This is a genomic window from Spirillospora sp. CA-128828 (assembly GCF_050945415.1).
Taxonomy (GTDB): domain Bacteria; phylum Actinomycetota; class Actinomycetes; order Streptosporangiales; family Streptosporangiaceae; genus Spirillospora.
The window spans coordinates 6,838,188-7,066,628 of the sequence record NZ_CP191986.1 but is presented as its reverse complement, the minus strand read 5'-3'; the positions used below and the strand labels follow the sequence as shown (position 1 = coordinate 7,066,628).

201 protein-coding genes, 4 tRNA genes, 3 rRNA genes and 1 pseudogene (2 of these 209 running past the window's edge) are annotated in these 228,441 nt (G+C 70.8%); 115 read left to right on the top strand and 94 right to left on the bottom strand.

Translation table 11 applies throughout. The annotated features are described in order from the left end of the window. Positions 1 to 422 carry the beginning of an ExeM/NucH family extracellular endonuclease gene (locus tag ACQPXG_RS34010; protein WP_433463228.1) on the bottom strand. The gene continues 1,267 nt to the left of window position 1, outside the view, so 422 of the gene's 1,689 nt are visible here — the first part of the coding sequence; the start codon lies at positions 420 to 422; its stop codon lies off the left edge, out of view. A gap of 182 nt (positions 423 to 604) precedes the next feature. On the opposite strand from ACQPXG_RS34010, the gene ACQPXG_RS34005 reads away from it, so the two are divergent. Continuing rightward, the gene (locus tag ACQPXG_RS34005; RefSeq protein WP_433463227.1) at positions 605 to 1,399 is read left to right on the top strand and encodes an IPT/TIG domain-containing protein; all 795 of its coding nucleotides are present in this window, start codon (positions 605 to 607) and stop codon (positions 1,397 to 1,399) included. A gap of 1 nt (position 1,400) precedes the next feature. Here ACQPXG_RS34005 and ACQPXG_RS34000 read toward each other — a convergent pair whose 3' ends face one another. Beyond that, positions 1,401 to 2,852: a hypothetical protein gene (locus ACQPXG_RS34000; RefSeq protein ID WP_433463226.1), complete on the bottom strand. Its 1,452-nt coding sequence runs from the start codon at positions 2,850 to 2,852 to the stop codon at positions 1,401 to 1,403. Between the two features lie 186 nt (positions 2,853 to 3,038). Between ACQPXG_RS34000 and ACQPXG_RS33995 the strand changes: the two genes are divergently transcribed. Then, on the top strand, positions 3,039 to 3,599 hold the full coding sequence (locus tag ACQPXG_RS33995) for a hypothetical protein (RefSeq protein ID WP_433463225.1): 561 nt from the start codon (positions 3,039 to 3,041) through the stop codon (positions 3,597 to 3,599). Here ACQPXG_RS33995 and ACQPXG_RS33990 read toward each other — a convergent pair. Beyond that, positions 3,596 to 4,453, bottom strand: coding sequence for an NAD(P)-dependent oxidoreductase (locus ACQPXG_RS33990; protein WP_433463224.1), 858 nt, complete (start codon positions 4,451 to 4,453; stop codon positions 3,596 to 3,598). The two genes, ACQPXG_RS33995 and ACQPXG_RS33990, sit on opposite strands and share 4 nt — an antisense overlap. A 79-nt stretch (positions 4,454 to 4,532) precedes the next feature. Here ACQPXG_RS33990 and ACQPXG_RS33985 point away from each other — a divergent pair, with 79 nt between their 5' ends. Then, positions 4,533 to 7,535: a BTAD domain-containing putative transcriptional regulator gene (locus tag ACQPXG_RS33985; RefSeq protein WP_433463223.1), complete on the top strand. Its 3,003-nt coding sequence runs from the start codon at positions 4,533 to 4,535 to the stop codon at positions 7,533 to 7,535. Between the two features lie 23 nt (positions 7,536 to 7,558). Here ACQPXG_RS33985 and ACQPXG_RS33980 read toward each other — a convergent pair whose 3' ends face one another. The 6 genes from ACQPXG_RS33980 to ACQPXG_RS33955 form a co-directional block, all read right to left on the bottom strand. After that, a complete protein-coding gene (locus ACQPXG_RS33980) occupies positions 7,559 to 8,086 on the bottom strand; it encodes a hypothetical protein (protein WP_433463222.1) in 528 nt (175 codons plus the stop codon). Positions 8,087 to 8,250: 164 nt separating this feature from the next. Then, on the bottom strand, positions 8,251 to 8,781 hold the full coding sequence (locus ACQPXG_RS33975; RefSeq protein ID WP_433463221.1) for an NUDIX domain-containing protein: 531 nt from the start codon (positions 8,779 to 8,781) through the stop codon (positions 8,251 to 8,253). Between the two features lie 44 nt (positions 8,782 to 8,825). Beyond that, positions 8,826 to 9,146, bottom strand: a complete 321-nt coding sequence (locus tag ACQPXG_RS33970; RefSeq protein WP_433463220.1) for a hypothetical protein — start codon at positions 9,144 to 9,146, stop codon at positions 8,826 to 8,828. After that, positions 9,113 to 9,670: a hypothetical protein gene (locus tag ACQPXG_RS33965; RefSeq protein WP_433463219.1), complete on the bottom strand. Its 558-nt coding sequence runs from the start codon at positions 9,668 to 9,670 to the stop codon at positions 9,113 to 9,115. Before ACQPXG_RS33965 ends, ACQPXG_RS33970 begins: the two co-directional genes overlap by 34 nt. Before the next feature lie 287 nt (positions 9,671 to 9,957). Next, complete coding sequence (locus ACQPXG_RS33960) at positions 9,958 to 10,767, bottom strand: phosphotransferase (protein ID WP_433463218.1); 810 nt, start codon at positions 10,765 to 10,767, stop codon at positions 9,958 to 9,960. A 22-nt stretch (positions 10,768 to 10,789) separates the two neighbouring features. After that, positions 10,790 to 11,320, bottom strand: coding sequence for a hypothetical protein (locus tag ACQPXG_RS33955; protein WP_433463217.1), 531 nt, complete (start codon positions 11,318 to 11,320; stop codon positions 10,790 to 10,792). A gap of 231 nt (positions 11,321 to 11,551) precedes the next feature. On the opposite strand from ACQPXG_RS33955, the gene ACQPXG_RS33950 reads away from it, so the two are divergent. Next, positions 11,552 to 12,739, top strand: a complete 1,188-nt coding sequence (locus tag ACQPXG_RS33950; protein ID WP_433461706.1) for an IS110 family transposase — start codon at positions 11,552 to 11,554, stop codon at positions 12,737 to 12,739. Positions 12,740 to 12,906: 167 nt separating this feature from the next. Here the strand turns inward: ACQPXG_RS33950 and ACQPXG_RS33945 are convergent, their stop codons facing one another. The 4 genes from ACQPXG_RS33945 to ACQPXG_RS33930 are packed head-to-tail and all read right to left on the bottom strand — an operon-like array spanning position 12,907 to position 13,760. Further along, positions 12,907 to 13,116, bottom strand: coding sequence for a hypothetical protein (locus ACQPXG_RS33945; RefSeq protein ID WP_433463216.1), 210 nt, complete (start codon positions 13,114 to 13,116; stop codon positions 12,907 to 12,909). Beyond that, on the bottom strand, positions 13,113 to 13,328 hold the full coding sequence (locus tag ACQPXG_RS33940; protein ID WP_433463215.1) for a hypothetical protein: 216 nt from the start codon (positions 13,326 to 13,328) through the stop codon (positions 13,113 to 13,115). Before ACQPXG_RS33940 ends, ACQPXG_RS33945 begins: the two co-directional genes overlap by 4 nt. Next, positions 13,328 to 13,561 carry a hypothetical protein gene (locus ACQPXG_RS33935; protein ID WP_433463214.1) on the bottom strand — a complete coding sequence of 78 codons (234 nt, stop codon included), beginning with the start codon at positions 13,559 to 13,561 and terminating at the stop codon, positions 13,328 to 13,330. The genes ACQPXG_RS33940 and ACQPXG_RS33935 overlap by 1 nt, the downstream gene beginning before the upstream one ends. Then, a complete protein-coding gene (locus ACQPXG_RS33930) occupies positions 13,551 to 13,760 on the bottom strand; it encodes a hypothetical protein (RefSeq protein WP_433463213.1) in 210 nt (69 codons plus the stop codon). The genes ACQPXG_RS33935 and ACQPXG_RS33930 overlap by 11 nt, the downstream gene beginning before the upstream one ends. 149 nt (positions 13,761 to 13,909) lie before the next feature. Here ACQPXG_RS33930 and ACQPXG_RS33925 point away from each other — a divergent pair, with 149 nt between their 5' ends. After that, positions 13,910 to 15,151 carry a hypothetical protein gene (locus ACQPXG_RS33925; RefSeq protein WP_433463212.1) on the top strand — a complete coding sequence of 414 codons (1,242 nt, stop codon included), beginning with the start codon at positions 13,910 to 13,912 and terminating at the stop codon, positions 15,149 to 15,151. On the opposite strand, the gene ACQPXG_RS33920 is transcribed toward ACQPXG_RS33925, so the two are convergent. Further along, positions 15,138 to 15,839, bottom strand: coding sequence for an HAD family hydrolase (locus ACQPXG_RS33920; RefSeq protein ID WP_433463211.1), 702 nt, complete (start codon positions 15,837 to 15,839; stop codon positions 15,138 to 15,140). The two genes, ACQPXG_RS33925 and ACQPXG_RS33920, sit on opposite strands and share 14 nt — an antisense overlap. 283 nt (positions 15,840 to 16,122) lie before the next feature. On the opposite strand from ACQPXG_RS33920, the gene ACQPXG_RS33915 reads away from it, so the two are divergent. Next, positions 16,123 to 16,287 (top strand): hypothetical protein, encoded by a 165-nt coding sequence (locus ACQPXG_RS33915; RefSeq protein ID WP_433463210.1) that lies wholly within the window; start codon positions 16,123 to 16,125, stop codon positions 16,285 to 16,287. A 79-nt stretch (positions 16,288 to 16,366) separates the two neighbouring features. Here the strand turns inward: ACQPXG_RS33915 and ACQPXG_RS33910 are convergent, their stop codons facing one another. Continuing rightward, entirely contained in the window at positions 16,367 to 17,542 is a 1,176-nt protein-coding gene (locus tag ACQPXG_RS33910) for an MFS transporter (protein WP_433463209.1), read from the bottom strand. Positions 17,543 to 17,589: 47 nt separating this feature from the next. On the opposite strand from ACQPXG_RS33910, the gene ACQPXG_RS33905 reads away from it, so the two are divergent. The 6 genes from ACQPXG_RS33905 (at position 17,590) to ACQPXG_RS33880 (ending at position 23,077) form a co-directional block, all read left to right on the top strand. Continuing rightward, positions 17,590 to 18,999: a PLP-dependent aminotransferase family protein gene (locus ACQPXG_RS33905; protein WP_433463208.1), complete on the top strand. Its 1,410-nt coding sequence runs from the start codon at positions 17,590 to 17,592 to the stop codon at positions 18,997 to 18,999. 80 nt (positions 19,000 to 19,079) lie between these two features. After that, entirely contained in the window at positions 19,080 to 20,345 is a 1,266-nt protein-coding gene (locus ACQPXG_RS33900; protein ID WP_433463207.1) for a lipase family protein, read from the top strand. 62 nt (positions 20,346 to 20,407) lie between these two features. Beyond that, positions 20,408 to 21,385 (top strand): acyl-CoA desaturase, encoded by a 978-nt coding sequence (locus ACQPXG_RS33895; protein WP_433463206.1) that lies wholly within the window; start codon positions 20,408 to 20,410, stop codon positions 21,383 to 21,385. Then, entirely contained in the window at positions 21,382 to 21,606 is a 225-nt protein-coding gene (locus ACQPXG_RS33890) for a hypothetical protein (RefSeq protein ID WP_433463205.1), read from the top strand. Before ACQPXG_RS33895 ends, ACQPXG_RS33890 begins: the two co-directional genes overlap by 4 nt. Positions 21,607 to 21,624: 18 nt before the next feature. Further along, complete coding sequence (locus tag ACQPXG_RS33885; RefSeq protein ID WP_433463204.1) at positions 21,625 to 22,821, top strand: RNA-guided endonuclease InsQ/TnpB family protein; 1,197 nt, start codon at positions 21,625 to 21,627, stop codon at positions 22,819 to 22,821. Between the two features lie 40 nt (positions 22,822 to 22,861). Further along, the gene (locus ACQPXG_RS33880) at positions 22,862 to 23,077 is read left to right on the top strand and encodes a hypothetical protein (RefSeq protein WP_433463203.1); all 216 of its coding nucleotides are present in this window, start codon (positions 22,862 to 22,864) and stop codon (positions 23,075 to 23,077) included. 15 nt (positions 23,078 to 23,092) lie between these two features. Here ACQPXG_RS33880 and ACQPXG_RS33875 read toward each other — a convergent pair whose 3' ends face one another. The 3 genes from ACQPXG_RS33875 to ACQPXG_RS33865 form a co-directional block, all read right to left on the bottom strand. Further along, the gene (locus ACQPXG_RS33875; protein WP_433463202.1) at positions 23,093 to 24,364 is read right to left on the bottom strand and encodes a helix-turn-helix domain-containing protein; all 1,272 of its coding nucleotides are present in this window, start codon (positions 24,362 to 24,364) and stop codon (positions 23,093 to 23,095) included. A 131-nt stretch (positions 24,365 to 24,495) separates the two neighbouring features. Continuing rightward, a complete protein-coding gene (locus tag ACQPXG_RS33870) occupies positions 24,496 to 25,338 on the bottom strand; it encodes an EamA family transporter (RefSeq protein ID WP_433463201.1) in 843 nt (280 codons plus the stop codon). Further along, on the bottom strand, positions 25,335 to 25,853 hold the full coding sequence (locus tag ACQPXG_RS33865) for a MarR family winged helix-turn-helix transcriptional regulator (RefSeq protein ID WP_433463200.1): 519 nt from the start codon (positions 25,851 to 25,853) through the stop codon (positions 25,335 to 25,337). Before ACQPXG_RS33865 ends, ACQPXG_RS33870 begins: the two co-directional genes overlap by 4 nt. A 101-nt stretch (positions 25,854 to 25,954) precedes the next feature. Between ACQPXG_RS33865 and selA the strand changes: the two genes are divergently transcribed. The 3 genes from selA to selD are packed head-to-tail and all read left to right on the top strand — an operon-like array spanning position 25,955 to position 30,020. After that, positions 25,955 to 27,274, top strand: a complete 1,320-nt coding sequence (gene selA, locus ACQPXG_RS33860; protein ID WP_433463199.1) for an L-seryl-tRNA(Sec) selenium transferase — start codon at positions 25,955 to 25,957, stop codon at positions 27,272 to 27,274. Continuing rightward, entirely contained in the window at positions 27,274 to 29,037 is a 1,764-nt protein-coding gene (gene selB, locus ACQPXG_RS33855; RefSeq protein ID WP_433470099.1) for a selenocysteine-specific translation elongation factor, read from the top strand. The genes selA and selB overlap by 1 nt, the downstream gene beginning before the upstream one ends. Further along, positions 29,034 to 30,020, top strand: a complete 987-nt coding sequence (gene selD / locus ACQPXG_RS33850; RefSeq protein WP_433463198.1) for a selenide, water dikinase SelD — start codon at positions 29,034 to 29,036, stop codon at positions 30,018 to 30,020. The genes selB and selD overlap by 4 nt, the downstream gene beginning before the upstream one ends. Here selD and fdh read toward each other — a convergent pair. Next, positions 30,017 to 33,268 (bottom strand): formate dehydrogenase, encoded by a 3,252-nt coding sequence (gene fdh, locus ACQPXG_RS33845; protein WP_433463197.1) that lies wholly within the window; start codon positions 33,266 to 33,268, stop codon positions 30,017 to 30,019. The genes selD and fdh overlap by 4 nt on opposite strands. 36 nt (positions 33,269 to 33,304) lie before the next feature. Further along, positions 33,305 to 33,688, bottom strand: coding sequence for a MerR family transcriptional regulator (locus tag ACQPXG_RS33840; protein WP_433463196.1), 384 nt, complete (start codon positions 33,686 to 33,688; stop codon positions 33,305 to 33,307). A 65-nt stretch (positions 33,689 to 33,753) separates the two neighbouring features. On the opposite strand from ACQPXG_RS33840, the gene ACQPXG_RS33835 reads away from it, so the two are divergent. Beyond that, entirely contained in the window at positions 33,754 to 34,941 is a 1,188-nt protein-coding gene (locus ACQPXG_RS33835) for an MFS transporter (protein ID WP_433463195.1), read from the top strand. Positions 34,942 to 34,957: 16 nt separating this feature from the next. On the opposite strand, the gene ACQPXG_RS33830 is transcribed toward ACQPXG_RS33835, so the two are convergent. Next, on the bottom strand, positions 34,958 to 36,673 hold the full coding sequence (locus ACQPXG_RS33830; protein ID WP_433463194.1) for a hypothetical protein: 1,716 nt from the start codon (positions 36,671 to 36,673) through the stop codon (positions 34,958 to 34,960). 141 nt (positions 36,674 to 36,814) lie between these two features. Then, positions 36,815 to 37,552 carry an SCO6745 family protein gene (locus ACQPXG_RS33825; RefSeq protein WP_433463193.1) on the bottom strand — a complete coding sequence of 246 codons (738 nt, stop codon included), beginning with the start codon at positions 37,550 to 37,552 and terminating at the stop codon, positions 36,815 to 36,817. 275 nt (positions 37,553 to 37,827) lie between these two features. Between ACQPXG_RS33825 and ACQPXG_RS33820 the strand changes: the two genes are divergently transcribed. The 4 genes from ACQPXG_RS33820 to araB all read left to right on the top strand — a co-directional run bounded on the left by ACQPXG_RS33820 (position 37,828) and on the right by araB (position 42,753). Then, a complete protein-coding gene (locus ACQPXG_RS33820) occupies positions 37,828 to 38,817 on the top strand; it encodes a LacI family DNA-binding transcriptional regulator (RefSeq protein WP_433470098.1) in 990 nt (329 codons plus the stop codon). Positions 38,818 to 38,885: 68 nt separating this feature from the next. After that, positions 38,886 to 39,620, top strand: a complete 735-nt coding sequence (locus ACQPXG_RS33815) for an L-ribulose-5-phosphate 4-epimerase (protein ID WP_433463192.1) — start codon at positions 38,886 to 38,888, stop codon at positions 39,618 to 39,620. Continuing rightward, positions 39,617 to 41,113: an L-arabinose isomerase gene (gene araA, locus ACQPXG_RS33810; RefSeq protein ID WP_433463191.1), complete on the top strand. Its 1,497-nt coding sequence runs from the start codon at positions 39,617 to 39,619 to the stop codon at positions 41,111 to 41,113. The genes ACQPXG_RS33815 and araA overlap by 4 nt, the downstream gene beginning before the upstream one ends. A gap of 11 nt (positions 41,114 to 41,124) precedes the next feature. Continuing rightward, on the top strand, positions 41,125 to 42,753 hold the full coding sequence (gene araB, locus ACQPXG_RS33805) for a ribulokinase (protein WP_433463190.1): 1,629 nt from the start codon (positions 41,125 to 41,127) through the stop codon (positions 42,751 to 42,753). A gap of 38 nt (positions 42,754 to 42,791) precedes the next feature. Here the strand turns inward: araB and ACQPXG_RS33800 are convergent, their stop codons facing one another. After that, complete coding sequence (locus ACQPXG_RS33800) at positions 42,792 to 43,763, bottom strand: hypothetical protein (RefSeq protein WP_433463189.1); 972 nt, start codon at positions 43,761 to 43,763, stop codon at positions 42,792 to 42,794. Positions 43,764 to 43,791: 28 nt separating this feature from the next. After that, positions 43,792 to 44,334 carry a VOC family protein gene (locus tag ACQPXG_RS33795; RefSeq protein WP_433463188.1) on the bottom strand — a complete coding sequence of 181 codons (543 nt, stop codon included), beginning with the start codon at positions 44,332 to 44,334 and terminating at the stop codon, positions 43,792 to 43,794. Positions 44,335 to 44,390: 56 nt separating this feature from the next. On the opposite strand from ACQPXG_RS33795, the gene ACQPXG_RS33790 reads away from it, so the two are divergent. Continuing rightward, entirely contained in the window at positions 44,391 to 45,026 is a 636-nt protein-coding gene (locus ACQPXG_RS33790) for a TetR/AcrR family transcriptional regulator (protein ID WP_433463187.1), read from the top strand. 3 nt (positions 45,027 to 45,029) lie between these two features. On the opposite strand, the gene ACQPXG_RS33785 is transcribed toward ACQPXG_RS33790, so the two are convergent. Genes ACQPXG_RS33785 through chvE form a run of 4 tightly spaced genes read right to left on the bottom strand, consistent with a single transcriptional unit; the run spans position 45,030 to position 50,052 of the window. Beyond that, positions 45,030 to 46,040, bottom strand: a complete 1,011-nt coding sequence (locus ACQPXG_RS33785) for a LacI family DNA-binding transcriptional regulator (protein WP_433463186.1) — start codon at positions 46,038 to 46,040, stop codon at positions 45,030 to 45,032. A 50-nt stretch (positions 46,041 to 46,090) separates the two neighbouring features. Beyond that, entirely contained in the window at positions 46,091 to 47,332 is a 1,242-nt protein-coding gene (gene mmsB, locus ACQPXG_RS33780) for a multiple monosaccharide ABC transporter permease (RefSeq protein WP_433463185.1), read from the bottom strand. After that, complete coding sequence (mmsA, locus tag ACQPXG_RS33775; protein WP_433463184.1) at positions 47,329 to 48,867, bottom strand: multiple monosaccharide ABC transporter ATP-binding protein; 1,539 nt, start codon at positions 48,865 to 48,867, stop codon at positions 47,329 to 47,331. The genes mmsB and mmsA overlap by 4 nt, the downstream gene beginning before the upstream one ends. Before the next feature lie 54 nt (positions 48,868 to 48,921). After that, positions 48,922 to 50,052, bottom strand: coding sequence for a multiple monosaccharide ABC transporter substrate-binding protein (gene chvE, locus ACQPXG_RS33770; RefSeq protein ID WP_433463183.1), 1,131 nt, complete (start codon positions 50,050 to 50,052; stop codon positions 48,922 to 48,924). A 428-nt stretch (positions 50,053 to 50,480) separates the two neighbouring features. Here chvE and ACQPXG_RS33765 point away from each other — a divergent pair, with 428 nt between their 5' ends. The 5 genes from ACQPXG_RS33765 to ACQPXG_RS33745 all read left to right on the top strand — a co-directional run bounded on the left by ACQPXG_RS33765 (position 50,481) and on the right by ACQPXG_RS33745 (position 54,040). Beyond that, positions 50,481 to 50,885 (top strand): hypothetical protein, encoded by a 405-nt coding sequence (locus tag ACQPXG_RS33765; protein ID WP_433463182.1) that lies wholly within the window; start codon positions 50,481 to 50,483, stop codon positions 50,883 to 50,885. A 174-nt stretch (positions 50,886 to 51,059) separates the two neighbouring features. Further along, positions 51,060 to 52,016: a glucosyl-3-phosphoglycerate synthase gene (locus ACQPXG_RS33760; protein ID WP_433463181.1), complete on the top strand. Its 957-nt coding sequence runs from the start codon at positions 51,060 to 51,062 to the stop codon at positions 52,014 to 52,016. Positions 52,017 to 52,054: 38 nt separating this feature from the next. After that, a complete protein-coding gene (gene folP / locus ACQPXG_RS33755) occupies positions 52,055 to 52,867 on the top strand; it encodes a dihydropteroate synthase (protein ID WP_433470097.1) in 813 nt (270 codons plus the stop codon). Then, positions 52,864 to 53,550, top strand: coding sequence for a hypothetical protein (locus ACQPXG_RS33750; protein WP_433463180.1), 687 nt, complete (start codon positions 52,864 to 52,866; stop codon positions 53,548 to 53,550). The genes folP and ACQPXG_RS33750 overlap by 4 nt, the downstream gene beginning before the upstream one ends. 76 nt (positions 53,551 to 53,626) lie before the next feature. Further along, positions 53,627 to 54,040, top strand: coding sequence for an SgcJ/EcaC family oxidoreductase (locus ACQPXG_RS33745; RefSeq protein ID WP_433470096.1), 414 nt, complete (start codon positions 53,627 to 53,629; stop codon positions 54,038 to 54,040). 26 nt (positions 54,041 to 54,066) lie between these two features. On the opposite strand, the gene ACQPXG_RS33740 is transcribed toward ACQPXG_RS33745, so the two are convergent. Together ACQPXG_RS33740 and ACQPXG_RS33735 are read right to left on the bottom strand one after the other, a co-directional pair. After that, a complete protein-coding gene (locus tag ACQPXG_RS33740; protein WP_433463179.1) occupies positions 54,067 to 55,146 on the bottom strand; it encodes a hypothetical protein in 1,080 nt (359 codons plus the stop codon). Positions 55,147 to 55,759: 613 nt separating this feature from the next. Next, on the bottom strand, positions 55,760 to 57,178 hold the full coding sequence (locus tag ACQPXG_RS33735; protein ID WP_433463178.1) for an alpha/beta hydrolase: 1,419 nt from the start codon (positions 57,176 to 57,178) through the stop codon (positions 55,760 to 55,762). Position 57,179: 1 nt separating this feature from the next. On the opposite strand from ACQPXG_RS33735, the gene ACQPXG_RS33730 reads away from it, so the two are divergent. The 3 genes from ACQPXG_RS33730 (at position 57,180) to ACQPXG_RS33720 (ending at position 59,799) form a co-directional block, all read left to right on the top strand. After that, positions 57,180 to 57,746: a DUF3841 domain-containing protein gene (locus ACQPXG_RS33730; protein ID WP_433463177.1), complete on the top strand. Its 567-nt coding sequence runs from the start codon at positions 57,180 to 57,182 to the stop codon at positions 57,744 to 57,746. A gap of 289 nt (positions 57,747 to 58,035) precedes the next feature. Continuing rightward, complete coding sequence (locus tag ACQPXG_RS33725; protein ID WP_433463176.1) at positions 58,036 to 58,743, top strand: HAD family hydrolase; 708 nt, start codon at positions 58,036 to 58,038, stop codon at positions 58,741 to 58,743. A gap of 819 nt (positions 58,744 to 59,562) precedes the next feature. Continuing rightward, on the top strand, positions 59,563 to 59,799 hold the full coding sequence (locus tag ACQPXG_RS33720) for an excisionase family DNA-binding protein (protein ID WP_433470095.1): 237 nt from the start codon (positions 59,563 to 59,565) through the stop codon (positions 59,797 to 59,799). Between the two features lie 224 nt (positions 59,800 to 60,023). Here ACQPXG_RS33720 and ACQPXG_RS33715 read toward each other — a convergent pair. After that, a tRNA-Gly gene (locus ACQPXG_RS33715) sits at positions 60,024 to 60,094 on the bottom strand. Positions 60,095 to 60,237: 143 nt separating this feature from the next. On the opposite strand from ACQPXG_RS33715, the gene ACQPXG_RS33710 reads away from it, so the two are divergent. Both ACQPXG_RS33710 and ACQPXG_RS33705 read left to right on the top strand, forming a co-directional pair. Continuing rightward, positions 60,238 to 60,311: transfer RNA gene (locus ACQPXG_RS33710), tRNA-Pro, on the top strand. 448 nt (positions 60,312 to 60,759) lie between these two features. After that, positions 60,760 to 61,470: a hypothetical protein gene (locus ACQPXG_RS33705; RefSeq protein ID WP_433463175.1), complete on the top strand. Its 711-nt coding sequence runs from the start codon at positions 60,760 to 60,762 to the stop codon at positions 61,468 to 61,470. Positions 61,471 to 61,520: 50 nt separating this feature from the next. On the opposite strand, the gene alaS is transcribed toward ACQPXG_RS33705, so the two are convergent. After that, positions 61,521 to 64,151, bottom strand: a complete 2,631-nt coding sequence (gene alaS / locus ACQPXG_RS33700; protein ID WP_433463174.1) for an alanine--tRNA ligase — start codon at positions 64,149 to 64,151, stop codon at positions 61,521 to 61,523. A gap of 162 nt (positions 64,152 to 64,313) precedes the next feature. Then, complete coding sequence (locus ACQPXG_RS33695) at positions 64,314 to 64,697, bottom strand: winged helix-turn-helix transcriptional regulator (protein ID WP_433463173.1); 384 nt, start codon at positions 64,695 to 64,697, stop codon at positions 64,314 to 64,316. Positions 64,698 to 64,817: 120 nt separating this feature from the next. Here ACQPXG_RS33695 and ACQPXG_RS33690 point away from each other — a divergent pair, with 120 nt between their 5' ends. Then, positions 64,818 to 65,402 (top strand): YceI family protein, encoded by a 585-nt coding sequence (locus tag ACQPXG_RS33690; RefSeq protein WP_433463172.1) that lies wholly within the window; start codon positions 64,818 to 64,820, stop codon positions 65,400 to 65,402. Between the two features lie 25 nt (positions 65,403 to 65,427). On the opposite strand, the gene ACQPXG_RS33685 is transcribed toward ACQPXG_RS33690, so the two are convergent. The 3 genes from ACQPXG_RS33685 to ACQPXG_RS33675 form a co-directional block, all read right to left on the bottom strand. Continuing rightward, positions 65,428 to 66,135: an HAD family hydrolase gene (locus ACQPXG_RS33685; protein ID WP_433463171.1), complete on the bottom strand. Its 708-nt coding sequence runs from the start codon at positions 66,133 to 66,135 to the stop codon at positions 65,428 to 65,430. Continuing rightward, positions 66,132 to 66,353: a hypothetical protein gene (locus ACQPXG_RS33680; protein WP_433463170.1), complete on the bottom strand. Its 222-nt coding sequence runs from the start codon at positions 66,351 to 66,353 to the stop codon at positions 66,132 to 66,134. The genes ACQPXG_RS33685 and ACQPXG_RS33680 overlap by 4 nt, the downstream gene beginning before the upstream one ends. A gap of 66 nt (positions 66,354 to 66,419) precedes the next feature. Further along, complete coding sequence (locus tag ACQPXG_RS33675; protein ID WP_433463169.1) at positions 66,420 to 67,019, bottom strand: TetR/AcrR family transcriptional regulator; 600 nt, start codon at positions 67,017 to 67,019, stop codon at positions 66,420 to 66,422. 81 nt (positions 67,020 to 67,100) lie between these two features. Between ACQPXG_RS33675 and ACQPXG_RS33670 the strand changes: the two genes are divergently transcribed. Continuing rightward, on the top strand, positions 67,101 to 67,892 hold the full coding sequence (locus ACQPXG_RS33670; RefSeq protein WP_433463168.1) for an SDR family NAD(P)-dependent oxidoreductase: 792 nt from the start codon (positions 67,101 to 67,103) through the stop codon (positions 67,890 to 67,892). Positions 67,893 to 67,997: 105 nt separating this feature from the next. Here ACQPXG_RS33670 and ACQPXG_RS33665 read toward each other — a convergent pair whose 3' ends face one another. Both ACQPXG_RS33665 and ACQPXG_RS33660 read right to left on the bottom strand, forming a co-directional pair. Beyond that, positions 67,998 to 69,830 (bottom strand): glycosyl hydrolase family 18 protein, encoded by a 1,833-nt coding sequence (locus ACQPXG_RS33665; RefSeq protein ID WP_433463167.1) that lies wholly within the window; start codon positions 69,828 to 69,830, stop codon positions 67,998 to 68,000. A gap of 191 nt (positions 69,831 to 70,021) precedes the next feature. Then, entirely contained in the window at positions 70,022 to 70,492 is a 471-nt protein-coding gene (locus ACQPXG_RS33660) for a MarR family winged helix-turn-helix transcriptional regulator (protein ID WP_433463166.1), read from the bottom strand. Positions 70,493 to 70,553: 61 nt separating this feature from the next. On the opposite strand from ACQPXG_RS33660, the gene ACQPXG_RS33655 reads away from it, so the two are divergent. Next, positions 70,554 to 70,970, top strand: coding sequence for a cupin domain-containing protein (locus ACQPXG_RS33655; protein ID WP_433463165.1), 417 nt, complete (start codon positions 70,554 to 70,556; stop codon positions 70,968 to 70,970). Between the two features lie 20 nt (positions 70,971 to 70,990). Here the strand turns inward: ACQPXG_RS33655 and ACQPXG_RS33650 are convergent, their stop codons facing one another. After that, positions 70,991 to 71,635, bottom strand: a complete 645-nt coding sequence (locus ACQPXG_RS33650) for a LuxR C-terminal-related transcriptional regulator (RefSeq protein ID WP_433463164.1) — start codon at positions 71,633 to 71,635, stop codon at positions 70,991 to 70,993. After that, the gene (locus ACQPXG_RS33645) at positions 71,587 to 72,873 is read right to left on the bottom strand and encodes a sensor histidine kinase (RefSeq protein WP_433463163.1); all 1,287 of its coding nucleotides are present in this window, start codon (positions 72,871 to 72,873) and stop codon (positions 71,587 to 71,589) included. Before ACQPXG_RS33645 ends, ACQPXG_RS33650 begins: the two co-directional genes overlap by 49 nt. A gap of 203 nt (positions 72,874 to 73,076) precedes the next feature. Between ACQPXG_RS33645 and ACQPXG_RS33640 the strand changes: the two genes are divergently transcribed. Continuing rightward, positions 73,077 to 75,599, top strand: a complete 2,523-nt coding sequence (locus ACQPXG_RS33640; protein ID WP_433463162.1) for a Tex family protein — start codon at positions 73,077 to 73,079, stop codon at positions 75,597 to 75,599. Positions 75,600 to 75,631: 32 nt separating this feature from the next. On the opposite strand, the gene ACQPXG_RS33635 is transcribed toward ACQPXG_RS33640, so the two are convergent. Then, entirely contained in the window at positions 75,632 to 76,783 is a 1,152-nt protein-coding gene (locus ACQPXG_RS33635) for an EamA family transporter (RefSeq protein ID WP_433463161.1), read from the bottom strand. A gap of 293 nt (positions 76,784 to 77,076) precedes the next feature. Here ACQPXG_RS33635 and tig point away from each other — a divergent pair, with 293 nt between their 5' ends. From tig to clpX, 4 genes are all read left to right on the top strand, one after another. Beyond that, positions 77,077 to 78,549 (top strand): trigger factor, encoded by a 1,473-nt coding sequence (gene tig / locus ACQPXG_RS33630; RefSeq protein WP_433463160.1) that lies wholly within the window; start codon positions 77,077 to 77,079, stop codon positions 78,547 to 78,549. 259 nt (positions 78,550 to 78,808) lie between these two features. Then, positions 78,809 to 79,441 (top strand): ClpP family protease, encoded by a 633-nt coding sequence (locus tag ACQPXG_RS33625; RefSeq protein ID WP_433470094.1) that lies wholly within the window; start codon positions 78,809 to 78,811, stop codon positions 79,439 to 79,441. Positions 79,442 to 79,502: 61 nt separating this feature from the next. Beyond that, positions 79,503 to 80,165 carry an ATP-dependent Clp protease proteolytic subunit gene (locus ACQPXG_RS33620; protein ID WP_433470093.1) on the top strand — a complete coding sequence of 221 codons (663 nt, stop codon included), beginning with the start codon at positions 79,503 to 79,505 and terminating at the stop codon, positions 80,163 to 80,165. Between the two features lie 174 nt (positions 80,166 to 80,339). Then, the gene (gene clpX / locus ACQPXG_RS33615) at positions 80,340 to 81,614 is read left to right on the top strand and encodes an ATP-dependent Clp protease ATP-binding subunit ClpX (RefSeq protein ID WP_433463159.1); all 1,275 of its coding nucleotides are present in this window, start codon (positions 80,340 to 80,342) and stop codon (positions 81,612 to 81,614) included. Between the two features lie 75 nt (positions 81,615 to 81,689). Here clpX and ACQPXG_RS33610 read toward each other — a convergent pair whose 3' ends face one another. From ACQPXG_RS33610 to ACQPXG_RS33600, 3 genes are all read right to left on the bottom strand, one after another. Then, on the bottom strand, positions 81,690 to 83,561 hold the full coding sequence (locus ACQPXG_RS33610; protein ID WP_433463158.1) for a DUF6745 domain-containing protein: 1,872 nt from the start codon (positions 83,559 to 83,561) through the stop codon (positions 81,690 to 81,692). Positions 83,562 to 83,677: 116 nt separating this feature from the next. After that, on the bottom strand, positions 83,678 to 84,334 hold the full coding sequence (locus tag ACQPXG_RS33605) for a response regulator transcription factor (RefSeq protein WP_433463157.1): 657 nt from the start codon (positions 84,332 to 84,334) through the stop codon (positions 83,678 to 83,680). Beyond that, entirely contained in the window at positions 84,331 to 85,131 is an 801-nt protein-coding gene (locus tag ACQPXG_RS33600) for a sensor histidine kinase (protein ID WP_433463156.1), read from the bottom strand. Before ACQPXG_RS33600 ends, ACQPXG_RS33605 begins: the two co-directional genes overlap by 4 nt. A gap of 161 nt (positions 85,132 to 85,292) precedes the next feature. Here ACQPXG_RS33600 and ACQPXG_RS33595 point away from each other — a divergent pair, with 161 nt between their 5' ends. Next, positions 85,293 to 87,920: a valine--tRNA ligase gene (locus ACQPXG_RS33595; RefSeq protein WP_433463155.1), complete on the top strand. Its 2,628-nt coding sequence runs from the start codon at positions 85,293 to 85,295 to the stop codon at positions 87,918 to 87,920. Positions 87,921 to 88,110: 190 nt separating this feature from the next. Beyond that, a complete protein-coding gene (locus ACQPXG_RS33590) occupies positions 88,111 to 89,067 on the top strand; it encodes a hypothetical protein (protein ID WP_433463154.1) in 957 nt (318 codons plus the stop codon). Here the strand turns inward: ACQPXG_RS33590 and ACQPXG_RS33585 are convergent. Next, complete coding sequence (locus ACQPXG_RS33585; RefSeq protein ID WP_433463153.1) at positions 89,039 to 90,241, bottom strand: hypothetical protein; 1,203 nt, start codon at positions 90,239 to 90,241, stop codon at positions 89,039 to 89,041. The two genes, ACQPXG_RS33590 and ACQPXG_RS33585, sit on opposite strands and share 29 nt — an antisense overlap. 107 nt (positions 90,242 to 90,348) lie before the next feature. Between ACQPXG_RS33585 and ACQPXG_RS33580 the strand changes: the two genes are divergently transcribed. From ACQPXG_RS33580 to ACQPXG_RS33495, 18 genes are all read left to right on the top strand, one after another. Beyond that, on the top strand, positions 90,349 to 91,719 hold the full coding sequence (locus ACQPXG_RS33580) for a bifunctional folylpolyglutamate synthase/dihydrofolate synthase (RefSeq protein WP_433470092.1): 1,371 nt from the start codon (positions 90,349 to 90,351) through the stop codon (positions 91,717 to 91,719). A gap of 5 nt (positions 91,720 to 91,724) precedes the next feature. Continuing rightward, entirely contained in the window at positions 91,725 to 92,069 is a 345-nt protein-coding gene (locus ACQPXG_RS33575) for a DUF4233 domain-containing protein (RefSeq protein ID WP_433470091.1), read from the top strand. Between the two features lie 123 nt (positions 92,070 to 92,192). Further along, the gene (locus tag ACQPXG_RS33570) at positions 92,193 to 93,746 is read left to right on the top strand and encodes a hypothetical protein (RefSeq protein WP_433463152.1); all 1,554 of its coding nucleotides are present in this window, start codon (positions 92,193 to 92,195) and stop codon (positions 93,744 to 93,746) included. Positions 93,747 to 93,795: 49 nt separating this feature from the next. Next, positions 93,796 to 94,206: a nucleoside-diphosphate kinase gene (gene ndk, locus ACQPXG_RS33565; protein ID WP_433463151.1), complete on the top strand. Its 411-nt coding sequence runs from the start codon at positions 93,796 to 93,798 to the stop codon at positions 94,204 to 94,206. A 231-nt stretch (positions 94,207 to 94,437) separates the two neighbouring features. Next, entirely contained in the window at positions 94,438 to 95,472 is a 1,035-nt protein-coding gene (locus tag ACQPXG_RS33560; RefSeq protein WP_067794123.1) for a rod shape-determining protein, read from the top strand. A gap of 140 nt (positions 95,473 to 95,612) precedes the next feature. After that, positions 95,613 to 96,614 (top strand): rod shape-determining protein MreC, encoded by a 1,002-nt coding sequence (gene mreC / locus ACQPXG_RS33555; RefSeq protein WP_433463150.1) that lies wholly within the window; start codon positions 95,613 to 95,615, stop codon positions 96,612 to 96,614. Between the two features lies 1 nt (position 96,615). Beyond that, the gene (mreD, locus tag ACQPXG_RS33550; RefSeq protein ID WP_433463149.1) at positions 96,616 to 97,212 is read left to right on the top strand and encodes a rod shape-determining protein MreD; all 597 of its coding nucleotides are present in this window, start codon (positions 96,616 to 96,618) and stop codon (positions 97,210 to 97,212) included. Further along, positions 97,209 to 99,281: a penicillin-binding protein 2 gene (gene mrdA / locus ACQPXG_RS33545; protein WP_433463148.1), complete on the top strand. Its 2,073-nt coding sequence runs from the start codon at positions 97,209 to 97,211 to the stop codon at positions 99,279 to 99,281. Before mreD ends, mrdA begins: the two co-directional genes overlap by 4 nt. Continuing rightward, complete coding sequence (gene rodA, locus ACQPXG_RS33540; protein ID WP_433463147.1) at positions 99,278 to 100,462, top strand: rod shape-determining protein RodA; 1,185 nt, start codon at positions 99,278 to 99,280, stop codon at positions 100,460 to 100,462. Before mrdA ends, rodA begins: the two co-directional genes overlap by 4 nt. Before the next feature lie 92 nt (positions 100,463 to 100,554). Next, the gene (locus ACQPXG_RS33535; RefSeq protein ID WP_433463146.1) at positions 100,555 to 102,477 is read left to right on the top strand and encodes a TIGR03960 family B12-binding radical SAM protein; all 1,923 of its coding nucleotides are present in this window, start codon (positions 100,555 to 100,557) and stop codon (positions 102,475 to 102,477) included. 151 nt (positions 102,478 to 102,628) lie between these two features. Beyond that, positions 102,629 to 103,486: a TIGR03936 family radical SAM-associated protein gene (locus ACQPXG_RS33530; RefSeq protein ID WP_433463145.1), complete on the top strand. Its 858-nt coding sequence runs from the start codon at positions 102,629 to 102,631 to the stop codon at positions 103,484 to 103,486. A gap of 206 nt (positions 103,487 to 103,692) precedes the next feature. Further along, complete coding sequence (locus ACQPXG_RS33525; RefSeq protein WP_433463144.1) at positions 103,693 to 106,758, top strand: Rne/Rng family ribonuclease; 3,066 nt, start codon at positions 103,693 to 103,695, stop codon at positions 106,756 to 106,758. A gap of 290 nt (positions 106,759 to 107,048) precedes the next feature. Next, entirely contained in the window at positions 107,049 to 107,363 is a 315-nt protein-coding gene (gene rplU / locus ACQPXG_RS33520; RefSeq protein ID WP_433463143.1) for a 50S ribosomal protein L21, read from the top strand. Positions 107,364 to 107,377: 14 nt separating this feature from the next. After that, a complete protein-coding gene (gene rpmA, locus ACQPXG_RS33515) occupies positions 107,378 to 107,635 on the top strand; it encodes a 50S ribosomal protein L27 (RefSeq protein ID WP_433463142.1) in 258 nt (85 codons plus the stop codon). A gap of 156 nt (positions 107,636 to 107,791) precedes the next feature. Then, entirely contained in the window at positions 107,792 to 109,189 is a 1,398-nt protein-coding gene (gene obgE, locus ACQPXG_RS33510) for a GTPase ObgE (protein WP_433463141.1), read from the top strand. Positions 109,190 to 109,241: 52 nt separating this feature from the next. After that, positions 109,242 to 110,366, top strand: coding sequence for a glutamate 5-kinase (gene proB / locus ACQPXG_RS33505; RefSeq protein WP_433463140.1), 1,125 nt, complete (start codon positions 109,242 to 109,244; stop codon positions 110,364 to 110,366). Next, a complete protein-coding gene (locus ACQPXG_RS33500; RefSeq protein WP_433463139.1) occupies positions 110,366 to 111,625 on the top strand; it encodes a glutamate-5-semialdehyde dehydrogenase in 1,260 nt (419 codons plus the stop codon). Before proB ends, ACQPXG_RS33500 begins: the two co-directional genes overlap by 1 nt. Before the next feature lie 80 nt (positions 111,626 to 111,705). Then, positions 111,706 to 113,460, top strand: a complete 1,755-nt coding sequence (locus ACQPXG_RS33495) for a TIGR03767 family metallophosphoesterase (RefSeq protein WP_433463138.1) — start codon at positions 111,706 to 111,708, stop codon at positions 113,458 to 113,460. A 52-nt stretch (positions 113,461 to 113,512) separates the two neighbouring features. Here the strand turns inward: ACQPXG_RS33495 and ACQPXG_RS33490 are convergent, their stop codons facing one another. Continuing rightward, the gene (locus ACQPXG_RS33490; protein WP_433463137.1) at positions 113,513 to 114,547 is read right to left on the bottom strand and encodes a M48 family metallopeptidase; all 1,035 of its coding nucleotides are present in this window, start codon (positions 114,545 to 114,547) and stop codon (positions 113,513 to 113,515) included. A gap of 90 nt (positions 114,548 to 114,637) precedes the next feature. On the opposite strand from ACQPXG_RS33490, the gene ACQPXG_RS33485 reads away from it, so the two are divergent. The 7 genes from ACQPXG_RS33485 (at position 114,638) to ACQPXG_RS33455 (ending at position 118,859) form a co-directional block, all read left to right on the top strand. Next, positions 114,638 to 115,924, top strand: a complete 1,287-nt coding sequence (locus tag ACQPXG_RS33485) for a phenylacetate--CoA ligase family protein (protein ID WP_433463136.1) — start codon at positions 114,638 to 114,640, stop codon at positions 115,922 to 115,924. Between the two features lie 53 nt (positions 115,925 to 115,977). After that, the gene (gene nadD, locus ACQPXG_RS33480) at positions 115,978 to 116,574 is read left to right on the top strand and encodes a nicotinate-nucleotide adenylyltransferase (protein WP_433463135.1); all 597 of its coding nucleotides are present in this window, start codon (positions 115,978 to 115,980) and stop codon (positions 116,572 to 116,574) included. Between the two features lie 179 nt (positions 116,575 to 116,753). Further along, positions 116,754 to 117,167, top strand: coding sequence for a ribosome silencing factor (gene rsfS / locus ACQPXG_RS33475; RefSeq protein WP_433463134.1), 414 nt, complete (start codon positions 116,754 to 116,756; stop codon positions 117,165 to 117,167). Continuing rightward, complete coding sequence (locus ACQPXG_RS33470) at positions 117,160 to 117,822, top strand: histidine phosphatase family protein (RefSeq protein ID WP_433463133.1); 663 nt, start codon at positions 117,160 to 117,162, stop codon at positions 117,820 to 117,822. The genes rsfS and ACQPXG_RS33470 overlap by 8 nt, the downstream gene beginning before the upstream one ends. A 78-nt stretch (positions 117,823 to 117,900) precedes the next feature. Continuing rightward, a tRNA-Ala gene (locus ACQPXG_RS33465) sits at positions 117,901 to 117,973 on the top strand. A gap of 327 nt (positions 117,974 to 118,300) precedes the next feature. Next, positions 118,301 to 118,702, top strand: coding sequence for a hypothetical protein (locus tag ACQPXG_RS33460; RefSeq protein ID WP_433463132.1), 402 nt, complete (start codon positions 118,301 to 118,303; stop codon positions 118,700 to 118,702). Positions 118,703 to 118,786: 84 nt separating this feature from the next. Next, positions 118,787 to 118,859, top strand: a tRNA-Ala gene (locus ACQPXG_RS33455). 128 nt (positions 118,860 to 118,987) lie between these two features. Here ACQPXG_RS33455 and ACQPXG_RS33450 read toward each other — a convergent pair. After that, the gene (locus ACQPXG_RS33450; RefSeq protein WP_433463131.1) at positions 118,988 to 119,905 is read right to left on the bottom strand and encodes a LysR family transcriptional regulator; all 918 of its coding nucleotides are present in this window, start codon (positions 119,903 to 119,905) and stop codon (positions 118,988 to 118,990) included. Between the two features lie 95 nt (positions 119,906 to 120,000). On the opposite strand from ACQPXG_RS33450, the gene ACQPXG_RS33445 reads away from it, so the two are divergent. Beyond that, complete coding sequence (locus ACQPXG_RS33445; protein ID WP_433463130.1) at positions 120,001 to 120,684, top strand: type 1 glutamine amidotransferase domain-containing protein; 684 nt, start codon at positions 120,001 to 120,003, stop codon at positions 120,682 to 120,684. A 3-nt stretch (positions 120,685 to 120,687) separates the two neighbouring features. On the opposite strand, the gene ACQPXG_RS33440 is transcribed toward ACQPXG_RS33445, so the two are convergent. From ACQPXG_RS33440 to ACQPXG_RS33430, 3 genes are read right to left on the bottom strand one after another with little or no spacing between them, the layout of a single operon-like run. Continuing rightward, positions 120,688 to 121,788, bottom strand: a complete 1,101-nt coding sequence (locus ACQPXG_RS33440) for a Vms1/Ankzf1 family peptidyl-tRNA hydrolase (protein WP_433463129.1) — start codon at positions 121,786 to 121,788, stop codon at positions 120,688 to 120,690. A gap of 56 nt (positions 121,789 to 121,844) precedes the next feature. After that, complete coding sequence (locus ACQPXG_RS33435) at positions 121,845 to 122,354, bottom strand: DUF1360 domain-containing protein (RefSeq protein WP_433463128.1); 510 nt, start codon at positions 122,352 to 122,354, stop codon at positions 121,845 to 121,847. A gap of 23 nt (positions 122,355 to 122,377) precedes the next feature. After that, complete coding sequence (locus tag ACQPXG_RS33430) at positions 122,378 to 122,635, bottom strand: DUF7218 family protein (protein WP_433463127.1); 258 nt, start codon at positions 122,633 to 122,635, stop codon at positions 122,378 to 122,380. A 66-nt stretch (positions 122,636 to 122,701) separates the two neighbouring features. On the opposite strand from ACQPXG_RS33430, the gene ACQPXG_RS33425 reads away from it, so the two are divergent. After that, positions 122,702 to 125,947, top strand: coding sequence for a BTAD domain-containing putative transcriptional regulator (locus tag ACQPXG_RS33425; RefSeq protein WP_433463126.1), 3,246 nt, complete (start codon positions 122,702 to 122,704; stop codon positions 125,945 to 125,947). Between the two features lie 496 nt (positions 125,948 to 126,443). Here the strand turns inward: ACQPXG_RS33425 and ACQPXG_RS33420 are convergent, their stop codons facing one another. Continuing rightward, positions 126,444 to 127,265 carry an ABC transporter permease gene (locus ACQPXG_RS33420; protein WP_433463125.1) on the bottom strand — a complete coding sequence of 274 codons (822 nt, stop codon included), beginning with the start codon at positions 127,263 to 127,265 and terminating at the stop codon, positions 126,444 to 126,446. Beyond that, entirely contained in the window at positions 127,262 to 128,239 is a 978-nt protein-coding gene (locus ACQPXG_RS33415) for an ATP-binding cassette domain-containing protein (protein WP_433463124.1), read from the bottom strand. The genes ACQPXG_RS33420 and ACQPXG_RS33415 overlap by 4 nt, the downstream gene beginning before the upstream one ends. Positions 128,240 to 129,000: 761 nt before the next feature. Here ACQPXG_RS33415 and ACQPXG_RS33410 point away from each other — a divergent pair. The 4 genes from ACQPXG_RS33410 (at position 129,001) to ACQPXG_RS33395 (ending at position 134,992) form a co-directional block, all read left to right on the top strand. Beyond that, positions 129,001 to 130,521, top strand: a 16S ribosomal RNA gene (locus ACQPXG_RS33410). A 448-nt stretch (positions 130,522 to 130,969) separates the two neighbouring features. Further along, positions 130,970 to 134,084, top strand: a 23S ribosomal RNA gene (locus tag ACQPXG_RS33405). A 150-nt stretch (positions 134,085 to 134,234) separates the two neighbouring features. Continuing rightward, positions 134,235 to 134,351 (top strand): 5S ribosomal RNA (gene rrf, locus ACQPXG_RS33400). Together the 16S, 23S and 5S rRNA genes form the textbook arrangement of a ribosomal RNA operon. A gap of 53 nt (positions 134,352 to 134,404) precedes the next feature. Further along, the gene (locus tag ACQPXG_RS33395; protein ID WP_433470090.1) at positions 134,405 to 134,992 is read left to right on the top strand and encodes an HAD domain-containing protein; all 588 of its coding nucleotides are present in this window, start codon (positions 134,405 to 134,407) and stop codon (positions 134,990 to 134,992) included. Between the two features lie 15 nt (positions 134,993 to 135,007). Here the strand turns inward: ACQPXG_RS33395 and ACQPXG_RS33390 are convergent, their stop codons facing one another. Then, complete coding sequence (locus ACQPXG_RS33390; RefSeq protein WP_433463123.1) at positions 135,008 to 135,934, bottom strand: RNA polymerase sigma factor; 927 nt, start codon at positions 135,932 to 135,934, stop codon at positions 135,008 to 135,010. Positions 135,935 to 136,018: 84 nt separating this feature from the next. Beyond that, positions 136,019 to 137,434, bottom strand: coding sequence for an MFS transporter (locus ACQPXG_RS33385; RefSeq protein ID WP_433463122.1), 1,416 nt, complete (start codon positions 137,432 to 137,434; stop codon positions 136,019 to 136,021). Between the two features lie 157 nt (positions 137,435 to 137,591). On the opposite strand from ACQPXG_RS33385, the gene ACQPXG_RS33380 reads away from it, so the two are divergent. Continuing rightward, the gene (locus ACQPXG_RS33380; protein WP_433463121.1) at positions 137,592 to 138,488 is read left to right on the top strand and encodes a helix-turn-helix transcriptional regulator; all 897 of its coding nucleotides are present in this window, start codon (positions 137,592 to 137,594) and stop codon (positions 138,486 to 138,488) included. Here ACQPXG_RS33380 and ACQPXG_RS33375 read toward each other — a convergent pair. Continuing rightward, the gene (locus ACQPXG_RS33375) at positions 138,472 to 139,176 is read right to left on the bottom strand and encodes an SDR family NAD(P)-dependent oxidoreductase (RefSeq protein ID WP_433463120.1); all 705 of its coding nucleotides are present in this window, start codon (positions 139,174 to 139,176) and stop codon (positions 138,472 to 138,474) included. The two genes, ACQPXG_RS33380 and ACQPXG_RS33375, sit on opposite strands and share 17 nt — an antisense overlap. Positions 139,177 to 139,255: 79 nt before the next feature. Here ACQPXG_RS33375 and ACQPXG_RS33370 point away from each other — a divergent pair, with 79 nt between their 5' ends. Further along, entirely contained in the window at positions 139,256 to 139,885 is a 630-nt protein-coding gene (locus tag ACQPXG_RS33370; RefSeq protein ID WP_433463119.1) for a TetR/AcrR family transcriptional regulator, read from the top strand. A 17-nt stretch (positions 139,886 to 139,902) separates the two neighbouring features. Here the strand turns inward: ACQPXG_RS33370 and ACQPXG_RS33365 are convergent, their stop codons facing one another. Next, on the bottom strand, positions 139,903 to 140,394 hold the full coding sequence (locus tag ACQPXG_RS33365) for a DUF523 domain-containing protein (RefSeq protein WP_433463118.1): 492 nt from the start codon (positions 140,392 to 140,394) through the stop codon (positions 139,903 to 139,905). Between the two features lie 470 nt (positions 140,395 to 140,864). On the opposite strand from ACQPXG_RS33365, the gene ACQPXG_RS33360 reads away from it, so the two are divergent. From ACQPXG_RS33360 to ACQPXG_RS33350, 3 genes are read left to right on the top strand one after another with little or no spacing between them, the layout of a single operon-like run. Then, entirely contained in the window at positions 140,865 to 143,138 is a 2,274-nt protein-coding gene (locus ACQPXG_RS33360; RefSeq protein WP_433463117.1) for a sensor histidine kinase, read from the top strand. Further along, positions 143,138 to 143,518, top strand: a complete 381-nt coding sequence (locus ACQPXG_RS33355; protein ID WP_433463116.1) for a DUF742 domain-containing protein — start codon at positions 143,138 to 143,140, stop codon at positions 143,516 to 143,518. Before ACQPXG_RS33360 ends, ACQPXG_RS33355 begins: the two co-directional genes overlap by 1 nt. After that, positions 143,499 to 144,818, top strand: a complete 1,320-nt coding sequence (locus tag ACQPXG_RS33350) for an ABC transporter substrate-binding protein (RefSeq protein ID WP_433463115.1) — start codon at positions 143,499 to 143,501, stop codon at positions 144,816 to 144,818. The genes ACQPXG_RS33355 and ACQPXG_RS33350 overlap by 20 nt, the downstream gene beginning before the upstream one ends. 12 nt (positions 144,819 to 144,830) lie before the next feature. On the opposite strand, the gene ACQPXG_RS33345 is transcribed toward ACQPXG_RS33350, so the two are convergent. From ACQPXG_RS33345 to ACQPXG_RS33335, 3 genes are all read right to left on the bottom strand, one after another. Further along, positions 144,831 to 145,649, bottom strand: coding sequence for an SDR family NAD(P)-dependent oxidoreductase (locus tag ACQPXG_RS33345; RefSeq protein WP_433463114.1), 819 nt, complete (start codon positions 145,647 to 145,649; stop codon positions 144,831 to 144,833). A gap of 156 nt (positions 145,650 to 145,805) precedes the next feature. Next, complete coding sequence (locus ACQPXG_RS33340) at positions 145,806 to 146,807, bottom strand: AurF N-oxygenase family protein (RefSeq protein ID WP_433463113.1); 1,002 nt, start codon at positions 146,805 to 146,807, stop codon at positions 145,806 to 145,808. Between the two features lie 58 nt (positions 146,808 to 146,865). Further along, complete coding sequence (locus ACQPXG_RS33335) at positions 146,866 to 147,540, bottom strand: TetR/AcrR family transcriptional regulator (protein WP_433463112.1); 675 nt, start codon at positions 147,538 to 147,540, stop codon at positions 146,866 to 146,868. A gap of 207 nt (positions 147,541 to 147,747) precedes the next feature. Here ACQPXG_RS33335 and ACQPXG_RS33330 point away from each other — a divergent pair, with 207 nt between their 5' ends. From ACQPXG_RS33330 to ACQPXG_RS33320, 3 genes are all read left to right on the top strand, one after another. After that, positions 147,748 to 148,521 (top strand): ABC transporter ATP-binding protein, encoded by a 774-nt coding sequence (locus ACQPXG_RS33330; RefSeq protein ID WP_433463111.1) that lies wholly within the window; start codon positions 147,748 to 147,750, stop codon positions 148,519 to 148,521. Next, entirely contained in the window at positions 148,521 to 151,031 is a 2,511-nt protein-coding gene (locus ACQPXG_RS33325; RefSeq protein WP_433463110.1) for an ABC transporter permease, read from the top strand. The genes ACQPXG_RS33330 and ACQPXG_RS33325 overlap by 1 nt, the downstream gene beginning before the upstream one ends. A 242-nt stretch (positions 151,032 to 151,273) precedes the next feature. Then, positions 151,274 to 152,485 (top strand): pyridoxal phosphate-dependent aminotransferase, encoded by a 1,212-nt coding sequence (locus ACQPXG_RS33320; RefSeq protein ID WP_433463109.1) that lies wholly within the window; start codon positions 151,274 to 151,276, stop codon positions 152,483 to 152,485. Positions 152,486 to 152,519: 34 nt separating this feature from the next. Here ACQPXG_RS33320 and ACQPXG_RS33315 read toward each other — a convergent pair whose 3' ends face one another. Beyond that, complete coding sequence (locus ACQPXG_RS33315) at positions 152,520 to 154,622, bottom strand: ATP-dependent DNA helicase (protein ID WP_433463108.1); 2,103 nt, start codon at positions 154,620 to 154,622, stop codon at positions 152,520 to 152,522. A 163-nt stretch (positions 154,623 to 154,785) separates the two neighbouring features. Between ACQPXG_RS33315 and ACQPXG_RS33310 the strand changes: the two genes are divergently transcribed. Next, positions 154,786 to 155,769: a DUF4192 domain-containing protein gene (locus tag ACQPXG_RS33310; RefSeq protein WP_433463107.1), complete on the top strand. Its 984-nt coding sequence runs from the start codon at positions 154,786 to 154,788 to the stop codon at positions 155,767 to 155,769. Between the two features lie 6 nt (positions 155,770 to 155,775). Here ACQPXG_RS33310 and ACQPXG_RS33305 read toward each other — a convergent pair whose 3' ends face one another. Beyond that, complete coding sequence (locus ACQPXG_RS33305; protein WP_433463106.1) at positions 155,776 to 156,147, bottom strand: hypothetical protein; 372 nt, start codon at positions 156,145 to 156,147, stop codon at positions 155,776 to 155,778. 650 nt (positions 156,148 to 156,797) lie between these two features. Here ACQPXG_RS33305 and ACQPXG_RS33300 point away from each other — a divergent pair. From ACQPXG_RS33300 to ACQPXG_RS33285, 4 genes are all read left to right on the top strand, one after another. After that, on the top strand, positions 156,798 to 157,409 hold the full coding sequence (locus ACQPXG_RS33300) for a polysaccharide deacetylase family protein (protein WP_433463105.1): 612 nt from the start codon (positions 156,798 to 156,800) through the stop codon (positions 157,407 to 157,409). A 36-nt stretch (positions 157,410 to 157,445) separates the two neighbouring features. Beyond that, positions 157,446 to 157,964 (top strand): DUF1707 and DUF4870 domain-containing protein, encoded by a 519-nt coding sequence (locus tag ACQPXG_RS33295; protein WP_433463104.1) that lies wholly within the window; start codon positions 157,446 to 157,448, stop codon positions 157,962 to 157,964. A 275-nt stretch (positions 157,965 to 158,239) separates the two neighbouring features. After that, positions 158,240 to 159,607, top strand: a complete 1,368-nt coding sequence (locus ACQPXG_RS33290) for an FAD-binding oxidoreductase (RefSeq protein WP_433463103.1) — start codon at positions 158,240 to 158,242, stop codon at positions 159,605 to 159,607. An 85-nt stretch (positions 159,608 to 159,692) separates the two neighbouring features. After that, complete coding sequence (locus tag ACQPXG_RS33285; RefSeq protein ID WP_433463102.1) at positions 159,693 to 160,958, top strand: class I SAM-dependent methyltransferase; 1,266 nt, start codon at positions 159,693 to 159,695, stop codon at positions 160,956 to 160,958. Between the two features lie 67 nt (positions 160,959 to 161,025). On the opposite strand, the gene ACQPXG_RS33280 is transcribed toward ACQPXG_RS33285, so the two are convergent. Together ACQPXG_RS33280 and ACQPXG_RS33275 are read right to left on the bottom strand one after the other, a co-directional pair. Next, entirely contained in the window at positions 161,026 to 161,520 is a 495-nt protein-coding gene (locus ACQPXG_RS33280) for a cupin domain-containing protein (protein WP_433463101.1), read from the bottom strand. 47 nt (positions 161,521 to 161,567) lie between these two features. After that, on the bottom strand, positions 161,568 to 161,939 hold the full coding sequence (locus ACQPXG_RS33275) for a DUF4267 domain-containing protein (protein WP_433463100.1): 372 nt from the start codon (positions 161,937 to 161,939) through the stop codon (positions 161,568 to 161,570). Between the two features lie 88 nt (positions 161,940 to 162,027). On the opposite strand from ACQPXG_RS33275, the gene ACQPXG_RS33270 reads away from it, so the two are divergent. Continuing rightward, complete coding sequence (locus tag ACQPXG_RS33270; RefSeq protein ID WP_433463099.1) at positions 162,028 to 162,600, top strand: TetR/AcrR family transcriptional regulator; 573 nt, start codon at positions 162,028 to 162,030, stop codon at positions 162,598 to 162,600. Between the two features lie 54 nt (positions 162,601 to 162,654). Here the strand turns inward: ACQPXG_RS33270 and ACQPXG_RS33265 are convergent, their stop codons facing one another. Beyond that, on the bottom strand, positions 162,655 to 164,145 hold the full coding sequence (locus tag ACQPXG_RS33265; RefSeq protein WP_433463098.1) for a tetratricopeptide repeat protein: 1,491 nt from the start codon (positions 164,143 to 164,145) through the stop codon (positions 162,655 to 162,657). 164 nt (positions 164,146 to 164,309) lie between these two features. Between ACQPXG_RS33265 and ACQPXG_RS33260 the strand changes: the two genes are divergently transcribed. Continuing rightward, positions 164,310 to 165,866, top strand: coding sequence for a GMC family oxidoreductase (locus ACQPXG_RS33260; protein WP_433463097.1), 1,557 nt, complete (start codon positions 164,310 to 164,312; stop codon positions 165,864 to 165,866). Here ACQPXG_RS33260 and ACQPXG_RS33255 read toward each other — a convergent pair. Then, complete coding sequence (locus ACQPXG_RS33255; protein WP_433463096.1) at positions 165,847 to 166,728, bottom strand: alpha/beta fold hydrolase; 882 nt, start codon at positions 166,726 to 166,728, stop codon at positions 165,847 to 165,849. The genes ACQPXG_RS33260 and ACQPXG_RS33255 overlap by 20 nt on opposite strands. A 162-nt stretch (positions 166,729 to 166,890) precedes the next feature. On the opposite strand from ACQPXG_RS33255, the gene ACQPXG_RS33250 reads away from it, so the two are divergent. After that, a complete protein-coding gene (locus tag ACQPXG_RS33250; RefSeq protein ID WP_433463095.1) occupies positions 166,891 to 168,282 on the top strand; it encodes an aspartate aminotransferase family protein in 1,392 nt (463 codons plus the stop codon). On the opposite strand, the pseudogene ACQPXG_RS33245 reads toward ACQPXG_RS33250, so the two are convergent. Both ACQPXG_RS33245 and ACQPXG_RS33240 read right to left on the bottom strand, forming a co-directional pair. After that, positions 168,257 to 169,539 (bottom strand): annotated as a pseudogene (locus ACQPXG_RS33245) (RNA-guided endonuclease InsQ/TnpB family protein). The gene ACQPXG_RS33250 and the pseudogene ACQPXG_RS33245 overlap by 26 nt on opposite strands. 113 nt (positions 169,540 to 169,652) lie before the next feature. Beyond that, positions 169,653 to 170,396 (bottom strand): SDR family NAD(P)-dependent oxidoreductase, encoded by a 744-nt coding sequence (locus tag ACQPXG_RS33240; RefSeq protein WP_433463094.1) that lies wholly within the window; start codon positions 170,394 to 170,396, stop codon positions 169,653 to 169,655. A 112-nt stretch (positions 170,397 to 170,508) separates the two neighbouring features. On the opposite strand from ACQPXG_RS33240, the gene ACQPXG_RS33235 reads away from it, so the two are divergent. Further along, positions 170,509 to 171,351 (top strand): helix-turn-helix transcriptional regulator, encoded by an 843-nt coding sequence (locus tag ACQPXG_RS33235; RefSeq protein WP_433463093.1) that lies wholly within the window; start codon positions 170,509 to 170,511, stop codon positions 171,349 to 171,351. A gap of 16 nt (positions 171,352 to 171,367) precedes the next feature. Here ACQPXG_RS33235 and ACQPXG_RS33230 read toward each other — a convergent pair whose 3' ends face one another. Further along, the gene (locus tag ACQPXG_RS33230) at positions 171,368 to 172,912 is read right to left on the bottom strand and encodes a long-chain-fatty-acid--CoA ligase (protein WP_433463092.1); all 1,545 of its coding nucleotides are present in this window, start codon (positions 172,910 to 172,912) and stop codon (positions 171,368 to 171,370) included. 125 nt (positions 172,913 to 173,037) lie between these two features. On the opposite strand from ACQPXG_RS33230, the gene ACQPXG_RS33225 reads away from it, so the two are divergent. Continuing rightward, the gene (locus ACQPXG_RS33225; protein ID WP_433463091.1) at positions 173,038 to 173,652 is read left to right on the top strand and encodes a hypothetical protein; all 615 of its coding nucleotides are present in this window, start codon (positions 173,038 to 173,040) and stop codon (positions 173,650 to 173,652) included. A 171-nt stretch (positions 173,653 to 173,823) separates the two neighbouring features. Beyond that, positions 173,824 to 176,292: a leucine--tRNA ligase gene (gene leuS / locus ACQPXG_RS33220; protein WP_433463090.1), complete on the top strand. Its 2,469-nt coding sequence runs from the start codon at positions 173,824 to 173,826 to the stop codon at positions 176,290 to 176,292. A 114-nt stretch (positions 176,293 to 176,406) separates the two neighbouring features. On the opposite strand, the gene lexA is transcribed toward leuS, so the two are convergent. Then, positions 176,407 to 177,093, bottom strand: coding sequence for a transcriptional repressor LexA (gene lexA / locus ACQPXG_RS33215; protein WP_433463089.1), 687 nt, complete (start codon positions 177,091 to 177,093; stop codon positions 176,407 to 176,409). A 175-nt stretch (positions 177,094 to 177,268) separates the two neighbouring features. On the opposite strand from lexA, the gene ACQPXG_RS33210 reads away from it, so the two are divergent. After that, entirely contained in the window at positions 177,269 to 177,604 is a 336-nt protein-coding gene (locus ACQPXG_RS33210; RefSeq protein ID WP_433463088.1) for a LysM peptidoglycan-binding domain-containing protein, read from the top strand. 65 nt (positions 177,605 to 177,669) lie between these two features. Beyond that, complete coding sequence (locus tag ACQPXG_RS33205) at positions 177,670 to 178,326, top strand: maleylpyruvate isomerase N-terminal domain-containing protein (protein WP_433463087.1); 657 nt, start codon at positions 177,670 to 177,672, stop codon at positions 178,324 to 178,326. On the opposite strand, the gene ACQPXG_RS33200 is transcribed toward ACQPXG_RS33205, so the two are convergent. After that, on the bottom strand, positions 178,313 to 179,002 hold the full coding sequence (locus ACQPXG_RS33200; protein WP_433463086.1) for a hypothetical protein: 690 nt from the start codon (positions 179,000 to 179,002) through the stop codon (positions 178,313 to 178,315). The genes ACQPXG_RS33205 and ACQPXG_RS33200 overlap by 14 nt on opposite strands. A 348-nt stretch (positions 179,003 to 179,350) precedes the next feature. Between ACQPXG_RS33200 and nrdR the strand changes: the two genes are divergently transcribed. Both nrdR and ACQPXG_RS33190 read left to right on the top strand, forming a co-directional pair. Further along, positions 179,351 to 179,824: a transcriptional regulator NrdR gene (nrdR, locus tag ACQPXG_RS33195; protein WP_067636063.1), complete on the top strand. Its 474-nt coding sequence runs from the start codon at positions 179,351 to 179,353 to the stop codon at positions 179,822 to 179,824. Positions 179,825 to 179,953: 129 nt separating this feature from the next. Continuing rightward, a complete protein-coding gene (locus tag ACQPXG_RS33190; protein ID WP_433463085.1) occupies positions 179,954 to 182,770 on the top strand; it encodes a vitamin B12-dependent ribonucleotide reductase in 2,817 nt (938 codons plus the stop codon). Between the two features lie 76 nt (positions 182,771 to 182,846). On the opposite strand, the gene ACQPXG_RS33185 is transcribed toward ACQPXG_RS33190, so the two are convergent. Together ACQPXG_RS33185 and ACQPXG_RS33180 are read right to left on the bottom strand one after the other, a co-directional pair. After that, on the bottom strand, positions 182,847 to 183,554 hold the full coding sequence (locus ACQPXG_RS33185) for a DoxX family protein (RefSeq protein WP_433463084.1): 708 nt from the start codon (positions 183,552 to 183,554) through the stop codon (positions 182,847 to 182,849). Positions 183,555 to 183,654: 100 nt separating this feature from the next. Further along, entirely contained in the window at positions 183,655 to 184,317 is a 663-nt protein-coding gene (locus tag ACQPXG_RS33180) for a serine hydrolase (protein WP_433463083.1), read from the bottom strand. Positions 184,318 to 184,699: 382 nt separating this feature from the next. On the opposite strand from ACQPXG_RS33180, the gene ACQPXG_RS33175 reads away from it, so the two are divergent. After that, complete coding sequence (locus tag ACQPXG_RS33175) at positions 184,700 to 185,614, top strand: LysR family transcriptional regulator (protein ID WP_433463082.1); 915 nt, start codon at positions 184,700 to 184,702, stop codon at positions 185,612 to 185,614. A gap of 109 nt (positions 185,615 to 185,723) precedes the next feature. Then, positions 185,724 to 186,887: an alpha/beta fold hydrolase gene (locus ACQPXG_RS33170; RefSeq protein ID WP_433463081.1), complete on the top strand. Its 1,164-nt coding sequence runs from the start codon at positions 185,724 to 185,726 to the stop codon at positions 186,885 to 186,887. 1,029 nt (positions 186,888 to 187,916) lie between these two features. Here ACQPXG_RS33170 and ACQPXG_RS33165 read toward each other — a convergent pair. The 3 genes from ACQPXG_RS33165 to ACQPXG_RS33155 all read right to left on the bottom strand — a co-directional run bounded on the left by ACQPXG_RS33165 (position 187,917) and on the right by ACQPXG_RS33155 (position 189,916). Beyond that, positions 187,917 to 188,882 (bottom strand): pirin family protein, encoded by a 966-nt coding sequence (locus ACQPXG_RS33165; protein WP_433463080.1) that lies wholly within the window; start codon positions 188,880 to 188,882, stop codon positions 187,917 to 187,919. A 23-nt stretch (positions 188,883 to 188,905) separates the two neighbouring features. Beyond that, on the bottom strand, positions 188,906 to 189,493 hold the full coding sequence (locus ACQPXG_RS33160) for a carboxymuconolactone decarboxylase family protein (RefSeq protein ID WP_433463079.1): 588 nt from the start codon (positions 189,491 to 189,493) through the stop codon (positions 188,906 to 188,908). A gap of 72 nt (positions 189,494 to 189,565) precedes the next feature. Then, positions 189,566 to 189,916 (bottom strand): winged helix-turn-helix transcriptional regulator, encoded by a 351-nt coding sequence (locus tag ACQPXG_RS33155; protein WP_433463078.1) that lies wholly within the window; start codon positions 189,914 to 189,916, stop codon positions 189,566 to 189,568. Between the two features lie 152 nt (positions 189,917 to 190,068). Here ACQPXG_RS33155 and ACQPXG_RS33150 point away from each other — a divergent pair, with 152 nt between their 5' ends. Then, positions 190,069 to 191,118, top strand: a complete 1,050-nt coding sequence (locus ACQPXG_RS33150) for a lipoate--protein ligase family protein (protein WP_433463077.1) — start codon at positions 190,069 to 190,071, stop codon at positions 191,116 to 191,118. Between the two features lie 8 nt (positions 191,119 to 191,126). Here ACQPXG_RS33150 and ACQPXG_RS33145 read toward each other — a convergent pair whose 3' ends face one another. Then, a complete protein-coding gene (locus tag ACQPXG_RS33145; RefSeq protein WP_433463076.1) occupies positions 191,127 to 192,572 on the bottom strand; it encodes an MFS transporter in 1,446 nt (481 codons plus the stop codon). Between the two features lie 121 nt (positions 192,573 to 192,693). Between ACQPXG_RS33145 and ACQPXG_RS33140 the strand changes: the two genes are divergently transcribed. Further along, entirely contained in the window at positions 192,694 to 193,329 is a 636-nt protein-coding gene (locus ACQPXG_RS33140) for a TetR/AcrR family transcriptional regulator (RefSeq protein ID WP_433463075.1), read from the top strand. Between the two features lie 125 nt (positions 193,330 to 193,454). After that, positions 193,455 to 194,957: a TerD family protein gene (locus ACQPXG_RS33135; RefSeq protein WP_433463074.1), complete on the top strand. Its 1,503-nt coding sequence runs from the start codon at positions 193,455 to 193,457 to the stop codon at positions 194,955 to 194,957. A 30-nt stretch (positions 194,958 to 194,987) separates the two neighbouring features. Here the strand turns inward: ACQPXG_RS33135 and ACQPXG_RS33130 are convergent, their stop codons facing one another. From ACQPXG_RS33130 to ACQPXG_RS33115, 4 genes are all read right to left on the bottom strand, one after another. Continuing rightward, on the bottom strand, positions 194,988 to 195,620 hold the full coding sequence (locus tag ACQPXG_RS33130) for an endonuclease (protein ID WP_433463073.1): 633 nt from the start codon (positions 195,618 to 195,620) through the stop codon (positions 194,988 to 194,990). 72 nt (positions 195,621 to 195,692) lie between these two features. Beyond that, positions 195,693 to 196,442 (bottom strand): ribonuclease HII, encoded by a 750-nt coding sequence (locus ACQPXG_RS33125; RefSeq protein ID WP_433470089.1) that lies wholly within the window; start codon positions 196,440 to 196,442, stop codon positions 195,693 to 195,695. A 109-nt stretch (positions 196,443 to 196,551) separates the two neighbouring features. Continuing rightward, complete coding sequence (locus ACQPXG_RS33120; RefSeq protein WP_433463072.1) at positions 196,552 to 197,157, bottom strand: response regulator; 606 nt, start codon at positions 197,155 to 197,157, stop codon at positions 196,552 to 196,554. A gap of 5 nt (positions 197,158 to 197,162) precedes the next feature. Then, positions 197,163 to 198,374, bottom strand: a complete 1,212-nt coding sequence (locus ACQPXG_RS33115) for a sensor histidine kinase (protein ID WP_433463071.1) — start codon at positions 198,372 to 198,374, stop codon at positions 197,163 to 197,165. 183 nt (positions 198,375 to 198,557) lie between these two features. On the opposite strand from ACQPXG_RS33115, the gene ACQPXG_RS33110 reads away from it, so the two are divergent. The 3 genes from ACQPXG_RS33110 (at position 198,558) to ACQPXG_RS33100 (ending at position 203,013) form a co-directional block, all read left to right on the top strand. Continuing rightward, entirely contained in the window at positions 198,558 to 201,110 is a 2,553-nt protein-coding gene (locus ACQPXG_RS33110) for an AAA family ATPase (RefSeq protein WP_433463070.1), read from the top strand. 52 nt (positions 201,111 to 201,162) lie between these two features. After that, positions 201,163 to 202,248 (top strand): winged helix DNA-binding domain-containing protein, encoded by a 1,086-nt coding sequence (locus ACQPXG_RS33105; protein ID WP_433463069.1) that lies wholly within the window; start codon positions 201,163 to 201,165, stop codon positions 202,246 to 202,248. Between the two features lie 69 nt (positions 202,249 to 202,317). Then, positions 202,318 to 203,013 carry a histidine phosphatase family protein gene (locus ACQPXG_RS33100; protein ID WP_433463068.1) on the top strand — a complete coding sequence of 232 codons (696 nt, stop codon included), beginning with the start codon at positions 202,318 to 202,320 and terminating at the stop codon, positions 203,011 to 203,013. A 26-nt stretch (positions 203,014 to 203,039) separates the two neighbouring features. Here the strand turns inward: ACQPXG_RS33100 and ACQPXG_RS33095 are convergent, their stop codons facing one another. From ACQPXG_RS33095 to ACQPXG_RS33050, 10 genes are all read right to left on the bottom strand, one after another. Then, complete coding sequence (locus tag ACQPXG_RS33095; RefSeq protein ID WP_433463067.1) at positions 203,040 to 203,888, bottom strand: biotin-dependent carboxyltransferase family protein; 849 nt, start codon at positions 203,886 to 203,888, stop codon at positions 203,040 to 203,042. Beyond that, on the bottom strand, positions 203,885 to 204,499 hold the full coding sequence (pxpB, locus tag ACQPXG_RS33090; protein WP_433463066.1) for a 5-oxoprolinase subunit PxpB: 615 nt from the start codon (positions 204,497 to 204,499) through the stop codon (positions 203,885 to 203,887). Before pxpB ends, ACQPXG_RS33095 begins: the two co-directional genes overlap by 4 nt. Beyond that, positions 204,496 to 205,248: a LamB/YcsF family protein gene (locus ACQPXG_RS33085; protein WP_433463065.1), complete on the bottom strand. Its 753-nt coding sequence runs from the start codon at positions 205,246 to 205,248 to the stop codon at positions 204,496 to 204,498. The genes pxpB and ACQPXG_RS33085 overlap by 4 nt, the downstream gene beginning before the upstream one ends. A gap of 29 nt (positions 205,249 to 205,277) precedes the next feature. After that, on the bottom strand, positions 205,278 to 205,646 hold the full coding sequence (locus ACQPXG_RS33080) for a hypothetical protein (RefSeq protein ID WP_433463064.1): 369 nt from the start codon (positions 205,644 to 205,646) through the stop codon (positions 205,278 to 205,280). Next, positions 205,643 to 207,463: an SseB family protein gene (locus ACQPXG_RS33075; protein WP_433463063.1), complete on the bottom strand. Its 1,821-nt coding sequence runs from the start codon at positions 207,461 to 207,463 to the stop codon at positions 205,643 to 205,645. Before ACQPXG_RS33075 ends, ACQPXG_RS33080 begins: the two co-directional genes overlap by 4 nt. A gap of 63 nt (positions 207,464 to 207,526) precedes the next feature. Further along, entirely contained in the window at positions 207,527 to 208,999 is a 1,473-nt protein-coding gene (locus tag ACQPXG_RS33070; protein WP_433463062.1) for a TY-Chap domain-containing protein, read from the bottom strand. Positions 209,000 to 209,099: 100 nt separating this feature from the next. Then, on the bottom strand, positions 209,100 to 210,638 hold the full coding sequence (locus ACQPXG_RS33065) for a hypothetical protein (protein WP_433470088.1): 1,539 nt from the start codon (positions 210,636 to 210,638) through the stop codon (positions 209,100 to 209,102). Between the two features lie 188 nt (positions 210,639 to 210,826). Next, positions 210,827 to 211,075: a hypothetical protein gene (locus ACQPXG_RS33060; protein WP_433463061.1), complete on the bottom strand. Its 249-nt coding sequence runs from the start codon at positions 211,073 to 211,075 to the stop codon at positions 210,827 to 210,829. Between the two features lie 140 nt (positions 211,076 to 211,215). Continuing rightward, positions 211,216 to 211,974 (bottom strand): cytochrome b/b6 domain-containing protein, encoded by a 759-nt coding sequence (locus ACQPXG_RS33055; protein ID WP_433463060.1) that lies wholly within the window; start codon positions 211,972 to 211,974, stop codon positions 211,216 to 211,218. Further along, positions 211,961 to 212,665 (bottom strand): molybdopterin-dependent oxidoreductase, encoded by a 705-nt coding sequence (locus tag ACQPXG_RS33050; protein WP_433463059.1) that lies wholly within the window; start codon positions 212,663 to 212,665, stop codon positions 211,961 to 211,963. The genes ACQPXG_RS33055 and ACQPXG_RS33050 overlap by 14 nt, the downstream gene beginning before the upstream one ends. Positions 212,666 to 212,760: 95 nt before the next feature. On the opposite strand from ACQPXG_RS33050, the gene ACQPXG_RS33045 reads away from it, so the two are divergent. The 3 genes from ACQPXG_RS33045 (at position 212,761) to ACQPXG_RS33035 (ending at position 217,716) form a co-directional block, all read left to right on the top strand. Beyond that, entirely contained in the window at positions 212,761 to 213,342 is a 582-nt protein-coding gene (locus ACQPXG_RS33045) for an HhH-GPD-type base excision DNA repair protein (protein ID WP_433463058.1), read from the top strand. Between the two features lie 395 nt (positions 213,343 to 213,737). Then, complete coding sequence (locus ACQPXG_RS33040; protein ID WP_433463057.1) at positions 213,738 to 215,819, top strand: SpoIIE family protein phosphatase; 2,082 nt, start codon at positions 213,738 to 213,740, stop codon at positions 215,817 to 215,819. 253 nt (positions 215,820 to 216,072) lie between these two features. Continuing rightward, positions 216,073 to 217,716, top strand: coding sequence for an RNA polymerase sigma factor (locus ACQPXG_RS33035; RefSeq protein ID WP_433463056.1), 1,644 nt, complete (start codon positions 216,073 to 216,075; stop codon positions 217,714 to 217,716). 80 nt (positions 217,717 to 217,796) lie between these two features. On the opposite strand, the gene ACQPXG_RS33030 is transcribed toward ACQPXG_RS33035, so the two are convergent. Further along, positions 217,797 to 218,540, bottom strand: a complete 744-nt coding sequence (locus ACQPXG_RS33030) for a YaaA family protein (protein WP_433463055.1) — start codon at positions 218,538 to 218,540, stop codon at positions 217,797 to 217,799. Positions 218,541 to 218,563: 23 nt separating this feature from the next. Between ACQPXG_RS33030 and ACQPXG_RS33025 the strand changes: the two genes are divergently transcribed. Further along, entirely contained in the window at positions 218,564 to 219,289 is a 726-nt protein-coding gene (locus tag ACQPXG_RS33025) for a GNAT family N-acetyltransferase (protein WP_433463054.1), read from the top strand. Between the two features lie 185 nt (positions 219,290 to 219,474). On the opposite strand, the gene ACQPXG_RS33020 is transcribed toward ACQPXG_RS33025, so the two are convergent. The 3 genes from ACQPXG_RS33020 to ACQPXG_RS33010 form a co-directional block, all read right to left on the bottom strand. Further along, positions 219,475 to 219,705 carry a DUF7455 domain-containing protein gene (locus ACQPXG_RS33020; protein ID WP_433463053.1) on the bottom strand — a complete coding sequence of 77 codons (231 nt, stop codon included), beginning with the start codon at positions 219,703 to 219,705 and terminating at the stop codon, positions 219,475 to 219,477. A gap of 119 nt (positions 219,706 to 219,824) precedes the next feature. Continuing rightward, positions 219,825 to 220,898: an ABC transporter permease gene (locus ACQPXG_RS33015; protein ID WP_433463052.1), complete on the bottom strand. Its 1,074-nt coding sequence runs from the start codon at positions 220,896 to 220,898 to the stop codon at positions 219,825 to 219,827. Next, a complete protein-coding gene (locus tag ACQPXG_RS33010; RefSeq protein ID WP_433463051.1) occupies positions 220,895 to 221,797 on the bottom strand; it encodes an ABC transporter ATP-binding protein in 903 nt (300 codons plus the stop codon). The genes ACQPXG_RS33015 and ACQPXG_RS33010 overlap by 4 nt, the downstream gene beginning before the upstream one ends. Before the next feature lie 211 nt (positions 221,798 to 222,008). Between ACQPXG_RS33010 and ACQPXG_RS33005 the strand changes: the two genes are divergently transcribed. The 8 genes from ACQPXG_RS33005 to ACQPXG_RS32970 all read left to right on the top strand — a co-directional run. Continuing rightward, complete coding sequence (locus tag ACQPXG_RS33005) at positions 222,009 to 224,099, top strand: DNA gyrase/topoisomerase IV subunit B (RefSeq protein WP_433463050.1); 2,091 nt, start codon at positions 222,009 to 222,011, stop codon at positions 224,097 to 224,099. A gap of 86 nt (positions 224,100 to 224,185) precedes the next feature. Further along, a complete protein-coding gene (locus ACQPXG_RS33000) occupies positions 224,186 to 224,668 on the top strand; it encodes a hypothetical protein (RefSeq protein WP_433463049.1) in 483 nt (160 codons plus the stop codon). Continuing rightward, entirely contained in the window at positions 224,665 to 225,792 is a 1,128-nt protein-coding gene (locus ACQPXG_RS32995; RefSeq protein ID WP_433463048.1) for a sensor histidine kinase, read from the top strand. The genes ACQPXG_RS33000 and ACQPXG_RS32995 overlap by 4 nt, the downstream gene beginning before the upstream one ends. 17 nt (positions 225,793 to 225,809) lie before the next feature. Then, positions 225,810 to 226,469 (top strand): response regulator, encoded by a 660-nt coding sequence (locus tag ACQPXG_RS32990; RefSeq protein WP_433463047.1) that lies wholly within the window; start codon positions 225,810 to 225,812, stop codon positions 226,467 to 226,469. 73 nt (positions 226,470 to 226,542) lie between these two features. Further along, entirely contained in the window at positions 226,543 to 226,905 is a 363-nt protein-coding gene (locus ACQPXG_RS32985; RefSeq protein WP_433463046.1) for a hypothetical protein, read from the top strand. A gap of 50 nt (positions 226,906 to 226,955) precedes the next feature. Further along, a complete protein-coding gene (locus ACQPXG_RS32980) occupies positions 226,956 to 227,492 on the top strand; it encodes a flavoprotein (protein ID WP_433463045.1) in 537 nt (178 codons plus the stop codon). A 79-nt stretch (positions 227,493 to 227,571) separates the two neighbouring features. Further along, on the top strand, positions 227,572 to 228,117 hold the full coding sequence (locus tag ACQPXG_RS32975) for a TetR/AcrR family transcriptional regulator (RefSeq protein WP_433463044.1): 546 nt from the start codon (positions 227,572 to 227,574) through the stop codon (positions 228,115 to 228,117). Further along, positions 228,114 to 228,441, top strand: partial view of a DUF2867 domain-containing protein gene (locus tag ACQPXG_RS32970; RefSeq protein ID WP_433463043.1) — the 5' portion only. 185 nt of this gene lie beyond the right edge of the window; 328 of the gene's 513 nt are visible here — the first part of the coding sequence; its start codon is at positions 228,114 to 228,116; its stop codon lies off the right edge, out of view. Before ACQPXG_RS32975 ends, ACQPXG_RS32970 begins: the two co-directional genes overlap by 4 nt.

Genomic DNA, 228,441 nt, shown 5'->3' with positions numbered 1-228,441 from the left:
CGGACGGCGGCCGGCGCGATCCGTCCCGTGCCGCACACGTCGACGGCCGACACGGGCGACAGTTCGGTGAGCCCGTTGTACTCGACGGCCTTGCCCGCCACGAGGACGCGGTCGCCGATCGCGACCTCCTTCGTGGAGTAGACGAAGAGCCCGTCGGACGTGCCCGGGTCGGCGTCCGGGGTCGGGTCCTGGACGAAGAATCCCTTGAGCTGGTCCGACCGCTGGAAGTCCGCGGTGACGACGCCCTCGACCCGGACGGTCTGCCCGTTCAGAGGGCTCGCGTTCCCGCTGCCCTGGACCTCTGCGATCTGGTGGTCGGCGGGAGTGCCGCAGGTGGGCGGCTCCGCCGCCGCGGCCTGCTGCACGCCGGCGGCGAGGCCGGCGGTCAGGACGGTCGCGACTGCTGCTGCTGTTCGGCGCATGGCGGGAGAGTAGGGGCGGGCCTCGGCGAACCGGCGACCCGTTAATGAAGACTCCACCAATTTGCAATGGATTGTCGCAATCGAGAGGGTCGCTTGACTCTGGCATTGCGAACCGGCCTGCGAAACGGCGTCGGGGTGCGCCTCGATTACCGGCGGAGAACACCCGTACGAGAAGGAGCGCCGTGACCGAGGCGTCGGCCGGATCCGGATATGCCCGCACCCGCGACATCGTCGCCGTGTTCGCCGTCCTGCTGGTGATGACGGCCGTGCTGGTGGTCGTGCTCGTGCAGGTGTGGCCCGCCGAGCCGCGGGTCGCTCCCGACGGGCACACCGAGGTCACGCCCGCCGCAAAGACCGTCCACCTTCCGTGGTGGTCGCCGTCCATGTCGCGGGAGACGAGCCTGTTCGTGATCGTCATGGCCGCCGGCGCGCTCGGCGGCATCGCGCACGTCCTGCGGTCGTTCTACTGGTACGTCGGGAACCGGGCGCTGCGCCGGAGCTGGCTGCTGATGTACATGCTGCTCCCGTTCGTCGGCGCCCTCTTCGGCCTGATCGTCTACCTCGTCGTGCGCGGCGGCCTGACCTCGCCGGCGGGCGGCGCGTCCGACGTCAACCCATACGGGATCGCGGCCATCGCGGCCCTCGTCGGCCAGTTCTCCCGCGAGACCGCCGAGAAGTTCCGCAGCGTCTTCGCAACCCTGCTCGCGCCCGCGCCACGGGGCCGCGACCACGCCCTGGCACCGAGGATCACCGCGATCGAGCCCGTGAGCGGCCCGCCCGGCACGATGGTCACGATCACGGGCACCGGTCTGGAGTCCACGACGAGCGTCCGGTTCGGCACGGTGCGATCCCCGGCGACGGACGCGACGGACACGCTCGTCCGGACGACCGTCCCGGCCGGCGCCGGCACAGGGCCGCTCACCGTGAACACCCCGGCCGGCGCGGTCACCGGCCCGGAGCCGTTCACGGTGGAATGACCTACTTGGCGTCCTGCCAGTGCTCGTGCCAGACCTCGTAGGCCGCGCCCGGGAACACGCGCGGCAGCTCCGAGGTGGCGAGCCGGCCGAGTTCGCCGCCCGTCCGGGCGACGCCGAACTGCCGGTCCATCTCGTACGCGGCGCGGTGCAGGCTCTTCGGGCCCGCGACGAGGCACGTGTACCGGGCGCCGGGCAGGTCGCCGTCCGGGACGGCGGCGCCGACCGCGAGGCTGTTGGACACCGCCACCCAGCCGCCGAGGCCCGCGACCTGGCGCTCGGCGCCCTGCTCCTCCCAGCGGTGCTCCAGGATCGGCTTGGAGAAGATCGGGACGAGCAGATGCGAGACGCCGCACGACCGCAGCTCCCGCTCCCAGCCGATCGACCGGCCGAGGTCCTCGCAGATCAGCACCGCGAGGCGGCCGAGGGACGAGTCGAGCACGCTGATCCGCGTGCCGGGCCGCGCGTACTCGACGGCCGTGCCCGATGCCGGCGCGTCGGGCAGCCGCCAGAGCCGCATCTGCGCGGCGTCCAGCGTGAAACCGGACAGCTTGTCCTGGACGAGGAGCTCCTGCCCCGTCCAGCGGTCCAGCAGGACGGCCCGGTTCGGCGGCGGGTCGGCGTCCCCGAGCGGGCCGCTGCCGAGCATGATGAACCGCAGCGGCCGGCGGTCGCGGTCGCGTGCGGCGGTGTCGAACGCGACCTCCTTCCAGTGCTCCAGCAGCGCGTCCGTCAGCGACGCCTCCGGCATCACGGCGAGCTGCGCGCCGGACTCGTCCAGCCGCCGGACGATCGCCTTGATCCGGCTGCGGATGCCCGAGGAGTCCATGGGGCGCAGCCGGTAGACGGTCATGCCGTGCCGCTCGCCGAACTCGATCTCGATGTCGTCGTAGGTCTCCAGGACCGGCGCGCAGCCGAGGGCCACGGGCTCGTCCCGGCTGAAGTGCGGATCGTTCACGGTCGGCAGGATCCGGTGGTCGATCCGGTCCCACTCCGCCTGCGGGACGCGGTGCACGCCGAAGAACTCCGCTTTCGTCCGCAGGCCGCGCGGGCGGCCCGGGAACGCGCAGCGGGGCAGCAGCGCGCCCGTCGTCCCGGGCCCGTTGAGCTTCCCCTCGGTCAGGTAGGTGACGAGAACCCCGGCCAGCGCCGGCGCGTCGTGGAAGGGGGCGTACGGGCTGGCGTGGGCCAGCGCGACGTCCAGCCCCAGCAGGATCGTGAACCGCCCGAGGTCCCCGTGCTCCGCGACGATCTCCGCGGTCACGGCGGGATCGAGGACGCCGTGCTCCAGCACGGTCTCGGCGATCTCGTTCGCCTCCCGCCGCACCCGCTCGCGCCGGTGCCAGCGGGTCGCCGTCCAGCCCTGGAAGACGTCGTCCGCGATCGTGTCGTAGAGGTGGACGAAGAGATCAGCAGGCTCGGCCGGGTACACGGCGGTGGCCGACTGATCCGTCATAAGCGCCCCCGGGGGGATTGACACGCGCGGTTACAGGTGGTGGATCGATGCTAACTCTCACGGGCACCCGTTTCCGTGTCGTCCGCAACAGTGCCAGGGGCTTCGGGGCGCATCACTTGACATTCACTTGGCATGGACGCACCCTGGAAGCATCCGGCGGTGTGGTCCTCGACCCGGGAGTGAGCGGTGAACGTCAACGCAGACGGAGTCCCCAGCACGCACGACCGCCGGACCGAGGTCCGGCGCCTCATCGACGCGATGGAACACGCGAAGGTCATCAGCGACGGCCACTTCTCGGCGCTCGGCATGCTGATCACCGACGCCTCGCTGAGCGCCGACGAGCCCGCCCTGGTCGAATGCCAGGACGGGCTCCAGTGGCTGCACCGCCACTACCTCGACGTCGACGCCCTCGACGGCCCCCAGCGCGAGCAGCGCGGCCGCATCCTCGGGCTGATCGACGTCGTCCACTGGGCGCTGAGGCGGCTCCCGTCCGGCCTTCAGCTCGCGCTGCAGCCCGACGGTCACGCCGCCCGCTTCCTCGTCGCCGTGTTCCGTCGCCAGGGGCTGTCCAACCAGCAGCTCGCCGCCGAACTCGGCACCGACGAGACCGAGATCAGCCGTGTCGGCCGCAAGCTGCTGTCGGCCGGCGTCGTCTGGCGGCGCAAGGAGTGGCGCCACAACGCCTGGGACCTCACCCCCCGCGGCCGCCAGTACCTGGAGACCTCCGGCCTCCTCGCGGACGCCTAGCGCGCGGGGCGCTCCAGCAGGGTGATCAGGCGGGCGAGGCCGTCGTCGCCGTGGCCCTCGGCGACCGCGCGGTCGAACAGGTCCCGCAGCGCGGGCAGATGGCCCGGGTCGACGCCCTGGTCGCGGCTCGTCTCGATCAGGCCGGGGAAAGCCACCTGGCTGGTCGCCACGCTGGAGACCCGGGTGGCGAAGTCGCCCGCCTCGACGGCGCGGGCCTGCTCGGGGAACGACGCCATCATCGCGGTCAGCCACGCGGTGGCCATCGGCTCGAACGTCGTGGCCGGCACCTTCTCCGAGCGGACGAGCGCCACCGCGTGCTGGAAGCCCGCGATCATGCCGTACATGGCGTCCAGCAGCGCCAGGTCGAACAGCGGCGCGAGGCCGGGATCGCCGCCCAGGAACTGCGGCCGGCCCAGCACCGCGAGGGTCTCGCCGTGCTCTTCGAAGGCCTCCTCGTCGCCGCTGTAGAGGATGAGCGCCTCCGGCCGCCCGATCATCGGTGGGACGGCCATGATCCCGCCGTCGACGTAACGGCCGCCCTGTCCGGTGACGCGGTCTGCCAGGGCGCGGGCCTGCCGGGGCGTTCCGTTGGTGAGCTGGACGATCGTGCGCCCGGCCGCGTCGCCGAGGATCCCCTCGGCGTCGGCGTACACGGAGAGGCACACGATCACGAGCGGGCTCGCCGAGATCGCTTCGGCCGCCGTCTCCGCCTTCACCGCACCCTTGGCCACGAGCGGGTCGGCCTTGGCGTGCGAACGGTTCCAGACGGTGACGGTTCGGCCGTCCCGCAGGAGCGCCTCGGCCAGCGCGGATCCCATCAGGCCCAGGCCGAGGACGGTCACGGACGTGTTCATGCCGGTCCTTTCGTTCGGTAGGGCCCCAGACTGCGGCGGCCGGGTTCGGGAAAGGTTCGGGCCGCATTACGGTGGGCGTATGCGCTTCGGGGTCCTCGGTCCGCTGGAGGTGCGGACCGAGGACGGCCGGCCCGTCCGGGTGGCCGACCGCAAGGTGCGCACGCTCCTCGCCGCCCTCCTCGCGCGGTCCGGACGCGTCGTCTCCGCCGACCGGCTCATCGACGACCTGTGGGGCGACGCCCTGCCCGCCGATCCTTCGGCCACCCTCCGGGCCCGTGTCTCACAGCTGCGCCGAACCCTGGAGGACGCCGAGCCGGGCGCCCGCGCGTTGGTCGAGTCACGTCCTCCGGGCTACCGGCTGGACGGACCGACCGACGCGCGGACCTTCGCCGACCTGGCCGAGCGGGCGATGGGGGAACCCGACGTGGCGACCCGTGTCGCTCTCCTCGCCGACGCGCTGGCGTTGTGGCGCGGCCCCGCGTTCGCCGACTTCGGCGACGCGTCGTTCGCCGACCCCGAAAGCGCCCGCCTGGACGAACTGCGTCTCGCGGCCATGGAGAGCCGTGCCGAGGCCCGGCTTGAGCTGGGCGAGGACGCGGCACTGGTCGCTGAGCTGCATGGTCTCGTGGACGAGCACCCGCTGCGGGAACGGCTGCGGGCCGCGTACATGCGGGCGCTGTACGACGCGGGCCGTCCCGGAGACGCGCTCGCCGCCTACGACGATCTGCGGGTCCGCCTGCGCGACGAACTTGGCATCGACCCCGCGACCGAGCTGGCCGCCTTGCACGCGGCCATCCTCCGCCGTGATCCCGTGTTCACCGGGACGAGGGGAAACCTGCCGGCCGACGTGGCGCCTCTCATCGGCCGGGACGAGGCCGTGCGAGAACTGACCGGGTTGCTGGACGTGTCGCGCCTGGTGACGCTGCACGGGACGGGCGGTGTCGGAAAGACACGGCTCGCGGTGGCGGTCGCCCGCGGCCGGCACCACGCAGGCGGTGTCTGGCTGGTGCCGCTCGACGAGGGCCTGAAGCCGGGTACGTCGGTTGACGAGGTGGCGTCGTTCGTGGCCGGGGTCCTGGGGCTGCGCGACGACGCCGGCTCCGGCGGGAGTCCGGCGGCGAGGCTGGGCGAGGCCCTGCGCGGGAAGCGGACGCTGCTCGTCCTCGACAACTGCGAGCATGTGGCCGACCCGGTGGCGCGGCTGACCGCCAGGATGCTGCGGGACGTCCCGGACCTGCGCGTCCTCGCCACGAGCAGGGAGCCGCTCGCGATCTCGGGCGAGCGACTCTGGACCGTCTCGCCACTGGACTCCGGCGCCGCCGCCGAGTTGTTCGCGGAGCGGGCGGGTATCTCGCGCGGCGATGGGAACGCCGAGGCGGTGGCGGCGATCTGCGAGCGGCTCGACGGCGTCCCGCTGGCGCTGGAACTGGCGGCGACCCGCGTGCGGGCGCTCGGCGTGGACGGGCTGGCGGCCCGGCTGGACGACCGGTTCCGGCTGCTGTCGTCCGGCACGAGGGACGCCCCGGCCCGGCAGCGGACGCTCCGCGCGCTGATCGACTGGAGCTGGGAGCCCCTGGACGAACGCGAGCGGGCGGTGCTGCGACGGCTGGCGCTCCATACCGGCGGCTCCACGCTGGAAGCGGCCGAACAGGTCTGCGGCGCGGACGTCGACGTGCTCGCGAGCCTGGTCGACCGATCGCTCGTCGTGGCGGGGGACGGACGGTACCGGCTGCTGGAGTCGGTCGCCGCGTACTGCGCCGAGCGGCTCCACGAGGCGGGCGAGTACGAGGAGACGCGCCGCCGCCATGCCGCCTACTACACAGAACTGGCCGAGCACGCCGATCTGCGCGGCCCGGGTCAGCGTGACGCGTTGCGGCGGCTGCCCGCGGAGGCCGGCAACCTGCGGGCCACGCTCGATGGCGCAGTCCGGGCCGGGGACGCGGATCAGGCGTTGCGGCTGGTGAACGCGATGGGCTGGGCCTGGTTCCTCTGGGGACGATCCGGTGAGGCGCGCCGGGCGTTCGAGCGGGCGCTGGACGTCCCGGGCGCGACGTCCACGGCGAGGGCACGGACCTGGCACACCGGCTTCGTGATGCTCGACGGCGACGGCACCGACCGCGATGAGCGCGTCCGCAAGGCCCTGGCCTCCGACGACGACCCATGGGCGCACTGGTTCCTCGGGTTCGTCCGCGCCGGGTTCGGCGACCTGGACGCGATCGACGAACTCACCACCCGCGCGCTCGGGGGGTTCCAGACGAATGGTGACGTCTGGGGCGAGGCGGCGGCGCTCGCCACCCGGGCCGCGCAGGCGCTTTCGGCAGGCGACCTCGACCAGGCCGGACAGGACGGCGAGCGGGCCCTGGGTTTGTTCCGCAGAACAGGTGACCGCTGGGGACGCCTCCAGGCCACCGAAACCCTCGGCCTGCTCGCCGAGGTCACGGGCGACTACGCCCGCGCAAAGGAACTCCACGAGAGTGGCCTGCACGATGCCGAGGAACTCGGGCTCTGGACGGAAATGTCCGGACGGCTGACACGCCTCGGCCGCATCGCGCTGCTGGAAGGCGATCTCGACGGCGCGGACGAACTCCACGAACGCGGCAGGCGGCTCGCGATCCGCGAGTCGCACAAGCGGATGGAGCACTTCGCCGAGGTCGGCCTCGCCCTCGCGGCCCGCCGGCGCGGACACCTGGACGAGGCCGAGACGATCCTGCGCCGCTGGCTCGGCTGGTGCCGTGACATCGACGGCGCTCCCGGCCTGGCATTCCTCCTGGCCGAGCTGGGCTTCATCGCCGAACTCCGAGGCGACGCGGAACAGGCGCTCGCGCTGCACACCGAGGGCCTAGCGGCAGCCCGCACAACAGGAAACCCGCGCGCGATCGCGCTCGCCCAGGAAGGGATGGCCGGTGCACTTTCCCTGACAGGCCGTTCCGAAGAGGCCACGAAGTCCCTAACAGCCGCCTCCGAAGCCCGCGCAGCCACAGGCGCCCCGCTGCCAGAGCCGGAGCGCGGCGACGTCGAACGGATCGCCGCCCGCCTCAGCCCGGATCCACCAAGTGACGACCGGGCGACACTCCCCGATTGAAGATGGAGATGCCTCCTGACCTGTCACCCGTCGGAGCACTTCCCACTGGGGGTGGTGTAACCGTTCTTCACATGGATGTATGGACCCCAGCCTTGCTCCACGACGTGTGGCGGGTGATAACCGTGCATGCGGGCGCAGAGGGTTTCCTCGTAGTTGTAACGACACCGGTGCCAGTTACCGCCTGTGCTCTTGCAGTAGCGGTTGTGGCGGTCGAGGACATTTTGCGTGTGGACGCGGAAGTTCAGGCCGTTGTTCCAGCGATCACGGACCCAGACGTCATCGGACTTGTAGTCGAAGCAGCCATCACCGAACCTCGTGCCGAAGGCGTTCTTCCAGGTGTAGCACTTGGCGGTCTTGGGGGGCTTGGTCCCCTTGGCGTCGGCGGTGGGCGCCGTCATCGGCTCGACGGCCTCACTGCCGATGTTGGCCTCGGTGGGTGTCGCGGGAACCTCGGGTGCGGCCTGGGCGGTGGGCGCCCCGGTGGCCAGCATCGCCGACATCGCGCCCCCCGCCACCAGTACCCCGGCCGACAGCCTGCGGATTGAGAGCATGTAGTCCTGCCTTTCGCCTGTGCGGGGTGCGGGTGACGATCACCCGGTCGAGGCAGGATCATGACCCGTTCGAGACCCGCCATGCCAGACCCCTTCAGCCCAGGCTTAAAGCCTTGGGAGGAAGTCACGGTTGCGAATTCCTGGAGCGCGGAAGGCCTCGAAGATCAGTGCGAGGGCGTCGACGCGGCGAGCAGCAGTGCGGCAATGCTCGTGCCGCTGACGATGTCCCCCGCCTCGACCAGCCCGCGAACGTCGGCGAGCGGGATCCAGTCGATGCGCTCGGCCTCCCAGTCCTCGGCAGGCGGGCCGACGTGCGTAGCGCCGTCCGCCCAGAAGATGTAGTGGCGGCTGTCGCTGATGCCCGGGGTGGGGTGCACGATGGTAAGCGGACGCATCGGGCCGGGCCTCCATCCGGTTTCTTCCTCTACCTCGCGCGCGGCGGCCGCTTCGGGTGCCTCCCCGTCCCCGATGCCGCCGATGGGTATCTCATAGCCCCACGCATCGGTGATGAACCGGTGCCGCCACTCCAGCAGAACCCGCTGCTCCGAGTCGACCACCACCGCACCAGCGCCCGGCTCCGACCGGATGAGACGGTGGTCCAGGTGCCGACCGCCGGTAATCTCGACGTCAGCGAGGCGGATGTCGAGCCAGGGGTCGCTATAATGCGGTTTCTCGGAATGGATCTTCCAGCGCACGAGGCGAGCTCCCTTGTCCGGTGGGCGCCGATCACCCCGTCACGCTACTGGTCGCGGTGCAGCTGAAGCTCTGCGCGTTCGCAAAACGTACGCACGTCGGCAGTGTCGTAGGGGGCGAGGGCACGGACGAGACCGGTGACGCGGTCATGTATGCGCCCCGACTCCATGCCCTCGGTACGGTCCAGCATCTGCTGCCCGGTCGCCGCGGCGATCTCGGCATTACCGCGGTCCTCCTGAACCTGCGCCAGAGTCGCGAGCCGATGCGCCTGGCCTCGCAGGTGCGTCCCGCTGGAGGCATGGACGGCCTGCTCGGCGTAGGTCTCGGCTGCGGTCAGGTCACCGAGGCGGTGGAGCACCTCGTGCATGCTGCGTCTCCAGCAGGCCGGGCTGCACATACCTGGTCTCCGGCGGTTCGTTCTCCGGCCGGATCTGGATGCCCCTCAGCCTGGGTCATGCGGCGGTGGCTGCTGCGGGTGTCGCCGATCCACGCGTACGCCTTGGCCTGCAACGTGTGCAGGTCCACCGCCAGGGCCGGGGACAGGTGCCCTTCGGCGCCGCGCAGCGCCGTCTGCGTGTACTGCAGCACACGCCGGTAGTCCTTGCGGTACATCGCCTGGTTGGCCAGCAACGCCAGGCAGTACCCGCCGAACCCGCGATGGCCGGACGCCTTGGCCATCCGTAGCGCATGCAGCAAATACCGCTGCGCGAGCGCTTGCCGGTCGGCATCGTAGGCGGAGATCCCCGCCAGCGCGACCAGTCCACCGGTCGCGCGCAGCAGCTCCCTCCCGGTGCGGTCGTCGTACCCGCCGCGGATCAGCGGCCCCACCCGGTCGTTGAGGTAGGCGACCACGCGCGGCCGTACCGGAATACCGCCGACCCGCCGGTACATCTGTTCGTATCGATCCCGGGCCGCGCGGACGCGTGCGAGTCCTCCTGCCAGGACGACCGCGAGACATGGTCGGCCACACGCGACCGCCTGCTGACCGAGTCGGAGATCCGCGACGGGCTCGTTCACACCCTCTGCGCCGACACGGAAGCCCAACTCCGCCACCGGCTCCTCGCCAGAGGTCGGGCAAGGATCGACGTCGCGTGCTTGGGCGCGCCGGGCGGGGACGTTCCGGCCGAGGACCCACCCCCCACCCGGCGCGCGTCAAAGTGCCGACCCTCTGGGAAGGGTCAGCGGCCACCTCTCCGGTACATCGCCCACCGCACCGCAGCGCCCACCACCGCACGCGCCCACGGATGCGTGAACGACCAGAACGCCTCCAGCCACGTCGTGGCCAGTAGCCGCGCGTAGTAGTCGATCACCGACGGGTCGGCTTCATTCCACGCGGCCATCCCGGTGACGGCGGCCTCGGCGTCACGCGGGGCGTGCCCGCACGCGACGAGGTTCACCACCAGGTCGGCCGGGTTCACGAACGCCGCGCCGATGCTGGCCATGCCCCAGTCGACCACCGTCGCGCCGCCCGGGCCGGCGACGACGTTCCCGGGGTTCAGGTCGGTGTGCAAAAGAGCTCCGCCGGCCAACTGGGCGAGGTGTTGGGGGGCGGCGGCGTAGTCCGACCAACGCCCCTCGAACCACATCACCCCCACATCGGCGGGCACCTTCAGACCATCCACCGTGTCGAGAGCATCCAGGACGGCGGGCAGGTCCCGGGACCCGGGCGTGTAGTCCGCGCGCCGCCCCTCGACGTGCTCGAACCCGAGCAGCCGCCACCCGCCGGCCTCCAGGTCGCACACCATTTCCGGGGTGACCGCCTGGACGTGCGGGTTGATGGTGGCCTCACGGTCGAGTTGAGCGGCCGCCCGCTCGTCGCTGACCGGCGCGCCTTTGAGGAACACCCGCCCGGCGTCGAGGTGGGCGACGGCGGCGAACGCCGAGCGGCGGCCCTCGCCGATCTGCTCGACCTTCACCAGCGGCCCCAACTCGTCAGCGACAGCGCCGACCAGATTGGTCGGCAGGCTCTCCCACCCGATGCGGTCCATGACGGGAGAGCCTGCCATCCGGTCAGGCACTCTGCGGCCCGGACGCGCTGGACGCCGGCGGGGGTGCGCCGGTGTCAGCGTCGCACCTGGACGCCCGCGCCTGCTCGGCGACCTTCGCGACGCACGGGTTCGGCGGGCAGCACGGGTACGCCGCGCCCGCCCAGTGCTCGACTTCGACCCGGTACCCCGTGGCGTGCAGCGCGGGCAGAGTCCGCGCGATCTCGTCCTCACCCGAGGTGACGCCGGGCGCCGGCGGAACGTGGTGCAGGTAGAAGCCGAGCGTTTGCTCGCAGAACCGCGTGTAGTCCTGCGAGTGGAGCATGAACGCGTGCCAGCCAGGGTCGACGGTGTCGGACATGGCGAGCCGGACACCGGGGTTCTCGGCGACGGCGCGCAGCCACACGAGCGCCTGCCCGACCACGCCCTCGGCGTAGGTGCGGGTGACCTCCTGGTGCTTGGCGACGTAGGCGGACAGCTTCTCGAACACCTCGGCGTCCACCAGGCCGCGGGGGTCGAGGGCGGTTCCGGTCGCCCGTTCGGTGGTGATGGTCACGGCTTCCCTACCTTTCAGCTCATGGGTGGCCCGGACCGTCGTAGGGTTCTGGCGCCCAGGGGTGCCGGGTGTGGCTTTCACGGCTCTGCCGCCGATATGGCTCCGGAGGACTGGCCGCCCGGCACCCCCTGACGGCACGGCTGCTGATTGGGAGCTGCGAACTGATCGCCGTGTAGGGACATGCCAGCGTGGCCGTCTGCGGGATAGGTGACGTCGTCGTATGGGAGCGTGATGGGCCAGATCTGGGCTGGTGTCGATGCAGGGAAGATCCACCATCACTGCGTGGTCATCGACGGCGACGGCAAGCGGTTGCTGTCGAGGCCCGTCGCCAACGACGAACCCGAGCTGCTGAAGCTGATGAGCGACGTCCTGGATCTGGGTGAGGCGACCTGGGCGGTGGACCTGGCCGACGGCGGAGCGGGCCTGCTGATCGCGATCCTGGCCGCCCACGACCAGCCGCTGCTCTACATCTCCGGCCGCAAGGTCAACCGGGCTGCCGACGGCTACCGGGGCGAAGGCAAAACCGACGCGCGCGACGCCGCCGTCATCGCCGACCAGGCCCGCATCCGCCGGGACCTGCTTCCACTGCGCGGCGCCGACGAGATCAGCGTGGAGCTGAAGCTGCTCACCGCCCGCCGCACCGACCTGGTCCACGACCGAACCCGCGCCATCAACCGGCTGCGCGCCGCACTGACCAGCATCTTCCCAGCCCTGGAGCGGGCTTTGGACGTTACCAATGCGGGGCCGCTGATCCTGCTGACCGGCTACCAGACCCCCGCCGGGCTGCGCCGCCTCGGCCGCACCCGGCTGGAGGCGTGGTTGAAGGCCCGCCGGGTCCGCGGCGCGGCCCAGCTCGCTCAGGCCGCTGCCGACGCGGCCGGCCGCCAGCACACCACGCTGCCCGGCGAGACCCTGACCGCCCAGCTCATCGAGGCTCTCGCCAGGGAGGTGATGACCCTCAACGAGCACATCAAGGACGTCGAGCAGCTCATCGAGGACCGGTTTCGCCGACACGAGAAAGCCGAAGTGATCACCAGCCTGCCCGGCATCGGAGTCATCCTCGGTGCCGAGTTCCTGGCCGCCACCGGCGGCGACATGGACGTCTTCGGAAGCCCCGACCGCTTGGCCGGCTTTGCCGGCCTGGCTCCCGCCGCACGTGACTCCGGACGCATCCACGGCAACCTGCACCGCCCGCAGCGCTACCACCGCGGACTCCAGCGGGTCTTCTACACCTCCGCGCTGATCAGCATCCAGCGACATCCAGAATCGCGCGCCTTCTACGACCGGAAGAGGCGCGAGGGCAAACGGCACACCCAAGCCGTCCTCGCCCTGGCCAGACGCCGTGTCAACGTCCTGTGGGCCCTCCTGCGCGACAACCGCACCTTCCAGGCCACCCCACCCACGCTCAAGGCGGCATGAGCCCAGATCGTCAGTTGACAACGTCATTGGGAGTCCTCCTCTTCGGCGCGCTCCATCGGGTTGTTCGCCGCGGCCCGGGTGCGCGCCACATGGGGCCCGGGCCGCAGGTGTCTGGAAGGGGCGGCGCCGCCCGGCCCCGGGGTTACCTGAGCGGCGCCGCCCCGGCTTCACGGCCGGCGCATGAACCGCTCGGCAACCGTCAGCGGCTCGGCGCCCGGCAGGAACAGCCGCCGCACCCTCCCGAACGCGTGCCCTCGCCACCAGCCCGGCGAGCCCTCGACGGCGTAGAAGGCGCTGACCACGTCCCCGGAGGGGCGCTCGGCGATGATGAACACGCCGTTCTTGCCGTACACCTCGTGTCCGCTGGAGAGCCTCATGCGGCCCGCCTCCTCGCGGCCATGATGGCCTCGCCGAGCCGGTCCGGAGTCGCGGCCTGGACGAGGGCGCGCCGGTCGACCAGGGCCCACCAGAGGCCGGTGAAGTACCCGAACCACACCACGCCCCCATACCGGGCCTCGATGCGCCGCGCCTCGGCCACCCGGATGGGCACCGGATCGACCTTGGCGGTGTCCTCCAACGGTCCCCGCATCACGGCAACCGCCCCAAGTTCCGCGTGTTGATCGCAGTCGCCGCGGTGAGCAACTCGCGGAGGTGTCCGGGCTCGGCCGCCACGATGCACGCGACGCCACCGGGCGGGCGGATCCGGAGCCGCCGCGCCTCCCACGGCAGCGCACCACGGTGGTGGCAATCGATCTGCCAGCCGGGGAACTGCTCGCGGAGCTCCGCGAGCGCCCTGCCGCCGGGTGAAAGGTCAGCGGCCACTGGACACCGCCCGGATCGCCTCGGCCAACTCCTCGGGGGTGTCAGCGTCGGCGGACGCCTCCTCGTTCAACTCCGCACGAACGAGGGGCCCACGGGTCGCCCACCACCGGCCGCGGTCGGTCCGGATGATCGACCAGCCGGGGAACTGGGCCCGAAGCTGTTCTTTGACCTGCTCGATGTCTTGCGACGTCGCGTTCACGGAGGACCGTCCTGGGCTGCGATGCACGGGTTGTGATCCGGTCACGTCCAGTGAAGTTGTGGCGGGGGCTACAGGTCAGCGTGATAATCGCGGATACGCGCGGATGCGGGCCCGCATCCGCGGACATCCCGGCCGAGGTGCATCGCAACATGTCGTCCGAGAACGCGGCCATCGGTGCGCGCCTGCGCGCCGCGAGGAAGGCGGCCGGGCTGACCGTCGCCGACCTCGCCGAACAGTGGCGCGACCTCGCGCCCGAACCCGTCCGGCGCAGGCTCCCCGCCCTCAGGGACCTTGAGCGCACTATTCGCGGTCATGAGGCCGGCGCGCACACCCCGGGGCCTCGCTACCGCATCTTGTGGGCCCGCGCCCTCCAAGTGCCTGAGGATGAGCTATTCGACCCGGAAGCCCCCTCTGCGGACGCACACCCTCTGCCCCTGCTGCTCTCGGATCCGGCATCGCACCCCGACTCCCGACCGGCCCCGCCGCTCACGGTCGAGAGCGTCGAGGCTCTGCTCGGCCGGCTGTATCGGCTCGATGACGAGTTCGGCGGCAACGAGCTGTGCCGCGTCATCGAGGGTCAGGTAGCTGCGGCCTTCCGGCTGTTCAGCAACGCTTCGCTCAGGCTCCCGGTGGAACGTCGGCTCGTGTCGGCGATGGCCGGGCTCACCCAGATGGCCGGGTGGTTGTCGATCGACGCGACGCGCCACGGGGACGCGTCCCGAAATCTGTCCGCGACGATTTACGCAGCTCACAAGATTGATGATCTCGGGTTGGCCGCGCACGCCATGGGATACCTGAGCTTGCACGCCTTCTACCGTGATCAACCCCAGAGGTCCCGCGCACTGGCCGATGCCGCCCTCAGCCTCGCCCGTGCCGAGGCAACGCACCGCACCCGCGCCACACTGCACAACCGCGCGGCCCGCGCGTGCGCCCGGCTCGGCGACGTCAGCGCAGCCCGCGAGCAACTCGACCATGCGGCCACCGCGTATGCCGCCGATGAGCACCAGGACGAAGAACCCCAATGGACCGCCTACGTCGGCGAGGTCGAGCTCGCGGCGCAACGCGGCGCGTGCCTGCTAGACCTGTCGATACAGGACCTGCTGGGCCCTGATGAAGCCATCACGGCACTCACGGACGCGGTCAACCTCGCCGAGGCCACCGCACCCGACCATGCACGTGACCTCGCCCATTACAAGACGCGGCTTGCGGCCGCGCACCTCGTCCAGGACGAGCCGGAGCAGGCGGCCCATGTGGCGGCCGAGGCGTACGACCTCGCGGCGCGGATCGGGTCCGCGCGCGTCGACGAGCGGTTTGCCGAGCTGGTCGAGCGGATGCAGCCCTATGACGTCCCGGAGGTGCGGGCGCTGGTGGAGCGGGTCACGACCGGGTGACGTCGAGAACCGCCCGGACGACAGCTCCGGTATCGGTCAGGGAGTCGAGAACCAGTTCCGCGCCGGCAGCGCGTAAGTGCGTTGCGGTGCTGGCCCCGGACGCGACTGCCACCACGCGGGCGCCGCCTTGGTGCCCGGCGGACACGTCGTTGGGGGTGTCGCCCACCAGGACGGTTGTGGAGCTGTCGAAGGTCTGGCCGTACTGCTGGCCCGCCCGCGCTCGGGCCAGCTTCACCAGGGGTGGCCGCTCGGTGTCGTCCAGGCCGTACGCGCCGACCTCCATGTCTACGAACCCGTCGAGGCCGAACGCGGCCAGCTTGCATGCCGCGATCGGTCTCATGTTGCCCGTGAGAACGGACTGGATGACGTCGGCTCGGCGGCCGAGCGTCTCCAGTGCTGCCCGGGCCCCGGGCAGTTCCCGGCCGCGCGTTCTGATGTCGTCTTGTCGGGCCGCGAACGCGCTGGCCAGCGACTCGGCGAAGGCCCGCGTGAGCTGGTCTGTGGGGTCGATGCCGTGAAGCCGCAGGGTCTCGGCGGTGATCGCGCGGTCCGTGCGTCCGGTCATGTCCGCGAGCTTCTCCAGCGGGCGCCCGGTGACGTGGTGGAAAACCTCAGCGTAGATCTCGCCGCTGAGGCTGCCGATGCTGATCAGTGTGTGGTCTATGTCCCAGAGCACCAGGGTTCGCACGGACGCATCGTAGGCGAACCCATGCCGGGGCAGGTCGGGCGCCGCTACGCTGACGGGGCGATGCACCGGCGCCCCGCCCCTCTCCGAGGCGGGGCGTAAGTCTTTCCCAGACATGCCAGCGCCCGGACGGTCCACCCGTCCGGGGCCCTCACGTTGGGCGGGACGTGCCTGCCCTCATCAGGCAAGTACACCCAGGCTCGCCTACCTCGGCGATGCCCCCGCGAGTACGGCGAGGTACCCCTGTACCTCCTTCGCTCGCGGCTGCCCGACACTCAGCCGGGCCTTGATCTTCCGGACCCGGCACGCGGCCCTGCTCAAGCTCGGCCGCGAACACCTCCGCCGCCTTCACCTGCAGCCGATCGGGCCCGGGCGCACCTTCGGGTGCGGGTACCTCGGCGGGGCGGCCCAGGCCGAGGCCCGGCTTGCCGCGGAAGAGGCGATCCGATGACGCGTCCAGCCCGAGAGTGGGCCAACCACCGGCTCTGGTGAGCCAAAAAGGTGACATCAGGGCGTCGAACGCGTCTCCGTTAGCTGCGGCGGGAAAATGTAAGGGGGAGGGCTAGGAGTATTGCCGTTGCCGTCAGGGCGAAGGCTGTTGGGTAGCCGGTTTGGGCGGCGGTCAGGCCGAAGGCGGCGCCGCCGATGCCCATTCCGCCGTCGTAGCCGATGTTCCACAGGGCGCTGACCGTTCCGTAGCCGGACGCGGGGGCCCGCTCGTACATGACCGCCATGCTCGCGTTCTGGGCGACGCCGAAGCCCGCGCCGAACAGGACCATGGAGGCGAGGACGGCGACCGTGTTCGGCACGAGGAACAGCAGCGCGATCCCGGACGCGGCGGCCGCCACGGCGGGCAGGAGCAGCCGTCCGGCGCCGTGCCGGTCCCCGACCCGGCCCGCCCACCAGCGGGTGAGCGTCGTGGCCGTCGGCTGGACGAAGAGAGCCGCCGCCGCGACCCCGCCGCCCGGGACCGCCTCCGGCAGGAACGTGACCAGGATCCCGGCGGCCATCGCCGTCGCGGCGAACGCGATCGCCGGACGCAGGAGCGCCGCCGACCGCAGTCCCGCCGCGATGCCGAACGGCCGCTCCGCCTCCGCGGACGGCGCGCCGAGGCGGCGCGGCAGCCCGGGCAGCACCGCGAGCGCGGCGAGCGGGAACAGCGCGCCCGCGACGAACACCGGCGTGTAGCCGACCCGGTGGGCGAGCCAGACACCGAGCGGCAGTGCGAGCAGCGACGGCACTCCTGCGACGACGCCGAACAGGCCGAGGCCCTCGCCGCGCCGCTCCGCCGGGACGAGCGCCGCCACCAGCGCGCCGGTGAGCACCACGGCGACCGCGAAGCCGAGGCCGCGCACCAGGCTGACCGCCGTGATCGCCGCCATCGACGACGACAGGGGCAGCGCCAGCGGCGGCAGCCCGAGCAGCAGCAGACCCGCCGCGAACACCCTCCGGTGCCCGAACCACGTGAGCAGCCGGGGGAGCGAGAGTTCGGCGAGCACCGTCGTCAGCATCAGCGCGCCGGTGGCGGCGCCCGCGCCGACACCGCCCGCCCCGCCGGACGCCGCGTACATCGGGACGACCGAGAACATCAGGAAGAACCCGGTCAACGTGGTGAAGGTGGCCACGAACACGAGCGCCAGATGCCGTCCGACCAGACGCGGCCGCGACTCACGGACGACCTCGGTGCGCTGCAGTGTCTCGCTCATGCTTGAGACGCTAGGGGACGATCCGGCCTGCTGTATGGTCCAATTCCATGGCGATCGAGTGGGCCGGTTCACCGCCGGAACTGCTGCTGCCCCTGGACCGGGACGCCGCCGGGACGCTGCGCTCCCAGCTGGAGACCGGGCTGCGCGACGCGATCTGCACCGGACGGCTGAAGGCGGGGGAGCGGCTGCCGTCGTCCCGGGAGCTGGCCCGCCAGCTCGGCGTCTCGCGCGGCCTCGTCCAGGAGTGCTACGGCCAGCTCACCGCCGAGGGATACCTGTGCACGAGAACGGGCTCGGCCACGCGCGTGGCGCCCGTCCGGGTCCACCGGGAGGAGGAGGCCGGCGATGGCCTGCGCCCGGCGCCGCGGCTCCGCGTCGACTTCGCCTCGGGAGTGCCCGACCTGGCCTCCTTCCCGCGCGGCGACTGGTGCTGGGCGCAGCGGGAGGTGGCCCGGACGGCGCCGAACGACGCGCTCGGCTACGGCGATCCGCGCGGCGCCGAGCCGTTGCGCGACGTCCTCGCCGGCCACCTCCGGCGGGTGCGCGCGGCGGTCGCCGAACCCGGCGACATCGTCGTCTGCGCGGGCTTCGCGCAGGGCCTCAACATCGTCCTGCGCGTGCTGGCCCGCCGGGGTGTGCGGCGCGTGGCGTTCGAGGACCCCGGCTACGGCGACGGCGCGACCATGGCCGCCGCCGAGCGCGCCGGAGTCGAGGCGGTGCCCGTCCCCGTCGACGACCTCGGGCTGGACGTCGGCGCGCTGGACGCGAGCGGTGCCCGCGCGGTCGTCGTCACCCCCGCGCACCAGTGGCCGACCGGCGTCGTGCTCGCGCCCGAGCGGCGCCGCGCCCTCGCCGACTGGGCCTGCGAGCGCGACGCGCTCGTGATCGAGGACGACTACGACGCCGAGTTCCGCTACGACCGCGAACCCGTCGGGTCCGTCCAGGGGCTCGCGCCCGGCCGCGTCCTCGGTCTCGGGACGGTCAGCAAGTCGCTGGCCCCGGCCGTCCGGCTCGGCTGGATCCTGTGCCCGCCCGCGCTCACCAGGGCCGTCGCCGAGGAGAAGCGGCTCGACGACAGGGGCTCGCCAGTCCTCGACCAGCTCGCGCTCGCCGCGCTCATCGAGTCCGGCCGGTACGGGCGGCATCTGCGCCACATGCGGCCCGTCTACGCCGCACGGCGCGCCGCGCTCGTGGACGCGCTGGCCCGGCACGCGCCGGAGGTGAGGCTGACCGGCCTGGACGCCGGCTTCCATGCCGTCGCCCACCTCCCCGAAGGGGCGGACGAGCGGCACGTCGTCGCGGAGGCGCGCAAGCGGTCCGTCGGCCTGTACGGGATGAGCACGTACCGGGCGTCCGGTGCGGCCGAGCCTCCGCAGCTCGTGCTGGGATTCGGCGACCTCGGCGAGACCGCCGTCCGCGACGGGATCCGTGAGGTGGCCGGCCTTCTCGTTTGTTGAGTTGGGTGCTAATAACGGCCGCCCGGCATGTGACGAGACTTCATTCCGCCCCTCAAGGGCGGTGGGACACAGTCGTCGGCATGCGTTTCCGTGCCCTGTTCACCACCGCGGCGTTAGGCGCGGCCCTGGCCGTTCCCGCAGGCACCGCGTCGGCCGCGCCCGCGGGCTGCGGCGCCACCAACGCCGAGATCTACGCGGCGCCGCCGGCGACGGTGACGGGGGACCCCGGCGACCTGCTCGCCTGCCGCCCGGCGAAGCTGACGAACATCCCCGGCGACGTCCCGATGAAGGCGTGGAAGGTCCGGTACGTCTCGACGGACGCCGAGGGCGCCCGGAACGTGGTGACCGGGACGGTCGCCGTCCCGGACGCGGCCTGGACGAAGGGCGGCGCCCGCCCGACGGTCGCGTTCAACCCCGGCACGCTCGGCTCGGCCCCGCAGTGCGCGTTCTCCAAGCAGCTCGCCGGCGAATACGTCGACATGCACGAGGGCGCCAACCTGACGCTGTTCCTCAAGGCCGGGTTCGCGGTCGCCGCCACCGACGGCGCCGGGTACCTGAACGGGCAGGTCCACACGTACATGGTCGGCGCGAACGCCGGGCACGCGCTGCTCGACATCGTCCGGACGTCGCGCCGCATTCCCGGTGGCACGCTCACACCGGGCGGCAAGGTCGGCATTTCCGGCTACTCCGAGGGCGGCGCCGCGGCGCTGTGGGGCGCGCAGCTCGCCGCGTCCTATGCGCCGGAGCTGGACGTGGCCGGAGCGGCGGCGGGCGGCGTCCCAGGTGACCTGAAGCTGACGGCCGAGCAGCTCAACGGCGGATTCTTCGCGGGCTTCCTCGCCGACGCGCTCGTCGGCCTGCACGCAGCCCACCCCGAGATGCCGTTCGACGACCTGATGAACGACAGGGGCGAGCAGGCGATCAAGGACGTGCGGTCCAACTGCCTGTACGGGACGCTCGCCGTCTTCCTAGGCGCGAGGGTCGAGGACTTCTCCAAGGACGGCCTGTCCCTGGAGCGGATCTACGCGCTGAAGGGCCCCGGCGGCGTCACGTGGGGCGACATCGTCGACCGGCAAAGGCTCGGCGTCGACATCGGCCCCCCGTCCTCCACCGCCACGTACAAGATCGGCTTCCCGGTGTTCCAGTACCGCGGGTGGCTCGAAGAGATCATCCCGCACGAGACCGAGGACGCCACGCGCCAGGCCTACTGCAAGGCCGGCATCAACACGACGTGGAAGAACACCTACCCGACCGAGCACCTGTCCACGGACTGGGGCGCCGCCGGCGACGTGACGAACTTCCTCGCCGACCGCTTCGAGGGCAAGCCCGTCCAGGGCGACTGCTGATCCGCGACCTGAGACACCGGCAACTCGAAAACCCCCGAACCTCGAAACAAGGAGTCCTGAACATGACAGCGGGCGTCGCCGACGTCGGCAGCCGAACCCCGCAGCCGGACATCTCCGGCACCGTCCCGTTCCCCGAGCGCGTCGCGGTCGTGGTGTTCGTGGTCGGGCCGATCATCGGGCTGCTGGGCGCCGTCCCCTTCCTGTGGGGCTGGGGGATCGGCTGGACGGACGTCGCCATCTTCGCGTTCCTGTATCCGCTGAACGCGATCGGGATAACCGTCGGCTACCACCGGCACTTCACGCACGGCGGCTTCAAGGCCAAGCGGTGGCTGCGCATCGTCCTCGCCGTTCTCGGCGGGCAGGCGATGCACGGCTCGGTCGTCCGCTGGGTCGCCGACCACCGCCGCCACCACAAGTACGCCGACCAGGAAGGCGATCCGCACTCGCCGTGGGCGTACGGCCCCGGCGTCTGGGGCCTCACCAAGGGCCTCTACCACGCGCACATGGGCTGGCTTTTCAGCAAGGACCGCACATCCCGCAGCAAGTACGCGCCCGACCTGCTCAAGGACAGGGACATCCGGTTCCTGTCGCTCGACCCCGTCTACGCCGTGATCGTCCTGTCGACCTTCCTCATCCCGATGGGGCTGGGCGCGCTGCTCACGTTCTCCTGGCACGGGGCCGTCACGGCGATGTTCTGGGCCGGGGTGATGCGGGTCTTCATCGGCGACCACGTCACGTTCTCCATCAACTCGATCTGCCACGTGTTCGGCAAGGAGGACTTCCAGACCCGCGACAAGGCCCGCAACGTGTGGTGGCTGGCGATCCCGTCGTTCGGCGAGTCCTGGCACAACCTGCACCACGCCGACCCGACCTGCGCGCGGCACGGCGTCCTCAAGGGCCAGATCGACATCAGCGCCCGGGTCATCTGGATCTTCGAAAGGCTCGGCTGGGTCTGGGACGTCCGCTGGCCCGACCACGACCGCCTCGCCGCCCGCCGTGTCTCCCGCGACGGCGTCGTCCGCGACGGAGAAGCGTCATGACCGGCCTCCCCGCGCTCGACCGGACACCCCTCATCGAGCGTCTCTCGCGATTCGCCGAGGACTTCCCGGACGACCGCGCGTACACGTTCATGGGATTACGTCGCGGCCCGCCACTTCAGGCGGGGTACGAAACGGACTCCTGTCGAAGCGGGGAGCAGCCGAGCCGCCGCCAGGGCGATTCGACGCGGGCTGCCCGGAACCTGCTGCTGGCCACACACTGATGCGCTAGTTTGTGAGCCGTGGCCACCCATGTGAAGCGGGCGTTCAAGTACCGCTTCTACCCGACGGATGCGCAGGCGGCGGAGCTGTCGCGCACGTTCGGGTGCGTGCGCAAGGTCTACAACATGGCGCTGGCCGCCCGTACCGAGGCGTGGACGCTGCGGCGGGAGCGAGTGAACTACAACGACACCTCGGCGATGTTGACGGTGTGGAAGAAGACCGACGAACTCGCCTACCTCAACGAGGTGTCCTCGGTGCCGCTGCAGCAGGCGCTGCGCCATCTTCAGGCGGCGTTCACCGGCTTCTTCGCCAAACGGGCCAGATATCCGCGGTTCAAGAGTCGCAAGAAGTCCCGCAGGTCCGCCGAGTACACCACGAGCGCATTCCGTTTTCAGGACGGCAGGCTGACACTGGCCAAGATGGCCGAGTCGCTGGACATCGTGTGGTCCCGGCCCTTGCCCGAGGGGGCGCAGCCGTCCACGGTGACCGTGTCCCAGGACAGTGCGGGCCGCTGGTTCGTATCCATCCTGGTGGAGGACCCGGCGGTCGGGCCGCTGCCGGTCAACGGCGACGCGGTCGGTGTGGACGCAGGCCTGGATCATCTGCTGACCCTGTCCACCGGGGAGAAGATCACCAATCCCCGGCACGAACGCCGTGAGCGGGAGCGTCTGGCCAGGGCCCAGCGTGAACTGGCGCGCAAGGCTCCCGGGGGCGGCGCCAACCGCAGGAAGGCGCGCCGGAAGGTCGCCCGCATTCATGCCCGGATCGCCGACCGTAGGCGCGACGCCCTTCACAAGATCAGTACTCGTCTCGTCCGCGAAAACCAAGTGGTCGTGATCGAGGACCTGACCGTTCGCAACCTGCTGAAGAACGGCAGGATGGCCCGCGCCATCTCCGATGCCGCGTGGTCGCAGTTTCGCAGCATGCTGGAGTACAAGGCCCGCTGGTACGGCCGTGAAGTGATCGCGGTCGACTGTTGGTTCCCCTCATCCAAGCTGTGCTCGGTCTGCGGCGCTCTCGCTGAGAAGATGCCGTTGCATGTCCGTGCCTGGACGTGCGGCTGCGGCACGACCCATGACCGGGACGTGAACGCAGCCTGCAACATTTTGGCCGCCGGGCTGGCGGTGTCGGCCTGTGGAGCCGGTGTAAGACCTCAACGGAGAACTCCGGGCGGGCAGTCGGCGACGAAGCAGGAAACCCTGCGACGTGAGCCGTAGGGATCCCACTCCGCAAGGAGGGGAGGAAGTCAAGGACTACATGACGGACCAGTCTTTGCTCGACCTGGACGAGGTGGCGGGGGCGGTGCGGACGGCCGTGAACCAGCAGCACGACCTGCGCGTTCACGACTTCGTGCTGATCGAGCCCGGCGGCCTGCCGCGCACCAGCAGCGGAAAGATCGCCCGGTCCGCGTGCCGCCTGGCCTACCTCGACGGAAGGCTGCCGGTCACGGAGGTGGCGGCACGACCGGGATGAGCACCGCTGGGCGATCTATGTGTGCTCCCCGTCGGCGTTGTCCCGCAGCCAGACGGGGAGCAGCAGCATCAGCTCCAGCCGGATCGCCGGATCCTCGATGTCGTAGTCGAAGATCTCGTGCAGTTGCGCGAGCCGGTACCGGACGGTCTGCGGGTGCACGCACAGCGTCTCCGCCGCGTCCGTGGCGTTGAAGCCGTGCTTGAGGCACTCCAGCATCGTCGCCGCGAGCCGGGCGCCGCGGTGCGGGCCGAGCGCGCCGAGCGGAGCCAGCCGGCGCCGCGCCGCGGCCTCGGCGAGCGTCCGGCCCTCCTGAAGCAGCAGGTCCGGCACGTACCGGTCGGCGTGGACGAGCGTGCCGGGCCCGTCCCGGGTGAGCCGTCCGGCCGCCACCAGGTCGAGCGTCCGGTGCGCCCAGCGCAGGGAGATCCCGGCCTGCTCGGCCGGCACCGACGGGCCGACCGCGCCCTCCCACCCGCCGAGGGTGGCGGTGAGCCGGTCGGGCCCTCCGGGCCGGTCCGGGTCGGGCATCACCAGGCACGGCCGCCCCCGGTCGACCCCGCTCAGCAGGAACGGCGGCAGGCCGGCCGGCCCCTCCCCGCCGCCGCCCGGACGCGGGCTGAGCACGATCACCGCCAGCCGCCCGGGCAGCGCCCAGCCGGCGAGGTTCGCCTGCTCGGCGACGACGTCCCGCGGCGCGGGCGGATCCGACAACAGGAGGCTCAGCAGCCGGCCGCGGCGCTGCTCCCGATCGCCCGCCGTCCTCTCCCGCGCCCGCGCGTAGCCCTGCGCGGCGGCGGACGCCAGCAGGTCCAGGTAGGCGAAGTTCACCTCGGTCAGCACGATCGCCAGCCTGCGGGGCTTCGTCAGCCGCTCGGCCTCCCGGGACAGGTACCGCCAGGCGGTCCGGGACGCGACCCGCAGCGCGTTCTGCAGATGCTCCAGCGAGCGCCCTTCCATCGCCTCGCCGTACCCGATGTCGAAGAAGACCTGGTGCACCTCCTGCCAGGACGCGTCCGGGTCGGCGATCATCTGCACGAAATGTCCCATGCCCTGCGCCACCGCGACCCGCATCACCTCGGTGTAGACGGGGTCGTCCGGCCGGGCGTACTCGGGGACGTGCCGCAGCACGCCCTCCACCATGGAGTCCACCAGTGCCGGGAGGTGCGGGCGAATCCACTGCGCCTCCTCCCGGGGGACGTCGCGCCACGGTTCACCCGAAAGATCGTCGGTTATGCCATCGGCTTCCCCGGACCTCTCGTGCAGTTCCGTCAAAAGTGTCACCTCCATGAGCGGACACCTCGGCCGTCAGGCTAAGGAGCGGACGTCACACAAGACACTCACATCGATGACAAGACCGCCTGATTCCTTGTCACGCCCTGCGAATGCGACACGCGAATTCGCACAAAACCTGGTTTCCGTTATTGCGACGCGAGGGTCAGCAGCACGACGGCCACACCGGCGCCGCCCAGGCCGGCGGCCTGCGGCCACGACAGCCGCTCGCGCAGCGCCGTGACGCCGAGCAGCACCGGCACCACCGGGTACAGCGACGACAGCACGACCGCGATGACGACCAGTTGCTCGCGGGTGGCCAGGAGGTAGCAGACGAGCGCCGCGGCCGCGAACCCTCCGTTCACCGCCGACCAGAACCACATCCGCCCGGACGGGAAACGGCGCTCAGGCGACCACATCATCGGCGCGACCGTCACGACGGCCGCCACCCGTCCCGCCGCGACCGGCCAGATGCCCGAATCGTCGCCGGCCTGTGCGAGGGCCAGGTACTGAACCCCGATCCCGACGCTGGCGGCGAGCCCGTTGAAGAGTGCCGCGCGCACCGTGCCCCGCTCCTCCGACCGCGACCGGGACACGAGCCACAGCGCGGGCAGCACGATGGCGATCCCGATCCATGCCGCCGGAGCGGGGCGGTCGCCGAGGAACGCGACGCCGACGACGACCGGCAGCGCGACCCCGCCGACCGCGCTGACGGGGACGACCACGCTCAGATCGCCCCTGCTGATGCCCCGGTAGAGGAAGACCATCGCCAGGCCCGTTCCGATGCCCGACACCGCGCCCCAACCCAGGTCCGTGGCGGCGATCTCGGTCGCGGGCATGAACAGCGCGGCGACGACCGCGAACACGAGCCCGCCGGCCTGGCCCAGGAGCGCCACGGCGGCGAAGTCGGCGCGGCGGGACAGCAGCCCTCCCCAGACGTCGGCGATGCCGTAGAGCAGCGCCGAAGTCAGTGCGAGCAGGACGCCGGTCACACGCCTCCCGCGTCGCGCTCAGCCTGGCCGACCGGGCACACCGCGCCGGCGGTGCAGCACCGCCGGTCGCAGAGGCGGCAGATCACGTCCGAGTCGCCGATCTCCTCGTACAGGCGGGTGAGCAGCTTGGCGAGGAGGCCGGTGAGCGTCTCGCGCTCGTCGTCGTCCAGGACGGTCAGCACTTCGGCCAGCGGTGCGCCCCGCGCGGCCAGCATCCCGCGCACCGCCTCCTCGCCCTTCGGCGTCAGCCGCACGTGGACCACCCGGCCTCCGCCGGAACGGCGCCGGACCAGGCCGGCGGCCTGCAGCCCGTCCACCATCCGCGCGGCGGCGGACTGGGTGAGGCCGACGCGCCGCCCCAGTTCGGTGACGCCCAGATCGGGCGCCGCGGACAGGACGATCAGCGCCGCCGCGCCGCTCGTGCTGACCCGTCCCGCGTCCGTGGCCCCGGCCACGACGAGGTCGGTCACCGCCAGCGAGGCGGCGCCCAGCAGGTTCCCCAATCGTTCATGCATGACTCATGCATTATAGCGCGGAACCCGGGTGTGTCCCACCCCGGCGCGGCGTCGTTTGCGTGCGATGCTGGCGGGTAACGCTGGTGTTCGGAGGTCGCCTGATGGATCGCGGAGCCGCACCTGACGCGGGGGAGGACGGGCGGCGGCGGATCGCCCGCACGGACGCGCTGCTCGCCGATCCGCGGCTCGCCCAGGCGTCGGAACGGCTCGGGCGCGGCGTGGTCAAGGCGGCGATAGTCGCGGCTCAGCAGCGGGCACGGAACGGTGAGATCCCACCGGACGCGGTGGCGGACGCCGCCCTCGCGTCGCTGCCGGCGACCGCCTCCGGGCTCCGTCCGGTGATCAACGCCACCGGCGTCCTCCTGCACACCAACCTCGGGCGGGCCTCGCTGTCGGACGCCGCGCGCGACGCGGTCGCGGTCGCCGCCGGCGCGACGGACGTCGAACTCGACCTGGAGACCGGGCGGCGCGCCAAGCGGGGACGGTCCGTGCTGGCGGCGCTGCGGGAGCGGGTGCCGCAGGCGGAGGCCGCGCATGTCGTCAACAACGGCGCGGCGGCGCTCGTGCTGGCGGCCACGGCGCTCGCGTCCGGCAAGGAGATCATCATCAGCCGCGGCGAGATGGTGGAGATCGGGGACGGGTTCCGGATTCCGGAGCTGCTCGCCGCCACCGGCGCCCGGCTGCGCGAGGTCGGCACGACCAACCGGACCACGCCGGACGACTACGCGGCGGCCGTCGGCGACGAGACCGGCTTCGTGCTCAAGGTGCATCCCTCGAACTTCCGCATGACCGGGTTCACGCGAGGGGCCGACGTCGCCGAGCTGACCGGGCTCGGGGTCCCGGTCGTCGCCGACATCGGCTCTGGGCTCCTCGCCCCGGAGCCCCTTCTTCCGGACGAGCCCGACGCCGCGTCCATGCTCAAGGCGGGTGCCCATCTGGTCACCGCGAGCGGCGACAAGCTGCTCGGCGGTCCGCAGTGCGGGCTCGTCCTCGGACGGGACGACCTGGTGCGGCGGCTGGCCCGCCATCCGCTCGCCCGGGCGCTGCGCGTCGGCAAGATGACGCTCGCCGCGCTGGAGGCGACCGTCCGCGGGCCCCGGACACCCACCGACGCGGCCTTGCACGCCGACGAGGCGACGTTGCGGGAGCGGGCCGGGCGGCTCGCCGCCCGCCTGCGCGACGAGGGGGTGGACGCGCTGGCCGTCGAGAGTGAGGCGGCGGTGGGCGGCGGCGGCGCACCCGGGGTCGTCCTGCCGAGCGCGGCCGTGGCGGTGCCCGAGCAGTACGCGGCCCGGCTGCGGCAGGGCGTCCCGGCCGTGATGGGACGCGTCGAGGACGGCCGGTGCCTGCTCGACCTGCGCTCCGTACCCTCCGATCAGGACGATGACCTCGCCGAGGCCGTCCGGGCGGCGGCGCGATGATGCACGTCGTGGCGACCGCCGGCCATGTGGACCACGGCAAGTCGACGCTCGTCCGCGCCCTCACCGGCATGGAACCCGACCGGCTGGAGGAGGAGCGGCGTCGCGGCCTGACCATCGAGCTCGGCTTCGCCTGGACGGCCCTGCCCGGCGGCGGCGACCTCGCGTTCGTGGACGTCCCCGGGCACGAGCGGCTCGTCACCACGATGCTGGCCGGTGTCGGCCCCGTCCCGGCCGTGATGTTCGTGGTCGCCGCCGACCAGGGATGGCAGCGGCAGTCCGAGGAGCACCTGGCCGTCCTGGACGCGCTCGGCGTGCGGCACGGCCTCCTCGCCGTGACGCGCCGCGACCTCACCGACGAGGCGACCGCAGACCGGGTGCGGGACGAGGCGCTCGCCCGCATCGCCGCCACCTCGCTCGGCGAGGTCGAATCGGTCATGGTCAGTGGCGCCACCGGCGACGGCCTGGACGAGCTGCGCGCGGCCTTGGAACGGCTCCCCGGATCGCTGCCCGATCCTCACGAGGACGCCGACGTGAGGTTCTGGATCGACCGCGTCTTCACCATCAAGGGCAGAGGCACGGTCGTGACCGGCACTCTCGGCGCCGGGACGATCGCCGTCGGCGACCGCCTCGCCGTCGGCGGCGAGACCCTCCGCGTGCGCGGCCTGCAGAGCCTCAAGGAAGACCACCAGAAGGTCGGGCCGGTCGCCCGCGTCGCCATCAACCTGCACGGGAACGCGGGCGAGCTGAGCCGCGGCGACGCCCTGCTCACTCCTGGGCGCTGGCTCGCCACCGAGGTCGTCGACGTGCGCCTTCGAGGCGACCCCGCACACGACCTCCCTCGCGAACTGACCCTCCATGTGGGTTCGGCGGCGGTGCCGGTGCATGTCCGTCCGCTGGGCGAGGACACGGCCCGCCTGTCGCTGCGCCGCGCACTGCCGCTGCGGATCGGCGACGTCGCCTTGCTCCGCGACCCCGGACGGCATCGGGTCCCGGCCGGGGTGACCGTGCTGGACGTCCGCCCGGAGCCGTTCACGCGCCGCGGCGCCGCGGCGTCCCGCGCTCACGTACTGGCCTCGGCGACCGGGCGCCCGGACGGCGCCGCCGAACTGCGCCGTCGCGGCCTGATCACGCGCTCGGACCTGGTCGCGATGGGCGTCCCCGTGCCGTCCGAGCCGGTGGCGGGGGACTGGCTCGCCGACCCCGGCCACTGGGACGACCTGCGCCGGCGCCTCGAATCGGCCGTCGAGGAGCATGCCGCCGCGAACCCGGCCGACCCCGGGCTTCCCGCCGACGCCGCCCGGCGCGCCCTCGGCCTCCCCGACCGCGCGCTCGTGGACGCTCTCGCCCGCGGCCTGCACCAGCGTGACGGGAGGATCTACGGCCGCACGACCGCCCCGGAACTTCCCCCGGCCGTCCGGAAGGCGATCGACGCCGTCCGCCGCGACCTCGCCGAGCACCCGTTCCAGGCCCCGGACGCGAACCGGCTCGCCGACCTCGGGCTCACGCCGAAGATGCTGGCGGTCGCCGCCGCGACCGGCGCGCTCCTCAAGGTCGCCGACGGCATCGTCCTGCTGCCCGGCGACGACGCGCGCGCCGCCGCGCTGCTGGCGAAGCTCGACGGCCCGTTCACGCTGAGCGAGGCGCGCCGCGCGCTCGGCACGACCCGCCGCGTCGCCGTCCCGCTCCTGGAACTCCTGGACGACGAGGGCTACACGGCCAGGGTGGACGACCTCCGCCGCCGCTGTATCGAAGGGACGTCATGAAGAGGCTGACCCAGTACGCGCACGGCGGCGGCTGCGCCTGCAAGATCCCTCCCGGCGAGCTCGAAGACGTCGTCGCCGGCCTGACCACCGCTCCTGCCGAGCCCAACGCCGAACTGATCATCGGGCTGGACACCGGTGACGACGCGGCCGTGGTCCGGCTCCAGGACGACCTCGCCACGGTCGCCACCGCCGACTTCTTCACCCCCGTCGTCGACGACCCGTACGACTGGGGGCGCATCGCCGCCGCGAACGCGCTGTCGGACGTCTACGCGGTCGGCGGCCGTCCCCTGGTCGCGGTGAACCTGCTCGCGTGGCCCCGCGAGGTCCTGCCGTTCGACCTGGCGCGCGAGGTCCTGCGCGGCGGCCTGGACGTCGCGTCCGAGGCGGGCTGCCACGTCGGCGGCGGCCACAGCGTGGACGACCCCGAACCCAAGTACGGCATGGCCGTCACCGGCATCGCCGACCCCTCCCGCCTGCTCCGCAACGACACCGGCAAGCCGGGCACGCCGCTCAGCCTCACCAAGCCCCTCGGCCTCGGAATCCTGAACAACCGCCACAAGGCGACCGGCGAGGTCTTCCCGCACGCGGTCGCGACCATGGTCGAGCTGAACCGCGACGCCTCGGCCGCCGCCCTCGACGCGGGGGCCGTCTGCGCCACCGACGTGACCGGCTTCGGGCTGCTCGGGCACCTCTACAAGATGGCCCGCGCGTCCGGTGTCACCGCCGTGGTCGACGCCGCCGCCGTCCCGTACCTGGACGGCGCCCGCGAGTCCCTGCGCGACGGATACGTCAGCGGCGGCACCCGCCGCAACCTCGACTGGGTCGCCCCGCACACCGACTTCGGCCGGGCGGGGGAGGAGGACCGCCTCCTCCTCGCCGACGCGCAGACGTCCGGCGGCCTCCTCGTCGCCGGCGAGGTCCCCGGCGCGCCCGTCATCGGCGAGCTGATCCCCGCCGCCGGGCATCCGCTGGTCGTCCGTTAGACCTCGGTGCCGGTCCGGTCGGTGATGCCGGCCCGCTCCCGGTACTCGCGGACCAGCGTGACGGCCGCCGCGCCGCGCGGGCGGCGGCCCGGGCGGATGTCGACCGACAGCGCCTTCGCCTCCTGGATGTGCGTGTTCGGGTCCAAGGAGAGATGCAGCAGCTCGTTCGCCGCGTCACCGACGCTGTAGCCGTTCGGGCCCCAGTGGTAGGGAAGGCCGACCTGGTGCAGCGTCCGGCCGTCCACGACGAGGGGCTGCATCCGCCGCGTGACGAGAACCCGCGCCTCGACGACGGCGCGCGGGCTGACGATCGTCGCCCAGCCGCCGTTCTCCAGGTGCCGCTTGGCCGCGAGCTCCGGCGAGACCTCGCAGAAGAACTCCGGCTGCAGCTCCGCCAGGTACGGCTGCCAGCGCGACATGCCGCCCGCCGTGTGGTGCTCGGTGAGCCGGTAGGTCGTCGCGACGAAGGGGTACACGCCGGCCCCCGCCTCCTCGCCGCTCGGCGCGTACAGGTTGTCGGGATGCGGCGGCAGCAGATGCCGGACCGGGTTGCGCTGCTGCCTGTACAGCGGGTTCGTGAGCGGCGACTCCTGCGGCTCGTAGTGCGTCGGCAGCGGGCCGTCCATCAGCCCGGCCGGGACGTAGAGCCACGCCTTGCCGTCCGCCTGCATGATGAACGGGTCGTCGCCGGCGATCGCGTCCGGGCCCGTCGCGTCCTGTGGCGGCTTGTAGTCAGGGGGACGGTCGGCGATGAAGTCCGGCACGTCGTGGCCCGTCCACGTGCCCGCCTCGGCGTCCCACCAGACGAGCGCCTTGCGGTCGCTCCACGGGTTGCCGTCGGGGTCGGCGGACGCCCGGTTGTACAGGATGCGGCGGTTCGCCGGCCACGCCCACCCCCACTCGGGCGCCACCCAGTGCTGGTCCTTGCCGGGCTTGCGGCGCGCGGGCTGGTTGACGCCGTCGGCGTAGCAGCCGCAGTAGATCCAGCAACCGCACGAGGTGGATCCGTCGTCCTTGAGCTGCGTGTACGACGACAGCGGGTTCCCCTCGCCGTCGTGGCCGTTGATCTCGGCCAGCACCGCCTCGGCGTCGGGCTCGTCCAGGGCGCCCTTCGTCGGGTAGTCCCACGTCAGGTCGAGGATCGGCCGGTTCATCTCGTCGGTCGAACCGGCGAGCTTCCGCCGGATGATGCGGCCCAGGTGGTACATGAACCACAGGTCGCTGCGCGCGTCCCCGGCCGGCTCCACGGCTTGATGGTGCCACTGCAGCATCCGCTGCGTGTTGGTGAAGCTGCCGTCCTTCTCGGTGTGCGCGGCGGCGGGCAGGAAGAACACCTCGGTGCCGATGTCCTCGGTGCGCATCTCGCCCGACTCGATCTCCGGGCCGTCCTTCCACCACGTCGCCGACTCGATCAGCGAGAAGTCGCGGACGACGAGCCAGTCGAGGTTCGCCATCCCGAGCCGCTGGATCTTGGCGTTGGCGGACCCGACGGCCGGGTTCTCGCCCATCAGGAAGTAGCCCTTGCAGAGCCCGTCGATCTGCGCCATCGCCGTCTCGTACGTGCTGTGCGAGCCGGTCAGCCGCGGCAGGTAGTCGAAGCAGTAGTCGTTGTCCTCCGTCGCGGCGTCGCCCCAGTACGCCTTCAGCAGGCTGACGAAGTAGGAGCGCATGTTGCCCCAGAAGCCCTTTTGTGCCGCCTCCGCCACGAGGAACGCGTCCAGGTCTTCGTTGGTGTGCGCGTGCGGCATCGGGATGTAGCCGGGCAGCAGGTTGAACAGCGTCGGGATGTCCGTGGAGCCCTGGATGGACGCGTGGCCTCGCAGCGCCATGATGCCGCCGCCCGGACGCCCGATGTTGCCGAGCAGCCCCTGTAGCACCGCCGCCGCCCGGATGTACTGGACGCCGACCGTGTGCTGCGTCCAGCCCACCGCGTACACGAACGCCGACGTCCGGTCCCGGCCGGAGTTCTCGGTGAGCATCTCGCACACCTGGAGGAACTGATCCTGCGGGACGCCGCAGATCCGCTCGACCATCTCCGGCGTGTACCGGGCGTAGTGCCGCTTCAGCACCTGGAACACGCATCGCGGATGCTCCAGGGTCGGGTCCCGCTCCGGCTCGCCCTCGCCGATCGCGGCGCCGCCGGATCCGTGCGCCTCGCCGCGTCCCGACTCCGAGACCGCCTCGATGCGCTCCCCGTACTCCATGTCCCGCTCGCCGGCGGCCGACTGGACCTCCAGGCCCGCGTACTGCCACGTCCTGTGGTCGTAGCTGCGGTTCTCCGGGTTCAGACCGGAGAACACGCCCTCCAGGTCCTCGGTGTCGCGGAAGTCCTCCGTGAGGATCACCGGCGCGTTGGTGTAGGAGACGACGTAGTCGCGGAAGTACTTCTCGTTCCGCAGGACGTGGTTGATGATCCCGCCGAGGAACGCGATGTCACTGCCCGCGCGCAGCGGGACGTGGGCGTCCGCCAGGGCGCTCGTCCGCGTGAACCGCGGGTCCACGTGGATCAGCTTCGCCCCGCGCGCCTTCGCCTCCATCACCCACTGGAACCCGACCGGATGGCACTCGGCCATGTTCGAGCCCTGGATGACGATGCAGTCCGCGTTCTGCAAGTCCTGCTGGAAGGTGGTCGCGCCGCCGCGTCCGAACGAGGTTCCCAGACCGGGAACGGTGGAGGAGTGTCAAACGCGGGCCTGATTCTCGATCTGCACCGCGCCGAGCGCGGTGAACAGCTTCTTGATCAGGTAGTTCTCCTCGTTGTCGAGCGTGGCCCCGCCGAGGCTCGCGATGCCCAGCGTCCGCCGCACCCGCAGGCCGTCCTCGTCCCACTGCCAGCCGTGCCGGCGCGCCTCGACCACCCGGTCGGCGATCATGTCCATCGCGGTGCCGAGGTCGAGCCGCTCCCATTCGGTGCAGTGGGGGCGCCGGTAGAGCACGTGGTGCTCGCGGGCCGACCCGGTGGTCAGCTGGAGGCTGGCCGAGCCCTTCGGGCACAGCCGCCCCCGGCTGACCGGTGAGTCCGGGTCGCCCTCGATCTGGGTGACCTTGCCGTCCTTGACGTACACGTCCTGCCCGCAGCCGACCGCGCAGTACGGGCAGACCGACTTGACGACCTGGTCGGCGGTGCTCACCCTCGCCGTGATCCGCTCGGTGCCCGCGCTCTTGGCCGCGGCTCCCCGGCCCAGCGGATCATCGCCGGTGAGCTGGCGGTAGACGGGCCATGATCCGATCCATGTACGAACGCCCACGTCACACCGCCCCTCTCACCTCGGCGCGCGGTCCACCTACCCCTCGGCGGATCCGTGAAACACGCCCGCCGCGGTACCGGCGCCGATCACCGTGTCGAGCATCGACCGGGACTGCTCCAGCCCGTCGATCGCGTCGCTGATCCGGTCCCGTTCGCGGCGCAGCTCCGCGAGCGTGTCGGGGCAGGTGGGGACGAGCCGTTCGTCCTCGTCGCGCAGGCACGGCAGGAGGGTCCCGATCGTCGTGGTGTTCAGCCCGGCGGCGAGGAGGCACCGGATACGGCCGACGAGCCGCACATCGTCCTCGCGGTACTCGCGGTACCCGCTCGCGAGGCGGACGGGCCGCAGCAGTCCCTGCTCCTCGTAGTAGCGCAGCAGGCGCTGGCTCACGCCCGTCCTGCCCGACAGTTCCCCGATGCGCATACCGGCGGGACCTCCGTCACAACGACTTGACTCTCACATCCATGTGAGACTTTAACGTCGCGGCCATGGGAAGAGGAATCGCGGTGCTCGCGGCGCTGACCGTGAGCGTCTTCGTCGTCGGGACGTCGGAGTACCTGATCTCCGGCCTGCTGCCCCGCGTCGCGGCCGATCTGGACGTCACGGTCGCGACCGCCGGGCAGGCCGTCACCGGCTACGCGCTGGGCGTGGTGATCGGCGGGCCGCTGGTCACCGTGCTGACCGTCCGACTGCCGCGCAAGGGCCTCGCGATCGGGCTGCTGCTCCTGTTCGCCGCCGGCAACGCGATCTGCGCGGTAGCCGGATCGTACGAACTGCTCCTCGCCGGACGCGTCGTCGCATCGCTCAGCCACGCCGCGTTCCTCACCCTCGTCGTGCTGCTGGCCACCCGGACCGTCCCGGCCGAGCGCACCGGCACCGCCATCGCGGCCGTCGCCTCGGGATTCGCGGTCGCGACGCTGCTCGGTGTTCCGGCCGGGATGCTGCTCGGCGAACGGGCCGGCTGGCGGACCCCGTTCGCGGTACTGGCGGTGCTCGCGCTGGCCGCCGCCCTGCTGCTGGCCGCCGCGCTGCCGCGGTCCGGCGCCCCCGGCGGCCGGGTCCGGGACGAGCTGCGCACGCTGAGGCGGCCACCCGTCCTGCTGGTCATCCTGCTGACCGGGCTCGGCCTGGCCGCCGTCTCCACCGTGTTCACCTACCTCGCCACCGCGCTGGGCGAGATCACCGGGTTCACCGCCACGGCCGTCTCGGTGCTGCTGCTCGTCTACGGCGCGGGGAGCCTCGCCGGCGGACTCGTCGCGGGCCGTCTCGCCGACCGCTCGGCGGGTGCGACCGTCCGCGGGACGTTCGCCGGGCTCGCGGTCGTGTTCGCGCTCCTCCCGATGGCCCTCCCGTGGCGGGTGCCGGCGGTGGCCGCCGTCCTGGCCTTCGGGCTGCTGGCCGCGGCGACCACCCCGGTTCTGCAGAGCGTCATGCTCCAGCGGGCCGGGGACGCGCCCACGCTCGCCGTCTCGGTGAACGTGTGCGCGTTCAACATCGGGATCGCGGCCGGGTCGGCGCTCGGCGGCGGGCTCGTCGCGGCGGGCGGGCTGCGGTGGCTGGGATTCGCCGCCGCCGGGCTCTCCCTCGCCGCGCTGGCCGTGACCTCCGCCGCCGTCCCGCGCCGGAGGCCCGTCCCCGTCCCCGAAGCGGGCGCTGTGCGCGCGCTCCGGTCGTGAAGCGCGCGCACGAGCGTCATCTGGCGGCGAAGGCGGCCAGGTTCGTGGAGATCGGCTCCGGCTTCCCGTCGTTCTGGACGGCAGACGCCGTCAGCACGTCCAGGTGCTGGTACCCGGCCGCGACGATGTCGCCGGGGTGCGGGTCGCTGAACCCGAGACCGTCGCCCGCCTCCAGGTTGAGCGTCGGGTTCGCGGTGATGCCGTTCTCGTGGACGGCGTCGTCCGCGATACCCGGGGACTCGGCCAGCGCGATGTCGGTGACCATCTTCGTGGGGAAGTAGTGCTCAGTGAAGTCGAGCGGGTGCTCCGACAGGCTGCGGGCCAGCTCGCCGATGTCGGTGACCTCCTTGCCCGCGGACGTGAACGGCGTGCCGTCCTTGGACTTGTGGACGGGGTCGTCGGGCGCGCCGACGCGGTCGAAGTTCCGCCAGGTGTAGAGCGGGCCGTCCGGCTCGTCGGGTATCGCCTTCTTCTCCTTGCCGAGCAGCCTGGCCAGGCCGCCGAGCCCGATCTCCTCCAGGTCGTTCGGCGCCGGGAACTCCTTGTCGACGATCTTCCCGCCGTCCCAGAACCCGACGCTGGACTGCATGAACGCGAGCGGTTCGGAGTTGTCGTCCAGCAGCCCGCCGAGCGCGGCGGCGTTGGTGATCCGGAAGTCCCGCACCGTGGGGGAGCCCTTGAGGAAGGTCGGGTAGTCCTTGGAGAACAGCACCCGGTACGTCGAGTCGGTGTTGAACGACGACGGCACATAGGTCGCGAGGTCCGAGACGCCGCCCGGGGCGAGGTTCGCGGCCAGCCCGGCGATGCCGAGCAGGTTCATCGTCTCGGTGTTGATCACCGCCGGAGCCGACAGCGCCCGCGGGACGACCCCGCTCTCCAACCCGGCCTGGACCGCGCCCGCGCCGAACTGAACCAGGGGGACCCAGTCCTCGGGGACCTCCCCGCCGAGTCCGGGCAGCCCGGTCGCGATCCGGGTGTCCAGCGCGAAATAGCCGGAGCACTGGTTGTACCCGGCGTCGTCCGTGGTGGAGTGGTCGCCGTCGAAGTCCCATTCGGCGAAGTACGCCGTCAGGACGCCGCCGAGCGAATGGCCTCCGCACAGCATCTTCCGCTTGCGCGCGGCCCGGTCCGGAAGCTCCTTGACCATCAGGTCGTACTGGTCGCGGACGGTCTGCTCCAGCCCGACGTTCTGCAGCCACTTCACCTGGTCGTTGGTCTGGTATCCGGCGAACGTCCGGCCGTCCACCGGTTTCTGCCGGTAGTAGTAGTCCACCGCGAGATGGGCGTCCTTCGCCTTCAGGCCCGCCTGGAGGCCGGTGGCGTCCTCAAGGCAGTTGGAACGACGGTCGAGCGCCCAGAACTCGATGTGCCCACCGCTCTTCGCCGCCGCCGAGACCGTGTTGCGGGCGACGCTGTCGAACGCGCCCGCGCCCTCCAGGATGCCGGGCTGTGCGACGAGGATCCTGTCCGCCCGGGCCGCGTCGGCAGGTCCGTCCTTGTGCCGGAACCGCAGGTAGGACAGCCAGTCGCAGGCCTCCGGGTGCGGGCCGGCCGATGCCGGCAGCGGCACCCTGACCCGCACCACCGACTCGCTGACGTCGGTGACCGGCGAGCCGGACGCGACGGGCGTCTCGGTCCGGTCGGCCTCACGCGCGCTCACCGGCACCGCCGCCGCCCCGACGACCAGGGTCGACGCCGCGATGACCGCAAGGGGGAGTATCCGTCGCCCCATCACGCTCTCCCTCCGGACGTGATCGGTTACGGGGCAACAATGAACCTGTCGTTCTGCTTACGACAGTTGTTCATTTGCATAATCTCCGGCCCGCTCTTGTGCCCGGCCGACAATCCGGTGCCTGCGGCCTGGGAGGACGGCTCAGCCGAGGACGGACGACCCCATCGCGCCGACCCGCTCGGCGAACTCGGCGCGCTCGGACGGCGAGAGCGCCCGCTCGTACACGGCGGCGGAGAGCCGGTCGGTGATCTCCTCGGCCTCGACGCGACGCGGCTTGAGCGCGTCGCACTCGGGCAAGTCGCCCTGCCACCCGAAGAACCGGGCGGTGTCCGGCCCGTCCTGCGTCAGGATCGCCTCCAGAGGGGACAGGCCGACCGCGGTCGTCGCGACGAGATGCAGGCCGCCGCGCAGTTCCCGCAGCACCTGCACCAGCTGCATCAGCCGGGCGGGCCCGGCCTCCGGGAGCGCCTCCGCGCGCCAGCCGCAGAACAGCGGCAGCCCCGACCCCTCCGCCGCCTTGGCGACGCGCCCGGCGAGCTCGGACAGGCGCGGGTCGTCCGGCAGCCGGGCCTCACCCCAGGCCGCGCACCCCAGCGCATACCGCCGGGTCGCCTCGCGCGCCCCGGCGACCGCGACCCCCTCGTCCCACTGGGCCCGGACGAACCCGGGCTCGAACCAGCCCAGCGCCGCCGCGACCACATCGGCGTCGGCGTCCCCCAGCACCCCGCCGCGCCCGGCGAAGTAGTACGCGAACGGGTTCTCGAACCCGTGCTCCTGACCGTGCCTCGCCGTCGCCCCGGACAGCATCCACCTCGACCCGACATCGTGAATGATCTTGTCGGCCGCGCGGACGGTCTCCGCTGCGCTCAGCTCGCCCATCGGTGCTCTCCCGGTTCGTCGGCGCACAAGTAACCGGGAGGTTACTGCCCGGGCGCCGCCAGCACGAGGGCGCCTCCCCGCCCCGCACCACGTAGCTCCAGGGCACACGGCACGGGCGCCACGGCGCGACGGACCCAGTGGGGCCCGTGACCACCTGTTGACATTTGCGGGAGTTAGCGCAAACATTCGGGGCGTAAACGATGGTGAGACATGCTCGGGGAGGCGATGTGGCCGCCGATTCACCGGAGGCGCCCGACGGCCGGCGGCTGGCGGTGATGGAGGACGTGGCCGCGATGGCCGGCGTCTCGGCGATGACCGTGTCGCGCGTCCTCAACACGCCGGAGAAGGTGCGGCCGCAGACGCGCGCCCGGGTGATGGCGGCGGTGCAGGCGCTCGACTACCGGCCGAACTCGGCGGCGCGGGTGCTGGCCACCGGGCGGTCGGGGGTGCTCGGCGTGGTCAGTTTCGACACCACGCTGTACGGGCCGGCGTCCACGCTGTTCAGCATCGAGCAGGCCGCCCGCGAGCACGGCTACACCGTCAGCATCGTCAGCCTGAGCTCGCTGAACCGGCGGTCGATCGGGGAGGGCGTCGAGCGGCTGCGCGCCCAGTCCGCGGACGGGATCATGGTCGTCGCGCCGCACGAGTCGGCGGCCGACGGGCTGAAGGAACTGCCCTCCGACACCCCGCTCGTCGCGGTCGGCGCGGGCGCCGACGTGCCGTTCCCGGCCGTGGCGGTCGACCACCGGGCGGGCGCGGAGCGCGCCGTCCGGCACCTGCTCAGCCTCGGTCACGAGACCGTCCTGCATCTCGCCGGCCCGTCCGACTGGGTGGACGCGCGCGGCCGGCTGGACGGCTGGCGGGCCGCGCTGGAGGCCGCGGGGCACGAGCTCCCGGAACCGGCGGCGGGCGACTGGAGTGCCCGGTCCGGGTACGAGCTCGGCCGGCAGATCGCCGCGGACCCCGAGGTCACCGCGGTGTTCGCGGCCAACGACGCGATGGCGCTCGGCCTGCTGCGCGCGCTGCGCGAGGCCGGCCGGGACGTGCCCGGCGACGTCAGCGTAGTCGGCTTCGACGACGTCCCGGAGGCCGCCTACTTCCCGCCGCCGCTGACCACCGTCCGGCAGAACTTCGCGGAGGTGGGGCGGCGCGCTTTCGACCTGCTGCTCGACCGGATCGGAGGAGGCGCGGCGGCCCGGACGCGCCGTGTCGTCGAACCGGAGCTCGTCGTCCGGGAGAGCACCGGAGTCCGCCGCCGGTCCTGACCCCCTGACCGGTCCAGAGAGTCCATCGTCGTCACGTCGGTGATGTTAGCGCTAACAGAGGAGCGCACATGTCAGAGTCCCCCCTGAGGGCGGCCCCCCGGACCGCCGGGGCTTCGCCCGGAGGCCGTCCCGTGCCCGCCGACGGGACCGCGGTGCTCCGCGCCGAGCTCGCCGTCCTGCACCGGATGCTCGTGGACGGCGGGCTGGTCGCGTGGACGGCCGGCAACGTGTCCGCCCGCGTCGGCGAGGACAGCTTCCTGATCAAGCCCAGCGGCGTCCCGTACGAGGACCTCGCCCCCGAGTCGATGGTGCTGTGCGACCTGGAGGGCGAGCCGATCGGGGAGTCGCCGCTCACGCCGTCGAGTGACGTGTTCGCGCACGCCTACGTGTACCGGCACCGGCCGGACGTCGGCGGGGTCGTGCACACGCATTCGACCTACGCGACCGCGTGGGCGGCGCGGAACGAGCCGATCCCGTGCGTGCTGACGGCGATGGCGGACGAGTTCGGCGGGGAGATCCCCGTGGGCCCGTTCGCGCTCATCGGCGGCGACGACATCGGCCGCGGCATCGTGGAGACGCTGGACGGGCACCGCAGCCCGGCCGTCCTCATGCGCAACCACGGGGTCTTCACGATCGGCGCCGGTGCCCGCGCGGCGGTCAAGGCGGCCGTGATGTGCGAGGACGTCGCGAGGACGGTCCACGTGTCGCACCAGCTCGGCGACCCGCTGCCGATCGACGCGGGCGACATCGACCTGCTGTACGACCGCTACCAGAACGTCTACGGGCAGAAGGGCCGGCAATGAGCTTTCCGAATCGCGAGATCTGGTTCCTCACCGGAAGCCAGGGCCTCTACGGCGAGGACACGCTTCAGCAGGTCGCCGAGCAGTCCCAGGCCATCGCCGCGCGGCTCGGCGAGGCGCTGCCCGTGGCGCTGAAGTGGAAGCCGGTCCTGACCGACGCGGCCGCGATCCGCCGCATGTGCGTGGACGCGGGCGCCGACGACTCCTGCATCGGCGTCATCGCATGGATGCACACGTTCTCCCCGGCGAAGATGTGGATCGCCGGCCTGGACGCGCTGACCAAGCCGCTGCTGCACCTGCACACGCAGGCGAACGTCGGTCTGCCCTGGCATTCGATCGACATGGACTTCATGAACCTCAACCAGGCCGCGCACGGCGACCGGGAGTTCGGCTACATCCAGTCGCGGCTCGGCGTCGCACGCAAGACCGTCGCCGGGCATGTCAGCGACCCGGCGGTCGGCGCGCGCGTCTCGGCCTGGGCGCGGGCCGCGGCCGGCCACCACGAGCTTCGCACGCTGAAACTGGCCCGGTTCGGCGACAACATGCGGGACGTCGCGGTCACCGAGGGCGACAAGGTCGAGGCGCAGCTCCGGTTCGGCGTCTCCGTCAACACCTACGGCGTGAACGACCTGGTGGACGTGGTGGACGCCGTCCCGGACGAGGCCGTCACCGAGCTGGTGAAGGAGTACGAGGACCGCTACGACGTCGTCCCGGAGCTGCGGGCGGCCGGCGAGCGCCACGAGTCCCTCCGCTACGGCGCCCGGATCGAGCTGGGGCTGCGGACGTTCCTGGACGAGGGCGGCTTCAAGGCGTTCACCACGAACTTCGAGGACCTCGGCGGGCTCCGGCAGCTGCCCGGCCTGGCCGTCCAGCGGCTGATGGCGGACGGCTACGGATTCGGCGGCGAGGGCGACTGGAAGACCGCGACGCTGCTGCGCACGCTCAAGGCCGCGTCGTCCGGCCTGGCGGGCGGCACCTCGTTCATGGAGGACTACACCTACCACCTGGAACCCGGCAACGAGCTGATCCTCGGCGCGCACATGCTGGAGGTCTGCCCGTCCATCGCGGCCGGACGTCCCGCGCTGGAGATCCACCCGCTCGGCATCGGCGGGCGCGAGGACCCGGTGCGCCTGGTGTTCGACGCCGTGCCCGGCCCGGCCGTCGTGGTGGGCCTCGCCGACATGGGGGACCGGTTCCGGCTCGTCGCGAACGAGATCGAGGTCGTCGCCCCGCCGGAGCCGCTGCCGATGCTGCCGGTCGCGCGCGCGGTGTGGCGCCCGCTGCCCGACCTGCGCACGTCCACCGAGGCGTGGCTGACGGCGGGCGCCCCGCACCACACCGTCCTGTCCGCGGCGCTCGGCACGGAGGAACTGGACGATCTCGCCGAAATGGCCGGGGTCGAGCTGCTCACGATCGACGCCGGCACCACGATGCGGCAGTTCACCAAGGAGATCCGCTGGAACCAGGCGTACCATCGCCTGGCCCAGGGCCTGTAGGAAGGAGCCTGATGAGCGCGGACGAGCGGTACGTCGTCGGCGTCGACTTCGGAACGCTGTCGGGCCGGGCGGTGCTCGTCCGCGTCCGGGACGGCGCCGAGGTCGGCGACGGCGTGCACGAGTACGACCACGGGGTCATCGACACGGAGCTGCCGGGAGGCGGCGAACTCGGCCCCGACTGGGCGCTCCAGGCGCCCCAGGACTGGCTGGACGTGCTGCGTTTCGCCGTCCCGAAGGCACTGGCCGTCGCCGGCGTGAAGGCGTCGCAGGTCATCGGCATCGGCACCGACTTCACCGCCTGCACGGTCCTGCCGGTGACCGCGGACGGGACGCCCCTGTCCGAGCTGCACCCGTCGCGGCCGCATGCCTGGCCGAAGCTGTGGAAGCACCACGCCGCGCAGCCCCAGGCGGACCGGATCAACGCGCTGGCGGCCGAGCGCGGCGAGCCGTGGCTGCGCCGCTACGGCGGCAAGATCTCCTCGGAGTGGGAGTTCGCGAAGGCCCTGCAGCTGCTCGAACAGGATCCCGAGCTGTACGCCGCGGCCGAACGCTGGATCGAGGCCGCCGACTGGATCGTCTGGCAGCTCACCGGCCGGGAGTCGCGCAACATCTGCACGGCCGGCTACAAGGGCATCTACCAGGACGGGAGCTATCCGTCCCGCGAGTTCCTGGCCGCTCTCCACCCCGGCTTCGCCGACTTTGCCGCCAAACTGGGCCACGACCTCGAGCCGCTCGGCGGCCGGGCCGGCACCCTGACCGCGCGGGCCGCCGCGTGGACCGGCCTGCCCGAGGGCATCGCGGTCGCGGTCGGCAACGTCGACGCCCACGTCACCGCCGCCGCGGCCGACGCCGTCCGGCCCGGCCAGATGGTCGCGATCATGGGCACGTCCACGTGCCATGTCATGTCGGCGGACCTGCTCGCCGAGGTCCCCGGCATGTGCGGCGTCGTCGCGGACGGCATCGTGCCCGGCCTGTGGGGCTACGAGGCGGGGCAGTCCGGCGTCGGCGACATCTTCGCCTGGTTCGTCGACAACTGCGTTCCCGCGCAGTACAACCAGGTCGCGGCGGCCGCCGGGCTGACCGTCCACGAGCACCTCACCGCGCTCGCCGAGGCGCAGCCGGTCGGACGGCACGGGCTCGTCGCGCTCGACTGGCACAACGGGAACCGGTCGGTGCTCGTCGACCACGACCTGTCCGGCCTGATCGTCGGGCAGACCCTCGCGACGAGGCCGGAGGACGTCTACCGCGCGCTCATCGAGTCCACCGCGTTCGGCGCCCGCAAGATCGTGGAGACGTTCGAGGCGTCGGGCGTCCCCGTCGAGGAGTTCGTCGTCGCCGGCGGGCTGATGAAGAACGCGTTCCTCATGCAGGTGTACGCCGACGTCCTCCGGCGCCCGCTCTCGCTGATCGGTTCGGCGCAGGGGCCGGCGCTCGGCGCCGCGATCCACGCCGCCGTCGCCGCCGGCGCGCACCCCGACATCACCTCGGCCGCCGCCGCGATGGGCCGCCGCGTACCGTCCGCCTACGTCCCCGACCGGGACCGCGCCGACGCCTACGACGCCCTCTACGAGATCTACGGGTCGCTGCACGACCACTTCGCCGACGGCGCGATCATGCACCGCCTCCGCGCACTCCGCTGACCTGCGGCGGTCCGCGCCCAGAGTGCGGGCCCGCCGCCTTACTGCGGGCGGGTGGAGCCGGAGATGAGGTAGCTGGTCGCGGCGGTGCGGCCTGATGTCCGGCCGACGGCGCTGACCTCGACCGTTCCGGGCGGCGAAGCGCGCAGGAGCTGGTGTTCGAAGCTTCCGTCGCCCGTGGTGGTGAGCTGGTACCGGCTGCGTGCGCCCAGCGGCCAGGTGTAGGCCAGCTCGACGATCTCGCCGGGCTTGAACCCCGTGCCCTTGATCGGGCAGGCCGCGCCGTCGGCCGGGGTCTCGCACGCGGTCAGGCTCACCGGCCCGGTGACTTCCCCGCCGCCCGTCTGCCCGCTGCTCACGCCGACCTCGGTGGGCGGTCCGGGGAGGTTCTGGTGGATGATCAGACGGGCGGTGCCGGCGGTGGCCGTCCGTCTTCTGACGGTGATCTGGCAGGGGTCGCTGTGGACGGCAAGGGTCCGGTGTTCGCAGCCGGTGTGGCCGTAGGCAGCGGCGGCGGGTCCTTGGAGTTCGATCGCGCCGATCCGCAGCGGCAGGGTCCCGGCGTTGGACACGCGCACCGTCCCCTCACATGCCGTCCCCGTGTCGTCGCAGTCCAGTTCCAGCGGTGCGGGCTCTGCCTTGATGTGCAGGCCGGTCCTGGTGGGGTTGCCGCTGAACTCGCCGAGGCCGCGGGCGCCGCCGACCGGGGGAAGCGGCAGGTGCGGGTCGGTGCGCCCGGTGGCGCTGTCGACGATGGTGAACCCGCCGTAGGTGACGGCCAGCGCGACGATGGTGATCATCAGGCCGGCGCCGATGCGCAGCCGGTGCAGCCGACCGACGGTGGCGATCATCGGCCCGAGTGCCGCGCCCGCGGCGGCGGCGGCCATCCGGGTGGTGGGCGACAGGTGCAGCGAGGTGGTGATCAGTGTGCCGACGATAGAGCAGCAGAGCGCACCGAGCATCGCCGGCAGGACCGGCCCGAGGCTGCCTTGACGCTGTTGCGGACTGGCCACCGGGATTCCTCCATCGCCACCGGGGACATTACGGCTGATCATCTGACCTGGTGCTCCGGGCCGTGCCGGGATCGTCGGCGCTGCGCGCCTGCTGGGTCCGCCTGCGCTCGGCTTCGGTGCCGACCGGGTCGTCCACCACCAGGGGCCTGCCGTCGGCGGGAATCCGGGTGTGGTGGTCGGTGGTGTAGAAGCGGACCTCGTGCCCGTCGGGGTCGTGCGTGCCGGGCAGGATCCAGCCGATGGTGGCGAAGTGGACGCCGGCGTGCTCGTCGCCGAGTGCGGCGAGCCGAGCGGCCAGACCCTCGAGCTCCGCCTTGCCCGGCACCCCGATCGCGAAGTAGTCGAAGCCGCTCGCCCGCTGGGCGCGTTCGGGATCGAGGACGAATCCGATCACCGGCCCGCCGTTCGGGTGGGCCATGGTGATCCCGGTCGTCCGGCCGTCCTTGGTGAACTCGATCACCGGCACGTAGCCGAGCCGGGATGCGTACCACGAGCGCGAGCGCTCGATGTCACTGACCGGTAACTTCAGGTGGTGCACCCCGTCCAGAGCAGGAGCGTCGTCGGTGTTCATGGAATTCTTCCCTCGAATTGCAGTGGGACTGCATCATTACAGTTAGACTGCATCAAATGAACGAGCCTGTCAAGGGACTTCGCGCCGCCAGGGTGGCCGAGACCGAACGGCGCATCCTCCGCGCCGCGCGGGAGCTGTTCGTCCGCGACGGCTACCATGCGACGACGTTGACCGCGGTCGCGGACCACGCCAAGGTCGGACACCGGACCGTCTACGTCCGGTTCGGCACCAAGGCGGCACTGCTGCGACACGTGGTCGATGTGGCCGTGGCGGGGGACACCGCAGAACGAGCGGTCGCCGAAAGGGACTGGTACCAGGCGGCCCTCACGGGCCGGACCCTCGCCGACCGGATCGAGGCGCTGGTCGAAGGAACCACCGGCCTGATGGAACGCGCCGCCGATCTGTTCGACGTGGTGCTCCAGGCTCAGGCCACAGAACCCGAGCTGGCGGAAGCCTTCCAGGCCGGCCGCGCCGACACCCGCGAGCTGCTGCACCGATTCGTCCGGAGCGCCCGCACCGATGGCCTGCTCACCGAGACGGCGGACCCGGCGTGGCAGGAAGAGACGGTGGCGCTGGCGGGGCAGGCGGAAACCTACCTGCTACTGCGGCGCACTACGGGATGGGCACCCGGGCAATACCGCGCCTGGCTGCACCGCACCCTGGTGCAGGTGCTGACGGCGCCCCCCCGATGATCGTCAACGGGCCGGGGCCGTACTGCGCCGGACGATCAGCTGGCTCGGCACGAGCTTCGGCACGTCCGGGGCGGCCCCGCCCTCGATGAACTGCGCGATCAGCAGCTCGACGCAGTGCCGGCCGAGGGCGGTGAAGTCCTGCCGGACGGTGGTGAGCGGCGGGGTGAGGAACGCCGCCTCCGGGATGTCGTCGAAGCCGATGACGCTGACGTCGTCCGGCACCCGGCGGCCGCTCTCGTGGATCGCCCACAGCAGCCCGAGCGCGATCTGGTCGTTCGCCGCGAACACGGCCGTCACGTCCCGGTCCGCGGCGAGGACGCGGCCCCGCTCGTAGCCGGACCGGGCGCTCCAGTCGCCGGGCGCGCAGCCCGGGACGTCCGCGCCGGCCTCGGCGAGGGCGTCCCGCCAGCCGCGGGTCCGCTCGTTCGCCTCCGCCCAGTCGGCCGGCCCCGGCAGGTGGTGGACGGTCCGGTGCCCGAGCTCCAGCAGGTAACGGGTCGCCTCGCGCGGGGCCAGGTAGTGGTCGGCCGACACGGTCGGCACCGCCGCCTCCGGCCCCAGCAGGACGGTCGGCAGATCGTCCGGCAGATGGCGCAGCGCCGCCTCCACCGGGACGTGCCCGGGAATCATGATGATCCCGTCCACGCCCTGGTCGCGGAACCGCTCCACCGCTCCAGCGACCGCGCCGTGGCCCGGTGACTCCAGGCTGGCGACGCTGGTGAAGAATTCGGCGGCGCTGGCGTTCCGCTCGATCGCCGCGATGATGGACGCCGGGCCGAACAGCGCCGTGTCGAAGCTGAGGACGCCGAGCGTCCGGGACCGCCCGGTGGCGAGGGCCCGGGCCGCCGCGTTCGGCCGGAAGTCCAGCTGAGCCGCGGCGGCCAGCACCCGGTCCCGGGTCTTCGGGCTGACCATCGGATGGTTCTTGAACACCCGCGACACGGTCTGGTGGGAGACCCCTGCGAGCCGGGCGACATCACGCAGCCCGGGCCGGGCGGGTGGTGTGGTGGTCATGTCACCCCGGAACATACCCCGCCCCGGTCCCCGGGGCGGGGGATTGCCGGTCAGCGCGCCGTCCCGCTGCGCCGCTTCGCCCAGATGTCGAACGCGACCGCCGCGAGCAGCACCAGGCCCTTGATCAGCATGACCCGCTCGCTCGGCGCGCCGAGCAGCGACATGCCGTTGTTGATCACGCCCATGATCAGGCCGCCGGTGATCGCGCCGATCACCTTGCCGACCCCGCCCTGCACGGCCGCGCCGCCGATGAACGCCGCCGCGATCGAGTCCAGCTCGAAGTTCGTCCCGGCGGTCGGGCCGGCCTGGTTGAGGCGTCCGGCGAACACGATGCCCGCGATGGACGCGAGCACGCCCATGTTGACGAACAGCCAGAACGAGACGGACTTGACCTTGATACCGGACAGCTTGGCCGCGAGCGGGTTGCCGCCGAGCGCGTAGACGTGCCGTCCGAACACGGCCCGGTTGGTCACCAGCGTGTAGCCGAGGATGAGCACGCCCAGCAGGACGAGCACCCACGGCATGTTCTTGAACCGCGCGAGCTGCACGGCGATGAACATGACGACCATGACGGCGAGGGCGTTCTTCAGCGCGAACACGACGAGCGGCTCGACCTTCTGCCCGTAGCCGATGCGTCCCTGCCGGTTCCGCCACCCCATCGCGACGTACCCGCCGACCAGCGCGATCGCGACCAGCAGCGTGAACAGGTCGGCGCCGCCGAGCGGCCCGAGCGCGATGTTGCCGAAGTAGCCGGACAGGAACCCGTTCGCGATCGTCCGCACCTGCTCCGGGAACGGTCCGATGCCCTGGTTGCCGAGGACGGTCAGGGTCAGCGCCCGGAACACCAGCATCCCGGCAAGCGTGACGATGAACGCCGGTATCTCGAAGTAGGCGATCCAGTACCCCTGCCAGGCGCCGATCGCGGCGCCGGCGAGGATCGTCAGCAGCACCGCCAGCGGCCATGGCACGTTGTGGTTCACCATCAGCACGGCCGAGATGGCGCCCGTGACCGCCACCACCGATCCCACCGACAGGTCGATGTGCCCGCCGATGATGATCAGGATCATCCCGATCGACAGGATCAGGATGTAGGAGTTCTGGACGATGATGTTGGAGATGTTCTCCGGCGACAGCAGCCGCCCCTCCGTGAGCACCGCGAACAGCGCCACGATCAGGGCGAACGCGATGTAGATCCCGCTCTGCCGCAGGTTGACCGGCAGGGCCCGGCCCGGGGCCGGCCGCTCCGCCGGAGGCGGGGTCACGGCCTGGTCGGCCGGCGCCACGCTGCTCATGTTCTGGTCTCCTCGGTCTGTGTCATGTACTGCATGAGCCGTTCCGGCGTCGCCTCCGCCCGGCTCACCTCACCGGTGATCCGCCCGCCCGCCATCGCGTACACGCGGTCGCAGATCCCGATCAGCTCGGGCAGCTCGGAGGAGATCACCAGCACCGCCCGGCCCTGGTCGGCCATCCGGTTGATGATCGAATAGATCTCGTACTTGGCGCCGACGTCGATGCCGCGCGTCGGCTCGTCCAGGATCAGGACGTCGGCGTCGGTGAACATCCACTTCGACAGCACGACCTTCTGCTGGTTGCCGCCGCTCAGCTGACCGGTCACCGACATGACGCTCGGCGCCTTGATGTTCATCTCCTTGCGGAACCCCTCGGCGACCTCGTACTCGCGGTTGTCGTCCACCCAGCCCGCCTTGGCGAGGCCGCGCAGCCCGGCGGCGGAGACGTTGCGCTTGATGTCCTCGATGAGGTTCAGGCCGTACTTCTTGCGGTCCTCGGTCGCGTAGGCGAGCCCGTGCCGGATCGCGTCGGTGACGGTCCGGATCGTGATCTCCTTGCCGTCCTTGTAGATCCGGCCGGTGATCCCGATGCCGTAGCTGCGGCCGAACACGCTCATCGCGAGTTCGGTCCGCCCGGCGCCCATCAGGCCCGCGAGCCCGACGATCTCGCCGCGGCGCAGCGTCAGGGCGGCGCCGTGCACGACGGTCCGGCCGCGCTGGGTGGGGGAGTGGACGGTCCAGTCCTCGATCCGCAGCACCTCGTCGCCGATCTCGGGGACGTGGTCGGGGAACCGGTGCTCCAGGTCGCGGCCGACCATGCCGGAGATGATGCGGTCCTCGGACACGTCGCCGCTCATGTCGAGCGTCTCGATCGTCCGGCCGTCCCGCAGGATCGTGGTCGAGTCGGCGATCGCGCGGATCTCGTTCAGCTTGTGCGAGATGATCACGCAGGTGATGCCCTCGTCGCGCAGGCCGCGCAGCAGGTCGAGCAGGTGCTCGGAGTCGGCGTCGTTGAGCGCGGCGGTGGGCTCGTCCAGGATCAGCAGCTTCACCCGCTTGGACAGCGCCTTGGCGATCTCCACGAGCTGCTGCTTGCCGACGCCGAGGTCCATCGCCGGCGTCACCGGGTTCTCGTGCAGCCCGACCCGCTTCAGCAGGTCCGCCGCGTCGGCGTTCGTCCGGTTCCAGTCGATGAGCCCGAACCGTCCCCGGCGCTCGTTGCCGAGGTAGATGTTCTCGGCGATCGACAGGTGCGGGCTGAGCGCCAGCTCCTGGTGGATGATGACGATCCCGCGCTGCTCGCTGTCGCGGATGCCGGAGAACCGGCACGGCTCGCCGTCGAACTCGATGTCGCCGCTGTAGTCGCCGTGCGGGTACACGCCGGACAGCACCTTCATCAGCGTCGACTTGCCGGCGCCGTTCTCGCCGCAGATCGCGTGGATCTCACCCCGCCGCACCTCCAGGTTCACGTCCTGGAGGGCCTTGACCGCGGGGAAGGTCTTGGTGATGCCGCGCATCCGCAGTATCGCGTCGGTCATGGTCCTCCTCAGGGAGGCGGGCGGGCGCCGGCACGAGCGCCCGCCCGCGTGGCGCTACTTCAGCTGGCTCTCGGTGTAGTAACCGGTGTCGATGAGCTGCTGCTTGTAGTTGCCCTTGTTGACGATCACCGGGTTCAGCAGGTAGGACGGCACGACCTTCACGCCGTTGTTGTAGTCCTTGGTGTTGTTGACCTCGGGCTTGCCGCCCTTCAGGACCGTGTCCGCCATCTTCACCGTGACCGTGGCGAGCTGCCGCGTGTCCTTGTAGATGGTCGAGTACTGCTCACCCGCGATGATCGACTTGACCGAGGCGACCTCCGCGTCCTGCCCGGTCACGATCGGGTAGGGCTGGCCCGGGGTCCCGTAGCCGCTGGACTTCAGTGCCGACAGGATGCCGATCGACAGCCCGTCGTACGGGGACAGGACGCCCTGCACCTTCGTCCCGCCGCCGTAGGAGCGGGTGATGAGGTCTTCCATGCGCTTCTGCGCCCGCTCCGGTTCCCAGCGCAGCGTCGCGATGGTCTTGAAGTCCTTCTGGCCGCTCTTGATGACGAGGGCCTTCTTGTCGAGGTACGGCTTCAGGGTGTCCATCGCGCCGTTGTAGAAGAACGTCGCGTTGTTGTCGTCCGGCGAGCCGGCGAACAGCTCGATGTTGAACGGGCCCTTCGCCGTGCCCTCCGAGCCGTCCTCCTTCTTCAGCCCGAGCCCGACCAGCAGCGACGTCGCCTGCTGGACGCCGACCTTGTAGTTGTCGAACGTCGCGTAGTAGTCGACGTTCGGGGAGTTGCGGATCAGCCGGTCGTAGGAGATGACCCGGATGCCCTTGTCGGCCGCCGTCTGCAGTTGCGTCGTGAGGGCCGTCCCGTCGATCGACGCGACGATCAGCAGCCGGGCGCCCTTGGTGATCTGGTTGTCGATCTGGTTCGCCTGGGTCGGGATGTCGTTCTCGGCGTACTGGAGGTCGACCTTGTAGCCGAGCTGCTCCAGCTGCTTCTTGACGTTGTCGCCGTCGTGGATCCAGCGCTCCGACGAGCGGGTCGGCATCGTGACGCCGACGAGGGCGCCCGCCGCCGACTTGTTCTCGGCCTTGTTCTTGTCGACGGTCTTCTCCGCCGATCCGCATGCGGTCATGCCGAACGCGAGGCCGAGGCCCAGCGCCAGGCTGACGAGCTTCCTTCGCTTCACGTCTCACCTTAGGGGTGGGTGCTGGTGTTCCGGGACACACTGTTACCGGTCACACTTCCATGTCAAGAGCTCGCTGTGCGCCGCGTCACAACCGTGACCACCCGCCGGGACGAACTCGCCCCACGATTGTTAGCGTTATCACTCCGCACGTCAACACTCTGTGCGCCTTCATCTGCCGGAAACCTTCTGACCAGGGAGAACAGCAACGTTCCGGCGCTCTGTCGCGACGGTCATTGATCGAGTTGTTAGTTAACGCAAACATCCGCCACCGGACTGCCCGGCGGGCGCCGACCGGTTCCGGTGCATTCGCGGACGGTCCGAACCCGGTGGGACCAGCGCGCGTACGAGGAAGCGGGGGCCCTGTGGGATCCGAGACGTTGGGACTGGGAATGGACAGGGATTCGTGAAACCCGCTCAGGGTGGCAACGGTGGCTGACCGGCCCGGCGGCGCCGGGCAGTGGGCGCGGCTTCTGCAGGCGCTGGAGGACGATTGCTCGCTGTGCGGGGGGACGGGCACCACACCGAACGAGCGCTGGCTCGAATGGCACCGGCGCGCCGGCGAGCTGATCGCCGTCGCCCAGGCCGCGCGCCGCGCCCACGAACTGCGTCCCACGCCGGGCTCCGCTCCCGTCGCCGTCCCGGAGCGCGCCACGGCGGAGCCCGCCATCGTGACCGCCGTGGAACGCGCCATCGACGATCACATGAAGGCCCGCCCGTCCGAGCCGGAGAAGGACCGCTGCGAGGCATGCCGGGGCATGGGCAAGCAGCTCACCGCGGCCGGCCGGCAGTTCACCGACCTCCTCGCCCGGCACGGCTTCGTCCGCCGGGAATGACGGGTCTTTTCGGCGGAATGGCGTCCGCCCGCCGGCCCCCGGCAGGACCGGCGGCAGCCGCGTGGCGGACCGCCCTTGACCAGCCATACGTCCGTCAGACGACTCAAAGGGCTCCGTGTCGATGCCCGGAACGCGACTGTAACCTTGGCCTACCACATGCCAGGGAGGCGCTGCGTGGACATCCCGACCTCATGGTTCCGCCAGTCGACATCGAGCAGCGAAGCCTGGCCGATCGACCGTGTCCTGGCGGCCAAGAGGGCTTCGGGCCTGACGGTCACCGTGGTGATTCCGGCGCGCAACGAGGCGGCGACGGTCGGCCAGGTCGTCCGACGCATCCTCGGGGAACTGGTCGAGGGAGCCGGTCTGGTCGACGAAGTCGTCGTCATGGACTCCGACAGCGACGACGACACCGCCCGCACCGCCGCCGCTGCCGGAGCGACCGTCCACCGCACAGTGGACGTCGTGCCGGAGGCGGGCTCCTTTCCCGGTAAGGGGGAGGCGCTGTGGAAGTCGCTGTTCGTGACGAGCGGCGATCTCCTGGTGTTCCTCGACGCCGACCTGACCGTCTGGTCGCCGCAGTTCGTGGTCGGCCTGCTTGGACCGCTCCTTTCCCAGCCGGAAGCGCTGCTGGTGAAGGGGCACTACCACCGGCTGTCACCGCCCGGATCCGCGGATGACGAGGACGGTGGCAGGGTGACCGAACTCGTGGCCCGGCCGTTGCTCAACCTGCTGTGGCCCGACCTGGCCGGGGTGGTCCAGCCGCTGGCCGGTGAGTGGGGCGTACGGCGGTCCCTGCTGGAAGCACTGCCGATCCCGGTCGGGTACGGCGTCGAACTGGCCACCCTGATCGACACCTTCGAGCGGCACGGCCTGAACGCACTCGCACAGGTGGACCTGGGCCGGCGCGGGCACCGCAACCAGCCGGTCCGCGACCTCGGCGTGATGGCGGCCGAGCTGCTTGGGGTCGTCCACCGCCGCGGCGCGCTGATCCCGGGCGGCGCCCTTTCCCCTTCGCTGCGGCAGTACGACCCGGTCACGGGCTGGACGGTCCGGCCGGTGCCGACGGCCGAACGTCCGCCGGCGGTCTCCGAGCCCTCGTACGCCGGCAGGCGGCTTGAGGCGACGCGGTGAGGTTCGGTGAGCGGCTCGCCGGTGGGGACCTGCTCGTCATGGCCATCGTCAACCGCACACCCGATTCCTTCTACGACCGAGGGGCCACGTTCGCCTTCGACCGGGCGCTCGCGCGCGTCGACGAGGTCGTCGCCGAGGGCGCCGACATCATCGACGTCGGAGGGGTCAAGGCCGCCCCCGGCGCCGAGGTGGACGTCGCCGACGAGATCGACCGGACGGTCCCGCTCATCGCCGCGATCCGGAAGCGGTACCCCGATCTGATCATCAGCGTCGACACGTGGCGGCACGAGGTCGCACGCGAGGCCTGCCTGGTCGGCGCCGATCTGCTCAACGACGCCTGGGGCGGGGTGGACGCCCTGCTGGCCGAGGTCGCCGCCGAATTCGGCGCGGGCCTCGTCTGCACCCATGCCGGGGGCCTGCCCCCGCGGACACGTCCGCACCGGCTGGAGTACGACGACGTCGTCGCCGATGTGATCGACCGGACGACGGGGCTGGCCGAACGAGCGGTGGCCGCCGGCGTCGATCCGGCCGGCATCGTCATCGACCCCGGCCATGACTTCGGGAAGAACACCTGGCACTCGCTGGAGGTCACCCGCCGCGTGGACGAGCTCGTCGCCACCGGATGGCCGGTCCTGGTGTCCCTGTCCAACAAGGACTTCGTCGGCGAGTCCCTGGGCCTGCCGGTCGATCAGCGCATGTTCGGCACGCTCGCGGTGAGCGCGGTGTGCGCGTGGCAAGGGGCCCGGGTCTTCCGCGCGCACAATGTCGCCGCGACCCGGCAGGTACTCGACATGGTCGCGGTGACCCGCGGCCTGAAGCCACCCGCGCGGACCGTCCGCGGACTCGCATGATCGTCGCCGCCGCCTGCATCCCCCAGCCTCCGCTCCTGCTGCCCGGGCTGACCGGCGGCCCGGTCGCCGAGGTCGAAGAGCTGCGGGCCCGCATCCAGCAGGCCGTGACACTGATGATCGAGCAGGCACCCGACGAGGTGATCGTGGTTGGCGCGGCACAAACGACCGGACACTATCCGCGTGACGCCCCAGCACCGGCGGGACGTCTGGCCCCCGCCGTCGACCGCCGTCCAGAACAGACCCCGCTGCCGTTGCCACTCGCAATCGGCCGGGCGGCACTCGAAGGGCATCAGGTCTCGTACGTCCTTCAGGGTGTAGAAGACTCCGCCCCACCCGCCCGCTGTCATGCACTGGGCGCCGGCCTGGCCCGCGGCCCCGGCCGGACCGCGCTGCTGGTCGCCGCCGACGGCAGCGCCCGACGAGGCGAAAAGGCCCCAGGGCACCTGGACCCCCGAGCACCGGCGCTCGACGACCAGGTCGCACGCGCCCTCGACAACGCCGACACCACAGCGCTGCGAGCCCTGGACCCGCAACTATGCGCGGACCTGCTACTGACCGGCCGCCCCGCCTGGCAAGTGCTGGCCGGAGCCTGCGAGAGCAGCTCATGGTCTACACACCGCCTATACGAGGCAGCCCCCTTCGGCGTCGCCTACCACGTAGTGACCTGGCACCCGATGGTGTGAGCGGGCGACGGGGATCAACCCCAGGCAGCGGCCGGGGCTTGACCTCAAGTTTGCTTGAGGGAGCACCGTGATCCTCATGAGCCCAACGAACATCGCCGCGGCGACACGTGAGTCCGAGATCGAAGCGTTGAGGCAAGTGGTCGCCGCGGTTGAGCACTCCCAGAACAACGAGCTGCCCGACGAGTTCGCCGGCCTGTTCCGAGACGACGCCATCTGGACGACGGGCGGCGGCAAGCGACTCTTCGGCCGTGAGGCGATCTCCGCTTTCACACATCAGGTGCTGCCAGGCGGCATGCGGGGCTCGACGGTCACGTTCGAGGTGGAACACGTGCTGTTCATCCGTCCCGACGTCGCGGCCGTCAAGGTACGCCAGGTGTATGAGACACCGGACGGACAGGAGGTGGGCACGCCGATGTTCGTCATGTCGAAGGAGGAAGGGCAGTGGCGCCTGACCGCCTGCCAGAACACCAGTGTGCTCGACGACGAGTGACCGTGGCCGGACGTTGAGCAGCAGGCTCAGTCCTCGTAGTCGTACTGGCGCATCTCGCTCCACTCGTCAAGCCGTTCGTCCATCACCCTGGCCAGCTCGGCGAAGTGCCTGGGGCACTCCCATTCCTCGCGGGTGAAGGGTCCCCCGGGCTCCTGATGTTCGCCGGGTTCGTAGACGGCCTTGAGAGCATCGAAGGGATCGGACCGCGCCATCACATTTCCGAGGGCGGCCTTCTTCGATGCCGCGAACCACGGATGGAGCCCGTCCGCGTGCCGGCACGGAGCGCCGAGCGGCGCGCGGTCGACCTTCCCGGCGACCCGGCGTACCTCGTCGTATCCGGCTCTGGACATGCCCGGATAGTTGGTGAGAACGGCGCCGCAAAGCGCGACGAACAGCAGCAGCCGGTCCTCGGGCGCGCCGACACCGGATTCCCAACGTTGCGCGGCCCACAATCCTGCCTCGTCGGCGTCCTTGTCGCTCCTGTAGCGCCTCCGAATCGTGTCGAGCAGCCTGTGCAGGTCGACGCGGCCGTCAGGGCGCAAATAGGTCTCGTCCAGGTGGGAAAGGTCTGGCGCATCGAACAGACGCGCCAGCCCGCGGCGGAGCTCGGCAAGGGCCGCGTCGGCGACCGATGTCAGGTGAGCGGGACACAGCAGCTCGTCCAGCGATCCGTGGTCCGCCCATTCACCGTACTCATCGGCGCTGTCGTGCGCGTAGTACGCCTGCCCTCCGGGAGTGGACAGCTGTACCCCGAGCTCGGCAAGGGTCGTGATGTTCTTCTCGACGGGCGGGTGCCCCTCGTGTCCGCAGCCCTCCCACCCCTCCGGCTCGCCGCGGGCCGCCTCCAGCGCCTCGATCATCTCCTCCAGCACATGCCGCGAACCGATCTGGCCGGAGGTGGCGTACCAGGTGAGCGCGTGGAGCACCATGATCCAGCCGCCGCGTCCCGGCCCACCCGGATCGCCCGCCAGCTGCGACGAGCAGAGGGCGATGGTGCCCGAAGGCGAGCCATAGGGGTAGCCCTCGATGAGGTTGCCGAGTTCGCGTGTCAGCTCCTTGTCGCTGGTGTCCTCGGGCGGCTCCCCGCCGATGTCGTTCTCGTTCATGATCGACAGACGTACGCCGCACGCCCCCGGTTCCGAGAGCCGGCCGGACGGGCGCAGAGGGCCCGGCGAGGGAGCGACTCCGCTTCGGCGAAATGGTGGCTTCACGTCGCGCCGACCTCCAGCAACAGCCAGCGATGAGGATGGCCCCCGGTGCCCACCATCCGGGGATGCGGTCGCGGTCGATGCTGTCCTCTGGCAGCCCGTCCACCGGCTCCGGGGCGACCCACGAGCCCGACATCTCGCCGAGGACACGGAAGTTCTCCTGTCTCTCCTGGCGGGGATCTACCGCGAGACGGCGAGCAAGAACCCCACCGACGCGCAACTGCAACTGCGCGTTCAATTTCAGCAGCCCTACCGGGGCTGCCACGCCAGCGAGGTCAGCCCAATGGCTAGGAAGCAGTAATCACGCCAGCCACTCGGCGTCGTCGGTGAAGACCGCGGAGATCTGATCCGCATCGTGAGTGGCGAAGGCCTTCCAGGCGTTCCGGACGATGGCCCTCCTGTGTTGCGACATGCCCGCGACCCTAGACGGACGCGGCCGAGAGGGCTGGCAAGATTTCGACGGCGACCGCCCGCCTGGTGAGCAGGGGCGAGGCGACGACGGACGGCGGGCCTATCGGCAGACGGTTCCGGCAAGGGGAAGCCGGGTCGAGATCAGATAGTCGTCGATGCGGGACGTGGCGCAGGACGTCCTGAGGTAGGAGCTGTGCCCGTTCCCGCCGTTCTCGTCGTTCACCAGGAGCCCGGACCCTTGGATGTGGGACGACAGGCTGCGCGCCCATGACAGCGGGGTCGCGGGGTCGTGGGTGTTGCCGACCACGAGCACGGGCGGGACGCCGCGGACGTTCAGCGGCCGTTGCGGGTTCGTCGGCGGGATCGGCCAGCCGAGACATCCCGTCGTCATGTCCCAGAACTCCGACGTGCCCTTCATGTGCGGCGCGAGCCGCCTGACACGGTCGAGCCGGGCGCGGAGATCACGGTAGCCCGTGATGCCGTGGGCGATGTCCAGGCGCAGGATCGACCGGTAGGCCGACGTACTCGCCGGGTCGTCGAGGGCCGAGGCGCGCACGGACGAAAGGATCTGGGCGTCGCCGTGCTCGGCCTGGACGATGCCGTTGGCCAGGCCGTTGCCGTATTCAGGGAGCTGGTTGAGGAAAACGTAGGCGACATAGCGCAGTTCCTCGCCGGTCAGCGGACGGTCGTCCTTGACCGGGATCGGCTCGCGTTCGGCCCTGGCAAGGAGCCTGTCCCACACCTGGGCGACGTCGCGACCGTGCAGTGCGCACGCCGGCGTCTGGGCACACCACTGCGCGAAGCGCCCGAAGGAATCCTCGACGGCCACGACGGCGTCGGCGACCAGCCGCTCGGAACCCAGACTGTGGTCCACCGCGCCGTCCAGCGCCACCGCGCGCACCCTGCCCGGGAACAGCCGCGCGTACTCGGTGCCCAGCATGCTGCCGTAGGACTTGCCCAAGAAGCTGATCTTCGACTCGCCCAGCGCGGCCCTGACCGCGTCGAAGTCGCGGGCCACGCTCGTGGTGTCGATCTCGCGCACCAGGGGGCCGGTGCCCGACAGGCAGCTCAGGCCGACGGCCCGGTTGTGCGCCATCAGTTCGCGGTAGCCGGCAGGGGTCCGGGGGAACTGCGTCACGGCCGGGTCGTGGACCGGGCGCCCGCAGGTTACGGCCGAGCTTTCACCCACCCCGCGCGGGTCGATGCCCACCACGTCGAACCGGCGCAGCAACGCGTCGCTGACGGCGTACGCCGGGTAGTCGCGCAGCAGCATCGCCGCCTGGCCGCCGGGACCGCCGGGATTGAAGAACAGCGTGCCCAGGGGCTTCCCGGTGGCCTTGCGGCGCACGACGGACAGCTTGATCTTGCGGCCGGTCGGAGCGGCCCAATCGAGCGGGACCTCGACGTTGCCGCACTCGGCTTGTCTCTCGCCGCAGGGCCGCCAGGAGATCGGCGGCGCATGGGCAGGGACGGTCGCGGGGGGCAGCGCCAGGAAGAGCGCCAGAAGTGCGCTGTTCACGGTGACCATGCTGCTCGCGTGCGGGCTCGGCAGCCTCGGCCGAAAGGCCGATCCGCCTCGGCCGTCCGACCGTGTTCGCCGCAATCGCCCGGTGCGATTGTGGACGGTGCAGCACAGCGCGGTTCTTGATTCGCTGGAGACCAGCGGGGAGTCGGTCGGCGACTGGGCCCGCCTGCCGGTCGCGTCGTACCGGCCGGTGTACGACGCGATGGTGGCGGAGATGGCCCGCCGCGGCCTCGACTGCCGGGGCCTCCCGCCAGTGTGGGCGTGGCTCGGTCCGGACACCCGCGACAACGCGGTAGCCGTGACGGCCGAGTCCCTCCTCTGCCCGGAGACCGACGAGGAGTACGCCCGCTACGTCGTCCTGGACCTGGATGTGCCGGACGAGATGGTCTTGCTCAGTTCATACGGACGCTGGAACGACTGCTCGGTGACCGCCCTCTGGAGCCGTTCGCACCGGAGCAGGAAGAAGACTAGCCGCAGCCGCCGCGGATCCAACGATTCCAGGGCGTGCCCGTCAAGGACAAAGATTTCGCCCGGCTCAGCCCTCTCGGTCACGTCCACCTAAGCGCCTGGACCGCTACGCCATCCCAGCGTCCGCTCGCGCCGAAGGACTCCGCCCACTCGGAGGGATCCCGACCTACCCCCGAGGGGTCTGACGGTCACACCGTCCAGAAGGCGGCGTAATCGCCCTCGACCATTGCGGCGACCGGCGGGGCGCCCACGGTCGGCGGCGGGTCGGTCTGAGGACAGTCCTCCCCGGGCATCGCTTGCCATCACAGTCTGTTCGCGGACGATTCACATTGTGACGAGGTGGTCATTGAAGTACGACCACGAACAAAGCAGAGGAGAGGTACATGCCCCACACCCGAGCGGTGTCCTTCGATGGTGACGACACCCTGTGGGACTTCGGGACCGCGCTGCGCGCGGGCTTGGAGGCGGCCGTGCGGTGCTTCCACACCGAGGGTCTCGCGCAGCACGACGGCACGCCGGTGACCGCCGAATGGCTGTCGAAGCTGCGCGCGGAGGTGGCGGCCCGGCCGGAATGGCGGGACGCCAGGATCGCGGAGATCAGGATGGAATCGCTGCAGAAAGCGACCGAGCACACCGGGGCCCGTGCCGGGTTCGCCGCCGAGGTCTTCGACCAATTCATGGCGGTCAGGCATGACAGCGTGCGGGTCTACCCGGAAACGCTGGCGTGCCTGACGGACCTGGCACAGTGCGGGTGGCGCCTGGCGCTGATCACCAACGGCAACAGCGATCCCTCCCGGCTCGGGCTGGACGCGCTGCTGGAAGTGCAGGTGTACGCGGACGACTGCGGACTGCGCAAGCCCGACCCCGCCATCTACCGGCACGCTGCCAAGCGGCTCGGAACGACACCCGAGTCCTGTGTCCATGTGGGCGACCACCCGGAGCAGGACGTGACCGCTTCACATGCGGCCGGGATGCGACCGGTGTGGCTCAACAGGGGCGGTCTCGACCGCCCTGCGGGGACGGCACCGTCGCTGGAAATCGCCAGCCTGGCGGAACTCCCGCCACTGCTGGACGCACCCGTCGCCGGCTGAACCGGCTGACAGACAAGTAGTCAGAAAGGCGGGGGATCCCTCACGGACCCCCGCCTCTCGCTCTTTCACGGATCGTCCAAGGCGCCCTTGACCGGTTCCGGCATCAACACATCGGGTCGGGGAGCCCCGCGCCCTTCCAGTCCAGCCGGTAACGGCCTTGTCCGTCGGATGGCCTTAGAGATCGGTCCGTGTCACGATGTGCGGCATGGTGTCGACGCGAAAGGGCTATGCCGCGTAGACGGCCCGGCCAGCTCCGCCGAGCGGAGCCTTAAACCCTCCCGCCCGCAGGCCGAGGACTCGTGGCGTGCATCCCTGGGGTGTCGCCCTACGGCATGACCTTGCTGATCCGGTTCGAGCTTCGCCGCAGAGGTCCAGGGACAACAGCGCAAGCCCTACGACTCTGGGAATCTGTCCTGAACGATCCCCACCACCGCCTGTACGACCCGAGCCATGAGGGCTGCGGCTTCTGGGAGTGCTGCACCGATCCCTGGGAGGTGCGGGCCTACTTGGAGGCGGCTGCCCACGTCTTGCCTCGGCGTGATGCTCGCCGTTTCCGCGCCATGCTGGCTCATTTGGATGAGCGCTGGTGACTCGGGCGGCGGCGCGAACCCCATGGCGAGCGGTCGGAGCGGGGATGGCGGATGTGGTGCGATGCGCGGCCCCGGCGCGGCCGTCCTGTGACCAGTGCCCACGCCGCGCGCTCCGGGCGGCCTGGCGCGGGGCCGCGCCAGCGGCTCAAGCGCCGCCGCCCCTTGACCAAGCAACCTCGACCGATCTTCCGGCTACTCCGGAGGCAGCGTGACCAACCGGCGTAAGCAGATGACGGCCCTCAACCCAGAGGGCCGCATCCTGACCTACGACCAGGCGGCCGAGGTTCTCAACACGACTCCGCGGTTCCCTCGCCGGCCGGTGGAGGAACGGCGTATCCGCTTCGTCAAGGTCGGAGATCATGCGGGGGGAGCGGATCGACCAGAGAAAGACCGACCTCCTCCCACGACCTTCGCCACGTCGGGAACACCCTGGCGGCCACCACGGGCACAAGTCTCAATGAGTTGATGTCCCGTATGGGCCACGCCTCGTCTCGTGCCGCGCTGATTTACCAGCACGCAAGCCAGGATCGACACAAGGTTATCGCGGCGGCTCTCAGTGAGGCGTTCAAGGTCGCTCGGGCCAGTGACAAGGGCACGCTGAAACTATTGGGCACGGAAGCCTTTGCGATCTTGAGAAAAGACAAGGCCCAGGCGGGGAAATGCGGCTCCGGCCTGGGCCTTTGTGGTGGGAGCGGGCGACGGGAATCGAACCCGCGTAGCCAGTTTGGAAGACTGGGGCTCTACCATTGAGCTACGCCCGCGAGCGGATGAGGGCCCGGGTGGGCCTCGATCGCCATCCCGTAGCGTACAGGGTTCCCGGGGTGGACGTGCCGGGCGGTCGGCGGAGCGGGCAGGGCCTGAACGGGACTAGACTTCTCGCGTCGTCGCGTCCTGCGGTGATGTGCGGGCTGTAGCGCAGTTTGGTAGCGCACCGGCTTTGGGTGCCGGGGGTCGTGGGTTCAAATCCCGCCAGCCCGACCCAGATCAGAGACCCTGTCCCGAAGGCGTGGGATGGGGTCTCTTGCGTCCCGACTGTTGCAGGTGTGGTGACGGGTCGCAGGCCGTGGCCATTGCGACTCGTGCCGGTCGCCGACGACGCTCGGCCAGTCGGTTGTGAACTTCTGGGGTCGGATAGTAGTCACATACTGGCCGGGCCCTTGCCGACGGGGTGCCGGCGCCCGTCCGCAGCGGCAGGTGCGGATTCTGGAAGTCGGTGGTGACACCCGAGGAGCTCCCTGTGACAGGTTCCGCTCGTCCGCCGTGGGAAGAAGGTGGGCATCGGCCGCCTCCCCTTCCGCCTGGCCGGCAGCCCCACCACGGGTACGAAGGGCCGTGGCCGTGGGAGCACGAAGCACCTCCGCCGCCTCCGCAGCCGCCCTGGCAGCCTCCGCCGCGTCCGCCGGCGCGCTCGGGTGGGGTCTCGCGGGTGTTGAATCCCTTTCGGGCCGCGCAGGCGGTGTTCCGGCCCTCGCGGCCGGACCTGATCGTCGACTCGCGTGTCCGGAACCTGCAGGTCGCCCGTGCCTGGGCGGGGATCGTGGTGACCCTCGCCGTGCTGGTGGTCTACAAGGCCGCCGCCCCCAAGGACCTGGCGAGCGGGCGGTTCGACGATGCCTGGAACAACGTCCTCGTCCTCACCTGTGTCCTGCCGCTGGCCGTGGGCGGCTTCATCCTGGCCGCGCGGCCACCGAACCGGGCCGAGTTCGTCCGCCGGATCCGCTACCCGCTGATCTCGGTGGGGGCGATCTTCGGCGCGATGTTCTCGTTCTACCTTGCGGCGGGGCCCGAGCTTGAGGGTGCTCGCAAGGCGGCCGGGATGGTCGTGCTGGTCCCCGCGGGGGTTGTCCTGTTCCTGTGGATGGTCCCTTTCGCTCTCTACGGCATCGTGCTGTCCCTGACCAATGTGTTCCGGACTGCGGACATCCACGAGTTGGTGCCGCCGTTGGTGAGCGTCTCGGCGTCCTGGGCGGTGGCTGTGGTCAACCTGGTCACGGATCCTTACAAGGGAGTGCCGGGCCTCTTGGCCGTGGTGCTGCTTCTGGGGGCGCCGGTCACCGTGTCCGCGCTTGCGTACTACGAGATGCGCAGACTGCGCAGACTGCACGGCATCACGTTGCGCAACACACTGCTGCGCTGACTCGACGCCGTGGGCGGGCCCCGGAGTGTTCCGGGGCCCGCTCGGCGTATCTAGACGGTGGCCGCGAGGAGGGTGCGGGCGTCGGTCGCCGCGGTGCTGATCGCCTTGGGCAGGCGTTCCGGACGGCGTCCGCCCGCGTTCGCGATGAGGCCCTTGCCGCCCGCGCCGCCGCCGACCTCGCGCGCCGCGCCGGTGAGCAGGTCGCGGGCCTGGACGCCGGTGTCCGCGCCGGCCGCCGCGACGAGGAGCGCCTTGCCGCCGGACTCCGTGCCGAGCACGACCAGGCCGCGCGGGTCGCGGCGGGCGAGGATGCCGGTCGCGAGGGTGCGAAGGTCCGCGCTGGTCAGGCCGGGGACAGATCGCGCGACCAGCCAGCCGCCGGGGAGCGGTTCCGCCAGCGCTGCGAGACGGTCCGCGTGCGCGTCCAGGTCCGCTCGGCGCAGTGTTTCCAGCTGCCGCTGGGTTTCCGCGAGAGTTTCCAGACGTTGCCGCAGCCGGTCCGGTGCCTGGTCGGGCCGCACGTTCAGCAGCGCCGCGAGTTCGTGCAGCAGGTGGCGCTGGTGGTCGTGGTGGCGCAGGGCGTCCGCGCCGGTGAGGGCCTCTATCCGGCGCAGGCCGGTGCCGATGGACGACTCGCCGACGATGTGGACGGACCCCGCCTGCGCGCCGTGCCCGACGTGCGTGCCGCCGCAGAGTTCGCGGGACGCGTCCCCGATGTCCACGATGCGGACGTCGGTGCCGTACTTCTCGCCGAACAGCGCGAGCGCGCCCGCCGTTTCCGCGTCCGCCCGGCTCGCCTCCCAGACGCGCACCTCGGGGTCGTCGAGCAGGTAGTCGTTGACGAGGGTCTGGACGGGGTCGGTGTCGACCGGAGAGAGGTGGGAGAAGTCGAAACGCAGGCGTCCGGGCTCGACGCGCGACCCGCGTTGGGTCGCGTGTTCTCCCAGGAGGCGGCGCAGCATCGCGTGCAGGACGTGGGTGGCGCTGTGCGAGCGCGCCGTCGCCGCCCGCCGGTCCGCGTCCACGACCGCTTCCGCCAGGTCCCCGGGACGCACCTCGCCGTCCACGATGCGGACACTGTGCACGTGCAGCCCGTCGAGGCCGAGGTGGGTGTCGAGGACCTGGAGGTTCGCCTCGGACGTGCGGATCGTCCCGGTGTCGCCTACCTGGCCGCCCGACTCCGCGTAGAACGGGCTGCGCGCCAGGATCACCTCGACCTCTTCGCCTTCGGCCGCATGGTGAAGCTCGCCGGTGGAGCCGAGCAGCGCGCGGACGCGTGTTTCCGCTGTTTCCGAGGTGTAGCCGACGAAGTCCGTCAAGCCGTGCCGCGCGGTGATCCGCCGGTAGGCGTCCTGCCGCGCGACCGCGTCGCCCTTCCGGCCCTGGCCGGCCCGGTGCCCCTGGCGGCGCTGCTCGTCGAGGAGCTCCGCGAAGGCGTCCTCGTCGACCGTGAGCCCCGCCGACCGCGCCGCGTCGATGGTCAGGTCGATCGGGAAGCCGTAGGTGTCGTGCAGCTCGAACGCCGTGCGGCCCGAGATGGTGGACGTCGCGCGGCCGATCGCCGCGTCGAGCAGCTGGGACCCCTGGCGCATCGTCCGCTCGAACGCCTCCTCCTCGGCCGTGACGACCTGCCGGATCAGCTCGGACTGGCGCGACAGCTCAGGCCACGTGCCGCCCAGGTTCGCGATGACGCTGGACGTCAGCGAGGGCAGGACCAGGTCGTCGATGCCGAGCCGGCGCGCGTGCCGGACGGCCCGCCGCAGGAGGCGCCGCAGCACGTAGCCGCGGCCGTCGCGCGCGGGCATGACGCCGTCCGCGATGAGGAACGCGATCGACCGCGAGTGCTCCGCCACGACGCGGAAGGACGTCGAGTCGTCGCTGCCGTCCCGCCCTGGGTAGTCCCGTCCCGCCATCTCCTGGACGAGCCGGAACGTCGGCGCCAGCAGATCCGTCTCGCACACCGTGTCCGCGTCCTGCAACACCGCCGCGAGACGGTCGAGACCGAGTCCCGTGTCGATGTTCCTAGCGGGCAGCTCGCCCAGAATCGGATAGCCGTCCTTGCCGGAGCCCTCCCCACGGAGGTTCTGCATGAAGACGAGATTCCACAGTTCCTGGTACCGCTCGCCGTCCACCGCGGGCCCGCCCTCACGTCCGAAGGACGGCCCTCGGTCGTAGTGCAGTTCGGAGGACGGTCCACAGGGGCCGGGTATGCCCATCGACCAGTAGTTGTCCTCCATGCCGAGCCGCTGGATCCGCTCAGAGGGGACTCCGACGCGCCGCCATAGCCGCATGGCTTCGTCGTCGTCCAGGTACACGGTGACCCAGAGGCGTTCTGGGTCGAGGTTGTAGTGGCGTGTGAAGAGTTCCCACGCCCAGGAGATCGCCTCCTCCTTGAAGTAGTCGCCGAAGGAGAAGTTGCCGAGCATCTCGAAGAACGTGGCGTGCCGCGTAGTACGGCCCACGTTCTCGATGTCGGACGTTCGCGCGCACTTCTGCACGGACACCGCACGGGGATGTTCCGGCGTGGTCTCGCCGAGGAGGTACGGCTTGAACTGGTTCATGCCCGCATTCGCCAGCAGAAGCGTGGGATCGGACGGAATGAGCGGGCTGGACGGCACGACGCGGTGGTCGCGGTCCTGGAAGAACCCAAGGAAGGTCGAACGAATGTCAGTCGAACGCATGGGACGGCCTCACGAGGTCGATGGGATGACGGCGCACACCGCCGAGCCGGGCCGGGCACGTCTGCTCGTTCCCCAGCTCGGCGCGGCTAGCTCGCCGTCCCACCTCGTGAATGACCATCACTCAACAAGTTACCGCCTCGCCTTATGGGGCGGCACATGGTTTCAGGGCGTCTTGAGTGCCTCTGCCTCTGCCTCCGCTGAGCGGGCGTCGTAGAGGGCGCGGGAGGCGTCGATCTCGTCGAGATGGGTCTCGGCCCAGCGGACGAGGGTGCTGGCCGCGTCCATCAGGGTCGCGCCCATCGAGGTGAGCGCGTACTCCACCCGCGGAGGCATGACCGGGTAGACGGTACGGCTGACGATGCCGTCGCGCTCCAGCCCGCGCAGGGTGACGCTGAGCATCCGCTGGCTGATGCCGTCGATCTCGCGCCTCAGCTCGTTGAACCGCTTGGCGCGCTCGCCGAGCAGCGAGATGACCTGCAGCGACCACTTGTCGCCGACCCGGTCGAGGATCTCGCGGGCACGGCATCCGGCCGGTGTGTGCTCCATGGTTATCTCCAGGTGACCAGGGCAGAAAAAAGTGCCTTCTTGTGCCGACTCCGAGGTGTCCGCACCATGGAGACGGTTCCCGATCGGAACCGCCTTACCATTCATAACCTAGGAGACACGATGACGGCCGAACTTGTCGAGATCCCCGGCTACGTCGCGGGCACCTGGACCATCGACCCCGCGCACTCCGGCGTCGGCTTCACGATCAGGCATCTGATGGTCAGCAAGGTCCGCGGCCGGTTCGGGACGTTCGAGGGGACGATCGTGACCGGCGCCGACGTGCTGGACTCGTCGGTGACCGCGACCATCGACCTGACCTCGATCGACACCGGCAACGCGCAGCGCGACGAGCATGTGCGGTCCGCCGACTTCCTGGACGTCGCGAAGCATCCCTCGATGACCTACCGCTCCACCGGCCTGCGCGCCGACGGCGACGACTACGTCCTGGACGGCGAGCTCACGCTGCGCGGCATCACCCGGAGCGTCCCGCTGAAGCTGGAGGTCGGCGGCTTCGGCCCCGACCCGTTCCGGCAGGACGACCCGTTCAAGGGCGCCCGTGCGGGGTTCACCGCGACCGGCGAGATCAGCCGGCTGGAGTTCGGCGTCGGCGACACCACGAAGGTCCCGGGCGGCAACGGGCTCGGGCTGAGCGAGAAGGTCCAGATCGTCCTGGAGATCGAGGCGGTTCTCCAGACCGGCGACTGACCGGCGACCGACCGGTTCAGGCGCCTCATCGCGGTGGCGGTTCCCGGCGCTGCGCGTCGAGCAGCCCGGGAAGCGCGTCCAGCGTCGTGATGCGCGGGACGTCGAGGGCGTCGGGCGCGGGATCACCGGACCGGTCGAGCCATACGCCGGTGAGGCCCGCGGCCGCGGCGCCCTGCGCGTCGGTGATGAGCCGGTCCCCGACGTAGGCGGCCGCGTCCGGCTCGACGCCGAGGGCCGCGCACGCCGTCCGGAAGATCCCGGCGGCGGGCTTGGCCTGGCCGGTCTCGCTGGACGCGACGACGACCGGCAGCCGGTCCGCGAACCCGATCCGCCGGACCTTCGTCCGCTGCTGCTCCGCGTCGCCGTTCGTGATCACGCCGAGCCGCAGGCCGCCCCCCGCCAGGACGGCGAGCGTCCGCTCCGCGTCGGGGAAGGGGCGCCAGGCCGCCTGGTACAGCGCCAGGAATCCGGCGAGCCACGCGTCGGCCCGGGCGTCGTCCCAGTCGCCGAGCCCCAGCTCGCGGGCGAGCGAGACGATCCGGGAGCGGCGCTGCTCGGCGAGGCTCAGCTCGCCTGCCAGGTACCGGTCGACCGCTTCCTCGGACAGCTCCGTCCAGCGCGGGACGAGCCACGCCGGATCCACGTCCGGGAACGAGTGGACGATCGCCTCGGCCGCGGCCTCCTCATGGTCGAGGAGCGTCCCGTCGAGGTCGAACAGCACCGCCGTGATCATGGAAGGACCGCCGTGAGCGCGGCGGCCGGATCTTCTTCCGCCTCGTCCGGGCGAACGCGAAGGGGTCCGCGCAGTGCCACGGCCCCGCCGAAGTCGTGCGTCACAATGGACGGCTCCTCCAGACCCCAATGCGCCGGCAGTTCGGTGAGGACCTCGCGTTGCGCGGCCGGCGCGACGTCCTGCCCGTCGCTCGGCTCGGACGCCCGATAGCCCGGCATGTCCCACCGAACACCCACCACCGGACCTCACCGGTGTGGCTCCGGTAAGTCCTGCCCATGACCCGCTTACCCGAACCGGCGTGATTCGGCGAGCATGCGGGCCGTCTCCACGACGGACGCACGGCGGCGCGCCGAGGCCGCCTCATCGTCGTCCTCGTCCAGCACCAAGCGGCACAGCTGAGGAACGGCGAAGTTCCACGCGACGAGGCCGAGGATGGTGAACATCCAGTCCTGCGCGTCCCGCGTACGGTCCGGCTCCGCAAGGTCCGCGCCGAGGCCGAGGTCCTTGAGGCCGCGGACGTTCTGGCGGTACTCCGCCCGGCGTTCCGCCTCGCCTTGCACCTCGCCCTGCGTCTCCAGGGCCTCCCACAGCAGCAGCCGGATCAGCTCGGGGTGCTCCCGGTACCAGTCGAACAGTTCCCCCACCGACTCGGACAGCCGGTTCGGGTCGATCCCGGACGCATGGCAGATCTCGTCGACCTTGGCGCGCACGACTGCGCCGAACAGTTTCTCTTTGCCGCCGAAGTAGAGGTAGATGGCCTGCTTGTTGGCCCGCGCCTCGGTCGCGATGCGTTCGATGCGAGCGCCCGCGAGCCCGTGCGCCGCGAATTCGGCGGTCGCGGCCTGGAAGATCCGCCGCCGGGTGGCCTCCGCGTCGTACGTCATGGCCGAATTAAACCATCCGGTTGACTTCGCTCGCGCGACCCGGAACTATAAAACAACCGGATGGTTTACTTGGAGGACGACATGACCACGACCGAGGCTCCCGTTCCCGTGCGCCCACCCTTTTCGCACGCCCTCGCCGGGCGGACGGCGGTCATCATCGGAGGCAGCTCCGGCATCGGCCTGGCCGCCGGTGAGCAACTGGCGTCCCTCGGCGCCCGGGTGGTGCTCACGGGCCGGGACAAGACACGGCTGGACGAGGCGGTGCGGCGCGCAGGCGCGGCCGGCGACGGCACGGTCCTGGGCATCGCCGCGGACGCCCGCGACGAGGACGCGCTGGAGGCCGTCTTCGACGGTGCGGGCACCGTGGACCACGTCCTGCTGACGGCCGGCGGCCTGACCGGCGCCGCGCCCGTCACCGAGATCACCCGCGAGGCGGCCCGGGAGGCGTTCCACGAACGGCTCTGGGTCGCGCTCGCCGTCGCGCGGACGGCGGTGCCCCGGCTGCCCGCGGGCGGGTCGATCACCTTCTCGTCCGGCGTCTTCGTGGCGCGCCCGCGTCCGGGCATGGCGGCGCCGCTGGCGGCGGTCGGGGGTGTGGAGACGCTGACCCGGGCGCTCGCCGCCGAGCTGTCCCCGCGCCGCGTCCGGGTGAACGCGCTGCGCTTCGGCACCTTCGACACCCCGCTGCCGCGCTCGATGATGGGCGCCGGGGCGGACGAGGCCGGCGACCGGGCCGTCGCGGCGGCGGGCGCCGCATTGCCGCTCGGCCGCTGGGGGACGCCCGAGGAGGCGGCGTCGGCGGTGCTGTTCCTGATGGCCAACGGCTACATGACCGGGGAGGTCCTCACCGTCGACGGCGGCGCGAGCCTCTGACCGGGGCCGCCGACGCGAGGGCGGGCCCCTGACCGGCGTCCAACTGGTCAGGGGCCCGAAGTCTCGGCCGTCTGAGGGGCTGGGAGTACCCCTCCTGCGAACAGCTCAGCCGAGACCGCTCCGGATCGCGGTGATCAGCTCACCGCCCGTCGTGTCGCCGCTCAGCTCCCAGAAGAAGGCGCCCGCCAGGCCCTGGTCCTTGGCGAAGGACATCTTCCCGCGGATGGTGGACGGCGTGTCGTAGCTCCACCACTCGCTGCCGCACTTGGCGTAGGCGGTTCCGGCGACGGTTCCGGTGGCGGGGCATTTGCCCTTGAGGACCTTGTAGTCCTCGATGCCCGCCTCGTAGGTGCCGGGCGCGGCGCCTGTCGCGGTGCCGCCGGGCCCGGACTGGGTGACGCCCGTCCAGCCGCGCCCGTAGAAGCCGATGCCGAGCAGCAGCTTGTTCGCCGGGACGCCCTTGGCCTTGAGCTTGGCGATGGTGTCGGCGGAGTTGAAGCCGGCGTGCGGGATGCCGGTGTAGGACGTGAGCGGCGAGTGCGGCGCCGTCGGCCCCTGCGCGTCCCAGGCGCCGAAGTAGTCGTAGGTCATGGGGTTGAACCAGTCGACATACTGCGCGGCGCCGGCGTAGTCGGTCACGTCCATCTTGCCGCCGTCGCTCGCGTCGGCGGTGATCGCGGCCGTCACCAGGTTGTTCGAGCCGAACTTGGAGCGCAGCGCCGACATCAGGTTCTTGAACGCGGCGGGTCCGCTGGTGTCGCAGGACAACCCGCAGGCGTTCGGGTACTCCCAGTCGATGTCGATGCCGTCGAACACGTCCGCCCAGCGCGGGTCCTCGACCAGGTTGTAGCAGGACTCGGCGAACGCGGCCGGGTTCTGCGCGGCCTGGCCGAAGCCGCCGGACCACGTCCAGCCGCCGAACGACCACAGCACCTTCAGGTTCGGGTGCAGCTTCTTGAGCTTGCGGAGCTGGTTGAAGCTGCCGCGCAGCGGCTGGTCCCAGGTGTCGGCCACGCCGTCGACGCTCTGGTCGGCGGTGTACGCCTTGTCGTAGTCGGCGTAGCCGTCGCCGATGGCGCACTTGCCGCCCGTGACGTTGCCGAACGCGTAGTTGATGTGGGTCAGCTTCGCCGCGGAGCCGCTCGTCTCGATGTTCTTGACGTGGTAGTTCCGCTGGTAGACGCCCCACTCGGCGAAGTACCCGATGACCTTGTCGCCGGCGGTGGGGTTGCCGCCGCCGCCCTCGTCCGTGGTGACCGACACGCCGCCGGAGGCGGGGGAGGTGTTCCCCGCGGCGTCACGGGCCTTCACGGTGAAGGTGTAGGCGGTCTTGGCCGACAGCCCGCTGATGGTGGCGGTGGTCCCCGTCACCGATGCCGCCTTGGCGGCGCCGTTGTAGACGTCGTAGCCGGTGACGCCGACGTTGTCGGTCGACGCGTTCCACGTCAGCGACACGCTCGTGGCGGTCTTGCCGGTGGAGCGGAGACCCGACGGGGCCGAGGGGGCCTCGGTGTCGTTCTGGGGTGTCCCGGAACCGTCGCAGGCGGCGCCGTTGACCGTGCAGCCGGTGAACCAGCCGGGTCCGCTGCCGCCGAACCCGAAGCTGGTGCTGGCGCCCGCCGCGAGCGTGCCGTTCCAGCTCGCGTTCGCGAACGTGTAGTGGTTCCCGGAGACGGTCTTCGTGGCGTCCCACACGTTGCCGATGGACGTTCCGGAGGGCAGGTCGGCCTCCAGCTTCCAGTTGCCGATCGAGGTGCCGGTCCCGTTGGTGATCGTGCAGCTGCCCTCGAAGCCGGTGCCCCAGTCGGAGGTCTTCTTGCAGGCGGCGGTGACCGCCTGGGCCGACGACGCCGGCGGCGCCGTGAGCAGGGCGGTGGCCACCGCCAGTGTCGCTGCGCCGGCGAGCGCGATGGCCCGCCGTCCGCCCGGTCTGGACATGATTCTCCGTTCGGTCCGGCCCCCGAAACAAACAGGAATCCCCGCTCACTCTTAGGAAAGTTTCCTAAGAATTGGCCTGATGGTAACCGGGTGGAACGGTGCGGACAAGGGCCTCGCGAAGGCCCGCGGACGGCGGAATCGGTGGTCTAGCCGACTGTCTGGGGTCCTATGGTCACCGGTCGCCGAAAAGTTCAGACGGTGCCGAACCAGCCGGGCATGTCGAGCCGCCACAGGTCCGCGGGCGTCATCCGGCGCAGATCCTCCTCCAGTGCGCGCACGCGGTCCGCTCCGAGGTGCCGCGTCCAGTCGTCCCGGATCCGCTCGAAGATCCGCTCGGACCGGGCGAGGGAGTCCACGCCGCGCCCGGTCAGCCGGACGATCTTGCGCCGCGCGTCCCGGGGGTCGGCACCGCGCTGGACGTAGCCGGCCCGCTCCAGCGACTCGACCATCTTGCCTGCTGCCTGCTTGGACACCCCGAGCCGGCGGCCGAGCTCCACGGCCGTCGTGCCGTCCGGGCCGATGGCCTGGAAGACGAAGCCGTGCATCGGCCGCAGATCCGGATGCCCCTCCCTGGCCAGCTCGGCGTGCAGCTCGTCGATGATCACGCGGAAGGCGAGGAAGAGCCGCAGCGGCAGCTCGAAGCCCGGGGCATCGCTTGACATGAAAGACAACCTCATTGACTATATGGACAACCGCATTGTCTAAGTTAGGGGATGGAAGCCCGTGACGCTCATCCGCGACACCGAAAGCCGCCGTACCGAGACGCCCAACGGCGTGATGACCACGTTCGCGACGCCCACCCAGGGCGGCACGGAGGGCATCGCCGTTTGGCGCGTCGACATGGCGCCCGGCAAGACCGGCCCGCTGCACGCCTTCGACACCGAGCAGGTGTGGACGTTCCTGGACGGCGCCGCGACCATCGACCTGGACGGCCGCAAGATGGAGGCCGGTCCCGGCGACACCGTCGTCCTTCCGGCCGACGCACCCAGGCAGATGACCACAGGCGACACCGGGTTCGCGGCGGTGGTCGCGGCCCACGCCGGCTGCCTCGCCTACGATCCGGAGGCCGTCGTCGACCCGGGCAAGTGCGAACTCGCGCCGCAGGGGGAGGAGCGGCTCGTCCCTCCGTGGGCCAGGTGATCGGGCGCCGAGACAGGTGATCAGGCGCCGAGATACGCCAGCACGGCGAGGACGCGGCGGTTGTCGTCCCCGTCCGGCGGCAGCCCGAGCTTGCCGAAGATGCTGTTGGTGTGCTTGCTGATCGCCTTCTCGGTGACGAACAGCTTGCCGGCGATCGCGGCGTTCGACCGTCCCTCCGCCATCAGCCCGAGCACCTCGCGCTCGCGAGGGGTCAGCTGCTGCAGCGGCTCCTCGCGGGCGTGCCGGGTGAGCAGCTGGGACACGACGTCCGGGTCGAGGGCGGTGCCGCCGCCGGCGACCCGGCGCACCGCCTCCACGAAGACCTTGACGTCCGACACCCGGTCCTTCAGCAGGTAGCCGATGCCGCCCGTGCTGTCGGACAGCAGCTCCCGCGCGTACAGCTGCTCCACGTGCTGGGAGAGCACCAGCACCGGCAGCCCCGGGATCTGCTTGCGGGCCTCCAGCGCCGCCCTCAGCCCCTCGTCGGTGAACGTCGGCGGGAGCCGGACGTCCACCACCGCGACATCGGGGCGATGCGCTGTCAGCGCCCGCAGCAGCGACGGCCCGTTGTCCACCGCCTCGACGACCTCGAAGTCGAACGCGCCGAGCAGGCGGATCAGCCCGTCTCGGAGGAGGGCGAGATCTTCGGCGATGACAACGCGCACGGCAGCTCCATGGTGACGACGGTCGGCCCGCCCGGGGGGCTCGTCACCGCCATCGTCCCATCGAACGCCGCGAGCCTGCGCTCGATCCCGCGCATGCCGCTCCCGTCCGCGGGGTCGGCGCCGCCCGTCCCGTCATCACCGATGATCATGAGCAGCCGGTCCCCGGTGTGCTCGATCTGGATCCAGGCCCGCTGCGCGGCCGAGTGCTTGACCACGTTGGCGAGCATCTCCGCGACCGCGAAGTACGCCGCCGACTCCGCCGGCGCCTCGGCTCGTCCGGGCATGTCGATCCGGACGTCCACGGGCAGGGGCAGGGTCAGCGCCAGGGCGCGCACGGCCCCGTCCAGGCCGCGTTCGGCCAGCACCGGCGGATGGATGCCCCGGACCAGGTCGCGCAACTCCGTCAGCGCCGTCCCGCTGGCCTCGCGGGCCTCGGCCAGAAGCTTCTGCGCGGTCTCGGGGTCGTGCTTCATCATCTCCTCGGCGAGACCGATGTTCATGCTCAGCGCGACCAGCCGGGCCTGCGCGCCGTCGTGCAGGTCCCGCTCGATGCGGCGCAGTTCGGCGGCCGAGGCGTCCACGGTCTCCGACCTGGTCTCGGTGAGCTGCCGGACGCGCTCGGCCAGCGCGCCCCGCGTCGGCGCCAGCAGCGACTGACCGAACAGGGCGTGTGCCTTGAGGAACATCGGCCCGAGCGGGACCGCCGCGGCCGTCATCGCCGCGCCCAGCACGACCGTTCCGACGATGCCGAAGATCCCGTAGTCGTCCAGCGTCCAGAACGGCCCCCACCCGTAGTCGGTGATCTGCGCCACCCACGGCGCGACGAAGACGCCTTCCAGCCCGTAGACGGCCAGACCGCTCGCGAGGACGCCGAGGACGAGCGCGATCGGGACGTTCAGCAGCGTCCACAGGAGGTCACGCCAGGAGGCCGGATCGGTGAGTATCCAGCGCAGCCGCCCGAAGGGCCCGGTTCCGGCCGGTTCCGGCCGATACGGGATGGGGATCTTCACCCCCGACCACTCGGCCGCCCAGACGCGCTGCTGGTTGGCGACCGTCCGGATCGCCTGGAACATGACCGGCGTGAGCACGACCCCCGCACCCAGTGGGATGAAGGCGATTGACAGCACGGCCAGGATGAACAGCGGCAGGTTCACCGCGTAGGCGAGGACGATCTGGACGAGGCCGCGCACGATGCCGGTGAGGAAGCGGCGCCCGTACCCGCGGAATAGCTCGCTCACCTGTTCCTCCAAGCAATCGCCGTGCCGGGTTGGCTCACCCCATTGTGTTGGGTCGCGCGCCCGGCCTCGGTGGTGCTAGACCCCCTCTTCGCGGCGGAGCCGGTGGGGTTAGACCTACCGTCGATCGAGCGGCGACAAGACAACCGACCCCGTTCCCTGGACAATGCACAGTCGACACTCAGGGGAGAAAGCGAATCCAAGCTGTGACAGCGACCATCAGCCAGACGTCCGACGGCCAGGGCGGCCGGCCCGCCATCCGGCCCATCACCGAGCGCATCGCCGAGGAGATCGGCGTCCGCGAGGGACAGGTGCGGGTCGCGGTGGACCTGCTCGACGGCGGGGCGACCGTCCCGTTCATCGCCCGGTACCGCAAGGAGGCGACCGGAGCGCTCGACGACGCGCAGCTCCGCGCGCTGGAAGAGCGGCTGCGCTACCTGCGCGAGCTGGACGAGCGCCGGGCCGCGATCCTGGAGTCGGTGGAGTCGCAGGGCAAGCTCACCGACGAGCTGCGGGCCCGGATCATGACGGCCGACTCCAAGGCACGGCTGGAGGACATCTACCTGCCGTACAAGCCGAAGCGGCGCACCAAGGCGCAGATCGCCCGCGAGGCCGGGCTCGAACCGCTCGCCGAGCTGCTGCTGGACGACCCGTCCCGCGACCCGCGGGCCGAGGCCGCCGCTCACGTGGACGCCGAGAAGGGCGTCGCGGACGAGACTGCCGCGCTCGAAGGCGCCCGGGCCATCCTCGTCGAGCGCTTCGCGGAGGACGCCGACCTCATCGGCGCGCTGCGCGAGCGCATGTGGAACCAGGGCCGGATGGTCTCGCGCGTCAAGGACGGCAAGCAGGAGCAGGGCGCCAAGTTCTCCGACTACTTCGAGTTCTCCGAGCCGTTCGCGAAGCTGCCCTCGCACCGCGTCCTCGCGCTGTTCAGGGGAGAGAAGGAAGAGGTCCTCGACCTCGACCTGGAGCCCGAAGAGTCCGCTGACGACGCCGCCGCGCGCAGCTCCTACGAGGTGGAGATCGCCCGCCGGTTCGAGATCGCCGACCAGGGCCGTCCGGGGGACAAGTGGCTGTCGGACGCCGTCCGCTGGGCCTGGCGCACCCGGATCCTCGTCCACCTCGGCATCGACATGCGCACCCGGCTGCGGCAGGAGGCCGAGGACGAGGCGGTCCGCGTGTTCGCCGCCAACCTGCGCGACCTGCTGCTCGCCGCGCCCGCTGGCACCCGCACCACCATGGGCCTGGACCCGGGGCTGCGCACCGGCGTGAAGGTCGCCGTCGTGGACGCCACCGGCAAGGTCGTCGCCACCGACACGATCTACCCCCACGAACCCCGCCGGAAGTGGGACGAGTCGATCGAGACGCTCGCGAAGCTGGCCCGCGAGCACAAGGTCGACCTCGTCTCCATCGGGAACGGCACCGCCTCCCGCGAGACCGACAAGCTCGCCGCCGACCTGATCGCCCGGCACCCCGACCTGAAGCTCACCAAGATCATGGTGTCGGAGGCGGGCGCGTCGGTGTACTCGGCGTCGGAGTACGCGGGCCGCGAACTGCCCGGCATGGACGTCTCGCTGCGGGGCGCCGTCTCCATCGCCCGCCGCCTCCAGGACCCGCTCGCCGAGCTGGTCAAGATCGACCCCAAGTCGATCGGCGTCGGCCAGTACCAGCACGACGTCTCCGAGGTGAAGCTGTCCCGCTCCCTCGACGCCGTCGTCGAGGACTGCGTGAACGCGGTCGGCGTCGACGTCAACACCGCGTCCCCGCCGCTGCTCACCCGCGTGTCCGGAATCGGCGAGGGGCTCGCGGAGAACATCGTCGCCCACCGCGACGCCAACGGCCCGTTCCGCAGCCGCGCCGGGCTGAAGGGCGTCCCGCGGCTCGGCCCGAAGGCGTTCGAGCAGTGCGCGGGCTTCCTGCGCATCCCCGGCGGGGACGACCCGCTCGACGCGTCCAGCGTGCACCCGGAGACGTACCCGGTCGTCCGCCGGATCCTCGACACGGCGGGCAACGACATCAAGGGGCTCATCGGCAACACCGCCGTCCTGCGCTCCCTGAAGCCGACCGAGTTCGTCGACGACACGTTCGGGCTGCCGACCGTCACCGACATCCTCGCCGAACTGGAGAAGCCCGGCCGCGACCCGCGTCCCGCGTTCAAGACGGCCACGTTCAAGGAAGGCGTCGACAAGCTCGCCGACCTCGACCCCGGAATGATCCTGGAAGGTGTCGTCACCAACGTCGCCGCGTTCGGGGCGTTCGTGGACGTCGGCGTCCATCAGGACGGGCTCGTCCACATCTCCGCGATGTCCGACAAGTTCGTCGCCGACCCGCGGGAGGTCGTGAAGCCCGGCGACATCGTCCGGGTCAAGGTGCTCGACGTCGACCTGCAGCGCAAGCGGATCTCGCTCACCCTGCGCCTGGACGACGAACCGGGCCGCGACCAGCAGGGCGGCGGACGGCGAGGCGAACAGCGCGAACAGCAGGACCGGGGCGAACAGCGGGGCCGGGGCGGACGCCCGAACCGCGGCGGCCAGAACCAGGGCGATGGCCGGAACCGGCGCGATGGCCAGAACCGGCGCGACCAGAACCAGCGCGGCGGGCAGCGCCGCGGCGGCCAGGGCGGCGGCGGTCAGGGCGGCGGCTTCTCGGGCGGCGGCGCCATGGCCGACGCGCTGCGCCGCGCGGGCCTGGACAAGGGCCTCCCCGGCAAGGACCGCAAGGGCCGCTGACCTGCGACGTGGGGGCGACCCCGCGCAGCCCTTCAGCCGTCGCCGAAGCCGCGCCACCGTCCGTCGGAGCCCGTCTCGGTCGGGCTCTGCGGACGGACGGGCCGGCGCGGCTGCGGCGGCTTCGGATCGGGGCGGCTGTACCTGCCCCGGCCCATCGGCTCCCGCACGTGCGGCTCCTGCACGTGCGGGGACCGCGGCTGCGGCACCTGGGGCGCGTGCGGGATCTGCGGCCCGCCGAGCACGGGCCCGCCGACCGGCGGGCCGCCGAACGGATCCGCCGTGGCGGACGGGTCCTCGGCGCGGGACGCCTCGTCCGGCTCCTCGGGGATCGGACGGTGCCGCGGGAACTGCAGGACGGCCACCGCGCCCAGCGCCAGCGCGCCCAGCCGCATCGCGGAGTGCGCCGCGTCCTGCGGCCACGGCTCCCCGTACATGAACGTGCCCATGGTCAGCAGGTACGTCTTGGCGCTCACGGTCATCACGGTCGCCACGATCGAGACCCGGCAGCGCTGGAACGCCATGACCATGATCCCGAACCCGATGGCCGCCGCCAGCACCGTCAGATACGGCCACGGCGTCGCCGCGATGCGCAGGCCGGTGGCGTGCGGGTCGTCGCTCCAGCCCTTGATCGCCAGTTCGGCGGTGCCGACCGGGAAGCCGGAGCTCAGCCCGTAGGCGATCCCGGTGACCGGGCGGGCGTGCCGGCCGTCCGGCCGGTGGTCGCCGAGGACCAGGATCAGCATCGGCACGAGGACCGCCGGGGCGACCACCGCCGCGATCTTCCACAGCGGGGCGTCCGCCGAGCGGATCGGCTCGTCCCCGCCGAGGGACCCGGTGAGCAGCAGGATCGCCGCGCCGATCAGCACCAGGCTCAGCCACTCGCGGGCGGTCAGCCGCTCGCCGAAGAACGCGAGCGCGATCAGCAGCAGCGGGACGATGCCGGACATGAAGATCGGCACGGCGGTGGACAGCGGCAGGTTCCGCAGTGCCATGATCTGCAGCGTGAGCCCGCCCAGCACGACGGCGAGCGCGATCAGGAAGATCCAGTTGCGCACGATCGACCAGACCATGTGCGGGATGCGGTTGCCCCGCAGCGCGGGCATCCGGTCCGCCGCCAGCTTGAACACGGCGAACCCGAGGTAGTAGAGGCCCGTCGCGCCGAAGGCCGCGGCTGTCCCGTTCATCCCGGACGAGTATGGGGGTTCCAGTGCTTTATGTCACTGCCCGTGCGGCGCCGTTGACACGGATTCCTGGTATTGCGGGCGTCCTATGTCCGCAGCCGGCGCCGCGACCCCATAGACTTGGCCGCGCGAAGGCGCGGAGCCGTATTTCGGCGTGCCCGCGCCGCTGAGAGACTGACCGGCCGACGATCACGGCGCAGCCCGCCGCGTGAGGCCGAGGGCTCGCAGGCAGAAGAGGAAGAGAACGCGTCGAACGCCGCGGCCGAGACAGCGCCCGATCAAGGAGACCGACCCCAGTGAAGACCGATGTCGAGGAGCTGACCCCCACGAGGGTCAAGCTCACCGTCGAGGTTCCGTTCGACGAGCTCAAGCCGAACCTCGACAAGGCGTACAAGGAGATCTCGCAGCAGGTGCGGATCAAGGGCTTCCGGCCCGGCAAGGTCCCCGCCCCGCTGATCGACAAGTACGTCGGCCGGGGTGCGGTCCTGCAGGAGGCGGTCAACGACGCGCTTCCCGAGCTGTACGGCCGCGCCGTCGAGGAGTCCGAGATCTTCGTGCTCGGGCAGCCCGACGTCGAGGTGACCGAGCTGGAGGACGGCACCCAGTTCGCGTTCACCGCCGAGGTCGACATCCGGCCCAAGTTCGAGGTGCCCGACTACGACGGCCTCGAGGTCGTGGTGGACGACGCCGAGGTCACCGACGAGCAGATCGAGGAGACCATCGGCAACCTGCGCGAGCGGTTCGCCTCGCTCACCAGCGCCGAGCGCGCCGTCGAGGAGGGCGACTTCGCCACCATCGACATGGTCGCCAAGATCGACGGCGAGGAGGTCGAGGACGCCTCCACGTCCGGCTACTCCTACGAGGTCGGCAGCAAGTCCGCCGTCGAGGGCCTGGACGACGCGGTCGTCGGCCTCGCCGCCGGCGAGGACACGACGTTCACCGGCACCCTGCCCGGCGGCGAGCACGCCGGCGAGGAGGCCGAGATCACCGTCACCGTGCAGAGCGTCAAGGTCAAGAACCTGCCCGACCTGGACGACGAGTTCGCCCAGCTCGCGAGCGAGTTCGACACGATCGACGAGCTGCGCGAGGACGTCCGGACGCGGCTCGGCCGCCAGGTCAGGCTGCAGCAGCTGTCCGATGCGCGCGACAAGGCCCTTGAGGCGCTGCTGGAGAAGGTCGACATTCCGCTCCCCGACAAGGTCGTGGAGGAGGAGGTCGACCGCCGCAACCAGCAGCTGGAGCAGCAGCTGCAGATGGCGGGCATGACCAAGGAGGACTACCTCGAGGACGAGGAGAAGACCGCCGAGGAGTTCGACACCGAGGTCGCCGACGCGGCCCGGCTCGCGGTCAAGGGCGGGTTCGTGCTCGACCAGCTCGCCGTCCAGGAGGAGCTGAACGTCGAGAACGAGGAGCTCAGCGAGTACGTCGTCTCGCAGGCGATGCAGATGGGCGTGCAGCCGCAGCAGCTCGCCGAGTACCTCACCCAGAACAACCAGCTGCCGGCGATCGTCTCGGAGGTGCTGCGCAGCAAGGCGCTGAACCTCGTCGTCGAGCACGTCACGGTCAAGGACGAGTCGGGCAACGAGATCGACGTCGAGGCCGTCCAGCGCGAGCTGAACGGCGAGACCGTCGAGGCGGAGGAGGCCGGGGACGCCGGCGCCGCCGAGGAGACCCCCGCGGAGACCGCTGAGGCCGACGCTGCGGAGGCTCCGGCCGCCGAGGCTGCGGACGAGTCGGACGAGCAGGACACGAAGGGCAAGGACGCCTAGGACGTTCTCGACGTCTGAGTCGTCCCGGGCACGCCCCGCATCCGTATCACGGGTGCGGGGCGTGTCGCGTGAGCGGCGCGGAAGTCGGTCTCCCCGGGTGCCGGGGAGGTGTGGATCGTCCGGAAAGCGGGAGTCGCCGGGGCGGGCTCGGGTACGCCCCTGGCGAAAAGCCGGGCCCCCTGGCTTAAGCGGGCCCGAGAGCGCGTTAATGTCCAATCATCCGAACCGATTAAAAGGACCGGAGGAACACCCGGTGAGCATGCCTCCGACTTTCGACGAGTCGTCGCGGATCCAGGCGCGGGTCGCCGAGGCGCCCCTGTCGCCCCTGGGCGACCAGCTGTTCCAGCGGCTGCTGCGCGAGCGCATCGTCTTCCTCGGCCAGCAGGTCGACGACGACATCGCCAACCGCATCTGCGCCGAGCTCCTGCTGCTGTCGGCCGAGGACGGCCGCCGCGACATCACGCTCTACATCAACTCGCCAGGTGGCTCCGTCACCGCCGGCATGGCGATCTACGACATCATGAAGTACGTCCCGAACGACATCGTCACGGTCGGCATGGGCCTCGCCGCGTCGATGGGCCAGTTCCTGCTCTGCGCGGGCACCCAGGGCAAGCGGTACGCCCTGCCGCACGCGCGGATCATGATGCACCAGCCGTCGGGCGGCATCGGCGGCACGGCCTCCGACATCAAGATCCAGGCCGAGCAGATGCTGTACGTCAAGAAGACGCTCGCCGAGAAGATCGCCGAACACACCGGTCAGTCGCTCGACCAGATCGAGCGCGACTCCGACCGCGACCGCTGGTTCACCGCCGACGAGGCCAAGGACTACGGGTTGGTGGACCACGTGGTGCTCAGTGCCACCCAGGTGCCCTCCGAGGGCACCGTCTCCTGACGACCTGAACCTTTATCGGAGGCACACAGTGAGCGACCTCATCCGACCCGGCTTCAGCGATATGGTCCGGCCCGGCGTGCACGCGGGCGGATCCCCGAAGCCGGTCGACGACCGCTACATCATCCCGTCTTTCGTCGAGCGCACCACGTACGGGGTCAAGGAGATGAACCCGTACAACAAGCTGTTCGAGGAGCGCATCATCTTCCTCGGCGTGCAGATCGACGACGCGTCCGCCAACGACGTGATGGCCCAGCTGATCACGCTGGAGTCGATCGACCCCGACCGCGACATCAGCATCTACATCAACTCGCCCGGCGGTTCCTTCACCGCCATGACGGCGATCTACGACACGATGCAGTTCGTCAAGCCCGACATCCAGACGGTCTGCATCGGCCAGGCCGCGTCCGCCGCGGCGGTGCTGCTCGCGGCCGGGACGCCGGGCAAGCGGGCCGCGCTGCCCAACTCGCGGATCCTGATCCACCAGCCCGCGACCGAGGGCACCTACGGCCAGTCCAGCGACATCGAGATCCAGGCGCGCGAGATCATGCGGATCCGCGAGCTGCTGGAGACGATCCTTGCCGAGCACAGCGGCAGGAGCATCGACGAGGTCCGCCGCGACATCGAGCGTGACAAGATCCTCACGGCGGACGAGGCGAAGGACTACGGTCTCATCGACGACGTCTTCGCCAGCAGGAAGCGTAAGGCCGAGGTAGTGTCGTCCTGAGACGGCACGAGGACGAGGGGAGTCCCCCAGCCCGGTCGTCACACTTCCGGGCGAGGGGCTTTCCAAGTCCACTGGAGGCGGTAACGTCGAATCCAACGTCGTAAGCCTTCGGGACGCAATCCAGCTGCGCCGCAACCTCCAAGGCGGGCGGCCCCACGAAAAGGAGACGGTTGGGTGGCACGCATCGGCGACGGTGGTGACCTGCTCAAGTGCTCGTTCTGCGGTAAGAGCCAGAAGCAGGTCAAGAAGCTCATCGCGGGTCCGGGCGTGTACATCTGCGACGAGTGCATCGATCTCTGCAACGAGATCATCGAGGAGGAGCTCTCCGAGACCTCCGACCTCAAGTGGGACAACCTGCCCAAGCCGCGGGAGATCTACGAGTTCCTCGACTCCTACGTCATCGGGCAGGACACGGCGAAGAAGGCGCTGTCCGTCGCCGTGTACAACCACTACAAGCGGATCCAGTCGGGCGACACCGGCAGGGACGACCCGGTCGAGCTGGGCAAGTCCAACATCCTGCTGCTCGGCCCCACCGGATCCGGCAAGACCCTGCTCGCGCAGACGCTCGCCAAACTCCTCAACGTCCCGTTCGCCATCGCGGACGCCACGGCGCTGACGGAGGCCGGCTACGTCGGGGAGGACGTCGAGAACATCCTCCTCAAGCTGATCCAGGCGGCCGACTACGACGTCAAGAAGGCCGAGACCGGGATCATCTACATCGACGAGGTCGACAAGATCGCTCGTAAGAGCGAGAACCCGTCGATCACCCGGGACGTCTCGGGCGAGGGCGTCCAGCAGGCCCTGCTGAAGATCCTGGAGGGCACCACCGCGAGCGTCCCGCCGCAGGGCGGCCGCAAGCACCCGCACCAGGAGTTCATCCAGATCGACACCACGAACGTGCTGTTCATCTGCGGTGGCGCGTTCGCCGGCCTGGAGAAGATCGTCGAGTCCCGGGTCGGCAAGCAGGGCATGGGCTTCGGCGCGCAGATCCGCTCCAAGTCCGACTTCGAGGAGTCGTCCGCCGTGCTCGGCGACGTCATGCCGGAGGACCTGCTGAAGTTCGGGATGATCCCGGAGTTCATCGGCCGCCTCCCGGTCATCACGTCCGTGCACAACCTGGACCGCGAAGCCCTCATCAACATCCTCACCGAGCCGAAGAACGCGCTGGTCCGCCAGTACCACCGCCTCTTCGAACTCGACGGGGTCGACCTGGAGTTCACCGACGACGCCCTGGAGGCGATCGCCGACCAGGCCATCCTCCGCGGCACCGGCGCCCGCGGCCTCCGCGCGATCATGGAGGAGGTGCTCCTGTCGGTCATGTACGAGGTACCGAGCCGCCAGGACGTCGCCCGCGTGGTCATCACCCGGGAGGCCGTCCTGGAGCACGTGAACCCCACCTTGGTCCCGCGCGACCGCCCCAAGCGCGAACCCCGCGAGAAGTCCGCGTGATCGGGGCGTGATCGAGCAGGTCCGTCCGCGGAGAGCGCGGACCACGGCCCGCTCCATCACGCCCCGTCGGTCACGTCACCGGAACCACGTCCGCCGGCGGTACTCGTAGGTGTTGCCCTCCTCGGTCATCACCAGGATGAGGGCACCGGACATCGCCTCGGCCTCGTCCAGCCGCGCCCGGTACTCGTCCGGTGACAGCGCTCGCAGGCCGAGGGCCTCGGCGACCTCCGTCTCCTCTTCCTCCGGGTCGTCCCCTTCGGGGTCGGCGCTCACCATGAACTGGAGGGCCTCGGTGAGGTCGCGTCCCAGGATCTGGTAACCGCCTTCGGAGTCGGCGTACAGCAGCGGGCGACGGGGGCCGTCGCCGCACAGGAAGTAGGTGCCGCCCGTGCCGTGCCCTCCGATCGGCTCCAGGCGGGCGCCTCCGAGCAGGTGCACCTCTTCGACGTGCTCGATGTGGGACATGTCGAGATCCAGTCCGTGCAGCTCATCCCGCAGCCGCTCGCTCTGGCGGATGCGCGCGAGCAGTTCCGGCTCCGGCGAAGGGGGGCGGGCGGCGTCGCCGAGCCAGGCCGCGGCGGCCACGGGATCGGTCGCGTCGGCCGGCACCAGCAGGGCGGTCTGGTGGCGGGCGCCTCCGGTGCGCACCACCACCCGGGCCGCACGGCCGAACACGATCGCCGGGACGTCGTAGAGCGCCAGCTCGCAGCCGGGATCGCCGGGGTCCGCCGCCGGACCCGCGACCGCGGCCAGCGGCGCCTCGGCGGCGAACCTGGGCCAGCCCAGGCGTTCCAGCGCGCAGCGGCGCCGGTCCGGGACGACGTGCTCGGCCCTGAGGACGGCCGCGTACGAGGCGGACCCGAACTGCCGCACCGCGCGCCGCTGCAGTTCCTCATCGGAGGCGTGGACGATGTCGGCGGCGCTCCACCCGGGGTCGATGAGGTCCGGCGGTACCAGCCGCCCTCGCCAGCAGTGCTGCGCGAAGCCGTCCTCGAAGCGCACGGCCGGGCCGTCGTCGCGGTGCAGCCGGCCCGAGTCGTCGGTGTGGACCTCGGTGGGGGGCGGGGTCAGCAGCGCGATGTCGTTGAGCGCCCACCACCATCCGACCGCCGGGGTGAAGCGCAGCCGCGTCCCCAGCGGCCCGGTGTTCCCCGCGTGCCCCCCGTACCCTGCGTTCTCGGCGTCCCGGGCATCCCCGTCCCCGCCGGCGCGGCGGCGCACGGCCTCCAGGATCAGCGTCGCGTGGTTCTCCGGGGCTCGCGCCGCGGCCCACGTCTGCCGCCACTGCTTCCAGCGGTCGGTGTGAGGGGCGTCGGCGCAGGTCCGCAGCGCGGCGCTGATCGCCTCCCACTGCCCCGCGGGGAACACCGGTTCCAGTCCCTGGAGTAGGCGCGCATGGGCGGCGGCGCTGACACGGGCGAAGTGTTCGGGGTCGGGGGGCGACAGCGCCTCCTGCTGGAACCGGTTCGCGACCCCGGTGTTGATCGCCCAGGCGGGCTCGCCGACGCGCTCGAGAACGGCTCGCAGGTCCGGCCCGTCCAGGTCGTAGGCGAGCTTGTAGGCCGAGAGCACGTCCGGCAGCCGCCACCTGGCGGCGGCGGGCTGGTCCTCCTCGAAGGAGTCCGGCTCCTGGCGGTCGAACGTCCCGAACGCCCCTTCCAGGTGCGCCATGGTGGCGCCGACCCACGCGCGGTGGGCCTCCGGGTACCGGTCACCGTCGAGGTGACCGTGGCCGTAGAGGAGGGTCCGTGCCGCGATTGCACCCGCCAGTGGAGAGTCCAGCCAGATAACGGTTCTGGGCCGCCGCCACCCGCGGTGGTCGTACAGCTCGGCCAGTGCCCGCTCGGCATCGCGGCGGTCCGGCTCGGCGGCGCGCTCCTTCCATTGCGCGCACAGGTCGTCGACGAGTCGGCGCTGCTCGGCGGTCAACCGGTCCTCTTGGGCCATGGGTGGTCCTCGGTGTTCGGCGAACGGATCTTCCTTCGAGGCTCGTGTCGTCGTCCGGGTTCCAGCGAATCGCCGCGACATCTCCGCTGACGATCACCCATGGGCGGAAGACGGGGTCAGCGGGGGGAGGACTCGCCGAGGCCGGCTTCGCGGGCCAGGACGATCGCCTGGGCGCGGTCGGCGACGTGCAGCTTCATGAAGATGTTCGAGACGTGGTTGCGGACGGTCTTCTGGCTGAGGAACAGCGTCCCGGCGATCTCGGCGTTGCTGCGGCCCTGCGCGATCAGCTCCAGGACCTCCCGTTCCCGCTCGGTGAGCTGCGGGAACGCGGCCTGCCGCGGGTCGGGCATGTCGGTGAAGTAGGTGAGCACGCGGCGCGCGATCTCCGGGCCGTAGATGGCCTCGCCGGCCGCGACCGCCCGGACGGCGCGGGCGATCTCCTCGGCCCCCGACTCCTTCAGCAGGTAGCCGCGGGCGCCGGCGCGCATCGCCGCGAAGACGGAGTCGTCGTCGCGGAACATCGTCAGCACCAGCACGCCGATGCGCGGGCTGGTGCGGGTGATCGTCCGGGTCGCCTCGATCCCGTTGCCGCCGGGCATGTGCAGGTCCATCACGACGACGTCCGGCTGCAGTTCGGCGGCCAGCCGCACGGCGTCCGGCCCGTTCTCGGCCTCGCCGACGACGTCCACCCCGAGCGCCTGCAGCAGCCCCTTCAGCCCCTGCCGGAAAACCGGGTGGTCGTCGGTGATGAGGACCCGGATGGTCTCCGTCATCTCCCCCCGCCTTCTCCGATCGAGGGACGATGATACCCGGCGGCGGTCTCCGCGGCGGCGAGCGGGAGGCGGACGGTGACGACCGTCCCGCCGCCGTTCCGGGACGTGATGGCGCAGCTCCCGCCCAGCTCGGCGGCCCACTCCTTCATGGCGGCGAGCCCGCGGCGCGGCTTCGGCTGCCCGCCGTTGCGGGCGGCGTCCGGCAGGCCCGGCCCGGTGTCGGCGACCATCAGGTGCAGGTCGGCGTCGCGGTTCAGCCGGACCATCGTGGTGCTCTGCGGAGCGTGCAGGCGGACGTTCGTCAGCGCCTCCTGCGCGATCCGGTACGCGGCCACCTCCACCGCCGCGGGCAGCCCCGCCGGATCGCCGTCGAACCGGACGTCCACCCGCTCGCAGGAGCCCTCCGCGAAGGACTCGATGGCCGCGACCAGGCCGAGGTCGTCCAGCGCGGGCGGGCGCAGCCCGTGCGCCAGGTCCCGGATCTCCCCGACGGCCGTCGCCAGCCGGTCCCGGACGTCCGCGAGGAGCGGGTCCGTCCGCTCCGGCTCGCGGGCGAGCGTGATGCGCGCCGCGTCCAGCGACATCGCGAGGCTCGCCAGCGTCGGTCCGAGCCCGTCGTGCAGGTCGTGCCGGAGCCGGCGGCGTTCCTCCTCCCGGCTGGCGAGGATCCGCTCCCGGGAGCGTTGCAGGTCGGCGGTGAGGCTGCGGAGGTGAGGGATGGTCGCGGCACGTGCCGCCACGGCCCCCGCGGTGAACGCGCCGGCCAGCACGGCGGCGCGTGCCAGTACCGCTCGCATCCCGTCCCTCTTCCTCTGTCCCGGCGCGGACCTACCCGGTCACCCTTTCCGTCGGGGCGACCCGATGTCAGGTGACCTGTGTCCCGACCGCCACGGGAAAACGCTCTCAGAACCGGTTCGGCGGGCACTTCACCCTCCCGGTCCCCGTAGAATCGTCAGCCGTGACACAGCCCAGCAATGAGCGCGGCCAGGGGGCCGCAGCGGACGTCGACCTGCCCACCCAGTACCGACCGGCCGACGTCGAGGGCCGGCTCTACGAGCGGTGGGTATCGGCGGGGCTGTTCACCGCCGACCCGGAGCGCGCCCCCGACCGTCCCGCGTTCTCGATCGTGATCCCGCCGCCGAACGTCACCGGCTCGCTGCACATGGGGCACGCCCTCGACCACTCCATCCAGGACACCCTCGTCCGGCGGCGCCGCATGCAGGGCCACGAGACCGCGTGGGTGCCCGGCATGGACCACGCCGGCATCGCCACACAGAACGTGGTGGAGCGCGAGCTCGCCAAAGAGGGCCTGTCGCGGCACGACCTCGGCCGGGTCGACTTCGTCGAGCGGGTCTGGCAGTGGAAGGCCGAGTCCGGCGGCCGCATCCTCGGCCAGATGCGCCGCCTCGGCGACAGCGTCGACTGGACGCGCGAGGCGTTCACGATGGACGACGACCGCGCCCGCGCCGTCCGGACGATCTTCAAGCGGCTGTTCGACGACGGGCTGATCTACCGCGCCGAGCGCATCATCAACTGGTGCCCGCGCTGCCTGACGGCGCTGTCCGACATCGAGGTCGAGCACGAGGACGTCGACGGCGAGCTGATCTCGATCCGGTACGGCTCCGGCGCGGACGAGATCGTCGTCGCGACCACGCGGGCGGAGACGATGCTGGGCGACACCGCCGTGGCCGTCCACCCGGAGGACGAGCGTTACGCGCACATGGTCGGGCGTGAGATCGAGCTTCCGCTGACCGGCCGCCGCATCCCGGTCGTCGCCGACGAGCACGTCGACCCGTCGTTCGGGACGGGCGCGGTCAAGGTGACCCCGGCGCACGACCCGAACGACTTCGAGATCGGGCGGCGGCACTCGCTGCCGTCGCTGTCGGTCATGGACGAGCGCGGCGTCGTCACCGCGTCCGGCCCGTTCGAGGGCCTCGACCGGTTCGAGGCGCGCCCGGCGGTCGTCGCCGCGCTGCGCGAGCAGGGCCGGATCGTCAAGGAGGTCCGCCCCTACAAGCACTCGGTCGGGCACTGCCAGCGCTGCTCCACGGTCGTCGAGCCGCGCGTGTCGCTGCAGTGGTTCGTGAAGGTCGAGTCGCTGGCGCGGGCCGCCGGCGACGCCGTCCGCGACGGCCGCGTCAAGATCCACCCGCCGGAGATGGCGTCCCGCTACTTCGAGTGGGTCGACAACATGCACGACTGGTGCATCAGCCGGCAGCTGTGGTGGGGGCACCGCATCCCGGTCTGGTACGGGCCGGACGGCGAGGTCGTCTGCCCGGGCCCGGACGAGGAGCCGCCCGCCGGCTGGACGCAGGACTCCGACGTCCTCGACACGTGGTTCTCCTCGGCGCTGTGGCCGTTCTCCACCCTCGGCTGGCCGGACGAGACGCCCGACCTGAAGCGGTTCTACCCGACGTCCGTCCTGGTCACCGGCTACGACATCCTGTTCTTCTGGGTCGCCCGGATGATGATGTTCGGGCTGTACGCGATGGACGGCGTCCAGCCGTTCGACACCATCGCCCTGCACGGGATGGTTCGCGACCAGTTCGGCAAGAAGATGTCCAAGTCGTTCGGGAACGTCATCGACCCGCTCGACTGGATCGACCGCTACGGCGCCGACGCGACCCGCTTCACGCTGCTGCGCGGCGCGAACCCCGGCGGCGACGTCCCGGTGGCCGAGGACTGGGCGCAGGGGTCGCGCAACTTCTGCAACAAGCTGTGGAACGCGACCCGGTTCGCGCTCATCAACGGCGCGCACACGCGCGGAGACCTGCCCAGCGCGGTCTCGACGGTCGACGCCTGGATCCTGTCCCGCCTGCAGAAGGTGATCGCGGAGGTCGACGCGCACCTGGAGGCGTTCGACTTCGCGAAGGCGTGCGAGGCGCTCTACCACTTCGCGTGGGACGAGGTCTGCGACTGGTACGTCGAGCTCGCCAAGGTGCAGCTCGCCGACGAGCGGGCGGAGGCGACGCGGCGCGTCCTCGGCGAGGTGTTCGACAAGCTGCTGCGGCTGCTGCACCCGGTCGTCCCGTTCGTCACCGAGGAGCTGTGGACGTCCCTCACCGGCGAGCGGACGGTCGTCACCGCGCCCTGGCCGGTCGTGGACGAGGCGCGGGAGAACGGCGGCGCCGAGGAACTCGTCGGCTCGCTCCAGCGGATGGTGACCGAGGTGCGGCGGTTCCGGGCCGACCAGGGGCTCAAGCCGGGCCAGCGGGTCGCCGCGCGGGTCGAGTGGAACGGCTCGCCCCTGCAGGCCCACGAGGACGGCATCCGCGCGCTGCTGCGTCTCACCGAGCCGGCGGACGGCTTCACCTCGACGGCGTCCCTGCCGGTCGAGGACGTGAAGGTGCACCTCGACACCGCCGGAGCGATCGACGTCGCCGCTGAGCGCAAGCGGCTGGAGAAGGACCTGGCCGCCGCCCGCAAGGAGGCCGACCAGGCACGGCGCAAGCTCGGCAACGAGGCGTTCATGGCGAAGGCGCCCGAGGCGGTCGTCGCCAAGAACCGTGACCGTCTCGCGCAGGCGGAGGCCGACATCGTCAGGCTGGAGGCGCAGTTGGCCGCGCTCCCGGACGACCGGTCCTGACACCGGCGCTGACACGGCGATCCTACGGCGCGGCCGGGCCCGTCGCGGTTACGATCCGGTTGGGCCCGCGGGCTTTTGGCGGTAATGAACCATCGGGAGTGCAATGGCCGAATCACCACGCCGGTCCGGTTCCCGGAGCGGAGCTCCGGCGGAGCGGAGGGAAACGGACCGGCCCGTTCCTGCGGGGGGTGTGGGGGGTCGTCCCCCCACAGGAGATCCGTCCGGTTCCTCGTCCGGGGACGACGGGGACGCGGGGCAGGTCATCGAGGACGATGCCGTACCGGAGACCGCCGGTCCGGAGCCCTTCGGCGGTGCGCGGCCATGGTGGTCGGTGGACTCCGGTGACGGGACGGGCCCGCACGTGCTCGTGAACGGCACGGGCCCGCAGATCCTTCCCGCGCCGCGGGACGGCTCGGGTCCGCAGGTCATGCCCGGCCCGGTGAACGGGTCGGGGGCGCATCCGATCGTGGGCGGCACCGGCCCGCACGGCGCCCTGCCGGGCGGCACGGGCCCGCTGCCGACGGTCCCGGGCGGTCCGCCCACGCCCGGCAAGCGTGCGCCGAGGCTGCTGCTGGTCGCGGGCGTCGCCGTGGTCGCGGCGGTGGTGCTGATGGCGGGTGTGCTGGCGTTCGGGACCGGCGGCGGCGCGCTGGATGGCGGCCGCACGACGGCCGATCCCGCGTCCAAGAAGGTGATCGACGCGGGCCAGGAGGCCGGCGGCCTGCGCAAGGACGGCCTGACCGCACCGCAGGCGAGCGCGGCGTACCCGTTCATCGCGGGCGCGATCGAGGCCGGCGGCGTTCCGGTCGCCAAGCACGGGCTCGCCGTCTACACCGAGGAGCCGGTGGGCAAGGTCAACGTCCTGTTCATGGGCGGGACGGGCGCGATCGGCAAGCCCGCGGACTTCCTGCAGAAGGCGCAGCCCACCACGTTCATCGCGGGGCAGGACGCGGACCCCGGTGGCAAGGGCGGCAAGGCCGTCTGCGGCACGTTCGCCGTCCTCGCCGAGACCCACACGTACTGCGCGTGGGCGACCAGGGACTCGTTCGGCATCGTCGCGTCCAACCGTGCCACGGTGAACCCGCAGTTCTCGCTGATGGCCGACGTGATGCGCCGGATCAGGAACGGCGTCGAGAGGCCGAAGTGACGTAGAGGCGTTCGGTGTCGGCGTCCACCACGTCGAGGACGTGCCCGGTGAAGTAGACGGTGCCGAGGACGACGACGCGATGACCGAGCGTCGCGAGCGATTCGGGCGTGATGGCGGGGGAGTCGACGACGTCCCAGCCGGGCGGCAGCGCGTGGGTGAAGCGAAGGTGCGGCAGGGGTAGCCGGACGAACGTCACGGGCAGCGCCTCCAGTTCGGTGACGGCCCCCTCCAGGTCCTTGTGGTCGGGCAGGCAGACGACGACATGGTCGATCGTCCCCCAGGTCTCCCGCGCGGCGGTGAGGGCGGCCGCGACGCCGGTCCGGTCGATGGCCGAGTCGATGAGCAGCCTCGTCGCCGACCCGGGGACGTCGTGCCAGGACAGCCGCCCGGGCAGGACGATCGAGGACAGCACGTCCCGCACCGCCCCGGGCGCGGGTTCGGTCACGCCTGGGAGACGGCGGGCGGCGGCCACGCCGAGTTCGGCGCCGGCGCGGCCCAGCCCGGCGGGCAGCAGGTCCGGGGGGAGCCCGCTCCCGCCGGACCCGACGAACTCCACGTCGCCGAGCACCGCGGTGACCCCGGCCGACTGCGGCGCCGACAGGACGTGCGCGGCCGGACCGGCCACGCCGAGCTTCTCCTCGGCGATCTCCGCCGCCGTGTCGCCGAGGACCCCGGCGTGCTCGCGGAAGACGGGCGTGATCGCGGCGACGTCCGGCGGGAAGAGCGCGGCCTCGTCCGACCGCCCGCCCATCCCGGCCTCCAGGACGATCGCCTCCGCGTCCACCCGGCCCGCGTGCAGGACGCCCGCGATGGTGAAGAGCCCCGATGGGGACAGATAACCGTTCGAGGGCGGCGGAAGCGCGGCCATGGCCTCTTCGAGCACATCCGCGAGAAGGGCGAGCTCCTCGCCGGAAACGGCGCGCCCGTCCACCCTGATCCGATCGCGGTGGCTGCGCAGACCCGGACTTGTGACGGTGCACACACGAAGGCCGGCCGCCCCGAGGAAGGCCGACGCGTAGGTCGCCGTCGTGCCCTTTCCCTTCGAACCCACGACGGTCAGGACCGGGGCGTCCGGCGCAAGGAGGCCGAGCGCGCTCGCGAGGGCACGGGCGCGCCCGACGTCGCGGGTCTCGCCCGGTGCGCGCCGCTCCCACTCGCGGAAGAACACGTCCATGTCTCCAGTGTGGGCCCGGACGGGGGCACGGGCACCGCCGAGTAGGCTCTGTGACCGTGAGTCAGGTAACCGAGCCGTCCGACTACAGGGCCGCCGTCGGCGCGATCATGGGACGCGGCGTCGAGTGGGAGATCGACCCGACCCTCGACCGGATCGCCGATCTGGTCGACGTCCTGGGCGAACCGCACCGCGCGTACCCGGTGATCCACATCGCCGGAACGAACGGCAAGTCCAGCACCGCCCGGCTCGTCGAGTCGCTGCTGCGCGAACGCGGCCTGCGCACCGGGCTCTACACCAGCCCCGAGATGACCACGCTGCGGGAGCGCATCGCGATCGACGGGGAACCGATCGGCGAGGAACGGTTCGTCGAGGCGTTCAACGACGTCCTGCCCTACCTCCAGCTGATCGACGGCAAGCATGCGGTGCCGCTGTCGTTCTTCGAGGTCCTCACGGCCATGGCGTTCGCGGCGTTCGCGGACGCACCGGTCGACGTGGCGGTGGTCGAGACCGGCATGGGCGGCGTGTGGGACGCCACGAACGTCGCGGACGGCGCCGTCGCGGTGATCACCCCGATCGGCCTGGACCACACCCGCTACCTGGGCGACACGCTGGAGCAGATCGCCGGGGAGAAGGCGGGGATCATCAAGCCGGGCTCGGTCGCGGTGCTGGCCCAGCAGCCGGTCGAGGCGGCCGAGGTGCTGCTGCGGCGGGTCGCCGAGACCGGCGCGGCGGTGGCGCGCGAGGGCATCGAGTACGGCGTGCTCAGCCGGGACGTCGCCGTCGGCGGCCAGCAGCTTCGCCTGCAGGGCCTGCACGGCGGCTACGACGAGATCTTCCTGCCGCTGTTCGGCGAGCACCAGGCGAGCAACGCGGCGACGGCGCTCGCCGCCGTGGAGGCTTTCGCCAGCGGGGCACCGACCAGGGGCGAGCCCAATCTGGAGGCGGCGACACGGATCGCGCCCGGCGAGACCTACATCGGCGGCGGCGAGGGGCAGCTCGATCCCGCGCTCGTCCGCAGCGGCTTCGCCAAGTCCGCCTCGCCGGGACGGCTGGAGGTCGCGCGGACGGGCCCGACCGTCCTGCTGGACTCGGCGCACAACCCCGCCGGGATGGCCGCCACCGTCGCCACGGTCACCGAGTCGTTCGGCTTCACCCGGCTCGCCGGGGTGCTCGCCATCGCCGCGGACAAGGACGTCGCCGGGGTCCTCGACCAGCTCGAACCCGTGCTGGCGGAGCTGGTGGTGACGCGGAACTCCTCGCCGCGCTCGATGCCGCCCGAGGAGCTCGCCGAGCTCGCCGAGAGCATCTTCGGACCCGAGCGCGTCCATGTCGAGCCGCGGCTGGACGACGCCATCGACCGGGCCATCGGCCTCGCCGAGGAGACCGGCGAGTACCGGGGCGCCGGCGTCCTGATCACCGGCTCGGTGGTCACGGCGGGCGACGCCCGCACGCTCTTGCGCGTTGAGGAGGGCCGGTGACGAGCATGGGCACGCGGCCCGCCGCGAACCCCGCACGGAGGCTGTTCGCCACGGTGCTGGCCTGCGAGGCCATCGTGGTCGCGCTCGCGATCCCGGTGGCCGTGTCGGTGCTGGACGTGGACGGCGCGACCGCCGGCGGCGTGTGCGGCGGCCTCGCGGTCCTCTGCCTGGTGCTGGCCGGGCTGCTGCGATTCCCCTGGGCGATCACGGCGGGCACCGTCCTGCAGGTGCTGATCATCGCGACCGGGTTCATCGTGCCGGCCATGTTCTTCCTCGGTGTCGTGTTCGGGGCGCTTTGGGGAACCGCCATTTGGCTGGGACACAAGGTGGGAGGCGCTCAGCCGCGCTAGGTTCGCGGGGACGGCATCATTTCGTCCGCCGATTATCGCGAATTCGAATTATTGCCTTAATTTGGACATCTTTCTCTTTCGGGAAATGCGCGCGGCGGACGACGACGTCCGAAGGAGCAGGCCGTGTCCTCCCACGCACCCGAAAACCCGCCCGGAGCCCTCGCCGCCGGACGCCCGGCCGAGCCCCTGGAGAGCCCGGCGGAGCCGCTGGAGTGCTCGGCAGAGCTGCTGGAGCCCACCGGTGAAGGGCCCACGCGGCACCGGCTCGCGGCGCTCGGCGCGCTGCTGCTGACGTTCACCGCACTGCCCGCCGCCGTCCTGGTGGTGCCCGACGCGTCGGTCAACGTCGTCCCCGCCGCCGCGAGCGCGCTCGGACTCGGCGACGCCGAGATCCCCGGGCTGCTGCGCGCCACCGGCCTCTCCCTTCCCGCGCTGCTGGTCACCGTGCCGCTCGCCGCGGTCGCCGCGCGCCGGTTCCCCGCCTGGGCCGTCCTCCTCACCGGTATGTCGATCCTGATGGCCGGTGTCAGCGCCGTCCGGTTCGCGCAGTCGGTGCCTCTCGTCGGGACGATCCGCGCCGTCCAGGGCGCGGGCGCGGGCATCGTCCTGCCCGCAACCCTGGTCCTGGTGTGGGAGCGGCGGGACCGTGCCCTGTCCGCCGCATGGGCGGGCGCCCTCGCGGGGTCGCTCATCCTCGCGATGCCGCTGGCGCTGAAGGCCGTCCCCATGCCCCCCGGCGGCGCCGCCGTCCGCGACTGGCGCGTCGCGCTCGCGCCCTGCCCTCTGCTCGCGGTGGCCGCCGCCGGAGCGGTGCTCGCCCACCCGCTCCTGCGCGGGCGCGGCCCCTGGCGGCTACCCGCGTCCCGGCACACCGAGCGCGGGCAGCTGCTCCTCCCGTTCGTCCCGGCGGCGGGCTTCGCGTTCCTCGCCGTGATCGCCGCCCACGGCTGGTCGCCCGGCGCCCGGCTGCTCGTCGCCGGGCTCGCGCTGCCCGCCCTGGTCGGCCTCGCCCTCACCGGTGCCCGGGACGCGACCGCGGGCAGCCCGTTCGGCTGCGCGGTCGTCATGATCGCCACCGGGCTGCTCTGCTACCCGGTCGCCGGCCCGCTGGCCGGGCTCACCGCCGCCGACGCCCGCATGACCGGCGCCGCGGGCATCCCGTTGCTCCCGTTCGCCGTGGCGGCCGCCGCCGCGCTCGCCGGGGCCCTCGCCGCGACCCGTGCCGGAGCGCGCGGCGCGGTTCCCGCCGGGCACCTCCTCATGCTCGCCGCCGTGCTGGCCGGACTCGCCACCGACGCCCACGGCCGCTGGGCGCCGCTGGCCGCGCTCGTCCCGCTCGGCGCCGGCGCCGGGCTGGCCCTCGCCGCCTCGCTGCGGGACGCGGGCGTCGGCGCCGCGCTGTTCGGCCTGTCGCTGTGCTTCCCCGCGGTGCTCGCCGGTCAGCTCCTCGTCCTGTCGCTGCAGGCCGCACGGCTGCAGCGGCTGCGTCCCGCGACCGGCGCGCAGCAGATGTACGCCCTGCTGGAGGGTTACCGCATCTGGCTGATCGTCGCGGGAGCGGCCGCCGCGCTGCTCGCCGGAGCCGCCGCCCGCCTGTGCGCCGCGCGCGCGAGAACGGCGCGCTCCGCCGCCGCGCCGCTTCCCGGCGATGCCGCCCCAGGCCCGCGAGCCGGGTAGTATTCGCGCGCTTGCCGAATCCGAAAACAGTTTTCGAGGAGAACCACACGTGTCCGAGCGCACTCTTGTTCTGGTCAAGCCCGACGGCGTCCGCCGCGGTGTCGTCGGCGAGGTCGTCTCCCGGATCGAGCGCAAGGGCCTGAAGCTCGTCGCGCTGGAACTCCGCACCCTCGCCCGCGAGACCGCCGAGGCGCATTACGAGGAGCACGCCGCCAAGCCGTTCTTCGGCGAGCTGGTCGAGTTCATCACCGGCGGCCCGCTCGTCGCGATGGTCGTGGAGGGCCCGCGCGCCATCGAGGCGTTCCGCTCCCTCGCCGGCGCCACCGACCCGGTCAGCGCCACCCCCGGCACAATCCGCGGCGACCACGCCCTGGAGATCGGCGAGAACATTGTGCACGGCTCCGACTCCACCTTCTCCGCCGAGCGCGAGATCAAGCTCTTCTTCCCCGAACTCGGCTGAGTTCGCCCCAGGTGCCGTGTTCACCCAGGGGGCGCCCCCCTGGACCGCGCGGCCGGTAACCCCGGCAGAGGTTAAACCTGCCGGGGTTCTTGTTTATGGAAAACCGAGCTGGTCAGGACGCGGTTTTTTCGCGACGCGCGGCGCCGGGGTGACTGCCCACGGGCGGGGGTCCACGTTACGATGGACGGGCCGCTATGAACGCCCGTCAATCGTGAAGGGCTCCCTTTCTTCATGGGTAACAAGCTGTCGTTTCTCGGCCGTGACATGGCGGTCGATCTTGGTACCGCCAACACCCTGGTGTACGTGCGCGGGCGTGGCATCGTCCTGAACGAGCCCTCCGTGGTGGCGATCAATACCAACACCGGGAAGATCGTCGCGGTGGGCATCGAGGCGAAGCGGATGATCGGCCGCACACCGGGCAACATCGTCGCCGTCCGGCCGCTCAAGGACGGCGTCATCGCCGACTTCGACGTCACCGAACGGATGCTGCGCTACTTCATCCAGAAGGTGCACAAGCGCCGGCACTTCGCCAAGCCGCGGATCGTGGTGGCGGTGCCGAGCGGGATCACCGGGGTGGAGCAGCGTGCGGTGAAGGAGGCCGGCTACCAGGCCGGCGCCCGCCGCGTCTACATCATCGAGGAGCCGATGGCCGCCGCGATCGGCGCCGGGCTCCCCGTCTACGAGCCGACCGGCAACATGGTCGTCGACATCGGCGGCGGCACCACCGAGGTCGCCATCATCTCGCTCGGCGGGATCGTCACCAGCCAGTCGGTCCGCGTCGGCGGCGACGAGCTCGACCAGGCCGTGATCTCGTTCTCCAAGAAGGAGTACTCCCTGATGCTCGGGGAACGTACCGCCGAGGAGATCAAGATGGCGATCGGGTCGGCCTATCCCGGCGGCGACGAGGAGCCGCATGCCGAGATCCGGGGCCGCGACCTCGTGAGCGGGCTGCCGAAGACCGTCGTGATCTCCGCCGAGGAGGTGCGGCGGGCCATCGAGGAGCCGGTCAACGCCGTGGTGGACGCGGTGAAGACCACTCTCGACAAGTGCCCGCCCGAGCTGTCCGGCGACATCATGGACCGCGGGATCGCGCTGACCGGCGGAGGGGCGCTGCTGAAGAACCTCGACGAACGGCTCCGCGAGGAGACCGGGATGCCCATCCACCTGGTGGACAACCCGCTCGACTCGGTGGTGCTCGGCACCGGCAAGTGCGTCGAGGACTTCGAGTCTCTGCGGCAGGTCCTCGTGCCGGAGCCGCGGCACTGAGCCGGACGTAGTCCGCCGGGGGACGTCGTTCGTCCCTCCTCGAGAGGCATGGATTCGGACGTAGTCCGCCGGGGACGTGGAGGTCGTCCCCTTCGTGAGGCATTGCGCTCCAGGCGGACCAGGGAACGGGAGGTCGGTGCGTGAAGGACACCCGGCGCACCCGCGCGGTCCTCGGTGCGCTGCTCGTCGTCGCGCTCGCGATGATCACCATCGACTACCGCGGCGGGGCGGACTCCCCGCTGGGCGGCCTGCGCGGCCTCGGTGCGACGGTGTTCGGCCCGGTGGAGCGGGCGTCGGCGTCCGTCGTCCGGCCCGTGAGCGACACCTTCGACGCGGTCACCGACGCGCCCGGTGAGCGGCGCCGCGCGGATCAGCTGGAGCGGCAGAACCAGCGGCTGCGCGAGCAACTGCGCTCCGCGCGGCTCGACCAGGACCGGTCCGCGCAGCTGAAGCGGCTCCTCGGCACCGCCGGGATGGGCGGCTACAAGATCCACGCCGCGCAGGTGATCTCCGCGGGGCAGGGCTTCGAGGACACCGTCACGATCGACGTCGGCAGCCGCAGCGGCATCAAGCCCGACATGACCGTGATGAGCGCCGACGGTCTCGTCGGCCGCATCACCCGCGTCGGCCCCGCGACGTCCACGGTCCTGCTCGCCACGGACCAGACCTCCTCCATCGGCTCCCGCCTGGAGGACTCCAAGGAGATCGGCATCACGCAGGGCCGCGGCCGCCGGGGCCTCGGCGGGGGCGGCGAGACGCCGCTGCGGTTCCAGCTCCTGGACGCCGCCGCGCCGATCCACGTCGGCCAGCGGATCGTCACGCTCGGATCGCAGGGCCAGCGGCCGTACGTCCCCGGCGTCCCGATCGGCGTGGTGGAGCGGATCGAGCGGGCCACCGGCGCACTGACACGCACCGCCTACGTCCGGCCGTTCGTGCGGTTCACCAGCCTGGACGTCGTCGCCGTCGTGGTCGCCCCGCCGAAGACCGACCCGCGGGACTCGGTCCTGCCGCCGAAGCCGCCACCGCCCCCGTCGCCGAGCCCCACCACGAGCCCCACCACCAGCCCGTCGCCGAGCGGCAGCCCGAAGGCCAGGCCGCACGGCTCGAAGAGCCCGACCACCGAACCGAGCGCGGGGGACTGACGTGCTGAACCCACCCGAGGCGTCGCCCGCCGGCCGCACCGTGGTGACCGCGGTGGTGATCGCCGTGACGCTGATCCTGCAGGTGTCGGTGGCGAACCGGCTGCCGCTGCCCGGCGGCGTCCAGCCCGACCTGGTGCTGCTCGCCGTCGTGGCGCTGGCGCTCGTCGCCGGGTCGATGACCGGCATGGTGACCGGGTTCCTCGCCGGCCTCGCCGCCGACATCATCCCGCCCGCCGACCACACCCTCGGCCGGTACGCGCTCGTCTACTGCCTCATCGGCTACCTGTGCGGCGCCGCGTCCGCCGAGATGGACCGCCAGTCCGCGGTGCCGTTCTTCGCCGTCGCCGCCGGGGCGCTCGCCGGCACCGTCCTGTACGCCGGGACCGGGATGATCCTCGGCGACCCGCGCGCCGAATGGGCGACCGTGTCCAGCATGGTGCCGCTGCAGGTCCTGTACGACGTCATCGCCAGCCCGTTCGTCGTGTGGGCGGTGCTGCGCGCCACCCGCCGGTACGAACGCGGCGAACGAACCCGGGACCGCTTCGCGGTGCCCGCCGCCCGCTACCGCGCGATGTCGGGGCGGGGCGGGAACCTGTGAACCCGAGGACCCACTTTCGTCTCGTCGTCCTGTACGTGCTGGTCGCCGCGCTGCTGCTCGTCCTGGTCGGGCGCATGTGGACGCTGCAGGTCCTGGAGGGCGCGCACTACAGGGGGATCGCCGCCCAGAACCGCACCCGCGACATCGTCGTCCCCGCGACCCGCGGCATGATCCTGGACGACCGGGGCGTGCCCCTCGTCCGGAACCGCAGCGCGCTCGTCGTGTCCGTCGACCGTACGACGCTGTCCCGGCAGAAGGACGGCGGCAAGACCGTCCTGCGGCGGCTCGCGGCCGTTCTCGGGACGAGCAACGACGAGATCTCCAAGCGGATCCGGCTGTGCGGCCCCGGCATCAAGCGGCCCTGCTGGCCCGGCTCGCCGTACCAGCCGATCCCGGTCGAGGACCACGTCGACGCGAAGCGCGCGCTGCAGATCATGGAGCGCCAGGAGGACTTCCCCGGCGTCACCGCGCAGGTCCAGGCCGTCCGGGACTACCCGCAGCCGGACGCCGCGCGGCCCGCCCAGGTCCTCGGCTACCTCCAGCCCGTCACGCAGGAGGAGCTCGACAAGCGCACCGGGCTCAAGGTCACCGGCTACAGCGGCGTCGACCTGGTCGGACGGGACGGCCTGGAGGCCCAGTACGACGCGGCGCTGCGCGGCGAGCCCGGGTTCCGCAAGGTGCTGGTCGACAGCCAGGGACGCGTCACCGGAACCGCCGAGGACCAGCAGCCGATCTCCGGCAGCAACCTCGTCACCAGCATCGACGCGGGTGTGCAGGGCGCGGCGGAGACCGCGCTCAAGCACGCCATCGACGGGGCGCGCAAGGCGGGCCGCCCGGCCGACGCCGGCGGCGCCGTCGTGATGGACGTGCAGACCGGCAGGCTCGTCGCGATGGCGAGCTACCCGACCTACGACCCGGGCATCTGGACCGGCGGCATCTCCCAGGACGAGTACGACGCGCTGCTCGGCAAGAAGCAGGGCGAGCCGCTGATCTCCCGCGTGACGCAGGGGCAGTTCGCGCCCGGCTCCACGTTCAAGATCTCCTCGGTGTCGGCCGCGGTGAAGGACGGCAACAGCCTGCACGGCACCTACGACTGCCCGGGCTCGTACAACGTCGGCAACCGCGCCTTCCGCAACTTCGAGGGCGAGGCGCTCGGGCCGATGAACCTGCACACGGCCCTCGTCAAGTCCTGCGACACGATCTTCTACCGGTTCGCCTACCAGGAGTGGCAGCGCGACGGCGGGATGAAGCCGAAGAAGAACCCGTCCGACCCGATGGTGAAGATGGCGCGCAACTACGGGTTCGGGGCGAAGACCGGCGTCGACCTTCCCAGCGAGAGCGACGGCCGCATCCCGGACCGCACCTGGAAGAAGGACTTCTGGGAGGTCACCAGGGCCGGAAACTGCAAGGGCGCCAAAGAGGGCTACCCGGAAGTCGCGAAGACCGACCCGGCCCGCGCCGCGTACCTGAAGGCGGTCGCGACGGAGAACTGCACCGAGGGCTTCGTGTGGCGGCCCGGTGACGCGGCGAACTTCTCGGTCGGGCAGGGCGACGTCCTGGTGACGCCGCTGCAGCTCGCCCGCGCGTACGCGGCCATGGCGAACGGCGGCAGGCTGCTGACGCCGCGGCTGGGCGTGGCGATCGTGCGGGCGGACGGCACGGTCGTCCGCCGGATCGAGGCCCCGCCGCCGAAGAAGCTGCCGGTCGACACGAAGGTGCTGACGTACATCCGCACCGCCCTCGCGGACGTGCCGAAGAGCGGAACCGCGTCCGGCGCGTTCTCCGGATTCGACTTCAAACGCGTCGACGTCGGCGGCAAGACCGGTACCGCGGAGGTCTACGGCAAGCAGGACACGTCCTGGTTCGCCTCGTTCGGCCCGGTCAAGAAGCCCCGCTTCGCGGTGGTCGCGATGGTCTCCCAGGGCGGTCAGGGCGCGCAGACGTCCGCACCGGCGGTCCGGGAGATCTGGGAGGCCATGTACGGGACGAAGGACAAGAAGCCCATCCTCAAGGACGGGAAGCTCCCGTCCGACCTGCCGAAGATGCCCGGTGAGGGAGCCGCCCCGTGATCACCGGATCCGGTGTGGGGAGCGTCGACGGGTATGCGGCGCGGCGGACGTGGGGCAGCCGGCTGGCCGTGCTGCGGCGGCTGGACTGGCCGCTGTTCGTGGCCGTGCTGGCGCTGTCGGCGGCGGGCGTGCTGCTGGTGCGCTCGGCGACGTTCCAGCTGCTGACCGAGCAGGGCAAGGACCCGGAGGGCTTCCTCAAGCGGCACATCCTGAACCTGATCATCGGGTTCGTGCTCGGCGGCTTCGTCACCGTCCTGGACTACCGGCTGCTGCGCGCCTACGTCCCCATCCTGTACGGGCTGGCGTGCGCGGGGCTGCTGGCCGTGCTGACCCCGCTCGGCTCGACGATCAACGGCTCGCACTCCTGGATCGTGATCGGCGGCGGGTTCCAGGTGCAGCCGTCGGAGTTCGCGAAGGTCGGCCTCGTGGTGCTGCTCGCGATGATCCTCGGCGAGCCGCGGGACGGGGAGATCGGGCCGGGCCGCCGCGACGTGCTGCTCGCGCTCGTGCTCGCCGGGGTGCCCGGTGTGCTGATCATGCTGCAGCCGGACCTCGGCACCACGCTGGTGTTCATCGCGGTCGTGCTCGGCATGCTGGCGATCTCCGGGGCGCAGAAGCGCTGGCTGGTCGGCCTGGTCGGCGGCGGCGCCGCGGCCGCCGCCGCGGTCTGGTTCTTCGGGCTGCTGGAGGACTACCAGATCGCCAGGTTCACCGCGTTCCTGAACCCGGAGGCCGACCCGCGCGGCGCCGGCTACAACGCCCAGCAGGCGCGGATCGCGATCGGGTCGGGCGGCGCCTTCGGCAAGGGCCTGTTCCACGGCGAGCAGACCGGCGGCCACTTCGTCCCCGAGCAGCAGACCGACTTCATCTTCACGGTGGCGGGGGAGGAGCTCGGCTTCGTCGGCGCCGCGGTGATCGTCGTGCTGCTCGGTGTGGTGATGTGGCGCGGGCTGCGGATCGCGTCGCAGGCCGCCGACCTGTTCGGGACGCTCGTCGCGACCGGGGTCGTGTGCTGGCTCGGGTTCCAGACGTTCGAGAACGTCGGGATGACGATCGGGATCATGCCGATCACCGGGCTGCCACTGCCGTTCGTGTCCTACGGCGGCTCCGCCACCTTCGCGAACATGATCGCCTTCGGCCTCCTGCAGGCGGTCCACGTGCGCAGGCGGCCGTTCGACTGAGCGGTCGCCACCCAAGAGCACGTTCGATTAGGGGGCGGGGACGGCGTAGGCTGGGCGTTCATCCCACGTCCCCTGCACGGAGGGTTTCCGTCATGCCGGTCGAGTCGCTCTTCCCGCGCCTGGAGCCGCTGCTCCCGAGCGTGCAGAAGCCGATTCAGTACGTTGGCGGCGAGCTGAACTCCCAGCTCAAGGACTGGGACGAGGCCGAGGTCCGGTGGGCGCTGATGTACCCGGACGCCTACGAGGTGGGGCTGCCGAACCAGGGCGTCCAGATCCTTTACGAGATCCTTAACGAGCGCGACGGCGTCCTGGCGGAACGGACCTACTCGGTCTGGCCCGACATGGAGGCCGTCATGCGCCGCAACGGCATCCCGCAGTTCACGGTGGACGCGCACCGCCCGGTCGCCGCGTTCGACGTGCTCGGCGTGTCGTTCTCCACCGAACTCGGCTACACAAACCTGCTGACGGCGCTCGACCTCGCCGGGATCCCGCTGGACGCCGCGGACCGCACCGGCGACCACCCGATCGTCATCGCGGGCGGGCACGCCGCGTTCAACCCGGAGCCGATCGCCGGCTTCATCGACGCCGCCGTGCTCGGCGACGGCGAGGAGATCGCGCTCGCCATCACCGAGGTGATCCGCGAGTGGAAGGCCGAGGGCGAGCCCGGCGGGCGGGACGAGGTGCTCCTGCGCCTCGCCGCGTCCGGCGGCGTGTACGTGCCGCGCTTCTACGACGTCACCTACCTGCCGGACGGCCGGATCCAGCGGGTCGCGCCGAACCGCCCGGGCGTCCCGTGGCGGATCGAGAAGCACACCGTCATGGACCTCGACCAGTGGCCGTACCCGAAGAAGCCCCTCGTCCCGCTCGCCGAGACGGTGCACGAGCGGTTCAGCGTGGAGATCTTCCGCGGCTGCACGCGCGGCTGCCGGTTCTGCCAGGCCGGGATGATCACCCGTCCGGTGCGGGAACGGTCGATCACCACGATCGGGAACATGGTCGAGCAGGGCCTCAAGGAGTCCGGCTTCCAGGAGGTCGGGCTGCTCAGCCTGTCCAGCGCCGACCACAGCGAGATCGGCGACGTCGCCAAGGGCCTCGCCGACCGCTACGAGGGCACCAACACCTCGCTGTCGCTGCCGTCCACCCGCGTGGACGCCTTCAACATCACGCTCGCCAACGAGTTCTCCCGCGGCGGGCGGCGCTCCGGCCTGACGTTCGCCCCCGAGGGCGGCTCCGAGCGGATGCGCAAGGTCATCAACAAGATGGTCACCGAGGACGACCTGATCCGCACCGTCACCACCGCCTACGAGAACGGCTGGCGGCAGGTCAAGCTCTACTTCATGTGCGGCCTGCCCACCGAGGAGGACGAGGACGTCCTCGCGATCGCCGACATGGCCAAGCGGGTCATCCAGGCCGGACGCGACGCCACCGGCCGCAGGGACATCCGCTGCACCGTGTCCATCGGCGGGTTCGTGCCGAAGCCGCACACCCCGTTCCAGTGGGCCGCGCAGTGCGACCACGAGACCGTCGACCGCCGCCTGCACGCCCTCAAGGACGCCCTGCGCGGCGACAAGGAGTACGGCCGCGCCATCGGCCTGCGCTACCACGACGGCCAGCCGTCCATCATCGAGGGCCTGCTGTCGCGCGGTGACCGCCGCGTCGGCCGGGTCATCCGGGCCGTCTGGGAGGACGGCGGCCGCTTCGACGGCTGGAGCGAGCACTTCTCCTACGAGCGCTGGACGGCCTGCGCCGAGAAGGCTCTTGGCGAGGAGACCGTCGACCTCGCCTGGTACACCGTCCGGGAGCGCGAGGAGGTCGAGGTGCTGCCCTGGGACCACCTCGACGCCGGCCTCGACCGCGAGTGGCTCTGGCAGGACTGGCAGGACGCCGTCGACGAGACCGAGGTCGAGGACTGCCGCTGGACGCCCTGCTACGACTGCGGCGTCTGCCCGACGATGGGCACCGAGATCCAGATCGGCCCCACCGGCCGCAAGCTGCTGCCGCTGAGCCCGGTGTAACCGGATTCGGCCTCGTGAAAGCCCTGAGCTGCGAGGGTTTCGAGCCTGAGGGACCGGTGCCTGGCGGAACCGTGTCCGGTGACCCGTACTCTATAGGGAGACCTTAGATTTCGGCTCGACACGAGTAGGAAGGACCAGAACCCTGGCACCCATGCCGGAGGGTCCGGCGCCGGCCCCCGTGACCCAGCGACTGCGCGTCCGCTACGCCAAGCGGGGCAGGCTGCGGTTCACGAGCCACCGCGACATTTCCCGGGCCGTGGAACGCGCCGTGCGGCGCGCCGGGATCCCTGTCGCGTTCAGCGCCGGATTCACCCCCCACCCGAAGATCTCGTACGCGGGTGCGGCGGCGACAGGGGTGGCCAGTGAGGCCGAGTACCTTGAGATCGGGCTCACCGAGACCCGCGACCCTGCGCGGGTGCGGGCCGATCTCGACGCGGCCCTGCCCCCCGGGCTCGACATCGTGGACGTCGTGCCGGTCGGGACGGGACGCGGCGACGCGCCGGTCAGGCCGGGCGCGTTCGCCGATCGGCTCGAGGCGTCCGAATGGCGGATCAGGCTGGACGGCGTGGCCGAGGGCGACGCCGCCGCCGCCGTGGCCGTCTTCATGGACGCCGGGAGCATCGAGGTCGAGCGCCTCACCAAGAAGGGGCGGCGCCGGTTCGACGTGCGCGCTGCCGTGTCCTCCTGTGAGCTGGACCGGCGCGCCGCGGAGGCGGCGGATGCCCCTTGTGCGATACTTCGAATGGTTGTTCGGCATTCCACACCCGCCGTACGACCCGACGACATCCTCACCGGACTGCGCCAGGTCGCCGACCTCGCGCCGCCGTCACCACCGCTGGTGACCAGGCTGGCGCAGGGGCCCCTCGACGCGGACACCGGTGGTCTCGCGGATCCCCTGGATCCCGACCGGGAGATCGGCCTGCCGTCCGGCGACGACGCCGGCACGGCCCGCGGCCAGGAGCGGCCGCAGCCCGGGGACGCCGCGAGCGTGGATGCCGTCAGCGCCTGACCGTGGGACCGAAGCCGTGGTGGCACGGAACCGGTCCGCAGGGTACGGCGGGCGCGCCCCCGACGACTTCGTCGTCATGGCCGGACGACCGTCCGGCGGTGACGACGCCGACGACTGACGAGGTGCTCTCGTGCGGCGCACCGCACCGATCCGCCCATCGGCGGAGCGAGCGGACGCGCCCGGGAGCCTGACGGGAGATTGCCCGGATGCTTGAGAACGAAGCCGATTCGGCCACGGCCGAAGGCACTGATGACCAGACCGTCGACAACGGGACCGCGGAGACCGCGCCGGCCGAGAACGCGCCGGCGGAGAACGCGGGCGTGACGACACGGCCGCGCCGCGCGAGCCGTCCCGCCGGGCCCCCGCCCGAGGTGGACGACGCCCCGGCCGCGCCCCCCGCCGCCGAGACGGAGACCGCGTCCGCGGAGGAGGCCGTCCCGCCCGCGGAGGCCCCCGAGCCGCCGAAGCGCGCCACCAGGACCCGTACCCGCACCAGGACGGCGAAGGCCGCCGCCGAGACGTCCGAGCCCGTCCCGATGACCGGTGCCGAGGCGTCCCCCGAGGCCGCGTCCGAGCCGGAGGCCGCGTCCGAGCCTGAGGAGGCGCCGGCACCCCGCACCCGCACCCGGCGCCGTTCCGCCCAGGCCGCCGCCTCCGAGGCGCCGGACGTGCCCGGCGTGCCGTCGGTGCCGCAGGTCCCCGCCGTGCCGGTCGCCGGCGCGGAGGTGGCCCCCGAGCAGGTGTCGGAGACCGAGCCCGCGAGCGGCGTCGGGGTCCCCGGCGTGACCTTCCAGCCGCCGATGGTCGTCTTCCAGCCGCCGCAGCCGAAGGCGGAGGGGCCTGCCCGTCCCAAGGACGAGCCGAAGCCCGAGCCGGCCGAGCGCGACACCGGCGAGGACGACCAGGACGAGGGCCCGTCGGACGAGGACGACTCCGAGGACCGTCCGTCCCGCAGGCGCCGCCGCCGCGGCGGCCGCGGCCGGGGCCGGGGCGGCAAGGAGGGCGCCGAGGACGAGGAGCAGCCCGAAGAGGCCGCCGACGAGGAGCCCAAGGACGAGCAGGCCGGCAAGGCGGCCAAGGGCGGCAGGGCGGCCAAGACCACCAAGACCACCAAGGCCGCCAAGGCCCCCGCCAAGGGCAAGGAGAAGGACAAGGGCAAGGACAAGGAGCCCAAGGCCGAGGAGCCCGAGCAGGAGGCCGCCGAGGACGAGGGCGATGGCGCCGAGGACGGGTCGAGTCGCCGGCGTCGCCGCCGCCGGCGCCGTTCCGCGGGCGACGCCGAGACCGGCAACGGCTCCGACGACCCGCCGAACACCGTCGTGCACGTGCGCACCGCACGGGAGGAGCGCGCCGCCGCCGAGGACGAGGTCCGGTCCGTGCGGGGCTCGACCCGGTTGGAGGCCAAGAAGCAGCGCCGCCGCGAGGGCCGCGAGCAGGGCCGCCGCCGCCCGCCGGTGATCACCGAGGCGGAGTTCCTGGCGCGCCGCGAGGCCGTCGAGCGGGTGATGGTGGTCCGGCAGGAGGGCGAGCGCACCCAGATCGGCGTCCTGGAGGACGACGTCCTCGTCGAGCACTACGTCAACCGCGCCACCCACCAGTCGTACGTGGGCAACGTCTACCTCGGCAAGGTCCAGAACGTCCTGCCGTCGATGGAGGCGGCGTTCGTCGACATCGGCAAGGGCCGCAACGCCGTCCTGTACGCGGGCGAGGTCAACTGGGACGCCTCCGGCCTGGAGGGCCAGCCGCGCCGCATCGAGTCGGCGCTGAAGTCGGGCCAGTCGGTGCTCGTCCAGGTCACCAAGGACCCGCTCGGCCACAAGGGCGCCCGGCTGACCAGCCAGGTCTCGCTGCCCGGCCGCTACCTCGTGTACGTGCCGGACGGCTCGATGACCGGCATCAGCCGCAAGCTCCCCGACAAGGAGCGCAGCCGCCTCAAGTCGATCCTGAAGAAGGTCATGCCGGAGAACGCCGGCGTGATCGTCCGGACCGCCGCCGAGGGCGCCACCGAGGAGGAGCTCTCCCGGGACGTGTCGCGCCTGGCCGCGCAGTGGGAGAACATCCAGAAGAAGGTCAAGACGGCCTCGGCCCCGTCGCTGCTCTACGGCGAGCCCGATCTGACGATCCGGGTCGTCCGCGACATCTTCAACGAGGACTTCTCCAAGCTCGTGGTGTCCGGCGCCGACGCCTGGGACACCGTCTCCGAGTACGTCGAGTACGTCGCCCCGCACCTCGCCGGCCGCGTCGAGCGCTGGACGGGCGGTGAGGACGCCCTGACCTCGTTCCGCATAGACGAGCAGATCGCCAAGGCGCTGGACCGCAAGGTCTGGCTGCCGTCCGGCGGCTCGCTGGTGATCGACCGCACCGAGGCGATGACGGTCATCGACGTCAACACCGGCAAGTTCACCGGGCAGGGCGGCAACCTGGAGGAGACCGTCACCCGCAACAACCTGGAGGCGGCCGAGGAGATCGTCCGCCAGCTCCGGCTCCGCGACATCGGCGGCATCGTCGTGATCGACTTCATCGACATGGTGCTGGAGAGCAACCGGGACCTGGTGCTGCGCCGGCTCGTCGAGTGCCTGTCGCGGGACCGTACCAAGCACCAGGTCGCCGAGGTCACCTCGCTCGGCCTGGTCCAGATGACCCGCAAGCGGGTCGGCCAGGGGCTCCTGGAGGCGTTCTCGGAGACCTGCGAGTGCTGCAACGGCCGCGGCATCCACGTCCAGCTGACGCCCGTCGAGCCGAAGGCGGAGAAGGCGGCCGGCAAGGAGAGCGGCCGCCGCCGCAAGCGCAAGGGCGAGGTCGAGAAGGCGGTCGAGGAGAAGCTGGCCCGCCACGAGTCCAAGCCGAAGGAGCCCGTGGAGGAGACTCCGGCAGAGGCCGCGGCAGAGCCCGCGCCGGAACCGGCCCGTTCCCGGCCGAAGAAGTCCAGGCCCGCCAAGCGGCCCGCCGGCCCGCCCCCGGAGATCGACGAGCCCCCGGCGCAGGCCGCTGTGGAGGCCGCCGACGCCGCCGAGGAGACCGCCGGCTCCACCCCGGGCGCCCTCGACTCCGCCGAGGCCGAGCCCGTCGCGGTCGCCGCCAACGGGACCGACCCGAGCGGGCCGGACCTGAACGGCACCGGGGTGACCGCCGACGTGTCGGCCGCCGAGCCCAATGGCTCCGCGCCCGCCGAGGCGCCCGCCGAATCCGGAGAGCAGCCGTCCGGACGCCGCCGCGCCCGCCGCCCCCGCGCCACCGCCCAGGCCGCCGAGACCGCGGAATCCGGGGACTGACGAAGGTCCGTGCCCTGACCGGACGCGTTCGCGTTCCGGTCAGGGCATCCGGTACCCTTGTACTTCGGCGCGTCGTGTGCGCGTCGCCCGAACCCGCACCGCGAACCCCGTCCGGGGCTCGTTCGGTGCTCACCTCGCCGATCCGGTGAGGCCAAGCAGAGAGCGCCAGAGGTCTCCTCTGGTGTGCCGCCCTCGGCCCGGTGCCGGGGGTAGGCCCCCATCCGGGGGCTGGTGAGCCACGCGCGGGACCGGTTCAGTCCGGAAGCGCGCGCAGACGAAGGGTTTCCGCGGTGTACGCGATTGTCCGCGCAGGCGGCAGGCAGGAGAAGGTCGCCGTCGACGACGTGCTGACCGTCGACAAGCTGGCCGGCGAGGTCGGTTCGACCGTGAAGCTTCAGGCCCTGCTGGTCGTGGACGGCGACGACGTCGTCAGCAAGACGGCCGACCTCGCCCGCTACGAGGTGACCGCCGAGATCCTCGGCGCGGTCAAGGGCCCGAAGATCAACATCATGCACTACCGGAACAAGACCGGGTACAAGCGGCGGATGGGTCACCGTCAGCCCTACACCGAGGTCAAGATCACCGGTATCAAGGCCGGGAAGTAAGGGAGAGCGGTCACATGGCACACAAGAAGGGCGCATCGTCCAGCCGCAACGGTCGCGACTCCAACGCCAAGCGCCTCGGCGTGAAGCGGTTCGGCGGCCAGGTCGTCAACGCGGGCGAGATCATCGTCCGGCAGCGCGGCACCCACTTCCACCCCGGCCCGGGCGTCGGGCGCGGCGGCGACGACACGCTGTTCGCGCTGGTCGCGGGCGCGGTGCAGTTCCGCCGGTACCGCGGCCGCAACGCGGTGGCCATCGTCCCGCCGGCGGAATAAGGACGGGCGACCGCAGCGGAGCGAGGATCGGCCGTCCGCCCCTTCGGGGGTCTGGGGGTCGTCCCCCAGATAAGCTCCGCCGAGGGAAGAGACTTTCGAAGGGGCGGACCGTTCGTCGGTCCGCCCCTTCGCCGTTTTCACTGAGGAGAGTTCACCGTGGCCGCTGGAGCGGGATCGGGCGCGCAGTTCGTCGACCGGGTGGTGCTGCACGTCGCCGCGGGCAACGGCGGGAACGGCTGCGCGTCGATCCACCGGGAGAAGTTCAAGCCGCTCGGCGGCCCGGACGGCGCGAACGGCGGGCGCGGCGGCGACGTCGTCGTGGTCGTCGACTCGAACGCCGCGAGCCTCCTCGAATACCACCGGCGTCCGCACCGCAAGGCCGGGAACGGCAGGCCCGGGCAGGGCAGCCTCCGGACGGGCGCGGACGGCGGGGACGTGATCCTGCCCGTCCCGGACGGTACCGTCGTGAAGTCCGGCGACACCGTGCTCGCCGACCTGGTCGGCGAGGGCACCCGGTACGTGGTCGCGAAGGGCGGCCAGGGCGGGCTCGGGAACGCGGCGCTGGCGTCCGCCAAGCGCAAGGCGCCCGGGTTCGCGCTGCTCGGCGAGCCGGGGGACGAGCGTGACGTCGTCCTGGAGCTGAAGAGCGTCGCCGACGTCGCGCTCGTCGGGTTCCCCAGTGCGGGCAAGTCGTCGCTGATCGCCGCGCTGTCCGCCGCCAAGCCGAAGATCGCCGACTATCCGTTCACGACGCTGATCCCGAACCTCGGGGTGGTCGGCGCGGGCGACACGACGTTCACGGTCGCGGACGTGCCGGGCCTGATCGAGGGCGCCAGCGAGGGGCGCGGCCTCGGCCTGGACTTCCTCCGCCACATCGAGCGTTCGTCGACCCTCGCGCACGTCCTCGACTGCGCCACGATGGAGCCGGGACGCGACCCGGTGAGCGACTTCGAGGTCATCGAACGCGAGCTCCAGGCGTACGACCGGGTGCTGGGCGACCGCCCGCTGTCGGACCGTCCCCGCATCGTCGTGCTGAACAAGGTGGACGTGCCGGACGGCCGCGACCTCGCCGAGATGGTGCGGCCCATGTTCGAGGAGCGCGGCCTGAAGGTCTTCGAAGTGTCGGCGGCGACGCACGAGGGGCTGCGGGAGCTGTCGTTCGCGATGGCGGCGATGGTCACCGAGCACCGCGCGTCGCTGCCGCAGGCGGAGCCGACCCGCATCGTCATCCGCCCGGAGCCGGTCGGCGGCGACACCGACTTCGAGGTCAGGACCCTCGGCGACAACACGTACCTGATCACCGGCACGAAACCCGTCCGGTGGCTGCGGCAGACCGACTTCGCCAACGAGGAGGCCGTCGGCTACCTCGCCGACCGGCTCGCCCGGCTCGGCGTGGAGGAGGCGCTGGCCAAGGCGGGCGCCAACGCGGGCGCGACCGTCCTGATCGGCACGAGCGAGGACTCGATCGTCTTCGACTGGGAGCCCGAGGTCCCGGCCGGCGAGGCCGCCATGGGGCCCCGCGGCACCGATCGCCGCCTGGACGGCTGGTCATGAGCGGAGCGAACCGGGAGGTGCGGGGGGTCGTCCTCCCGCAGGGAGCGGAGTCATGACCATGGGCGGGCGTGAGGCGATCGCCAAGGCCCGGCGCATCGTGGTGAAGGCGGGGTCGTCGTCGCTGACCACGCCGCAGGGGACGATCGACGCGAACCGTATCGACGCGCTCGTGGACGTCCTCGCCGGCCGCCGCGCCGACGGCTCCGAGATCGTGTTCGTGTCGTCCGGTGCGATCGCCGCCGGGCTCGGCCCGCTCGGGCTGACCCGCCGCCCGCAGGACCTCGCCGCCCAGCAGGCGGCGGCGAGCGTCGGCCAGGGCCTGCTGTTCGCCCGCTACACCTCGTCCTTCGCCCGGTACGCGCTGACGGTCGGGCAGGTGCTGCTCACCGCCGACGACATGATGCGCCGCTCGCACCACCGCAACGCGCAGCGCACCCTCGGGCAGCTCCTCGCGATGGGCGTCCTGCCGATCGTGAACGAGAACGACACCGTCGCGACCGACGAGATCCGGTTCGGCGACAACGACCGGCTCGCGGCGCTGGTCGCGCACCTGATCCGCGCGGACGCGCTGATCCTGCTCTCGGACGTGGACGCCCTCTACACGGGCGACCCCCGCCAGCCCGGCGCCAGCCGTGTCGAGGACGTCCGCGGCCCGGAGGACCTGAAGGACGTCAAGCTCGGCCGGTCCGGACGCGTCGGCACCGGCGGCATGGTCACCAAGGTGGAGGCGGCCCGGATCGCGGGCGTCCCCGTCGTGCTGACGAACGCCGCGTCCGCCGCGCACGGGCTCGCCGGCGACCGGGTCGGGACGCTGTTCCACCCGGCCGAGGGCCGCCGCATGTCGACCCGGAACCTGTGGCTCGCGCACGCCACGACCGGCCAGGGCCGCGTCACGCTGGACGCGGGCGCGGTCGAGGCGGTCGTGCGGCGCCGCAAGTCCCTGCTCCCGGCCGGTGTGACGGGCGTGGACGGCGACTTCGCCGCGGGCGACCCCGTCGACCTGTGCGACACCGGCGGCCGCGTCGTCGCGCGCGGGCTGGTGAACTACGACGCGTCGGAGATCCCCGACCTGATGGGACGCTCGACCCGCTGGCTGGCCCGCGAGCTGGGCGCCGAGTACGAACGCGAGATAATCCACCGCGACCACCTGGTGGTCCTGCACGAGGGAGCGTTGTGATGAGCGACGAGCGCGACGAGTTTCTGCGGGTGGCGCGGCGCGCCCGGCAGGCCGCGGCCGGGCTGGCTCCGCTGCCGCGCGCGGCGAAGGACGCGGCGCTGCACCGGATCGCGGACGCGCTGGTCGCGGCAGCGCCGGAGATCGTCAAGGCGAACGAGGTCGACGTCGAGAGGGCCCGGCAGGGCGGCACCTCCGAGTACATGATCGACCGGTTGAGCCTGTCGGAGCAGCGGATCGCGGCGATCGCCGACGCCGTCCGGAAGGTCGCCGCGCTGCCGGACCCGGTGGGGGAGACGGTGCGCGGGAACGTGCTGCCGAACGGGCTGGACCTGCGGCAGGTGCGGGTGCCGCTCGGCGTCGTCGGGATCATCTACGAGGGCCGCCCGAACGTGACCGTGGACGCCGCCGCGCTGTGCCTGAAGAGCGGGAACGTCGCGATGCTGCGCGGCTCGTCGTCCGCGCACGACTCGAACACGGCGCTGGTCGAGGTGATGCAGGGCGCGCTGGCCGGCACCGAGGTCCCGGCGGACGCGGTGCAGCTCGTTCCGGGGACGTCCCGCGAGTCGGTGAAGCATCTGATGCGGGCGCGCGGACTGGTGGACGTGCTGATCCCGCGCGGCGGCGCCTCGCTGATCAACTCGGTGGTGGAGGAGTCGACGGTTCCCGTGATCGAGACGGGCGTCGGGAACTGCGCTGTGTACGTGGATGCTGCTGCCGACGTGGACATGGCCGTGGACGTCCTGCTGAACGCGAAGACGCAGCGTCCCTCGGTCTGCAACGCGGCGGAGACGTTCCTTGTGCACGCCGACATCGCGGAGACGTTCGTCCCGCGCGCGCTTGAGGCGCTCAAGGACGCCGGGGTGACGGTCCACGGCGACGACCGGATCCGGTCGTACGGGTCCGAGGTCGTGGAGGCGACCGAGGACGACTGGTACGCCGAGTACCTGTCGCTCGACATCGCCGCCCGCGTGGTCGACTCCCTGGAGGACGCCGTCGCGCACATCCGCCAGTACGGGTCCGGCCACACCGAGGCGATCGTGACGACCTCCCAGCCCGCCGCCAAGCGGTTCGTCTCCCTGGTCGACTCGGCGGCCGTGATGGTGAACGCCTCGACGCGCTTCACCGACGGCGAGGAGTTCGGTTTCGGCGCGGAGATCGGCATCTCGACGCAGAAGCTGCACGCCCGCGGTCCGATGGGGCTGCCGGAGCTGACGTCCACCAAGTACGTGGTGACGGGGGAGGGCCACCTGCGCGGCTAGACGGCCACGGGCGGCCACCGTCCAACTTGTGACGTTTTTACCATTGATGTCACGTTGCCCGTGTGGTCTGATTCACGATTGTGACTCGTGAGTACAGCCGCCGCGGCGTCCTGCGGACCGCCGCCCTCGGCGCCGGAATCGCCACCACCGGACTGGCCGCGTTCCCCACGCGTCCCGCCGCCGCGGCGCCCGCGCTGCGCGGCCCCGTCGCAGGCACCACCCTCGACCGGACGTACGTCCTCGGCGCCGCGGGCGCCGGCGGGTACCGTCCGGTCGTCACCGGGCCGGGGGAGCCGCACGTCCTGCGCCGCGACCTCGGCGGCACCGCGTCCGCCCGGCGCGCCGCCACCCGCCGCGGCGTTCTCGCGTTCGGGCACCTCACCGACGTGCACGTCATCGACGCGCAGTCCCCGGGGCGGGTGGAGTTCGTCGACCGGTTCAAGGACGCCCTGAACGTCCTGCCCGTCGAGGGCGCCTACCGGCCGCAGGAGATCCTCTCCACGCAGGTCGCCGAGGCGATGGTGCAGGCCGTGAACAAGGTCGGGCGCGGCCCGGCGACCGGGCTCGGCCTCGCGTTCACCATCAACACCGGCGACGCGGCCGACAACGTCCAGTACAACGAGATCCGCTGGATCATCGACCTGCTGGACGGCGGGCGCATCCGCCCCGACTCCGGCGACCCGAACCGGTACGAGGGCGTCATGGACTGGGCGTCCTACGACCGTTCGTTCTGGCATCCCGAGGGGCCGGCGCCCGGTGCCAAGACCGACATCCCGACCGGCACCTACGGGTTCCCGCGGGTGAAGGGCCTGATCGACGCGGCGCGCCGGCCGTTCCAGGCGACCGGACTCGACGCGCCGTGGCTCGCCGCGTTCGGCAACCACGACGGGCTCGTCCAGGGCAACCTGCCGGTCAACCCGCTCGTCTCCGGTCTCGCCACCGGCGGCATCAAGATCGGCGCCCCGGCGGACGACGGCCAGGCCGAGCGCCTCGCCCGCATGCTCCGCAACGGAGACGCCGCCGAACTCGTCCGGCTCAGCCGCGAGCAGGGTGGCGCAGGGGGCCTGTTCCGTCCCGTGACGCCCGACCCGAACCGCAGGATGCTGTCCCGCGCCGAGGTCGTCGCAGAGCACTTCAAGACGACCGCGTCCCTGCGCGGTCACGGCTTCACCCCCGCCAACCTCCGCGACGGGACGGCCTACTACGCCTTCGACAAGGGCGTCGTGCGCGGCCTCGTCCTCGACACCGTCAACCCGAACGGCTACTCGGAGGGGTCGCTCGACAGGAAACAGTTCGCCTGGCTGGAATCGCAGCTGAAGGCGGGCAGCAGCCGCTACCTCGCGCCGGACGGCTCGGTCGTCAAGCACACGGTCAAAGACAGCCTTTTCGTGCTGTTCAGCCACCATCCGATCGGTTCGCTGGGGAACCCGCTCGGCGCAGACCGCGTCCTTGGGGACGAGGTCGAGGCGCTCCTGCTGCGCTACCCGAACGTCGTCCTGTGGGTGAACGGCCACACGCACCGCAACCAGGTCATCCCGCACGCGCGCAAGTCCGGCGGGGGCTTCTGGGAGGTCAACACGGCCGCGCACATCGACTTCCCGCAGCAGAGCCGCATCGTCGAACTGGCCGACAACGGCGACGGCACCCTGTCGGTCTTCGCGACGGTCCTGGACTCCGCCGGGCCCGCGTCCTACGGCGGCCGTCTCAGCGACCCCGTCCGGCTCGCGTCACTCTCCCGCGAGCTGGCGGGCAACGACTGGCAGGACCGCGAGGAGCACCGCCGCGGCGAGGTCACCGACCGCAACGTCGAACTCCTCGTCCCGGCCCCCTTCTAGGACGTCAAAGGGCCGCCGCGTCCGTGTCGCGGCGGCCCTGGCCCGTGGCGTCTCAGTTGCTGTCGGTCGGCCCGTTGTCCCGCCGGGTGAACCGGTCGAACAGCCCGCCGGCCGCACCGGCCGCCGCGTCCGCCATGTCGCGGACCTTGCCCACGAACGGGTCGGCCGTCCGCTCCCACGACTCCCGGTACGACTTGGCCGCGTCCTTGATCCCGTCCCGGACCGACGCGTCCTCGTCTTCGTCGCGGCGCGGGTAGTCGCCTGCGAGGATCCGCTCGTACTCGCCGCTGCGCGCCCACTGGTCGATCTCGGCGAACCGGATCACCGCGAACGGGTGCGACTGCCCGAGCAGGTTCAGGAACTTCAGGATGCCGTCCCGCACGTCGCCGGCCGCGTCGTACTCGCGCGCCTGCTGCAGGAACGCCTCGCTGCTCATCTCGCCCAGCCGCGTCCCGCCGGCGAGCTTCATGTTCACCCGCTTGGCCGCGTCGAGGTCCTGACCGACGAGCAGGCCCGCCCGGTCCGACGACAGCTCCGCCTTCCGGAACCACTCGCGCAGCCCGATGATGATCGCCGCGATGCCGACATTGCCGAGCGGCAGCCACGCGAGCCGCGACCCGAGCTGCAGCAGGATCTGCATCATCGTCTGGTACACCGCGTGCCCGGACAGGATGTGCCCGACCTCGTGCCCGACGACGAACCGCAGCTCCTCCTCGTCCAGCAGGTCGATCAGGCCGGTGTTCACCACGATGAACGGGTGGTCGGAGCCGAGCGCCATCGCGTTCGGCGTCGGGTCCTGCCGGACGTACAGCTCCGGCACCTCCGGCAGGTCCAGGACATAGCACGCGTCGCGGACCATGTCGTTGATGTGGCGGAACTGGTCCTCGCCGACGCGCACCGTCCCGCCGAGGAACATCAGCCGCAGTGAACGCTCGTTGACCAGCCCCGACAGCTTGCGCAGCACGACGTCGAACCCGGACAGCGAGCGCAGCGCGACGAGCGCCGAACGGTCCGCCGGGTGTTCGTAGGCCCGGGAACTGATGCCCGGGAACCGCGTACGTGCTCGATCCGGTGTGTTCTCCGTCATGTCTGGCATGGTAGTTCCGACGAACCACCGTGCCGCAGGGTTCCCCGCCGCGGAAGCCCGTCCGGCTCCGGCCCCGTCCTGGAGGCGACCATGTTCGACCCTAAAGCCGAGGCGATGTCCCTTGACGAGCGCGCCGCGCTGCAGCGGCACCGGCTGTGGGGGCTGGTGGACCGGCTGCTGGCCGCGGACGGCGTGCAGGGACGGCGGCTCAAGGAGGCCGGTGTCGGCGGTGGCTCGGACGTGACGCTCGCCGGGCTGCGCAAGCTCCCGTTCACCACCAAGCAGGACCTCTGGGACAACTACCCGTTCGGGATGCTCGCCGTCCCGCGCGACCAGGTCGCCGCGGTGCACGGGTCGAGCGGGACGCGGGGGCGTCCGACCCTCGTCGCCTACACCAAGGCGGACCTCGACCTGTGGGCGGCGATGTGCGCGCGTTCGCTGTCGTGCGCCGGGGCGTCGCCGGGGAGCATCGTCCACAACGCCTACGGGTACGGGCTCTTCACCGGCGGGATCGGCGTCCATCAGGGCGCCGTGGCGCTCGGCGCGACCGTGGTCCCGATGTCGGGCGGTATGACCGACCGGCAGGTGCGGATGCTCGCCGACCTGCGCCCCGACATCCTGACCTGCACCCCCGCGTACGCGCTGCGGCTCGGTGAGGCGGTCGCCGAGGCGGGGATCGAGGTGCACTCGCTCAAGGCGGGGCTCTTCGGTGCCGAACCGTGGTCGGAGGAACTGCGGGCGGCCATCGAGAACGTCCTGCCGATCAAGGCGATGGACATCTACGGGCTGTCGGAGGTCATCGGGCCGGGTGTGGCCACCGAATGCCTGGAGCAGGACGGCCTGCACGTCAACGAGGACCACTTCATCGTCGAGACCGTCGATCCGTCCAGCGGCGAGCCCGTCGAGGACGGGACGCCCGGCGAGCTGGTGTTCACCACCCCGACCAAGCAGGCGCTGCCGCTGCTGCGCTACCGGACGGGGGACATCGCCTCCCTGACCCGCGGTGAGTGCGCCTGCGGGCGGACGCTGGTCCGGATGAGCAAGGTCCTCGGACGCGCCGACGACATGATCGTCGTCCGGGGCGTCAACGTGTACCCGAGCGAGGTCGAACGCGTGCTGCTCGGGTCCGGGCTCGTCCGGCCGCACTACCAGCTCGTGGTGGACCGCCGCAGTCCCGCCGTCCGGCTCCTCGTCGCCTGCGAGGCCCTGTCGGGCGACCCGAAGGACGCGCTCGTCCACGCGCTGCACGAGTCGCTCGGCCTCACCGCCGAGGTGTTCGTCCTCCCTGAGGGCACCGTCCCGAGGGTCGAGGTCGGCAAGGCCGTCCGCGTCGTGACCTGGGCGGACGGAGGCCCGCCTCTGCCAGGGCTGGCCTGAGCCCGCGGCCCCGGACGTTCGGGCCGCGGACCGGGCTGGCTATTCTCGTCGCCATGACGCAAAAGCGGCGCCTGGGGATCATGGGCGGCACGTTCGACCCGATCCACCACGGGCACCTCGTGGCCGCGAGCGAGGTCGCGCACTTCTACTCCCTCGACGAGGTCGTGTTCGTGCCCACCGGCCTCTCGTCCCACAAGGAGGGAAGCAAGGTCGCCGCCGCCGAGGACCGCTACCTCATGGCCGTGATCGCCACCGCGTCCAACCCGCGCTTCTCCGTCAGCCGCATCGACATCGACCGCCCCGGCCCCACCTACACCGTGGACACCCTCCGCGACATGCGCGAGCTCCAGGGGCCCGACGCGGACCTGTTCTTCATCACCGGCGCCGACGCGCTGGAGAAGATGCTGACCTGGCACGACACCGACGAGCTGTTCGAGCTGGCCCACTTCGTGGGCGTCACGCGCCCCGGCCACCGGCTCGCCGACCCCGGTCTGCCCAACGGGCGGGTCTCCCTCATGGAGGTCCCCGCCCTGTCGATCTCCTCCACCGAATGCCGCGAACGCGTCCACTCCGGTGAACCCATCTGGTACCTCGTCCCGGACGGGATCGTCCAGTACATCAACAAACGCGATCTCTACCGGAGCGCGTAATCCCCCGGGGCGTCCGCCGGCCGGTGGCTGAGCGTCGATCCGCCGGGGCCACATATTCTGGACGAGGAAGGGGCCGCATTCGCAATTGCGGTCGAACAACGACAAAGAGGTCGGTCGACCGTCGCACGTGAGAAGGTGTAGGCGGAGACGACCCCTACAGGGAGGATCGCGAGCGCACCGTGACCGCATCCGAGAGGGCGGCGCAGCTCGTCCGGATCGCCGCCGAGGCGGCGGGCGACAAGCTGGCCGACGACATTCTTGCCTACGACGTGAGCGAGCAGCTCGTCATCACCGACGCGTTCCTGCTCTGCTCGGCCCCGAACGACCGCCAGGTCCGCGCCATCGTGGACGAGGTCGAGAAGCGCCTGCGCGAAGAGGCCGAAGCCAAGCCGGTACGCCGCGAGGGCGAGCGCGAGGGCCGCTGGGTCCTGCTGGACTACGCGGACATCATCGTGCACATTCAGCACGAAGAGGACCGCATGTTCTACGCCCTCGAACGGCTCTGGAAAGACTGCCCCCTCATCGACCTGCCGGAAGCCGTCACCGCCCACCAGGCCCAGCGCGCCCGCGCCGTCGGGAGCCCGAGTGACTGACGCCCGCCCGGCCCGCGAACCGGGCAAACGCCGGCTCGTCCTGTGGCGGCACGGCCAGACCGCGTGGAACGTCGAACGTCGATTCCAGGGCAAGACCGACATCCCCCTCGACGAAACCGGCGTCGCCCAGGCCCAGCGGGCCGCCCGCCTCCTCGCCGGGCTCCGCCCCACCGCGCTCCTCGCCTCCCCGCTCCGCCGCGCCGCCGACACCGCCCAGGCCCTCGCCGACATCACCGGACTGCCCGTCCGCTACGACCAGGACCTGATCGAGCGCGACGGCGGCGCCTGGGAGGGGCTCACCGCCCGCGAGATCCGCGAACGCTACCCCGCCGAGCACGCCGCCTGGCAGCCGCCCGGCGGCGAGACCAGCGCCCAGGTGGCCAAGCGCGTCGGCGCCGCCCTCGAACGCGCCCTCGACGACCTGCCGCCCACGGGGCAGCTCGTCGTGGCCTCCCACGGCGCCGCACTCCGCCTCGGCATGTCCCACCTCATCGGCCTCCCCGAAGAGGTCTGGGAACGCCTCGGCGGGCTCTCCAACTGCTGCTGGTCCGTCATCACCGAGATGCGGGACGGCGGATGGCGCCTCGTCGAACACAACGCCGGCACCCTCCCCGAACCCGTCCTCAGCGACGACCGTCCCGACACCGGCTCCTGACCCCCAAACGATTCGAGCCCACCCCCGTCCGTCCTATACACTGGCGAGGCGCTGCGGGATGAACGTCCACGCAGCGGCGGGGCTATGGCGCAGTTGGTAGCGCGCCTCCATGGCATGGAGGAGGTCTGGGGTTCGAATCCCCATAGCTCCACTCGGAGTTGGGAGTGGTGTGGTCGAAGCCTTGGGGCTTCTTCCCGCCACTCCTTCGTCGTGTTTGCCCGGGGGGCGACCCCCGGGCCCCCGAGGCGGGGGCTCCGCCCCCGCACCCCCCCCGCCGGGGCTCCGCCCCTGGACCCCCGCCGGGCTTCGCCCCCGGCCTCCTGAGGTGTACGGCCTCGGCTTCTCTTGGTGGGGCGGATCCGTGCGCAAAGCCTTCACCATGGTGGCGGCTACCTTTTCTCCGGCCGCGCTTCACCATGTCGATCATGCGGGAACAGGCATGACGTGGCGATACATGATCGAGATGAGGGCTGACCCCATGAGAAGCCGGACCACCGGAACGTTGTTGCTGCTGCCCGCCGCGGTCGCCGCGGCCTCCGTCCTGGCGATGACCGTTCCCGCCTCCGCGCAGGACGCGCCGCCGCCGGCGCCGCAGACCTACAAGCCCGACGACTGCGGCAAGGCGCTCAACGTCCTGTCCTACTTCAAGCTGCTCCCTAACCAGCCCGATCTCGCCCGCACGCTGTGCTCCATGAACCGGGCGAAGAAGGAAGAGAGCCCGTACACCGACAAGATCGACAGCCTGCACACCGACGACACCGGCAGGACCGTCGAGGAGAACGCACTCCTCGGCATCCCCGTCGAGTGGCCCAAAAGCCTCACCATCAAGGTCCCGACCTTCAACGAGGGCTACTACACCTACAAGTCCGGCGCTCGCTGAACGGCCCGCGAGGCCGCGGAGGCACGACCTCCGCGGCCCGCGCGTCCCGACCGCTCCCAACGTGCACTAAGCTTTTCCCACCGAGGGGCTATGGCGCAGTTGGTAGCGCGCCTCCATGGCATGGAGGAGGTCTGGGGTTCGAATCCCCATAGCTCCACCCCAGGGCCGTTCTTGAGACGGCTGAGAGCAGTTGGTGAGATCCCGTCTCGATCCGACGGGATCTTGTGCTTTCTATGGAAGCCTGTTTCCTCGCCTAGGCGAACGACCAGCCCGTGCTGTTCCGGGTCATCCGCGGGTCAACCTGAGCAGGTGGTCACGGACGAGGTCGACGTGAGGAAGAGGGTGGGCGCCATTGCGCTGGGCGAGGAAGCCGGTGTTGATGGGGGCGTCCTCGGGGTCGAGGAGCAGCCTGAGCGAACCGCTGGCGAGTTCGGGGCCGCACAGGTAGCGGGGGAGGACGGTCACACCGAGGCCTGCGACGGCGGCGGCCTTGACGGCCCGGAGGTCGGGGATGACCAGCGCGGGTTCGGCGACCAGGCGGGTGTCGAAGACGTGTCGCCAGTAGCGGCGGAGAATGGGCAGGTCGTCGGCGTAGGAGATGAGCGGGGCGCCGGCAAGGGCGGCGGGGCCGTCGCGGGCGAGGAGGTCGCGGTCGATGCGGTCGGTCCAGCCGGGGGCGGCGACGAGCACGAAGTCCTCATCGGTGAGAGGTTCGGAGGCCAGGGCGCGGCCGCGGGGGCGGATCGTCGAGACGACGAGGTCGTAGCGGCCGGCGCGGAGGCCCGCGAGGAGGTCCTCCGACAGTCCGGTGGTGATGCGGAGCCGGACGCCCTTCTCCATGAGCGGGCCGAGGGTGGGGACGACGGCGGCGGCGAGGAACTCCGCGGGTCCGGCGAGGAGCACCGGAGGCTCGGGGACCGCCTCCTGGAGGCCGCCGCCGGCGATCGCTTGCAGGGCGTCCATGGGCGCGGCGAGCCGGGCGGCGAGGTCGTCGGCGGCGGGGGTGGGTGTCACACCGCGGGGCAGGCGCTCGAACAGCCGGCGGCCCAGGTGCTCTTCAAGGGCGCGCAGCTGCGTGGTCACCGTCGGCTGGGAGAGGCCGACGAGCCTGGCGGCAGCCGTCAGGGAACCGGCGCGATAGACGGCCAGGAAGGTCCGTAGCTGGGTCAGGTCCAGCGGCCCATTGGATTTTCTATCGCTCACATAGAAGAGTCTATTTTGTGGCTGTGGATAAGGGTCTTAGCTTGAGTCGTGGCGGCTCGACGCCGCCGGACCGGCGAACTCCAAGGAGACCCTTGATGTCCAAGATTCTTTTCGTGGTGACAGGCGCGACCTATTGGACGCTCAATGACGGCAGCCGCCATCCGACCGGCTACTGGGCCGAGGAACTTCTCACTCCGTACAAGGCGTTCACGGAGGCGGGCCATGAGGTCGTGTTCGCCACGCCGGGCGGGGCGGTCCCGGTCGCCGACGCGGGCAGTCTTGCGCCGGAGGCCAACGGCGGCCGCGATGTCACCGCCGAGCTGGCCGAGATCGCCGGTCTGGCGTCGCCCATGAAGCTGGCGGAGGTCGATCTGGCCGACTACCGGGCGGTGTTCTACCCCGGCGGCCACGGTCCGATGGAGGACCTGGCGGTCGACGCCACCTCCGGGCGGCTGCTGGTCGAGGCCTTGGATTCCGGGAAGCCCCTCGGCGTGGTGTGCCACGGGCCGGCCGCGCTGCTGGCGGCCGACCGCGCCGACGGCACCTCGGCCTTCGCCGGCCGGAAGATCACGGCCTTCTCCAACGAGGAGGAACGGCAGGGCGGTCTGGCCGGCAAGGCGATCTGGCTCCTGGAGGACCGGCTGAGGGCCGTCGGAGCGGACGTGCAGGTCGCGGACGCGTGGACGCCGAACGTGGTCATCGACGGCGACCTTCTCACCGGCCAGAACCCGATGTCGTCCGGCCCGCTCGCCGCCGAACTGCTCAAGCGGCTGGGCTGACCCCTAGGCGGTGTAGCGGAGGACGGCGCCTATCCGGAGGGGTGGAGTCGGACCGTCGGGCGGGAGGACGACCAGTTCGCCGTCGGTCGCGGCGGCCGCCCTGACCAGGGCGGCGTCGGCCCGGGCCTCGCGGGGGTCGGACACGCCGAACTCGTCGCGGAGTTCGTCGGCGGTGGTGGCGACCTGAGCGGGGTCGGGGCCGATCCACAGGCGGGCGTCCGAGTCGGGCTCGTCGGCCAGCAGGAGTGTCTCCACCCGGGCCTGGCGGACGGCCTCCGTGGTCGCGGACAGGCCGGAGACGGCGCGCTGGCCGTGGGCGAGCTCCCGGTCGAAGCGTTCCGCCACCGTCATCACGTGCTGGGCCGTCTTCAGTTTCAGGAGGCGGCGCAGTTCGGCGTCGAGATCGGGGTCGTCGACGGTGGTGTTCTTGTCGGCCTCGACGGTGCGCTCAAGGACGTGCTCCGAGACCTCTTCGAGGACGGCGGTCCGGGCGCGGGTGTCGCCGGCGATCACGACGGCCTCGGCGCCGCAGCGCTCCGCGGCCCGGTCGATCTCGTGGGCGACCTTCTTGGCGTTGACCTTCCAGACGTTCTCCGACGACCGCTGGAAGCGGGACTGGTTCCAGTCGCCGGCCTTGACCTTGCGGATGGGGTAGTCCTCGTCGCCCTCGACGTCGATGTGCTCGTGCCGCCCGTCGGCCGTGACGAAGTCGATGGCGCCGCCCCGGCGGTCCACGACGGCCAGCAGGTGCGGGAACTTCTCGCCTCGTTCGACCAGGTACGGGAGGACGTCCGGGAGTGGTGCGAGCGTCGCCCGCGGGGTGCGGGGCGGGCCCGGCAGGCGCTCGCTGTGGACCACCTCGCCGTCCGCCGCGAAGATCACGATGCCTTCGGAGCGGCGCAGCTCCAGCTCGTCCTCGATGGTCTGCTCGACCGCGCGAAGCGTCCCCTTCGGGGCCTTCTGGGCCTCCAGGCCCGCGCGCAGCGCCCGCCACCGCAGTTCCGCGGCCTTGGACGCGTCCTCGGTGGTCCGGGTGAGGTCCGCGTACACCGACGCGTAGGGGCCCGGACGGTGGTACAGCGTCTTGAGGAATGCGAGATCCATAGGTTGGCCCTACCCCCGACAGCTGGGGCAAACGTAAAGAATGTGGCGTTTGGGGGCTATCCCTCGGCGGCCCGCTGCAGCCGGGCGTAGCCGAGCTGCAGCCAGTCCGAGCCCGCGACCGCCGTCATCGTGGCGCCGGCGAGCCGGGTGGCCTGCGGGGCGAACACGAGGCCCGCCGCGTAGGCCGTCGCGACCCACTGGGCCGTGCAGAACGGGCAGGTGATCAGCTCGCCGACGGCGTGCCGGACGCCCTTCCCGCGCACCTCCTCGGACACCTCCGACGGACCGGCCGTCCCCGAGTAGCGGGTGAACGGGACCCGCAGCGGGCTCGTCACCGGGTCCTTCGCGATCAGCCGGGACGCCTTGTGCGTCGTGACCGTCATCAGCGCCAGGTCGGCGAGGCCGATGGCGGGGGGCCGGTCGCGCAGGCGCCGGCCCAGCAGCGCCATCGTCGCCGTCGTGAGCGCGTACACCCCGAGGGTGCCGAGGTACGAGCCGAGCGGACGGTCCTCCTCGCCGGCGTACTCCTGCGCCTGCTTGCGCGCGGTGTCCACGACCGCGTTCATGGAATCTCCCTAACGCGCTCGGTTCAGTGGTCGCGCAGCGCCTTGACGAGGTCCGACTTGTTCATCGAGGAGCGGCCCTCGATGCCGATCTCGCGGGCGCGCTTCATGAGGTCGTCCTTCGACCAGTCGTCGTAGGACGGGCTCTTGCCGCCCTTGCGGCCGACCTTCTTCTTTCCCTGGCCCGCGGACGCGTTGGCGATCCGCGCCGCCTTCTCCTTGCTCTCGCCCTTCTCGCGGAGCTTCTGGTACGTCTTCTCGTCCTTGATCTGTGCTCTAGGCATAACGGACACGTACCCGGCCCGCGCGATCCACACATCGGAGAGAATGTCCCCGGGAAGGGGACTCGCTTGCGCATCGGCATCCTGGGCCCGCTCGACGTGCGGGACGAGGCCGGGCGGCCCGTCGAGGTCGCCGGCCGGCGGTTGCGCGCCCTCCTCGTCCGGCTCGCGGCCGAGGCGGGCAGGCCCGTGTCGGCCGAGCGGCTGCTGGACGACCTGTGGGAGGGCGCGCCGCCCGGCGGGAACGCGCTGCAGGCGCTCGTCTCCCGGCTGCGCGGTGTCGCGGGCCGCGACATGGTCGAGCACGGCCCGGCCGGCTACCGGCTCGGGATCGACCCCGGCGAGATCGACGCGGTCGCGTTCGAGCGCGCCGTCGCGGCGGCCCGCGCGGAGGACGATCCCGCCAGGCGGGCCGGCGGACTGCGGGCGGCGCTCGCGCTGTGGCGCGGCCCGGCCCTGGCCGATGTCACCGACGCCGACTTCGCCTACGGGGCTGTCACCCGGCTGGAGGACCTGCGGCTCGCCGCCTTCGAGGACCGGGTGGACGCCGAGAGCGCCGCCGGGCTGCCCGTCCCGCCGGTCGCCGAGCTGGAGCCGCTCGCCGCGGCGCATCCGCTGCGCGAACGGCTGCGCGCCCAGCTGATGCGCGCCCTGTACGCGGCGGGACGGCAGGCCGACGCCCTGGAGGTGTACGAGGAGACGCGGCGCGCCCTCGCCGACCGGCTCGGCGTCGACCCGTCCCCGGAACTGGCCGCCGTGCACCTGTCGATCCTGCGGCGGGAGACGGCGGGTGGGGACGTTCCGGCGGCACCCGGGCCGGCGCCCGGGCCGACCGCCCCGCGGTCCGCCCGTACCAACCTTCCCTCCCAGCTCACCAGCTTCGTCGGACGGGAGGAGGAGTCCCAGCGGGTGGGCAAGCTCCTCCGCGAGACCAGGCTCGTCACCCTCACCGGGCCCGGCGGCGCCGGCAAGACCCGGCTGGCCGGCGAGAGCGCCGCCGCGCTCGTCGACGAAATGCCGGACGGCGTGTGGTTCGCCCCGCTCGCCCCCGTCAGCGACCCCGGTGACGTCGTCCAGGCCGTGCTGTCCGCGCTGGGCGTCCCGGAGACCGTCCGTCCCACCGAGACCCGCGCGGTGGTGCGGCCCCTCGAACGGCTGACCGACTTCCTCGCCACCAAGCGGATGGTCCTCGTCCTCGACAACTGCGAGCACCTCATCGACGCCGTCGCGCGGCTCGCCGACCATGTCGTGGCGAAGGCCGACGGCGTCCGCATCCTCGCGACCAGCCGCGAACCGCTCGGCATCACGGGCGAGTCGCTGTGCCCGGTGCCGTCCCTCCCGCTTCCGGACGAGGACGTCGCCGACCCGGCCGATGCCCTCGGGTACGCGTCGGTGCGGTTGTTCGCCGACCGCGCCGCGGCCGTCCGCCCAGGCTTCGCCGTGGACGCCGGCACGGTCGCCGACGTCGTCGCCATCTGCCGCGCACTCGACGGCATCCCGCTGGCGATCGAGCTGGCCGGCGCCCGGCTGCGCTCGCTCACCTCCGGCCAGGTCGCGGCCCGCCTCGGTGACCGGTTCCGGCTGCTGACGGGCGGCAGCCGCACCGCACTGCCCAGGCACCGGACGCTGCGCGCGGTCGTCGACTGGAGCTGGGACCTGCTGGACGACGTGGAACGCGCCGTCCTGCGCCGCCTGTCGGTGTTCGCGGGCGGCGCCTCACCGGACGCCGCCGTGCACGTGTGCGGGCTCGACGCGCCGGACGCGCCCGAACCCCACGACGTCATCGACGTGATCGCCGCGCTGATCGACAAGTCGCTGGTGATGGCGGACGGCGACACAGACGTCCGCTACCGGCTGCTGGAGACCGTCCGCGTCTACGCGGGGGAGCGCCTTGAGCAGGCCGGCGAGACCCGGCGTGCCCGCGACGCGCACGCCGCCCACCTGGTCGCGCTCGTCGAACGCGCCGAGCCGGAGCTGCGCCGTCGCGACCAGCTGGTCTGGTCCGACCGGCTGGCCGCCGAGCGGGACAACCTCACCGTCGCGTTCCGCCACGTGACCGAGACCCGCGACATCGAGACGGGGCTGCGGCTCGTGGCGGGACTGGTGTGGTTCTGGGTCATGCGCGACATGGAGAGCGAAGCGGGCGGCTGGGCGGTCGCGGTCCGGGACATGGCGGCGGGCACCGCGCCGCCCGGCCTGGAGGAGCAGTACGCGCTGTGCGTCGTGTCGGCCGGTGTCGTCGCCGAGATGACCAAGGAATCGGGACCGACCCAGGAGTCGATGCGCGCGGTCATGACGGACGTCCTCACCGCGGTGCCCGAGTCACCGGTGCATCCCGTCCTCGCCCTCGCCGGACCGGCGTCCAGCGTCTTCGGACAGGACATGGAGGAGGTCCAGCAGAGCTTTGGCCGCATCCAGGACCATCCCGACCCGTGGGTCCGTGCCGTCGTCCGCGTCATCCTCGCGCACATGGGCATCAACACCGGACACATCGACGATGCCGCCGAGCAGGCCGCCGACGGTTACGCGCGGTTCCGCGAGCTGGGCGACCGGTTCGGGATGATCCTCGGGCTGGGCGCGATGATGCACGTCGCCATGGCGCGCGGCGACCTGGCGGAGGCCGTCCGGCTCGGCGAGGAGGCCTACGGCTACGTGACCGGCGACGTCAGTCCCGAACAGGGCGCCGGGATCCTCGCCCAGCTCGCGCGGGCGCGGGCTCAGCTCGGCGAGGTCGACCGCGCCCGCGCGGACCTCGAACGGGCCATGGCGCAGACGGAACGGATCGGTGAGTTCGCCGACGCCGCGAGCGCGTCGCTCATGCTGTGCGAGCTCCACCTTCAGGAGGGCGACCGCGAGGGCGCCCGGCCGCACGCCGACCGCGCGTACAAGTGGGTCGAGTCCCGCGGGCACCGTCCCGACTTCGCACAGGCCGCGCGCAGGACGTACAGCCGGCTCGGCTGCCTCGCCGAGGAGGACGGCGACCTGGACGCGGCGGAGCGCTGGCACGTCCGCGCGCTGGATGACCTGCGGAACGACGCGCTCATGGGCAACCCGACGCTGGCGGCGCTCGTCGAGGGCATCGCCGCCTACGCGGCGGCCCGCGGCGCCTGCGTCCGTGCCGCCGAGCTACTCGGCACCGCCCACAATCTGCACGGTTACCGGGACGAGGCCTGCTACGAGGTCCGCCGGACGCTTCCGGTCGTCACCCGGGCCCTCGGTGAGGACGCCTTCGCCGCCGCTTACGAGCGCGGCGGCCAGGTCACCCGAGAGGACATCTTCGACCAGGCCGCCGACCTGATCGCGACCGTGTCCTGAGCTCAGCCCAGCGCGAGGTCTGTTCCGATGGCCGTGTGCGAGTGCTTGCCCTGCGCGTTGTTCGGTACGACGTCTTGGTGGGCCGGTTTGGCGGCGCCCCTGTCCTGAGCTCAGCCGGGGTGGGGTGCGAGGTCTGTTCCGGTGGCTGTGGGGGTGTGTGCCCGACGGGCTGTTCGGTACGACGTCTTTGGCCGGCCCGCTGCTTCGGCATTGTTCGTGTCCTGTGCTCAGCGGGGGTTCGGGCTTCGAGATTCGTTCCGTGTGCTGTGTGCGTAACGGATTGACGAGTCCTTTGGGAGGCCGTCTTCGGGCGGTGTTGGGGCCGACATGAGTTGGTCGGGGTGGGTGCCTGAGGTCGGTTCCGGTGGGCGGTGTGGTGATGGGACGCTGGCCTGGTCGCGTCCGTGGGATGCGCGTCGCGCGGAAGTTCGGAGGCCAAGGCGCGCCGGCCCCGGGAGATGCTGCCCGGGGCGGCGCGCCTTTGGCGGGATCGATGTCAGGCCCTGCGCGAGTACATGCGCATGGCCAGCGGGAACGTGACGACGACGATCCCCGCCGCCCAGGCGAGCGTGTACCAGACGTGGTTCCCGACGGGTCCGCCGACGGTGAGCGCACGCACCGACTCCGCGAGGTGCGTGACCGGGTTGACCTTCGTCCACGCCTCCAGCCAGCCCGGCATCGTGGACGTGTCCGGGACGAGGATGCTGCTGCCGAACGTCAGCGGCATCACCCAGATGAACGAGAGCCCCTGGACGGTGTCCGGCGTCGGCGCGATCAGCCCCACGAGGACGGAGATCCAGCAGACGGCCAGGTAGAACACGTACGCCAGAGCGAACGCCGCCAGCACCGACAGCGGATCGGTGTGGAACCGGAACCCCAGGACCGACCCGAACCCGACGAGCACCGTCATCACGGTGATGAACCGGACCGTGTCCCCCAGCACCGTGCCGATCAGCGGCGCCGAGCGGGCGATCGGCAGGCTGCGGAACCGGTCGAACACGCCCTTGTGGATGTCCTCGTTCAGCGCCGTCCCGAGCCCCATCGTCGCGAACATCGCCATCTGCGCCACGAGGCCCGGCAGCAGCTGCTGCAGGTAGGAATGCGTGTCGCCCGCCACCGCACCGCCGAACACGTACAGGAACAGCAGCAGGAACACGATCGGCATCAACGTCGTGTCGAGCAGCTTCTCCGGCGAGTGCTTAAGCTGCGCGACGTTGCGCCACGCCAAGGTCAGGCCGTGCCGCAGCGTGCGCCGGGGGCTGATCCGCGCCGGCGGCTCCGCCGCGGACGGACGGCTGTCAACGGTGATCGCGGTCATGCCACGCTCCCCTCGGAAACGAGTTCGGACTTGGGTTCTTCGGCGAGGTGGCCCGTCAGCGTGAGGAACACCTCGTCCAGGCTCGGCATGCGCAGCGCCAGCTCGGCCGCCACGATGGACGCCTCGTCCAGCCGCCGGACCAGCACCGACAACAGCCTGGGATCGTGCACCGGGGCCGTGACGAGCCCGGTGGCCTCCTGCACCTCCGGACGCTCGCCGGTCAGCTCGCCGACGATGGCGGTGAGCTGGGCGACGCGGTACGGCTCGGACGCGCGGACCACCAGGGTCTGCCGGCCGATCTGCCCCTTCAGGTCGTCGGACGTGCCCTCCGCGATGACCCGTCCGTGGTCGAACACCGCGATCCGGTCGGCGAGCGCGTCCGCCTCCTCCAGGTACTGCGTCGTCAGCAGGACCGTGGCGCCGTCGGCGACCACGGCGCGGACCGTGTCCCAGACCTCGTTGCGGGCCCGCGGGTCGAGCCCGGTCGTGGGCTCGTCCAGATAGATGACCTCCGGATGGTTGATCAGGCTCGCCGCCAGGTCGAGCCGCCGTCGCATCCCGCCCGAGTACGTCTTCACGGCGCGTCCTCCGGCGTCGGTCAGCCGGAACCGGTCGAGCAGCTGCCGCGCCCGCGCCTTCGCCTCCCGCCGGCCGAAGTCCAGCAGCCGGGCGATCATCACCAGGTTCTCCGTGCCGGTCAGCTCCTCGTCCACCGACGCGTACTGCCCGGTCAGCCCGATCTTCGCCCGGACGCGCGCGGGGTCCTTCAGCACGTCGTAACCGGACACCTCGGCACGCCCGGCGTCCGGCTTGAGCAGCGTCGCCAGCACGCGCACGGCGGTCGTCTTGCCCGCCCCGTTCGGCCCGAGGACCCCGAGCACCGTCCCCCGGCGGGCGCTGATGTCCACACCGTCAAGGGCCTTCGTCTCGCCGAACCGCTTCCGCAGCCCTTCCGCGCGGATCACGTCGTCCATCTGTCCGCCTCTCACATGTTCTTCGCTGTGACGATGACCACCGTGGGGGAAGGCGCTGACATCACGCGCACATCGGGGCCCGGGCACTGACACCGTGCTGACGCGACACTGAGGTCGATCACATGAACCACGCGTGACCTGCGGCTTTCGGAGAGCGGACGAGCGGGTGGACGAGCCGATTTGACGGACCTCGCGGGGCTGCCTAATGTCTGTCGTGCCCCAAGGGGATGCGGGACGCCGAGAGGCGGACGGCCCCGGGGACGCCGACAGAGGAAAACGGTTCGCAGCTTGCTCCGGGCCGAGGTACTCTTGAGTGGCACGCCCGGACGGGATGCAGGACGCCGAGAGGTGGCCGGCCCGCAGGGCACTTCCCACGAGATGATCTCTCCAGGTTTTCGGCCTGGGGGTGTGTCGTCGCGTGGGGGCCTGGACTCTCTCCGACTCGTCGAAAAGATCTTGGTTGATCGGCTTGACAGACGGCGGGTATCGGGTAAGTTAGAAGGGTTGCCCCGGAGCCGGGGCCTGCGGGAGCGGGGTTCGGCGCGGTGGGTGTCCGTTTCTTGAGAACTCAACAGCGTGTTAAAAGCCAGTGCCTTTATCGGCCCGGTCTGTTTGTTGGCCGGGTCGCCCCGTGGCCGTCTTTGGATGGTCGGGGATTTCTTTGAGGCAATGCACGGCCCTCTTGTGGGGGTTGTGTGGTGCTGGGATTGTTTCCTGAGGTTTGGTCGGCTGGGGTTCGCCCCCTGGTTGGTCGTTGGACCTTGATGGAGAGTTTGATCCTGGCTCAGGACGAACGCTGGCGGCGTGCTTAACACATGCAAGTCGAGCGGAAAGGCCCCTTCGGGGGTACTCGAGCGGCGAACGGGTGAGTAACACGTGAGCAACCTGCCCCTGACTTTGGGATAAGCCTGGGAAACCGGGTCTAATACCGGATATGACCATTCTCCGCATGGTGGGTGGTGGAAAGTTTTTCGGTCAGGGTTGGGCTCGCGGCCTATCAGCTTGTTGGTGGGGTGATGGCCTACCAAGGCGACGACGGGTAACCGGCCTGAGAGGGCGACCGGTCACACTGGGACTGAGACACGGCCCAGACTCCTACGGGAGGCAGCAGTGGGGAATATTGCGCAATGGGCGGAAGCCTGACGCAGCGACGCCGCGTGAGGGATGACGGCCTTCGGGTTGTAAACCTCTTTCAGCAGGGACGAAGCTAACGTGACGGTACCTGCAGAAGAAGCGCCGGCTAACTACGTGCCAGCAGCCGCGGTAATACGTAGGGCGCAAGCGTTGTCCGGAATTATTGGGCGTAAAGAGCTCGTAGGCGGTTTGTCGCGTCTGTCGTGAAAGCCCACGGCTTAACCGTGGGTCTGCGGTGGATACGGGCAGACTAGAGGCAGGTAGGGGAGAATGGAATTCCCGGTGTAGCGGTGAAATGCGCAGATATCGGGAGGAACACCGGTGGCGAAGGCGGTTCTCTGGGCCTGTACTGACGCTGAGGAGCGAAAGCGTGGGGAGCGAACAGGATTAGATACCCTGGTAGTCCACGCCGTAAACGTTGGGCGCTAGGTGTGGGGTTCTTCCACGGATTCCGCGCCGTAGCTAACGCATTAAGCGCCCCGCCTGGGGAGTACGGCCGCAAGGCTAAAACTCAAAGGAATTGACGGGGGCCCGCACAAGCGGCGGAGCATGTTGCTTAATTCGACGCAACGCGAAGAACCTTACCAAGGCTTGACATTGCCGGAAAACCATCAGAGATGGTGGGTCCTTTTTGGGCCGGTGACAGGTGGTGCATGGCTGTCGTCAGCTCGTGTCGTGAGATGTTGGGTTAAGTCCCGCAACGAGCGCAACCCTCGTTCCATGTTGCCAGCACGTAATGGTGGGGACTCATGGGAGACCGCCGGGGTCAACTCGGAGGAAGGTGGGGATGACGTCAAGTCATCATGCCCCTTATGTCTTGGGCTGCAAACATGCTACAATGGCCGGTACAGAGGGCTGCGATACCGTGAGGTGGAGCGAATCCCTTAAAGCCGGTCTCAGTTCGGATCGAAGTCTGCAACTCGACTTCGTGAAGTCGGAGTCGCTAGTAATCGCAGATCAGCAACGCTGCGGTGAATACGTTCCCGGGCCTTGTACACACCGCCCGTCACGTCACGAAAGTCGGCAACACCCGAAGCCCGTGGCCCAACCACCTTGTGTGGGGGGAGCGGTCGAAGGTGGGGCCGGCGATTGGGACGAAGTCGTAACAAGGTAGCCGTACCGGAAGGTGCGGCTGGATCACCTCCTTTCTAAGGAGCACCAACTGGCCCGAGCTGCTTCCCCTTTCCGGGAAGGCTCAGGTCGGTGGCCGCCAGTGACGGCGCATGTTCGTCAGGTGGCTGCTCATAGATGTGGAGCACTGGCTACTCAGCTCACTGCCTGTGTGAGCCGGCAAGTACCGCCTCAAGGACCCTCGGGTCTGTGGGGAGTGGGAACGGCGGCCTCGGGCGGGTAGAGGGTTGGACACGCTGTTGGGTCCTGAGGGAACGGGCTTCGCCCGGGTGCCTCTGGATCGCGGGACCAGGACCACATTCCTTCATCGGGGTGTGGTTTTGGTGGGCCCGGTTGTTTTTTGAGAACTGCACAGTGGACGCGAGCATCTCTGGCGAATGATGAGATCTTGCAGGCTGATCCCTTTGGGGGTTGGTTTTGTGGGGTTTTGTTGTTTGTCTGCGATTTGTTTTGATCGTTTTGTGTGTTCAAGTTTTTTAGGGCATACGGTGGATGCCTTGGCATCAGGAGCCGATGAAGGACGTGGGAGCCTGCGATATGCCTCGGGGAGTCGGCAACCAGACTTTGATCCGGGGATTTCCGAATGGGGAAACCTGGCACTCGTCATGGGGTGTCGCCGCCTGCTGAATGTATAGGCAGGTTGGTGGGAACGCGGGGAAGTGAAACATCTCAGTACCCGCAGGAAGAGAAAACAATTGTGATTCCGTGAGTAGTGGTGAGCGAAAGCGGAGGAGCCTAAACCGTGCGCGTGTGATAGCCGGCAGGCGTTGCGTGTGCGGGGTTGTGGGACCATCTGGTCGTCTCTGCCGGGACGGCAAGGAGTTATAAACTGCTCGGATAGTTGAACGGCTTGGGATGGCCGACCGTAGACGGTGAGAGTCCGGTAGACGAAATTCGAGTGGCTTCTGGGTGTGTTCCCGAGTAGCACGGGGCCCGTGAAATCCCGTGTGAATCTGCCACGACCACGTGGTAAGGCTGAATACTTCCTGGTGACCGATAGCGGACTAGTACCGTGAGGGAAAGGTGAAAAGTGCCCCGGTGAGGGGTCGTGAAATAGTACCTGAAACCGTGTGCCTACAAGCCGTCAGAGCGTCCTCGAGGGGAACTTGTTTCTCTTGTTCGTGATGGCGTGCCTTTTGAAGAATGAGCCTGCGAGTTATGGTGTGTGGCGAGGTTAACCGGTGGCGGGTAGCCGTAGCGAAAGCGAGTCTGAATAGGGCGTTTTAGTCGCATGCTGTAGACCCGAAGCGGGGTGATCTAGCCATGGGCAGGGTGAAGCGCCGGTAAGACGGTGTGGAGGCCCGAACCCACCAGGGTTGAAAACCTGGGGGATGACCTGTGGTTAGGGGTGAAAGGCCAATCAAACTCCGTGATAGCTGGTTCTCCCCGAAATGCATTTAGGTGCAGCGTTGCGTGTTTCTTGCCGGAGGTAGAGCTACTGGATGGCTGATGGGCCCTACAAGGTTACTGACGTCAGCCAAACTCCGAATGCCGGTAAGTGAGAGCGTGGCAGTGAGACTGCGGGGGATAAGCTTCGTAGTCGAGAGGGAAACAGCCCAGATCATCGGTTAAGGCCCCTAAGCGTGTGCTAAGTGGGAAAGGATGTGGAGTTGCTGTGACAACCAGGAGGTTGGCTTAGAAGCAGCCATCCTTGAAAGAGTGCGTAATAGCTCACTGGTCAAGTGATTCCGCGCCGACAATGTAGCGGGGCTCAAGCACACCGCCGAAGCCGTGGCACTCCAGGCATGTGTCTGGGGTGGGTAGGGGAGCGTCCTGCGTCCGGTGAAGCCTCGGGGTGACCCAGGGGTGGAGGGTGTGGGAGTGAGAATGCAGGCATGAGTAGCGAATCACACGTGAGAAACGTGTGCGCCGGATGACCAAGGGTTCCTGGGGCAGGCTAATCCGCCCAGGGTAAGTCGGGACCTAAGGCGAGGCCGACAGGCGTAGTCGATGGACAACGGGTTGATATTCCCGTACCCGCTGGTATGCGCCAACGCTGAACCCTCTGATGCTAACCACCCGAACTATGCTCGGGGCCTTCGGGCTCTGGGTGTGGGGAGCGTGGGGCCCGAGGGGGTAGTAGGTGAGTGATGGGGTGACGCAGGAGGGTAGCTCAGCCCAGGCGATGGTTGTCCTGGGGTAAGCATGTAGCCCGGTGTGCAGGTAAATCCGTGCACCGTTTAAGGGTGAGATGTGATGCCGAGCCGTTTTAGGTGAAGTGAGTGATCCCATGCTGTCGAGAAAAGCCTCTAGCGAGTGTATCGGCGGCCCGTACCCTAAACCGACTCAGGTGGTCAGGTAGAGAATACCAAGGCGATCGGGTGAACTGTGGTTAAGGAACTCGGCAAATTGCCCCCGTAACTTTGGGAGAAGGGGGACCACGCTTGGTGAACCGTATTGCACGGGGAGCTGGGTGGGGTCGCAGAGGCCAGGGGGAAGCGACTGTTTACTAAAAACACAGGTCCGTGCGAAGTCGTAAGACGCTGTATACGGACTGACGCCTGCCCGGTGCCGGAACGTTAAGAGGACCGGTTAGACGCTTTCGGGTGTCGAAGCTGAGAATCTAAGCGCCGGTAAACGGCGGTGGTAACTATAACCATCCTAAGGTAGCGAAATTCCTTGTCGGGTAAGTTCCGACCTGCACGAATGGCGTAACGACTTCCCCGCTGTCTCAACCACAGGCCCGGCGAAATTGCAGTACGAGTAAAGATGCTCGTTTCGCGCAGCAGGACGGAAAGACCCCGGGACCTTCACTACAGCTTGGCATTGGCGCCTGAAGCGTCTTGTGTAGGATAGGTGGGAGACTGTGAAGCCCAGACGCCAGTTTGGGTGGAGTCATTGGTGAAATACCACTCTGGTCGTTTTGAGCGTCTAACCCGCACCCGTGTATCCGGGTGGGGGACAGTGCCTGGTGGGTAGTTTAACTGGGGCGGTTGCCTCCCAAAGAGTAACGGAGGCGCCCAAAGGTTCCCTCAGCCTGGTTGGCAATCAGGTGGCGAGTGCAAGGGCACAAGGGAGCTTGACTGTGAGACGGACGTGTCGAGCAGGTGCGAAAGCAGGGCCTAGTGATCCGGCACCTACGTGTGGAAGTGGTGTCGCTCAACGGCTAAAAGGTACCCCGGGGATAACAGGCTGATCTTCCCCAAGAGTCCATATCGACGGGATGGTTTGGCACCTCGATGTCGGCTCGTCGCATCCTGGGGCTGGAGTAGGTCCCAAGGGTTGGGCTGTTCGCCCATTAAAGCGGCACGCGAGCTGGGTTTAGAACGTCGCGAGACAGTTCGGTCCCTATCCGCTGTGCGCGTAGGAGAATTGAGAGGGTCTGTCCCTAGTACGAGAGGACCGGGACGGACGAACCTCTGGTGTGCCAGTTGTCCCGCCAGGGGCACGGCTGGTTGGCTACGTTCGGTCGGGATAACCGCTGAAAGCATCTAAGCGGGAAGCCTTCCTCGAGATGAGTTCTCCCACCCCCTTTGTGGGGTGTAAGGCCCCCGGTAGACGACCGGGTTGATAGGCTGGAGATGGAAGCACGGTGACGTGTGGAGTCGACCGGTACTAATAGGCCGAGTGGCTTGAACACACTGAACGTTCAAAGCATCTCGCTGCGAGACGATGTTCGCGTCCCTGTGTGGTTCCCAGGAAACAACCGGGAACCCGCACAACATAATATCGAGCCTTGGTTGCTCGGACGAGTTCTTCCCGCACCCGCAGGGGTGTTGGGGGTTGGTCGTTCGGTGGTTTTGGCGAGGGGGAAACACCCGGTCCCATCCCGAACCCGGAAGTTAAGCCCTTCAGCGCCGATGGTACTGCATGGGAGACTGTGTGGGAGAGTAGGACACCGCCGGACTCATATTGCAGAAAGGCCCCGCCGATACCGGCGGGGCCTTTCTCATTTCTCCGATGCCGGACGCATGTTCTCCAATCAGGCCGACGTCGCATTGTCGGCTGGGAAGGCAGACCCGGATGCCCGCCCTGATTCCGGGCCCGTCCAGCCGCGACCACACCGAACATCCGCTGCTCTTTCTCGACGTTGACGGACCGCTTTTGCCCTTCGGCGAGGGACCAGAATGGGAAGGGCGGGGAACCGCATCCGACTCGCACCTGGCGCGGCTCACCTTGGAGGTCGGACGCCGGCTGTCGGCGCTACCGTGCGACCTTGTCTGGGCCACGACCTGGGAAGACGAAGCGAACGCCGAGATAGCCCCCCGAATCGGGCTGCCACCACTACCGGTCGTGAAGTGGCCGGAGCCATCCGGCGAGCATGAACGCGAGGACGAATGGTTCGGGCTCTGCTGGAAGACACGGGTCCTGGTGACCTGGGCGTCCGGGCGCCCGTTCGCCTGGGTCGACGACGAGATCACCGACGCCGATCGGGAATGGGTCTCCGCGCACCATGGCGGCCGAGCTCTCCTCCACCACGTGGAGTCATTCCGAGGACTCGGCGACGAAGACTTCACCGTCCTCGATCGCTGGTTCCGAACTTTGTGAGCCACCCGTGGCGCCTCACCGCGCGTCGAGGTCAGTGAGTTCTGCCTTCCGGCGTAGCAGGCTCGTACGGCGCCTGTGAGCCCGGACGGCGATCAGCACAGCCGCGGTGATGAGGATCGTGTTCACCACCAGGGCGAGGAGCAGACCCCGGCCCCGGACGGCGGCGAGAGTGACCGTGACGGTCGTGGTGAGCAGCGCGGCGGCCAGACCGATCCAGGCGCCGATCACCCGATCCAGGGCGAACGGCGGGGCACGCCGGGTGGTGGCCGACCAGATGCCGTGGCCCGTCCACGCAAGGCACACCAGGATGAGCAGAGCGAAGGACAGGCTAGTGCGGTCGGGGAGCGGCCCCGGCTCGCTGGCCCAGAGGACCGTGGTGAAGGCCGCCCCGGCGAGCCCGGACAGCAGCGCCGCGACACCTCTCAGCCGTCGTCCGCGCGACAGCGTCGGGGCCAGCCGGTCCAGCATCTCCTCCGCCGACGTGCGCGGTTCGTGCTCGCGCAACTGCCGCCGCGCTCGGTGCAGGCGCGACTTGACGGTGCCGGCCGGGATCCCGCAGATCTGCGCGCAATCCGCGATCGACAGGTCCGCCAGGGCCGCGACCAGTTCGGTCCGTTCCACCACCTCCTCGGCCAGATCCCCTGCCGGCGGTTCTTCGGCCTTGCCCGGCCTCTCGGCGTTCGTGTACTCCTGACGGAGCCGGTCCAGAACGGCCCGCCTGGCGATGGTGAACAGCCAAGGCGTGAACCGGCCCGGATCGGCGAGCCGGGGCAGCCCCCGCAGCACGGCCACCCAGATCTCCTGGGCCACGTCGTCCGCCCGCTCGGAATCCAGCATCCGCCGGACGAACGTCAACACCGGGGCGTGCCACAGGCCCACGAGTTCGGCGAAGGCCTCCGACTCCCCGAGCTGGCAGCGGACCACCAGCAGCTCATCGTCCATCCCCGTCCTTCCGTCCCCTTCACAGTCGCGGAACGAGGCTGCCGGGTTCACGCCCCGATGCGGTCGGCCTGCCCGGCAGGGGTATCAGCCCGTGTCCACCGCATGCTGCCGGAGGAGCGGCATGGCGAGGGCGGCGCCGGTGAGGCAGATGACTCCGGCCGTGAGGGTGGCGGTGTGCAGGCCGGTCAGGGTGGCTGCGACAGGGCCCGTCGTGGACGAGAGTGCTTCGGTACGGGCGGCGACGATGGCGGCCAGGCCTGCGGTGCCGATGCCGCCGAGGAACTGGGGCAACTGGGAGAGGCCGCCTGCGGTGCTCTGCTCGTCGTCCCGGAGGCCGGATGTCATCGTCGTGATGAAGCCGACGACCGTCAGGACGTGCCCGAAGCCCATCGCGCTGGACGTCAGCAGAAGAAGCGGTAGCCCGTCCTGCGCGGGCAGCAGCACCATCGCACCTGTGCCGAGGCCCTGGACGGTCAGGCCGATGGCCATGACACCCACCTTGCCCCGTGCGGCGATCAGCCGGGCGGCGAGTGTGCCGCCGATCAGAGCCGTGATGCCCTCCGCGAGGAAGGCCGCACCGGCGGCGAGCGGTGAGTAACCCAGGACGTCCTGCATGTAGAGGCTCAGCAGGACGGTCGTGCCGCCGCACATGCCCAAGGTGATGAAGCCGAGGAGGCCGCTCCACTTCACGGTCGGCCTGTTCAGCAGGCCGAGCGGGATCAGCGGGGCCGGGTGCCGCCGCTCCACCAGGAAGAACGCGGTGAGGGACAGCGAGGCCAGGGCAAGGGAGGCCGACGTGGACGGGCCGCCCCAGCCGGCGTCGGCGCCGGTAGAGATGCCGTAGACCAGGGCGAACAGGCCGATGCTCGCCAGGACGGCGCCGGGGACGTCGAGCCGCGCCGGGACGCGCGTGCCGGTCCGGGGGAGGACGGTGACCGCGCCGAGGAGCACTAGTGCGCCGACGGCGGCCAGGAGCAGCATGGTCCAGCGCCAGCTCAGGCCGCTGGTGATGACGCCGCCGCCCAGGGTGCCGAGGACGAATCCCAGCGACAGCACCGCGCCGTTGACGCCCAGCGCTCTCGTTCGCTGTGCCCCTTCCGGGAACGCCGCCGTCATCAGCGCGATGGCGGTCGGTGCGATCATCGCGGCGGACGTTCCCTGGCCCGCGCGAGCGGCGACCAGCAGCGCGGGGCCGGTCGCCAGCGCCGCCGTCAGGGAGAACGCGCCGAACAGGGCGACCCCGAGGATGAACAGCCGGCGGCGGCCGACGATGTCGGAGACCCGGCTGAACAGCGGCAGCAGGCTCGCCGTCGGGAGCAGGCACGCCGTCGCCACCCATTGGAGGGAGCCGGTGCTCGTGAAGCCCAGGTCACGTCCGATCTCTGGCAGCGCCACCGTCACGACCGAGAAGTCCAGCCCTGTCATGAAGGTGGCGCCGCACAGTGTGAAAAGGATCAGCCATCCTCGGCTGCCGAGTCGGTTCGCCTCTCCGGCACGCATGCGTTGTGTTTCGGGCGCAGCCATGACCGTCTCTCATGAGTAGTTGATGGACGGGCCCAGCTTGTGGCGGGCGGTGAGCGTTACCCAGCCCTCTGCCGGGGCTATCCATGCGGTGCCTACACCTGGCAGGTGCAGGCGGAGCGCGGTGGGAGGAGGCATGCTGGACGGCATGGTGCAGCATTCCGACCTCGGGGAGTTCCTGCGGACGCGCCGTGCGCGGCTGCGGCCGGAGGACGTCGGCCTGCCCGACTACGGCGGGCGGCGGCGCGTCCCCGGCCTGCGCCGTGAGGAACTGGCACAGCTCGCCGGCGTCAGCGCCGGGTACTACACACGGCTTGAACAGGGGCAGAGCGGCAACGCCTCAGATGCGGTCCTCGACGCGATCGCCCGCGTGCTGCAGCTGGACGAGGCGGAGCTGTCGCATCTGCGGCGCCTCGCGCACCGGAAGGCCAAGGCGCGGCCGCGGCCGCGGCCGGAGCGGATGCGGCCCGCCGTCCGGCTGATGCTCGAAGCCCTCGGTGACGCGCCCGCGCTGATCCTCGGCCGCCACTACGACGTACTGGCCTGGAACCGGGCGGCGCACGCGCTGCTCGCCGGCCATGTCGCCTATGACGCCCCGGAGCGCCCCGGCGAGCGGCCCAACATCGCGCGGCTCGTCTTCCTGGACACGCATACGCGCGAGCTGTACGCCGATTGGCGCACCAAGGCGCGGGACACGGTCGCGGACGTGCGGATGTCCGCCGCCCGGTATCCGGACGACCCCACGCTGACCAGCCTGGTCGGGGAACTCACTCTGCACAGTCCGGAGTTCGCGTCGCTGTGGGCGGCCCATCCCGTCCAGGACTGCGCCGTCCGGTACACCCGAGAGTTCCGGCACCCGCTGGTGGGCGCGATGACACTCAACAACGAGATCATGGAGCTGTCCAACGACGAGGGCCAGCGCATGGCCGTGTTCACCGCCGACCCGGGCTCCTCGTCGGCGGAGGCGCTGCGCCTTCTCGTGGACTTCGCCGCCGAGATGGCGCAGCGGCCGGAGTTCACGTCAACGCGTTGAAGACCGCTTCGGCGCTGTCGCGTTTCGCGTAGAGGTTCCAGGCGGTGTCGGCGATGGCGTCCGGGTTCAGTGTGCCGACGGTGATGCCGCCAATGGCGTCTTGCTGGGACGTGATCATCCGGTGGATGTCGCCGCGTTCGATGAGGCCGCCGATCGTCAGCGTGCCGGCATAGATCCCCCGGTCGGCCAGGGCCGCGTTGAGCGTGCGGGCATAGTTCCGCAGGGCCGCCGAGGAGATCGCGAGACCGCCGAGCACGGGCATGGGGACGACGGAGCTGAGGCCGCCCGCGAACAGCAGTCCGCCGCCGCCTCGCTCCAGCATGCCGGGCAGGACGGCGCCGACCGTGTCGATCGCCGGATACACCCAGTTCATCGCGTCCTGAACGGCGGGCACGTCCGTCGAGATGATGGGGGTCGGCCGCGCGCCGTCCACGGCGGCGGGGCCGTAGTAGACGACCTCCATGTCGCCGATCGCGTCCAGGACGGCGAGCAGCGCGTCACGGTCGCGGATGTCCGCCGCGTGGGACGTGGCCTCGATGCCCGCGGCCTCCAGCGCCGCGACGTAGCCGGGATGGCGCGTCGCGTTCCTGGAGATGAGCGCGATCTTGTGGCCTTCGCGACCGAACCGGTGCGCGATGGACATGCCGAGCCCGGGTCCGGCCCCGATGACGACGGTCGTGGAAGACATGACGAACCTCCATGAAGTTGAGGATGCCCTCAAGTTAGCAGAAAACTTGAGGGCATCCTCAACTTCGTACGATGGGGGCATGGCCGGGAAGAGCAGGCCGCCTCGGGCGGACGCCGCGCGCAATCGGGACAAACTGGTGGCCGCCGCCGCGGCCGTGTTCGGAGAACGCGGCCTCGACGCACCGCTGGACGAGATCGCGCGCCGCGCCGGGGTGAGCATCGGCACGCTCTACAACCACTTCCCCGCGCGCCAGGACCTCTTTGACGCGATCTTTCCCGCCCGGCTGGCCGCCCTGGACGACATCGTCGAGCGGTCCCTGGCCGACCCCGATCCCTGGAACGGGTTCGTCGTGTACGTCGAAGGTCTGTTCGCGTTGCAGGCTCAGGACCGCGGGCTCAACGACGTCCTCGCGCGCCGTTTCCCGCTCGCCCCCGAACTGGAGGCCGCCTGCCACCGAGGATTCGACCACCTCGTGAGGATCATGGCCAGGGCCAAGGAGTCCGGTGATCTGCGGCCCGACTTCGAACCGCCGGACATCGTGCCGCTGATGTGGGCGATGTCGCAGGTCATCCGGGAGTCGGCGGACGCGGCGCCCAGTGCTTGGCGGCGGTGCCTCGGGTTCTTCCTCGACGGACTGCGCGCCGAGGCCGCGCGGCCGCTGCCCGCCCCGTCGCTCACCGCGGAGCAGGTCGCCCGTTTCCTGGAATGAGGCGGTCGTCCTCTCGGTCAGGACTCCAGGTCGACCAGCAGGGCCTGCAGGGCGTCCAGTTCGTCCTCGCTGAAGACCTGGATCCCCGAGCGTCGCAGCAACGCCGTCGTCACGCCCGTGCCGGGAGCCGCGGATCCCGTGAACGTGCCGTCGTAGACGCGGTGGCTTCCGCAGGACGGGCTGCCCTCCTTGAGGAGGGCGATGCGGGCGCCGGAGCGGTTCGCGGCTTCCAGGGCCAGGCGGGCGCCGTGGAGGAACTCGCCGGTCACGTCGGCGCCGGCCTCGGTGCGGATGCGGGCCGTTCCGTCCAGGACGTCGCCGCCGTCGCCGCCGACGATCTCGGCGGGTGGACGCGGCACCGCCAACCCGCCCGATACCTCCGGGCAGAACGGGACAAGGCGCCCCTCCGTGCGCCAGCGTTCGAAGAGGTCGCCGGCGACCGGCTTGGCCGCGCCGTCATAGCGGACGGGCCTTCCAGCGAGGCATGAGCTGACCAGAATGCGCTCCACGCCGTCCAGCCTATGCGGGCCTCCCCGACGCCTTGCCCGGCAGGGAACCCCGGCGATGGCGACGAGCAGTACAACCGGCTGTTCACGATGCACGGCACGATCATGCTGCTGCTGTTCCGCTCAGAACGTCCCGCCTTCGACCTCCATCATCCGAAGTTCGGGGGGAGCGGGCCGGCGGTGGGGCAGAATGAGGCCGGCGGGTGGGGCCCGTGCCGACCGGGAGCGTCTCGGCGTTGGTCCTCGTCGCGGCCGTAGGACCCGTCCTGATCGGTGAGCCAATGGCCGGATTCTGCCACTGACCTGCCATGTCACCTAAATAACGCAAGGGCAACAATCTGCGCTAGTGGGACAAAGCAGGCGAGTGATTCGTCAGGGTGGGCTAGGTTCGGCCACGCTATGGTGACCTGTGTCACAAGCGGCGGCGCACGGATCGCCGCGGACGAGGGCGGTGCCGGCAACGTGGAGGCGTGATGACCCGGCGAGCACGATCGGTCAGGACCAGGATCGTCATCCTGCTCGTCCCGCCGATCACCGCGCTGGTCATGCTGTGGGTTTTCGCCGCGGGCACCACGCTCGGGGACACCCTGCGGCAGACCCGGTCCCGGACCTTCACCGACAAGGTCATCCGGCCGACCGACGCGATGATCGACGCGCTGCAGGACGAGCGGCGCATGTCGCTGTCCTATCTCGGCGACGACTCCACGATCGGCCGGTCCGGGTTCGACGCCCAGCGGGCGATGACGGATCGGGCCAGGGCGGCGTTCCGCAGGTCGGCGGCGGACCCCTCCGTCCGCGGTGCGGCCCGGCCCGAGACCAGGCGGCGGATGGTCGAGCTGGCCGCCTCCCTGGGCGAGCTGGAATCGGTCCGCGACTCGGTCGACCGGCGGCTGATCAACCGCGGGCAGGCCCTCGGCCGCTACACCGCCTTCATCGACCTCGCAGCGGAGATCTACGACGAGACACGCTCGTCCGACGAGCGCATCGTCCGCGACACCCGCGTCCTCGGCACCCTGGAGCGCGCGAGGGAGAACCTGACGCGCGAGGACGCGCTCATCACCGGTGCTCTGGCCGCGGGCAAGCTGAGCGAGGACGAGCACCGGCGGCTGGTGGAACTGGCCGGGACGCGCGACTTCCTCTACGGCGACTCGGCCGGGGCCCTGCCGGAAGCCGACCGCGAGCGGTACGAGGCGATCATCGCCGGGCCCGAGTTCGCGCTGTTCCGCCGGCTGGAGACCCAGCTCGTCCGGTCCGGCCCGACCGAGGAGCGCCCGCCGGTCGACGTGGGAGCCTGGCACACCTCCACGGAGTCGGTGAACGCGCAGCTGGCGGGGCTCTCGTCCCGAATCCGCGCCGCCACCGCCGCGCGGGCCGCGCAGAAGGCGGACGCGGTGCTGCTCCGGCTCGAGCTCGCCGGGGGCCTCGGGCTCCTCGCCGTGGTGATCGCGATCGTCGTCGCGGTGCGGATGGGGCGCCGGCTCGTCCGGGAGAGCCGCGACATCGCCGGCACGGTCGCGGCCTTCACCCGGGACCGGATCCCGGAGATCACCGAGCGGGCGCGCCGCGGGGAGGACATCGCCGACGAGGAGCCCGGGCAGCGGCCGGCGTTCGCCGTGACCGAGATCGCCAGGATCGACGCGGCGTTCACCGAGGCGCGCCGGGCCGTCGTCCGGGCGACGACGGGCGAGGCGGCCGCGCACAAGCGCCTCAACGACGTGTTCGTCACCCTGGCCCGGCGCAACCAGTCCCTGCTGCAGCACCTGCTCGGCCTGCTCGAAGGCATGGAGCGTGACACCGAGGACCCCGACGCGCTGGCCGCGCTCTTCGAGCTCGACCACCTGGCGACCCGGATGCGCCGGCACGCGGAGGGCCTGGTCATCCTGTCCGGGCGGCCGTCCGGCCGGATCTGGCGCCACCCGGTCCGGCTGATGGACGTGGCGCGCGCGGCGGCGTCCGAGGTGGCGGACTTCACCCGGGTCGAGGTCGTGCCGATGGGACGGACGGCGCTGTCCGGCCGCGCCGTCGCCGACACCATTCACCTGCTCGCGGAGCTGATCGAGAACGCCGCCGTGTTCTCCCCGCCCACCACGCGGATCCGGGTGACGGGCGGGGAGGCCGCGCACGGATTCGCGATCGAGGTCGAGGACCGCGGGCTCGGGCTCTCCCGCGAGGAGCTGGAGCGGCTGAACGGCCTGCTCGCCACCGACCCCGAGCTCGACTTCGACGACTCGGTGCGGCTGGGGCTGTTCGTCGTGGCCCGGCTCGCGGCGCGGCACGGCATCACGGTGACACTGCGGCCCTCGTCCTACGGCGGCGTCGTCGCGATCGTGCTCATTCCGCACGCGCTGATCGTGGAACCGCCGGACGCGGTGGAGGAGGGCGGCGGCTCCGCCGAGCACCGGCCGCTGGTCGCCGTGGCCCGCACGGCGGACACGGTCCGGGAAGGACGCCTGCGGGCGTCCGCCGTCCAGGCCGGGCCTTCGGCCACCGAGCCGCTCGCACTGGAGAGCGGCCGGCGCGAGACCGGGGACGGGTCGGCCGTCGGCGACGAGCCCGACCTGCCCAGGCGACGGCGGCAGCAGAGCCTCGCCCCGCAGCTTCGGGAGGAACCGGAGGAGCCGCCCGGCGCGGAGCCGGACGACCGAACGCCGGAGGACGCCGGGCGCCTGCTGTCGAGGATGCAGAGCGGCTGGCGCCGCGGCCGGGACGCCGGGCCCCAGCCGCCGCCGGGCCCCGGCGGTGAGTGATGACCGGGGAGCCCGAAGAACTGTGGGTCGACGAGCAGGCCGGACCCGTGGTGCGCCCGTTCGCCGTCGCCCGGGGCCGGACGCGGCAGCGGGGCGCCGCCCTCGACCTCATCGCCGTGGTCGTCACCGCCGAGGTGCCGATGCCGGATCCGCGGACCCTCGGCACGGAGGACGAGCGGATCCTCGAACTGTGCATCCGGCCCCGGGCGGTCGTCGATCTGGCGGCGGACCTGGCGCTGCCCGTCGGCGTCGTCCGCGTGCTGCTGAGCGATCTGCTGGACCGCGGACTGGTCAACGTGCGGCGGCCGGCGGTGTCCCGGACCGGGGCCGCCGACCCGCGTCTTCTCAAGGAAGTGATCGATGGTCTCCGTGCGCTGTGACCTGACCCGGGTGAAGGCCCTGCTCGCGGGCGCCGTTCTGCTGGCCGCGCCGGCGGTCGCCGGCTGCGGCTCGTCCGCGGACGGTCTGCTCACGACCGATGCGCCGGGGGTGACCCGGGAGCCCTGCCCGCACCCGGTCAACAAGGACCACGGCTGCATCTACCTCGGCACCCTGTCGGACCTGAGCACCGGGCCGTTCACGCAGATGGGGGTCCCGATCACCAAGGTGCAGCGCGCGTTCTGGGACCGTGTGAACCGGCAGGGCGGCATCGGCGCCTACGACGTCGACGTCGTCACCTACGTCCGCGACAACCACTACGACCCGCGGGTGCAGGTGAGCGCCTACGACGAGATCAAGGGCAAGGTGCTGGCGCTGGCGCAGACGCTCGGGTCGCCGGCGACCGACGCGATCCTCGGCCGCCTCCGCGCGGACGAGATGATCGCGCTCCCCGTCTCATGGACGTCGAAGTGGGAGTTCGAGGACAACATCCTGGAGTCGGGGGCCTCGTACTGCTTCGAGGCGATGAACGGCGTCGACTACGGCGTCGACCACCTCGCCGCCAAGAGCGTGATGGCCGTCCACTACTCCGGCGACTACGGCGACGACGCGGCCGCCGGCGCGAGGATCGCCGCCAAGGCACGCGGCCTCTCCTTCACCGACGTGCCGACCGTCCAGGGGACGCCCGGCAAGAGCACGGCGGCGCAGGAGGACGCCGTCCGCGCCATCCTCTCGCGCAAACCCGACCTGGTCGTCCTGACCACCAGCCCCGCGGACGCGGCGGCCATCGTCGGCACGACGGTCCGGCGCGGCTACAAGGGGAAGTTCGTCGGCGACAACCCGACGTGGGCCAAGGGGCTTTTGCGGAACTCCGCAATCGGCGCGTTGAAGGAGCGCTACCTGCAGGTCGCGCCGTGGAAGCCGTTCGCGGCCGACTCGCCTGGCCACACGGCGATGCGGCAGGCGCTCGGCCGGGTCGATCCGGACGACTCTCTCACCAGCGGGTGGGTGATGTCCTACCCGCTGAAGGCCGCCCTGGAGCGCGCCGTCGAGGCAAAGGACCTGACGCGCAAGGGGTTGCTCGCGGCCGTCCGCAGGATCCAGCACGTCGACTACGAGGGCATCCTGCCGGCCGTGGCGGGCAACTCCTCCGGCTCACCGGACGCCTCGGCGTTCCGGCAGTCGGTGATCGGCAGGCCGGACGAGCACGAGTTCACCGGGATCAAGGCGATCACGGACTTCGAGGCCGGGCCGACCGCCAAGGGCTACCGGCTGGACGCCCCCTGCTACACCACCGGGTGACCGGCCGCCCGGTCAGTTGCCGGAGCGGATCCGGTCGACGGCGATCTGGGCGACGCGGACGGCGGCGCCCGGGTTGAGGCGGACGCCGCGCCAGGCGAGGCGGCCGTGGGCGGGGGCCACGATGAGGGCCTGGTTCTTCGCGACGCCCCGCATGATGTCGCGGGCCAGTTTCTCGGCCGTGTAGAGGCGCGGGGCGGCCTTCGCTATGTCACCGGTGGCGTCGCCGCTCAGCGGTGTGTCGGGCAGGTCCGGGTTGACGTTGTGGAGCAGGGGGGTGTCGACGAAGCTCGGGCAGACGACGCTGACCTTGACGCCGCGTCCGGCCGCCTCGGCGCGCAGGCCGAGGGACAGGCCCACGACGGCGTGCTTGGTGGCGGTGTAGGGGATGCCGATCGGCATCGGGACGAGACCGGCCAGCGAGGCGGTGTTGACGATGTGGCCGCGGCCCTGCTCCAGCATGATCGGGTAGGCGGCGTGGACGCCGTGCACGACGCCCTTGAGGTTGATGTCGATGGCGCGGTTCCAGTGGTCGAGGGTGAGCTCCTCGGCCAGTCCGCCGACCGCGATGCCGGCGTTGTTGAACACCAGGTCGAGCCGGCCGTGCTCGGTCTTGACACCTGCGTAGAGTGCGGCGACGGCGTCCGCGTCGGTGACGTCGAGGGCGGCGTGGGACGCCTTGCCCCTGCCGAGGGTGTTCAGCTTCTCGGCGACCTGAGCGGCACCGTCGGCGTTGATGTCGCCGACCACGACGGTGTCGCCCCGTGCCACCAGGGACGTGGCGATCGCACGGCCGATGCCGGACGCTCCTCCGGTCACGATCGCGATGCTCATTGCGCGCTCCGCTCGATGAACCGCGGGCCCGGGCTCGAGGGGGAGTGAGCCCGGACCGCGGCGGCTAATTGGATATTGCGTTGAATTGCGGGGATTCTAGGGGCGGGTCCGGGCCGCCGATACTCATCCCGGCCACAAACTCGCGCCCGCGGATGCTCAGGCGGCCTTGGCGGTCCCCACGGCGCGGCGCTGCTTCGGCTCGTCCCAGATGCCGAACGCCTTCCACACCTGCCTGTTCACCGGGCCGATCACGCCCAGCTCGGCCATCAGGTCGCGGATCTTGCCGACCGAGTTGGAGATCTCCGCCTGCGACGCCTCGCTCCGGTAGGCGGCGCGGACGACGTCCTTCGGGATGCCGAAGTGCCGCACCATCGGCCCGGGCGGGGACAGCATGATCCGCGCCATCACGCCCAGCACGACCGGGGTCGCGGCGCCGAGGATCCGGCGGCGCAGCGGGTTCATGTTCGGCACCCGGTGCTTGAGGTAGTGCCGGGCGAACGAGATGTGCCGGGCCTCCTCCGCGATGTGGATCTTCATGATGGTCTCTTCGAGCGGGTGCTTGATGTGGCCGCCCTTGAGGGACTTGCGCTGGACGTAGTCGATCGGGTCCTCGCCGCCGAGCACGAACACGAAGAACATCTCCGTGCTGATCAGCGGGATCCAGGGGGCGGCCTGCGCGACGAGGCTGAGCGAACGCGGCATGCCGCGGATCGGCATCTTCGTCCGGTTCACGAACTCCTGGAACATCATCCCGTGGTGACATTCCTCGGTCGTCTCGTGGTAGACGTACCGGAACTCCGGGCGGCCGTTCGGCAGCCGGTAGGCGTAGTTCAGCAGCCCGCGCTTCAGCAGGTTCTCGAACTGCAGCCCGATCTTCATCGCGGTCGCGACGCGCCACAGGCCGATCTGCGCCTGGACCTCCGGCGGCTGCGCCTGGTACCAGGCCGTCTCGCCGAGCCGGTCGAACGGCGGCAGCACCCAGCGCGGGTCGTTCTTGTCGACGGTGAACTCGGGGTCGTCCCAGGGGATGTCGGCGTACGCCTCCCAGTGCTTGTCGACCGATGCCTTGTTCAGGCGGTCGATGACACCGAGGTACGACTTCTTGTCCTTGACCTGCTCGCGGACCTCGTCGGCGAGTTCTGTGGGGGCTTTCGGCATGTGATGCGCTCCCTCGGGATGGTGCGGCCGGCCGGGGGGCCGACGGTGTGACTGGGGGCTATCGGTCGGTCTGCGGCTGGGCCTCCGGCAGGCCCTGCTCGGGGACGATCAGCCGCGCGACGTCCTTGATCTGCCGCAGCACCGCGGCCTGGTGGCCGTCGGCGTCGTCGTCCAGCGCGTTCTGTATGGACAGCCCGACGAACATCGCGAACACGCCGCGCAGCATCGTCGGGACGAAGTCGGGGGGAAGGGTGTTGCCGGGGAACAGCCGCTCGAACGTCTCCAGGATCACCTGGAGGACGCGCTCGTTGAGGTCGAGGCACAGGGGCCGCAGCTCGTCGTCGGTGCGGGCCGCCACCGCCAGCTCCATGAGGGCCTTGGCCGGACGGCCGCGGAACACCTCCCAGAGCAGGTCGAGCGCGCCCGACACGTTGCGCCGCTCCGGCGGCAGCACCGCGAACGCGGTCTCGTACGCCAGGCGTTGCGCCTCCAGCATGTGCTCCAGCGCGGCCGCGACGAGCTCCATCTTCGTCGGGTAGTGGTGCTGCTGGGCCCCGCGCGAGACGCCGGCGCGACGCGCGACCTCCGTGGTGGACGTCCCGGACCAGCCGAGGTCCACCAGGCACTCCATGGTGGCCTCCAGGAGCCTGGCCTGCGTGCGCGACCTGCGCTCCTCCTGGGTCCGGCGCCGGGACGGGCCGTGCCGGTGACGTCGGCGGCTGGTTGCTGACACGCCTCAGACGGTACGAGCGCGACATACATGCAATCAAGCCTGCATGTATGTTGCCCGCATCACAATTGGACACCGAGTCTTATTTGATCTTCGGCCGGCGTACCGCGGGGGACGTAGCCGGGCCGTCCCCGATGCGCCGGCGGGAGCAGGCCCGGTGCCTCTTCTGCCCCGACGACGGACCCCATGGCGCGGGACGACGATCCCGGCATGGGAAACGCAGCGGAAGCAAGACGATCGATCCACGAGGACACCGGCCGGGGCGGGGCGCGCACGGTCGGGCTCAGCAAGGTGTACGGGTCCGGTGACATGGCGGTGAGGGCGCTCGACGACGTCAGCGTGGTGCTCCCGGACGGACGGTTCACCGCGATCATGGGTCCGTCCGGTGCCGGCAAGTCCACGCTGATGCACTGCGTGGCGGGGCTGGAGGACGCGACGGCCGGCAAGGTCTATGTCGGCGACCAGGAACTCGGGGCGCTGTCGGACCGCCGCCTGACCCGGCTCAGGCGCGAGCGCATCGGGTTCGTGTTCCAGGCGTTCAACCTGCTCCCCACGCTCACGGCGCGCGACAACATCCTGCTGCCGTTGACGCTGGCAGGGACGAGCCCGGACCAGCAGTGGCTGGACACCGTCGTCCGCGTCCTGAAGCTGGGGGACCGGCTGTCGCACCGCCCGTCCGAGATGTCGGGCGGGCAGCAGCAGAGGGTGGCGCTGGCGCGCGCGCTGGTCACCCGCCCGCAGATCGTGTTCGCGGACGAGCCCACCGGCAACCTCGACTCGCGTACCGGCGGCGAGGTTCTGGCGCTGCTCCGCAACGCCGTTGACGACCTCGGCCAGACCGTCGCGATGGTCACCCACGACCCGGTCGCCGCAGGGCACGCCGACGCGGTGGTGTTCCTCGCCGACGGCCGCGTCGTCGACGTCATGGACGCGCCCACACCCGACCGAGTGCTGGACCGTATGCGAGGACTGGGGGACCACTGATGACCGGGCTCGTGTTCAAGGAACTGTGGGGACGCAAACGCCGCCTGGTCGGCTCCCTGGTGGCGGTCTTCCTGGGCGTGACGTTCCTGATGGGGACGCTCGTCCTCGGCGACACACTCGCCGCGAGCATCGACGGGTACTTCTCCACCGCGTACGGCAGGACGGACGTGACCGTCCGGAACGCGACCAAGGTGAGCGACGCCCCGTGGGGCGGCCGCGGCCAGATCGACGCGTCCGTCCTGGACAGGGTGCGCCAGGTGAACGGCGTCGCCAACGCCGAACCGACCATCGAGGGCTCGGGGCAGCTTCTCGCCAAGGACGGCACGACGATCCCGTCACGCGGGCCGCGCACGGCCGGAAACTGGATGACCGACCCGAAGCTCAATCCGTACCACCTCGTGTCGGGACGGGGACCGCGCGCGCCGGACGAGGTCGTCATCAACAAGATGTTCGCCGACGACGGCCACCTGAAGGTCGGCGACCGGACGGCCGTGCTCACGCCGGAGAAGGTCCCGGTCACCGTCGTCGGGATCAGCAAGTTCGGTGACGAGGACGCCTTCGGCGAGACGTCGTTCACGGCGTTCTCCCTGGAAGGCGCCCGCCAGTACGTCGCGAAGGGCACCGACCGCATCAGCGGCGTCGCCATCCGCGCGGGGGACGGCGTCGGCCAGGGTGAGCTGGCGTCCCGCGTGCAGGACGTCCTGCCCTCCGGAGTCCAGGCCATCTCGACCAAGGCGCAGGTCGAGGAGGGCATGAGCCTCGTCGAGAGCGGCTTCCTGCGGATCTTCCGGATCGTCCTCGCCGCGTTCGGCGGCGTGGCCCTGCTCGTCGCGGCGTTCAGCATCCACAACACGTTCGCGATCACGATGGCGCAGCGGACCCGCGAGTCGGCGCTGCTGCGCGCGCTCGGCGCCGGACGCCGGCAGGTCGTCACGATCGTCGGCTTCGAGGCGTTGATGGTCGGCGGCGCCGCCACCCTCGCCGGGCTCGCCGGAGGGCTCGGGTTCGCGGCGCTGCTCCGGCAGCTGTTCACGCAGTTCCGGATCGGGATCGCCATGGAGGGCGTCACCGTGGCCGCGAGCTCGGTCCTGATCGCGGTTCCGGTGGGGCTGCTGGTCACCCTGGTCGCGGCGCTCGGCCCGGCGCTGAAGGCGTCGCGGGTGCCGCCGCTGGCCGCGCTGCGGGAGGTCGCGGCGGAGGCGTCACGTCCGTCCGAGAGCCGTGTCATCGTCGGCGCCGTCTTCGCGGCGGTCGCGATCGGGACCGTCGTGTTCGGCGCGGTCAAGGAGCAGATGGCGATGGCGACGGCGGGCGCGGTGGTGACCGTGGTCTCGATGGTCGTGCTCGGGCCCGTGGCCGCCCGTCCGGTCGCGGCGCTGCTCGGCGGTCCCGCTGCGCGGCTGCGCGGCGTCCCCGGGGCGCTCGCGCGCGACAACGCGACCCGCAGCCCGGCGCGCACGGCCGGCGCGGCGACCGCGCTGATGATCGGCGTCGGGGTGGTCACGCTGATGACGGTGTTCATCGGTTCGCTGCGCGCGTCCCTTGAGGACGGCGTGGCCGGCTCGTTCAAGGGCCCGATCGTCGTGGACGCGGGCGGCAACGAGACGGGCGGGTTCAGCACGTCCCTCGTCCAGGACGCGGCGAAACTGCCGCAGGTGAGCGATGTCGCCGGGCTCGGCACGGGCAGCATGCGGGTGGCGGACAAGCCGTCCACCGTCAGCGTGGCCGACCCGTCCAGCCTGCGGCGCGTCCTCGACCTGGACGTCACGCAGGGCAGCCTCAACGACGCGGGTACCTTCGCCGTCTCGAAGAAGGCCGCGGACGACAAGGGCTGGCGTGTGGGCACCACGGTAGGCGTGACGTTCGCCGACGGCGCCTCACAGAAGCTGACGGTAGGGGCCGTCTACAAGAACACCGATATGACCGGCGACTACCTGGTTCCGCGCGCCGTATGGAACGCGCACACAAGGCAGCCCCTGGACACGAAGGCGTTCGTCGACCTGAAGCCCGGCGCGTCGGTCGCGTCCGCCCGGCAGGCCCTGGCGGCGTTGGCCAAGCCCTACGGGGCACCGGACATCGAGTCGCGGGACGAGTTCGTGGCCGCGCAGACCGAGGACATGGCCGGTTTCATCACCGTCGTCTACGGGATGCTCATCCTGGCCATCGTCATCGCGCTGCTCGGCATCGCCAACACGCTGTCCCTGGCCGTCCACGAACGGACCCGCGAACTCGGCCTGCTCCGTGCGGTCGGCGCGACGCGTCCGCAGGTCCGGTCGATGGTGCGTTGGGAGTCGGTCATCGTGGCGGTGTTCGGCACCGGCGGCGGGCTCGGCCTGGGGGCGTTCCTGGGCTGGGGCCTGGGCGCCGCCCTCGGCAACCCGTTCGCGCCGCCGCCCGTCCAGCTGGCGGTCATCGCCGTGGTCGGCGCGGTGGCGGGCGCCCTCGCCGCGATCCGCCCCGCCCGGCGCGCGGCCCGCCTGGCGATCCTTTCCGCGATCTCCGCACCGTGACGCGCGTCGCCGTTCCCCCCGCGGTCGGCCGCGAGGGGAACGGCCGGCGGCGTCAGGGCCGGGTCCGGCGGCGTCGGCTCGCCGGGCGTGCGTGCGACCCCATTCCGGCGTCGTCCGGGCCTTGCCGGCTCCGTCCAGGCCCGGCCGGCTCCGTCCAGGCCCGACCGGCTCCGTCCGGGCCCGGCCAAGGGTGTACGGGGTCGCCTCGCGTGTCGCCGGCGGGCCGCGGCTATGGTGAGTCCATGCAGGTCAACCAGTCGGGCAAGCTGACCAACGTCTGTTATGACATCCGGGGACCGGTCCTCAAGCGCGCCAAGCAGCTGGAGAACGAGGGGAACAACGTCCTCAAGCTGCACATCGGCAATCCTGCCCCGTTCGGGTTCGAGGCCCCGCCCGAGCTCCTCCAGGACATGATCCGCAACCTGCCGGAGGCGCACGGCTACAGCGACTCCAAGGGCATCCTGCCCGCGCGCCGCGCCATCGTGCAGCGCTTCGAGGACAACGGCGTCGCCGGCATCGACGTGGAGGACGTCTACCTCGGCAACGGCGTCTCCGAGCTCATCGTCATGACCCTGCAGGCGCTGCTGAACGACGGCGACGAGGTGCTGATCCCCGCGCCCGACTACCCGCTGTGGACGGCCTCGGTGTCGCTGTGCGGCGGCACGCCCGTCCACTACCTGTGCGACGAGGACGACGGGTGGCAGCCGAGCCTCGACGACATCGAGTCCAAGATCGGTGACCGGACCCGCGCCATCGTCATCATCAACCCGAACAACCCGACCGGCGCCGTCTACTCGCGCGAGGTGCTGACCCGCATCGTCGAGCTCGCCCGCCGCCGCAACCTCATCGTCTTCGCCGACGAGATCTACGACCGGATCCTGTACGACGACGCCGAGCACGTGCCGATCGCGTCCCTGGCCCCCGACCTGCTGTGCCTCACCTTCGGCGGCCTGTCCAAGAACTACCGGGTCGCCGGTTTCCGGTCCGGCTGGGTGGTGCTGTCCGGGCCGAAGGAGCACGCCGAGTCCTACATCGAGGGGCTCGACATCCTCGCCAACATGCGGCTCTGCCCGAACGTCCCCGGCCAGCACGCCATCCAGGCCGCGCTCGGCGGTTACCAGAGCATCGAGGACCTCGTCCTGCCGACCGGGCGCCTAGGGGAGCAGCGCGACCGCGCCTGGAAACTGCTGAACGACCTGCCCGGCGTGAGCTGCGTCAAGCCCACCGGCGCCCTGTACGTCTTCCCGCGCCTGGACCCGGAGATGTACCCGATCGAGGACGACATGCGCTTCGCCCTCGACCTGCTGGAACAGCAGAAGCTCCTGGTCGTCCAGGGCACCGGGTTCAACTGGCCGACCACGGACCACTTCCGCGTCGTCACGCTCCAGTACGCCGACGACCTGGAGGACGCCGTCGGCCGCATAGGCGAGTTCCTCGCCGGCTACCGTCGCTGAGCGCCGCGCCCGCGGCCCGGCGCGTGGCCGGGTTCTAGGGCTGCTCCGACGCGGCGGCGTCGAGGCGGCGGAGGGCGCCGCGGACGACGTCCGGGTCGGTGGTCGCCCAGAACGGCGGCAGCGAGTTCTTCAGGAAGCCGCCGTAGCGGGCCGTGGCGAGCCGCGGGTCGAGGACGGCGACGACGCCGCGGTCGTCCATCGAGCGGAGCAGGCGGCCCGCGCCCTGGGCGAGCAGCAGCGCGGCGTGCGTGGCCGCGACCGCCATGAATCCGTTGCCGCCGCGTGCCGCGACCGCGCGCGACCGCGCCGACGACACCGGGTCGTCCGGACGCGGGAACGGTATGCGGTCCATGATGACGAGCTGCAGCGACGGGCCTGGGACGTCCACGCCCTGCCAGAGCGACAGGGTGCCGAACAGGCAGGTCCGCTCGTCCTCGGCGAACTGCTTGACCAGCAGGGACGTGGAGTCCTCACCCTGGCAGAGCAGCGGGTGGGACAGGTGGTCCTTCAGCTCGTCGGCCGCCTGGCGCGCCGCCCGCATCGAGGAGAACAGGCCGAGGGTGCGACCGCCCGCCGCCTCGATCAGCTCGGTGATCTCGGTGAGGTACGCGGCGGCGAGCCCGTCCCGTCCCGGTTGCGGCAGATGCCGGGCGACGTACAGGATGCCCGCCTTCGGGTGGTCGAACGGCGAGCCGACGTCCAGCCCCGACCACACGACCTCGGTTTCCTCGCCCTTCTCCGTGGCGGTCTGCGCGAGCCCCTCGGCGGCGGTCTTCGCGTCCCTCGGCCCGCTTTCGTTCAGCGGAGGCAGCCCCCACTGACGGGCGAGAGGCTCGAACGACCCGCCCAGCGTGAGCGTCGCCGACGTGAGGATCGCGGTGCGCTGCTCGAACAGGGTCGTCCGAAGCAGTCCGCCGACCCCGATCGGGGCCACATGCAACGACGGCGGCCGTTTCGGACGTCCTTCCTGGACGAACGGCTTCTCCAACCACACCACGTCGAAGCGCTGGGCCATCTCGGGCTGGAACGCCTCCAGCGTCCGCACGGCCGTGTCGTGCAGATCCTCTAGCGATGACCGTGCCGCCTTACGCGCGGCCATGTCACCCGGGTCGGAATCCTTCTTCTCCGGGCCGAGCGCCGTGATGCAGGCATGGGCGGCGTCGCGTACAGAGGCGAGCGTGTTCCCCAGGGCAGGCGACAGGACATCCATGCGGCCTGCGGGCATGTCCTCCAGGAGAAGGCCGAGCCCTTCCGCGGCTTCTTTCAGACGGTCGGCGACGTTCTCCTCGATGAGACGTCCGCAGCGCCGCGCGGCCGTCTCCACACCGGCCGCGCTCAGGTCCCCGGTCGCGACCGAGGTGACCCGGTCGACCAGCTCATGCGCCTCGTCCACGATGACGACATCGTGCTCGGGCAGGACCTGGAACTCCTCCAGGGCATCGATGGCCAGCAGCGCGTGGTTGGTGACCACGATGTGGGCCTCACCGGCCTCCGCCCGCGCCAGCTCGGCGAAGCACTCGGTGCCGTGCGGGCACCGAGTCGCGCCCAGGCACTCCTTGGCCGTGACGGCGACCTGCCGCCACGCCTGCTCGCCCACCCCCGGCACCAGCTCGTCGCGGTCGCCGGTCTGAGTCTCCTCGGCCCACTCGTTCAGCCGCTTGACCTGCCGCCCGAGCGTGGAGAGCTGCTGCGGGTCGAACAGGCTCGGCCCGCCTTCCTCCTCCTCCGGCACCCCGGTCTGGACCCGGTGCAGGCACAGGTAGTTGCGGCGGCCCTTGAGGATCGCGAACTTCAGCTCGGTCCCGAGCAGCGGCCCGAGGGACTCCGCCAGCCGCGGCAGGTCCCGGTCGACGAGCTGCCGCTGCAACGCGATCGTCGCCGTCGAGACGACGACCGTCGTCTGCTTCTCCACCGCATACCGGATCGCGGGCACCAGATACGCGAGCGACTTGCCGGTGCCCGTACCCGCCTGCGCCGCGACATGTTCCCCGGACTCGATCGCCCTCTCCACCGCCTGGGCCATCGTCACCTGTCCGGGGCGCTCGGCACCCCCGATGGACGTGACGGCCGCGGCGAGCAGGGTCGCCACGTCGGGAATCTTGGTCTCGCTGCCGGTGAGCAGATCAGGGGCGGGCACGTCGCCCAACGCTACCGTCCCGGCCCGGCGCCCGTGTCCCGGAGCGGACGAGAGCGAGGCGGGATACCGGGTGAACCGGCACGGACCGAGTGGCCGGCCGAAGGTTATCCACAGTCTCTCGTTCGCCGGCCGTGCCTCCGCCGCCCCTGCGAGCCTCGACGCCATGACATCCCTGGTGATTCGCACCGCGCAGGACGCCATCGCGGCCGTCCCCTACCTGCTGGGCTTCCACCCGGCCCGCAGCCTCGTCGTGATCGGCTTCGAGGGCCGCTCCCGCGGCACATGCGCGATCCGGCTCGACTTACCGGCGGACGCCGCCGACCGGGTGGCCGCCCTCCTCGCCGGCAACGGTTTCGCCCGTTCGCTCCTCCTCGGCTACGGGCCACCGGACGAGGTGGCCGAGGCCGCCGCCCCCATGCGCGCGGCGCTCGCCGCAGCGGGCGTCCCCGCCGTCGAGGCGATCCGCGTCGGCGACGGGCGCTGGTGGTCGCTGACCTGCGACGACGATTGCTGCCCACCCGAAGGCGTCCCGTACGACATCTCCGGCAGCGTCGTCGCCGCCCAGGCGACCTTCGCCGGTCATGTCGCCCTGGCCGACCGCTCTGAACTGGTCCGCTCGGTCCAGCCCCTCGACGGCCCCGGCCAGGCCACGATGCACCAGGCCACCGAACGGGCCCGCAAGCGCTACCTGTCCCGAACACGCGCCGCCCATGAGGAGGACCTCGCCTTCGTCCTGGCCCTGCTCGCCCACGCCCGCACCGGCATCCGCCCTACCGACGACGAGGCCGCCTGGCTCGGCCTCCTCCTGACCGACCTGCGGATCCGCGACGAGACCTGGATCCGCATCGACGAGGACGCCCCGGCCGCCGACATCGCCTTCTGGCGCGACATCGTGCGCCGCGTCGAAGAACCCTGCGTCCCCGCCCCGGCGTCCCTCCTGGCCTTCGCGGCCTACTCCGCCGGCGACGGCGGCCTCGCCAACGTCGCCCTGGAACGCGCCCTCGCCGCCGACCCCGCGTACTCCATGGCCGTCATCCTCCGGGAGGTGATCGAAGCAGGCATCCCGCCCCGGAAACTCCGCATGCGCATGAGCTCCGACCAGCTGGCGGCCGCCTACGACGACCAGGCCTACCGCGAGGCCGGCTAGCCCGGGTCAGGGGGCCACGGCCTGGCCGGGGGTGCCGGGGTCGATGCGGCGGTCGCGGTTGCGCTCGTTCCAGGCGCGCATGCGCGGCGGGTAGCCGACGATCTGGACGTCGTAGACGGGGAGGCCCAGGTCGCGGGCCACCTTGCCGATGACCTTGGGCGAGCCGACGCGGCGGCGGGTCCATTCGCCGTCGTTGGCGACGGCGACGGCCGTGGTGTCGGTGGCGAACGTCTCCGGCTCGACGAAGAACTCAACGCCTTGGCGGGCGCGGGCGAACGCGATCAGCGCCTCGATGTCGGAGTCCGTCGCCTCCCGGTCGAGCTTCGTCACCGTGGACCCGCGATGCCTGCGGATCCCGAACCGGTCCCGGAATCTCATCGCCCACCCCGTCGTCTGGTCCCCGCCCGGAACGCTCCCGGTGCCGGGTTGCGGTGTACGACGATAACGAGACCGGAGGTGTCCGGGTTCCCGACACCAGCGGCGGCATCCCCGGCGGGCGGGGGCCCGAGCCCTAGACTTGCGCCTTCGGGGGATCGGCAGCGGGGGTGTTGATGGGCGGGCCGGAACTCGTCCGGCGGGGGGCGGCCGCCGTGCTCGCGGCCTCGGTGTTCGCGGGCCTCAGCACGCTCGCCCCGGCCCCAGGCCCCTCCGGCCTAGCCGTCGCGCAGAACAAGACCCGGACGACAGGACCCAACCCGAACACCGAGCCCCAGGCCGAGGCACCCCCCGGCAGCCCGACGCACCCCGGCGGTCCGGGCCACCCTTGTGGCCCGGCGCAGCCTGGCGGTCCGGGTCAGCCTGGCGGTCCGGGGCAGCCCAATGGCCCGGGTCAGACCAATGGCCCAGGGCAGCCTGGTGGCTCGGGTCAGCCCACGGGTCCGGGGCAGCCTTGTGGTCCGGGGCAGCCCGACGGTCCCGGGCAGACCACGGGCTCGGGGCAGTCCATGAGTTCGGGGCAGCACAATGGTCCAGGGCGGGCGACGGGGATGCCTCGGCCGTGGGCTCCGGACTGCGGGCGGGTCAGGTGCGTGGCGCTGACGTTCGATGACGGGCCCGCGGCGAGCACCGGCGAGCTGCTGGACATTCTCGCGGCCCGCAGGGTGCGGGCCACGTTCTTCATCATCGGGGAGAACGCGGCGAAACATCCGGAACTCGTCCGGCGCGAGCACGAGGCCGGGCACGAGATCGCCGACCACAGCTACACGCACGCCGACCTCGGCAGGGCGTCCAAGAAGAAGATCCTCTCGGAGCTGACGCGGACGCAGGACGCGATCCGGCGGGCGTCCGGCGTCACGCCCGTCATGCTCCGCCCGCCGTACGGGTCGACGTCCGGGCGGCTGACGAGGATCACGCGGGAGATGGGCATGGCGCAGGTGCTGTGGACGGTCGACCCCCTCGACTGGGAGCACCACGACACCGGGTACGTCGAGAAGCGGGTGCTGGAGTCGGTGAAGCCCGGCTCCATCGTCCTGATGCACGACATCCACCCGACCAGCGTGCGGGCCGTCCCGAAGATCATCGACCGGCTGGCCGCCGAGGGCTACGTGTTCGTGACGGTGCCGGACCTGTTCGGCGGGCGGCTGACCCCCGGGGAGGAGTACCTCCAGCGGAATTCAGGGGTGGCTCAGGGTCTTCCCTGATGGCCCGGGGTCCGGGGGCCGCCGAGCATGGAGGGCATGGACAGCAGTTACGCGGTGGGGGATCTGCGGGTCTCGGACGCCGAACGGGAACCGGTCATCCAGCGGCTTCAGGACGCGTACGCCGAGGGCCGGCTCGACGAGGACGAATTCGACATGCGCGTCCAACTGGCGATGACGGCCAGGACGCGGAACGACCTCGGCGCGGTCACCAGGGACCTGGTGCCCGTGCCCCGGCAACCGGCCGCCCTGGAGGGCGAGGCCCCGACGGGTGAGGACCGGATGCTCGCGGCGGCCGCGCACGCCGTAGCCGTCCCCACGCTGTTCGTCGGCCCGCTCGTGCTGATGCTGGTGAGCGGCAAGCGGTCGCAGTACGTCCGGAGGCAGGCGGCCGAGGCCGTGAACTTCCAGGTGACGCTGCTGCTGCTCACGATCGTCACGTTCGGCGTCGGCGGGATCGTGTACGCGGTGGCGTGGGTGCTGTCGGCGATCGCGGCGGTCTTCGCGCTGACCGGCCAGACGTTCCGCTACCCGTGGATCCTGCGCTTGGTGAAGTGACACGTCCGCGGGTCGGGGCTGGTCGGCGGCCACGATCCGGGCGCCTGACAGCACCCGCGACGACGACGTGAGCGCCTCGCGGGTTTGTCGGCGTACCCCTTCGGGGAAAGGTTGACGTGGCCGCTCTGTACGCGGCCCCGTGACCTCCAGGAGATGAAACGACGCCGATGTGTACGCCCGTGGCTTTATTCCCCTCTCTACCTGTGACTCCCCTAACGTCCGAGTTATGTGGACCATGCATGGGATGATCGATTAACTATGCGAGGGAGGGGTAGATGACGGAGCTTGCGGTCAAGGGCGACCACCAGCGAGCGGTAGAGGCGCTCAGAAGGTCCTACGAGGCGATCCCGGCGGGCACGCCGGTGCGGCTGGCGAAGCGGACCTCCAACCTGTTCCGGTGGCGCGACCCCTCGGAGGCGCCCGGGCTCGACGTGTCCGGGTTCGACAAGGTGCTCAGCGTCGACCCGGACGAGCGGACCGCCCAGGTCCAGGGCATGACGACCTACGAGGACCTGGTCGCAGCGACGCTCCCGCACGGCCTCATGCCGACGGTCGTCCCGCAGCTGAAGACGATCACGCTGGGCGGTGCGGTGACGGGGCTCGGCATCGAGTCGACGTCGTTCCGCGACGGGCTGCCGCACGAGGGCGTCCTGGAGATGGAGATCCTCACCGGGGACGGCCAGATCGTCACGGCGACGCGCGACAACGAGCACAAGGACCTCTTCTACGGCTTCCCGAACTCCTACGGGACGCTCGGCTACAGCCTCCGGCTGAAGACGGAGCTGAGGCCCGTCAGGCCGTACGTGCGGCTGCGGCACCTGCGGTTCACCGACGCCGCGGAACTGGCCCGGGTGATGGGGGAGATCACCGATTCCGGGACGTTCGAGGACGAGCAAGTCGACTTCATGGACGGGACGGTCTTCAGCGCGAACGAGCAGTACATCACGCTCGGGTTCTTCGCCGACTCGGCGCCCTACACGTCCGACTACACCGGCCAGAAGATCTACTACCGGTCGATCCGGCAGCGGTCGGTGGACTTCCTGACGATCCGCGACTACATCTGGCGCTGGGACACCGACTGGTTCTGGTGCTCGGGCGCGTTCGGCGTGCAGAACCCGGCGGTCCGGCGGCTGTGGCCCGACAAGTACAAGCGCTCCGACGTGTACCGCAAGCTCGTCGCCTACGACCGCCGGTACCACATCGTCGCGCGCGCGGAGCGGTGGCGGGGGCTGCGCCCGCGCGAGGACGTCATCCAGGACATCGAGGTGCCGATCGAGCGGCTGCCGGAGTTCCTGGAGTTCTTCCACGGCAAGGTCGGCATGAGCCCCATCTGGCTGTGCCCGCTGCGTGCGAAGGAGCGGTGGCCGCTGTACCCGCTGGACGTGGGCCGCGCGTACGTGAACGCGGGCTTCTGGGGAACCGTCCGGATCCCGCCGGGGCAGATCCCCGAGCACCACAACCGGCTCATCGAGCGTAAGGTCGCGGCGCTCGACGGCCACAAGTCGCTTTACTCCACCGCCTTCTACGGCCGGGACGAGTTCTGGCGGTACTACGACGGGGATACCTACCGGCGGCTCAAGGGGCGGTACGACCCCGGCGAGCGGCTGCTGGATCTCTACGAGAAGTGCGTGCGCGGACGCTGACCAGGCGCCCGTCGTATCGGGGGAGCCCCGCGGGGGCGGCGGCCGACCACCGCCGGCCCGGGGCGAAGTAGACAGGAGGAAGAAGATGACGCTGGCCAGGGTCTTCCAGCAGCTCGCCGGGGCTGAGGCGCCAGTGGAGTTCACGGCGTACGACGGCTCGCGGGCGGGGGTGCCCGGCGCCGCCATCAGGTTCGACGTGCGGTCGCCATACGCGGTGTCGTATCTGCTGCACTCGCCGGGGGCGCTCGGCCTCGCCCGCGCCTACGTCACAGGCATGATCGACGTCAACGGCGACATGATCACGGCGCTGACGACGATGCAGGAGGTGCTCGGTGACGTGACGGCGCGCGACAAGGCGCGGATCGTCGGCGCGGTCATGGGTGACCCGCTGCTGCGTGCCGCGATCACGCGCCGGCTGGACCCGCCGCCGCAGGAGGCTCCGTTCAGCCGCATCCCGTCATGGCTGCGGCACTCCAAGAGGCGGGACGCCCGGGCCATCTCGCACCACTACGACGTGTCCAACACCTTCTACGAGTGGGTGCTCGGCCCGTCCATGGCCTACACCTGCGCCTGCTACCCGCGTGCGGACGCGACGCTGGAGGAGGCGCAGTTCAACAAGCACGACCTGGTGGCCAGGAAGATCGCGCTGAAACCGGGGATGCGGCTGCTGGACGTCGGCTGCGGCTGGGGCGGCATGGTGATGCACGCCGCGAAGGAGTACGGCGTCAAGGCGCTCGGTGTCACGCTGTCAAAGCAGCAGGCCGAGTGGGCGCAGAAGGCCATCGCCGACCGGGGCCTGTCGGACCTCGCGGAGGTCAGGCACATGGACTACCGCGACGTGACCGAGACCGGCTTCGACGCGATCAGCTCCATCGGCCTCACCGAGCACATCGGCAAGGCGAATCTGCCGTCCTACTTCTCCTTCCTCCACGGGAAGCTGAGGAAGGGCGGGCGGATGCTGAACCACACCATCACCCGTCCGGACAACACGACGCCGTCCCGCAAGGAGAACGGGTTCATCAACCGGTACGTGTTCCCGGACGGTGAGCTGGAGGGGCCCGGCTACGTCCAGATGCAGATGAACGACGCGGGCTTCGAGATCCGGCACCAGGAGAACCTGCGCGAGCACTACGCGCGCACGCTCACCGGCTGGTGCGAGAACCTCGACGAGCACTGGGACGAGGCCGTCGCCGAGGTCGGCGAGGGCACCGCCCGCGTGTGGCGCGTCTACATGGCCGGCTGCGTGCTCGGCTTCAACCAGAACTGGATCCAGCTGCACCAGACGCTCGGCGTGAAGCTGGAGGACGACGGCACGAGCCACATGCCGCTGCGTCCCGACTGGGGATCGTGAGGGGGGCGCACCCGCTCCTGCCAACGCGAGGAGCCGGCCGGATGCTCCGGCCGGCTCCTCGCCGTTTTCAGGCGCGTGCGTCGTCCCAGGCCGCGCTGCTGAGGAAATACGTGTCGTAGACCTCCTGGACGTCCAGGAGGCTTTCGGGCGGCACCTTCCCGTAGGCGATGCGCTCCAGGTGCCGGAAGTACTCGAACCGCTCGACGCCCGGGGTGATGACGATGAGGATGTCGGCGTCCTCGCCGGGGGCGGCGGCGAAGGCGTGCGGCAGGCCGGGCGGGACGACGACCAGGTCGCCGCGCTGGGCGGTCACGACCTGCTCGCCCGACAGCAGCTGGGCGGTGCCGTTCAGCATGTAGAACAGTTCGGCGGAACCGTCGTGGCGGTGCGGTCTGGCACCGTCCGCGCCGCCGGCCAGCGTGACCCTCTGGGTGGACAGCGCGCCGCCGGTCGAGCTGCTGTCGGCCAGCAGCCGGATGGTGGTGGGGGACCGGCCGATCACCTCGGCCTCGGCGGAGCGGACGATCACGGACTCGTCGAAGTCCGGTGCGATCAGCGACATCTGGATGACTCCTTGTCCGGGATGGGAGGTGTGTTCGGGACGGGCGGTCAGACGGCGAAGAGCAGGGCCGCGCTGACGAGCACGATGGCGGCGGTGGCGAAGTGGATGCCGAACGCGACGGCCTTGGTGCCGCCGTGGCGCAGCACGATGAGGGTGTCACCGAGCGGCGCCAGCGCCACGACCAGCATGTACCAGCCCGCGGCGTGGGCGTCGGCGAAGGCGATCAACGCGAGGCCGAGGATCCCGAACGTCAGGTCGCGCACACCCTTGACCTCCAGGTAGGCGGAGTCGCCGTCCTGCTCGGTGGGAACGCCGTAACCGGCGGCCGCCGGGCGGGGCGACACGAGGAACCGCGCGCCGATGAAGGCGACGAACAGGGTGAGTACAACGGCCAGGCCGTACGCGAGGGGAGTGAGCATCAGGATCTCCATGTGCTAGCAGTGCTAGGAACAGAATCGACGCTAGCATAGCGAGGATAGTTTCGCTAGCGGTGCTAGAATCACTGCCATGTCGATCCAGAGGCGCCGGGAGCGCGAGCGTGCCGAGCGGGAGAAGCTGATCATCAGGGCGGCCAGGGAACTGGCAGAGAAGGAGGGCTGGGACGCGGTGACGACGCGCCGGCTCGCCGCGGAGATCGAGTACAGCCAGCCCGTCCTGTACAGCCACTTCAAGGGCAAGGACGCCATCATGGCGGCCGTCGCGGTCGAGGGGTTCGCCGAGATCGCCGCCGAGCTGCGGAAGGCGCGCACGGCGTCCACCGATCCGAGCCGGGCGCTCGCGGACGTCGCCACGGCGTACACGGAGTTCGCCGAGCGCAGGCCCGCTCTCTACGACGTGATGTTCACCAAGGCCGTAGACCTGCCGTTCGCCAGCCCCGAGGCACCGGCCGCCCTCCAGGAGAGCTTCGGCGAACTACGCGAGACCGTCCGGCCGCTCGCAGGGGACGACGACCTGGAGGCGCTCACGGAGACGTTCTGGAGCGGCCTGCACGGCATGCTCACTCTCATGCGCGACGGCCGTCTGCGCCGCGAGCAGCACGACCTCCGGCTGGCCGTCCTGCTCAGCCGGTTCTCCGCCTGATCCGTGCCTGTCCGTCCGGCCGCCCCGCAGAACAGCGGGGCGGCCGGACGCGGGTCACTCGGCCGCGGTGCGGCCCGAGGAGATGGCCTTGATGCGGCCCTCGCCGGTGAAGGCGACGGTCACCTGGCCGCCCTGCGGGAAGAGGCCGTCGACGACGTCCGCGGACTCCCTGATCCGGCAGCCGTGGTGGGCCAGGAAGCCGCGGACGACGCGGCGCTGCTCGGCGGGGAAGATCTCGGCGGCGGTCATCAGCAGGCGGCTGGCCGCGAGGTGGTCGAACCCGGCGACCGGGAGGGCCGGGTCGTCGAGGTGGAAGTAGAAGGAGCCCTTCCCGTCGTTGACGCGGCAGCTCCGCACCCCGTTGCCGCCGAGCAGTCCGGCGGCCGCGATGGCCATGGTGGCCGCGGCCTGCGCCGGGTCGGGAAAGCCGGACAGGTCAAGGCCGCCCGTCACCAGTTCCGGGATGGCGTGGCGCTCGCCGTGCTCGCGGATGGCGCGCAGCGGGGCGATGGCGGGCAGGTCGGACGAGTAGTGGGGGTTGTCCCAGGCCCAGAGCCAGGTCTGGCTCACATGGGAGAAGCTGCCCAGAAAGGTCATGCCGTGGAAGGTGCGTCCACCCGAGTCGAGGGTGCGCGCGTCGACGTCGAAGGAGATGTAGCCGTCGCCGAGCGCGTCGTTGAGGACGTCCTGCTGCTGGATCGCGGCGGCCGAGCCCGCACTGGCGAACGCCTCGAACTCCGGGCTGTAGCCGCTGAGCCCGGTGGAGAACTCGGACCAGAACCTCGCGCCGCGCTCGTCCCCCCGGCGGCGGTAGATCCCGCTGAGGTTGTGGCCGGCCTTGTCGTGGCCGGTCTCCTGCACCGACCTGCGGAACCAGACGATGGCGGTGTCCTCGTCCCCCGACTCCCCGTAGTGGAGGCCGAGGCAGAAGGCGGCATTGGGATGCCCGAGGTCGGCGGCGCGCCGCCACGCCTCGATCTTCCCGGCGGAGTCGCCCTGGTCCTGGCGCACGAACCCGAGGTTGAACGCGGCGCCTCCGTTGCCGCGCTCGGCCGCGCGGGTGTACCAGGTCCCCGCCGCTTCGAGGTCGCCCTTTCCCTCGTCGTCGTACAGCCGGCCGAGGTTGAAGGCCGCCTCGTCCGATCCCAGATCCCACGCCCGGCGGTAGAGACGCATGGCCTCGTCCACATCCCCGCCGTGCTCGGTGAGGACGGCGAGATTCAGCGTGCCGCCGGTGTGGCCGCCCTCCGCGGCCTTCCGGTACCACTGTCCGGCCTCGTCGCGGTCGCCCGCCCGCTCCGCCGCGTAGCCGACCTCGAAGGCGCTCTCGGGGAGTCCCGCGTCGGCGGCCCGCCGCCACCACCCCACCGCCTGGCGTTCGTCACCGCGGTCGGCCGCCATCATGCCCAGTTCGTGGGCGCCTGCCGGATGCCCGGCTTCGTACGCCTGCCGGAGCAGGTCCGCGGCCTCGTCCAGACGGCCGGCGTCCCGCGCTTCCAGACCGCGCCGGTGCAGATCGATCGACTCGGCCGGGTACTCACTCATGCGTGCGCCTCCACTCAGAAGATCTCGGACTACGGATCGACGCCGCCCGTCCACCCTCGGTTCCGCCCGCATGGGTGGCGGAATACATGGACGCGAGAGCCCGGCGATGGTAAGTCGGGGGGTGACGGGCCGGCGCCGCGGCCCGCGAGAGCGCGGGAGCCCTGATGGAACACGACTACGTCATCGTCGGCGCGGGGTCCGCGGGCTGCGCGCTGGCCGCGCGGCTGTCCGAGGACGCCTCCGTGTCGGTCGCCCTGCTCGAGGCCGGCGGCCCGGACGACAAGAGCGAGATCCACATCCCGGCCGCGTTCCCGAAGCTCTTCAAGACCGGGTACGACTGGGACTACCGCACCGCCGGGCAGCCCGAACTGGACGGCCGCGAGATGTATTGGCCGCGCGGCAAGATGCTCGGCGGCTCGTCCTCGCTCAACGCGATGATGTGGGTGCGCGGGCACTACGACGACTATGACGAATGGGACATTCCCGGATGGTCGTACGAGGACGTCGTCCCGTACTTCAAACGCGTTGAAGGCCGCGCCGGGAGCAACACCGGCGACGTGTACGGGACGTCCGGTCCCGTCCGGATCTCCGAGCAGCGCAGTCCGAACGAGGCGACCCGCGCCTTCCTCGACGCCTGCGCCGCCGCCGGGCTGAAGCGGCTGCCCGAGCTGAACGGTCCCTCCAACGAGGGGTACGCGCTCACGCCGGTGAGCCAGCGGCGCGGCAGGAGGTGCAGTGCCGCCGACGCCTATCTGCGCCCCGCGCGCAAACGACCGAACCTGACCGTCGTCACCGGCGCGCAGGTGTCGAGGATCGTGGTCGAGGACGGGCGCGCGACGGGCGTCGAGCACGGTGGGGAACGCGTCTCGGCGCGCCGCGAGGTCATCCTGGCCGCGGGCGCGATCGGCTCACCGCACCTCCTCATGCTCTCCGGCATCGGCGACTCCGACCACCTGCGGACCGCCGGCGTCGAGCCCGTCGTGGACAGTCCCGAGGTCGGGCGGCATCTCCAGGACCACCTGTCGGTCGCCGTGGTCCGGCACTGCCCGAAGAAGATCACCCTCACCGGTGCGGAGTCGCTGCCGAACGTCGCCCGCTACCTGCTCGCCCGGCGCGGCCCGTTCACCTCCAACGTCGGCGAGGCGGTCCTCTTCACGAGGAGCGACCCGGCCCTGCACGCCCCCGACCTCGAACTGATCTTCGCGCCGGTCCCGTACATCGCGCACGGCCTCACCCCGCCGGCCGAGCACGGCGTGACGCTCGGCGTCGTCCTGCTCCAGCCCGAGTCGGCCGGCCGCATCACGCTCGCGTCGGCCGACCCGGCCGCCCCGCCGGTGATCGATCCCGCCTACCTGACCTGCGCCGGTGACCTGAGCCGGCTGGTCCACGGCATCCGCCGCGCGGAGGAGCTCCTGGCCGCGGACGCCCTGAAGCCCTATGTCGGCGACCCCATGGAGCCCTACGCGGGCGCGGACGACGACGAGGCCGTGGCCCGCTACGTCCGCGGACACTCCGAGACGCTCTACCACCCGGTGGGCACCTGCCGCATGGGCACCGACGACGGCTCCGTCGTCGACCCGGACCTGCGCGTCCGCGGCGTCGGCGGGCTCCGCGTCGCCGACGTGTCCGTCCTGCCGCGGATCACCCGGGGGCACACCAACGCGCCGGCCATCATGATCGGTGAGATGGCCGCCGACCTGATCAGGCGGACAGCCAGCTGAGGATGTGCTCGTTCACCTCGGCGGGACGGTCCACCTGGAGGAAGTGGCCGGCGCCGGAGACGAGGCCGGTCCGCGACCCGGGCGGGAGGGCCTCGCGGACGGCGTCCATGTCCACCACGTCCGGGCCCAGGCAGCCGTCCTCTGCGCCGTGCAGGTACAGGACGGGCAGTTCGCCCACGATGGTCGTCGCCTGCTGGGCGGCCGCGTAACGGTCCACGAGCCGGGACGGGTCGAGCATGGCGCGGTAGTACCCGATCGCCGCGGCGATGTTGGCGGGCGTGCCCAGGCAGTCCATGACGTGGTCGACGTCCGCGGACCGGTCGCGTCCGTCGTCCGGCGACCAGTCCCGCCACAGCCCTTCGACGAACGCGCGGTTCAGGGCGACCTCGGCCAGCGGCGTCTGGAAGACGAAGATGTAGAACGAGCGCTTGAGCTGCTCGTAGTCGAAGAAAGCGGTCGTCATCACGGAGACGGGCGGGACGGACATGGCGACGACCTTGCGCCAGTGGTCCGGGGCGACGTTCGCGGCGCCGTAGGTGGCGAAGGCGCCCCAGTCGTGGCCGATGACGACGGCGTCGGAGCCGCCGCCCAGGGCCTCGTGCAGGGCGACGGCGTCGGCGGCGAGGGCACCGCTCTGGTACGCCTCGTCCGCCGGGACGGACGTGGGGGCGTAGCCGCGCATGAACGGGGCCACGGCGCGGTATCCGGCGGCGGCCAGCTCGGGCATCAGATGCCGCCACGTGTGCGGCGAGTCGGGGAAGCCGTGCAGCAGCAGCGCCAGCGGCCCGTCCTCGGGGCCGGCCGTGAGGTATCCGAAGTCGAGCCCGTTCGCGTTCACCGATCCGGTCGTGATGTCGCCCATGTCCGCCTCCTGTGCTCGCGGCGAACGGTACCGGCGCCCCGGTGACCGCCGATGGTCAGGGTCGTCCTACTTCGGATATCGGCGTGCAAGTATGTATTTGCAGCGAATTTCGTAGTCATCTAGCATCAATACAACTGGATCGATCGCAATGAGGGAAACGTGATGACGGAGCCGGACGTGACCAGCCAGCGGCACGACGCGATGCAGAGGGCGGCGCGCGACCATCTGTGGATGCACTTCGCGCGCCACTCGGCGTCCCAGGACGGCGCCGAGATCCCGGTGATCGTCCGGGGCGAGGGGCCCTACATCTACGACTCCGCGGGCCGGCGCTACCTGGACGGGCTGTCCGGGCTGTTCACCGTCCAGGCCGGGCACGGGCGCGAGGAACTGGCCCAGGCCGCCGCCAAACAGGCCGCCGAGCTGGGCTTCTTTCCGCTGTGGTCGTACGCGCACCCGACGGCGGTCGAGCTGGCCGAGCGGCTCGCCGCCCTCGCCCCCGGCGACCTGAACCGCGTGTTCTTCACCTCCGGCGGCGGCGAAGCCGTCGAGAGCGCGTGGAAGCTCGCCAAGCACTACTTCAAGCTGACCGGGAAGCCCGCCAAGCACAAGGTGATCAGCAGGGCCGTCGCGTACCACGGCACCCCGCACGGCGCGCTGTCCATCACCGGCCTGCCCGAGCTGAAGGCCCCGTACGAGCCGCTGGTGCCGAGCGCGTTCCGGGTGCCGAACACCAACATCTACCGGGCCGCCGAGCACCGCGACGACCCGGAGGCGTTCGGCCGGTGGGCCGCCGGCCGGATCGAGGAGGCCATCGAGTTCGAAGGCCCGGACACCGTCGCCGCCGTGTTCCTGGAGCCGGTGCAGAACGCGGGCGGGTGCTTCCCGCCGCCGCCCGGCTACTTCCAGCGCGTCCGCGAGATCTGCGACCGGCACGACGTCCTGCTGGTGTCGGACGAGGTCATCTGCGCGTTCGGCCGCCTCGGCCCGATGTTCGGCGCGCAGAAGTTCGGCTACACGCCCGACATCATCACCTTCGCCAAGGGGGTGACCTCGGGATACGCGCCGCTCGGCGGCATGCTGGCCGCCGACCGCCTCTTCGAGCCGTTCAGGCACGGCACGGAGATGTTCGCGCACGGCTACACCTTCGGCGGGCATCCGGTGTCGGCGGCGGTGGCCCTGGCGAACCTCGACCTGTTCGAGCGCGAGGACCTGAACGGCCATGTCCTGCGCAACCAGGACGCCTTCCGCGGCACGCTGGAGCGCCTCCGGGACCTGCCGATCGTCGGCGACGTCCGCGGCGACGGCTTCTTCTACGGCATCGAGCTCGTGAAGGACCAGGACACGCGCGAGACGTTCGACGACGAGGAGTCCGAGCGGCTGCTGCGCGGATTCCTCGACAAGGCGCTCTACGAGGCGGGCCTGTACTGCCGCGCCGACGACCGCGGCGACCCGGTCGTCCAGCTGGCGCCGCCGCTCATCTGCGACCAGGGGCATTTCGACGAGATCGAGCAGATCCTCCGTTCGGTCCTCAAGGAGGCGTGGACCCGGATTTGATTTTGCTGGAGTCCAACTTCGTGGCCTTGACCCCTCCCTGACGGGAGGGTTTTCTTCCCTCGCGGGTCGGTGTTCCTGGTTCATCGGACTGTGCCTTCCCGGAAGACTCCGGGGCCGGTCTTACCGGTCCTCCGCAGGCGTTTACCTCTCGGCGAGCCCCGCCGCGAGGATGTTGCGGGCCGCGTTGACATCGCGGTCGTGGACGGCGCCGCACTGCGGGCACGTCCAGGACCGCACGTTCAGCGGCATCTTCTCGTTCATGTGGGCGCACCCGCGTGTGGAGCACAGTTTCGAGGATGGGAACCATCGGTCCACCAGCAGTAGTTCGCGCCCGTACCAGCCGGTCTTGTACTCCAGCATGTTCCGCAACTCGCTCCATGCCGCGTCACCTATGGCGCGGGCCAGGGCATGGTTGGCGAGCAGGTTGCGGACGGTCAGGTCCTCGATGGCCAGGGCTTGGTTTTCGCGAACCAGCCTCGTGGACAGCTTGTGCAGGTGATCTCGACGCCGGTCGGCGATCCGCGCATGGATCTTGGCGACCCGCCGACGGGCCCTGTCTCTATTCGCCGATCCTTTCGCCTTGCGCGACAAATCTTTGGAGGCTTTGGCCAGCTTGCGGCGGTCGGCGCGTTCGTGACGCGGGTTGGTCACCTTCTCCCCGGTGGACAAGGTGACCAGGTGATCCAGTCCGGCGTCGATGCCCACGGTCGCGTCGGTCGCCGGCAGCGGGGTGATGGTGTCCTCCACCAGGATGGACACGAACCAGCGTCCGACCGGGTCGCAGGAGACGGTGATCGTGGACGGCCGGGCGCCCTCGGGGAGCGGGCGGTGCCAGCGGATCGCCAGCGGATCGGACATCTTCGCCAGCGTCAGCCGCCCATCGCCGAAGGCGAAGGCATTACTTGCGAACGTCGCCGACCTGCGCGACTTCTTTCGGTTCTTGAACCGCGGGTACTTGGCCCGCTTGGCGAAGAAGTTGTTGAACGCGACCTGTTGAGCACGCAGGGCCTGCTGGAGCGGCACGTTCGACACCTCGCGCAGGAAGGTCAGGCCCTCGTCGTGCTTCCAGGCGGTGAGCCACTTCGCGGTGTCCACGTACGTGGTGGATCGGCCTTCGTCGGTGTAGCGGCGGATGCGTTCGGCCAGCGCTTTGTTCCACACCAGGCGCACGCACCCGAACGTGCGGTTCAGCAGATCCGCCTGCTCGGGGCTCGGGTAGAAGCGGTACTTGTACGCCCGCTTCACCACTCGGCTCATACCTGACACGATATACCAAGATCATGTCAAGCATCGTGACCGCGGCCTTCAGGCCGCGGTCACGGGGATCAAGCGCCTGCCCTACACGATCTGACCTCGCGGGGTGCCCGGGTCTACCAGGGCACCCGGCCGTCCTCGGCGATGAACGCGCCCGCCGGGCCGTCGTCGCCGAGCACGGCCGCGGCCGCGACCACCGCCGCGCCCTGCGCCGCGGTGCGGTACCCGGTGTGCCCGTTGAGGTCGGTGGCGCAGTACCCGGGCGTCACCGCGTTCACTTTGATCGCCGTGTCTGCCAGTTCCTTGGCGTAGGCGACGGTCACCGCGTTCAGCGCCGACTTGGACGCGTTGTACGGCAGCAGGTTCGTCCCGTAGAAGGGGACGGACGGGTCGGTCAGCATCGTCAGCGAGCCGAGCTCGCTGGAGACGTTGACGATCCGCCCGGCGGGGGAGCGGCGCAGCAGCGGCAGCATCGCGTTGGTCACCGCGACGACGCCGAACACGTTGGTCTCGAACGTCGTCCGGACGAGAGCGGGCGAGGTGCCGCTCGGCGGGGTCGCCGTCGCCGGGTCGGACGCGTCCGCCCCGGCGATCGCCGCGTTGTTGACCAGGACGTCGAGGCGCCCGAGCTCGGCGCCGATCCGGTCGGCGGCGGCCTCGACCGATGCCGGGTCGGTCACGTCCAGGCGGATGAAACGGGCGTCGATCCCCTCTTCGGCGAGTGCCGCCGCGGCCTTCTCCCCGAGATCGGCCGAGCGCGCCCCGATCAGGACGGTCGCCCCGTCCCGGCCGAGGATCCGTGCCGTCTCGAAGCCGATGCCCTTGTTGGCTCCTGTGATGAGCGCGATCTGTGCAGTCATGCCCTCAGCCTGTTCGGCGGCGGACCGGGCGAGGAGAGACCGGCCGAGGCTGGGATCGGCGGTACCACCCTGCGCGTGACGGCGGCCGCCCACGTCCGACATGCTGTAAGGCATGGACAGGCAGGAGATGGCGGCGTTCCTGCGTTCCCGCAGAGCCCGGATCCAGCCCGCGGACGTCGGGCTGCGGGCGGGGACGCGCCGCCGCACGCCCGGACTGCGCCGCGAGGAGATCGCACAACTGGCCGGGATGTCGGTGGACTACTACATCCGGCTGGAACAGGGACGCGGCCCTCACCCGTCCAGGCAGATCCTGGGCGCGCTGGCACGCGCGCTGAGGCTGACCGATGACGAGCGTGGGCACCTTTTCCACCTGGCCGGTGAGCCTCCGGAACCGCCCAAGGTGCCTTCACAGGACGTTCCGCCAGGCATCCTGCACCTGCTCGAACGGCTGGACGACACGCCCGCCTACGTCCTGAACGCCCGCCACGACATCCTCGCCTGGAACGACATGGCGGCGGCTCTCATGACCGACTTCGCCGCGAAGGAGCCGAGCGAGCGCAACGTCGTCCGCTGGCTGTTCACCGGCCCGGCGATCGAGCAGTACGACACCGACGGGTACGTCGCGCGGCTCGCGCGCGAGTCGGTGGCCGACCTGCGGGCCGCGTCCGGCCGCTACCCCGGCGATCCCGGCATCGCCCGGCTGGTCGCCGAGGTGTCCGCCCGCAGTCCGCTGTTCGCCCGGCTCTGGGACGAGGGCGAGGTCGGGGTCAGGCGCGGCAGCCGCAAATGGATGACGCACCCGGTGGTGGGGGAGCTGGAGCTGCACTGCGACGTTCTCTACGTGCCGGAACGGGACCAGCGGGTGGTCCTGTACACGGTCGCGCCCGGCACGCCGTCGCACGAGGCGATGAAGCGGCTCCGCGTCCTCGGGACCCGGGACCTCAGCGTGCGCTGAGATCCCGGGACTCGCGTCAGCGCAGCTCGCGCTTGAGGATCTTGCCGGTGGCCGTCATCGGCAGCTCGTCGCGGAACTCGACGATCCGCGGGTACTTGTAGTTGGCGAACTGCTCCCTGCCCCACTTGATCAGCTCGTCCTCGGTGACGGCGGAACCCGGCTTCCGGATCACGTACGCCTTGACCTCCTCGCCGTGGGAGGGGTGCGCGACGCCCACGACCGCGGCCAGCGACACGTCCGGGTGGGTCATCAGGACCTCTTCCAGCTCCCGCGGGTACACGTTGTACCCGCCCCGGATGATCATGTCCTTGGACCGGTCGATGATGAAGTAGTAGCCCTCCTCGTCGCGGCGGGCCACGTCACCGGTGCGGAACCAGCCGTCCTTGATCGCGGCGTCGGTCGCCTCGGGCCGGTTGTAGTAGCCCTTCATGACGTTGTGGCCGCGGATGGCGATCTCCCCCGGGCCCTCGCCCTCGATCTCCTTCCCGTCGCCGTCGATCAGCTTCATCTCGACGCCCCACACGGGCAGGCCGATCGAGCCGGGCTTGGTCGGCCGGTCCGGTCGGTTGAACGAGGCCACCGGCGACGTCTCCGACAGGCCGTACCCCTCCAGGACGTCCACGTCGAACTTCTTCTTGATCCCCTTGAGGACCTCCATCGGCAGCGCCGACCCGCCCGCCACCGCGACGCGCAGGTTCTCCCGGATCGTCGCGATGTCCTCCTCGGAGGTGTCGTCGGTCAGCAGCCCCCAGTACATCGTCGGGACGCCCGCGAAGATGTTCACCTTCTCCTTGACCATCAGCTCGACGGCCTGCTTCGCGTCGAACCGCGCCTGCATGACGAGCGTCGCACGCCGGTAGAGGCCGACGTTCATCACGCACGTCTGCCCGAAGATGTGGAACAGGGGGAGCGTCACCAGGGACGTGTCGTGCAGGGTCCGGTAGAAGAGCGTGTCGTCCACCATCGCGTTGGCGAGAAGGTTGCTGTGCGTGAGCTCGGCCCCCTTGGGCTGGCCGGTCGTCCCGCTGGTGTAGATGATGACGGCGGTGTCGTCCGGGCCGGTCCGCACCGTGTCGAACGTGCCCGGCTTGCCGGCGAGCGCCGCCCAGAACAGCTCGGCCCCTTCGATCGGCGACTCGGCGGCGGCGGGGTTCGCGGGGAGCAGGAAGAAGTGCTCGCACCCCTCCGCCTGCTCGAACCCGGCGTACCCCGTCTCGCCGAGCGGCAGCTCCGGCGTCCCCTCGAAGCAGAAGAACGCCTTCGCGTCGGAGTCGCCCAGGTGGTACGCGATCTCCCGCTTCTTGAGCAGGACGTTCAGCGGGACGACGACCGCGCCCGCCTTGAGCGCCCCGAAGTACACCATCGGGAAGTACGGGAGGTTGGGGCTGGACAGGGCCACCTTGTCGCCGGGCCTGATGCCGCGCTCGCGCAGCAGGTGCGCGACCTGGTTCGCGACCGAGTCGAGGAACGAGTAGGACAGGCGGAGGTCGCCGAACACGACCGCGTCGCGATCGGGGGTCTCCCGGGCGGCGTCCTCCAGCAGCACGGACAGGTTGAGCATGGCACTCCTCGCGCGGAAAGGTGACCGGCCGGTTAGTTACCGACGAGTGTATGAATCGTTCCGCGCATCCTGATGCGCGGGGCACCGCTACGATGTGCCGCCTCACCGAGAAAGGGCGCACTGTCTTGATCATCTTTGGCTGGCGGGTGGTGTTCTTCACCCTGACCAGGGGAATCTTCCACTGCCCCTCCTGCGGCGGCGACCGCGACTACCGCCGCCGGCAGGGACGCAACTTCTTCACGCTGTTCTTCATCCCGGTCATCCCGCTGACGAAGGCGGGCGGTGAGTTCGTCGAGTGCGACACCTGCCACGGGCGCTGGAACCCCGGCGTCCTGAGCGTGCCGACCACCGCGCAGCTCGCCCAGATGCCCGCGATGCTGCTGCGCATGGCCATCGCCCAGGTGCTGCGCTCCGGCGACTACACCAACGCGGCCGCGCGGTCCCGTGCCGTCGGGGTGGTCCGGCAGGCGGGCGAGGGCGGTTACGACGACGCCGCGCTGAACGCCGACCTCGGCCGCCCCTTCGAGGAGGTCCGCGCCGAGATGGCGCGCGCCGCCTCGGCGCTCGCCCCGGAGGCGCGGGAGAGCATCCTGCGCGCCGCCGCCGAGATCGCGCTCGTGGACGGCCCGCTGTCGGTCTCGGAGGAGGAGACCCTCTCCGCCGTCGGCGCCGACCTCGACCTGACCCGCGTCCAGGTGACGGGCGTCGTCTCCATGGCCCGCCAGGAGTCCGGCCACTAAGTCGCCGCGGGCGGGGTTGCGGTTGCGCTACTCTTGAGGTATGCCAGCCAGGCTGCTCCTCGAAGGACCACGTTGACGATCTGACGTCAGCGTGGTGGCCCCTCCTGTGCGAGGGGCCGTTTCATGTCGGCGGGCGGCCACGACCCCATGCAGGAAACCGGAGCCAGAAGCGTGAGCAGCGACGAGCACTACGATCCACGGGCGGTCCAGGACAAGTGGCAGGCCCGCTGGGCTGAGCTCGACCCGTTCAAGGCGGACGAGAAGGACACCGCCGAGGAGCGTCGCTACGCGCTGGACATGTTCCCCTATCCCAGCGGTGACCTGCACATGGGGCACGCCGAAGCGTTCGCCATCGGCGACGTGCCCGCGCGCTACTGGTTCCAGCGCGGCTACAACGTCCTGCACCCCATCGGCTGGGACTCCTTCGGCCTGCCCGCCGAGAACGCCGCCATCAAGCGCGACTCGCACCCCGCCGAGTGGACGTACGCCAACATCGAGACCCAGGCGTCCTCGTTCCGCCGCTACGCGCCGTCCTTCGACTGGACGCGTCGCCTGCACACCTCCGACCCCGAGTACTACAAGTGGACGCAGTGGCTGTTCCTGCGCTTCTACGAGCGGGGCCTGGCCTACCGCAAGGGGGGCCACGTCAACTGGTGCCCCAAGGACCAGACCGTCCTGGCCAACGAGCAGGTCGTCGGCGGGCACTGCGAGCGCTGCGGCGCGCTGGTCGAGAAGCGCGTGCTGACGCAGTGGTACTTCAAGATCACCGAGTACGCGGACCGGCTGCTGGACGACATGGCGCAGCTGGAGGGCAAGTGGCCCGAGCGCGTCCTGCTGATGCAGCGCAACTGGATCGGCCGCTCCACCGGCGCCGACGTCGACTTCGTCATCGAGGGGCGGGACGAGCCCGTCACCGTCTACACCACCCGTCCGGACACCCTGTACGGCGCGACGTTCATGGTCGTCGCCGCCGACGCCCCGCTGGCCGAGGAGATCTGCCACCCCGACCACCGGGCCGCGTTCGAGGCCTACCGCGAGGAGGTCTCCCGGGAGAGCGAGATCGAGCGGCTGTCCACCGAGCGTGAGAAGACCGGCGTGTTCCTGGGCCGCTACGCGGTCAACCCGGTCAACGGCGAGCGGCTGCCCGTCTGGACGTCCGACTACGTGCTGGCCGAATACGGACACGGCGCGATCATGGCCGTTCCCGCGCACGACCAGCGCGACCTGGACTTCGCGCTGAAGTTCGGCCTGCCGGTCCGCGTCGTCATCGAGACCGGCCTGCCCGACCCCGCCGAGACCGGCGTCGCCACCCCCGGCGACGGCGCGATCGTCAACTCCGGGCCGATCGACGGGCTGACCAAGGCCGACGGCATCTCCCGCATCACCGAGATCCTGGCGGAGCGCGGCACCGGCCGCGCGTCGGTGAACTTCCGGCTGCGCGACTGGCTGGTGTCCCGCCAGCGGTTCTGGGGCTGCCCCATCCCGATCATCCACTGCGAGGCGTGCGGCGAGGTCCCGGTCCCGGACGAGCAGCTGCCGGTGACGCTGCCCGAGGGCCTGCGCGGCGCCGACCTGGCGCCCAAGGGCACCTCGCCGCTGGCCGCCGCGTCCGACTGGGTGAACGTCGAGTGCCCCAAGTGCGGCGGCGCCGCCACCCGCGACACCGACACCATGGACACGTTCGTCGACTCGTCCTGGTACTACTTCCGTTACTGCTCGCCCGGCTACGAGGGCGGCCCGTTCGATGTCGAGCAGGTCCGCAGGTGGATGCCGATCGACCAGTACACGGGCGGCGTCGAGCACGCCATCCTGCACCTGCTGTACAGCCGGTTCTTCACCAAGGTCCTGCATGACATGGGCATGGTCGACTTCACCGAGCCGTTCACCCGGCTGCTGAACCAGGGCCAGGTGATCAACCAGGGCAAGGCGATGTCGAAGTCGCTGGGCAACGGCGTCGACCTGGGCGAGCAGATCGGTGAGTTCGGCGTGGACGTCGTCCGGCTGGCGATCCTGTTCTCCGGCCCGCCCGAGGACGACATCGACTGGGCCGACGTGTCCCCCCACGGCATGTCGAAGTTCCTGTCCCGCGTCCACCGCATCGCCACCGAGGTGACCTCTGCGCCCGGCGCCGACGTCGCCTCCGGTGACACGGCCCTGCGCCGCGTGACGGCCCGCACCGTCGACGAGGCCACCACCCTGATCGAGACGCAGCGCTTCAACGTCGCCATCGCCCGGGTCATGGAGCTGGTCACCGCGACCCGCAAGGCCATCGACTCCGGCCCCGGCGCCGCCGACCCCGCCGTCCGCGAGGCCGCTGAGACGATCGCGGTCCTGCTGTCGCTGTTCGCCCCCTACACCGCCGACGAGGCGTGGGAGCTGCTGGGACGCACCGCACCGGTGATCCGCGCCGGCTGGCCGTCCGCCGACCCCGCCCTGCTGGTGGAGGAGTCGGTGACCTGCGTCGTCCAGGTGGCGGGCAAGGTCCGCGACCGCCTGGAGGTGCCCCCGGGCATCGCCGACGAGGAACTGGAGCGCCGGGCCCTGGCCTCGGTCAGGATCCAGGAGGCCCTGGGCGGCGCCGACATCATCAAGATCATCGTTCGCGCCCCCAAGATCGTCAACATCGTCCCGAAACGCTAGCGAACGCCCCCTCACCCCCGGCCGGAACCCGCTTCCGCCCGGGGCCGGGGCGACCTCGGGCGGACATGGAGAAGCGGCCGCCGGGACGTTGCCGGCGGCCGCTCAACACGCGCGTCACATCTTGCGGAGGACCGCCACGACGCGTCCCAGCACCGACGCCTCGTCGCCGGGGATCGGCTCGTAGGCGGGGTTCTGGGGCATCAGCCAGATGTGGCCGTCGTCGCGGCGCTTGAAGGTCTTCACGGTGGCCTCGCCGTCGATCATGGCGGCCACGATGTCGCCCTGCTCGGCCACCGGTTGCTGCCGCACGACGACCCAGTCACCGTCCGCGATCGCGGCCTCGATCATCGAGTCGCCGGTGACCTTCAGCAGGAAGTGGGTGCCCTCGCCGACCAGCTGCTTCGGCAGCGTGAACACGTCCTCGACGGCCTCCTCGGCGAGGATCGGCCCACCGGCGGCGATCCGCCCGACCAGCGGCACGTACGCGGGCGCGGGCTGGGACCCGGCCGGCTCGTAGCCCTCCTCGTCGGTCCGCACCGGCGTCGCCCCCGGTACCCGCACCTCGACGGCGCGCGGCCGGTTGGGGTCGCGCCGCAGGAAACCCTTGCGCTGGAGCGCCCGGAGCTGGTGCGACACGCTGGAGGTGCTGGTCAGCCCGACGGCCTCGCCGATCTCGCGCATCGAGGGCGGGTACCCCCGGCGCTGCACCGAGTCGCGGATCACCTCCAGCACCATGCGTTGCCGCTGGGTCAGGCCCGTCTCGTCCATCGGCCCGTCGGGCAGCTCCCGGACCTTGCTCATCGCTCGTCGCCTCCCGGGCGCCTCGATCCGTCACTCCTTGTCATGAACGCTATCGCGTCCCGGCCCGATGATCAAACAATTGTTCGAAGATGTGCTCGCTTTTTGTCGGCGCCCCCTGGTAGAACATCGTACAGGCGTTCGATCGAAAATGCATTCGACGCCGAGGAGGGGAGAGATGCCGGGTTCGCCCCACAGTGACCGCACTCCGATCCGCCTGACCCGCCGGGGACGCGCCGTGGTGGTGGGCTTCGCGGCCACGGTGACACTCGTGTTGCTCTGGCTCACCGTGGGGCCGGGCGCGTTCGCCGGCTCCCGCGACAGTCGTCACGCCCCGTCACGTCCGGGCAGGACGGTCGTCGTCGAACCCGGCGACACCCTCTGGGGCATAGCGTCCGCCGCCGACCCCGGCACGGACCCCCGCCTGGTCGTCCAGCGCATCATCGACCTCAACGGCCTGGGCGGCGACCCCACCGTCCAGCCGGGCCAGGAGCTTCGCCTCCCCACCGGCTGATTCCGGCCAGGGTGCGGGCCGGGGGCGGTTTGGTCGTCATTCCGGTCTGGCATTACCGTGCGGCAGTGGATCTCTTCTCGCGTTCTTGGAAGGCGTTGCTCGCGGCGGTCGCCGAAGTACCGGACGAAGACTTCGAACGGCCGTCCGGCTGTACCGGCTGGCTCGTGCGGGACCTGGTGTGCCATCTGGTCATCGACGCCCAGGACGTCCTGATCACCCTGGCCACGCCCGCCGGAGCCGAACCGACCGTGGACGCGGTCACCTACTGGGAACTCCTCGCCGAACCCCCGAACGGCGAGGACCCCCTGGACGCGCTGATCCCCCGGCTCGCCGCCGCATACGGCGAGCCGCGGCTGCTCAAGTTCCACCTGGACGACGTCGGTTCCGCCGCCGGCCGCGCCGCCGGACTCGCCGATCCCGCGGCCCGCGTCGGCACCCGCGACGAGGTGCTGACCGTCGGCGACTACCTGTCCGCGTACGTGCTCGAATGGACCCTGCACCATCTCGACCTCATCGCGCATCTGCCATCGGCCGCCGAGCCCCCCGCCGAGACCCTCGCGGCGGCGCGCACCGCGCTGGAGAAGATCGCTCAGGCCGCGTTTCCCGCCTCGTTCTCCGACCGGGACGCGCTGCTGATCGGAACCGGGCGCCGCACGCCGGCCGACGCGGAGGAAGCCGCACTGGGCGACCTCGCCGCGAGGCTCCCGCTCATCCTCGGCTGAGCCACGGATTCGGCGCGTGCGGACCTTGCTCCTCCGGAGCTTCCGAGACGTGCTGGAGAAGGTCGTAGACGAAGCACGCCTGCATCGGCCGCCCTTCGAGCCGGAAGGGCACGACGTGCCGGATGGCGTTGGGCATCCGGGTCTCCTCCCAGCCGAAGAACGCCTGAGCCTCGGACAGCAGGACCGACCAGGGGCGCAGCTCGCCCGGTGACCGCATCGGCTCGCCCGACCGGCGTACGAACCGTCGGTCGAGGACGTAACCCGCGGTTTCGGTGTCCAGGGTCGTGTGCTCAAGCCAGAAGCCGGGCCAGAGCGGAAGGGTGAACCGGTGTCGGGACGGGCCGCCGCCGACCGGATCACCCAGGATCGCCGACAGGTCCTTGATCTTCAGCGACTCCATGCGGTCCCACTGACCGGCCTCCTCCAGCAGGTGGGCCGGCGGGTCGTCGTAGGGCGCCGGAGGCTCCAGGAGAGCGTCCGGAACCCAGCGGCGCATGTCCGCGAGCAGCGACAGCTGGTAGCCCTCCTTGGTCAGCGTGCGTGGAGGCCGCGGCTCCGGGTCGGCGAACGCTTCGCACGACCAGCACCACCACGGTTCGGGCCCGCCCATGCACCCGCCGGTGAAGTAGATCTCGCGACGTTCGTGCCGCCGGTAGGGCTCGTCGTCGGCGGGCATGCCGTACACCACCGGGACCAACGCCCCGTCGCACCGTTCGCACCTAGGGGTCATGACCCCTCAGACGCCACCGGCCTCCCTGATGTTCGGCCTCTCACCAGGGATCCTGTGACTGCGAGGTGGGGGACGGGGACGGTCGGTGACGACACGCCCGGAGCGAAAATCGGGAGCCGCGAGGTGACCTGCGCGGACGCGGCGGATGGGGCTCCTGAGGCGCCGGATCAGGTTGCGAACGCCTGCGGCGAGCCGTACGGTTGACCACAACATCTAGTAGTTACGTCGATGTAGTTCCCTATATATGGCACTCACATCGGTGTAACTCGTTTACGTCAGGGGAGGGGAGGAAACGTGCACTGCCCGTTCTGCCGCAACCCTGACACCAAAGTGATCGACAGCCGTTCGACCGACGACGGGGGCGCCATTCGGCGTCGCCGGTCGTGCGCCGAATGCGGCAAGCGATTCACGACGCAGGAGAATGTGCTCGTGATGGTGGCCAAGCGCAGCGGGGTCACCGAGCCGTTCTCCCGGGAAAAGATCATCGCCGGTGTGCGCAGGGCCTGTCAGGGCCGGCCGGTCGACGAGGATGCGCTCGCGAAGCTGGGGCAGCGGGTCGAAGAGGCGATCAGGTCGTCCGGATCCGCGGAAATCCCCTCGCACGAGATCGGCCTCGCCATCCTGGGGCCGCTCGGCGAACTCGATGAGGTCGCCTATCTGCGATTCGCCTCGGTCTACCGGAGCTTCGAGTCGCTGGACGACTTCGCCAAGGAGATCGAAGCACTGCGGAAGGCCGGTTCCTCGGGGGAGCCCGGCCCGTCCCGGTAGGGACGGTTCCGGAAGCACGTCAGCACGTATCAGCACACGTAAAGGCGTCTCCGTGCGGGCATGGCCCGGGCGGCGGCGGGGTTGTTCCTGAGCAGGGCCCGGCGGGAGGGCCCGAGAAGGGGGAAGGTCATGACGGAGACGGTGAGCGGCTCGGCGGCACGGCGCGGCAAGGGGAGCCGCAAAGGGCTGAAGGTCGAGCGCATTTTCACCACGCCCGGCGTGCATCCGTACGATGAGCTGCGCTGGGAACGTCGTGACGTCGTCATGACCAACTGGCGCGACGGCTCGGTGAACTTCGAGCAGCGCGGCGTCGAGTTCCCCGACTTCTGGTCGCTGAACGCCGTCAACATCGTCACGTCCAAGTACTTCCGCGGGGCGGTCGGAACGCCGCAGCGGGAATGGAGCCTGAAGCAGCTCGTCGACCGTGTCGTCCAGATGTACGTGGACACCGGGATCAAGCAGGGCTATTTCGCCTCCGAGCAGGACGCCGAGGTCTTCGACCACGAACTGAAGTACGCGCTCGTCCACCAGCTGTTCAGCTTCAACTCTCCCGTCTGGTTCAACGTCGGCACGAAGTCCCCGCAGCAGGTCTCGGCGTGTTTCATCCTGTCGGTGGACGACACGATGGAGTCGATTCTGGACTGGTACAAGGAAGAGGGCGTCATCTTCAAGGGCGGTTCAGGAGCCGGCCTGAACCTCTCCCGCATCCGCTCCAGCCGTGAACTGCTCTCCTCCGGCGGAACGGCCAGCGGCCCCGTCTCGTTCATGCGCGGCGCGGACGCGTCCGCCGGGACCATCAAGTCGGGCGGCGCCACCCGCCGGGCCGCGAAGATGGTCGTCCTGGACGTCGACCACCCCGACGTCGGGGAGTTCATCGACACCAAGGCGCGCGAGGAGGACAAGATCCGCGCGCTGCGCGACGCCGGGTTCGACATGGACCTCGGCGGCAGGGACATCGGCAGCGTCCAGTACCAGAACGCGAACAACTCGGTCCGGGTGTCGGACGAGTTCATGCACGCCGTCGAGTCGGACGGCGAGTTCGCGCTGCGCGCCCGGATGACCGGCGAGGTCGTCGAGACCGTCAAGGCCAAGGAACTGTTCCGGCGGATGGCGAAGGCCGCGTGGGAGTGCGCCGACCCCGGCATCCAGTACGACGACACGATCAACGACTGGCACACCAACCCGGAGACCGGGCGCATCACCGCCAGCAACCCGTGCTCCGAGTACATGAGCCTGGACAACTCGTCCTGCAACCTCGCGAGCATCAACCTGCTGAAGTTCCTCATCGGCGCCGGGACGTTCGACGTCGCGAAGTTCGTGAAGCTCACCGAGCTGATCATCACGGCGATGGACATCTCCATCACCTTCGCCGACTTCCCGACCGAGAAGATCGCGCAGACGACCCGCGACTACCGGCAGCTGGGCATCGGCTACGCCAACCTGGGCGCGCTGCTGATGGCGACCGGCCACGCCTACGACTCCGAAGGCGGACGTTCCCTCGCGGCGGCGATCACGTCCCTGATGACGGGCGTCGCCTACCGGCGCTCCGCCGAGATCGCCGGCGTCGTCGGCCCGTACGAGGGCTACGCGCGCAACGCCGAGGGCCACAAGCGCGTCATGCGCAAGCACGCCGCCGCCAACGACGGCATCCGCACCCTGGACGCGATGGACAAGGCGATCCACGCCGCCGCCGCCAAGCAGTGGGCGGACTGCCTCAAGGCCGGCGAGAAGCACGGCTACCGCAACGCGCAGGCCAGCCTGCTCGCCCCGACCGGGACGATCGGCCTGATGATGGACTGCGACACCACCGGCATCGAGCCGGACCTCGCGCTGATGAAGTTCAAGAAGCTCGTCGGCGGCGGGTCCATGCAGATCGTCAACCACACGGTGCCGCGCGCCCTGGAGAAGCTCGGCTACCAGCAGGAGCGGATCGAGGCGATCGTCGAGTACATCTCCGAGCACGGCCACGTCGTGGACGCTCCCGGGCTGCGTCCCGAGCACTACGAGGTGTTCGACTGCGCGATGGGGGAGCGGGCGATCAGCCCGATGGGGCACGTCCGGATGATGGCGGCCGTCCAGCCGTTCCTGTCCGGCGCGATCTCCAAGACCGTCAACATGCCGGAGCAGGCCACCATCGAGGACATCGAGAAGGTGTACTTCGAGGGCTGGCGGCTCGGCCTGAAGGCGCTGGCGATCTACCGCGACAACTGCAAGGTCGGCCAGCCGCTGTCCGTCGCGGGCAAGAAGGAGACGGCCAAGGCCGAGCCGGCGGAGACGGCGACGCCGCGTCCGGTCCGCAGGCGGCTGCCGAAGCAGCGCCCCGCGACCGTCACCCGCTTCTCCGTCGCGGGCGCCGAGGGGTACATGACCGCCTCGTCCTACCCGGACGACGGTGTCGGCGAGGTCTTCCTCAAGCTCGGCAAGCAGGGCTCCACGCTCGCCGGCGTGATGGACGCCTTCTCCATGGCGATCTCCATCAGCCTCCAGTACGGCGTCCCGCTGGAGACGTGGGTGGAGAAGTTCACCAACATGCGGTTCGAGCCGGCCGGTATGACCGACGACCCGGACATCCGCATGGCGACCTCGGTGATGGACTACATCTTCCGCCGCCTGGCGCTGGACCACCTGCCCTACGAGGAGCGCGCGGGCCTCGGCATCTTCACCGCCGGCGAGCGCGCGATGCAGGCCAACGGTGAGGACCCCGCCGCCCTGCACGCCGAGGACGAGGTCGACCACGAGTCGCTGGCGCAGTCCGCGGAGATCACGCGTCCGGCGACGCCCGCACCGGCTCCGTCCACCGAGGCGCGCTCGTCCATGGAGGTCATCGAGAGCCGCCAGGGCCGCACCGCCGACGCGCCGCTCTGCCTCACCTGCGGCACGAAGATGCGCCCGGCGGGGAGCTGCTACGTCTGCGAAGGCTGCGGCTCCACCAGCGGCTGCAGCTGAGAACGGCCACGGCCGGGATCCTGGTTTCCGCCGGGGTCCCGGCCGTTCCGTGCGTCGGGGAGGCGGCCGGGGCGGGTCAGGCGGACGGGTCCTTGTCGTCGCCGCGCTTGATCGGCTGGGTCGTCGAAGCGCGGCGCCGCTGGGACTTGCGGCGGCCCGCCACCAGTACGTCGTCCGCCGAGCCTTCGGCGACGCCGGTGTCCTTGCCCGAGGTCTCGGGGGCTTCGGCGGGCCCGGGCGCCGGTGCGGGGCTCTTGAGCTGACGCGGTGACCGCGGCTTCTTCACGGGCTTCGTCTCGGCCTGGCGGAGGGAGGCGACGAAACTCGCCGCGTCCTCCTCGTCCTCGTCGTCCGGGCGGCGCAGCCGCTTCCCGATGACCCACTGGTCGAGGGTCAGCCGCCCGCCGGCGCCCGCGGCGAACAGCAGACTGGCCATGCCGAGCGCGACGACCAGTTCGTAGCCGTTGCGGACGCGGTTACCGTCCACCATGAACAGGCCCTGGTCGGCGTGGACGAAGGCGAACGCGCCGGCCATGTCCAGGAACAGCAGGACGCCGGTCACCGGCAGGCCCAGGCCGACGATCAGCGCGGCGCCGCCCAGCAGTTCCACGAACGCGGAGTAGACGGCGGCCGCGGTGGGCAGCGGGACGCCGAGCCCGTCGAACGTGCGGCTCGTCTCGTTGATGCCCGCCTCGATCTTCTGCCAGCCGTGCGCCATGAAGACGATTCCCACACCGAGCCGTGCGAGGACTGCGATGACGTCGTACAGCGGTCGAGAGCGCATGCCGTCGACTCCTTCAGGGCGGGGAACTGGGCCCGGTTCAGACGGAGAGTATGACCGCCCTTGTGCGGATATCGCGAACGTCGCAGGTGAAGGGGCCTGTTCAGGTGTCGCGGGAGGCGCGGGCGAGGGCGGCGGTCACGGTCTCGGCGATGTGCTCGATGGCCTGGACTCCGCTCTGCATCGTGCTGTCGCGTTCGGAGACGGCGGCGAGCAGGAAGGTGTGGCCGTCCTGCCGGACGATGCCGATGCTGTTGACCGTCCAGGCGCCGCCGTGCCTTTCGCGGGGAAGCCAGCCGTTCTTCACTTCGGCGTCGGATCCCGCCGCGCTCACTCCCCATGCTTGTTCCGGCGTCACGTTCCGCATCAGGTGGCGGAGGTAGCGGCGGCTCGCTGAATGCAGCGGGCTTTTCCTGGACGTGAGCGCGGCGAGGAGCCGGATCTGGTCGGCCGCGCTCGTCGTCGTCGAGCCCCAGGACTCGCCCGGGCCGGGTTCGGTGTCGCGCAGGCCCAGTTTCCGGTTGGCGGATGCCAGGCCGTCCGCGCCGCCGATCGAATGCCAGAGCGCCGTGGCGGCGTCGTTGTCGCTGACCGTGATCGTGCGCTCGGCCAGGGCCTTCTCGGCGGACGTGAGGCCGCGTTCCTCGCGTTGGGCCTGGAGGAGCAGCGCGATGACGATGTCGACCTTGACGATGCTGGCCGTCGCGGTGCGCAGGCTCTTTCCATAGGAATACGAGAGGCCGGTCGTCAGATCGCGCGCTGCCACCGAAAGATGCACGGGTCTGCCGTCGAGATATCGGCGGATCGCGCGGGTGAGTGCGTCGCGCTCGGAATCGGTGAACGTGGGCGCCGTCGGTTGCCGCCTCGGGGTCGGGGTCGTCGTGGCAATCGTAGGGACGGCTGCGGGTTCGCGGGCGACCCTCGTGGAACCGGCCGTGAGTATCGCGACCGCTGTGAGCGTCGCGGTTATGAGAAGCCCCGCGCGCTTCATGGGCGCGGCCCTGCCTCGGAATGCATGAACGGGAGTGTCGTGAGTGGCCCGTTACCCCTCTGTTAACACCTTTGCGGGTACGCACCTAGGCGATGGCCACGCGAGTTCAGCTAGACGATCAACGCATGACATTCGGTTCTGGTGAGATGCTGACTGCATGATGGGTTCTCGCCAGCTCGAATACTTCCGGGCCGTCGCGCGTGAGCTGCACTTCACCCGGGCGGCGGAGGCGCTGCAGATCGCGCAGCCCGCGCTGTCGCAGCAGATCCGCAAGCTCGAACGGCAGCTCGGCATCGCGCTCTTCGAACGGAACAACCACCGGGTGGCGCTGACCCCGGCCGGGTCCGCCCTGCTGGAGCACGCCGAACGGATCCTGTCCGACATCGCGGCGGTCGAGGACGAGATGCGCGGCTGGGCGGAGGGCACGCGCGGGCGCATCCGCCTCGGCGGCGCCCGCGGGCTGACCGCGAGGCTCGCCCGCCTGCTCGCCGAGTTCTCCGGGGAGTATCCGGCGATCGATGTGGAACTGCGGGAGATGAACACCGAGGAGATGGTCACGGGCCTGCACGGTGGACGGCTCGACGCGGCGACCGTCGTCCGGCTGCCGCCGCAGGAGGAGGGGCGGCGGCTCGACTCCCTTCCGCTCGGCGAGGAACCCCTCGTTCTCATCACCTCGGCGTCCGCGCCGCTCGCGAGCAGGTACAGGGTGCCCGTCCCGGCGTTGGACGGCATCGACCTGGTCTGTTACCCGCCCGGCTCGGTGATCCGCGAAATCGTCCTGTCGGCCTTGGCGGACGCGGGCGCGACCGCGCGGATCCGGTTCGAGACCCGGGAGTACAGCACCGCGCGGGCCATGGCGAGCGTGGGGCTGGCCGCGGCCGTCGTCCCGCGTTCCGTCGCCGAGGAACCGGGGCAGCCGGTCGGTGTCGTCCGGCTCGACCCGGAACCGGTCTGGGCGCCGTCGCTCGCCTGGCCCGCGGGACGCCGGCCAGGCCCCGCCCTGGCCGCCTTCATCGACTTCATGGCGGGCCGTCCGGATCTCGTCTCGGCCGGACCGTGGTCCTCCGGGTGATAAGAGATGGATATGACCGACAGCTTCATTAAGTCTTGGACATCTAGCTTCTAGCGGCATGAAGATTGTCGTGTTCCGCCTAACGCGGACTTCTTGAAAGGGGCACGACATGAACCGTGGTGAGCGTGGACGACGCGAGTACGAGGGGCTGATGGGAAGAAAGCCCGAGGAGGCACTCCCTGAGGTGCTCCGGACATCCCCGCAGATGTTCGAGGCCGTCGTGGAAGGGGCGTTCGGCGGGGCCTTGGCCCGTCCTGAACTGGGCCGCAGCACACGTGAACTCGCCACCGTCGCCGTCATCGCCACCTTGGGAGGTGCCGAAGGCCGTCTCGCCAGCCACGTGCGCGGGGCGCTTCGGCAAGGCGTCGAGCCGTCCGAACTACTGGCCCTTTGCGAGCACCTCTCGGTGTATGCGGGCTTCCCGCGCGCGCTCGACGCACTCGCCGTCGTCCAAGGCGTTCTGGATGAGCAGGGCATTCCGAACCCGCCGCAGATGCGCGGCGTCGCGCTCGCCGACCACGAGACCGTTGTCGCGCAGAAGGGCGACCACGGACCAGCGGTCGTTCTTTCGCATTCCCTGGGCGTGGACTGGCGCATGTGGGAGCCGGTCATGGAACGGCTTTCCAACGGCCGGAGAGTCTTCGCCTACGACTTCCGCGGACACGGCGCGGCCGCCGGCGCACCCCGTCCGTTCACCATGGACGACCTCGCCGCGGACATGTTCGGCGTTTTCGACGCGCTCGACGTGGACCGCGCACACATCGTCGGCCTGTCGATGGGCGGCGGCATCGCGCAGACGGCCGCCGTCCGCGCACCCGGACGCGTCGCATCGCTGGCCCTGCTCGCGACCACCGACCACGCCTTCGACGCGTTCGAGGGCCGCGCCCGTTCCGGGGAGGTCGACGGGATGGAGGCGCAGGTCGTCCCGACGCTGACGCGCTGGTTCACGCCCGCCGCACTCGCCACGAACCCGTGGGGCGTCCGGTACGCACGGGAGCACATCCGCCGTTTCGACGGCGCGGACTGGGCCGCGGCCTGGCGGGCCTTCAGGGGCGTGGACGTCCAGGGCCGCCTCGCCAAGGAGGACTTCCCGACGCTGGTGCTCGCGGGCGAGCTGGACGCCTCGACGACCCCGGAGATCATGTCCGGTATCGCCGAACGCATCCCCGGCTCGACCTACCGGGAGCTCCCGGGCACCCCTCACATGCAGACCCTCGAACGTCCCGACCTGGTCGCCGACGCCCTCGACGAGTTCCTCCCCGCCGACCGCTAGGACCGGCCCCTCCGCCGCACGGGGGAGGCGGGCGACCCGTGCGGGGGAGGCGCCGTCCGGGCGGCGGACGACAGGCTCCGATCATGACGGAAACGCCTCAGATGCCCGGAGCCGTCGGGCCGGGCTGGAACGCGGTGCGGCGGCTCGCCGGGTACGGCGCCGCCGCGTCGCTGTCGCTGTATCTGGCCGTCAAGATCGTCTGGGTGGTGGCCGCCTTGCTCGGCAGCGTCCCGGCGGAGTTCGGCGGCCTGGACTGGGTCGTGCTCAACGTGGTGACCGTCGGCATGGCCGCGACCGGGATCGCGCTGGGCGTCGTCTTGGCTCAAGGCCGGAAATGGCGGATCCCAGCCGCGCCATTGGTGTTCTTCACCTGGATGGGGTGTGGATTCCTGGTCCCACTCATGCCCTACGGCGTGGTCAGCGCTGTGCTAGGCGGCGATGGGGAGAGCGCCGGTGGGGACGGCGGCGATTCGGTTCCCTCCTGGGAACTGATGCTCATCGGCATCGGCTTCACCGGCATGGCCGTAGGCGTCGCCATTGCCCTCCCCATCTACATGCGGGAACGGTGGCCGGCGGCCTTCCTCGGACGTCTCGCCGGCCGTCCGCGGACCGCCGTCCGGCGGGCGCGCACGGCGGGCGCGGTCACCGCCGTCCCGGCCGTCCTCTGGACTTACTGGTCAGGCGGCGGCACCCTCGGCCTGGACCCGGCACACCGTGACCTCCTCGACCAGAACGCGCGACTCCTGCTGGGGGACTCGGCGCTCTGGGCGCTCCTCGGGGTCTGGAGCGTCCTGGCCGTCGCCTCCGCGCGGCCGAACCTGCCCGTCTGGCCGCCGATGACGCTGGGGTTCACCGCGTCGGGCTCCCTGTTCGCGTGGGGCGGCTGGAAGTTGGCGGTGCTACTGCTCCGCCCGGGCGGCTACACGCCTGCCGAGTATCCGGCCGTGGCGGCGGTCGTCCACGGTCTCGCCATCGTCGGCGGGGCGCTGATGCTGGGCGTCCTGATGAGATCCCTCCACGACCACCGCCTCAGCGGGCGCGTCCACGGGCCTTCAGAGGCGTCGCGGGCATCGCGGGAGCCGGGACAGGGGCGCCGTCGTAGCCGCGCACCGCACCGAAGTGGTCGCCCGTCATCCAGTCCTCCCGGGCGCGGGCGATCTCCTCACCCGTCCGGGCGACGAAGTTCCACCACATGACGAGCTTCTCCTCGAACGGCTCGCCTCCCAGGAGCACGAGACCGCTGGCACCATCTGCTCTGAGGGGCAGTTCGCGGCGGCCGGAACCCAGGTACAGCATCGAACCGGGCTCCACGCGCATCCCGTCGACCTCCGTGATCCCGGACATCGTGAGCGCCGCGTACTCGAAGTCCGGGTCGACGGGCAGGCGCACGTCGGCCCCGTCCCGCAGGGCGAGGTCCGCACCCATGATCGGGGTGAAGACCGTGCCGGGGGACGCGGCGCCGTCCAGCTCCCCGAGGATCACGGTGGCGCTGAACCCGGGGCCGTCGACGACGGGCAGGTCGGCATGATGTTCGAACGCCGGGTCCGTGCCGCGGTCCGAGCCGGGGAGCGCCACCCAGAGCTGAGCCCCGTGCAGGACGGGACCGTGGCCGCGCGGCGACTCCTCCGAATGCGCGATCCCGCGGCCCGACGTCATCAGCCCGAGTTCCCTCGGGCTGACGGTCCGCAGGCTGCCCAGGCTGTCGCGGTGCAGCACCTCACCGCCGTGCAGCCAGCTCACCGTCTGCAGCCCGATGTGCGGATGCGGCGGAACCTGCATGCCGGGCTCGTCGGTGATGTCGTCCGGCCCGTAATGATCGACGAAGCACCAGGCGCCCACCATCCGGCGTCCCAGGCTGGGCAGCAGCCGCCGGACGACCGTGCTCTCACCCAGGGGAACGCGCCGGGGCGGAAGCAGCTCGTGGACCGGCCGTCCCGGCACATCGTCCCGTCCTCCGCACTCGACCGGCTTTGGCCTGACATCAAGATTGCTCACCGAACCGCCCTCCCAGAACGCCGTCACTCAACATGCCCCGGCCGCTCACCACGAACCGCGAGGGTGGCGGGGAAGCCGGGAGCCCAGGACTCGTTGTCGATCTCCAGTGTGTTGATCAGCTGGCTGATGCTCCGGTACCAGCCGGCGAGCACCAGGAGCTCCAGGAGCTGCGGTTCGTCGTAGTGCCCGGCCAGAGCGTCCCATGTGGACCGGGATATCCGGGCGGAGTCGTACAGTTCGTCGGCCGCCGCCATCAGGAGCCGTTCTCTCGGTGACCAGGGGGCCTCCGCGCCGGACACGGTCGCCCGCAGGTGCTCGTCGCCGAGCCCGACGGTCTCGCCGAACGTCGCGGCGTGGACGCCCCATTCGTACTCGCAGCCGGCGCGGGCGCAGGTGCGGTCTATGACGATCTCGCGGTCCCGGTCGGGGAGCCGGCCGTGGGCGAGCAGTCCGGCGCCGAGGACGCGCATGCGGGACGCCAGTTCGGGATTCCGGTGCAGGGTGCGGAAGAGGACCAGCGGGTCGTGCGCCACGCCGGGCGGCATCCACTTGGCCAGGGCCGTGGCGATCTCGGGGTCGTACGGGGGGTCGAGCGGCGCGATGCGCGGCATGGCGCTCCTCTCCTGTGCTTCGATAACAGAAGCAGTGTGCTGCTTCGGAAATAGAAGCGCAAGGCCCCGGTGTCAGTCGAGGTCGGTGGCCGGTGCGTCGGTTTCCAGTGCCTCCGCCCATCGGTCGGACCAGCGCGACAGCGGGCGAAGCGCCTCGCGGGCGTCCTGGCCGAGCGTGGTCAGGGCGTACCGGTTCTCCGGGGTCTGCTGGACGAGGCCCGCATCGATCAGTTCGAGGAGACGCTGCCGGAGGACGCTGGACGACATGTCGTCACAACGCTGCTGGAGGGTGCGGAAGCCGAGCGGGGCGTCCTGCAACTCCCAGATGACGCGCAACGTCCAGCGCCGGCCGAAGAGGTCGAGGGCCGCCATGAGCGGACGGCCGCCGGTCGAGCCGCGGACCGGCCTCCCCGGTTTCGGCATGCCCCCTCCAGTGGTTCGGCTTCCGGCACAGTAGCGGGCGCGCACCCGGTCACCGCACCGTGCCCGGCATCCGCTTCCGGACACGCGTGCTCGCCGATGCCCTGGGAGACACGCGGAATCGAGTGCGGCGCGGCGGGGTTCAGGTCTACGTGATGCACGGTGAGTACAAGGTTCCCGGCGGCAAGCTCGTCGTCGCCGACGTCGATGTGGTGGACGGGCTGCTGCGCGGACCGAGGATCAGCGGCGACTTCTTCCTGGAGCCCGACGAGGCCCTGGAGGCGATCAACACCGCCCTGGACGGTCTGCCTGCGGGGCTCGACGCCCGGGCGATCGGTGTCCGGGTGCAGGCGGGGCTGCCGCGGAACACGGTGATGCTCGGCATCACCGCCGAGGCGGTGGGCATCGCGGTGCGGCGGGCCGTCTCGCGGGCGTCCGACTGGCGCGACCATGACTGGCGGCTGATCCATGAGCCGCCTCAGGAGCCCGCCCTGCACATGGCGCTCGACCAGGTCCTCGCCGAGGAGGTCGGCGCGGGACGCCGCCCGCCGACGCTGCGGGTGTGGGAGTGGGCGTCGCCCGCGGTGGTCATCGGCAGCTTCCAGTCGTTGCGCAACGAGGTCGACGCCGAGGCGGCCGGGACGTACGGCGTGGACGTGGTCCGCCGCATCAGCGGCGGGGGCGCGATGTTCATCGAGCCGGGCAACACCATCACCTATTCGCTGTACGCGCCGGAGACGCTGGTGGCGGGCATGTCGTTCGCCGAGAGCTACGCGTTCCTCGACGACTGGGTGCTGGGCGCGCTCGGCGAACTCGGGATCAAGGCGTGGTACCAGCCGCTGAACGACATCACCTCCGACCAGGGCAAGATCGCGGGTGCGGCGCAGAAGCGGCTCGCCGCGGGCGCCGTGCTGCACCACGTGACCATGGCGTACGACATCGACGCGGACAAGATGCTGCGGGTGCTCCGGATCGGCAGGGAGAAGATCTCCGACAAGGGGATCGCCAGCGCGGTCAAGCGCGTGGACCCGCTGCGCCGCCAGACCGGCCTTCCCCGTGAGGAGATCATCGACCGCATGATCGCCCACTTCCGCGGCCGCTACGGCCTCACCCATGACGGCGTGCGCGAGGACGAACTCCGCTTGGCCCAGAAGTACGTGACGGACAAGTTCAGCACCTCCGACTGGACCGCCCGAGTCCCCTGATCCCCGCCTCAGCCGTCGAGGTGCGGCACTGTCTTCCGCGGCTGCTGCGGGGATGCCTCTGCGGTTTCGGGCCGGGAGTGCCGGAGGCGGCGTGTGGCTCGTTCGGGACGGGTGATGAGGCGCCAGGCCGCGAGGGCGGCGGCGATATAGGCGGCTCCGATCAGGGAGAACGAGATCTCGGCGCCGGTCGTCCAGCCGGACGACGCGCCCAGGACGGCGCCGATGACGGCGATGCCGATCAGTGTGCCGATCTGGCGGCCCGTGTTGAGGACGGAGCCCGCGACGTTGCCGTTCTCGGGGCCCGCCGCGTCGACCATCACGGCGGTCATGGCGGGGGAGGTGATGCCGCCCGCGATGCCGGTCACGGCGAGGGCGGCCGCCGTCGTCCAGTAGGGGCTCGCGGGCGTGATGGTGGTCAGCGTGAAGGAGGCCGCGGCCGCGAGCAGCAGGGAGGCGGTGAGCAGCGGTCCGCCCGCGATGCGCGCGGACAGGCGCACGAAGGCCAGGTTGCTGAGCGGGATGAAGATCGTCAGCGGCAGGATCTGCAGGCCCGCGCGGAGCGGGCCGGAGCCCGCGGCGTGCTGGAAGTACAGCCCGACCAGGAAGAGCGTGCCGTAGAGGGCGGCGTTGAACAGGAATCCCACCGCGTTGGCGCCGGTGAAGAGCGGGCTGCGGAACATCGCCCAGGGCATGACGGTCGTGCGGGCGCGGCGCTCTCTCAGGGGCAGCAGGACGGCGGTGGCCAGGGCGACCAGGATCGCGGTGAGGACCGGGATTGAGGCCCACCCGAGGTGCGGTCCCTCGATCAGCGCGAAGCTGAGCGCGCCGAGCCCGGCGATCAGCGCGGCATGCCCGGAAACGGCCAGCGGGGCGGGACGCCCAGGGGCGGCCGCGATGAATCGGCGGGTCAGCGCCATGCCCGCGACGCCCAGCGGCAGGTTGATCAGGAAGATGCTCCGCCAGCCGAGCGTGCTCACGAGGACACCGCCGATCGTCGGGCCGAGCGCGACGGCCGAGGCCACGATCGCCGACCACAGGCCGAGCACACGGGTCCGCCGGCGCGGATCGGGGAACGCCTGGACCAGCAGCGCCAGCGAACTCGGCATGAACAGAGCCGCGCCCGCGCCCTGGACGAGCCTCGCCGCGATGAGCACGTCGACCGTGGGGGCGAGGGCGGCGGCGACGGAGGCGGTGAAGAAGACCGCCATGCCCGACAGGTAGACCCTCCGCGCGCCCAGCCGGCCGGCGAGACCGCCCGCCAGCATCAACAGGGCCGCGAACGTCAGCACGTAGCCGTCGACGGCCCAGGTGAGCCGGCTCAGGGAGGCGTCCAGGCGCTCCTGGATCGTCGCCCCGGCGATCTGCATCACCGTGGCGTCCACGCCCGCCATCACGAATCCCGCGGCGAGTGCGGTGATCTTCAGGGCGGAGGAGCCCGCGGGTCTCGATTCCATGATCAATCCCTTTCGCTAAACGGACAACTCGCGTCCGTTTCAAGGAACGCTAGTGCAAGCGGACGCGAGTTGTCCACTTAAATCGGACGGCATGAGTCCGGTTATGGCTAGAATCGGGTTCATGCGGAGCACCAAGAGCGCCGTGGACCGGCTGCTGGACGACGGCTCCGGCCGCCGTCCCCGCGCCGACGCCAGACGCAACGTGGAGCGTCTCGTCGAGGCGGCCCGGGAAGCGGCCGGCGAAATGGGCGGTGAGATCACCGCCCATGAGATCGCGCGCCGCGCCGGGGTGGGCGTCGGGACGTTCTACCGGCGGGTCAGCACGCTGGAGGCACTCCTGGAGGCCGTCATGGCCGAGATCCTCGAAGAGATCGTCGCCCAGGGCGACGAGGGACTCGCCGATCCCGACCCGTGGGAGGGCTTCAGCGGCTTCGCCGCGGCCTACACGAGACTCCGCAACGAACTGTGCGACATCAACGACGTGCTGGGCGGCACCCTCGACCACGCGCGCGCGGAACTGCGCGAGCGGATCCGCCTGCTCGTCGAGCGGGCCCAGGGAGCCGGGGCCATGCGCGCGGACATCACCTGGCAGGACGTCGCGTTCCTGCTGGTCTCCGTCTCCACCGGTGACCATACGGTGGGCCTGCACGCGGGCGAGCACCAGTGGGACCGCAACCTGCGGATCGTCCTGGACGGCCTTCGCACCCCCGAACCGGCGCCGCTTCCGGGTGCGCCGCCCACCGACCTGTCCGGCTGAGGCCCCGCGCGGTACCGGACGGAACTCACCGGCCCCGTCGTGCGTCCTCCTCTCATGGCAGCAGGTCGCGGGGGCCGCACGTCTGCCCGTAGGTTGGTGACATCGGTCGATGATGAGGAGCGTTCATGTCGATGCAGAAGGGTGCCAACACCGCGGTGCCGGTTCCCTCGGTACGGGTCGAGCTCGGCTGGCAGAGCGGCCCCGGCGTGCCCGACGCGGACGCGTCGGCGCTCCTGCTGGCGGACACCGGCAAGGTGCGGTCGGACGACGACTTCGTCTTCTACAACCAGCCGGCGCACGGGTCCGGCGCGGTCAGGCATGAAGGCAAGCAGCAGGGGCCGACCGTCCTGGACGTCCTGTCCGTCGACCTGAACAGGGTCGAGCCCGCCATCGACAGGATCGTCATCGCCGCGTCTTCGGACGGCGGGACGTTCGGCAAGCTCCAGGGGCTGTACGTGCGCGTCGTGGACGCGGCGGCCGGAACCGAGGTCGCCCGGTTCGACAGCCAGGGCGCCACCTCGGAGACGGCGTTCGTGCTCGGTGAGCTCTACCGCCGCCAGGGTGCGTGGAAGTTCCGTGCGGTGGGGCAGGGCTACGACTCGGGTCTCGCCGGCCTGGCCACCGATTTCGGGATCTCGGTGGACGACCCCGGCAAGGCGGCCCCGCCCCCGCCCCCGCCCGCGCCGCCGCAGCCGCAGGCACCGCCGGCACCCCCGCAGCCGCAGGCGCCGCCTCCGCCTCCGCCCGCGCAGGAGCAGTACGCGCCGCCTCCGCCGCCCGGAGGCCAGTACGTGCCACCGCCGCCCCCAGGCGGCCAGTACACGCCACCCCCGCCACCTCCCGGCGGCCAGTACACGCCTCCCCCCGGCCAGTACGCGCCTCCTCCGCCGCCAGGCCAGTACCCTCCGCCTCCAGGCCAGTACACCCCGCCCCCGCCCGGGCAGTACGCACCGCAACAGCCTCAGCAGCCGCCGCAACAGCCGCAGCAGCAGCCCGGCGGCAAGATCTCTCTGACGAAGAACGCGCCGTCGGTGTCGCTCACCAAGCACGGCGCGACGACCGGCCACATGCGCGTCAACCTCAACTGGACCGCACGTGAGGGCGTCGCCAAGGGGCGGCTCGGCAAGCGCCGCCGCGGCGTCGACCTCGACCTCGACCTGTGCTGCCTCTGGGAACTCCAGGACGGCCGCAAGGGCATCATCCACGCGCTCGGCGACATGGGCGCGCTGGACCGTCCGCCTTTCATCCAGCTCGACAAGGACGACCGCACCGGTGCCGTCGAGACGGGGGAGAACCTCCACATCAACCTCGACCACAAGGCGGATTTCAAGCGGATCCTCGTGTTCGCGGAGATCTACGACGGCGCCGACGACTTCCGCGGCCTGGACGCGGTCGCCACATTGTTCCCGGTGGGCGCGCCCCCGATCGACATGCGCATGGACGACTGCACCGACGCGTCCCGTGACGCCGTCCTGGCCCTCATCGAGAACGTGAACGGCGAACTGGTCGTCCGCCGTGAGGGCCGGTTCGTCCTCCCGCCGCCCGGCCGTCCGCGCTGGGGCAAGATGACGGTCGACCAGGCGTACAACTGGAACCTGGAGTGGGTCGCCTCACGCGGCAAGGACTGACGGCCGGCCGACGGCCAGGGTGGCCCGCGGTCACGCGGCCTTCATGTGCTCGGCGAGCTTCTTGTCCCGGGCCACCCGGACGAGCGCCGCCGTCAGCCGGGCCAGATCCTTGTCCGGCACCTGGGAGGCGAGCTTGTCCGTGTCGGTGGGCAGGCCGAGCCGCTCGGCGCCCTTCTTCACCTGGTCGTCGACGTAGGGGCGGAGCCACGGCCAGATGGCCTGGGCCTCACGGCAGAAGATGTCCACGCCGGTGGGGCCGACGCCGGGGAACTCCTGCAGCAGATCCGCCGCCTTCTTGGGGTCTCGCCCCGCATCGATGGCGAGCCGGCGCAGATCGCCCTGGTACTTGTCCTGGACCATCTCCGCCATGTCACCCAGCCGGGATGCGGTGCTCTCGTCGTAGCGGACGTAGTGACCGCGTCCGAGCGCGTCGACGCGTTCCTGCCACGTCAGCTTGGTCATCCCCCGCGCCGTCCCGCCTCCCGCGTCGAACAGTTCGCGGGCGGCGGCGAGTGCGATCTCCGACGAGATGCGCGCGCTCAGCAGGTTGGCCAGGACGAGCAGCTTGAACAGAGCGGCCGGCTGGTCCTTCAGCGGTATGCCGGCCTCCTCGGCGAAGGTTTCACCCGACTCGTGCAGCAGCTTCTTGACGACGGCATCCATGGCATCCACCTCCCTTTGCTGCCGCCTTACCCGGGTCATCGGAGATGACTCCTGGACGCGCGCGGGGCCGGCTCACAGCAGGCTGAGCTGCCCTTCTCCGGCGAGCGGGTCACGGTGCTTCTTCATGTGCCGCCAGCGTGGAAGGCCGTCCAGATAGGACCACGAAAGCCTGTGGTGCGGCGTCGGCCCGTGCTCTTCCAGAGCGTTCTGGTGGACGGGCGACGGGTACCCGGCACTGGCGGCGAACCCGTAACCGGGGAATTCGCCGTCGAGGTCGGCCATGAGCCGGTCACGGTGGACTTTCGCCAAGACGGAGGCGGCCGCGACCGTGACCGACCTCTGGTCCGCCTTGATCTCGCACCGGACCCGCCAGGGCCGGCTGAGGAAATCGTGCTTGCCGTCGAGAATGACCACGTCGGGCCGTACGGGCAGTGACTCCAGAGCGCGGACGGCGGCGCGCTTCAGCGCTTCGGTCATGCCCACTTCGTCGATCTCTTGCGGACTGGACGCGCCGATGGCGTGCCCGGCCAGCCAGCCGGGGAGGATCCCGGCGAACGACTCGCGATGGGCCTGGGTGAGGAGCTTGGAGTCGGTCAGCGCGATCGTCTTCTTCCCGCGTCCCGGCAGGGCCGGAGGCGGGCTCAGGTCGGTGACCGCCGCGCACACCACGACGGGCCCCGCCCAGGCGCCGCGTCCGACCTCGTCCACACCCGCGATCACGACCGGACGGCCGCTCCCGGACGGTGCGGCCCGCAGCTCATCCTCGATCTCGTAGCACGCGGCGCGCTGCGCGCTCTTGGCGGCGGCGGGAGAGGGGACCAACCCGGGGAGGGCACCGGTGGAGTCGGTCAAGAGGTCTCCTTCAGACGGCGGAACGGCCTGCGCGACCGATCGTAGGGCCGCGTCGCCCCGCATGCCCGGAGGCGGCCGTTCACAGCCAGCCGTTGTGGCGCGCGGTGCCCACCGCCTCGATGCGGTTGCGCGCCCCCGTCTTGCCGATCGCGGCGGACAGGTAGTTGCGGACGGTGCTCTCCGAGAGATGCAGCCGCCCGGCGATGTCGGCGATGGTCGCCCCGTCCGCCGCGGCGGTCAGCACGTCCCGTTCCCGCTCGGTCAGCGGGTTCGGCCCCACCGACAGCGCGGCGGTGGCCAGCGCGGGATCCACGACCTGTTCACCCGCCAGGACACGTCGCAGGGCGGCGACCAGGTCTTCGATGGGTCCGTCCTTGACCAGGAACCCGCTCGCACCCGCCTCCATGGCGCGGCGCAGGTATCCGGGGCGCCCGAAGGTGGTGACGATCAGGACCTTGCAGGCGGGCAGCTCCCGGCGCAGGTCGGCGGCGACGTCCAGGCCGCTGCGCCCGGGCATCTCGATGTCGAGCACGGCGACGTCCGGTTCCGTCCGCAGCGCCTCGGACAGGGCCTGTGCACCGTCGCCGACCTGGGCGACGACCTCGACGTCCTCTTCCAGGCCGAGCAGCAGCGCGAGCGCGCCGCGCATCATGCCCTGGTCCTCGGCGAGCAGAACTTTGATCACGTGGCTCATTGTCCACCGGCGTCCAGGGCCGCCGTGACGGGGATGGTGACGGTGAGCAGGAAGCCGCCGTCCGGCGCCGGGCCGGCCTGGACGGTGCCGGCGACCACTTCCATCCGCTCGGAGAGGCCGCGCAGACCATGACCGCCCGATCCGCCGATTCCGCCCTTTCCGGTTCCGTCGTCCTTCACTTCCAGGACGGCGCCGTCATCGTCGCTCCGGAGCGTGATCTCGCAGCGGCCGGCGTCGCTGTGCCGGATGACGTTGGTGACTCCCTCACGCACCGCCCAGCCGAGCAGTGCGTCCGGCTGGGGCGGCAGTGGCGGGCCTGTACGCCGGACGGAGACGTCCACGCCGTTGTCGGCCAGTGCCATCCGGGCGGCGTCCAGCTCTTCGGCCAGCCCGCGGCCGCGGTAGCCGCTGACGGCTTGGCGGACCTCCTCCAGGGCCTTGCGCCCCACGGTCTCGATGTCGGCGGCCTGTTCGGCGGCCACCGCGGGATCGCGTTCGGCGATGCGGCGGACGGCCTGCGCCTTGACCACCATGAGCGACAGCGTGTGGCCGAGCAGGTCGTGCAGGTCACGCGAGAACCGGAGCCGTTCGCGCGCCACGGCCGCGTCGGCGAGCTGCTCCCGGGCGTCGCGCAGCAGCCCGATGACGATGGACAGCCGAAGGAAGACCGCGGTCACGATCCCCGCCGTCACGGTTCCGTACCAGTTGGCGGCCAGGGCGCCGCCGTCCTCCCCGCTCGCCCAGCCGATCAGGGCGCTCAGGGACGAGACCGAGCCGATGCCGATGAGCATGTGCAGCTCCGGTCCCTTCGAGTTGCGGGGCAGGTGTCCCACGACGACCCCGGTGGCGAGCCCGACCAGGGGGAACAGGGTGTACCACCGTCCCTGGAAAACCAGGGCGCCCCAAACCGCGACTCCCGTTTGGGCGACGAGCAACGCGATCGGCAGGCGCATCGGGTAGCGCCCATCGAACGCGGTATGGACGACCGCTGAGTGGAGGGACGCGAACAGGGCGAGAGCCAAGGCCGCAAGCCACAGCGGATGGGTCCGCCCCTGCACCATGTCCCACACCGGCCATACGAGGATGACGAGCCAGAACACGAACACGAGGCCGCCCGGGCCGCGCCTGTCCATCTGCTCCAAGTCCAGGTCGGGAACACGTCGCTTCGGGGTGCCCTTCCAGGAGGTCACTTGCGGCTCCTCGTTCACGGGAACACGGTATGCGCGGGCCGATGCCGGTTGCAGAGCCGAACATCCACTTCTGGACAGTACAAATGACCTGGTCTCGGGAGCGAGGCGCGCCCTGCTCCGCACCAGGCCGGACCGGCGTGACTCAACGAACCGGGCACGGGGAGTCCCGTTCCGGGCGGTCCTGCGCTTTACTCGCTCTTGATGACTTTGTTCGGCAGGTCCCGCTCCCGCCCGGCGAGGGGCGCCGCGGCGCGGGATCTTTTCGAGCGCCTAAGGTGGCGCTACTTCCAGGTCACTCCTGGACTGAGGTTCCTCGGCGCTCTGCTGCTCGCCGCGCTCGTGCTGTCGGCGACCGTAGTGCTGGAGGGGCCGATCCTCGGCGCGGCGGCGTTCACGGTGATCCTGCTGGTCGTCTTTCACCTGATGCTGCGGTCGCCGACGGGGATGGCCGTCGTCGCGGTCATCGTGTCCTGGCTGGCCCTATCGGTGCCCTTGGGCGGGCTCTACCCCGACAAGGGGAACCCGCCGTACTTGAGCCCGGCACTGCTTCTCGGGGTCCTCGCCCTGCCCGTGGCGTTCGTCGCCTTCCGCTTGCGCGGATACGCGCCGTGGCGCACGGCCCTCCTGGCCTTGGCGGCAGCAGGGGTGACGTCGGCCGCGACCGTCAATGCGCTTCCGGAGGCGAGCGTGGCGCCGGGCTGGGCGGCGGCACTGGCCGTTCTCGCCTACCGCTGGGACCGGGCAAGGCGCACGGTCCCAGCAGAGGCCTACGAGACGGGGTGGGTGCAGGAACAGGCGAGCCCGAAGGGGGACGGCATGACGGGGCCGAAGCCCGAACGGCCGGACCGTCCGGCCAAGCCCGACCGGCGTGGCTCCGGTGAAGACGGCGGTACCGGCAACAGCGGTACGGCGGCCGCGCAAGGGACTCATGACCAGCGCGCCACCGCACAGGCCGCAGATGCCGTGGCCGTACCCGAACGCCCGGCGCCACCGGAACGACGGACGGAGGGGGCGCCGGACATCTCGGTGGCGGACGCGCTCGCGGAACTGGAGAACATGATCGGGCTGGAGCCGGTCAAGCGTCAGGTCCGTTCCATCGCCGCATCCATCGAGGCCGCGCACATGCGCGCCGCCGCGGGGGTGCCCACCGAGAAGCCGATGCGGCACTTCGTCTTCGTCGGGCCGTCCGGTACCGGCAAGACCACCGTCGCCCGCGTCCTGGCCAAGATCTTCTATGCGTTCGGGCTGCTGCCGGAGCCCGCTCTGGTCGAGGCGCACCGCGCCGACCTCGTGGGTGAGTTCCTGGGAGCGACGGCCATCAAGACCAATCGGCTCGTCGACTCCGCCCTGGGCGGGGTCCTGTTCATCGACGAGGCGTACAGCCTGGTCAACTCCGCCGAGGGGCAACCCGACCGGTTCGGTGACGAGGCGGTCCAGACGCTCCTCAAGCGTGCCGAGGACGACCGCGACAACCTCGTCATCATCCTTGCGGGATACGACGCGCAGATGGCCGAGCTCCTCGACTCCAACCCTGGGTTGGCCTCTCGGTTCGGCACCCGTGTGCACTTCCCGTCCTACCGTCCCTCGGAGCTGCTGCAGATCGCCGACTATCACACCGGCCTCCGCGAGGACCGTCTCGACGCGGAGGCCCGCGGCAGGCTCGCGGCCCGTTTCGACGAGGTCGAGCGGCGCGGCATCATCGACGACCTGGGTAACGGTCGATTCGTCAGGTCGTTGACCGAGGCGGCGGCGCGCGCGCGGGACGTACGCGTGGTGGAAGCCGTCTCGTCCTCCGGCGAACCAGCCAGACCCACCGCCGCCGACCTGGTCACCGTGCGCGCCGAGGACGTCGAGACCGCCTTCGCCGAGGTCACCGAACGATTCCGCGGCTACACCGAGACCCCCACCCTGGACGAGGCGCTCGCCTCGCTCGACATGATGATCGGCCTGGAGCCGGTGAAGCGGCAGGTCCGGGAGATCGCGGCCCAGTTGCAGGTGGCGAGGATGCGGCACGAGCAGGGCCTGGTCACCCGGCCCCCGACCCGCCACTTCGTCTTCACGGGGCCGCCCGGCACCGGCAAGACCACCGTCGCGCGGGTTCTCGGCCGCATCTTCGCCGCGGTGGGCCTGCTCGCCCGTCCGGAGGTGGTCGAGGCGCAGCGCGCCGACCTCGTCGGTGAGCATCTGGGGGCCACCGCCCTGAAGACGAACAAGGTCGTCGACTCGGCCTTGGGCGGTGTCCTTTTCGTCGACGAGGCGTACGCGCTGAGCAACGCGGGTTATTCGGGCGGTGACGCCTTCGGTGCGGAGGCCGTGCAGACGCTGCTCAAGCGTGCCGAGGACGACCGAGACCGCCTCGTCATCATCCTGGCCGGATACGACGCCGATATGGGCCGCTTCCTGTCGTCCAACCCTGGGCTCGCCTCCCGCTTCGACGTGCGCGTGGACTTCCCGTCCTATGGGCCGGACGAACTGCTCCGCATCGCGCAGCTCATCGCCGAGCAGGGCGGCGACCAATGGGAGGAACGCGCCCTCGACGACCTCGCCCTGGTGTTCCAGCGCGCCTGCGGGACCGGCCGGATCGACGAACTGGGCAACGGACGCTTCGCCCGCTCCATGTACGAGAAGGCGTGCGCATGCCGCGCCCTCCGGGCGGCGCGGCTCGGCTCCGCGGCGACCGCCGCCGACCTGACGCTCCTCACCACCGACGACGTCCGCGACGCCTTCAACGACCTGGCCCACCGCCTCGCCTGACCGCCGTTCACCCGCGGGCCTCGGTGTCGGCGGGCTGCGATGTAATCGGGACATGTCTTCGGTGACGTGGGATCAGGTGCTCGCCTGGCGGATGCGGCGGCAGTTCGTCGAGACGGCGGAGGACGCGTCCCCGCTGGAGATCGCCCGGAGACTCGCGGGTGTGCAGGCGCAGGTCGCGTCCGCGGCCGAGTTCGCCGTCGCGGTGCGTCAGCGGACTCCTGCGGCCGGTGCGGTCGCACGGGCGCTGCTGGATGAAAGGACGCTCGTCAAGACCTGGGCGGCGCGAGGCACCCTGCATCTTCTCCCCTCGGACGAGGCCGCCGCCCATCTCGTGTTGTGCTCGGCCGTCCGCAACTGGGAGAAGCCGAGCTGGCAGCGGAGTTTCGGTGCCACACCGGCAGACCTGGAGGCGATCGCCGCGGCCGCCTCCGACGCGCTGTCGGGCGGCGCCGCGCTCACCCGCGAGGAACTCGCCCAAGCCGTGGTCGACGAGACGGGCTCGCAGCATCTCGCCGAGGTGCTCGGCTCCGGCTGGGGGACGCTCCTCAAGCCGCTCGCGTGGTGGGGCGTGCTCTGCTACGGACCGTCTCAAGGAACCAGGGTCACCTTCACCTCACCGGCGCACTGGCTGCCAGGCTGGACGGGCTTGCCGTCCATGGAGAACGCCGCCCGCACCGTCATCCACGGATACCTCGGCGCCCACGGTCCGGCGACCCCGGACATGTTCGACAACTGGTTGATGCGCAAGCAGAACCGGAAGGGGGACGTCAAAGCGTGGTTCGCGGCTGCTGAGGATGGGTTGGCCACCGTCGAGGTCGAAGGCGTGCCCATGTACGTCTTGGAAGAGCACAGGGACGAGTTGCTCGACACTGAGCCGACCACGTCCGTCCGGCTGCTCGGTGCGTTCGACCAGTACGTGCTAGGAGCGGGGACCGGCGCGACCTATCTGGTACCCGCCGTGCACAGGAGCCAGGTGAGCCGGGCAGCGGGTTGGATCTCACCTGTCGTCCTCCACCAGGGACGGGTGGCCGGCATTTGGGAATCCAAAGACGGCGATCTGGCGGTGACCGTGTTCGAGGACGTTCCCGCCGGTCCGCTCAAGGACGAGGTGAACCGGCTGAGGCCGTTGCTGTCCTGATACACGGCGCTGCTCATGGCGGGCCCCCGGTGAAGCCTCGCTATCGAATCGTCGTCTAGGGTGCCTAGCGTGGACGAGCGTGACGAGCCGACCGAGTACAGGCAGACGCGGTACAGGCCGCCGGACGGCGCCACCGAACTGCTCCTGATCAGGCACGGCGCCTCCGCCCCTGCCCGCCCTGGCCGGCCGTTCCCGCTCGTTGACGGCCATGGCGACCCCGAACTCGCGCCAGAAGGACGCGAACAGGCCGAACGCGTCGGTGAGCGCCTTGCCGAGGAGAACCTGGACGCCGTCTACGTGACGCCCCTGCGCCGCACAGTGGAGACAGCGAAGCCGCTGGCCCGCCGCCTCGGACTGGAGCCACGCGTCGAGGCCGGCCTGCGCGAGGTCCATCTCGGCGAATGGGAGGGCGGACTGTTCCGCAAGATGGTCGCCGAGAACGATCCGGTCGCCCAGCGGATGTTCGCCGAGGAGCGCTGGGACGTCATTCCGGGAGCGGAGAAAGGTGAGGCGTTCGCCGGGCGCGTCGAGGAGAGCCTCACCCGGCTGGCGGCGGCCCACGCGGGCGGCCGGATCGCGGTGTTCACACATGGCGGGGTGATCGCGCAGGCGCTCGCGTCCGCCACGGGCGCCAGGCCGTTCGCGTTCCTCGCCCCGGACAACGGGTCGATCTCGCGGCTCGTCAGGCTCGGCGACCTGTCGTCGATCCGCGGGTTCAACGATGTCTCGCACCTGGACCGGTCCGCGCCTACGCCGTTGACATAGGCGCCGTTGAGCCGGGGGCCGCTCACCTAGAGACGGAAGCGGAGCATCTGCCCGGGGCGCAGTTGCGCCGCATCGGCCACCGCGGTGGGGTCGAGCACCGCGACCACCGGGTAGCCGCCGGTCGTCGGATGGTCGGCCAGGAAGATGATGGGCAGCCCGCTGGGCGGCACTTGAAGAGAACCCGTGACCATGCCTTCGCTGCCCAGTTCGCCCTCGCGCGCGCGGGCGAGGGGCGGCCCGTTCAACCGCACGCCTACGCGGTTGCTGTCCGTCGACACCTCGTACCGCGTGGACGTGAGCGTGGCCATCGCTTCGTCGGTGAACCAGTCGTCGCGAGGGCCGGCCACGATGCGCAGGACCGGTGTCTCCGGCATGGGTGATGTGGGCGCGATGTCGACGGTGATGTCATCAAGCCCTTTGGCGGAACCGACCGGTAGACGGTCGCACGCCGCCAGTGGTGCCGGGCCCAGGCCGGACAAGAGATCGGTCGAGCGGCTCCCAAGAACCGCATCGACCGTGACGCCACCTCGGACGGCGAGATAGGTTCGAAGCCCAGAGCGGGGCGTGCCGACGTCGACGACGCCACCGGCCGCCACATAGCAGGGCGCGTGCGTCCCGAATGCGCGGCCATCGACGCTGAACGGCGCCGGGGCTCCGGCCACCGCGATCCAAGCAGGTTCGTGAAAACGCAGCGTCGCGCCGCCGAAGGTGAGTTCCACGCCTGCCACGCCCTCGGGATTGCCCACGAGCCGGTTGGCCAGCCGGAGCGCGCGCTCGTCGGCGGCCCCGGAACGCGGCACGCCGAGATGGGCGTGACCGGGCCTGCCGAGATCCTGGACGGTCGCCAGCGGCCCGGGCCTGACGACCTCGATCAAGAACGCCCCCCGGGGACGAACCGCACGCGCATGCCCGGCCGGAGCAGGGACGGCGGGTCGCGCGTCACGTCCCACAGCGGCAGCCCGCTGTGCCCGAGCAGCCGCCAGCCGCCGGGCGACCGGGACGGGTACACGGCCGCGTACGGCCCCGCTATCGCGACCGAACCGGCCGGAACGGCCGTGCGGGGCGACTCCCGCCGGGCCACGTGCAACGCCGGGTCCAGTCCCGACAGGTAGCCGAAGCCAGGGGAGAACCCCAGATAGGCGACCGTGTACGAGGCCGCGGAATGCCGCCGGACGACCTCGTCGCGGGACAGCCCGGTGAGGGCCGCGACCTCGTCGAGGTCCTCGCCGTCGTAGACGACCGGTATCTCCACCGGGTCCACGTCGCCCTCCGCGTCGCCGGGCAGTCGCAACTTCGGGATCCGCGCGGCGAGCCGGTCGAGGTCGGCCGAGGGGTCCGCGACCACGAGGACGGTCTGCTCCCCAGGGACGACGTCCACCACACCGTGCGGCCGGGCGTTCCGCAGGGCGGCGTTCAGCCGGTGCGCCGTCGCCAGGTCGCCGGTCTCCACGAGTAAGGCCGCGCCACCGGCTCGCAGCACTCTCACGCGAACGGCTCCAGCGAGACCCCCGCTTCGGACATGGCCGAACGGACGGACCGGGCCAGCGCGACCGCACCCGGGGTGTCGCCGTGCACGCACATGGACCGGGCCTTCAACGCGACCTCAGCGCCGTCCACGGCCACGACGGTGCCGCCCACGGCCATCCGGACGGCGCGCTGCACGACGGCCTTCTGATCGTGGACGACGGCCCCCGGCTCACGGCGGGACACGAGCCCGCCGGACGGTGTGTAGGCCCGGTCGGCGAAGCACTCTGCCACCACGGTCAGCCCATCGGCGACGTCATGCACCGCGGACGTGGGAAGCGTCAGCAGCGGCAGCGACGGGTCGTACGCACGCACCGCGTCGGCCACCGCACGGGCTTGCACAGGGTCGCGAGAGATCCTGTTGTAGAGCGCGCCATGTGGCTTGACGTACGCCACGCGCCCGCCTTCCGTGCGGGCGATGCCGTCCAGCGCCGCGAGCTGGTAGAGGACCTCGGCGGTGAGTTCCGGCGCGGCGACGTCCATCTCGCGGCGTCCGAAACCGGCCAGATCCCGGTACGACACCTGAGCGCCGATGGTCACGCCGCGCTCGACGGCGGCCGCGCACACCCGGCGCATGATCAGCGGATCGCCCGCGTGGAACCCGCACGCCACGTTCGCGCTCGTGATGACGTCGAGCAGCGCCACGTCGTCGCCGAGCTCCCAGATGCCGAACCCCTCGCCGAGGTCGGCGTTGATGTCCATGACCGCCATGCCCAAGACCTACCACCGATCCGCGTGCCTCAGACGGTCTCCTCGTGCAGGTCCTCGACTTCATGGCCGGACGCCCACGCCTGGTACACGCCGCGGTCGAACGATTCCAGCCCGAGCCGCTCCGCCACGGGAGCCTTCCCGCCGCTGTACTCCACCCGCAGCCAGCCTTCGTGCTCACCGAGGACCACGAACGGCTCGCCACGCCACATGCAGTGCGTGGTGACGTACTGGAGATGGTCGACGTCGGACAGCGGCACCACCTGGACGTACCGGTCCGGGGCTATCTGCCGGAACCCGGTGGCTTGTTGCGCGACGTAGAGCCGCACAAGGTCACCGTCCGGGCTCGCCTCGTACTCGCTGCCCCGCCAGCCCGCGTAGAACCCGTGCCGGATGCTCATGCGCGTCCTCCCGGCAGCTTCACGAGCCACCTGCGCAGGTCGGCGTCGTACTGGGCCGCCAGGCTCTCCGTGCCGCGGGCGTCGAGCCGGTACATCTCCGCCCCGTGCGGCAGCCGCTGGCTCTCGATCTTGAACTCGGGAATGGCGGGCCCGTCGCCGGGCGCGTACCCCGACCCGGGGAACGGCGCCTTCTCGATCACCCAGCCGCCGGGGATGATGCCCATGCTCCACTCGTCGATACCGCCGAGCGGACGCCGGAACAGAGCGGGCTTCACCGCCGGCCAGCGGAGCATGAAGAGCCGCTCGTCCGCGGGGGAGAAGGGCGACCCTTCGTACACCAGCCCCAGCGCCCGGATCAGCGCCGCCGGGGACCTGATCTCTTGCACATCCTGTAACCGGTGCACGTAGCCGGCGACAAGGTCATAGCCGCCCTCCAGATAGTGCTGCACGTGTTCCGGTCGCACGACCTTCTGCATCACCATGACCTGGGACGTGTCGTCGGTTTGTGCGGCGGTCGGGATGGGCTGACGCTGGCCGTAGAGCGGCGCCACTGGCAGGCCGTTGGGATCGCTTGGCGTCTCGCGGGACGGATTGGGCGGCGTGTACACCGGCAACCCCTGCGGGTCCGCAGGGGTCTCCCTGGTCGCGGGCACCTCGGGACGGGAGTGCGGCGGCGGCGCCGGGGACTCCTGAGCGGGAGCCGGCCGGCGCGGCGCGGACGGGGCTGTGGGCGCCCGTGACGGCGCGGGGGCGGCGGGGGGTGGCTCGGGGTTGGGCGGCGGCGGTTCGGGTCTCTGTGGCGCCTTGGGGGCGCGCCGCGCTTCGGGTGCGTCGCCTCGGGCCGTCCGGGTGCCGCGGGTCCCGGCGCGAGACGTGCGCGGGGTGCGCGACGACGGGGTGTGCGACGGGCCGGCCACCAGGACGTCCGTCGGAGCGGGAGGCTTCGGGGCGGCGGGGGGCCGGGGCGCCTCCGGTTCCAATAGCGCGTTGGCGTCCAGGTAACCCGCGCTCGGAAGGCCGGGATTCACGGCCAGTTGCCACTCCGGATGAGGCCAGTGCCTGGACAGCTCCGCCAGCGATCCCTGCCGGTGGTGGACGGCCTGGCCCTGGAGGGAGCGGTCCATGGCCTCGGGCGAGGTGAACGCCAGGACGAAGGTGCCGCCGCCGAACTGGGCCGTGGCGAACTGGTGCTCGCCGCCCTCCGGGTCGCCGGGTGTCGGCAGGTACAGGACCGCGCGCGCGAGAAGTTCCAGGTAGCCGTGTTGGTCGCCGCGTTCCCGGGCTTCGGTGAGGGCGGTCTCCAGGGTGGACCCGGACGGCCGTGCACGACGTGCCGAGGACCGGGCGGTGCGCCCCTCGTCCTCGGGGACCGCCAGCGGGAGGCCGAGGCCCGGCAGGGCCAGAGGACCACCGTCAGGGCCGGACTTGCTCGCCTGATAGACGAGTTCGAGGGGGGACTCGATGCCGTAGACGTCGCGGAACGCGCCCATCATCTGCCCGGCGAGAAGGGCGCACGACTCAAGGAGCTCGTTGGAGGCGCGGCCACCGCGTTCACGGAAGGTGAGCCGGTCCCACCAGTTCTTGCGCTCTTCCTCGTCCGGCGGTTCCCATCCGAGCGCCCTCAGCCGCCGTTCCTGGCGCGGCGCCAGCGGACGGGGCAGGAACGCGCTGCCGACGGCCTCGGCGTCGAGCACCCCTTCGGACCGCATGGCCTGGACATAGGGGAGACCGCTCGGGCCCTGCACGATGAGGAACGATGTGACCGGCAGCCGTGAAAGCTCCAGAGTCAGCCGTTTGGCGAAGTCGTTCCAGTCCACTCGGGATCCACTTTCACGTCCGCGGGGCGACGATTCGGTACTCGACGGTAGCCGAACGGCGGGTCACTCGGTCCGTGGAGCCGGAACGGCGTCGGCCCCTACCGGCGCCCAGACCCCGCCTATGGCGTCGTAGATCGCAAGGGGGGTCTGGTCCTCTTCGCTGGTCGAGCGCCAGAGCCGGGTGCCGTGCGGTGGCCGCATCGCGACGCCGGCAGGAGGCTCGGCAGGAACGGCTGCCTGGCTCGTCGCCTTGTCGGCGGGCGCAGGCGCGCTGAGAGGGGATGCCGCGACCGGCTCGGGGGCGAGGCTCTCCGGTTCGGGGGCGAGCGTCTCGGGTTCGGCGGCACCGCCTTCGAGCGCCGCCCGCAGGTCGGCCGCCGTGTACGGGTCGATCGCCGTGTGGGAATCGTCGTGCGGACGGTCCGCGCCTGGGCCCGAACCGTTGACCGCGGGAACCGAGCCACCGGCGACCGGGTTCGGCCCGGACAGCGCGGTGGGATCGACCGTCCCGTAGGGGTTGGCGACCTCACGCTCCGCCGCGGGAGCCGTGCCCTGGCCGCCGTGCAGGCGGCTGATGACGGACGAGTCCAGCAGGACTTCGCTCGGCAGGCCCCAGTTGATGGCCAGCTGCCATGCGGGGTCGGGCCAGCTGGACGCGAGCTGCGCGAACGATGTGCGCCGGTACAGGCCCGGGTGCCGGTCACCGGTGCGCGCCAGGGCGCCCGGCGAGGTGAACACGGTCACATAGGTGCCGCTGCCGATCGTGATGGTGGGGAACTCGGCGCGGTCGGGGTCCTCCACGGCGGAGGCGGTCGCCGGGAGCACCAGGTCGGCACTCGCCAGCAGCCTGAAGTAGGTCGTGTTGTCGCCGTTCGCCTTGGCCTCGGCCAGGCGTGGTTCGAGAAGTTCGGCACTCATGCCGGGCGGCTTCTGCTCCAGCGGAGGCAACTGCTCCTGTTTCGGCCTCTGCTCCTCCAGCGCCATGGGAGCGCCCGCAGGGGGAGGGCCGGCCGGGAAGGGGTTCGCCTCCGGCAGCGCACCGCCCGACGACGCGCGCCGCTTGTTCACTCGTGACGGGTCGGCCACGTCGATCCCGAAATCGAGCAGCTCTATGAGGCCGGTACCGTGCCGGTGGAACGACTCGTACACCAGATCGGACGGGCGCCGGACGCCCTGGACGTCGCGCAGCGCCGTGACCATGACGTCCGCCAGTCGCGAGTAGTCCCCGCCGGTGACGCTCAGCATCCCGCCGGGCATGCCCGCCTCCGGCAACTCCGTCCACCAGTTGCGCGGAGAGGGCTCGGCGGGCGGGCGCCAGCCCGCGTCGCTCATGACCTCCTCGTCGGCCAGGGTGAGCAGAAGCGGTCCTTCGAGGAAGTTGTTGCTGACCGCCTCGGCGTAGAGCCGGTCGGGCTCGCGCATGGCCTGGACGTAGTGACGGCTCTCATCGCGTTCGCGCACGATGAGGATCGTGTCCCGTTCGAGACCCGCCAGCTCACGTCCCAGCCGCCGGGCGAACTCGGACCACTCCAACAAGATCACTCCCTACGACCGGGGGCCCGCCCCCCGGGCCCCCGCGAGACCATGCCCGGGAACCGATGATTGTCGCCGGGAGCGCCGCGCGCAAACCGGGAGTTCACTCGGGCGGTGGTTCGTGACGAAGCACACGCAGGGCCTCTCGGAGCGCCTCCGGATCGTCCCCGGAACGGTCGAGGACGTCGATGATTTTGTGCAGGATCTCGTGCCGTTCATAGCCGACGTCCAGCAGGGACTGGGCGGTGTCCCACAGCTGCGGAGGGTCGCCGTTCCACAGCCTCTCCGTGAGGCGTTCGTGCGCGTCAAGGTGCTCTTCGTCTGCGCCGGGGTGCTCGAACTCCAGGATGACGCGGCGGTCGCCGGGGTCGGAGGGATCGAGCGTCGACAGGTTGACGAAGCCGTGCCGTCCCGAGCGCCTGTGCGTGCCCGACAGGAACGGCAGGGCGAACGCGCGCCGGGGCAGGGCTTCCAGGTCGCCGTCGGGCAGCAGCCGGTCGACCAGTTCACGGTCGAGGCCGAATGCGGACGGGTCCCGATAGGCCTCGGCGAACTTCGCGGTGGCGTCCCAGAGGGCGTCGAGCGTCGCCCTGATGCCCTCCTCGGGCAGCCCCGTGCGCTTGCCGGCCCATCGCACCCATGCGGCCAGGACGTGGGGGACGGCCTCTTGTTCCGATGGGGAGAGGAGGACCTTTCGCGGCAGCCAGTCGAGGAGGAACATCTCGCACTTGATCGGGCTGACCCGCAACGGCCGGCCGAAGTCGTGGACGCAGCCGTAGTCGATGATCCGGTCCACGCAGCGGCTCGCGGCGGACAGGTCCGACAGCTCCTCCGCCTCGTCCGAGGCGAGGAACCGGGCCGCGATCGTGGCGCGCCTGTCGCGCCCGTACACCGGCGGCTGGGGCAGCCGGCCGCCCGGCGGAAGGATGTCCACACGCGCGCGGACGAACGCGTGGTAAGAGCCGAAGTTCTCGTTCACCGGCGGGTCGTCGGTGTCGTCGGTGAGATCGAGGGCGCTCTGCAGCAAGGCTTTCGTATCGCGCGGGTCGAGCGTCTCGAACCGCATCAGCGGGTTGTCCCGGCCCTCCCGGCGGCAGTGGTCGAGCAGCTTGTCGACCCGGGAGGAGACCCACGCGTCCCTGACCATCCCGCTCGTCGGAGGCCGTCCCGCACGTGCGGCGGGGGCGAACGGGCCGCCGGGCGGCTGGACGGCGCCGGCCTTGTTGCGATCGACCAGGATGACGAGGGCGTGTCTTTCGGTGCCGCCGTAGGTGTAGGTGCAGACGATGGAGTCCTGGTCGCCGTAGACGTCCCTTGAGGCGAAGCACGCCTCCGGTTCGACCATGCCCACGCGGTCGGCCCACCCCGGCCGGGCGACACCCTCGCTCATCAGCTCCAGTGCCGCGCGTTCGGCCTTGGCCGCCTGGCGCGGGGTGCCCATGTAGGCGACGCCGGTGAGCAGCGCCAGCGCGGCCGGAGTACCGGCGGCCGCGGCGTAGTCGACCAGGGCCTCGCCGATGACCTCCTCCACGTCGCCGTCAGGTATGCGCTGCCCCCACCAGGAGCCGAGGATTTCGCTGACGATGAGTTCCGCATCCAGGGGGCTGCGCACGGCGAGCAGCTCGCGGGCGTGCCTGAGCATGCCGTCGAAAATCGCCGAGACCTCGTCCGCGGGTTTGGGTCCGTCCCGGGCCGGGTCCCCGGAGGAGCGGCTGCGGCTGCGGGGACTCACCCTTCCACCCTCTCAGATCCGGCGCGGACGGTGTCCAGGACACGGCCGAAGACCGGAATGGGTCGCCGCTACGTCACATGGACCGGGTGACCGGCTGCTCAGCCGTCGACCCCACCGGCGGGGGTCCGCCCAGAGGGCGGCTTCGATTTCAGGATTCCGGTGAGATGCTCACGCGCCATCCGCTCGACCCTCGCCGGCGTCGCCTCAAGGCCCAGGTGGGCCATGCACGCCTGGACGTCGGCCACACACCGGTGCACCGCGTCCGAGGGGAAGGTCGCGAACTCGCCGCAAAGGCGACGTGCGAGCTCGTCGCGGATCTCGTTCCGGTGATCGGCCAGTGCAGGCATCTGCGTACACCTCCGCGCACGGGGTTCCGGCGGGCGGGGACGCCGCCGGCGTGAGACGGTGCGGCGCGGACCGACCCTGGCATGGGAGCTCCGCGAGAACCCCGCCTCGATGTCCCATTCCAGCGCTTTTGCCGGGAGAGTCAAGACATACCCGGACGTCGTTTCGCAAATTCTGGGCCGTGTCCGGCCGCGGCGTCGCCTGGATCGTCGTCCACCGTACTGACCTGCGCATCCTGCTGGTCGCCCGGTGATTTTCCACCGGCGTTCCGTGACCTGCTCATGGCGTCGGCCCAGCGCGCGTGGTGCCGGGCGGCCCAGTCGGCGTCCACCCGCCCGGTCAGCATCCCGGTGAGCGCCCCGCGGTCCCGCGACGCCTCCCACAGATGCCCTGCCGTCACCACCACGATGATGAGGAAGAGCCAGTCGTGGACGAACGTGGCGCCGGTTCGCCACCGATCGCCCCACGGCCCGGGAAAGGTCATGATCTCGCCGGTGCCGAGCATGATGAGGATCGCGCCCGCCGTGAACGCGGCGTTCAGTTTCTGTCCCGCGTTGAACTTGCCCACCGGCAGGATTCCGCGTCCGTCCCGCACGGCCCTGCGGTCGCTGCGCCTGAGCCACTCCCAGTCCCACATGCCGAACCTGTTGAGCCTGCGGAGGTCGGCTCTGAAAGCCCGGGACAGGAGCCCAAGGAGGATCGGCACGGGCAATGCGAACCCACACCACACATGGACCGTCTTGACCATCTCCCTGCGGCCCACCAGCGTCGACAGCATCGGCAGATACAACAGCGCCGCCGTCAGCAGGCAGACCAGCATCAGCAGCGCGGTGACATGGTGGATCGACCGTTCGGCGCGGGTGAACCGCACGAGCCACCTCGACGCGTCACGTCGGTTCATCGCTGCGCCCGTTCGACCGTCCCACCCAGGCGTCCACGTCGTACCCCAAGTCCTCCCAGTAGCCGGGTCTCACCCTGTCGGTCAGCTCGATGCCGCCGAGCCACTTCAGCGACTTGTAGCCGTACATGGGCGCCACATACAGCCGCGTCGGCCCGCCGTGATCGTGTGTGACCGGTTTGCCGTCCATCTGGGTCGCCACGAGGACGTCCCGGCGTCGCGCCTGGTCCAGCGTCAGCGACTCGGTGTAGAGGCCGTCGAACGACGTGAACCGCACAGCCCGTGCCTTAGGTGAGACTCCGACCGCGTCGAGTAGATCGGGCAGCGCCACGCCGACCCACCGCACGTCCGGTACGCGCCAGCCCGTGACGCACTGGAAGTCCCTGTCGAGCACCGTCTGCGGGAGCCGCGCCAGATCGGCCATGCCGAACGACTGGGGCTTGTCGACAAGGCCGGAAACGGTCACGCGGTGGGTTGCGGCGCTATGCCGCTTCACGCTGGGGGTGACGGAGTAATACCGGAACCCCCCGGCGGCCGGCAGGACGTCCCCGATCGGTCCTATCGGTGCCAGGGTCCGGCTCACCTTGTCCTGAATGGACGCCCCCACGGCGACCCCCGCCACGCCGAGGCCGAGCATCCCGAGGACGACCCGCCGTCCGACCGGACTGCCTTCCGCACGTTCCTCCTCGTTCACCTCTCCATTCGAGCACTGCCGCCGACCGCCCGCCAGGTCTCCGGGAGCCTCCGTAAGACTTCTGACACATCCGGGCCCCGCCCTAAGCTGAGCCCATGGCCACGAAGGTTCATCTCGCACAGCGTCCCGAAGCCGATGAGCTGCTCGGACGCAGCCCGCTGGCCGCGCTGGTGGGCATGCTGCTCGACCAGCAGATCCCGATGGAATGGGCGTTCTCCGGCCCGTACACCATCGCCCAGCGGCTCGGTTCCGACGATCTGGACGCCCACGAGATCGCCGCCCAGGATCCGGAACGGTTCGCGGCGCTCCTGTCGGAGAAGCCCGCCGTCCACCGCTATCCCGGTTCTATGGCCAAGCGCGTGCAGCAGCTGTGCCAGTACCTCGTGGAGCACTTTGACGGGGACGCTGAGCAGGTGTGGAAGGGCGTGGACAGCGGCAAGGAACTGTTCAAGCGACTGAACGGCCTCCCAGGCTTCGGCAAGCAGAAGGCACAGATCTTCTTGGCGCTGCTAGGGAAGCAGTACGGGATTCAGCCGGAAGGCTGGCGCCAGGCCGCAGGCGTGTACGGCGAGGAGGGATCGCACCGGTCCGTCGCCGACATCACCGGTCCCGAGTCGCTCGCCAAGGTGCGTGCCTTCAAGCAGGAGATGAAGGCCGCCGCAAAAGCCGCGAAGTAGAACCCGGCCTGCGAAGAAGATGACGACGGCCGGAACTCGCCGAACCGGCCGAGTTGACGCCCCGTGACGCCCCGGCGCCGTAACATCTCCTACTCGCCGTCCGGGCGGGGCGCCCTGGCGTCCTTGTGGGACGGTGTCCGAATCCGACGAGTTCGTCCGGGGCCGAAGGGACAAGGATGTTCAGCAGGGCTTCCGTACGCGGCGAACGATCGGGATGATGAGTACCTGACTCCGACCGGTGTTGTGATGGAGGCGGGAGCGCTAACCTGCTCCCATTCACTCATAGTGATGAAAACTTGCCGCGCGGTACGGGACCCTCTGGGGCGGAGGTGTTGTCCTTGAGCACCGATACGTCCGTCCCGCATCCCCGCGTCTCAGGGGTGGAGGGGCAGCCCATGGATGCGTCCGACGCCGCACTGTACGCGACCTTGCTGAAAGAAGCCCCCGGCGGGCTTGCGTTCTATGACCGTGAGCTGCACTGCCGCCGGGCCAACGACGCGCTGGCGGCGCTGCTGGGCGTGTCCGTGGGCGACCTGCACCAGCGCAGGCCGTCCGAGGTGCTGCCGGAGGGCGTGGCGGCGGCGTTCGAGACGGCGCTGCGGAAGGTGATCGCAGAGGACCGGCCGGTGAGCGACCTCGACCTGGTCGTTCCGGCGGGCGGTCCCCAGGGAGCGTCCGGAGAGGCCTCCGGCGTGGCCACGGCGGTCGAGGAGCGCATCCTGGCGTGCACCTGGCTGCCCGCCAAGGGCGGCGACGGTGAGCGCCTCGGCGTCGTCCTGACGGCCTTGGACGTGACGGAGCGGCGCCGGGCCGAGGAGGTCATCCGCCGCAAGGAGCAGCGCTACCGCTCGCTCGTGGAGGCCAGCGCCCAGGTGGTGTGGGTCGCCGCCCCGGCCGGCGGCGTGATCGACGACGCGCCCGAGTGGCGCGCCATCACCGGGCAGACGCCCGACGACTACACGGCCGGCGGCTGGCTGTCGGTGGTGCACCCGGAGGACCGCCCCCGCATCGAGGTGGCCTGGCGCGACTGCGTCGAGGACAACCGGGTCTTCGAGACCAACTACCGCATCCGCACCAAGAGCGGCACCTACCGGCACTTCGACGTCAGGGCCGTGCCCATCTGGCAGGGCGACGCCGTGATCGAGTGGGTCGGCGCCAACACCGACGTCACCGGCCAGCGCGAGGCCGAGGAGATGCGGGGCCGGCTGACCGAGCAGCTGTCGGCGGCGGCACTGCGCACGGCGCGCCTCCAGCAGGCCACCTCCATGCTCGCCGAGGCCCTCACCGTCTCCCAGGTCGTCCAGGTCATCACCGAGGTGGGACGGTCCGCCATAGGCGCCGACTACTCCGCGGTGGCGCTGCTGGACGACGACAAGCTGCGGCTCAGCATCGTGGCTCCGTCCCAGCCGGGGGCGGAGAGCGAGACGGCGCCGCCGTCCCGCGACGGCATCAAGGTGAGCGACCAGACCGTGATGTCGGTGGCGGTGCGCGAGAGCCGGCCCTTCCTGGCCGAGCACCCCGACAGCCTGCGCCTGCAGCTCGGCCACGGAGAACGGGACCTGTTCGCCCAGCACACCGAGGAGCGTGCCTGGGTGGGTCTTCCGCTGCTCGCGGCGGGCGCCCCGATAGGCGCCCTCCGTTTCTCGTTCACCCGGCCCAGGGAGATCACCGAGGAGGAACGGGTCTTCCTGGAGGCGCTCGCGGGCCAGTGCGCGCTGGCCGTGGAGCGGGCGCTGCTGTTCGAGCGCGAGCACAAGACCGCCGAGGAGCTCCAGAGGAGCCTCCTGCCGAGCGATCTTCCGCAGCTGCCCGGGATGGTCCTCGCCGCCCGCTACAACCCCGCGACACGCCACGTTCAGGTGGGCGGCGACTGGTACGACGTCTTCCGGCTCCCCGACAAGCGGCTCGCCGTCGCCGTGGGCGACGTCATGGGCAAGGGCGTCCTCGCCGCGGCCGGAATGGGACGCGTCCGCAACGCCCTGCGCGCTCTCGCGCTGAACGACCCGCGTCCCGCCGCCGTCCTGGCCGGGCTCGACCGGCTGTTCAGCGCGACCGAGGACGAAGAGCAGTTCACCACCGTCGCCTACGTGGTGATCGACCCGGAGACCGGGCACGGGGAGTTCAGCAACGCGGGCCACCCGCCACCCCTTCTGATCTCGCCTGACGCGCCCGCGCGCGTGAGCACGCGGGAGCCGGGGACGCCGCTCGGCTGGCCGAGTCAGAGGCAGCAGACAAGTTTTTCCATCGAGACCGGCAACACTGTGGTGTTCTATTCCGATGGACTTGTGGAGAACCGTAGGCGTGGGGTGGACGCCGGGCTGGAGGAGCTTGTCGCCGTGGCCGCGGACGCCCCACCTGAAGTGGTAGGAGATCCAGAGAGACTCGTCGACTTCCTGGTCGATCGGATGCTTGCCGGGTATGAGCAGGTAGACGATGTGACCGTGCTTGCCCTGCACGTCCCGCCCAAGCCCGTGTGAAGCCCGCCGAAGACGGCGCGAAGACGGTGGAGCACGTTCGAAGGACCGTCCCGCGCCCTCTAAGGTGGAGAGTTACCGGGTAGGACTTCAAGGCGGAATGCGCAGCAGTGCCAGAATGCTTGACCCAGAGAGAGCGGGTACGCTGCGGTCCCGCACCGGGAGGTCCGCTCCGTGTGTGGTCCCACCCAGTGTGAGGCCGGGCCCGCCAGGGCACTTGGGTCAACCAAGCCACACGTTCGTTCGAGAGGTATTTGTGTCGCCTGCTAGCTCGACCTCGAAAGCGTCAGATCTGCACGATCACGTCATCGCGCAACTGATCGAGCGTGGACGGTCCCAGGGTTACCTCGAAGCCGACGACGTACGACGTACGTTCGAGGAGGCCGACATCCCCGTGTCGAAGGCCTCCAGCATTCTGCGGAGCCTCAGCAAGGAGGGTGTGACCGTCATGGTGAGCGCTGCCGACTCCGCGGCGCCCAAGCGTCCGCCGCGCAAGCGCGCGACGCAGCCGGCTCGCAGGCCCAAGACCGCTGCCGCCGCCAAGGAGCAGCCCGACACGGTGACCGCCGTCGTCGGCGACGACGCGCCGGAGGAGGCCGTCGCCGAGCCCCGCCCGGCGGCGCCCAAGCCCGGGCCGCCGAAGAAGGCCGCCGCCAAAGGCGCGGCCGCCAAGGGCAAGAAGGCCGCGCCCGCCAAGAAAGGCGCCGCGCAGGCCGCCAAGCCCGCACCGGCCAAGAAGGGCGACGACCCTGAGGTCGACGACGAGGTCGAGGTCGACCTCGACGAGGATCTGACCGACCTCGACGTCGAACTCGAGGCCGACGCGGCCGCCGAGGTGGAGGAGCCCGAGGCCGAGGAGGCGCCCGCGCCCGCGGCGAAGGCCGCCGCCCCCGGCGCCAAGCCGGACACCCCGACGAACGAGGAAGAGGGGTTCACCCTCGGCGACGACGACGAGGACGCGCCCGCGCAGCAGATCGCGGCCGCCGGCGCCACCGCTGACCCCGTCAAGGACTACCTCAAGCAGATCGGCAAGGTTCCGCTGCTGAACGCCGAGCAGGAGGTGGAGCTCGCCAAGCGGATCGAGGCCGGCCTCTTCGCCGAGGAGCGCCTCGCCGTCTCCGGCCCCACGATGTCCGAGGAAGACCTCGAGGACTTCGAGTGGATCGCCGAGGACGGCCGCCGCGCGAAGAACCACCTCCTGGAGGCCAACCTCCGCCTGGTGGTCTCGCTGGCCAAGCGCTACACCGGCCGCGGCATGCTCTTCCTGGACCTGATCCAGGAGGGCAACCTGGGCCTGATCCGCGCGGTCGAGAAGTTCGACTACACCAAGGGCTACAAGTTCTCCACGTACGCCACCTGGTGGATCCGGCAGGCGATCACCCGCGCGATGGCCGACCAGGCCCGCACCATCCGCATCCCGGTGCACATGGTCGAGGTCATCAACAAGCTGGCGCGCGTGCAGCGGCAGATGCTCCAGGACCTGGGCCGCGAGCCCACCCCGGAGGAGCTGGCCAAGGAGCTCGACATGACTCCGGAGAAGGTCGTCGAGGTCCAGAAGTACGGGCGCGAGCCCATCTCGCTGCACACGCCCCTGGGCGAGGACGGCGACAGCGAGTTCGGCGACCTCATCGAGGACTCCGAGGCCATCGTCCCGGCCGACGCGGTCAGCTTCACGCTGCTGCAGGAGCAGCTCCACTCCGTCCTGGACACGCTCAGCGAGCGTGAGGCGGGCGTGGTGTCGATGCGGTTCGGCCTCACCGACGGCCAGCCGAAGACGCTGGACGAGATCGGCAAGGTGTACGGGGTGACCCGGGAGCGCATCCGGCAGATCGAGTCCAAGACCATGTCGAAGCTGCGTCACCCGTCCCGTTCCCAGGTGCTGCGCGACTACCTGGACTGATCGCACTGATCGCTCGACAGCAGGGCCTCGCCGGGTGCGGGGCCCTGCTTCGTGTTGTCGGGCTTTGCCGTCGTGGGACGTCAGTCGTGCAGGACGACGTCGAGGTTCGCGCCGTTGAGTTCGGCGGTGTGGCCGAGGTCGGCGACGGCCTTCAGGAGCTCTTCGGGGGTGCGCGGCGAGGCACCCGACTTGAGCAGGTCGTGGGCGATCCGCCCTCGGCTGGCCTTGGCCATGTGGCTGACGACGGTGCGCTTGGGCACGCCTCCGGCGAGCCGTTCGCGGAACACCCGCACGGCGACGGCCGGCCCGGGCGCCTTCCACGCGGACGCGTACGGCCCGGAGCGCATGTCGACGATCAGATCGCCGTCCAGGCTGAGGGCTTCGCGCATCACCGGGCGCCATAGCGCTCCCAGACGTCCCTCAGACGGCAGGGCCACCGCCATGGCCAGCCGATATGGCGGGACGTGGTCGGTGAGCCTCAGCGCGCCCCACAGGCCGGAGAAGATGATGATCTGTTCGGCGGCAGCGTCCGCTTCTAGGCCGGCGAGATCGAGGTTGTCGTAGAGGACACCGGTGTAGAGCCGCGCCGCCGGCAGCGTCGGCGCGTCCTGCAGCGCCTTGTTGCGGGTCAGGGCCTCCTCGGTCTGCCCTGGAGGCAGGCCGAGCACCTCTGGCGCGTCCTCCCGCCGGCACACTTCGGCCAAGGCCGCGAGGACGCGCTCGCGGGCCGGCGTGAGGCCGGGAAAGCTCAGGGAGGTCAGGTCGAGGGGCGGACCGTCCCCGTCGGTAGCCTTCTTCTCCGACGGCGGCAGCAGGATGTGCACGATTCCCCCGAAAGCGGTGACTGATGACGCGGTTCCCAGAGTTCGGCCGGCTCGTCGCCGAGGCGTGGCCCGCGCCGTCCGGCCAGGATATGGGCGGATGGCTGCTGCGCCATGCCGACGGTGTCACCAAGCGGGCCAACTCCGTCCTGCCTCTGGGAGATCCAGGGGACGTGGAAGCCGCCGTCGACCGCGCGGAGCGCTTCTACACCGAACTGGGGTTGCCGACCGTGTTCTCCATGGACGCCGGCGCGAGACCCGACGGGCTCGACGGATTCCTGGAGGGGCGCGGCTACGAACTGGTCGATCCGACGCTCTGCATGGTGACGGACCTGGCGGGCACCTACGCGCCAGACGGTGTGGAGATCGAGGAGACTCCGTCCAGGGAGTGGCTCGACCTCTGGTGGTCGGTGGACGGCCGCTACGACCATCAGCTCCCGATGGCGGAGAAGATCCTCACCGGTGTACCGGCGGGCTACGCATCGCTGGACGGCGTCGCGGTCGGCCGTGGCGTGCCCCAAGGGGAGTGGTTCGGCGTCTACGCGATGGCCGTCGCGCCGGAAGCGCGCAGGCAGGGCCTGGGGCGGCGCGTGCTGCGGACGCTTCTCGGCTGGGGACGCGATCAGGGATGCGAACGGGCCTACCTGGTCGTCGTCGAACGGAACGCTGCGGCCCGGGCCATGTACGAGGCGGAGGGCTTCACCAGGGCCGGCGCCTATCACTATCGAGTGAAGAATGTCACGGCCGGGTGAGAACTTTGTGGATCAAGTGATCCGCATCACCTGAGCGTCCGATATTCGCTACGTTATGCGATCACGCAATTACACTGTGAAGCCATGGGCCAATTGGCTCTGGAGAAGGGTCGAACGGGCGGAATGCGAACGGCGGCCACCGTCACCGGTGACCGCCGTTCGCGGGGCTCGTGCTATTTGGAGGGCTACCGCTCGTCTTCCGGGGCAGTGGCCGGGGTTTCGTTGAGCCGGTCGGTCTCGTCCTGAATGTCGGCCCCGTTGGCTCGCAGCGCCTCCGCGTACTTGCGCCCGTGGTGGGCACAGAACAGAAGGTCGCCGCCGCCTACAAGGACTGCACGGACGTAGGCCTGGGCGCCGCAGCGGTCGCATCGGTCGGCGACGGTCAGCGGCTTGGTTGGGGCAAGGGCTCCAGTCACGGCACCTTCCTCATGCTCGGGGTCGGTACTTAGGACAACATCTAACCCGACGCTGGCGTTCCCAACCTGGTTCTTCGTACGCCCACAGCAGAATGGCCCAATAAGTGACCGAGGTCACATTAGACGGAGTCCCATCGGAACAGGCGCACGGCGATCAGCGCACCGACGACCGCGACGCCCAGCAGAACACCGATTTGGGGCAGCGCGGAGGACGGCCCGAGCCCGCGGCCCATCACATTGAGCATGCCCTCGTTGAGATACCGGAGCGGGAAGATGTACGACAGCGTCTTCAGCCAGCCCGGTGACGCGTCCAGCGGGAAGAACGAGCCGCCCAGGAACGCCATCGGCAGCACCACCAGCTGCGTCACCGCCTGGGCCGTCTCCTGCGTCTTGGCCCACGCGCCGATCATCATCCCGATCGACAGGAAGGCGAGCACGCCCGCGATCACCATCGGGATCGCCATCCACCAGGCGCCGCTGAGCTGGAGCCCGAACATCGGCAGCTGCGCCACCAGCACGAACAGCGCGAACTGGACGAGGGCTATGGCGAGGCTGACCGCGACACGCGCCGCGAAAACGGTGGGGATAGGCGCAGGGGAGAGCTGGAGGCGCCGCAGGATGCCCTTGGTCCGCCACGTCACCAGCGTCTGGGAGGCCCCGAAGACCCCCGCCGACGCCAGTGCCCAGCCCAGCAGGCTCGGCGTGAAGAACTGGATGGCCTTGAGCGAGTCGTCCTCCACCTGCTGGTTGGACACCTGGTAGGCGGGCGGCTTGCCGGTGGCCGCGGCGTTCGCCGACTCGACGATCGAGTTCATCAGCCCCCGCACCGTCCCCGACTTGACCCGGTCGGCCGCTGAGTAGTGAACGACCAACTGGTTGCCGTGCTGTTCGACGACCGCGTCCGCGTCGCCCTTCTCCACCTTGCGCAGGGCGTCGGCGCGATCGGACGTCTTCTCGACCTCCATGACCTTGCCGAGCTGGTCGGATCCGCCGGCCACGGCCCCATCGATGATCGACGCCTGGCCGACCTCCAGGACCTTCACCTTGGACGTCGTCTGGTGACCGAAGATCCCGCCGAAGATGACCAGGAACATCAACGGGAAGAGCACGGTGAAGAACAGCGCCGTGCGGTCGCGCCGGAAGCCCAGGAACATCGCCCTGGAAAGGCTCTTGAAGCTCTCGTAGGTGCTCATGCCCTGTACTCCCGTCCGGTGAGCTCCAGAAAGACGTCCTCAAGGGTGGCGCCGCGGATCTGGACGCCGTCCAGGGCGTCCTTGGCGGCCATGGCCGCGACCACCGCGGACGGGTCGCGGGTCGTGATGGTCAGGGAGACGCCGTCGTCGTCGGCCTCGTCCGCGCCCGGCAGGAGCCGCGCGTCCGCCACGGCCAGGACGCCGCTGGCCACGCTGATGCGGGCCGGTGCGTCCAGGCCGCGCACCAGGACCGCCGGCGGGCCGAGCTTGAGGATCTTGCCCGAGTCCATGATGGCGACGCGGTCGCAGAGGCTCTCCGCCTCGTCCATGTAGTGCGTGGTCAGGACGATGGTGCGGCCCTCCGTGTTGATCGACCGCAGCACGTCCCACAGGTTGCGGCGGGCCTGCGGGTCGAGGGCGGCGGTGGGCTCGTCCAGGAACACGAGCTCCGGGTCGTGCACGAGCGCGCACGCGATGGAGAGCCGCTGCGCCTGTCCGCCCGACAGCTTCTCCACCCGGTCGTCCGCCTTGTCGTCCAACCCGACCAGCTCCAGCATCGCGTCGGCCTTCTTCGCCGGTACGCCGTAGAGGGAGCCGAACGTCCGCAGCTGCTCGCGCGCGGTCAGCCGCTCGAAGAAGGACGACGCCTGCAACTGGACGCCGATCCGCGGCAGCAGCTTCGGGTTGCGCGGCCACGGCGGCAGCCCGAGGACCGACAGGTCTCCCTCATCGGGCTCGCGCAGCCCCTCGATGATCTCCAACGTCGTCGTCTTGCCGGCCCCGTTCGGGCCGAGGATGCCGAAGAACTCGCCTTCCTCGACCGCGAACGTGACCCCGTCCACCGCCCGGACGTCCCCGTACCGCTTCTGGAGGCCGGTGACCTCGATCGTTTGCGCCATGCAAAGGACATTAGGGACGGATGCCTTCATCGCACACCCACCTAAAGGTGGACGTCCGGGTCTAGAAGTCGAAGTCCGGGTAGCCTGGCGAACCGTCCGGGCCCGCCGCGCGGACGTGCGGAACGTCGGCGGCGGCGAGCCTTTCGGTGGATTGTCGGCGTCCGGGGGTACCCTTCTGCCGACCGTCCTACCCCCGAGGAGCACACGCACGTTGACCGCCGCGACCGCCGAAGTGCCAACCGATGACCCGCACGGCTACTCCGCCCGGCACCTCTCGGTGCTGGAGGGGCTGGAGGCCGTGCGCAAGCGACCCGGGATGTACGTCGGGTCGACCGACAGCCGGGGACTCGCACACTGCCTGTGGGAGATCGTCGACAACTGCGTCGACGAGGCCCTCGCCGGCTACTGCACCCACATCAGCGTGACGATGCACGCCGACGGGTCCTTCGAGGTGGGCGACAACGGCCGGGGCATCCCGGTCGACCTGGAGCCCAAGACGGGCCTGCCCGGCATCGAGCTGGTCATGACGCGGCTGCACGCGGGCGGCAAGTTCGGCGGGGTGTCCTACACGGCGTCCGGCGGCCTGCACGGCGTCGGCGCGTCCGTGGTCAACGCCCTGTCCGCGCGGCTCGACGTGGAGGTCGACCGCGACGGCCACACCCACGCGATCAGCTTCCGGCGCGGCCTTCCCGGGGAGTTCGCCGACGAGGGGCGCCCCAACGCCCGGTTCAAGAAGAAGTCGGGTCTCCGGCAGACCCGCAAGGTCGCCAAGAAGGTCACCGGTACCCGCGTCCGCTTCTGGCCCGACCTGCAGATCTTCCTGAAGGACGCCACGGTCGAACAGGCCCTCGTCCTCGACCGGATGCGGCAGACCGCGTTCCTCATCCCCGGCCTCACCATCGACGTCCGCGACGAGCGCGGCGAGGAGATCGTCGACGAGACGTTCCGGTTCGACGGCGGCATCGGCGAGTTCTGCACCTACCTCGCCAAGGACGCGCCGCTCGTCGACGTGCTCCGGCTCCAGGGGCGCGGCCACTTCACCGAGACCGTCCCCGTCCTGGACGACCAGGGCCACCTGACGCCGACCGACGTGGAACGCGACCTCGAAGTCGACATCGCGCTGCGCTGGGGCGGCGGCTACGACACGATCACCAAGTCGTTCGTCAACGTGATCGCCACCCCGAAGGGCGGCACCCACGTGCGCGGCTTCGACCGCGCCGTCCTGAAGGTGGTCAACGAGCAGCTGCGCGCCACCAAGCTGCTGAAGAACGGCGACGAGGACGTCATCAAGGAGGACGTCCTGGAGGGCCTCACCGCCGTGGTGACGGTCCGCCTGCCCGAGCCGCAGTTCGAGGGCCAGACCAAGGAGGTCCTCGGCACCTCCGCCGCCACCCGGATCGTCTCCCAGGTGGTGATGCGCGAGCTGCGCGCGATCTTCGAGAACCCGTCCCGCGGGCAGAAGCAGCCGCTCCGGGCGGTGCTGGAGAAGGTCGTGGGCGCGGCCAAGACCCGCATCGCCGCCCGCACGCAGCGCGACAACCAGCGCCGCAAGAACGCCCTGGAGAACTCCGCCCTCCCGGCCAAGCTCGTCGACTGCCGCACCGCCGACGACCGCAGCGAGCTGTTCATCGTCGAGGGCGACTCGGCCCTCGGCACCGCCAAGCTCGCCCGGAACTCCGAGTTCCAGGCGCTGCTGCCGATCCGCGGCAAGATCCTCAACGTGCAGAAGGCGTCCGTCGCCGACATGCTGAAGAACGCCGAGTGCGCCGCGATCATCCAGGTGCTCGGCGCCGGCTCGGGCCGCACGTTCGACATCGACGCCGCCCGGTACGGCCGCGTGGTGATCCTCGCCGACGCCGACGTCGACGGCGCCCACATCCGGACCCTCCTCCTCACCCTCTTCCACCGGTACATGCGCCCGATGCTGGAGGCCGGGCGGATCTTCTCCGCCGTCCCGCCGCTGCACCGGATCGAGCTGATCAAGCCGAAGAAGGGGCAGGACAAGTACATCTACACCTACTCCGACGCCGAGCTGCGGCAGCGGCTCGTCGAGCTGGAGCGCAAGGGCCAGCGCTGGAAGGAGCCGATCCAGCGCTACAAGGGCCTCGGTGAGATGGACGCCGACCAGCTGGCCGAGACGACCCTCGACCCCCGGCACCGGGTGCTCCGGCGCGTCCGCATCGAGGACGCCGAGGAGGCGGCGAAGGTGTTCGACCTGCTGATGGGCAGCGACGTCGCCCCGCGCCGGGCGTTCCTCACCGCCGGCGCCACCGAGCTGGACATGGAGCGCATCGACACCTGAGCCGGGCGTCCACCCTGCGGTGGAGAACGGGAAGTCCAGCCGGGCGCCGATCCGCGAGAGGGCCGCCGCTCCCTAGCGTCGACGGCATGAACACGCTGGACAACGTCCTCATCGCCCTCGCCGTGCTCGCGCTGGTGCTGTACCGGCAGCTGCGGTCGAGTCCCCTCGACGAGCGGCGGATGTACACCGTCCCGCTGGTCCTCGCGGTGGTCGGCGCGGCCCAGGGCGGGCTGGTCGACAAGGTGCATCCCGCTCTCAGCGTCGCGCTGCTCGCCGGTGAGGCCGTCGCCGCCGTCGGGCTCGGTGCGCTCCGCGCGATCACCGTCCGGTTGTGGCGGGAGGACGACGGAAGGCTGTGGCGGCGCGGCACCGGCTGGACGCTCGCGGCCTGGCTGACGTCGCTCGCGATCCGGGCGGCGTTCATCGGCGCCGGGTACGCGGCCGGGATCAAGGTCGCGACCGGTGGTGTCCTGCTCTTCCTGAGCGTGACGCTGCTCGTCCAGAACCTCGTCGTCGGGCTGCGCGCGAGGAGGCTCGGCACGGCCGGACCGGTTAGCGTCGTACCGTGAAGACCTCCGGGGAGCGGATCACCCGCGTTCTCGTCATCGGCACCCTGCTCACCTGGGGCCTCGTCGCCTACGTCCGCGGCCTGCTGAAAGAGGACCCGGCGCCCGCCCTGCACGGCACGGGACTGGCCCTTCTCGTGCTCAACGTGGTCATGTTCGCCCTCCTGGGAACCGGCATCTGTGTCGGGCGCGGCCAAGGCTCGCCCTACCGGAAGCTGGGAATCGTCCTCCTGCTTCTGTCCCTGGTGCCGGCGATGGCGTTGTACGCGATCGCGCCGCACGCCGGTGGCGGGTTCTTCTTCTGCATGGCCGGTCTGTGGGTGCTGATGTCGCGGCTGCCGCTACGCCTGGGAATCACCCTGAGCGTCGTGACCGTCGTTGTGATCGGCGGGCTGGGGGAGGGGTTCCGGTCCGGTGGCGCCGATCTCGGCCTGATGTCGGCGTTCGCGGGCCTCACGCTGGGCGCCGTGGCCAGCCGCCAGGGCGCGGCCGCGCAGGAGGCGACCCGCCGGGCGGAGGCCGCCAACGCGGTGCTCGCCGAGCGGTCGCACCTCGCACGGGAGATCCACGACATCCTGGCCCATTCGCTGTCGGCGCAGATCGTCCATCTGGAAGGAGCACGCCTGCTGCTGGCACGTGACGGTGACCGCGTCCAGGCCCTGGACCGGGTGGAGCGCGCGCGGAACCTCGCCCGCTCCGGCTTGGAGGAGACACGGCGGGCCCTCGCCACGCTTCGCGGGGAGGTGCCCGAGCCCAAGGAGGTCATCCAGGAGCTCGCCGACGAGTTCTACTCCAGTACCGGCCGTCCTTGCGATGTGCAGGTGACCGGCGTGCCCCGGGAACTACCGCCTCAGGCCGGGCTCGCGGTCGTCCGCACCGCGCAGGAGGCCCTCACCAACATCCGCAAACATGCCCCTGGTGCGCGGGCACAGGTCACCCTGCGATACCTCACCGGCAGGGTCGAACTCGAAGTGACCGATACAGGCGGGACGGAGCCCGCCGTGGAGCTGGGCGGCGGCGGGTACGGCCTCGTCGGGATGCGGGAGCGCGCCGAGCTGATCGATGGCACGCTTGTCACCGGACCGGACGGCAAGGGATTCCGGGTGTCCCTCAGAGTGCCGGCCTGAACGGGAGACGGGACGCGGTGAGCGACAAGACGAGGATCCTGGTCGTGGACGACCAGACCGTGGTACGTGAGGGCCTGGTGCTTCTGCTGGAACTGCTTCCCGGAATCGAGGTGGCCGGGGCGTGCGGCGACGGCGAGCAGGCCGTCGCGATGGTCGCCGAACTGCGTCCCGACGTCGTCCTGATGGACCTGCGGATGCCGCGCGTGGACGGCGTGGAGGCGACCCGCCGCATCAAGGAGTCGCACCCGGACATCGGCATCGTCATCCTGACCACCTACGCCGACGACGAATCGATCTTCGCCGCGCTTCGTGCCGGGGCCCGCGGCTACCTCACCAAGGACGCCGACGCCGACGAGATCGCGCGCGCCGTCGCGGCCGTCCGCGGGGGAGCGTCGCAGCTCGACCCGGCCGTCCAGCGCCGCCTGGTCGAGGCCGTCGCCGTCGGCGAGAGCCCCCGCCGGACCACGCGCGGCGAGTTGCCGGACGGCCTGACCCGGCGGGAGGCGGAGGTGCTCACCCTCATCGCGCAGGGACGCTCCAACGCAGAGATCGCGGGCGACCTGTTCATCTCCGAGGCGACCGTCAAGACCCACATCAACAATCTCTTCGCCAAGGCGAACCTCCGCGACCGCGCCCAGGCGGTCACCTACGCCTTCAGACACGGCCTCACGGGCTGATCATCGGTCAGCGTCCGGCAAGACCTGGGTCAAAGGCCGCGCCGTCCGGGTCCTCCGCCCTCAGCATGAGACCGTGCTCAGAACCTGCATGATCGCGGACTACCTGCGCCCGTACGCGCAATGGCGGATCAACCGCCCCGATCCCTGCGACGGCGGCCGCAACGCCCGCGCCGCGATCGGCCTCATCGATGCCGCCGCCTACGTCCTGCAACTGGACGACAGCGAACGCGTCATCGTCCGCATGGCCATAGCCGGCTGCTTCGCTCTGGGCCGCTTCAACCCGGGCGTCGAGGGCGAGGCCCTCATCCGCTTCTGGCACTACGACGACGCTTCCGGAGGACCGGCCGACCTCTTCGAAGCCCTGGCCGCCTGCGCCGAGCGCGGCCTGCAGGCGCCGCTGCCGCACCCGCGCGAGGGGCAGACCACCCCGGCGTAACTCGTCCGCTGTGATTCGGGCGATGTGATTACAGGGTATGTAATTCCACCGTGGCCGTGCTCTATGTGATCACCTGCGGCGGCCGTCCCGCCGCGGAACTGCCCCCGTTCGTCGAAGGCCTCCGGTCGGACGGCTGGACGGTGTGCGTGGTCTCGACGCCGTCCGGCCTGAAGTTCCTGGACGCCGGGAGGCTGGCCGAGATCACCGGCCACCCCGTCCGCTCCGACTACAAACGGCCGGAGGAGCCCGACGTCCTGCCTCCGGCGGACGCGTTCGCCGTGGCGCCCGCCACGTTCAACACCGTCAACAAGTGGGCCCACGGCACCAGCGACACGCTGGCGCTCGGCCTGCTCAACGAGGCCGTCGGACTCGGCCTCCCCATCGTCGCGGCACCGTGGCCGAACTCGGCCCTCGCCCGCCACCCCGTCTTCGCCCGCAGCATCGCCGAGCTGCGCGACTGGGGCGTCACCGTCCTCCTGGACACCGCCCGCCTCCCGACGCCCGACTCGGGCGGCGATCCCGACGGCACCTTTCCCTGGCCGGCCCTGAGAGAGCACCTCACCGAGATCCGCGACCGCCTGGCCTGAGGCCGAGACGAACGTCACGAACCGGGGTCCGGCCGCGCACTGCTAGGCTCCATACCAAACCTTTTGGTATGGAGGTTGCATGGCAAACGCCGAGGCATGGCTGGACGAGGGGCTCGTCCTGCTGGCCGAACAGGGAGCGCCCGCGGTGACGCTGGACCGGATGTGCGAGCGCATGGGCATGTCGAAGGGCGCGTTCTACCACCACTTCGGCTCGATGCCGAAGTTCCGGACCCGTCTCCTCGCCCGCTACGAGGAGCGGTACACCACCGCGATCATCGACGTGGTGGAGGCGGACGCCGCCCTGTCCGCCCGGCGGAAACTGGACCGCCTCGCCAGGGAGGCGATCATCGACACCGGTCCGGACCTGGAGATCGCCGTGCGGGCCTGGGCGAACCAGGACCGGGAGGCGGCGGAGATGCAGCAGCGCGTGGACGCGACCCGCATCGCCTACCTGCGCGGCCTGTGCGAGGAAGCGGGTCACTCGTCCCCGGACCGGCTGGCCGTCCTGCTCTATCTGGTCCTGATCGGCGGCGCACACCTGATGCCGCCGCTCCCGGCCGCGGACAAGCACGACATCTACGAACTGCTGTACCCGCTCCTGGACGCCGAGGGGAACACGCCATGAGGCAGATCGACACCATTCCGGAACTGGCCGGCCTCCTGACGGACGCCGACCACGTCGACGTCCGCGGCATCGAGTCCGAGGCGTCCCTGCGGGAGTTCGTCGCGGCCGCCCTCGGCTGGCGGCCCGCCTGGCTGAGGGCACTCTTCCGGGCCAGAGCGGTGCTGGCCCGCGCGCTCCGCCTCCGCGATCCGGACGTCCCGCTCGGCACGCCTCCGGGCCCGGCCGAGATCTCGTTCACGCCCGGCGACCCCGCCGCCTTCTTCACCGTCACCCATGGGGCGGAGGACCGCTACCTCGCCCTGGCGGCGACCGACACCCACCTGA

Bases quoted from the DNA above. Each gene is read 5' to 3' on its own strand.
- ACQPXG_RS33725 (WP_433463176.1), top strand. From the start codon at position 58,036: ATGCCCCACACCCGAGCGGTGTCCTTCGATGGTGACGACACCCTGTGG.
- araB (WP_433463190.1), top strand. From the start codon at position 41,125: ATGAGCGCGGACGAGCGGTACGTCGTCGGCGTCGACTTCGGAACGCTG.
- ACQPXG_RS33970 (WP_433463220.1), bottom strand. From the start codon at position 9,146: ATGCACGAGGTGCTCCACCGCCTCGGTGACCTGACCGCAGCCGAGACC.
- ACQPXG_RS33600 (WP_433463156.1), bottom strand. From the start codon at position 85,131: ATGCGAGCGGTACTGGCACGCGCCGCCGTGCTGGCCGGCGCGTTCACC.
- ACQPXG_RS33490 (WP_433463137.1), bottom strand. From the start codon at position 114,547: ATGACGGAGAACACACCGGATCGAGCACGTACGCGGTTCCCGGGCATC.
- ACQPXG_RS33835 (WP_433463195.1), top strand. From the start codon at position 33,754: ATGGGAAGAGGAATCGCGGTGCTCGCGGCGCTGACCGTGAGCGTCTTC.
- ACQPXG_RS33360 (WP_433463117.1), top strand. From the start codon at position 140,865: ATGACCCGGCGAGCACGATCGGTCAGGACCAGGATCGTCATCCTGCTC.
- ACQPXG_RS33270 (WP_433463099.1), top strand. From the start codon at position 162,028: ATGTCGATCCAGAGGCGCCGGGAGCGCGAGCGTGCCGAGCGGGAGAAG.
- ACQPXG_RS33990 (WP_433463224.1), bottom strand. From the start codon at position 4,453: ATGAACACGTCCGTGACCGTCCTCGGCCTGGGCCTGATGGGATCCGCG.
- ACQPXG_RS33745 (WP_433470096.1), top strand. From the start codon at position 53,627: ATGAGCCCAACGAACATCGCCGCGGCGACACGTGAGTCCGAGATCGAA.
- alaS (WP_433463174.1), bottom strand. From the start codon at position 64,151: ATGCGTTCGACTGACATTCGTTCGACCTTCCTTGGGTTCTTCCAGGAC.
- ACQPXG_RS33105 (WP_433463069.1), top strand. From the start codon at position 201,163: ATGTCTTCGGTGACGTGGGATCAGGTGCTCGCCTGGCGGATGCGGCGG.
- ACQPXG_RS33230 (WP_433463092.1), bottom strand. From the start codon at position 172,912: ATGCTCAACCTGTCCGTGCTGCTGGAGGACGCCGCCCGGGAGACCCCC.
- ACQPXG_RS33355 (WP_433463116.1), top strand. From the start codon at position 143,138: ATGACCGGGGAGCCCGAAGAACTGTGGGTCGACGAGCAGGCCGGACCC.
- mmsB (WP_433463185.1), bottom strand. From the start codon at position 47,332: ATGAGCAGCGTGGCGCCGGCCGACCAGGCCGTGACCCCGCCTCCGGCG.
- ACQPXG_RS33395 (WP_433470090.1), top strand. From the start codon at position 134,405: ATGCCGGACGCATGTTCTCCAATCAGGCCGACGTCGCATTGTCGGCTG.
- ACQPXG_RS33670 (WP_433463168.1), top strand. From the start codon at position 67,101: ATGACCACGACCGAGGCTCCCGTTCCCGTGCGCCCACCCTTTTCGCAC.
- ACQPXG_RS33605 (WP_433463157.1), bottom strand. From the start codon at position 84,334: ATGACGGAGACCATCCGGGTCCTCATCACCGACGACCACCCGGTTTTC.
- ACQPXG_RS33950 (WP_433461706.1), top strand. From the start codon at position 11,552: ATGGGCCAGATCTGGGCTGGTGTCGATGCAGGGAAGATCCACCATCAC.
- mmsA (WP_433463184.1), bottom strand. From the start codon at position 48,867: ATGACCGACGCGATACTGCGGATGCGCGGCATCACCAAGACCTTCCCC.
- ACQPXG_RS33910 (WP_433463209.1), bottom strand. From the start codon at position 17,542: ATGAGCGAGACACTGCAGCGCACCGAGGTCGTCCGTGAGTCGCGGCCG.
- ACQPXG_RS33135 (WP_433463074.1), top strand. From the start codon at position 193,455: ATGTCGATGCAGAAGGGTGCCAACACCGCGGTGCCGGTTCCCTCGGTA.
- ACQPXG_RS33435 (WP_433463128.1), bottom strand. From the start codon at position 122,354: ATGAACGCGGTCGTGGACACCGCGCGCAAGCAGGCGCAGGAGTACGCC.
- ACQPXG_RS33905 (WP_433463208.1), top strand. From the start codon at position 17,590: ATGGCGATCGAGTGGGCCGGTTCACCGCCGGAACTGCTGCTGCCCCTG.
- ACQPXG_RS33080 (WP_433463064.1), bottom strand. From the start codon at position 205,646: ATGAGCATCCGGCACGGGTTCTACGCGGGCTGGCGGGGCAGCGAGTAC.
- ACQPXG_RS33250 (WP_433463095.1), top strand. From the start codon at position 166,891: ATGACGGAGCCGGACGTGACCAGCCAGCGGCACGACGCGATGCAGAGG.
- ACQPXG_RS33110 (WP_433463070.1), top strand. From the start codon at position 198,558: ATGACTTTGTTCGGCAGGTCCCGCTCCCGCCCGGCGAGGGGCGCCGCG.
- ACQPXG_RS33895 (WP_433463206.1), top strand. From the start codon at position 20,408: ATGACAGCGGGCGTCGCCGACGTCGGCAGCCGAACCCCGCAGCCGGAC.
- ACQPXG_RS33785 (WP_433463186.1), bottom strand. From the start codon at position 46,040: ATGACCACCACACCACCCGCCCGGCCCGGGCTGCGTGATGTCGCCCGG.
- rpmA (WP_433463142.1), top strand. From the start codon at position 107,378: ATGGCACACAAGAAGGGCGCATCGTCCAGCCGCAACGGTCGCGACTCC.
- ACQPXG_RS32975 (WP_433463044.1), top strand. From the start codon at position 227,572: ATGGCAAACGCCGAGGCATGGCTGGACGAGGGGCTCGTCCTGCTGGCC.
- ACQPXG_RS33055 (WP_433463060.1), bottom strand. From the start codon at position 211,974: ATGAACCGACGTGACGCGTCGAGGTGGCTCGTGCGGTTCACCCGCGCC.
- ACQPXG_RS33840 (WP_433463196.1), bottom strand. From the start codon at position 33,688: ATGCGCATCGGGGAACTGTCGGGCAGGACGGGCGTGAGCCAGCGCCTG.
- ACQPXG_RS33200 (WP_433463086.1), bottom strand. From the start codon at position 179,002: ATGCCCGCCGACGACGAGCCCTACCGGCGGCACGAACGTCGCGAGATC.
- ACQPXG_RS33275 (WP_433463100.1), bottom strand. From the start codon at position 161,939: ATGCTCACTCCCCTCGCGTACGGCCTGGCCGTTGTACTCACCCTGTTC.
- ACQPXG_RS33235 (WP_433463093.1), top strand. From the start codon at position 170,509: ATGGACAGGCAGGAGATGGCGGCGTTCCTGCGTTCCCGCAGAGCCCGG.
- ACQPXG_RS33025 (WP_433463054.1), top strand. From the start codon at position 218,564: ATGACGCGGTTCCCAGAGTTCGGCCGGCTCGTCGCCGAGGCGTGGCCC.
- ACQPXG_RS33210 (WP_433463088.1), top strand. From the start codon at position 177,269: ATGCCGGGTTCGCCCCACAGTGACCGCACTCCGATCCGCCTGACCCGC.
- ACQPXG_RS33585 (WP_433463153.1), bottom strand. From the start codon at position 90,241: ATGGACGTGTTCTTCCGCGAGTGGGAGCGGCGCGCACCGGGCGAGACC.
- ACQPXG_RS33290 (WP_433463103.1), top strand. From the start codon at position 158,240: ATGACGGAGCTTGCGGTCAAGGGCGACCACCAGCGAGCGGTAGAGGCG.
- ACQPXG_RS33985 (WP_433463223.1), top strand. From the start codon at position 4,533: ATGCGCTTCGGGGTCCTCGGTCCGCTGGAGGTGCGGACCGAGGACGGC.
- lexA (WP_433463089.1), bottom strand. From the start codon at position 177,093: ATGAGCAAGGTCCGGGAGCTGCCCGACGGGCCGATGGACGAGACGGGC.
- ACQPXG_RS33175 (WP_433463082.1), top strand. From the start codon at position 184,700: ATGATGGGTTCTCGCCAGCTCGAATACTTCCGGGCCGTCGCGCGTGAG.
- ACQPXG_RS33560 (WP_067794123.1), top strand. From the start codon at position 94,438: ATGGGTAACAAGCTGTCGTTTCTCGGCCGTGACATGGCGGTCGATCTT.
- ACQPXG_RS33445 (WP_433463130.1), top strand. From the start codon at position 120,001: ATGTCCAAGATTCTTTTCGTGGTGACAGGCGCGACCTATTGGACGCTC.
- ACQPXG_RS33255 (WP_433463096.1), bottom strand. From the start codon at position 166,728: ATGGGCGACATCACGACCGGATCGGTGAACGCGAACGGGCTCGACTTC.
- ACQPXG_RS33150 (WP_433463077.1), top strand. From the start codon at position 190,069: ATGCACGGTGAGTACAAGGTTCCCGGCGGCAAGCTCGTCGTCGCCGAC.
- selA (WP_433463199.1), top strand. From the start codon at position 25,955: ATGGATCGCGGAGCCGCACCTGACGCGGGGGAGGACGGGCGGCGGCGG.
- ACQPXG_RS33875 (WP_433463202.1), bottom strand. From the start codon at position 24,364: ATGGAGGTGACACTTTTGACGGAACTGCACGAGAGGTCCGGGGAAGCC.
- ACQPXG_RS33280 (WP_433463101.1), bottom strand. From the start codon at position 161,520: ATGTCGCTGATCGCACCGGACTTCGACGAGTCCGTGATCGTCCGCTCC.
- ACQPXG_RS33690 (WP_433463172.1), top strand. From the start codon at position 64,818: ATGACGGCCGAACTTGTCGAGATCCCCGGCTACGTCGCGGGCACCTGG.
- ACQPXG_RS33500 (WP_433463139.1), top strand. From the start codon at position 110,366: ATGAGCGACGAGCGCGACGAGTTTCTGCGGGTGGCGCGGCGCGCCCGG.
- ACQPXG_RS33170 (WP_433463081.1), top strand. From the start codon at position 185,724: ATGAACCGTGGTGAGCGTGGACGACGCGAGTACGAGGGGCTGATGGGA.
- ACQPXG_RS33685 (WP_433463171.1), bottom strand. From the start codon at position 66,135: ATGATCACGGCGGTGCTGTTCGACCTCGACGGGACGCTCCTCGACCAT.
- ACQPXG_RS33440 (WP_433463129.1), bottom strand. From the start codon at position 121,788: ATGGATCTCGCATTCCTCAAGACGCTGTACCACCGTCCGGGCCCCTAC.
- ACQPXG_RS33340 (WP_433463113.1), bottom strand. From the start codon at position 146,807: ATGCCGAAAGCCCCCACAGAACTCGCCGACGAGGTCCGCGAGCAGGTC.
- ACQPXG_RS33390 (WP_433463123.1), bottom strand. From the start codon at position 135,934: ATGGACGATGAGCTGCTGGTGGTCCGCTGCCAGCTCGGGGAGTCGGAG.
- ACQPXG_RS33430 (WP_433463127.1), bottom strand. From the start codon at position 122,635: ATGCCTAGAGCACAGATCAAGGACGAGAAGACGTACCAGAAGCTCCGC.
- ACQPXG_RS33660 (WP_433463166.1), bottom strand. From the start codon at position 70,492: ATGTCAAGCGATGCCCCGGGCTTCGAGCTGCCGCTGCGGCTCTTCCTC.
- ACQPXG_RS33695 (WP_433463173.1), bottom strand. From the start codon at position 64,697: ATGGAGCACACACCGGCCGGATGCCGTGCCCGCGAGATCCTCGACCGG.
- ACQPXG_RS33610 (WP_433463158.1), bottom strand. From the start codon at position 83,561: ATGGCCCAAGAGGACCGGTTGACCGCCGAGCAGCGCCGACTCGTCGAC.
- ACQPXG_RS33185 (WP_433463084.1), bottom strand. From the start codon at position 183,554: ATGCGCTCTCGACCGCTGTACGACGTCATCGCAGTCCTCGCACGGCTC.
- araA (WP_433463191.1), top strand. From the start codon at position 39,617: ATGAGCTTTCCGAATCGCGAGATCTGGTTCCTCACCGGAAGCCAGGGC.
- ACQPXG_RS33295 (WP_433463104.1), top strand. From the start codon at position 157,446: ATGGACAGCAGTTACGCGGTGGGGGATCTGCGGGTCTCGGACGCCGAA.
- ACQPXG_RS33130 (WP_433463073.1), bottom strand. From the start codon at position 195,620: ATGGATGCCGTCGTCAAGAAGCTGCTGCACGAGTCGGGTGAAACCTTC.
- ACQPXG_RS33375 (WP_433463120.1), bottom strand. From the start codon at position 139,176: ATGTCTTCCACGACCGTCGTCATCGGGGCCGGACCCGGGCTCGGCATG.
- ACQPXG_RS33525 (WP_433463144.1), top strand. From the start codon at position 103,693: ATGCTTGAGAACGAAGCCGATTCGGCCACGGCCGAAGGCACTGATGAC.
- ACQPXG_RS33820 (WP_433470098.1), top strand. From the start codon at position 37,828: ATGGAGGACGTGGCCGCGATGGCCGGCGTCTCGGCGATGACCGTGTCG.
- ACQPXG_RS33625 (WP_433470094.1), top strand. From the start codon at position 78,809: ATGCCTCCGACTTTCGACGAGTCGTCGCGGATCCAGGCGCGGGTCGCC.
- ACQPXG_RS33305 (WP_433463106.1), bottom strand. From the start codon at position 156,147: ATGAGATTCCGGGACCGGTTCGGGATCCGCAGGCATCGCGGGTCCACG.
- ACQPXG_RS33140 (WP_433463075.1), top strand. From the start codon at position 192,694: ATGCGGAGCACCAAGAGCGCCGTGGACCGGCTGCTGGACGACGGCTCC.
- ACQPXG_RS33240 (WP_433463094.1), bottom strand. From the start codon at position 170,396: ATGACTGCACAGATCGCGCTCATCACAGGAGCCAACAAGGGCATCGGC.
- ACQPXG_RS33265 (WP_433463098.1), bottom strand. From the start codon at position 164,145: ATGAGTGAGTACCCGGCCGAGTCGATCGATCTGCACCGGCGCGGTCTG.
- ACQPXG_RS33015 (WP_433463052.1), bottom strand. From the start codon at position 220,898: ATGAGCACCTACGAGAGCTTCAAGAGCCTTTCCAGGGCGATGTTCCTG.
- ACQPXG_RS33380 (WP_433463121.1), top strand. From the start codon at position 137,592: ATGCTGGACGGCATGGTGCAGCATTCCGACCTCGGGGAGTTCCTGCGG.
- ACQPXG_RS33320 (WP_433463109.1), top strand. From the start codon at position 151,274: ATGCAGGTCAACCAGTCGGGCAAGCTGACCAACGTCTGTTATGACATC.
- ACQPXG_RS33665 (WP_433463167.1), bottom strand. From the start codon at position 69,830: ATGTCCAGACCGGGCGGACGGCGGGCCATCGCGCTCGCCGGCGCAGCG.
- ACQPXG_RS33815 (WP_433463192.1), top strand. From the start codon at position 38,886: ATGTCAGAGTCCCCCCTGAGGGCGGCCCCCCGGACCGCCGGGGCTTCG.
- ACQPXG_RS33145 (WP_433463076.1), bottom strand. From the start codon at position 192,572: ATGGAATCGAGACCCGCGGGCTCCTCCGCCCTGAAGATCACCGCACTC.
- ACQPXG_RS33925 (WP_433463212.1), top strand. From the start codon at position 13,910: ATGTCGTCCGAGAACGCGGCCATCGGTGCGCGCCTGCGCGCCGCGAGG.
- ACQPXG_RS33580 (WP_433470092.1), top strand. From the start codon at position 90,349: ATGGGACGCGGCGTCGAGTGGGAGATCGACCCGACCCTCGACCGGATC.
- ACQPXG_RS33010 (WP_433463051.1), bottom strand. From the start codon at position 221,797: ATGGCGCAAACGATCGAGGTCACCGGCCTCCAGAAGCGGTACGGGGAC.
- ACQPXG_RS33460 (WP_433463132.1), top strand. From the start codon at position 118,301: ATGAGAAGCCGGACCACCGGAACGTTGTTGCTGCTGCCCGCCGCGGTC.
- nadD (WP_433463135.1), top strand. From the start codon at position 115,978: ATGACGCAAAAGCGGCGCCTGGGGATCATGGGCGGCACGTTCGACCCG.
- ACQPXG_RS33830 (WP_433463194.1), bottom strand. From the start codon at position 36,673: ATGGGGCGACGGATACTCCCCCTTGCGGTCATCGCGGCGTCGACCCTG.
- ACQPXG_RS33345 (WP_433463114.1), bottom strand. From the start codon at position 145,649: ATGAGCATCGCGATCGTGACCGGAGGAGCGTCCGGCATCGGCCGTGCG.
- selB (WP_433470099.1), top strand. From the start codon at position 27,274: ATGCACGTCGTGGCGACCGCCGGCCATGTGGACCACGGCAAGTCGACG.
- ACQPXG_RS33155 (WP_433463078.1), bottom strand. From the start codon at position 189,916: ATGCCGAAACCGGGGAGGCCGGTCCGCGGCTCGACCGGCGGCCGTCCG.
- ACQPXG_RS33385 (WP_433463122.1), bottom strand. From the start codon at position 137,434: ATGCGTGCCGGAGAGGCGAACCGACTCGGCAGCCGAGGATGGCTGATC.
- ACQPXG_RS33965 (WP_433463219.1), bottom strand. From the start codon at position 9,670: ATGTACCGGCGGGTCGGCGGTATTCCGGTACGGCCGCGCGTGGTCGCC.
- ACQPXG_RS33190 (WP_433463085.1), top strand. From the start codon at position 179,954: ATGACGGAGACGGTGAGCGGCTCGGCGGCACGGCGCGGCAAGGGGAGC.
- ACQPXG_RS33575 (WP_433470091.1), top strand. From the start codon at position 91,725: ATGGGCACGCGGCCCGCCGCGAACCCCGCACGGAGGCTGTTCGCCACG.
- folP (WP_433470097.1), top strand. From the start codon at position 52,055: ATGGCCATCGTCAACCGCACACCCGATTCCTTCTACGACCGAGGGGCC.
- ACQPXG_RS33880 (WP_433463203.1), top strand. From the start codon at position 22,862: ATGACGGACCAGTCTTTGCTCGACCTGGACGAGGTGGCGGGGGCGGTG.
- ACQPXG_RS33160 (WP_433463079.1), bottom strand. From the start codon at position 189,493: ATGCCGCGCATCGCGCCGCTCGACCCCCCGTACGACCCCGAGATCGCC.
- ACQPXG_RS33945 (WP_433463216.1), bottom strand. From the start codon at position 13,116: ATGAGGCTCTCCAGCGGACACGAGGTGTACGGCAAGAACGGCGTGTTC.
- ACQPXG_RS33635 (WP_433463161.1), bottom strand. From the start codon at position 76,783: ATGAACGGGACAGCCGCGGCCTTCGGCGCGACGGGCCTCTACTACCTC.
- ACQPXG_RS33890 (WP_433463205.1), top strand. From the start codon at position 21,382: ATGACCGGCCTCCCCGCGCTCGACCGGACACCCCTCATCGAGCGTCTC.
- ACQPXG_RS33790 (WP_433463187.1), top strand. From the start codon at position 44,391: ATGAACGAGCCTGTCAAGGGACTTCGCGCCGCCAGGGTGGCCGAGACC.
- ACQPXG_RS33795 (WP_433463188.1), bottom strand. From the start codon at position 44,334: ATGAACACCGACGACGCTCCTGCTCTGGACGGGGTGCACCACCTGAAG.
- ACQPXG_RS33900 (WP_433463207.1), top strand. From the start codon at position 19,080: ATGCGTTTCCGTGCCCTGTTCACCACCGCGGCGTTAGGCGCGGCCCTG.
- ACQPXG_RS33325 (WP_433463110.1), top strand. From the start codon at position 148,521: ATGACCGGGCTCGTGTTCAAGGAACTGTGGGGACGCAAACGCCGCCTG.
- ACQPXG_RS33040 (WP_433463057.1), top strand. From the start codon at position 213,738: ATGGATGCGTCCGACGCCGCACTGTACGCGACCTTGCTGAAAGAAGCC.
- ACQPXG_RS33285 (WP_433463102.1), top strand. From the start codon at position 159,693: ATGACGCTGGCCAGGGTCTTCCAGCAGCTCGCCGGGGCTGAGGCGCCA.
- ACQPXG_RS33045 (WP_433463058.1), top strand. From the start codon at position 212,761: ATGGCCACGAAGGTTCATCTCGCACAGCGTCCCGAAGCCGATGAGCTG.
- ACQPXG_RS33750 (WP_433463180.1), top strand. From the start codon at position 52,864: ATGATCGTCGCCGCCGCCTGCATCCCCCAGCCTCCGCTCCTGCTGCCC.
- ACQPXG_RS33825 (WP_433463193.1), bottom strand. From the start codon at position 37,552: ATGGGCGAGCTGAGCGCAGCGGAGACCGTCCGCGCGGCCGACAAGATC.
- ACQPXG_RS33535 (WP_433463146.1), top strand. From the start codon at position 100,555: ATGCCGGTCGAGTCGCTCTTCCCGCGCCTGGAGCCGCTGCTCCCGAGC.
- ACQPXG_RS33530 (WP_433463145.1), top strand. From the start codon at position 102,629: ATGCCGGAGGGTCCGGCGCCGGCCCCCGTGACCCAGCGACTGCGCGTC.
- ACQPXG_RS33370 (WP_433463119.1), top strand. From the start codon at position 139,256: ATGGCCGGGAAGAGCAGGCCGCCTCGGGCGGACGCCGCGCGCAATCGG.
- ACQPXG_RS33330 (WP_433463111.1), top strand. From the start codon at position 147,748: ATGGGAAACGCAGCGGAAGCAAGACGATCGATCCACGAGGACACCGGC.
- ACQPXG_RS33310 (WP_433463107.1), top strand. From the start codon at position 154,786: ATGACATCCCTGGTGATTCGCACCGCGCAGGACGCCATCGCGGCCGTC.
- ACQPXG_RS33000 (WP_433463049.1), top strand. From the start codon at position 224,186: ATGAACACGCTGGACAACGTCCTCATCGCCCTCGCCGTGCTCGCGCTG.
- ACQPXG_RS33960 (WP_433463218.1), bottom strand. From the start codon at position 10,767: ATGGACCGCATCGGGTGGGAGAGCCTGCCGACCAATCTGGTCGGCGCT.
- ACQPXG_RS33680 (WP_433463170.1), bottom strand. From the start codon at position 66,353: ATGCCGGGCTATCGGGCGTCCGAGCCGAGCGACGGGCAGGACGTCGCG.
- ACQPXG_RS33720 (WP_433470095.1), top strand. From the start codon at position 59,563: ATGACGGCCCTCAACCCAGAGGGCCGCATCCTGACCTACGACCAGGCG.
- selD (WP_433463198.1), top strand. From the start codon at position 29,034: ATGAAGAGGCTGACCCAGTACGCGCACGGCGGCGGCTGCGCCTGCAAG.
- ACQPXG_RS33420 (WP_433463125.1), bottom strand. From the start codon at position 127,265: ATGACCGCGATCACCGTTGACAGCCGTCCGTCCGCGGCGGAGCCGCCG.
- ACQPXG_RS33415 (WP_433463124.1), bottom strand. From the start codon at position 128,239: ATGGACGACGTGATCCGCGCGGAAGGGCTGCGGAAGCGGTTCGGCGAG.
- ACQPXG_RS33260 (WP_433463097.1), top strand. From the start codon at position 164,310: ATGGAACACGACTACGTCATCGTCGGCGCGGGGTCCGCGGGCTGCGCG.
- ACQPXG_RS33865 (WP_433463200.1), bottom strand. From the start codon at position 25,853: ATGCATGAACGATTGGGGAACCTGCTGGGCGCCGCCTCGCTGGCGGTG.
- ACQPXG_RS33740 (WP_433463179.1), bottom strand. From the start codon at position 55,146: ATGAACGAGAACGACATCGGCGGGGAGCCGCCCGAGGACACCAGCGAC.
- ACQPXG_RS33940 (WP_433463215.1), bottom strand. From the start codon at position 13,328: ATGCGGGGACCGTTGGAGGACACCGCCAAGGTCGATCCGGTGCCCATC.
- ACQPXG_RS33065 (WP_433470088.1), bottom strand. From the start codon at position 210,638: ATGCTCAGGCACGCCCGCGAGCTGCTCGCCGTGCGCAGCCCCCTGGAT.
- ACQPXG_RS33060 (WP_433463061.1), bottom strand. From the start codon at position 211,075: ATGCCTGCACTGGCCGATCACCGGAACGAGATCCGCGACGAGCTCGCA.
- ACQPXG_RS33085 (WP_433463065.1), bottom strand. From the start codon at position 205,248: ATGGCGGTCATGGACATCAACGCCGACCTCGGCGAGGGGTTCGGCATC.
- ACQPXG_RS33620 (WP_433470093.1), top strand. From the start codon at position 79,503: ATGGTCCGGCCCGGCGTGCACGCGGGCGGATCCCCGAAGCCGGTCGAC.
- ACQPXG_RS33675 (WP_433463169.1), bottom strand. From the start codon at position 67,019: ATGACGTACGACGCGGAGGCCACCCGGCGGCGGATCTTCCAGGCCGCG.
- ACQPXG_RS33980 (WP_433463222.1), bottom strand. From the start codon at position 8,086: ATGCTCTCAATCCGCAGGCTGTCGGCCGGGGTACTGGTGGCGGGGGGC.
- proB (WP_433463140.1), top strand. From the start codon at position 109,242: ATGACCATGGGCGGGCGTGAGGCGATCGCCAAGGCCCGGCGCATCGTG.
- ACQPXG_RS33350 (WP_433463115.1), top strand. From the start codon at position 143,499: ATGGTCTCCGTGCGCTGTGACCTGACCCGGGTGAAGGCCCTGCTCGCG.
- ACQPXG_RS33485 (WP_433463136.1), top strand. From the start codon at position 114,638: ATGTTCGACCCTAAAGCCGAGGCGATGTCCCTTGACGAGCGCGCCGCG.
- ACQPXG_RS34000 (WP_433463226.1), bottom strand. From the start codon at position 2,852: ATGACGGATCAGTCGGCCACCGCCGTGTACCCGGCCGAGCCTGCTGAT.